243 protein-coding genes, 6 tRNA genes and 1 other RNA gene (1 of these 250 running past the window's edge) are annotated in these 230,686 nt (G+C 30.5%); 135 read left to right on the top strand and 115 right to left on the bottom strand.

From position 1 onward, the window contains the following. Positions 1 to 35: 35 nt before the first annotated feature. The 6 genes from PMT9312_RS09840 to PMT9312_RS06285 all read right to left on the bottom strand — a co-directional run bounded on the left by PMT9312_RS09840 (position 36) and on the right by PMT9312_RS06285 (position 2,350). Positions 36 to 182, bottom strand: coding sequence for a hypothetical protein (locus PMT9312_RS09840; protein ID WP_187146050.1), 147 nt, complete (start codon positions 180 to 182; stop codon positions 36 to 38). 154 nt (positions 183 to 336) lie between these two features. Further along, positions 337 to 627, bottom strand: a complete 291-nt coding sequence (locus tag PMT9312_RS06275) for a hypothetical protein (protein WP_011376765.1) — start codon at positions 625 to 627, stop codon at positions 337 to 339. Positions 628 to 817: 190 nt separating this feature from the next. Further along, positions 818 to 988: a hypothetical protein gene (locus tag PMT9312_RS09845; protein ID WP_193741832.1), complete on the bottom strand. Its 171-nt coding sequence runs from the start codon at positions 986 to 988 to the stop codon at positions 818 to 820. 188 nt (positions 989 to 1,176) lie between these two features. Then, positions 1,177 to 1,452 carry a hypothetical protein gene (locus PMT9312_RS06280; protein ID WP_011376766.1) on the bottom strand — a complete coding sequence of 92 codons (276 nt, stop codon included), beginning with the start codon at positions 1,450 to 1,452 and terminating at the stop codon, positions 1,177 to 1,179. Between the two features lie 365 nt (positions 1,453 to 1,817). Next, a complete protein-coding gene (locus tag PMT9312_RS10050; RefSeq protein WP_263890813.1) occupies positions 1,818 to 1,952 on the bottom strand; it encodes a hypothetical protein in 135 nt (44 codons plus the stop codon). A gap of 182 nt (positions 1,953 to 2,134) precedes the next feature. Then, positions 2,135 to 2,350: a DUF2839 family protein gene (locus PMT9312_RS06285; RefSeq protein WP_011376767.1), complete on the bottom strand. Its 216-nt coding sequence runs from the start codon at positions 2,348 to 2,350 to the stop codon at positions 2,135 to 2,137. A 381-nt stretch (positions 2,351 to 2,731) separates the two neighbouring features. On the opposite strand from PMT9312_RS06285, the gene PMT9312_RS10055 reads away from it, so the two are divergent. Further along, positions 2,732 to 2,857 (top strand): hypothetical protein, encoded by a 126-nt coding sequence (locus PMT9312_RS10055; protein ID WP_263890814.1) that lies wholly within the window; start codon positions 2,732 to 2,734, stop codon positions 2,855 to 2,857. 230 nt (positions 2,858 to 3,087) lie between these two features. Here PMT9312_RS10055 and PMT9312_RS06300 read toward each other — a convergent pair whose 3' ends face one another. From PMT9312_RS06300 to PMT9312_RS06315, 4 genes are all read right to left on the bottom strand, one after another. Continuing rightward, positions 3,088 to 4,392, bottom strand: coding sequence for an NRAMP family divalent metal transporter (locus tag PMT9312_RS06300; protein ID WP_011376768.1), 1,305 nt, complete (start codon positions 4,390 to 4,392; stop codon positions 3,088 to 3,090). 378 nt (positions 4,393 to 4,770) lie between these two features. Further along, positions 4,771 to 5,127, bottom strand: coding sequence for a hypothetical protein (locus PMT9312_RS06305; protein ID WP_011376769.1), 357 nt, complete (start codon positions 5,125 to 5,127; stop codon positions 4,771 to 4,773). 83 nt (positions 5,128 to 5,210) lie between these two features. After that, positions 5,211 to 5,510: a hypothetical protein gene (locus PMT9312_RS06310; protein ID WP_011376770.1), complete on the bottom strand. Its 300-nt coding sequence runs from the start codon at positions 5,508 to 5,510 to the stop codon at positions 5,211 to 5,213. Between the two features lie 16 nt (positions 5,511 to 5,526). Next, complete coding sequence (locus PMT9312_RS06315) at positions 5,527 to 5,808, bottom strand: DUF3764 family protein (RefSeq protein ID WP_036924296.1); 282 nt, start codon at positions 5,806 to 5,808, stop codon at positions 5,527 to 5,529. Positions 5,809 to 5,943: 135 nt separating this feature from the next. On the opposite strand from PMT9312_RS06315, the gene PMT9312_RS06320 reads away from it, so the two are divergent. Next, complete coding sequence (locus PMT9312_RS06320; protein WP_036924299.1) at positions 5,944 to 7,287, top strand: sodium-dependent transporter; 1,344 nt, start codon at positions 5,944 to 5,946, stop codon at positions 7,285 to 7,287. Positions 7,288 to 7,589: 302 nt separating this feature from the next. Beyond that, positions 7,590 to 9,293, top strand: coding sequence for a protein adenylyltransferase SelO family protein (locus PMT9312_RS06325; protein WP_011376773.1), 1,704 nt, complete (start codon positions 7,590 to 7,592; stop codon positions 9,291 to 9,293). A gap of 45 nt (positions 9,294 to 9,338) precedes the next feature. Here PMT9312_RS06325 and PMT9312_RS06330 read toward each other — a convergent pair whose 3' ends face one another. From PMT9312_RS06330 to PMT9312_RS06335, 3 genes are all read right to left on the bottom strand, one after another. Continuing rightward, on the bottom strand, positions 9,339 to 9,761 hold the full coding sequence (locus PMT9312_RS06330; protein WP_011376774.1) for a cupin domain-containing protein: 423 nt from the start codon (positions 9,759 to 9,761) through the stop codon (positions 9,339 to 9,341). Between the two features lie 53 nt (positions 9,762 to 9,814). After that, positions 9,815 to 9,976 (bottom strand): hypothetical protein, encoded by a 162-nt coding sequence (locus PMT9312_RS09850; RefSeq protein ID WP_187151046.1) that lies wholly within the window; start codon positions 9,974 to 9,976, stop codon positions 9,815 to 9,817. A 72-nt stretch (positions 9,977 to 10,048) separates the two neighbouring features. Beyond that, positions 10,049 to 10,231 (bottom strand): hypothetical protein, encoded by a 183-nt coding sequence (locus PMT9312_RS06335; RefSeq protein ID WP_011376775.1) that lies wholly within the window; start codon positions 10,229 to 10,231, stop codon positions 10,049 to 10,051. A gap of 149 nt (positions 10,232 to 10,380) precedes the next feature. Here PMT9312_RS06335 and PMT9312_RS06340 point away from each other — a divergent pair, with 149 nt between their 5' ends. The 5 genes from PMT9312_RS06340 (at position 10,381) to PMT9312_RS06360 (ending at position 11,688) form a co-directional block, all read left to right on the top strand. Continuing rightward, complete coding sequence (locus PMT9312_RS06340) at positions 10,381 to 10,650, top strand: DUF1651 domain-containing protein (RefSeq protein WP_011376776.1); 270 nt, start codon at positions 10,381 to 10,383, stop codon at positions 10,648 to 10,650. Positions 10,651 to 10,878: 228 nt separating this feature from the next. After that, a complete protein-coding gene (locus PMT9312_RS06345; protein ID WP_011376777.1) occupies positions 10,879 to 11,085 on the top strand; it encodes a high light inducible protein in 207 nt (68 codons plus the stop codon). After that, a complete protein-coding gene (locus PMT9312_RS06350) occupies positions 11,085 to 11,345 on the top strand; it encodes a chlorophyll a/b-binding protein (RefSeq protein WP_036924266.1) in 261 nt (86 codons plus the stop codon). The genes PMT9312_RS06345 and PMT9312_RS06350 overlap by 1 nt, the downstream gene beginning before the upstream one ends. 33 nt (positions 11,346 to 11,378) lie before the next feature. Beyond that, positions 11,379 to 11,507, top strand: a complete 129-nt coding sequence (locus PMT9312_RS06355) for a chlorophyll a/b-binding protein (protein WP_011376779.1) — start codon at positions 11,379 to 11,381, stop codon at positions 11,505 to 11,507. A 1-nt stretch (position 11,508) separates the two neighbouring features. Then, a complete protein-coding gene (locus PMT9312_RS06360) occupies positions 11,509 to 11,688 on the top strand; it encodes a hypothetical protein (RefSeq protein ID WP_011376780.1) in 180 nt (59 codons plus the stop codon). Between the two features lie 824 nt (positions 11,689 to 12,512). On the opposite strand, the gene PMT9312_RS06375 is transcribed toward PMT9312_RS06360, so the two are convergent. After that, positions 12,513 to 12,812, bottom strand: coding sequence for a hypothetical protein (locus PMT9312_RS06375; protein WP_011376782.1), 300 nt, complete (start codon positions 12,810 to 12,812; stop codon positions 12,513 to 12,515). 163 nt (positions 12,813 to 12,975) lie between these two features. Between PMT9312_RS06375 and PMT9312_RS09610 the strand changes: the two genes are divergently transcribed. Beyond that, on the top strand, positions 12,976 to 13,119 hold the full coding sequence (locus tag PMT9312_RS09610; protein ID WP_011863263.1) for a hypothetical protein: 144 nt from the start codon (positions 12,976 to 12,978) through the stop codon (positions 13,117 to 13,119). A gap of 166 nt (positions 13,120 to 13,285) precedes the next feature. Here the strand turns inward: PMT9312_RS09610 and ychF are convergent, their stop codons facing one another. After that, positions 13,286 to 14,377, bottom strand: coding sequence for a redox-regulated ATPase YchF (gene ychF / locus PMT9312_RS06380; RefSeq protein WP_011376783.1), 1,092 nt, complete (start codon positions 14,375 to 14,377; stop codon positions 13,286 to 13,288). Between the two features lie 144 nt (positions 14,378 to 14,521). Between ychF and PMT9312_RS06385 the strand changes: the two genes are divergently transcribed. The 5 genes from PMT9312_RS06385 (at position 14,522) to PMT9312_RS09615 (ending at position 21,826) form a co-directional block, all read left to right on the top strand. Next, a complete protein-coding gene (locus tag PMT9312_RS06385; RefSeq protein WP_011376784.1) occupies positions 14,522 to 15,583 on the top strand; it encodes an efflux RND transporter periplasmic adaptor subunit in 1,062 nt (353 codons plus the stop codon). Continuing rightward, positions 15,580 to 18,510, top strand: a complete 2,931-nt coding sequence (gene polA / locus PMT9312_RS06390; RefSeq protein ID WP_011376785.1) for a DNA polymerase I — start codon at positions 15,580 to 15,582, stop codon at positions 18,508 to 18,510. The genes PMT9312_RS06385 and polA overlap by 4 nt, the downstream gene beginning before the upstream one ends. 24 nt (positions 18,511 to 18,534) lie before the next feature. Beyond that, positions 18,535 to 20,004, top strand: a complete 1,470-nt coding sequence (gene cysS / locus PMT9312_RS06395) for a cysteine--tRNA ligase (protein WP_011376786.1) — start codon at positions 18,535 to 18,537, stop codon at positions 20,002 to 20,004. A gap of 82 nt (positions 20,005 to 20,086) precedes the next feature. Next, a complete protein-coding gene (locus PMT9312_RS06400) occupies positions 20,087 to 21,313 on the top strand; it encodes a 1-deoxy-D-xylulose-5-phosphate reductoisomerase (RefSeq protein ID WP_011376787.1) in 1,227 nt (408 codons plus the stop codon). A 375-nt stretch (positions 21,314 to 21,688) separates the two neighbouring features. Then, positions 21,689 to 21,826: a hypothetical protein gene (locus PMT9312_RS09615; protein WP_155105303.1), complete on the top strand. Its 138-nt coding sequence runs from the start codon at positions 21,689 to 21,691 to the stop codon at positions 21,824 to 21,826. Between the two features lie 258 nt (positions 21,827 to 22,084). On the opposite strand, the gene PMT9312_RS06405 is transcribed toward PMT9312_RS09615, so the two are convergent. Continuing rightward, entirely contained in the window at positions 22,085 to 22,219 is a 135-nt protein-coding gene (locus tag PMT9312_RS06405; protein WP_011376693.1) for a high light inducible protein, read from the bottom strand. Positions 22,220 to 22,457: 238 nt separating this feature from the next. Between PMT9312_RS06405 and PMT9312_RS06410 the strand changes: the two genes are divergently transcribed. After that, the gene (locus PMT9312_RS06410) at positions 22,458 to 22,808 is read left to right on the top strand and encodes a (2Fe-2S) ferredoxin domain-containing protein (RefSeq protein WP_011376788.1); all 351 of its coding nucleotides are present in this window, start codon (positions 22,458 to 22,460) and stop codon (positions 22,806 to 22,808) included. Here PMT9312_RS06410 and PMT9312_RS06415 read toward each other — a convergent pair. The 4 genes from PMT9312_RS06415 to PMT9312_RS06430 are packed head-to-tail and all read right to left on the bottom strand — an operon-like array spanning position 22,795 to position 26,748. Beyond that, positions 22,795 to 23,883: a YheT family hydrolase gene (locus PMT9312_RS06415; RefSeq protein ID WP_011376789.1), complete on the bottom strand. Its 1,089-nt coding sequence runs from the start codon at positions 23,881 to 23,883 to the stop codon at positions 22,795 to 22,797. The two genes, PMT9312_RS06410 and PMT9312_RS06415, sit on opposite strands and share 14 nt — an antisense overlap. After that, positions 23,864 to 25,303 carry an NAD(P)(+) transhydrogenase (Re/Si-specific) subunit beta gene (locus PMT9312_RS06420; RefSeq protein WP_011376790.1) on the bottom strand — a complete coding sequence of 480 codons (1,440 nt, stop codon included), beginning with the start codon at positions 25,301 to 25,303 and terminating at the stop codon, positions 23,864 to 23,866. The genes PMT9312_RS06415 and PMT9312_RS06420 overlap by 20 nt, the downstream gene beginning before the upstream one ends. Before the next feature lie 8 nt (positions 25,304 to 25,311). Continuing rightward, the gene (locus PMT9312_RS06425) at positions 25,312 to 25,605 is read right to left on the bottom strand and encodes an NAD(P) transhydrogenase subunit alpha (protein ID WP_011376791.1); all 294 of its coding nucleotides are present in this window, start codon (positions 25,603 to 25,605) and stop codon (positions 25,312 to 25,314) included. A gap of 12 nt (positions 25,606 to 25,617) precedes the next feature. Then, entirely contained in the window at positions 25,618 to 26,748 is a 1,131-nt protein-coding gene (locus PMT9312_RS06430; protein ID WP_036924271.1) for an NAD(P) transhydrogenase subunit alpha, read from the bottom strand. 125 nt (positions 26,749 to 26,873) lie between these two features. Between PMT9312_RS06430 and PMT9312_RS06435 the strand changes: the two genes are divergently transcribed. The 3 genes from PMT9312_RS06435 to trxB all read left to right on the top strand — a co-directional run bounded on the left by PMT9312_RS06435 (position 26,874) and on the right by trxB (position 29,288). After that, a complete protein-coding gene (locus PMT9312_RS06435; RefSeq protein WP_011376793.1) occupies positions 26,874 to 27,452 on the top strand; it encodes a hypothetical protein in 579 nt (192 codons plus the stop codon). A gap of 154 nt (positions 27,453 to 27,606) precedes the next feature. Beyond that, positions 27,607 to 27,831 (top strand): hypothetical protein, encoded by a 225-nt coding sequence (locus tag PMT9312_RS06440; RefSeq protein WP_011376794.1) that lies wholly within the window; start codon positions 27,607 to 27,609, stop codon positions 27,829 to 27,831. 80 nt (positions 27,832 to 27,911) lie between these two features. Beyond that, entirely contained in the window at positions 27,912 to 29,288 is a 1,377-nt protein-coding gene (gene trxB / locus PMT9312_RS06445) for a thioredoxin-disulfide reductase (protein ID WP_011376795.1), read from the top strand. A gap of 9 nt (positions 29,289 to 29,297) precedes the next feature. Here the strand turns inward: trxB and infA are convergent, their stop codons facing one another. The 4 genes from infA to petM all read right to left on the bottom strand — a co-directional run bounded on the left by infA (position 29,298) and on the right by petM (position 31,043). Continuing rightward, entirely contained in the window at positions 29,298 to 29,564 is a 267-nt protein-coding gene (gene infA / locus PMT9312_RS06450; protein ID WP_011376796.1) for a translation initiation factor IF-1, read from the bottom strand. 92 nt (positions 29,565 to 29,656) lie between these two features. Next, positions 29,657 to 29,869 (bottom strand): hypothetical protein, encoded by a 213-nt coding sequence (locus tag PMT9312_RS06455; RefSeq protein ID WP_011376797.1) that lies wholly within the window; start codon positions 29,867 to 29,869, stop codon positions 29,657 to 29,659. Between the two features lie 55 nt (positions 29,870 to 29,924). Next, on the bottom strand, positions 29,925 to 30,887 hold the full coding sequence (locus PMT9312_RS06460; RefSeq protein WP_011376798.1) for an NAD(P)H-binding protein: 963 nt from the start codon (positions 30,885 to 30,887) through the stop codon (positions 29,925 to 29,927). A gap of 57 nt (positions 30,888 to 30,944) precedes the next feature. Next, positions 30,945 to 31,043 carry a cytochrome b6-f complex subunit PetM gene (gene petM, locus PMT9312_RS06465; protein WP_011132786.1) on the bottom strand — a complete coding sequence of 33 codons (99 nt, stop codon included), beginning with the start codon at positions 31,041 to 31,043 and terminating at the stop codon, positions 30,945 to 30,947. Positions 31,044 to 31,136: 93 nt separating this feature from the next. On the opposite strand from petM, the gene PMT9312_RS06470 reads away from it, so the two are divergent. Then, positions 31,137 to 32,087: an alpha/beta fold hydrolase gene (locus PMT9312_RS06470; protein WP_011376799.1), complete on the top strand. Its 951-nt coding sequence runs from the start codon at positions 31,137 to 31,139 to the stop codon at positions 32,085 to 32,087. Beyond that, on the top strand, positions 32,084 to 32,608 hold the full coding sequence (gene ilvN / locus PMT9312_RS06475) for an acetolactate synthase small subunit (protein ID WP_011376800.1): 525 nt from the start codon (positions 32,084 to 32,086) through the stop codon (positions 32,606 to 32,608). Before PMT9312_RS06470 ends, ilvN begins: the two co-directional genes overlap by 4 nt. Here the strand turns inward: ilvN and PMT9312_RS06480 are convergent. Together PMT9312_RS06480 and PMT9312_RS06485 are read right to left on the bottom strand one after the other, a co-directional pair. Then, positions 32,605 to 33,210 (bottom strand): peptidylprolyl isomerase, encoded by a 606-nt coding sequence (locus PMT9312_RS06480; RefSeq protein WP_011376801.1) that lies wholly within the window; start codon positions 33,208 to 33,210, stop codon positions 32,605 to 32,607. The two genes, ilvN and PMT9312_RS06480, sit on opposite strands and share 4 nt — an antisense overlap. Before the next feature lie 47 nt (positions 33,211 to 33,257). Then, a complete protein-coding gene (locus PMT9312_RS06485; RefSeq protein ID WP_011376802.1) occupies positions 33,258 to 33,815 on the bottom strand; it encodes a photosystem I assembly protein Ycf4 in 558 nt (185 codons plus the stop codon). 181 nt (positions 33,816 to 33,996) lie between these two features. Here PMT9312_RS06485 and psbD point away from each other — a divergent pair, with 181 nt between their 5' ends. Continuing rightward, on the top strand, positions 33,997 to 35,073 hold the full coding sequence (gene psbD / locus PMT9312_RS06490; RefSeq protein ID WP_002807316.1) for a photosystem II D2 protein (photosystem q(a) protein): 1,077 nt from the start codon (positions 33,997 to 33,999) through the stop codon (positions 35,071 to 35,073). Then, the gene (psbC, locus tag PMT9312_RS06495) at positions 35,057 to 36,439 is read left to right on the top strand and encodes a photosystem II reaction center protein CP43 (RefSeq protein ID WP_011376803.1); all 1,383 of its coding nucleotides are present in this window, start codon (positions 35,057 to 35,059) and stop codon (positions 36,437 to 36,439) included. Before psbD ends, psbC begins: the two co-directional genes overlap by 17 nt. 52 nt (positions 36,440 to 36,491) lie before the next feature. On the opposite strand, the gene PMT9312_RS06500 is transcribed toward psbC, so the two are convergent. Next, positions 36,492 to 37,112 carry a nucleoside triphosphate pyrophosphatase gene (locus PMT9312_RS06500; RefSeq protein ID WP_011376804.1) on the bottom strand — a complete coding sequence of 207 codons (621 nt, stop codon included), beginning with the start codon at positions 37,110 to 37,112 and terminating at the stop codon, positions 36,492 to 36,494. A gap of 68 nt (positions 37,113 to 37,180) precedes the next feature. Here PMT9312_RS06500 and PMT9312_RS06505 point away from each other — a divergent pair, with 68 nt between their 5' ends. Together PMT9312_RS06505 and PMT9312_RS06510 are read left to right on the top strand one after the other, a co-directional pair. Next, the gene (locus PMT9312_RS06505) at positions 37,181 to 38,710 is read left to right on the top strand and encodes a cobyric acid synthase (protein WP_011376805.1); all 1,530 of its coding nucleotides are present in this window, start codon (positions 37,181 to 37,183) and stop codon (positions 38,708 to 38,710) included. Beyond that, positions 38,707 to 38,958 carry a 2Fe-2S iron-sulfur cluster-binding protein gene (locus PMT9312_RS06510; protein ID WP_011376806.1) on the top strand — a complete coding sequence of 84 codons (252 nt, stop codon included), beginning with the start codon at positions 38,707 to 38,709 and terminating at the stop codon, positions 38,956 to 38,958. Before PMT9312_RS06505 ends, PMT9312_RS06510 begins: the two co-directional genes overlap by 4 nt. A gap of 968 nt (positions 38,959 to 39,926) precedes the next feature. On the opposite strand, the gene PMT9312_RS06515 is transcribed toward PMT9312_RS06510, so the two are convergent. Continuing rightward, positions 39,927 to 40,011: transfer RNA gene (locus PMT9312_RS06515), tRNA-Ser, on the bottom strand. Between the two features lie 61 nt (positions 40,012 to 40,072). After that, a complete protein-coding gene (locus PMT9312_RS06520; protein ID WP_036924302.1) occupies positions 40,073 to 41,095 on the bottom strand; it encodes an extracellular solute-binding protein in 1,023 nt (340 codons plus the stop codon). Between the two features lie 102 nt (positions 41,096 to 41,197). Between PMT9312_RS06520 and PMT9312_RS06525 the strand changes: the two genes are divergently transcribed. After that, positions 41,198 to 41,863 carry a Fe2+-dependent dioxygenase gene (locus PMT9312_RS06525; protein WP_011376808.1) on the top strand — a complete coding sequence of 222 codons (666 nt, stop codon included), beginning with the start codon at positions 41,198 to 41,200 and terminating at the stop codon, positions 41,861 to 41,863. 72 nt (positions 41,864 to 41,935) lie between these two features. Beyond that, positions 41,936 to 42,163 carry a hypothetical protein gene (locus PMT9312_RS06530; protein WP_011376809.1) on the top strand — a complete coding sequence of 76 codons (228 nt, stop codon included), beginning with the start codon at positions 41,936 to 41,938 and terminating at the stop codon, positions 42,161 to 42,163. Between the two features lie 83 nt (positions 42,164 to 42,246). Here PMT9312_RS06530 and PMT9312_RS06535 read toward each other — a convergent pair whose 3' ends face one another. The 5 genes from PMT9312_RS06535 to PMT9312_RS09855 all read right to left on the bottom strand — a co-directional run bounded on the left by PMT9312_RS06535 (position 42,247) and on the right by PMT9312_RS09855 (position 45,661). Continuing rightward, entirely contained in the window at positions 42,247 to 43,560 is a 1,314-nt protein-coding gene (locus PMT9312_RS06535) for an iron uptake porin (RefSeq protein ID WP_011376810.1), read from the bottom strand. 152 nt (positions 43,561 to 43,712) lie between these two features. Further along, complete coding sequence (glyQ, locus tag PMT9312_RS06540) at positions 43,713 to 44,588, bottom strand: glycine--tRNA ligase subunit alpha (protein ID WP_036924276.1); 876 nt, start codon at positions 44,586 to 44,588, stop codon at positions 43,713 to 43,715. 154 nt (positions 44,589 to 44,742) lie between these two features. Next, on the bottom strand, positions 44,743 to 45,132 hold the full coding sequence (locus tag PMT9312_RS06545) for a DUF1824 family protein (RefSeq protein WP_011376812.1): 390 nt from the start codon (positions 45,130 to 45,132) through the stop codon (positions 44,743 to 44,745). Between the two features lie 23 nt (positions 45,133 to 45,155). After that, positions 45,156 to 45,488 carry a phenylpyruvate tautomerase MIF-related protein gene (locus PMT9312_RS06550; protein ID WP_011376813.1) on the bottom strand — a complete coding sequence of 111 codons (333 nt, stop codon included), beginning with the start codon at positions 45,486 to 45,488 and terminating at the stop codon, positions 45,156 to 45,158. Positions 45,489 to 45,490: 2 nt separating this feature from the next. Then, positions 45,491 to 45,661: a hypothetical protein gene (locus tag PMT9312_RS09855; RefSeq protein ID WP_193741833.1), complete on the bottom strand. Its 171-nt coding sequence runs from the start codon at positions 45,659 to 45,661 to the stop codon at positions 45,491 to 45,493. 155 nt (positions 45,662 to 45,816) lie between these two features. Here PMT9312_RS09855 and PMT9312_RS06555 point away from each other — a divergent pair, with 155 nt between their 5' ends. Together PMT9312_RS06555 and PMT9312_RS06560 are read left to right on the top strand one after the other, a co-directional pair. Next, positions 45,817 to 46,455, top strand: a complete 639-nt coding sequence (locus PMT9312_RS06555; protein ID WP_011376814.1) for a methyltransferase domain-containing protein — start codon at positions 45,817 to 45,819, stop codon at positions 46,453 to 46,455. 96 nt (positions 46,456 to 46,551) lie between these two features. Beyond that, positions 46,552 to 46,797, top strand: a complete 246-nt coding sequence (locus tag PMT9312_RS06560; protein WP_011376815.1) for a hypothetical protein — start codon at positions 46,552 to 46,554, stop codon at positions 46,795 to 46,797. A 6-nt stretch (positions 46,798 to 46,803) separates the two neighbouring features. Here PMT9312_RS06560 and PMT9312_RS06565 read toward each other — a convergent pair whose 3' ends face one another. From PMT9312_RS06565 to fldA, 3 genes are all read right to left on the bottom strand, one after another. After that, positions 46,804 to 47,460 carry a DUF3386 domain-containing protein gene (locus PMT9312_RS06565; RefSeq protein ID WP_011376816.1) on the bottom strand — a complete coding sequence of 219 codons (657 nt, stop codon included), beginning with the start codon at positions 47,458 to 47,460 and terminating at the stop codon, positions 46,804 to 46,806. A 75-nt stretch (positions 47,461 to 47,535) separates the two neighbouring features. Further along, positions 47,536 to 48,594: a chlorophyll a/b binding light-harvesting protein gene (locus PMT9312_RS06570; RefSeq protein WP_011376817.1), complete on the bottom strand. Its 1,059-nt coding sequence runs from the start codon at positions 48,592 to 48,594 to the stop codon at positions 47,536 to 47,538. Between the two features lie 145 nt (positions 48,595 to 48,739). Next, the gene (fldA, locus tag PMT9312_RS06575) at positions 48,740 to 49,264 is read right to left on the bottom strand and encodes a flavodoxin FldA (protein WP_011376818.1); all 525 of its coding nucleotides are present in this window, start codon (positions 49,262 to 49,264) and stop codon (positions 48,740 to 48,742) included. Between the two features lie 142 nt (positions 49,265 to 49,406). Between fldA and PMT9312_RS06580 the strand changes: the two genes are divergently transcribed. From PMT9312_RS06580 to PMT9312_RS06600, 5 genes are all read left to right on the top strand, one after another. After that, positions 49,407 to 50,141 (top strand): AhpC/TSA family protein, encoded by a 735-nt coding sequence (locus PMT9312_RS06580; protein ID WP_011376819.1) that lies wholly within the window; start codon positions 49,407 to 49,409, stop codon positions 50,139 to 50,141. A 17-nt stretch (positions 50,142 to 50,158) separates the two neighbouring features. Continuing rightward, positions 50,159 to 50,446, top strand: a complete 288-nt coding sequence (locus tag PMT9312_RS06585; protein ID WP_011376820.1) for a SemiSWEET family sugar transporter — start codon at positions 50,159 to 50,161, stop codon at positions 50,444 to 50,446. 53 nt (positions 50,447 to 50,499) lie between these two features. Continuing rightward, positions 50,500 to 50,724 carry a hypothetical protein gene (locus PMT9312_RS06590; RefSeq protein ID WP_011376821.1) on the top strand — a complete coding sequence of 75 codons (225 nt, stop codon included), beginning with the start codon at positions 50,500 to 50,502 and terminating at the stop codon, positions 50,722 to 50,724. Positions 50,725 to 50,928: 204 nt separating this feature from the next. Continuing rightward, the gene (locus PMT9312_RS06595; protein ID WP_011376822.1) at positions 50,929 to 51,714 is read left to right on the top strand and encodes an AEC family transporter; all 786 of its coding nucleotides are present in this window, start codon (positions 50,929 to 50,931) and stop codon (positions 51,712 to 51,714) included. Positions 51,715 to 51,801: 87 nt separating this feature from the next. Beyond that, complete coding sequence (locus PMT9312_RS06600; RefSeq protein ID WP_011376823.1) at positions 51,802 to 52,053, top strand: hypothetical protein; 252 nt, start codon at positions 51,802 to 51,804, stop codon at positions 52,051 to 52,053. Here PMT9312_RS06600 and PMT9312_RS06605 read toward each other — a convergent pair. The 3 genes from PMT9312_RS06605 to PMT9312_RS06615 are packed head-to-tail and all read right to left on the bottom strand — an operon-like array spanning position 52,050 to position 55,917. Continuing rightward, positions 52,050 to 53,855, bottom strand: coding sequence for an ArnT family glycosyltransferase (locus PMT9312_RS06605; protein ID WP_011376824.1), 1,806 nt, complete (start codon positions 53,853 to 53,855; stop codon positions 52,050 to 52,052). The two genes, PMT9312_RS06600 and PMT9312_RS06605, sit on opposite strands and share 4 nt — an antisense overlap. Positions 53,856 to 53,870: 15 nt before the next feature. Then, complete coding sequence (locus tag PMT9312_RS06610; protein ID WP_011376825.1) at positions 53,871 to 54,947, bottom strand: glycosyltransferase family 4 protein; 1,077 nt, start codon at positions 54,945 to 54,947, stop codon at positions 53,871 to 53,873. A 28-nt stretch (positions 54,948 to 54,975) separates the two neighbouring features. Further along, positions 54,976 to 55,917, bottom strand: coding sequence for a DMT family transporter (locus tag PMT9312_RS06615; RefSeq protein WP_011376826.1), 942 nt, complete (start codon positions 55,915 to 55,917; stop codon positions 54,976 to 54,978). 52 nt (positions 55,918 to 55,969) lie between these two features. Between PMT9312_RS06615 and sppA the strand changes: the two genes are divergently transcribed. The 12 genes from sppA to PMT9312_RS06675 all read left to right on the top strand — a co-directional run bounded on the left by sppA (position 55,970) and on the right by PMT9312_RS06675 (position 66,689). Beyond that, entirely contained in the window at positions 55,970 to 56,779 is an 810-nt protein-coding gene (gene sppA / locus PMT9312_RS06620; RefSeq protein ID WP_011376827.1) for a signal peptide peptidase SppA, read from the top strand. A gap of 18 nt (positions 56,780 to 56,797) precedes the next feature. Next, entirely contained in the window at positions 56,798 to 57,169 is a 372-nt protein-coding gene (aroH, locus tag PMT9312_RS06625; protein ID WP_011376828.1) for a chorismate mutase, read from the top strand. Between the two features lie 70 nt (positions 57,170 to 57,239). Continuing rightward, entirely contained in the window at positions 57,240 to 57,821 is a 582-nt protein-coding gene (locus PMT9312_RS06630; protein WP_011376829.1) for a DUF2808 domain-containing protein, read from the top strand. 30 nt (positions 57,822 to 57,851) lie between these two features. Beyond that, entirely contained in the window at positions 57,852 to 57,989 is a 138-nt protein-coding gene (rpmH, locus tag PMT9312_RS06635; RefSeq protein WP_002808184.1) for a 50S ribosomal protein L34, read from the top strand. Positions 57,990 to 58,001: 12 nt separating this feature from the next. Further along, positions 58,002 to 58,388 carry a ribonuclease P protein component gene (locus PMT9312_RS06640; RefSeq protein WP_011376830.1) on the top strand — a complete coding sequence of 129 codons (387 nt, stop codon included), beginning with the start codon at positions 58,002 to 58,004 and terminating at the stop codon, positions 58,386 to 58,388. Then, positions 58,385 to 58,798: a PH domain-containing protein gene (locus tag PMT9312_RS06645; protein ID WP_011376831.1), complete on the top strand. Its 414-nt coding sequence runs from the start codon at positions 58,385 to 58,387 to the stop codon at positions 58,796 to 58,798. Before PMT9312_RS06640 ends, PMT9312_RS06645 begins: the two co-directional genes overlap by 4 nt. A 72-nt stretch (positions 58,799 to 58,870) precedes the next feature. Continuing rightward, a complete protein-coding gene (gene yidC / locus PMT9312_RS06650) occupies positions 58,871 to 60,013 on the top strand; it encodes a membrane protein insertase YidC (protein WP_011376832.1) in 1,143 nt (380 codons plus the stop codon). 15 nt (positions 60,014 to 60,028) lie between these two features. Then, complete coding sequence (locus PMT9312_RS06655) at positions 60,029 to 61,495, top strand: AAA family ATPase (RefSeq protein ID WP_011376833.1); 1,467 nt, start codon at positions 60,029 to 60,031, stop codon at positions 61,493 to 61,495. Positions 61,496 to 61,619: 124 nt separating this feature from the next. Further along, positions 61,620 to 62,897 (top strand): serine--tRNA ligase, encoded by a 1,278-nt coding sequence (serS, locus tag PMT9312_RS06660; RefSeq protein WP_011376834.1) that lies wholly within the window; start codon positions 61,620 to 61,622, stop codon positions 62,895 to 62,897. 9 nt (positions 62,898 to 62,906) lie between these two features. Beyond that, complete coding sequence (gene rseP / locus PMT9312_RS06665) at positions 62,907 to 63,986, top strand: RIP metalloprotease RseP (RefSeq protein ID WP_011376835.1); 1,080 nt, start codon at positions 62,907 to 62,909, stop codon at positions 63,984 to 63,986. A 60-nt stretch (positions 63,987 to 64,046) separates the two neighbouring features. Next, positions 64,047 to 64,349 carry a 30S ribosomal protein S14 gene (gene rpsN / locus PMT9312_RS06670; protein WP_011376836.1) on the top strand — a complete coding sequence of 101 codons (303 nt, stop codon included), beginning with the start codon at positions 64,047 to 64,049 and terminating at the stop codon, positions 64,347 to 64,349. Between the two features lie 174 nt (positions 64,350 to 64,523). Continuing rightward, positions 64,524 to 66,689, top strand: a complete 2,166-nt coding sequence (locus PMT9312_RS06675) for a polyribonucleotide nucleotidyltransferase (protein ID WP_011376837.1) — start codon at positions 64,524 to 64,526, stop codon at positions 66,687 to 66,689. Between the two features lie 4 nt (positions 66,690 to 66,693). Here PMT9312_RS06675 and PMT9312_RS06680 read toward each other — a convergent pair whose 3' ends face one another. After that, positions 66,694 to 67,590, bottom strand: a complete 897-nt coding sequence (locus PMT9312_RS06680) for a 3'(2'),5'-bisphosphate nucleotidase CysQ (protein WP_011376838.1) — start codon at positions 67,588 to 67,590, stop codon at positions 66,694 to 66,696. A 3-nt stretch (positions 67,591 to 67,593) separates the two neighbouring features. On the opposite strand from PMT9312_RS06680, the gene rsmI reads away from it, so the two are divergent. After that, positions 67,594 to 68,457 (top strand): 16S rRNA (cytidine(1402)-2'-O)-methyltransferase, encoded by an 864-nt coding sequence (gene rsmI / locus PMT9312_RS06685; RefSeq protein WP_011376839.1) that lies wholly within the window; start codon positions 67,594 to 67,596, stop codon positions 68,455 to 68,457. 246 nt (positions 68,458 to 68,703) lie between these two features. On the opposite strand, the gene PMT9312_RS06695 is transcribed toward rsmI, so the two are convergent. Then, positions 68,704 to 69,387, bottom strand: coding sequence for a hypothetical protein (locus PMT9312_RS06695; protein ID WP_011376841.1), 684 nt, complete (start codon positions 69,385 to 69,387; stop codon positions 68,704 to 68,706). A 450-nt stretch (positions 69,388 to 69,837) separates the two neighbouring features. Between PMT9312_RS06695 and PMT9312_RS06700 the strand changes: the two genes are divergently transcribed. From PMT9312_RS06700 to PMT9312_RS06750, 11 genes are all read left to right on the top strand, one after another. After that, positions 69,838 to 69,911, top strand: a tRNA-Arg gene (locus PMT9312_RS06700). A gap of 34 nt (positions 69,912 to 69,945) precedes the next feature. Then, positions 69,946 to 71,250 carry an O-antigen ligase family protein gene (locus PMT9312_RS06705; RefSeq protein WP_036924281.1) on the top strand — a complete coding sequence of 435 codons (1,305 nt, stop codon included), beginning with the start codon at positions 69,946 to 69,948 and terminating at the stop codon, positions 71,248 to 71,250. Between the two features lie 17 nt (positions 71,251 to 71,267). Then, entirely contained in the window at positions 71,268 to 71,891 is a 624-nt protein-coding gene (locus PMT9312_RS06710) for an acyltransferase (RefSeq protein WP_011376843.1), read from the top strand. Positions 71,892 to 71,934: 43 nt separating this feature from the next. Further along, positions 71,935 to 73,260: a nucleotide sugar dehydrogenase gene (locus PMT9312_RS06715; protein ID WP_011376844.1), complete on the top strand. Its 1,326-nt coding sequence runs from the start codon at positions 71,935 to 71,937 to the stop codon at positions 73,258 to 73,260. 12 nt (positions 73,261 to 73,272) lie between these two features. Further along, positions 73,273 to 74,364: a Gfo/Idh/MocA family protein gene (locus tag PMT9312_RS06720; protein ID WP_011376845.1), complete on the top strand. Its 1,092-nt coding sequence runs from the start codon at positions 73,273 to 73,275 to the stop codon at positions 74,362 to 74,364. Between the two features lie 3 nt (positions 74,365 to 74,367). Next, positions 74,368 to 75,624, top strand: coding sequence for a glycosyltransferase (locus PMT9312_RS06725; RefSeq protein WP_011376846.1), 1,257 nt, complete (start codon positions 74,368 to 74,370; stop codon positions 75,622 to 75,624). Positions 75,625 to 75,714: 90 nt separating this feature from the next. Next, positions 75,715 to 76,758, top strand: a complete 1,044-nt coding sequence (locus PMT9312_RS06730; protein WP_011376847.1) for a thiamine pyrophosphate-dependent dehydrogenase E1 component subunit alpha — start codon at positions 75,715 to 75,717, stop codon at positions 76,756 to 76,758. Beyond that, positions 76,755 to 77,744, top strand: coding sequence for an alpha-ketoacid dehydrogenase subunit beta (locus PMT9312_RS06735; RefSeq protein ID WP_011376848.1), 990 nt, complete (start codon positions 76,755 to 76,757; stop codon positions 77,742 to 77,744). Before PMT9312_RS06730 ends, PMT9312_RS06735 begins: the two co-directional genes overlap by 4 nt. 8 nt (positions 77,745 to 77,752) lie before the next feature. After that, a complete protein-coding gene (locus tag PMT9312_RS06740; RefSeq protein ID WP_011376849.1) occupies positions 77,753 to 78,856 on the top strand; it encodes a DegT/DnrJ/EryC1/StrS family aminotransferase in 1,104 nt (367 codons plus the stop codon). Next, entirely contained in the window at positions 78,853 to 79,584 is a 732-nt protein-coding gene (locus PMT9312_RS06745) for a sugar transferase (protein ID WP_011376850.1), read from the top strand. The genes PMT9312_RS06740 and PMT9312_RS06745 overlap by 4 nt, the downstream gene beginning before the upstream one ends. Before the next feature lie 7 nt (positions 79,585 to 79,591). After that, positions 79,592 to 81,499 (top strand): polysaccharide biosynthesis protein, encoded by a 1,908-nt coding sequence (locus tag PMT9312_RS06750; protein WP_011376851.1) that lies wholly within the window; start codon positions 79,592 to 79,594, stop codon positions 81,497 to 81,499. Here the strand turns inward: PMT9312_RS06750 and PMT9312_RS06755 are convergent. Further along, entirely contained in the window at positions 81,491 to 82,564 is a 1,074-nt protein-coding gene (locus tag PMT9312_RS06755; protein WP_011376852.1) for a glycosyltransferase family 4 protein, read from the bottom strand. The two genes, PMT9312_RS06750 and PMT9312_RS06755, sit on opposite strands and share 9 nt — an antisense overlap. 25 nt (positions 82,565 to 82,589) lie before the next feature. After that, on the bottom strand, positions 82,590 to 83,216 hold the full coding sequence (locus tag PMT9312_RS09860; protein ID WP_193741836.1) for a hypothetical protein: 627 nt from the start codon (positions 83,214 to 83,216) through the stop codon (positions 82,590 to 82,592). A gap of 328 nt (positions 83,217 to 83,544) precedes the next feature. Here PMT9312_RS09860 and PMT9312_RS09865 point away from each other — a divergent pair, with 328 nt between their 5' ends. The 5 genes from PMT9312_RS09865 (at position 83,545) to PMT9312_RS06780 (ending at position 89,296) form a co-directional block, all read left to right on the top strand. Next, a complete protein-coding gene (locus PMT9312_RS09865) occupies positions 83,545 to 83,751 on the top strand; it encodes a hypothetical protein (protein WP_193741837.1) in 207 nt (68 codons plus the stop codon). A 268-nt stretch (positions 83,752 to 84,019) separates the two neighbouring features. Next, a complete protein-coding gene (locus tag PMT9312_RS06765) occupies positions 84,020 to 84,670 on the top strand; it encodes a methyltransferase domain-containing protein (RefSeq protein WP_011376854.1) in 651 nt (216 codons plus the stop codon). A gap of 73 nt (positions 84,671 to 84,743) precedes the next feature. Next, on the top strand, positions 84,744 to 86,117 hold the full coding sequence (locus tag PMT9312_RS06770) for a hypothetical protein (protein ID WP_152556505.1): 1,374 nt from the start codon (positions 84,744 to 84,746) through the stop codon (positions 86,115 to 86,117). Positions 86,118 to 86,197: 80 nt separating this feature from the next. Next, positions 86,198 to 87,745, top strand: a complete 1,548-nt coding sequence (locus tag PMT9312_RS06775; protein WP_011376856.1) for an ArnT family glycosyltransferase — start codon at positions 86,198 to 86,200, stop codon at positions 87,743 to 87,745. A gap of 126 nt (positions 87,746 to 87,871) precedes the next feature. After that, positions 87,872 to 89,296, top strand: a complete 1,425-nt coding sequence (locus PMT9312_RS06780) for a nucleotide sugar dehydrogenase (RefSeq protein WP_011376857.1) — start codon at positions 87,872 to 87,874, stop codon at positions 89,294 to 89,296. A 456-nt stretch (positions 89,297 to 89,752) separates the two neighbouring features. Here the strand turns inward: PMT9312_RS06780 and PMT9312_RS06785 are convergent, their stop codons facing one another. From PMT9312_RS06785 to galE, 5 genes are all read right to left on the bottom strand, one after another. Then, complete coding sequence (locus PMT9312_RS06785) at positions 89,753 to 90,820, bottom strand: SDR family NAD(P)-dependent oxidoreductase (RefSeq protein ID WP_011376858.1); 1,068 nt, start codon at positions 90,818 to 90,820, stop codon at positions 89,753 to 89,755. A 104-nt stretch (positions 90,821 to 90,924) separates the two neighbouring features. Next, a complete protein-coding gene (locus tag PMT9312_RS06790) occupies positions 90,925 to 92,355 on the bottom strand; it encodes a mannose-1-phosphate guanylyltransferase/mannose-6-phosphate isomerase (protein WP_011376859.1) in 1,431 nt (476 codons plus the stop codon). A gap of 157 nt (positions 92,356 to 92,512) precedes the next feature. After that, positions 92,513 to 93,511, bottom strand: a complete 999-nt coding sequence (locus tag PMT9312_RS06795; protein ID WP_011376860.1) for a GDP-L-fucose synthase family protein — start codon at positions 93,509 to 93,511, stop codon at positions 92,513 to 92,515. 68 nt (positions 93,512 to 93,579) lie between these two features. Continuing rightward, on the bottom strand, positions 93,580 to 94,665 hold the full coding sequence (gmd, locus tag PMT9312_RS06800) for a GDP-mannose 4,6-dehydratase (protein ID WP_152556508.1): 1,086 nt from the start codon (positions 94,663 to 94,665) through the stop codon (positions 93,580 to 93,582). A 219-nt stretch (positions 94,666 to 94,884) separates the two neighbouring features. Next, positions 94,885 to 95,943, bottom strand: a complete 1,059-nt coding sequence (galE, locus tag PMT9312_RS06805) for a UDP-glucose 4-epimerase GalE (protein ID WP_011376862.1) — start codon at positions 95,941 to 95,943, stop codon at positions 94,885 to 94,887. Positions 95,944 to 96,213: 270 nt separating this feature from the next. Here galE and PMT9312_RS06810 point away from each other — a divergent pair, with 270 nt between their 5' ends. Next, a complete protein-coding gene (locus tag PMT9312_RS06810; protein WP_011376863.1) occupies positions 96,214 to 97,584 on the top strand; it encodes a hypothetical protein in 1,371 nt (456 codons plus the stop codon). Here the strand turns inward: PMT9312_RS06810 and PMT9312_RS06815 are convergent. Then, positions 97,553 to 98,542, bottom strand: coding sequence for an MraY family glycosyltransferase (locus PMT9312_RS06815; protein ID WP_011376864.1), 990 nt, complete (start codon positions 98,540 to 98,542; stop codon positions 97,553 to 97,555). The genes PMT9312_RS06810 and PMT9312_RS06815 overlap by 32 nt on opposite strands. A 2-nt stretch (positions 98,543 to 98,544) precedes the next feature. Beyond that, positions 98,545 to 99,708: a glycosyltransferase gene (locus tag PMT9312_RS06820; RefSeq protein WP_011376865.1), complete on the bottom strand. Its 1,164-nt coding sequence runs from the start codon at positions 99,706 to 99,708 to the stop codon at positions 98,545 to 98,547. A gap of 131 nt (positions 99,709 to 99,839) precedes the next feature. Here PMT9312_RS06820 and PMT9312_RS06825 point away from each other — a divergent pair, with 131 nt between their 5' ends. The 7 genes from PMT9312_RS06825 to PMT9312_RS06855 all read left to right on the top strand — a co-directional run bounded on the left by PMT9312_RS06825 (position 99,840) and on the right by PMT9312_RS06855 (position 108,186). Next, entirely contained in the window at positions 99,840 to 100,583 is a 744-nt protein-coding gene (locus tag PMT9312_RS06825; protein WP_011376866.1) for a hypothetical protein, read from the top strand. Then, positions 100,583 to 101,764, top strand: a complete 1,182-nt coding sequence (locus tag PMT9312_RS06830) for a hypothetical protein (protein WP_011376867.1) — start codon at positions 100,583 to 100,585, stop codon at positions 101,762 to 101,764. Before PMT9312_RS06825 ends, PMT9312_RS06830 begins: the two co-directional genes overlap by 1 nt. 60 nt (positions 101,765 to 101,824) lie before the next feature. Beyond that, positions 101,825 to 102,937 carry a glycosyltransferase gene (locus PMT9312_RS06835; protein ID WP_011376868.1) on the top strand — a complete coding sequence of 371 codons (1,113 nt, stop codon included), beginning with the start codon at positions 101,825 to 101,827 and terminating at the stop codon, positions 102,935 to 102,937. A 3-nt stretch (positions 102,938 to 102,940) separates the two neighbouring features. After that, positions 102,941 to 104,809, top strand: a complete 1,869-nt coding sequence (gene asnB, locus PMT9312_RS06840) for an asparagine synthase (glutamine-hydrolyzing) (protein ID WP_011376869.1) — start codon at positions 102,941 to 102,943, stop codon at positions 104,807 to 104,809. Between the two features lie 133 nt (positions 104,810 to 104,942). Next, entirely contained in the window at positions 104,943 to 106,238 is a 1,296-nt protein-coding gene (locus tag PMT9312_RS09360) for a class I SAM-dependent methyltransferase (RefSeq protein WP_011376870.1), read from the top strand. Next, positions 106,239 to 107,159 (top strand): hypothetical protein, encoded by a 921-nt coding sequence (locus PMT9312_RS06850; protein WP_011376871.1) that lies wholly within the window; start codon positions 106,239 to 106,241, stop codon positions 107,157 to 107,159. A 70-nt stretch (positions 107,160 to 107,229) separates the two neighbouring features. After that, the gene (locus PMT9312_RS06855) at positions 107,230 to 108,186 is read left to right on the top strand and encodes a hypothetical protein (RefSeq protein ID WP_011376872.1); all 957 of its coding nucleotides are present in this window, start codon (positions 107,230 to 107,232) and stop codon (positions 108,184 to 108,186) included. Positions 108,187 to 108,192: 6 nt separating this feature from the next. Here the strand turns inward: PMT9312_RS06855 and PMT9312_RS06860 are convergent, their stop codons facing one another. Together PMT9312_RS06860 and PMT9312_RS06865 are read right to left on the bottom strand one after the other, a co-directional pair. After that, the gene (locus tag PMT9312_RS06860; protein ID WP_052039064.1) at positions 108,193 to 109,758 is read right to left on the bottom strand and encodes a phosphotransferase; all 1,566 of its coding nucleotides are present in this window, start codon (positions 109,756 to 109,758) and stop codon (positions 108,193 to 108,195) included. 46 nt (positions 109,759 to 109,804) lie between these two features. Continuing rightward, positions 109,805 to 110,137 (bottom strand): nuclear transport factor 2 family protein, encoded by a 333-nt coding sequence (locus PMT9312_RS06865; protein ID WP_011376874.1) that lies wholly within the window; start codon positions 110,135 to 110,137, stop codon positions 109,805 to 109,807. 106 nt (positions 110,138 to 110,243) lie between these two features. Here PMT9312_RS06865 and PMT9312_RS06870 point away from each other — a divergent pair, with 106 nt between their 5' ends. From PMT9312_RS06870 to PMT9312_RS06875, 3 genes are read left to right on the top strand one after another with little or no spacing between them, the layout of a single operon-like run. Then, on the top strand, positions 110,244 to 110,582 hold the full coding sequence (locus PMT9312_RS06870; protein ID WP_011376875.1) for a phosphomannose isomerase type II C-terminal cupin domain: 339 nt from the start codon (positions 110,244 to 110,246) through the stop codon (positions 110,580 to 110,582). Between the two features lie 55 nt (positions 110,583 to 110,637). After that, positions 110,638 to 111,639: a hypothetical protein gene (locus PMT9312_RS09365; protein WP_011376876.1), complete on the top strand. Its 1,002-nt coding sequence runs from the start codon at positions 110,638 to 110,640 to the stop codon at positions 111,637 to 111,639. Next, positions 111,624 to 112,007 (top strand): hypothetical protein, encoded by a 384-nt coding sequence (locus tag PMT9312_RS06875; protein ID WP_011376877.1) that lies wholly within the window; start codon positions 111,624 to 111,626, stop codon positions 112,005 to 112,007. The genes PMT9312_RS09365 and PMT9312_RS06875 overlap by 16 nt, the downstream gene beginning before the upstream one ends. Here PMT9312_RS06875 and PMT9312_RS06880 read toward each other — a convergent pair. The 6 genes from PMT9312_RS06880 to PMT9312_RS06905 all read right to left on the bottom strand — a co-directional run bounded on the left by PMT9312_RS06880 (position 111,994) and on the right by PMT9312_RS06905 (position 118,778). Continuing rightward, the gene (locus PMT9312_RS06880) at positions 111,994 to 113,724 is read right to left on the bottom strand and encodes an ABC transporter ATP-binding protein (protein WP_011376878.1); all 1,731 of its coding nucleotides are present in this window, start codon (positions 113,722 to 113,724) and stop codon (positions 111,994 to 111,996) included. The genes PMT9312_RS06875 and PMT9312_RS06880 overlap by 14 nt on opposite strands. A 277-nt stretch (positions 113,725 to 114,001) precedes the next feature. Then, positions 114,002 to 114,880 (bottom strand): glycosyltransferase family A protein, encoded by an 879-nt coding sequence (locus PMT9312_RS09370; RefSeq protein WP_011376879.1) that lies wholly within the window; start codon positions 114,878 to 114,880, stop codon positions 114,002 to 114,004. A gap of 48 nt (positions 114,881 to 114,928) precedes the next feature. Beyond that, entirely contained in the window at positions 114,929 to 115,882 is a 954-nt protein-coding gene (locus PMT9312_RS06890) for an NAD-dependent epimerase/dehydratase family protein (protein WP_011376880.1), read from the bottom strand. Between the two features lie 52 nt (positions 115,883 to 115,934). Next, positions 115,935 to 117,173 (bottom strand): HAD-IIIA family hydrolase, encoded by a 1,239-nt coding sequence (locus tag PMT9312_RS06895; protein WP_196218494.1) that lies wholly within the window; start codon positions 117,171 to 117,173, stop codon positions 115,935 to 115,937. Positions 117,174 to 117,177: 4 nt separating this feature from the next. Beyond that, positions 117,178 to 118,161, bottom strand: a complete 984-nt coding sequence (locus PMT9312_RS06900; RefSeq protein WP_011376882.1) for a hypothetical protein — start codon at positions 118,159 to 118,161, stop codon at positions 117,178 to 117,180. Next, a complete protein-coding gene (locus tag PMT9312_RS06905; RefSeq protein ID WP_011376883.1) occupies positions 118,158 to 118,778 on the bottom strand; it encodes an SIS domain-containing protein in 621 nt (206 codons plus the stop codon). Before PMT9312_RS06905 ends, PMT9312_RS06900 begins: the two co-directional genes overlap by 4 nt. Positions 118,779 to 119,643: 865 nt before the next feature. Here PMT9312_RS06905 and PMT9312_RS06915 point away from each other — a divergent pair. The 6 genes from PMT9312_RS06915 to PMT9312_RS06940 all read left to right on the top strand — a co-directional run bounded on the left by PMT9312_RS06915 (position 119,644) and on the right by PMT9312_RS06940 (position 126,341). Then, positions 119,644 to 120,912 carry a hypothetical protein gene (locus tag PMT9312_RS06915; RefSeq protein WP_152556511.1) on the top strand — a complete coding sequence of 423 codons (1,269 nt, stop codon included), beginning with the start codon at positions 119,644 to 119,646 and terminating at the stop codon, positions 120,910 to 120,912. A 549-nt stretch (positions 120,913 to 121,461) separates the two neighbouring features. Beyond that, the gene (locus PMT9312_RS06920; RefSeq protein ID WP_011376886.1) at positions 121,462 to 123,027 is read left to right on the top strand and encodes an N-acetylneuraminate synthase family protein; all 1,566 of its coding nucleotides are present in this window, start codon (positions 121,462 to 121,464) and stop codon (positions 123,025 to 123,027) included. A gap of 1 nt (position 123,028) precedes the next feature. Beyond that, positions 123,029 to 124,072, top strand: coding sequence for an acylneuraminate cytidylyltransferase family protein (locus PMT9312_RS09375; RefSeq protein ID WP_011376887.1), 1,044 nt, complete (start codon positions 123,029 to 123,031; stop codon positions 124,070 to 124,072). Positions 124,073 to 124,368: 296 nt separating this feature from the next. Beyond that, a tRNA-Ala gene (locus tag PMT9312_RS06930) sits at positions 124,369 to 124,441 on the top strand. 170 nt (positions 124,442 to 124,611) lie between these two features. After that, positions 124,612 to 125,124: a type II secretion system protein gene (locus tag PMT9312_RS06935; protein ID WP_011376888.1), complete on the top strand. Its 513-nt coding sequence runs from the start codon at positions 124,612 to 124,614 to the stop codon at positions 125,122 to 125,124. 491 nt (positions 125,125 to 125,615) lie between these two features. Beyond that, entirely contained in the window at positions 125,616 to 126,341 is a 726-nt protein-coding gene (locus PMT9312_RS06940) for a sulfotransferase family 2 domain-containing protein (RefSeq protein ID WP_011376889.1), read from the top strand. A 19-nt stretch (positions 126,342 to 126,360) separates the two neighbouring features. Here PMT9312_RS06940 and PMT9312_RS06945 read toward each other — a convergent pair whose 3' ends face one another. Further along, positions 126,361 to 127,101 carry a hypothetical protein gene (locus PMT9312_RS06945; protein ID WP_011376890.1) on the bottom strand — a complete coding sequence of 247 codons (741 nt, stop codon included), beginning with the start codon at positions 127,099 to 127,101 and terminating at the stop codon, positions 126,361 to 126,363. 65 nt (positions 127,102 to 127,166) lie between these two features. On the opposite strand from PMT9312_RS06945, the gene PMT9312_RS06950 reads away from it, so the two are divergent. The 11 genes from PMT9312_RS06950 to PMT9312_RS07010 all read left to right on the top strand — a co-directional run bounded on the left by PMT9312_RS06950 (position 127,167) and on the right by PMT9312_RS07010 (position 139,597). Continuing rightward, positions 127,167 to 128,264, top strand: a complete 1,098-nt coding sequence (locus PMT9312_RS06950) for a hypothetical protein (protein WP_036924336.1) — start codon at positions 127,167 to 127,169, stop codon at positions 128,262 to 128,264. Between the two features lie 286 nt (positions 128,265 to 128,550). Then, positions 128,551 to 129,420 carry an N-acetylneuraminate synthase family protein gene (locus PMT9312_RS06955; protein WP_011376892.1) on the top strand — a complete coding sequence of 290 codons (870 nt, stop codon included), beginning with the start codon at positions 128,551 to 128,553 and terminating at the stop codon, positions 129,418 to 129,420. Then, positions 129,420 to 130,328, top strand: a complete 909-nt coding sequence (locus tag PMT9312_RS06965) for a D-sedoheptulose-7-phosphate isomerase (protein ID WP_011376893.1) — start codon at positions 129,420 to 129,422, stop codon at positions 130,326 to 130,328. The genes PMT9312_RS06955 and PMT9312_RS06965 overlap by 1 nt, the downstream gene beginning before the upstream one ends. Beyond that, entirely contained in the window at positions 130,321 to 131,136 is an 816-nt protein-coding gene (locus PMT9312_RS06970; RefSeq protein ID WP_011376894.1) for a sugar phosphate isomerase/epimerase family protein, read from the top strand. Before PMT9312_RS06965 ends, PMT9312_RS06970 begins: the two co-directional genes overlap by 8 nt. Next, entirely contained in the window at positions 131,133 to 131,816 is a 684-nt protein-coding gene (locus PMT9312_RS06975) for an acylneuraminate cytidylyltransferase family protein (protein WP_011376895.1), read from the top strand. Before PMT9312_RS06970 ends, PMT9312_RS06975 begins: the two co-directional genes overlap by 4 nt. A gap of 6 nt (positions 131,817 to 131,822) precedes the next feature. After that, a complete protein-coding gene (locus PMT9312_RS06980) occupies positions 131,823 to 132,575 on the top strand; it encodes an SDR family oxidoreductase (protein ID WP_196218495.1) in 753 nt (250 codons plus the stop codon). Then, the gene (locus tag PMT9312_RS06985) at positions 132,572 to 133,333 is read left to right on the top strand and encodes an SDR family NAD(P)-dependent oxidoreductase (protein ID WP_011376897.1); all 762 of its coding nucleotides are present in this window, start codon (positions 132,572 to 132,574) and stop codon (positions 133,331 to 133,333) included. The genes PMT9312_RS06980 and PMT9312_RS06985 overlap by 4 nt, the downstream gene beginning before the upstream one ends. A 3-nt stretch (positions 133,334 to 133,336) precedes the next feature. After that, complete coding sequence (locus tag PMT9312_RS06990; RefSeq protein WP_011376898.1) at positions 133,337 to 134,152, top strand: SDR family oxidoreductase; 816 nt, start codon at positions 133,337 to 133,339, stop codon at positions 134,150 to 134,152. Next, entirely contained in the window at positions 134,109 to 135,668 is a 1,560-nt protein-coding gene (locus tag PMT9312_RS06995) for a hypothetical protein (protein WP_011376899.1), read from the top strand. The genes PMT9312_RS06990 and PMT9312_RS06995 overlap by 44 nt, the downstream gene beginning before the upstream one ends. Before the next feature lie 391 nt (positions 135,669 to 136,059). Then, positions 136,060 to 137,808 (top strand): FAD-binding protein, encoded by a 1,749-nt coding sequence (locus PMT9312_RS07005; RefSeq protein WP_011376900.1) that lies wholly within the window; start codon positions 136,060 to 136,062, stop codon positions 137,806 to 137,808. 112 nt (positions 137,809 to 137,920) lie between these two features. Next, the gene (locus PMT9312_RS07010) at positions 137,921 to 139,597 is read left to right on the top strand and encodes a GumC family protein (RefSeq protein WP_011376901.1); all 1,677 of its coding nucleotides are present in this window, start codon (positions 137,921 to 137,923) and stop codon (positions 139,595 to 139,597) included. A gap of 628 nt (positions 139,598 to 140,225) precedes the next feature. On the opposite strand, the gene lexA is transcribed toward PMT9312_RS07010, so the two are convergent. The 6 genes from lexA to PMT9312_RS07040 all read right to left on the bottom strand — a co-directional run bounded on the left by lexA (position 140,226) and on the right by PMT9312_RS07040 (position 145,726). Continuing rightward, positions 140,226 to 140,843, bottom strand: a complete 618-nt coding sequence (gene lexA / locus PMT9312_RS07015; RefSeq protein WP_011376902.1) for a transcriptional repressor LexA — start codon at positions 140,841 to 140,843, stop codon at positions 140,226 to 140,228. Between the two features lie 59 nt (positions 140,844 to 140,902). Beyond that, positions 140,903 to 141,829, bottom strand: a complete 927-nt coding sequence (argF, locus tag PMT9312_RS07020) for an ornithine carbamoyltransferase (protein WP_011376903.1) — start codon at positions 141,827 to 141,829, stop codon at positions 140,903 to 140,905. 28 nt (positions 141,830 to 141,857) lie between these two features. After that, a complete protein-coding gene (gene ftsH / locus PMT9312_RS07025) occupies positions 141,858 to 143,720 on the bottom strand; it encodes an ATP-dependent zinc metalloprotease FtsH (RefSeq protein WP_011376904.1) in 1,863 nt (620 codons plus the stop codon). A gap of 115 nt (positions 143,721 to 143,835) precedes the next feature. Further along, positions 143,836 to 144,930, bottom strand: coding sequence for a bifunctional diaminohydroxyphosphoribosylaminopyrimidine deaminase/5-amino-6-(5-phosphoribosylamino)uracil reductase RibD (gene ribD / locus PMT9312_RS07030; RefSeq protein WP_011376905.1), 1,095 nt, complete (start codon positions 144,928 to 144,930; stop codon positions 143,836 to 143,838). 15 nt (positions 144,931 to 144,945) lie between these two features. Further along, a complete protein-coding gene (locus tag PMT9312_RS07035) occupies positions 144,946 to 145,446 on the bottom strand; it encodes a DUF3122 domain-containing protein (protein WP_036924327.1) in 501 nt (166 codons plus the stop codon). After that, positions 145,421 to 145,726 carry a hypothetical protein gene (locus PMT9312_RS07040; RefSeq protein ID WP_225866661.1) on the bottom strand — a complete coding sequence of 102 codons (306 nt, stop codon included), beginning with the start codon at positions 145,724 to 145,726 and terminating at the stop codon, positions 145,421 to 145,423. Before PMT9312_RS07040 ends, PMT9312_RS07035 begins: the two co-directional genes overlap by 26 nt. Positions 145,727 to 145,755: 29 nt before the next feature. Here PMT9312_RS07040 and PMT9312_RS07045 point away from each other — a divergent pair, with 29 nt between their 5' ends. Then, positions 145,756 to 147,030 carry a bifunctional cobalt-precorrin-7 (C(5))-methyltransferase/cobalt-precorrin-6B (C(15))-methyltransferase gene (locus PMT9312_RS07045; RefSeq protein WP_011376908.1) on the top strand — a complete coding sequence of 425 codons (1,275 nt, stop codon included), beginning with the start codon at positions 145,756 to 145,758 and terminating at the stop codon, positions 147,028 to 147,030. Positions 147,031 to 147,043: 13 nt separating this feature from the next. Here PMT9312_RS07045 and PMT9312_RS07050 read toward each other — a convergent pair whose 3' ends face one another. Then, the gene (locus PMT9312_RS07050; RefSeq protein WP_011376909.1) at positions 147,044 to 147,952 is read right to left on the bottom strand and encodes an NAD(+) kinase; all 909 of its coding nucleotides are present in this window, start codon (positions 147,950 to 147,952) and stop codon (positions 147,044 to 147,046) included. A 70-nt stretch (positions 147,953 to 148,022) separates the two neighbouring features. Next, entirely contained in the window at positions 148,023 to 149,030 is a 1,008-nt protein-coding gene (gene pheS, locus PMT9312_RS07055) for a phenylalanine--tRNA ligase subunit alpha (protein WP_036924346.1), read from the bottom strand. 69 nt (positions 149,031 to 149,099) lie between these two features. Between pheS and surE the strand changes: the two genes are divergently transcribed. Next, positions 149,100 to 149,909: a 5'/3'-nucleotidase SurE gene (gene surE, locus PMT9312_RS07060; protein WP_011376911.1), complete on the top strand. Its 810-nt coding sequence runs from the start codon at positions 149,100 to 149,102 to the stop codon at positions 149,907 to 149,909. On the opposite strand, the gene PMT9312_RS07065 is transcribed toward surE, so the two are convergent. After that, complete coding sequence (locus tag PMT9312_RS07065) at positions 149,889 to 150,422, bottom strand: DUF3611 family protein (protein ID WP_011376912.1); 534 nt, start codon at positions 150,420 to 150,422, stop codon at positions 149,889 to 149,891. The genes surE and PMT9312_RS07065 overlap by 21 nt on opposite strands. Positions 150,423 to 150,490: 68 nt before the next feature. Here PMT9312_RS07065 and PMT9312_RS07070 point away from each other — a divergent pair, with 68 nt between their 5' ends. From PMT9312_RS07070 to PMT9312_RS10060, 5 genes are all read left to right on the top strand, one after another. After that, positions 150,491 to 151,414: a bifunctional riboflavin kinase/FAD synthetase gene (locus PMT9312_RS07070; protein ID WP_011376913.1), complete on the top strand. Its 924-nt coding sequence runs from the start codon at positions 150,491 to 150,493 to the stop codon at positions 151,412 to 151,414. 7 nt (positions 151,415 to 151,421) lie between these two features. Further along, positions 151,422 to 152,477, top strand: coding sequence for a thiamine phosphate synthase (locus tag PMT9312_RS07075; RefSeq protein ID WP_036924342.1), 1,056 nt, complete (start codon positions 151,422 to 151,424; stop codon positions 152,475 to 152,477). After that, positions 152,467 to 152,676, top strand: coding sequence for a sulfur carrier protein ThiS (gene thiS, locus PMT9312_RS07080; RefSeq protein ID WP_011376915.1), 210 nt, complete (start codon positions 152,467 to 152,469; stop codon positions 152,674 to 152,676). Before PMT9312_RS07075 ends, thiS begins: the two co-directional genes overlap by 11 nt. A gap of 112 nt (positions 152,677 to 152,788) precedes the next feature. Beyond that, a complete protein-coding gene (locus PMT9312_RS09870) occupies positions 152,789 to 152,956 on the top strand; it encodes a hypothetical protein (protein WP_011376916.1) in 168 nt (55 codons plus the stop codon). Positions 152,957 to 153,023: 67 nt separating this feature from the next. Then, positions 153,024 to 153,155 carry a hypothetical protein gene (locus PMT9312_RS10060; RefSeq protein ID WP_011376917.1) on the top strand — a complete coding sequence of 44 codons (132 nt, stop codon included), beginning with the start codon at positions 153,024 to 153,026 and terminating at the stop codon, positions 153,153 to 153,155. Positions 153,156 to 153,159: 4 nt separating this feature from the next. Here the strand turns inward: PMT9312_RS10060 and larB are convergent, their stop codons facing one another. From larB to era, 6 genes are all read right to left on the bottom strand, one after another. Beyond that, entirely contained in the window at positions 153,160 to 153,816 is a 657-nt protein-coding gene (gene larB / locus PMT9312_RS07085; protein ID WP_011376918.1) for a nickel pincer cofactor biosynthesis protein LarB, read from the bottom strand. Beyond that, complete coding sequence (locus tag PMT9312_RS07090) at positions 153,813 to 154,259, bottom strand: TIGR03792 family protein (protein ID WP_011376919.1); 447 nt, start codon at positions 154,257 to 154,259, stop codon at positions 153,813 to 153,815. The genes larB and PMT9312_RS07090 overlap by 4 nt, the downstream gene beginning before the upstream one ends. Continuing rightward, a complete protein-coding gene (gene ispF / locus PMT9312_RS07095; RefSeq protein ID WP_011376920.1) occupies positions 154,256 to 154,759 on the bottom strand; it encodes a 2-C-methyl-D-erythritol 2,4-cyclodiphosphate synthase in 504 nt (167 codons plus the stop codon). Before ispF ends, PMT9312_RS07090 begins: the two co-directional genes overlap by 4 nt. Positions 154,760 to 154,927: 168 nt before the next feature. Continuing rightward, positions 154,928 to 156,175, bottom strand: coding sequence for a polysaccharide biosynthesis/export family protein (locus tag PMT9312_RS07100; RefSeq protein WP_011376921.1), 1,248 nt, complete (start codon positions 156,173 to 156,175; stop codon positions 154,928 to 154,930). Positions 156,176 to 156,299: 124 nt separating this feature from the next. Further along, on the bottom strand, positions 156,300 to 157,037 hold the full coding sequence (gene trmD / locus PMT9312_RS07105) for a tRNA (guanosine(37)-N1)-methyltransferase TrmD (protein ID WP_011376922.1): 738 nt from the start codon (positions 157,035 to 157,037) through the stop codon (positions 156,300 to 156,302). Further along, the gene (gene era / locus PMT9312_RS07110) at positions 157,038 to 157,949 is read right to left on the bottom strand and encodes a GTPase Era (protein ID WP_011376923.1); all 912 of its coding nucleotides are present in this window, start codon (positions 157,947 to 157,949) and stop codon (positions 157,038 to 157,040) included. A gap of 38 nt (positions 157,950 to 157,987) precedes the next feature. On the opposite strand from era, the gene PMT9312_RS07115 reads away from it, so the two are divergent. Beyond that, positions 157,988 to 158,515, top strand: coding sequence for a hypothetical protein (locus PMT9312_RS07115; RefSeq protein ID WP_011376924.1), 528 nt, complete (start codon positions 157,988 to 157,990; stop codon positions 158,513 to 158,515). A 51-nt stretch (positions 158,516 to 158,566) separates the two neighbouring features. Here the strand turns inward: PMT9312_RS07115 and PMT9312_RS07120 are convergent, their stop codons facing one another. From PMT9312_RS07120 to PMT9312_RS07140, 5 genes are all read right to left on the bottom strand, one after another. Next, complete coding sequence (locus PMT9312_RS07120; RefSeq protein ID WP_011376925.1) at positions 158,567 to 159,304, bottom strand: Bax inhibitor-1/YccA family protein; 738 nt, start codon at positions 159,302 to 159,304, stop codon at positions 158,567 to 158,569. Positions 159,305 to 159,376: 72 nt separating this feature from the next. Beyond that, positions 159,377 to 160,333 (bottom strand): PhoH family protein, encoded by a 957-nt coding sequence (locus PMT9312_RS07125; RefSeq protein WP_011376926.1) that lies wholly within the window; start codon positions 160,331 to 160,333, stop codon positions 159,377 to 159,379. Positions 160,334 to 160,369: 36 nt separating this feature from the next. Then, the gene (gene rpsP / locus PMT9312_RS07130; RefSeq protein WP_011376927.1) at positions 160,370 to 160,735 is read right to left on the bottom strand and encodes a 30S ribosomal protein S16; all 366 of its coding nucleotides are present in this window, start codon (positions 160,733 to 160,735) and stop codon (positions 160,370 to 160,372) included. A 54-nt stretch (positions 160,736 to 160,789) separates the two neighbouring features. Beyond that, entirely contained in the window at positions 160,790 to 162,259 is a 1,470-nt protein-coding gene (ffh, locus tag PMT9312_RS07135) for a signal recognition particle protein (protein ID WP_011376928.1), read from the bottom strand. Between the two features lie 47 nt (positions 162,260 to 162,306). Further along, positions 162,307 to 164,412, bottom strand: coding sequence for an IMS domain-containing protein (locus tag PMT9312_RS07140; protein WP_011376929.1), 2,106 nt, complete (start codon positions 164,410 to 164,412; stop codon positions 162,307 to 162,309). A 113-nt stretch (positions 164,413 to 164,525) separates the two neighbouring features. Here PMT9312_RS07140 and pdhA point away from each other — a divergent pair, with 113 nt between their 5' ends. Further along, a complete protein-coding gene (gene pdhA, locus PMT9312_RS07145) occupies positions 164,526 to 165,599 on the top strand; it encodes a pyruvate dehydrogenase (acetyl-transferring) E1 component subunit alpha (RefSeq protein ID WP_011376930.1) in 1,074 nt (357 codons plus the stop codon). Between the two features lies 1 nt (position 165,600). Here pdhA and PMT9312_RS07150 read toward each other — a convergent pair whose 3' ends face one another. Together PMT9312_RS07150 and PMT9312_RS07155 are read right to left on the bottom strand one after the other, a co-directional pair. After that, a complete protein-coding gene (locus tag PMT9312_RS07150) occupies positions 165,601 to 166,542 on the bottom strand; it encodes an RpoD/SigA family RNA polymerase sigma factor (RefSeq protein ID WP_011376931.1) in 942 nt (313 codons plus the stop codon). A gap of 141 nt (positions 166,543 to 166,683) precedes the next feature. After that, positions 166,684 to 168,249, bottom strand: a complete 1,566-nt coding sequence (locus PMT9312_RS07155; RefSeq protein ID WP_011376932.1) for a bifunctional ADP-dependent NAD(P)H-hydrate dehydratase/NAD(P)H-hydrate epimerase — start codon at positions 168,247 to 168,249, stop codon at positions 166,684 to 166,686. A 46-nt stretch (positions 168,250 to 168,295) separates the two neighbouring features. Between PMT9312_RS07155 and mnmA the strand changes: the two genes are divergently transcribed. Next, complete coding sequence (gene mnmA / locus PMT9312_RS07160; protein ID WP_011376933.1) at positions 168,296 to 169,453, top strand: tRNA 2-thiouridine(34) synthase MnmA; 1,158 nt, start codon at positions 168,296 to 168,298, stop codon at positions 169,451 to 169,453. 4 nt (positions 169,454 to 169,457) lie between these two features. Here the strand turns inward: mnmA and PMT9312_RS07165 are convergent, their stop codons facing one another. Continuing rightward, positions 169,458 to 170,945 (bottom strand): apolipoprotein N-acyltransferase, encoded by a 1,488-nt coding sequence (locus PMT9312_RS07165; RefSeq protein WP_011376934.1) that lies wholly within the window; start codon positions 170,943 to 170,945, stop codon positions 169,458 to 169,460. An 86-nt stretch (positions 170,946 to 171,031) separates the two neighbouring features. On the opposite strand from PMT9312_RS07165, the gene PMT9312_RS07170 reads away from it, so the two are divergent. The 3 genes from PMT9312_RS07170 to sodX all read left to right on the top strand — a co-directional run bounded on the left by PMT9312_RS07170 (position 171,032) and on the right by sodX (position 172,557). Continuing rightward, positions 171,032 to 171,604: an FKBP-type peptidyl-prolyl cis-trans isomerase gene (locus PMT9312_RS07170; protein WP_011376935.1), complete on the top strand. Its 573-nt coding sequence runs from the start codon at positions 171,032 to 171,034 to the stop codon at positions 171,602 to 171,604. A 78-nt stretch (positions 171,605 to 171,682) separates the two neighbouring features. Next, the gene (sodN, locus tag PMT9312_RS07175) at positions 171,683 to 172,156 is read left to right on the top strand and encodes a superoxide dismutase, Ni (RefSeq protein WP_011376936.1); all 474 of its coding nucleotides are present in this window, start codon (positions 171,683 to 171,685) and stop codon (positions 172,154 to 172,156) included. Between the two features lie 8 nt (positions 172,157 to 172,164). After that, positions 172,165 to 172,557: a nickel-type superoxide dismutase maturation protease gene (sodX, locus tag PMT9312_RS07180; RefSeq protein WP_071813316.1), complete on the top strand. Its 393-nt coding sequence runs from the start codon at positions 172,165 to 172,167 to the stop codon at positions 172,555 to 172,557. Here sodX and PMT9312_RS07185 read toward each other — a convergent pair. Genes PMT9312_RS07185 through PMT9312_RS07200 form a run of 4 tightly spaced genes read right to left on the bottom strand, consistent with a single transcriptional unit; the run spans position 172,516 to position 176,435 of the window. Further along, complete coding sequence (locus PMT9312_RS07185) at positions 172,516 to 173,187, bottom strand: hypothetical protein (RefSeq protein ID WP_011376938.1); 672 nt, start codon at positions 173,185 to 173,187, stop codon at positions 172,516 to 172,518. The genes sodX and PMT9312_RS07185 overlap by 42 nt on opposite strands. Positions 173,188 to 173,242: 55 nt before the next feature. Next, complete coding sequence (trpC, locus tag PMT9312_RS07190; protein WP_011376939.1) at positions 173,243 to 174,130, bottom strand: indole-3-glycerol phosphate synthase TrpC; 888 nt, start codon at positions 174,128 to 174,130, stop codon at positions 173,243 to 173,245. Positions 174,131 to 174,142: 12 nt separating this feature from the next. Then, a complete protein-coding gene (gene lpdA / locus PMT9312_RS07195) occupies positions 174,143 to 175,582 on the bottom strand; it encodes a dihydrolipoyl dehydrogenase (protein WP_011376940.1) in 1,440 nt (479 codons plus the stop codon). Between the two features lie 7 nt (positions 175,583 to 175,589). Then, positions 175,590 to 176,435, bottom strand: a complete 846-nt coding sequence (locus tag PMT9312_RS07200) for a TrmH family RNA methyltransferase (protein WP_225866685.1) — start codon at positions 176,433 to 176,435, stop codon at positions 175,590 to 175,592. 189 nt (positions 176,436 to 176,624) lie between these two features. Between PMT9312_RS07200 and murA the strand changes: the two genes are divergently transcribed. The 4 genes from murA to PMT9312_RS07220 all read left to right on the top strand — a co-directional run bounded on the left by murA (position 176,625) and on the right by PMT9312_RS07220 (position 181,042). Then, complete coding sequence (gene murA / locus PMT9312_RS07205; protein WP_011376942.1) at positions 176,625 to 177,995, top strand: UDP-N-acetylglucosamine 1-carboxyvinyltransferase; 1,371 nt, start codon at positions 176,625 to 176,627, stop codon at positions 177,993 to 177,995. A gap of 540 nt (positions 177,996 to 178,535) precedes the next feature. Then, a tRNA-Leu gene (locus PMT9312_RS07210) sits at positions 178,536 to 178,617 on the top strand. A 5-nt stretch (positions 178,618 to 178,622) separates the two neighbouring features. Further along, positions 178,623 to 179,798, top strand: a complete 1,176-nt coding sequence (locus PMT9312_RS07215; RefSeq protein WP_036924028.1) for an aspartate aminotransferase family protein — start codon at positions 178,623 to 178,625, stop codon at positions 179,796 to 179,798. 11 nt (positions 179,799 to 179,809) lie between these two features. Beyond that, positions 179,810 to 181,042: a bifunctional folylpolyglutamate synthase/dihydrofolate synthase gene (locus PMT9312_RS07220; protein WP_011376944.1), complete on the top strand. Its 1,233-nt coding sequence runs from the start codon at positions 179,810 to 179,812 to the stop codon at positions 181,040 to 181,042. Here PMT9312_RS07220 and PMT9312_RS07225 read toward each other — a convergent pair. Continuing rightward, complete coding sequence (locus tag PMT9312_RS07225) at positions 181,039 to 182,394, bottom strand: FAD-binding oxidoreductase (protein WP_011376945.1); 1,356 nt, start codon at positions 182,392 to 182,394, stop codon at positions 181,039 to 181,041. The two genes, PMT9312_RS07220 and PMT9312_RS07225, sit on opposite strands and share 4 nt — an antisense overlap. A 38-nt stretch (positions 182,395 to 182,432) precedes the next feature. Continuing rightward, the gene (locus PMT9312_RS07230; protein ID WP_011376946.1) at positions 182,433 to 183,668 is read right to left on the bottom strand and encodes an amidohydrolase family protein; all 1,236 of its coding nucleotides are present in this window, start codon (positions 183,666 to 183,668) and stop codon (positions 182,433 to 182,435) included. A 128-nt stretch (positions 183,669 to 183,796) separates the two neighbouring features. Here PMT9312_RS07230 and PMT9312_RS07235 point away from each other — a divergent pair. From PMT9312_RS07235 to ftsZ, 6 genes are all read left to right on the top strand, one after another. Beyond that, positions 183,797 to 183,869, top strand: a tRNA-His gene (locus PMT9312_RS07235). A 71-nt stretch (positions 183,870 to 183,940) separates the two neighbouring features. Continuing rightward, positions 183,941 to 185,332, top strand: a complete 1,392-nt coding sequence (miaB, locus tag PMT9312_RS07240; protein WP_011376947.1) for a tRNA (N6-isopentenyl adenosine(37)-C2)-methylthiotransferase MiaB — start codon at positions 183,941 to 183,943, stop codon at positions 185,330 to 185,332. A gap of 13 nt (positions 185,333 to 185,345) precedes the next feature. Next, positions 185,346 to 186,413, top strand: coding sequence for a D-alanine--D-alanine ligase family protein (locus PMT9312_RS07245; protein ID WP_011376948.1), 1,068 nt, complete (start codon positions 185,346 to 185,348; stop codon positions 186,411 to 186,413). A gap of 10 nt (positions 186,414 to 186,423) precedes the next feature. Further along, positions 186,424 to 186,834 carry a hypothetical protein gene (locus PMT9312_RS07250; RefSeq protein ID WP_011376949.1) on the top strand — a complete coding sequence of 137 codons (411 nt, stop codon included), beginning with the start codon at positions 186,424 to 186,426 and terminating at the stop codon, positions 186,832 to 186,834. After that, entirely contained in the window at positions 186,831 to 187,559 is a 729-nt protein-coding gene (locus tag PMT9312_RS07255) for a cell division protein FtsQ/DivIB (protein ID WP_011376950.1), read from the top strand. The genes PMT9312_RS07250 and PMT9312_RS07255 overlap by 4 nt, the downstream gene beginning before the upstream one ends. Before the next feature lie 179 nt (positions 187,560 to 187,738). Continuing rightward, on the top strand, positions 187,739 to 188,854 hold the full coding sequence (gene ftsZ, locus PMT9312_RS07260) for a cell division protein FtsZ (RefSeq protein WP_011376951.1): 1,116 nt from the start codon (positions 187,739 to 187,741) through the stop codon (positions 188,852 to 188,854). A 12-nt stretch (positions 188,855 to 188,866) separates the two neighbouring features. Here ftsZ and ffs read toward each other — a convergent pair. Next, positions 188,867 to 188,963, bottom strand: an RNA gene (gene ffs, locus PMT9312_RS09380) — signal recognition particle sRNA small type. A 47-nt stretch (positions 188,964 to 189,010) separates the two neighbouring features. Between ffs and panB the strand changes: the two genes are divergently transcribed. Then, positions 189,011 to 189,784 carry a 3-methyl-2-oxobutanoate hydroxymethyltransferase gene (panB, locus tag PMT9312_RS07265; protein ID WP_011376952.1) on the top strand — a complete coding sequence of 258 codons (774 nt, stop codon included), beginning with the start codon at positions 189,011 to 189,013 and terminating at the stop codon, positions 189,782 to 189,784. A gap of 104 nt (positions 189,785 to 189,888) precedes the next feature. On the opposite strand, the gene PMT9312_RS07270 is transcribed toward panB, so the two are convergent. Further along, complete coding sequence (locus PMT9312_RS07270; RefSeq protein ID WP_011376953.1) at positions 189,889 to 190,266, bottom strand: hypothetical protein; 378 nt, start codon at positions 190,264 to 190,266, stop codon at positions 189,889 to 189,891. Between the two features lie 311 nt (positions 190,267 to 190,577). Further along, complete coding sequence (gene hemW / locus PMT9312_RS07275) at positions 190,578 to 191,801, bottom strand: radical SAM family heme chaperone HemW (RefSeq protein ID WP_011376954.1); 1,224 nt, start codon at positions 191,799 to 191,801, stop codon at positions 190,578 to 190,580. Between the two features lie 98 nt (positions 191,802 to 191,899). Here hemW and PMT9312_RS07280 point away from each other — a divergent pair, with 98 nt between their 5' ends. The 6 genes from PMT9312_RS07280 to PMT9312_RS07305 all read left to right on the top strand — a co-directional run bounded on the left by PMT9312_RS07280 (position 191,900) and on the right by PMT9312_RS07305 (position 196,753). Beyond that, positions 191,900 to 193,009, top strand: a complete 1,110-nt coding sequence (locus tag PMT9312_RS07280; RefSeq protein WP_011376955.1) for a PIN/TRAM domain-containing protein — start codon at positions 191,900 to 191,902, stop codon at positions 193,007 to 193,009. Positions 193,010 to 193,049: 40 nt separating this feature from the next. Further along, positions 193,050 to 193,712: an ATP-dependent Clp protease proteolytic subunit gene (locus PMT9312_RS07285; RefSeq protein ID WP_011376956.1), complete on the top strand. Its 663-nt coding sequence runs from the start codon at positions 193,050 to 193,052 to the stop codon at positions 193,710 to 193,712. A 26-nt stretch (positions 193,713 to 193,738) separates the two neighbouring features. Then, the gene (locus tag PMT9312_RS07290; protein WP_002807795.1) at positions 193,739 to 194,350 is read left to right on the top strand and encodes an ATP-dependent Clp protease proteolytic subunit; all 612 of its coding nucleotides are present in this window, start codon (positions 193,739 to 193,741) and stop codon (positions 194,348 to 194,350) included. Positions 194,351 to 194,460: 110 nt separating this feature from the next. Beyond that, a complete protein-coding gene (gene ilvC, locus PMT9312_RS07295) occupies positions 194,461 to 195,450 on the top strand; it encodes a ketol-acid reductoisomerase (RefSeq protein WP_011376957.1) in 990 nt (329 codons plus the stop codon). Beyond that, positions 195,438 to 196,457 (top strand): adenosylcobinamide-phosphate synthase CbiB, encoded by a 1,020-nt coding sequence (gene cbiB / locus PMT9312_RS07300; RefSeq protein ID WP_011376958.1) that lies wholly within the window; start codon positions 195,438 to 195,440, stop codon positions 196,455 to 196,457. Before ilvC ends, cbiB begins: the two co-directional genes overlap by 13 nt. A gap of 50 nt (positions 196,458 to 196,507) precedes the next feature. Further along, positions 196,508 to 196,753, top strand: a complete 246-nt coding sequence (locus tag PMT9312_RS07305) for a chlorophyll a/b-binding protein (protein ID WP_011376959.1) — start codon at positions 196,508 to 196,510, stop codon at positions 196,751 to 196,753. A gap of 209 nt (positions 196,754 to 196,962) precedes the next feature. On the opposite strand, the gene PMT9312_RS07315 is transcribed toward PMT9312_RS07305, so the two are convergent. The 4 genes from PMT9312_RS07315 to PMT9312_RS07330 all read right to left on the bottom strand — a co-directional run bounded on the left by PMT9312_RS07315 (position 196,963) and on the right by PMT9312_RS07330 (position 198,306). Further along, positions 196,963 to 197,220 carry a hypothetical protein gene (locus PMT9312_RS07315; RefSeq protein WP_011376961.1) on the bottom strand — a complete coding sequence of 86 codons (258 nt, stop codon included), beginning with the start codon at positions 197,218 to 197,220 and terminating at the stop codon, positions 196,963 to 196,965. Positions 197,221 to 197,278: 58 nt separating this feature from the next. After that, positions 197,279 to 197,524, bottom strand: coding sequence for a hypothetical protein (locus PMT9312_RS07320; RefSeq protein WP_011376962.1), 246 nt, complete (start codon positions 197,522 to 197,524; stop codon positions 197,279 to 197,281). Positions 197,525 to 197,578: 54 nt separating this feature from the next. Beyond that, positions 197,579 to 197,890, bottom strand: coding sequence for a hypothetical protein (locus PMT9312_RS07325; RefSeq protein ID WP_011376963.1), 312 nt, complete (start codon positions 197,888 to 197,890; stop codon positions 197,579 to 197,581). Positions 197,891 to 198,030: 140 nt separating this feature from the next. Beyond that, a complete protein-coding gene (locus tag PMT9312_RS07330) occupies positions 198,031 to 198,306 on the bottom strand; it encodes an HU family DNA-binding protein (protein WP_011132955.1) in 276 nt (91 codons plus the stop codon). A 625-nt stretch (positions 198,307 to 198,931) separates the two neighbouring features. On the opposite strand from PMT9312_RS07330, the gene PMT9312_RS07335 reads away from it, so the two are divergent. After that, positions 198,932 to 200,965, top strand: coding sequence for a glycogen debranching protein (locus PMT9312_RS07335; RefSeq protein WP_011376964.1), 2,034 nt, complete (start codon positions 198,932 to 198,934; stop codon positions 200,963 to 200,965). A 1-nt stretch (position 200,966) separates the two neighbouring features. Here the strand turns inward: PMT9312_RS07335 and PMT9312_RS07340 are convergent. After that, a tRNA-Gly gene (locus PMT9312_RS07340) sits at positions 200,967 to 201,037 on the bottom strand. A 112-nt stretch (positions 201,038 to 201,149) separates the two neighbouring features. Between PMT9312_RS07340 and PMT9312_RS07345 the strand changes: the two genes are divergently transcribed. Genes PMT9312_RS07345 through plsY form a run of 5 tightly spaced genes read left to right on the top strand, consistent with a single transcriptional unit; the run spans position 201,150 to position 205,317 of the window. Next, entirely contained in the window at positions 201,150 to 202,496 is a 1,347-nt protein-coding gene (locus PMT9312_RS07345) for an MFS transporter (protein WP_011376965.1), read from the top strand. An 11-nt stretch (positions 202,497 to 202,507) separates the two neighbouring features. Then, on the top strand, positions 202,508 to 203,263 hold the full coding sequence (locus PMT9312_RS07350) for an MlaE family ABC transporter permease (protein WP_011376966.1): 756 nt from the start codon (positions 202,508 to 202,510) through the stop codon (positions 203,261 to 203,263). Positions 203,264 to 203,267: 4 nt separating this feature from the next. Then, positions 203,268 to 203,672, top strand: a complete 405-nt coding sequence (locus tag PMT9312_RS07355) for a DUF3119 family protein (RefSeq protein WP_011376967.1) — start codon at positions 203,268 to 203,270, stop codon at positions 203,670 to 203,672. Positions 203,673 to 203,707: 35 nt separating this feature from the next. Next, positions 203,708 to 204,718, top strand: coding sequence for a DUF3086 domain-containing protein (locus tag PMT9312_RS07360; RefSeq protein ID WP_011376968.1), 1,011 nt, complete (start codon positions 203,708 to 203,710; stop codon positions 204,716 to 204,718). A 5-nt stretch (positions 204,719 to 204,723) separates the two neighbouring features. Next, positions 204,724 to 205,317, top strand: coding sequence for a glycerol-3-phosphate 1-O-acyltransferase PlsY (gene plsY / locus PMT9312_RS07365; protein WP_011376969.1), 594 nt, complete (start codon positions 204,724 to 204,726; stop codon positions 205,315 to 205,317). Here the strand turns inward: plsY and pyrF are convergent. The 3 genes from pyrF to PMT9312_RS07380 are packed head-to-tail and all read right to left on the bottom strand — an operon-like array spanning position 205,301 to position 207,617. Continuing rightward, positions 205,301 to 206,029 (bottom strand): orotidine-5'-phosphate decarboxylase, encoded by a 729-nt coding sequence (gene pyrF / locus PMT9312_RS07370; protein ID WP_011376970.1) that lies wholly within the window; start codon positions 206,027 to 206,029, stop codon positions 205,301 to 205,303. The two genes, plsY and pyrF, sit on opposite strands and share 17 nt — an antisense overlap. A gap of 6 nt (positions 206,030 to 206,035) precedes the next feature. After that, complete coding sequence (gene tyrS, locus PMT9312_RS07375; RefSeq protein WP_011376971.1) at positions 206,036 to 207,274, bottom strand: tyrosine--tRNA ligase; 1,239 nt, start codon at positions 207,272 to 207,274, stop codon at positions 206,036 to 206,038. A 19-nt stretch (positions 207,275 to 207,293) separates the two neighbouring features. Further along, positions 207,294 to 207,617, bottom strand: a complete 324-nt coding sequence (locus PMT9312_RS07380; RefSeq protein ID WP_011376972.1) for a DUF1825 family protein — start codon at positions 207,615 to 207,617, stop codon at positions 207,294 to 207,296. Between the two features lie 151 nt (positions 207,618 to 207,768). Here PMT9312_RS07380 and PMT9312_RS07385 point away from each other — a divergent pair, with 151 nt between their 5' ends. Further along, a complete protein-coding gene (locus PMT9312_RS07385) occupies positions 207,769 to 208,380 on the top strand; it encodes a hypothetical protein (protein WP_011376973.1) in 612 nt (203 codons plus the stop codon). Positions 208,381 to 208,404: 24 nt separating this feature from the next. Further along, on the top strand, positions 208,405 to 209,877 hold the full coding sequence (locus PMT9312_RS07390; protein ID WP_011376974.1) for a leucyl aminopeptidase: 1,473 nt from the start codon (positions 208,405 to 208,407) through the stop codon (positions 209,875 to 209,877). A gap of 11 nt (positions 209,878 to 209,888) precedes the next feature. Here the strand turns inward: PMT9312_RS07390 and msrA are convergent, their stop codons facing one another. Genes msrA through purC form a run of 7 tightly spaced genes read right to left on the bottom strand, consistent with a single transcriptional unit; the run spans position 209,889 to position 216,756 of the window. Continuing rightward, positions 209,889 to 210,491 carry a peptide-methionine (S)-S-oxide reductase MsrA gene (msrA, locus tag PMT9312_RS07395; RefSeq protein ID WP_011376975.1) on the bottom strand — a complete coding sequence of 201 codons (603 nt, stop codon included), beginning with the start codon at positions 210,489 to 210,491 and terminating at the stop codon, positions 209,889 to 209,891. A 16-nt stretch (positions 210,492 to 210,507) separates the two neighbouring features. Continuing rightward, complete coding sequence (lpxB, locus tag PMT9312_RS07400; protein ID WP_011376976.1) at positions 210,508 to 211,686, bottom strand: lipid-A-disaccharide synthase; 1,179 nt, start codon at positions 211,684 to 211,686, stop codon at positions 210,508 to 210,510. Beyond that, positions 211,683 to 212,525: an acyl-ACP--UDP-N-acetylglucosamine O-acyltransferase gene (gene lpxA, locus PMT9312_RS07405; RefSeq protein ID WP_011376977.1), complete on the bottom strand. Its 843-nt coding sequence runs from the start codon at positions 212,523 to 212,525 to the stop codon at positions 211,683 to 211,685. The genes lpxB and lpxA overlap by 4 nt, the downstream gene beginning before the upstream one ends. 4 nt (positions 212,526 to 212,529) lie before the next feature. Then, positions 212,530 to 212,988 carry a 3-hydroxyacyl-ACP dehydratase FabZ gene (fabZ, locus tag PMT9312_RS07410; RefSeq protein ID WP_011376978.1) on the bottom strand — a complete coding sequence of 153 codons (459 nt, stop codon included), beginning with the start codon at positions 212,986 to 212,988 and terminating at the stop codon, positions 212,530 to 212,532. Positions 212,989 to 212,993: 5 nt separating this feature from the next. Then, positions 212,994 to 213,842: a UDP-3-O-acyl-N-acetylglucosamine deacetylase gene (gene lpxC / locus PMT9312_RS07415; protein WP_011376979.1), complete on the bottom strand. Its 849-nt coding sequence runs from the start codon at positions 213,840 to 213,842 to the stop codon at positions 212,994 to 212,996. Next, positions 213,843 to 215,981: a BamA/TamA family outer membrane protein gene (locus PMT9312_RS07420; protein WP_011376980.1), complete on the bottom strand. Its 2,139-nt coding sequence runs from the start codon at positions 215,979 to 215,981 to the stop codon at positions 213,843 to 213,845. A gap of 46 nt (positions 215,982 to 216,027) precedes the next feature. Next, on the bottom strand, positions 216,028 to 216,756 hold the full coding sequence (purC, locus tag PMT9312_RS07425; protein WP_011376981.1) for a phosphoribosylaminoimidazolesuccinocarboxamide synthase: 729 nt from the start codon (positions 216,754 to 216,756) through the stop codon (positions 216,028 to 216,030). A gap of 132 nt (positions 216,757 to 216,888) precedes the next feature. On the opposite strand from purC, the gene purD reads away from it, so the two are divergent. Next, a complete protein-coding gene (gene purD / locus PMT9312_RS07430) occupies positions 216,889 to 218,220 on the top strand; it encodes a phosphoribosylamine--glycine ligase (protein WP_011376982.1) in 1,332 nt (443 codons plus the stop codon). A gap of 3 nt (positions 218,221 to 218,223) precedes the next feature. Next, positions 218,224 to 220,293: a HAMP domain-containing sensor histidine kinase gene (locus PMT9312_RS07435; RefSeq protein ID WP_011376983.1), complete on the top strand. Its 2,070-nt coding sequence runs from the start codon at positions 218,224 to 218,226 to the stop codon at positions 220,291 to 220,293. On the opposite strand, the gene kaiC is transcribed toward PMT9312_RS07435, so the two are convergent. Together kaiC and kaiB are read right to left on the bottom strand one after the other, a co-directional pair. Further along, on the bottom strand, positions 220,290 to 221,819 hold the full coding sequence (kaiC, locus tag PMT9312_RS07440; RefSeq protein ID WP_036924033.1) for a circadian clock protein KaiC: 1,530 nt from the start codon (positions 221,817 to 221,819) through the stop codon (positions 220,290 to 220,292). The genes PMT9312_RS07435 and kaiC overlap by 4 nt on opposite strands. Before the next feature lie 72 nt (positions 221,820 to 221,891). Next, positions 221,892 to 222,209, bottom strand: a complete 318-nt coding sequence (kaiB, locus tag PMT9312_RS07445; RefSeq protein WP_011376985.1) for a circadian clock protein KaiB — start codon at positions 222,207 to 222,209, stop codon at positions 221,892 to 221,894. 145 nt (positions 222,210 to 222,354) lie between these two features. On the opposite strand from kaiB, the gene rplU reads away from it, so the two are divergent. Continuing rightward, positions 222,355 to 222,795 (top strand): 50S ribosomal protein L21, encoded by a 441-nt coding sequence (gene rplU, locus PMT9312_RS07450; RefSeq protein ID WP_011376986.1) that lies wholly within the window; start codon positions 222,355 to 222,357, stop codon positions 222,793 to 222,795. 9 nt (positions 222,796 to 222,804) lie between these two features. Then, positions 222,805 to 223,065, top strand: coding sequence for a 50S ribosomal protein L27 (gene rpmA, locus PMT9312_RS07455; RefSeq protein WP_011376987.1), 261 nt, complete (start codon positions 222,805 to 222,807; stop codon positions 223,063 to 223,065). Here the strand turns inward: rpmA and PMT9312_RS07460 are convergent. Further along, on the bottom strand, positions 223,058 to 223,732 hold the full coding sequence (locus PMT9312_RS07460) for a class I SAM-dependent methyltransferase (RefSeq protein WP_011376988.1): 675 nt from the start codon (positions 223,730 to 223,732) through the stop codon (positions 223,058 to 223,060). The two genes, rpmA and PMT9312_RS07460, sit on opposite strands and share 8 nt — an antisense overlap. A gap of 143 nt (positions 223,733 to 223,875) precedes the next feature. Here PMT9312_RS07460 and truB point away from each other — a divergent pair, with 143 nt between their 5' ends. Continuing rightward, entirely contained in the window at positions 223,876 to 224,799 is a 924-nt protein-coding gene (truB, locus tag PMT9312_RS07465; RefSeq protein WP_011376989.1) for a tRNA pseudouridine(55) synthase TruB, read from the top strand. Between the two features lie 3 nt (positions 224,800 to 224,802). Here the strand turns inward: truB and PMT9312_RS07470 are convergent, their stop codons facing one another. Continuing rightward, positions 224,803 to 225,978, bottom strand: coding sequence for a SpoIID/LytB domain-containing protein (locus PMT9312_RS07470; protein ID WP_011376990.1), 1,176 nt, complete (start codon positions 225,976 to 225,978; stop codon positions 224,803 to 224,805). Positions 225,979 to 226,066: 88 nt separating this feature from the next. Here PMT9312_RS07470 and rnz point away from each other — a divergent pair, with 88 nt between their 5' ends. Continuing rightward, positions 226,067 to 227,005: a ribonuclease Z gene (gene rnz / locus PMT9312_RS07475; RefSeq protein WP_011376991.1), complete on the top strand. Its 939-nt coding sequence runs from the start codon at positions 226,067 to 226,069 to the stop codon at positions 227,003 to 227,005. An 86-nt stretch (positions 227,006 to 227,091) separates the two neighbouring features. Further along, positions 227,092 to 227,640 (top strand): pentapeptide repeat-containing protein, encoded by a 549-nt coding sequence (locus PMT9312_RS07480; protein WP_036924038.1) that lies wholly within the window; start codon positions 227,092 to 227,094, stop codon positions 227,638 to 227,640. Between the two features lie 18 nt (positions 227,641 to 227,658). On the opposite strand, the gene PMT9312_RS07485 is transcribed toward PMT9312_RS07480, so the two are convergent. The 4 genes from PMT9312_RS07485 to serA form a co-directional block, all read right to left on the bottom strand. Beyond that, positions 227,659 to 228,015: a hypothetical protein gene (locus tag PMT9312_RS07485; protein WP_011376993.1), complete on the bottom strand. Its 357-nt coding sequence runs from the start codon at positions 228,013 to 228,015 to the stop codon at positions 227,659 to 227,661. Positions 228,016 to 228,095: 80 nt separating this feature from the next. Then, the gene (locus PMT9312_RS07490; protein ID WP_011376994.1) at positions 228,096 to 228,395 is read right to left on the bottom strand and encodes a ferredoxin; all 300 of its coding nucleotides are present in this window, start codon (positions 228,393 to 228,395) and stop codon (positions 228,096 to 228,098) included. 135 nt (positions 228,396 to 228,530) lie between these two features. Next, positions 228,531 to 229,442 carry a 50S ribosomal protein L11 methyltransferase gene (prmA, locus tag PMT9312_RS07495; protein WP_011376995.1) on the bottom strand — a complete coding sequence of 304 codons (912 nt, stop codon included), beginning with the start codon at positions 229,440 to 229,442 and terminating at the stop codon, positions 228,531 to 228,533. 18 nt (positions 229,443 to 229,460) lie between these two features. Then, positions 229,461 to 230,686, bottom strand: the 3' portion of a protein-coding gene (gene serA, locus PMT9312_RS07500; protein ID WP_011376996.1) for a phosphoglycerate dehydrogenase. The gene runs 361 nt beyond the window's last position; 1,226 of the gene's 1,587 nt are visible here — the last part of the coding sequence; its start codon lies off the right edge, out of view — the gene reads right to left on this strand; the stop codon is at positions 229,461 to 229,463.

The following is a 230,686-nucleotide window of genomic DNA, read 5'->3' on the forward strand; positions in this document are numbered from 1 at the left end:
AATAGGCCTTTTAATAAGGATAAATTATTTAAATTTTATTTAGCCTTCTTTAAATATAGATTCTTTGTATTTGCCTGATCTGATGTAAATAACAAAATCAATATAGTTCCAACTAGAAATGAAAAAATCATTGTTAAACCAACAACTTCAACCATCTCACTAGGTAGATAATTTAGAAACATAATGAATAGATCTCTTATTTTAAACTTAGCAATTGTTTTTTTTTATGTAAAGTAAGTATTACTCCATTGATTTGGGCAAGAAATCAGTGAGACTAAATTATTTCTATTTATTTCTATTTGCAGGATAAACTTGTCCTAGTCCATCACAATTCTCTTACTTAGCTATTCCTATTTTCTTAAGCAATTTCAAGTAAGGTAAGGCCCAATTACCAAAGGTAAAAGAGATTGTCTTATTTTTTGTAGTTGGCAATAATTTTTTAGAACTTATAGAGGCTAATTTAGATAATTTCTTAATAGTCTCTGCTTCTAGATTATCTATATACAATTTTTTTTGAACTCCTCGGTCTTGCTTCTGTGGTAAAAAATTTTCTATAAACCACAAAACTTGATATAAATTTGATTTATTGGGTGAGCTTTTAAATTGTTTATATTTCTTTTTAAACAATATTATTTACCTCTTAATTCCTTTATTAAATTTGCCATTTATATACTTGAAAGCAATAGTAAGAAGATCAAAATTATGTTCTTTTAATAATCGATAATCGAAAAAATCAATTGATAATTACTTTTTTTTTTATAAAAATAAAGAAGAGAGGATTTAATTCCTCACTTTTTGATCAGTGCCAAATAAGAATTTAATTTCTTAAGTCTTTCGATTTCATTTTTTTTTGTGTTTGCCTGATTCTTTCTTCAAAGACGGATCTTCTGTATGGAGTAACTTCTCCATTTTTTGTTGCCAAAATTTGGGCTTCATAGAGCCTATTGGCTCTTTTGATTTTTTCTCTTATTTGTAAGAGGTTATTCATGGTATTTTGCAGTTAATGAGAATCCCGTTCCCTACTCCCATATCATGCGTCCAGAAATATAAACTTGGATGAACGTTATTGAAGGATAACATTTCCAAAAAAATTCCGCGAGAGTACTTTTTACTAATTTTTCTCAAGAAAATAAATATTGAATGAATTTGATAAAAAAGCTTTTAATATTACATAAATCAGGATAATAAAATTGTTTGCGACCCATCATTATTATCCTGAATCACTATTTGTTTATTGGGGAAAATATCTGATAATATTCTTTTCAAATTTGAATTATCTGAAGGTATTATATTACTAATATTTTTTGAATTGATTTTCCAATTTTCATCTACAAATAATTCTTTATCATCACTTTTTTTAGCCACGACTGATGTCTTATTTATAATCTTAAGTAACAGTTCAGAATCATAATCTTTAAATTCTTCAGGGTTCTCTTTGAAATTTGCAATCATTATTTTAAATCTAATGTTTATAAATCTTGCATCATAAATTTGAAGAATACAAGGTATTAATTACCTAAAAATTTCCCTCAAAATAAAAAATTTGGATGAAATTAAAATATTTTTCTTTAGAAAATTTAATTTCAAGATCGCCAAAGAATGATATTTAAAAAGATTAATTAATCATTTACACGATTTATTTACTTGTTAAGTTGCTAATAAGTGATTCAGGAAGAATGCCAAGAGTAATTAACAAAAAAATCAGAATTTTAAGATGGTTAAACTCAGGAATGATACTACCATTTATCTTTATGGCTGCATCCTCATCTATAATTCTTTATGGTGTTTTATTTATCCTAATAAAATAGTTTTCTAATTTAAGCAGCTAATTTTTCCTCAGATTTAGACATAATCATTGCAGCTTTTTTTAATAAACTAACTACTTCTTTTCTTCCAACTGCATTATCAGCTTGACGCATTATTTCAGCATATTTTTTATTTATTTTTTTCATAAATAGTTTTAATTTAATCCAAAATTACAACACTATATGATGGTGTCAATCGTAAGTAAGTCTCATATATTATTTCTTCGATTATTTTTGCACAATTAAAATTGCTTATTATATTATCTTTAATGTTTTTTTAATTGATGAGGCAAAAAATTCATAAATATCAAAATTAACAATCCTGATAATTAAGCAATATTAAAGGATTTAAAAACATAAAATAAACCGCCTATTAGGATCAATATTGCAGCTCCATAAAAAATAAAAGGGATAATTGGATATTTATATAATGTAGACCTAACTTTTTCTTGTATGGCTTTTTTATCAAGTTGAGGCAAATTTATATCTTCAGTTTTTTCTCTAGGCAGAATACCTAATTTTTTTCTTCTCTTTGCTTCTCCCATAATTAATAATAAGGTATTCCCATAAATTTTAAATAATTATTATCAGCTAAATCTAAAATTTGATCCCATTCTTCACGTGATGTTTCCAAAGGATTGTTAAAATCCTTTTTTAAGTGTACATCTTTTCTCTTTATTTTCTGGAGAATTATAATTTCTTAAAAAAGTAATAGTTAAATAAGATAATGATAAAAAAACTATTATTACCTTAGCAATTCTAAAACTATTCATACCCTAGATGATATTTCCACATAACTAAATAAGTTAATTTTTGGTTTTATAATTAATTTAATATGTTAAAACAATTTTCAGATGATAAATTCTGTGAATCTTAAGCATTTGCCTATTCAGGATTTGTTTTTTTCAGTCTTAATAAGCTTTATTATGTCGACAATTATTGTCAATATTTATGGCCCATTATTAGCAATACTTTATGCATTTGGAAATATACTTGCTCTTACTTTTTTGAGTTGGTTATACCAAGAAACTTGGAGTGATCCAAGTAAATAAAAGCAATTAAGAAAAAAAAGATTAATATATTTTTTCTACTTTTGTATTTTTAACTTTGAAGAATACTTTAAATTCACAATGTATGTGGCAACAAGAGATAGTATTAAGAAAAATAATAAGCTCTCTAAAGTAGATTGAGGCATAACCATAATTAGTACCAAAAATAATACATTTCTAGAAAAACGAATTCTGAAGAAAAATCAACCCCTTAATTATTTTTTATTTTCAAATTAATAAATCCCAATCCCAAAGAATGAATTTGCAATAAACAACAAACTAAATAATGTTAAGAAAATTAATCCTATCCAACTTATTGTTTTTAGAAATAATCCATATCTATTTTTAATTGGTACTAATTTGCTATTTATAGTATCCATTGCCATCCATGCAAATAAAGGTGCGGTTAGAAAACTTCCTGTCATTGCAGCAAATACAAAATCTTTTACACCTATACCTCCAGACCTTGCAATCAGCAAAGCTATTAATGATGCAAAGATATGTATAATCATCCACAGTTGAAATCTATTTCGCTCTGCTTTGGAATCCATATGTCCAAAATCAGTTCCTCTCAATAAACCCTGAATAGCAGAAATACTTCTTGGATATGCATCTAGACAAGTAATTGTGGTACTAAACATTGCGGCAAATGCTGCAGGTATAATGATCCATTTAGCCCAATTGCCAATGGATTTAGTGTAAAGGAGTATTAATTTTTGAGCAAAGGAGACTCCACTTCCGGAAAGCATTCCATCGCCTGTACCATACATTGTTATGGCTCCAAGAGTAAGGAAGAAAATAGCAGTGACAACAGTTATTATGTAACCGAGATTAAAATCAAATTCTGCTTCACTAATATTTGGTTTATAATTTGAATCTTTTGCTCGAGAAAACATCCATAAAGAAGGCCAAACACATAACTCTACTGGGCAAGGCATCCATCCCATTAAAGGGATCAAGAAAGCTAAATTTGTTAACTTCCATGGGCTGATTTCTGGTTCAAAAAAACTCATATTTAGAGACTCATTTATTGAACCTTTGAATAAAAGCGATAAAACTGCAAATAATGTTAAAAAAGTTAGAATAGATACTAAAAATTTTGAAATCCTATCAAGGGTTTTATATTTACCAAGAATTAATATCATCCCAGAAACAATCAGGATTCCTATAGACAAATCCATGGCTGGAAAAGCTGAGAAAAAGGTGATATTAGTTAAAAGGACACCAGAGACAAAACTTACAGCCGATATTGTGAAAGTACCTGTAATTAGACTAACTATTAGAAATAAAGGAAGATATAAAGGATTCTGCTCTTTGAAACCTTCTAATAATGATTTACCAGTAGATGCTGTAAATCTAGTCCCAACCAACAAGAATGGATATTTTAAAAGATTAGTAAGAAGGATTAGGCCGACTAATGAAAATCCAAACCTTGCACCAGCAGTAGTTGATGACAATAAATGAGAACCCCCAATAGCCGCTCCAGCTAGCAAAATTCCTGGACCTAAACTTTTTTGTATTCCTTTTGTAAAATTCATGTCTTTAATCAAATGATTTAATTTAATTTTTGAGCCCTTCTAAACTTATTTTCTAATACTCTTTTTTTAAAAGCAAAATCAGATAATGAGTAAAAAATAAAAAGTATAATTAGTAATCCTATTCGAACTTTCATAAGATATCTCTTTCAATTATGCTTTTATCAGATATTTATTTTGTATTCAACCTCTTTTCTCCATAAGATCCCCAAAAACCTATCTAAAACATCTAATTCCTTTTTATCAAAACTTTTTATTTTCTTTTTATTTTGTTTTTGCATAAATTATTACTTAAGTATTTCAACTTTAAACTGAGCTAAAAAAAACACAATAAGCAAAACTTCTTAAAACATTTAAAATTAATTTTTATTTAGGTTCTTCTTAATTTGATATATATTTTTCTGCCCTCCTTAAGGCTTTTATTGCTCCTTTATAGTCAAGATTTTTTAATTTTTCCTTACTTTTATGTTCCAACATTTTTACTATTTCATTTATCTTTATTTCATCAATTTTCAGCTTATGATCGAAAATAAGATCGAATTTGGAGGAATACAAAATAGATAATTCTTCCCTATATTTTTCAATAATTTTTTGATCACAAGATTTAGATTTCAATATTGCATTAGCCTTCATTTTGTCTTCTAAAGCTCCTTTGAAATTTCCTCGCTTAAATTTCTTTTCACTTGATCTTGTTAGCTTAATAAGATTTTCCAATATCAATACAACAGAATCTTCCATTTTTTATCGTCCCTTTTATTAATCCTATCAGCATAAAGAAAAAACAACTCATTTTTTTAATACTCAAATAACTGAATAATTAATTAACCAAAAACAAGTCCTTTTTCAAGAAGTAAATCGAAAACCTCCACACTTTTTGTTTTCCCTAATTTAGGTGGCTTATATAAATCTAATATTTCAGCGAGGCACATGATCCAAGAAGTATCTTTTTTTAAATTAAGCTTTTCACAAATATGGGGGGGGGCCGATTTAAAGCAACCAAATTCTGTTGAAATATTAATGTTCATGATTTGAGTTTCAAGTTCCAGACTTAAGAGTTCTATTTCTTGCGCAGATAGGCTTGTCCCAAATGAATATGATTCAATTAAAAGTTGATAATTCATAAAAAATTTTATTTTCTCAAGAAATCCAGCGCGTTATTTTTGTACCCTCGTAAATATGCCCTGAAGCCTCAACAATAGGTTTCGTTTCAGGATTCATAAAAATATCGAATAGAACATTTTCTGGTCCTTGAAAAATTACAATTGCCCTTTGTGGATCATCTAATGATTTACCAATATAAAATGTTTTAACTCCCATTTCTTTAAACATCGACTGCTGCTCCTTAGCATTCATATGAGATTCATACTCATCGAAGGTATTACTTAGTTGAAAATCTAGAATAGTCGTTTCAATAGTCATAAGAATAAAAAAAGAGTTTTTTAATTCTAAATCTTTTTCAATAAAAAATATCAAGAAAAATTAGTTTTCATTAAGCAAAGTATTAACTAATTTTTATTTATAAGTTATAAATCAACTATAAAAACGATTTTGGTTTTGGACTCAAAGATTTCTCAAAGAGAACAATGGACTAGTAAGCTAGGATTCATTCTCGCAGCTGCTGGAAGTGCAGTAGGTCTAGGCAACCTTTGGGGTTTTGCTTACAGAGCATCTCAAGGAGGAGGTGCTGCTTTTGTACTTTTATATTTATTGATCGTTTTAATTGTATGTCTTCCGGTATTTGTTGCTGAAATGGCATTGGGTAGAAACGCAATGGCAAGCACATTACTTGCTCCTGTTAAGCTGGCTGGGAAAAATTGGTATCCATTAGGAATTCTTTTCTTCTTAGCTCCCCTGGGAATAGCATCATATTATTCAGTGATAATGGGATGGACAGCAGATACCTTGTTCCATTCTTTATTTTTTGGATTACCGAAAAATTTAACTGAAGCAGAAACCTTCTTTGGCTCTATTAGTAGTGGTAGCAGTGTTTTATTAGGGCACCTATTAAGTCTTGTACTTACAGCAATAATAGTTTCATCAGGTATAAAAAAAGGTATAGAAAAAGTTACTAGATATTTCATGCCAATCCTTTTCATAATTATTGTAATTCTTGCTATTTGGGCTACTTCTCTTTCAGGGGCTTGGGAAGGATATAAAACATTTCTACTTAAGTTTGATTTTAATGAATTAAGAAATCCTCAAACAATAAGAAACGCTTTTACACAAGCATTCTTTTCATTAAGCTTAGGGATTGGAATTATGGTTACTTACGCCTCGTATCTAAATAAGAAAAGTAATCTTCCAAAACTAAGTGTTGGAGTTGCATCATTAGATACTTTGGTTGGACTAATGGCTGGATTTATAACTTTCCCAATAGTTTTAACATTCGGTTTAAGTGACGCTATTTCTGAATCCACAGTTGGTGCTTTGTTCATATCAATTCCAACAGGCCTAGGTTCATATGGTGCAGCCGGAAGAATTGTAGCTGTTGCATTTTTTGCACTAGCTTATATTGCAGCTATAACTTCTTCTGTTTCATTATTAGAAGTTCCAGTTTCCTCTTTAATGGATAAATTTGGTTTTAAAAGAGAAAAATCTGTTTGGATGATAACTCTATTCCTATTCTTAGCTGGGATTCCTTCTGCATTGAACTTAAACATTCTTGGAACAGTTGATTCGATTTTTGGAGGCGTATTACTTATCTTTGGTGGATTCTTAGTAACTTTCTTTATGGGATGGGTCGTTCCAGGAAAGTTCGATGAAGAGCTTAGTGACTCAAAAGTTGGAATCAAAACAACCCGTTATTTGAAATTCATGACAAGGTGGGTTGCGCCTCCAATTATTGGTTTTGGACTATTTATTAGTGTGTTTGACTTGCTGAAAGGCTGGGTAAGTTAGAAACTTTTTTTAGATTATTTTAAAACAATCTAAAAAAAATCTTCAATGTATAAGTATTTGCAGTTGTTCTTGCTTAAAAATTAATATATTGGAGAAGTTCTTTTTTATTTTTAAAAGCCAAAAAATCTTTTCCAAGAAAATGTCTTACCGCGGATCCTTTTTTTAATTAAGTATTAACTTTTAACTTATATTTAATCTCAAACGTATCGCCAAAAACCATCCCTAATAGAATCTATATAAGATACATTTAGGTATTTAATTTAAAGAAATTAGAGCGCCACAAAGAATAGATAGCAAATTTGATGTCAACCAAATCTGATTCATTAAAAGGAAAGCTTACAGAAAATTTTTCTGAATTTTCTCAATTATCTGACTATTCTCTTATGAATTCTCTTAAAGCAGATCCTCAATCAACAAAAGATGGAAATGATCATAAGCCGCGTTCAGTATATTCAGGTCATTATGTACCAGTTGTTCCAACTCCTATTCCAGAACCAGAATATATTTCCCATAGCAACAAACTTTTTAAAGAACTAAGGCTAAGCTCAGATCTTACTAAAGACGAGAATTTTTGTCGTTTTTTCTCAGGTGATATTTCTGTTGCTAATTATCCAATGAGTCCTGTTGGTTGGGCAACAGGTTATGCATTATCAATTTACGGAACTGAATATACCCAACAATGTCCCTTTGGCACTGGCAATGGTTATGGCGATGGCAGAGCAATTTCTGTTTTTGAAGGTTTATTCAATGGGAAAAGAATGGAAATGCAACTTAAAGGAGGAGGTCCAACTCCCTACTGTCGTGGAGCAGATGGCAGAGCTGTCTTAAGGTCTAGCGTACGAGAATTTCTCGCACAGGAATTAATGGATGCCTTGGGAATCCCTACCTCAAGATCTTTAACACTTTATGTCTCACGTTCAGAAATAGTTAGAAGACCGTGGTATTCCAAAGGGTCCAGATATTTTGAACCTGATGTCATGATTGATAATCAAGCGGCAATTACTACGAGAGTCGCTCCATCTTTTTTACGTTTAGGCCAGATTGAACTTTTTGCAAGACGAGTTCGTAATAATGCGCATGATGAGGCCCTCAATGAACTAAAGATGATAGTTCAACATCTAATTGATAGAAATTATAAAGATGAAATTGAATATGAGATTTCAATTGAAAGTAAAGTAATAAAACTGGCTTCTTTATACAGATCAAGACTTATATCACTTATAGCCAACTGGATGAGAGTTGGTTATTGCCAGGGTAATTTCAATAGTGATAATTGTGCTGCTGGAGGTTATACCTTGGATTATGGCCCCTTTGGATTCTGTGAATTATTTGATCCAAGATTTCAACCATGGACAGGTGGAGGTGAACATTTCTCATTTTTTAACCAGCCTTCTGCAGCGGCAATCAACTTTAAAACATTCTGTTCATCTCTTAGTCTGTTACTTTCACAAAGCAAACAAGATCAAGAAAAGTTAGATCAAATCGAAAAAGACTTTTTTGAATTAATGAATAAGGAATTGATGAAAATGTGGGCAAACAAGCTTGGTTTAGAACATTACAACGAAACTCTAATAAATGAATTTTTTAATCTCATGGTCATTTCAAAAGCAGACTATACAATTTTGTTCCGTAAACTCTCTAAAATCCCTGATAACTTAGATTCTTTAAAAGACTGTTTCTATTTACCAATTAATGACGAGCTCAATAATAGGTGGGAAGTATGGCTTGAAAACTGGCAATCAGTCTTGAAGAAAGAGGGAAATATTAAAGCAAAATCGGCATCAATGAAATCCCTTAATCCAGTCTATACTTGGCGCGAATGGATGGTCGTTCCCGCATATGAAGAAGCTGAAAAGGGAAATTACAAAAAAATAAAAGAGTTACAGGATGTCTTTAGCAATCCATATGTAGAACAACCCCCAGAAATAGATCAAAAATATAATCGACTAAAGCCAAGCCAGTATTTTAACTATGGAGGAGTATCTCATTACAGTTGTTCTTCGTAAAAGGTGAATCCTAAAAATGCAGATTGAACAAATTACAGAAAAATATTATTTATTTATGGTCGTAGGCATTCCAACTACAGATACAACTCCCACATGAAGTATGACCGGCTTCTTTCCAACATTCTTCACATAGTGGGGGCCCCCATTATTACTCTCTATAAATGCATCACCCGCTTTAAAAAAATTAATTTCTTCACCCCTCACATGTTTTAATCTTCCTCTGGTGACATGAATCAACATTGGGGAAGGATGAGTATGAATTGGAGTTTTCAAGCCAACTGGAATCTTTACTTTTAAAAGTCTTAATTCAGGCTTACCCTCGAGATAATTAAAATTTTTACCACTAAGTCCTTTTGAACTTTGAATAATAGGTATAACTTCAATCTTTTCATCAGCAAGAGATGGGTATGGTAAGGCTAAAGTCCCAATAAAAAGGAAACATAATGGAATAAATTTTTTTAATTTCATTAGATATTTAAGTTTCACTAATAATAGGTAGTTTGCAAAAATAATAAACTAATTTATTTTTTATATAACTTTTCTAATTGCTTTATTTCCTCTCTTAAATCCTTACCTCTGTTATTTAATTTATTATTCTTAATAACTATTGGGATAATCCACCAAGCTTGAAGACCTAAAAAGATAAATACAAGAATCAATAATTCAAAAGTACCAGGCTGCATTTGATAAATAACCCTTCTTTGCTAGTAACACCATTCTAAAAGTTGTTAAACATTCCTGAGATATTAATATTTCTAGGCTGCCTCTAGTTCAATATTAAGTTCGATTCCCTTTGAAATGATTGCTTCTTTAAATTCAATAAGTTTGGAAATTATTCTTTGCTTCTCAGGATCAGTTTTATGGATATCCTCTACAACTTCCTGCATTGCAAGTGTTACTTTTTGTAGCTTGATTTCTAGATCTTCCCTGTAATTCATAAGCCTAAAGAAATTATCTTTTTTATTAAAAAACAAAATAATTATTAGTAAATAAGTACTTAACCTTAAAAGGATTGACAGCAAAACAAGGAGGATATATTTTATAGTACAAACGTATTAATAATCAGCCGGTCAATTAAAGGTAAAGCATGGAGCCTAAGTACTCATTTGGTTGCAGCACTAGCAAACCCAACGGATGCCTACTAAATCCCGAAGGCAGCAGAATGATCTTTTTCGAAGAATGCAAAACTTCTCCTAAACCTAATTTAAAAATTCATACTCATCTTTTCTACACAAATCACCTTGGAGAACCTGGAGGGTACAAATCCTCTGAAAAACTCAACATAGATTCAGCCTGGGAAAAGTGGCACCAACTTCACCAAAAAGGGTGGACAGAAGTAGCTCATAATTACGGATAAGTGATCCGGCTAAAAAAGCTTAATCAATCCCATTCATGAATAACTATAAATTGTAGAGTGCCAGCCAATCTGTAAAGCGTAGCAAGCCTAAAAAACGACTATTTAAAATTTAATGTCACGACTATGTTACAATTATGTAGCGAATATCTTCAAAATAACTTAATTTAGACCTAATGCTTTACATTTGTTAATAGTAGTGTTACATTAATTAACAATTACATCACTTACATGGCTAATTCAAACGTTACTACTGAATCAGGCGGCAGACAGAATATGTTTCCTACTGAGACACGTCCTTACATAGATGAGTCTGTTTCATACGACAGCTACCCACAAAATGCAGAAAAAGTTAATGGTCGTTGGGCAATGATTGGGCTTGTTGCATTAGTAGGTGCTTACGTTTCTACTGGACAAATTATTCCTGGTATTTTTTAATGAGTCCACTTTCAGGTTTTTTAGCAGTAATGGTATTTTTTACTGCTGTCCTAATTGCTTATTTAACCAAGCAATTTCAAAACGAAAATTCAAACTATTTATCTTCTAATCAAATGAAAAACACAAACACAAAAGTCAAAACAATAGAAAAAGAAAAAGTTGTTGCTGAAACTCTCAACGGCAGATTTGCCATGCTTGGATTAATTGCTGCTATTGGAGCATATCTAACAACAGGTCAAATAATTCCTGGTTTCGTATAAACATCCTAAATAATTGATTTACAAATCAAGAAAATGGAAAATTCAAAACCAACTTATTGGCAAAACGCCGAGAGAACCAATGGAAGAATGGCAATGATGGGCTTATTTGCGTTAGTTGTAAATTATGGCTTATTCGGCTGGATGATCCCTGGGATTTTTTAAAATGAATTTAGGCTTACTTTTTCTTAAAATAAATACTTTAGGCATAATAACTCTTTCAGAACTTGATTGGATAACTAATCATCAATCTGATTTTTCAAGGTTAGATATGGCTCTAGTTATTAAAATTGGCCGTCTTATGGATTCTGGAATTGTAGAAATTGATAATAGATTACCTGTTTAACTTTTAGAAAATTAGATCGTCATGAGTGTTTGTCAATAGGGATACTGACAAGCACTTTTTTATGAGAAAAATTATATATTAAAAAAAAAAAAAAGAGATTGTTTCTTAGCTGAAAACAATCTCTAGATTACCTAATTCTTACATGAAAATTTCAAGTAAGCTATTAGATTCTAACTGATTTATTTTTATAGTAAATACGTAAAAATGCTTTTTTTGTTTATCTTTTTTTGTTTATCTTTTTTTGTTTATCTTTTTAAACCACCTCTTTTTATCCATAGAAACCACGTAACCCAAATAGGAGGAAGAAATCTAATTAAAAAAGAAATTTTATAAATATAAAATGGGTCATTTTCACCTTGAAATAAATTCATCAAAAAAGCAGATATAGTTACCCAAAATAAAATTATTAATATATTGGCTCCCAACAAAGCGAACTTATTTTGTTTGAAAATTTTTGGCATAAGACAAATTCTTTATATTCTTAATTTTAAATAATCTCAGGTAATTAATTATATAATTTCAAAAAAACTTTAAATTTAAAATCCATATCCAAATAAAAACAATACTAAATTTTAATCCCTCTCCTATTAACATTCCAAAGGCAATAGGAGGTGAAAATATTAAAAAAAGAATAGAGAAAAAACTAAATAAAGCGAATGATACTCTGAGAAAAAAATTTTTTCTTTTTGTTCTTCTTAAATTCTTTAATGTATTCCACTCCCATTCAATAAACCTGTAGAACTTTTCTGATAATAAAAATAAATACTTCATTAATATTAATAATTTCTAAAGGCTTTTCCTATTTATAAAATTAATTTATCCTGTTAGCAATAAACTTTATCCCCTTCTTCAGAAAGATAGTAAATTCTATTTTCTGAACTTACAAAAAAAGTTAATCCCTTATATTGTGATCTTCTAAATTTATCTAATCTAAGTTTGTGTAAATCCCAATTATCTGTACTTATATCAGGATTAAATTCTTGTTCTTTTAAGAAAGGAACAAAAGTTGGACTAATTGTTGTTTTTTTGGCTGACTTATTGTTTCGTCTTGAATAAAAAAATATAGAAAATAAAAGTACAACAAAAATAATCATCAAAAATAGAATTAATAATATATTTGTCATTCTCAGTTTCTATAATTTGAAATAACTTTATTTTAGAAAATCAAGAACTTTTTACAATAAATTTTTTTAGTAAGTAAAAAATCCTATTTTTATATTCTTGTATTTTTGAATACTTATCAAGGGTGTACTTAAATCAGATTATAGAGTGAGTCGCATTTTTAAAATGACTCAAAATTCTATGAATACTCCTTATGCAAAAAGAGTAGCTGAAAAATTCAGAGAGGCTCAAAACTATTTAAAAACTAATGGATTTAGTAGATCAACTAAACATTTACTGGAAGATATTGAAAATTCTGTTGAAAAATAATGCCAATACCCCCTCACTTACCACAATTACAATATGGCTACGATGATGGCTTTACAACCATTGTTTTTGGGTTAGTAGGAAGTTGCTTAGGATGTATCTTAATTTTATTAATTTCATTTTTTGAATTTAAATTCAAAAAGCAAAATAGTAAGCCTTAAGAGACTTACTAAACATTAAATAAGAACTCCATTACATCTCCTTCGTTTACAATATATTCCTTACCTTCACTTCTTAACAAACCTTTAGTTTTTGCATTTGCAATTGAACCAGAATCAATTAAATTTTGATATGAAATAGTTTGAGCTCTAATAAATCCTTTTTCAAAATCAGTATGGATGACGCCTGCTGCTTGTGGCGCAGTCATCCCATCTTTTATAGTCCAGGCTTTTGTCTCCTTTTCTCCAGTAGTGAAATAAGTTTTTAATCCCAGTAATTTATATGTTGATCTAATTAAAGAACTTAATCCCCCTTCTTCTACTCCTAAACCAATAAGGTAGTCTTTTTTATCTTCTGGTTCTAACTCTATTAATTCAGATTCCACTTGAGCTGATATTTTTATGCATTCTGTATTTTCACTACCTGCAAAACTCTGAACTTTTGATGAGAAATCATTACCTTCAGCTAAATCATTTTCATTCAAATTTGTTGCGTAAATAATTGGTTTTGCGGTAAGAAAGCCTAATTGCTTAATTATTAAATTTTCTTCTTCACTCAAAGATATTGATCTAACTGAAAGTCCTTTATGTAACTCTTCTTCAATTTTTTCTAGTAAAGCATCTTCTTTTGCTGCCTCTTTACTAGTTCTAACCTGTTTTTTAATTCTTTCTCTTCTTTTTTGGAGTTGGGATAAATCAGCTAAATTCAATTCCAGATTAATTATCTCAATGTCATCCAAGGGATCTACCTTCCCGGATACATGAATTACATCATTATCCTCAAAGCACCTTACAACATGAATTATTGCATCAACCTCCCTAATATTTGATAAAAATTTATTTCCCAAACCTTCGCCTTTACTGGCTCCTTTTACTAGTCCTGCGATATCTACAAATTCAATTTTTGTTGGGATAATATTTTGGCTAGAACTTAAATCACCTAACTCTTGCAACCTTTGATCTGGGACTGAAACTATACCTTTATTAGGTTCTATAGTACAAAAGGGGAAATTAGCCGCTTGTGCTTTAGCATTTTCTACAAGTGCATTAAATAAAGTTGATTTTCCAACATTTGGTAATCCAATAATACCTGCTTTTAACATTTGAAAAAATTTATGGAAAAATTATCAAGAAAACATCTTCTAGTAATATAGTATTTACTTAACCAATCTTGGATAAGTTAATTATAATCGTCTTGATTATTTATTTAGTTTCTAAATATTATCTACTGCCGTTTTTCAAAAGAAATGCTTGATTTAATAAAAAAAAATATAAATCTAAGAAGTGGAATTATATTGCTTTCTCTAGCTATATTTTTCGTTTTTATAACCAATTCCTTCAAGAAAAATAAATCAAAAGATATTTCTGATTTTGTCGTTCAAGTTGAAAAAGGAATCCTCTCAGATTCAATTAATACAAGTGGTGAAGTAAAAGCAATCAGGACAAGCAATATTGGTCCTAGGAAGCAAGGTGTAATAAAAGAAATTAAAGTAGAGGAAGGCGATCTTGTAAAAAAAGATCAGGTTTTGGCTTCTCTTGATGATGAAGATTTCATCTATAAAATTGAAGAACTTGAATTAAATATAGAAAAACAAAAATCTGAATTTTTAAGAAGAGAATATTTATATCAAGAAGGTGCAGTAAGCAAAGAAGATTACGAAAGTTATAAAAATAGCTACGACATTAGTAGCGCCAAACTTAATGATGCAAAAGCTGAAAAAAGTTTTTATATAATTAAAGCTCCTTATGGAGGAAAGATAACTGCAAAATATGCGGAGATAGGATCTTATGTCACCCCAAGCACAAATTTAAGTTCAGACTCTAAAACGAAAAACTTTATTTTTGAACTATCAGAGGGCCTCGAAATTGTTGCGAAAGTTCCTGAGAGTGACATTGGTAGAATAAAAATAGGTCAAGAAGCTTCTGTAAGAATTGAGGCTTATCCATCAAAAAAATATACTGCCATAGTTGAAAAAATAGCTACAAGAGCTGTAAAAGATAATAATGTTACCTCATTCGAAGTAACTTTAAATTTTAAAGATATTTCTGAAGAAATAAAAATTGGAATGACTGCTGATCTTGAATTTAGAGTTGAAGGTAATGAAGAAAAAATCCTAGTACCAACAGTTTCTATTGTCACTGAAAAAGGTGAAAAGGGAATCTTGAAAGTTGATAAAAACAATTCTCCCAAATTTGAAAAAATAGAAATTGGTATTAGTAGTGGAAATAAAACTTCAGTAATTAATGGATTAGAACCTGGAGAGCAAATCTTTATTGATATTCCACCTTGGGCTAAGAAAAGAAAATGAGTTTAAAATCAGAAAACTCTAAAAAACCAATTTTACTTTTAGTCGATGGTCACTCACTTGCTTTTAGAAGCTTCTATGCATTTAGCAAAGGGATTGATGGAGGTTTAACTACCAAAGAGGGTTTCCCAACAAGTGTCACATATGGATTTCTAAAAAGCCTTCTGGATAATTGCAAAAATATAAGTCCTGAGGGTGTTTGTATTACTTTTGACACAGAAAAACCTACTTTCAGGCATGAATTAGATCCAAATTATAAGGCAAATAGAGATGTAGCACCTGATGTTTTTTTTCAGGATATTGAACAACTAGAAATCATTTTAGAAGAAAGTCTTAATTTACCAATTTTCAAATCTCCAGGTTACGAAGCAGATGATCTCCTAGGCACAATTGCAAATGACGCTTCTTCTAAAGGATGGTGCGTGAATATTCTTTCTGGAGATAGGGATTTATTTCAATTAGTTGATGATCAAAAAGGTATTTATGTCCTTTATATGGGTGGTGGTCCATATGCAAAAAGTGGTAATCCAACCCTAATTAATGAAAATGGAGTAAAAGAAAAATTAGGTGTAGTTCCAGAAAGAGTGGTTGATCTTAAAGCTCTAACTGGTGATAGTTCTGATAATATTCCTGGAATTAAAGGTGTAGGTCCAAAAACCGCAATTAATCTACTAAAAGAAAACGATACACTTGATGGAATCTATCAGGCTTTGGACAAAATTCTGCAGAACAATGATAAAAAATATAAAGGATTCATCAAAGGTTCAGTTATAGAAAAGCTCAAAAATGATAAATATAATGCTTATCTTTCTAGAGATTTAGCAAAAATTAATACTGAAGTACCTTTGATATTAAGTGATGGTTATGAACTAAAAAATATAAATCAAGAACTTCTTTCAGAGTCACTGCAAAAACTAGAATTATCAACACTACTTCGGCAAATTGATATTTTCAATTCAACTTTTAGTAAAGGTGGTTTTGACAAAAATAATGTAGCTAAAGTGGACGAGAAGGCACCAAAAGTCTCTAGTAAAAATGAATTGGACAATCGTGAGAATAAAATCCCTAAAATCAGCGTAACTATTGTAAATAATTTTGAATTACTTGATAAATTAATTCAAAGATTAGAAAAGACTAATGAGATAGTTTCTTTAGATACAGAGACTAATAGTTTAAATCCAATCGATGCCGAACTTGTTGGGATAGGATTATGTCTTGGAGAAGAAACTGATGATTTATTTTATATACCTCTTGGTCATCAAACAAAAAAAGAAACTACCAATCAATTATCAATCGAAGAAGTTTTTTCAAAAATAAGAACTTGGATTGAAGATCCAAAAAAAGAAAAGGCACTCCAAAATTCTAAATTTGACAGGCAAATATTTTTTAATCACGGACTTGATCTTAAAGGAGTAACCTTTGACACCTTGTTAGCAGACTATCTTCTAAATAATCAGGAAAAGCACGGGTTAAGTGAAATTAGTTTTAGATTATTTGGATTTAAGCCCCCTTCATTTAAGGAAACAGTTGGAAAAAATAAAGACTTTTCATTTGTTGATATTGATGAAGCAAGTGTTTACTGCGGTTATGATGTATTCCTAACTTTTAAAATCGTCAAAATTTTTAAAGAAAGATTCTCAATGGAAAAAGATGAATTAATCAAACTTTTCGAAGAAATTGAGCTACCTTTAGAGCCGGTATTATCCCAAATGGAAATGAATGGCATCACTATAGACATCCCTTATTTGGATAAACTCTCAAAAGAACTAAAAAGTACCTTAGAAGATATTGAAAGTAAAGTTTATGAATTAGCGGAAGGAAATTTTAATCTATCTTCACCAAAACAACTTGGTGAGATCTTGTTTGAAAAATTAAATTTGGATAAAAAGAAATCAAGGAAAACAAAAACAGGATGGAGTACGGATGCAGTAGTTCTAGAAAGATTAGTCGACGAACATGAAATAATTCAATATTTAATAAAACATAGAACTCTTAGCAAATTACTAAGCACCTATATTGATGCTCTTCCAAATCTTATTAACGAAAAGACAGGAAGGGTTCATACAAACTTTAATCAAGCTGCTACAGCGACTGGGAGGCTAAGTAGTAGCAATCCTAATCTTCAAAATATCCCGGTTAGGACTGAATTTAGTAGGAGAATCAGAAAAGCATTCTTGCCTGAAAAAAATTGGAAACTTTTATCAGCTGATTATTCTCAGATCGAATTAAGAATACTTGCTCACTTAGCGGATGAAGAAATATTAATTAATGCATTTCATAAAAATGATGATATTCATTCTTTGACTGCAAGATTAATTTTCGAGAAAGAAGAAATATCATCCGACGAAAGGAGAGTTGGAAAAACAATAAATTTTGGAGTTATCTATGGTATGGGGATCAAAAAGTTTGCCCGTTCAACAGGAGTAAGTACTCCAGAGGCAAAAGAATTCCTAATAAAATACAAAGAAAGATATTCAAAAATTTTCAAATTTCTTGAACTCCAAGAAAGGCTTGCCTTATCAAAAGGATATGTAAAAACAATTTTTGGTCGAAAGAGAGAATTTAAGTTTGATAAAAATGGACTTGGAAGATTAATAGGGAAAGATCCTTACGAAATTGACTTGCAATCCGCAAGAAGGGCTGGCATGGAAGCACAGTCATTAAGAGCCGCAGCTAATGCACCAATTCAGGGTTCAAGTGCAGACATTATTAAAATTGCAATGGTTCAAATAAATAAGAAATTCATAGAAATGAATGTTCCAGCAAAAATGCTTTTACAAGTACATGATGAATTATTGTTTGAAGTTGAACCAGATTCGTTGGAAATTACGACGAAATTAGTGAAGAAGACTATGGAAGATTGTGTAAAATTGAATGTGCCTCTTTTAGTTGATATTGGCATTGGAGACAATTGGATGGAGACAAAATAAACCTTATGAAATACTTAATTTAAGATGATCAAACTTTTTAATACTTTAAGCAAAAGAGTTGAGGTTTTTAAACCTATTGATGATGTAGTAAAAATCTATTGTTGTGGAGTAACTGTTTATGACTTATGTCATCTTGGTCATGCCAGAAGTTATATAGCTTGGGATGTATTGAGAAGATTTTTAATTTACAGTGATTTCAAAGTGAAGTATGTTCAAAATTTTACAGATATTGATGACAAAATCTTAAAAAGAGCGAAAGAAGAAAGTAGTTCAATGAAGGAAGTATCTGAAAAGAATATTATTGAATTTCATAAGGATATGGATTCTTTAGGGATAATGCGTCCGGATAGTATGCCAAGAGCAACGAATCATATATGCAATATCTGCTCCTTCATAACAATCCTTGAGGACAAAGGTTATGCATACTCTAGGGATGGAGATGTTTATTATTCTGTTTTTAAAAATAAAAATTATGGAAAGCTAAGTAATCAAAATATACAAGAACAAAATATCAATAAGCAAGGAAGAATGGCTAATGAGGAAAATAATAAAAAACAAAATCCGCAAGATTTTGCACTATGGAAAAAAGCCAAAAATGATGAACCATTTTTTGATTCGCCATGGGGTAGAGGTAGGCCAGGATGGCATATTGAATGTTCGGCGATGGTTAAAGATGAATTAGGAGATACTATTGATATCCATTTAGGTGGTTCTGATTTAATTTTTCCACATCATGAGAATGAAATCGCCCAATCAGAAGCAGCCAATGGCAAAAAGCTAGCGAACTATTGGTTACATAATGGGATGGTCAATGTAAATGGACAAAAGATGAGTAAATCCCTTAAAAATTTTAAAACTATCAGAGAGCTAATTAAGTCAGGTATAAGCCCTATGACTTTGCGATATTTTGTTATGACTGTGAATTATAGAAAACCACTTGATTTTACTGAAGAAGCTTTAAGGAGTGCTGCAGAAGCTTGGAAAAACATTAATCTAGCCCTTTCTTTTATGGACCTTACAAAAGGTGCTTTTAGATCTATTGATAAAAATGAATCTATCGAAGAGGAATATAAAGAGAAATTAAGTTTTGAATTATCTCAAAAAAAGCTTAAATTTTCTGAAGCTCTAGGAAATGACCTTAATACAGCAGGTGCTATTGCAATTATTTACGATTTAGCCAAACCATTAAAAAACTTTTTAAACCAATTTCAAAGGATTGAAGGTTTAAAAATAGACCTAAATGAAAAATTCTTTCTACTTGAGAATTTTAAAACTCTTGAAAAGTTGACTGAGGTACTTGGTCTTAAAAAAGAGGTTTTAGTAAAAGAAAGGAAAATAACAGAAGAAGAAATATCATCGCTTATTAATGAAAGATTGAAAGCAAAAAAGGGAAAGAATTATGCGAAGGCTGATGAAATCAGGAATTTGTTAAAAGAAAAAGGTATTGAACTTATTGATCAATCAAAGGAAATAACAACATGGATAAGGGTCTAAATTTTAAGAAAAAACCCAATTTGAAATTTTTGTTTTTTAAATACACCTTTAAGTGGGAAGATATTAGAAATATCAGAGAAAATTGAAATACATTACTGTTCTCGGTTCTACTGGTTCAATAGGGACTCAGACTCTCGAAATAGCTAGTGAGCAGCCTGATAAGTTTAAAGCCGTAGCTCTTTCGGCAGGACGAAATATTACTTTATTAACTGAACAAGTTAAAACACATAAACCAGAAGTAGTTGCAATTGAGGATGAAAATCTTATAGAAGATTTAAAAGATAATATTAATAACTTAGATTTGGATAGTGCTCCCTTGGTTTTGGGTGGAAAGGAGGGGATTAACGCAGTTGCAGCTTGGGATAAGGCAGATACAGTTATAACCGGGATAGTAGGATGTGCAGGCTTAATTCCAACAATGTCAGCAATTAATGCGGGGAAAAATATTGCCCTTGCTAACAAAGAAACTTTAATTGCAGCAGGGCCAATTGTTATTCCTGCATTAAAGAAAAATAATAGTAGGCTTTTACCTGCTGATTCAGAACACTCTGCTATCTTTCAATGCTTACAAGGATTACCTAATTATGAAAATGCAGATTTTTCAACAGGAGTGATGCCTAAGGGTTTAAAAGCCATACATTTAACAGCTTCTGGTGGTGCTTTCAGAGATTGGCCCGTTGAGAATTTAAAGCATGTCACAGTGGAAGATGCGACTTCACATCCTAATTGGGATATGGGAAAAAAAATAACTGTAGATTCTGCAACTCTTATGAATAAAGGATTAGAAGTTATAGAAGCTCATTATTTATTTGGGACCTCTTACGAAAATATCGAAATAGTTATTCACCCTCAAAGTATTATTCATTCAATGATTGAGATGGAAGATTCTTCAGTATTAGCTCAATTAGGTTGGCCAGATATGAAGCTACCTATTTTATATGCGATGAGTTGGCCTGAAAGGTTTAAAACAAATTGGAAAAGATTAAACCTAAGTGAAATTGGAAAATTAACTTTTAAAGAGCCAGACGAGTTTAAATATCCATGCATGGGACTTGCTTATGCCGCAGGAAAATCTTCAGGGACTATGCCTGCAGTCTTAAATGCTGCTAACGAAATGGCTGTTGAACAATTCCTTAAAGAAAAAATTTCTTTTCAAGAAATTCCAACATTTATAAGTAAAGCTTGTGAATCACATATGGAGAATTTGAATTTGAGTCCCGAATTGGAGGATATTCTTGAAGTGGATAATTGGGCCAGAATTTTCGTTAAGCAAGAAATAAAAAAAGGGAAAAAATACGTAAGTATTTGATAAAAGTGAATATAAAAAAGGAATTAACTGACCAAACCTTTTTTAATACTATTAGATAACTCAAGTGTTTCTATTAGTGGGATTAGGAAGTAAGCGTCTCATTAATAACCAATATTATTTCTAGGGTTAGTTATGTAAATTATTAGATTTAAAATATAATTAGGAGGAAAATTTAATGGCTTCAAAAGTAGTAAAGTCATTCCTTGAGTCACGTTGAATCCTTTATCTTCTATTAATAAAAAAAAGGACCTCAAATATACATTGTAATGTAACTATATTGTCAATTATTAAATTGGTTAAAAGGTGTTGAATCAAAAACTAAGTATTTATTTTAAATTATAAAAATCTAGTATTAAGTTATTAATTTATAGAAAAATGGAAATAATTTTAAAAAGAGAAACTTCATTAGGTTTAGATTCCTATGATGACTTAGGTTTTAATTCCGAAGAGGAACTTGAATTAGAGATCTCAAGACTTACTAAATTAAGGCCTGAATTTGAAAATAATTGCTAGTAGTTCAGAACGTAAATGTTTTATTTAATATTCTAGATCTTTTAATTATTGGTTTCTTTTAATACTTGAAAACCATTTGCTCAATACCCATTAAAAAAGTCAGCCTGTATCCCTATTAGCTGACTTCCATGACGATGAAAGTTTTGAAAACTATACGAATGTATTTGTTGTTGTGATGCTTAAAACAACCGCAACAAAGAATATGTAAGGAACCAACTTAAGGGGTACATATCCTTGTTTTTTAGATATAAAATCCATTTATACAAACCCCGGAATAATTTGTCCTGTTGTTAGATATGCGCCAATAAGGGCAATAAAGCCAATCATCGCAAATCTACCATTGAGCTTCTCAGCTACAATTTTTTCCTTCTCAACTGTTTTTGTTTCGTTCATTTGCTTGGTTGGTTGTTTAGCTAAGACGCTTCCTAATGCAATCTTGAAACAAATCTAATAATGGAAAATTATAATCGTGAGTATAATTACTTACCCTCATACCCTCTATAAGCTGAACTTATAAAACTAACTTTTAAAGATTTAAGAACTTACTTTAATTGTTGAAATAGAATTTTTAACAGGTTATTGAACCATCCCTTAGAATTATCCTAAAGCAGTATGGGAAAGATTTTTAAAAATGGGGAAAGAGATTCATAAACACCTTCTACTATGCGCAACACCCACAAAACAAAAATGCTTTAAAAGCAATGAAGGTCAAAAAACATGGGAATCTCTAAAAAAGACCTTAAAAAAATTTGAGAATGATCCCTCTACTAAAAACTTTCATATTTTGAGATCAAAAGCTGACTGTTTAAGAATATGCAAAAATGGGCCAATTCTTCTGGTTTGGCCTGATGGTATTTGGTATGAGAAAGTTTCTCCAGAAAAAATCTCAGAAATTTTTACCTCACATATTATTAAAGGTAAGCCAATCGAAAAGTGGATTTTTAAAAAAACACCATTTTTAAATAGTCCTAGATACTCATAAACCAATTCTTTACGGCTTCGTCTGACCAGCAGCCGTTAATCGAGTGAAAACCATTATGGCCACCCTTTTTAGTTATAAAAATAGTGAATTTATCAATAGATTCTTTTCTTAAACTCAAAGTAGCCTTATATGGAACCCAAGGATCATCCTTGGCATGAATAAAAAGTATTTGAGGTAATTTTTTTATTAATTTCTGGATTCTAAATATTGGAGAAGCTTTAACATAATAATCTTCTAAAGAATTAAATCCCCAACTAGGAGCTGTAAATTTCTGATCAAATTCCCTTATACTTTTTAAACTTCTAATTTTTTTTCTTAATTTCTCGTTATTAAGAATTTTGCCTTCATCATTATATCCATCCCATAACTGATTTTTTAAGCGGTGAAGTAACCATTTTTGGTAGACAGAATTTCTAGGTTTTTCAATACAGAGGCTGCATGATGACAAATCTAAAGGACTACTTACGCAGGCTAAGCCATCTAAAAGTTTTTCTCCATTGTTTTCATCGTAATCTAGGCAAGCATTTAAAAGAATTGTGCCACCTAATGATAATCCCACGCCGTATATTGGAAGTTTATTATTCCTTTTAATTTGATCTTTGAACTCTAAATTAATTAATTTTTTAAAATATTTAATTGCTGAAATAACATCACTAGAGCATTTAGCGCAATAATTTCCTTTAGCCAAATATCTCGCAGGCCCAGATCCTCTTAGATTTAATTTAAGAACTCCGAAACCATTTTTTGCTAATTTCCTAGAGATTCTTCTTAAACCAAAACGTTTAGTTGAGCCCCCTAACCCATGTGTAACGATAACAAAACCCCTTAATGAGCTTAAGTTTTCAGGTAATTCTAGAAATCCCAAAAGATAATCACATTCAAATTTATCAGAAAGAATTTTATTAATCGGAAAGCATATTTTTATATTTTTTTTTGATTTACCAAAATCAATAACAAAGGTATCTCTCAAAGTTTGTAAGTCGCCACCTATCCAAGGTAAGACTTCTTGAAATGGCCTATTTTTTAAGTAATCTGAAAAACTAGAAGATATACTATTATTTCTCCCCAACTCCAAGATCCTTTAACTCTCCAATAAGATCATTCAAGACCTTCTTTGCATCACCAAAGACCATCGAAGTATTTGGCAGATCAAATAAATCATTTTTTATTCCGGAGTAACCTGCACTCATACCTCTTTTAATTACGAATACCGTTCTTGCTTCCTGCACATCGAGCACTGGCATGCCGTATAAAGGAGAAGAACTATCATTTTTCGCCTGAGGATTAACTACATCATTTGCTCCTAAAACCAACACAACATCCGTTGCTGGAAAATCAGGATTTACAACATCCATTTCTTTAAGTTGTTCGTAAGGAACATCTGCTTCTGCTAGGAGTACATTCATATGACCTGGCATCCTGCCCGCTACAGGATGTATTGCATAGGCAACTTCAATACCATTTTGCTCTAGTTTTTTTGTTACCTCCCTTAATGTATGTTGGGCTTGAGCTACTGCGAGACCATAACCAGGAACAATGATTACCTTGTTGGCAGCCTCTAAAGTCAATGCACATTCTTCAACACTACAAGAAGTTATATTAGTATATTCTCCTGATCCAGAAGAGGTCATACTTTGAGCAGATAGAGATCCTCCAAAAAGCACTGAAACCAATGATCTATTCATACCTTTGCACATTACTTGAGTAAGTATTAGACCTGCTGCTCCAACCATTGCGCCTGCCACTATCAAAAGCTGACTATCAACAACAAAACCTGCTGATGCTGCTGCTATACCTGAATAACTATTTAATAAAGATATAACAACGGGCATATCGGCTCCTCCAATTGGCAGAGTGACTCCAATTCCTAATAAGGAAGAAAATATAACTAAAATCCAAATAGAACTTGTATTGCCATTTATCAGATCAAAAAAAGCTATAAGGGAAGCAACTGCAAAAACAATATTTACAAAATGTCTAACTTTGCTCTGAGTCCATCCTGGCGTTGACAACCAACCCTGCAACTTTGCCATTGCCACAATGGAACCAGTGAAAGTTATTGCACCTACAAATATAGAAACCGATATAGAAACTTCGTTAATAAGTGATTTTAAAAAATCAACATTTTCAAAACTATTAGATATTGGGAAAATAGCTACTCCCAAGGCTACTAAAAGTGATGACATTCCCCCACAACCATTAAACAAAGCAACTGTTTCAGGCATAGAGGTCATTGGTACTTTCTTTGCGAGGATTGCTCCGAGCAAACTACCTATTATTGATCCCATTATTATCCAAGTCCAAGACTGAATAGCAATTCCAGAAGTCCCCAAGTAATAAGAGAGTAATCCTATTACCGATAGAAACATAGCGAATGCAGCTAATCTATTGGCATCCCTTGCTGATTTTACTTTTGACAACCCTTTTATTCCCAAAGCGAGTAAAAGTACAGCTATAAGGTCAATAACGAATTTAATGATTACAGGTAGATTCATACTAATAATTACTTCTTATTTGATGGTTTACGGCTAAACATTGCGAGCATTCGATCAGTTACAAAGAAACCTCCCACAACATTGAAAAGAGCAAATCCAAGAGAAACTGAACCGATGATTAAAAGTGGCACATTTTCTCCTGCTTTAACTATTAAAGTCAATGCTGCCAGCATTGTTATTCCTGAAATTGCATTTGCTCCACTCATTAAAGGAGTATGAAGCGTTGGAGGAACTTTTCCAATTAACTCCAGGCCTAACAAACTACCAAGTAAAAGGACCCAAAGAAGACTTATAAAAGACATAATTCTAATACCTCAATTTTCAAAAACTTTATTTTGAAGGACAACTCCTTCATCACTTAATAAACATCCAGAAATAAGTTCATCCTCTTTATCTAATTTAATTACACCATCTTTTATGAATGGTGTAATTAAAGATGTTAAATTTTTAGCATAAAGTGAACTCGCATCGTAAGGAACTGATGAAGGTAATTCACCAGCACCTATAAGCTTTACACCATCTTTGATAATAGTTTCATTTGATTTTGTTCCTTCGCAATTACCTCCTTGAGAAACTGCCAAATCTATCACTACAGCCCCAGGTCTCATTTTTTCAAGCATTGGAGAGTCTATTAAAACAGGTGCCTTTTTACCCAAAACTTGTGCAGTACAGATGGCAACATCTGCTTCAGATAAATATTTAGTTAAAGTAGCCTTCTGTTTTGAAAGAAATTCAGGAGTTACAGCTTTTGCGTAGCCTCCTGCCTCTCCTGGTTTTTCGTCAACTTCAGGAAGTTCTATAAATCTTGCGCCTAGGGACTCAACTTGTTCTTTAACAGCAGGCCTTATATCGGATACAAAAACTATTGCACCAAGTCTTTTTGCTGTAGCAACTGCCTGCAATCCTGCAACGCCACCACCTAGAACCACAACTTTGGCAGGTTGAACAGTGCCTGCTGCAGTCATCAGCATGGGGAAATATCTATCTAACTCACTTGCTGCTAAAAGGACTGCTTTGTATCCTGCAATATTAGCCTGTGAAGAAAGAACATCAGAAGATTGAGCCCTACTAATTCTGGGAAGCAACTCTAGTGATAAAGCTGAAATCTTATTACTATTTATTATCTTAAGAAGATCTTTGTTACCGTATGGGTTAAGAAGGCCAAGCAGAACAGCACCATTTTTTAATTTAATTAAATTATCCTCTGATGGAGTTTGAACACAAAATATCATGTCCGCTTCACCCCAAATGTTTTGATCTAAGTTACTGATTATTGTGCCGCCCGACTCTTCATATGATAAGTCACTAAATCCTGATAATTTTCCTGCTGAACTTTCAATATATACATCACATCCATGGCTTTTTAATTTCTTTACGGCTTCTGGAGTAGCTGAAACTCTCCTTTCACCAGAGCTAGTTTCGGAAGGAATAAGTATCTTTGTCAATTTATTTATTTTTTTACATACTAAATATAAATTGAAGAAAGTCAAAAGTCTTGGATTTTTGTTAAAAATATATTTTCTTTTCTATAAAAAATAGCTATCAAATATATATAGGTACTAATAATCCAATGAGTATAAAAGCAATCGAATGTCCTGATGGAGTATGTCACAGCCATCATGGTGGTCATGCTGTTCCCAGACAAGCTATGCAGAAGAATCTAGAAAAGCATGGTAAAGACTGGTGTGAGAAATTAGCAGAGAGAATTTACGAAATGTCTGTTGATACTTATTCACAGACAGTCATGCCAAGTCTTCACTCGGCTGGCTGGCAAAGAAGACATTTAGATTGGGAATTCAAGTTAGCAGAAAATGATTCTGAACCTGATGAAGCTCTTGTTGAAGGAATTATCAATGCCACAGAAAGCTTTTTAAGGAGTAGTGAAGTGCATAGATTATTTATTCAGGAATTAGTCCAGGGTACATTTGAAGAAGCTAATGATAAAAAAATAATTTCTAAAGCCATAAAATCTATTATTGAAGAGGAAATTGTTAGTTCACTAAGAGAAAAGAAAGAAACTCTTTTGAAGAAAATATCTGCAAAATTAGTATCTGAAGAAAAAGTTAGCGAGGAACTTGCAGTAAATTCAGCCAAAGAGGGTTTCGAGGAAGTCGAAAGGCTACTTGCAAATCATAGCGAGGCAGTTTAACACCTATTCTTTATATTTTCTTTATAATTACCGCAAAAACTGACTCAAATATAAATTAATAATTAAATTATTGTTTGGAAGTACAAAGTTGTAACTTATTAGACATTACATGCATTATCTATTGTGCTTAGGTATTAACAACATTTAACTTTCAATGGAAAATTTCATTAGGAAAAGAATTGATATTGCAACCTGTTGGGCTACCAACAGAATTTCTGCGATGGATACTCTAGAAAGATATGAAGACAGTTATGCAATCGCAGAAGAATTTAGAGAGTGGATTTTACATATTGGAGAAAAGAACGAAAATTTAAGAGATTCAGTTTTAAACTTCCCCAAGGAATTAAAGGAATTACTAGACCAACAATTCAACGATTAAATAATTAATCGATCTTGTGAAGGCCGACCTTCATTATTTGGGATTATTTATTATTATTAGAATTGAAATTAGCAAATAATATGGAAAATAAAGAGAAAAATTCAAACTTAGAAAATGTTGTAATTATAGGCTCAGGACCTGCAGGTTATACAGCTGCGATATATGCAGCAAGAGCAAATCTTCAACCTTTGCTTGTAACAGGATTTAATTCCGGTGGAATTCCTGGAGGTCAATTAATGACTACAACATTTGTTGAAAATTATCCAGGTTTCCCGGATGGAGTACTAGGTCCTGAACTGATGGACCTAATGAAGGCTCAAGCTGAAAGATGGGGTACAAATTTATACGAAAGTGATGTCGTTTCGATTAATACTGATTTGCATCCCTTTGAATTAAAAACTTTAGATGGAACTATAAAAGCGAATTCAATTATTATTGCAACTGGGGCAAGTGCAAATAGATTGGGAGTCATAAATGAAGATAAATTCTGGAGTAAAGGAATAAGTGCTTGTGCAATTTGTGATGGAGCAACCCCACAATTTAGGGATGAAGAATTAGCTGTCATAGGAGGCGGAGACTCTGCATGCGAAGAAGCAGCATACCTTACAAAATACGGTAGCAAGGTTCATTTGATTGTTAGATCAGAGAAATTAAGAGCTAGTGCAGCAATGGTTGACAGAGTAAAAGCTAATCCAAAAATACATATCCACTGGGAAACAAAAGTAGAGAAAGCTAATGGTTCTGAATGGCTTGAGAAAATAGAAACTATCCATTCTCAAGAAGGTAAAGGGGAAATCAATATTAAAGGTCTTTTTTACGCAATAGGACATACGCCTAATACAAAGTTCTTAGACAAAAAAATTGATTTAGATAATAAAGGATATATTGCTTGCAAACCAGGACGGCCAGAGACATCAGTCGAAGGCATTTTCGCAGCAGGTGATGTTGTTGATTCAGAATGGAGACAAGGAGTTACTGCTGCAGGAACAGGATGCATGGCTGCATTAGCGACTGAAAGGTGGCTAGCCGAGAAAAACTTAGCAAAAACAATAATTAGAGAAACACCCGAACCAGATAAGAAACTTAATTCATCAGATTTTAATGAAGACGAAGTTAATGAAGATACCTTCGATTCAAATTCTGAATGGCAAAAAGGGAGTTATGCATTGAGGAAACTTTATCACGAGAGTAAAAAACCTCTCTTAGTGATTTTTAGTTCCCCAAGCTGCGGCCCATGTCATGTCTTAAAACCTCAATTAAAAAGGATAATTAAAGAATTAAATGGTGCAGTGCTCGGCGTTGAAATAGATATTGATAAAGATCAAGATATTGCAAAACAAGCAGGCATTAACGGTACACCAACAGTTCAACTTTTTAAAGACAAATTATTAAAAAAACAATGGCAAGGTGTTAAACAAAGAAGTGAATTTAAAGAAGCTATAAAAAATATTATATAAAGTAGATGTTTACTTATTATTCCTCTTAGGATTATTTTTATTAGTCATAGGTCTGGCACCCCCTGCATTCCTCTCTCTATAAGTTATCCTCCCTCTAGAAAGATCATAAGGACTTATCTCAACTAACACTTTGTCTCCAGCTAATAATTTAATTCTAAATTTAGTCAATTTACCTGCAGCTCTGCATAAACATTGATGACCTTCAGGCTGCTCTAAGGTAACCAAATAAAATCCATTTCCCTGCTCTTTTTCTATTACACCTGAAGTTTCAATCATTAATTAATTTTTTACTAAATTTATATTATCAGAAAAAGATTGGCCAAAATTGATTATAGAAAAATTAAATGCTTAAAAATATGGAATTCAATTTAAATTGAAAATTTAATTTCATTAATTATTTGAAGTTGACCATAGTAAAAATTAGCTTTCGCAATTTTTTCAGAATCTTCTAATTGATCAAAAAAAACAAATCCAAGACTTTCCCATAATGAAGATCCGCAGACGTTATTCAATTCATTTTTTGCTTCTTTTTCAAAATTATCAAGTTTTCGTTCAAGATTTTTAGACCTAGATACAGACATAGCGACTAATATAGTTTATAGTACAAATATACTATATAACTCTATAATTGCAATATTAGAAAGGTAATCTCTTTTTTTCTTCAATATTTAGATCTGCTTCCATTTCCTTTAATCTTTTAAGTATTTGTTGATAGTACTCTTTGATATAACTTTCTAAAGATGTCATATCTTCTTTTTTTAGATCCAATATTTCGTAGGTTCTGCTCATGTCGGCATCTAATGATTCTCCACTACTTGTCACTTCAGCAAAAGCCAATCTTTCAGCAACATTTAAAGAGTCCTGAAAAAAAGAAACCACTTTTTGAGTAATACTAATAAGGAAGGGGGAAACTCTAAAAATTTTAGCCTTCTTTTCGCTAAATTTTTCACATAGGGATATAACTTCGTTTGAATCCCATGCTTTAGGACCAACTAATGGCATTGATTTTCTATGAGTTTTTGGATTATTAACTGCTGCAACAATAACTTTTGCCATGTCTTGAGTATTCATATAGGCAATTTTCGTTGGAGTTCCACTCATCCATACTGCTTGACTATCTAAAATGGGTATAGCGAATTGACCTATAACTCCTTGCATAAAAGCTGCACATTTGAAGATTGTATATTCTAGATCGGATTTCTCAAGAAGTTTTTCAGTACAGTATTTAATGTCCATTAATGGAACATTTCTAAATTTTTCTGTTAGAAGTATTGAAAGAAATATTACTCTTTTTACATTTAAGGCCTCACAAGCATTGAATAAATTGAGTTTTCCATCCCAATCTATTTCATAAATACTTTTAGGGTCATCTGGTCTACTGGTTGCCGCATCAATAACAACTTCAATATCTTGCAATGCATATTTAATATCAGAAGAATTTAATAAATTACCTTTTGTTAGTTCACAACCCCACTCCTGTAGAAAAGAAGATTTTTTTGGGTTTCTAACAAAACATCTCACTTCATGTCCATCTTCTATAGCCTTCTTTGCTATTTGCCTTCCAAGAGTCCCTGTTGCCCCTACTAAAAGAATCTTCATATTTAAGATTTACTTAACTTGTAGACCATAACTCACTTTGTAATGTATTCGTGAGAATCAATCTCCTTGAAACTTTAATAATAATGCACCACCAACCAATCCTATTGGTATCAGTATCCAAAAAACTGCAGCAATACTAAAAATTTCTTTAGCCATAGTAAAATTCAATCATTACTATAATTTACATTCAATATACATTTATTTGTTAAAAAAGTAGATAATGCAAATATCTTGAAAATTTTTATATATATGAATAGTAATTTTAAAGAAGAAAATATAAACCATCCTAACTACTGGACTTGGAATGGTTTTAAAATTTGTTGGAGTGTTATTGGCGAAGACAATGAAAATCCAATTATATTTCTCCACGGGTTTGGTGCTAGTCGAAAGCATTGGAGAAAAAATTTAAAATATTTTGCAAAAAGGAATTGTGCCTCATATTCTTTGGATTTAATCGGATTTGGGGATTCAGATCAACCTGGGATAAGACAAATTGGAAGATTAAACAATGAGATTTGGTCTAACCAAGTGAAAGACTTTATTGAACAGGTTGTAAAGCCGAAGAATTCTAGGAAAGTCATTCTTATTGGCAATTCCCTTGGATCATTAGTGGCTTTGACATGTGCAGTTTCATTAGAGGACCAGATTGCAACAGTTATTGCATCGCCTCTGCCAGATCAAATTCACGAAAACAAAAGAAAAACAACCACTAAAAGATTATTTAAAAAATTTATAGATAGATTCATAAAAATATTTTTTATTTTTTTACCTTTAGAGATTATTTTATTTTTAATAACCAAATTAGGGGTTATAAGGCTGGGTGTAAATTCTGCCTATTTCAAAAAAGATAATATCGATCATGAACTCATAGATTTGGTAACAAAACCAGTTTTAAGGAGAACTTCAGCTAGATCATTAAGAGCAATGTGTATTGGAATGTCTTCAAGAGGTGAAAATTTTCAAGCCTCTTACCTTTTAAGAAAACTTAGCACCTCAAAAAAAGTTCCATTTTTATTAATTTGGGGAGATAAAGATAATTTCATACCTTTGTTTGTTGGTAAAAAGATTGCAAATTTCCATAGATGGGTAAAATTAAAAATAGTATCCAATTCAGGGCATTGCATACATGATGAAGATCCTTCATTATTCAATAGAATCTCTTATGAATGGATTAGAGAATTAAAACATTTTAAAATATGAAACATACATTATCAGTTCTTGTTGAAGACGAATCTGGAGCTTTGAGTAGAATCTCAGGTCTCTTTGCTAGAAGGGGATTCAACATAGATAGCCTTGCAGTAGGTCCCGCAGAATCCAAAGGAATTTCAAGGTTAACAATGGTTGTAGAAGGTGACGATGCAACTCTTCAACAAATGACTAAGCAACTTAATAAGTTATTTAATGTTCTGGGAGTTGTAGATTTTACTAATCTCGCAGCTGTTGAGAGGGAATTGATGTTACTCAAAGTTTCATCTAAAGAAGATACCAGAAGTAATATCTTAGATATAGTTCAAATATTCCGTGCAAAAGTTGTTGACGTTTCAGATATAGCCTTAACACTCGAAGTGGTTGGAGATCCTGGGAAGTTAGTTGCTTTAGAGAAATTACTCGAACCTTACGGTATACTTGAAATCGCAAGAACTGGCAAGGTAGCTCTTAAACGATCTTCAGGAGTTAATACAGAAATGTTGAAAATAAACAAATATTCTTTAGAAATTTAATTAGATATCCGGACTTCCTTTATATAGTCATTTAACTTGATTTCTTTAAGTACATCTAATCCTTTAATAATCCTTCCAAAAATTGAATATCTACCATCTAGTTCTGGAATCTTATTAGTTACAAAAAAAAATTCAGTAGAGGAAGAGTTATGCTTACCACTTTTAACCATAGCGATTGAGCCACTCTCAAAAGTATTAACTAAATTTTCAGTTTCATTAGGATTTTTTATTTGATAATTATATCTTGGTTTAATTTCTTCTCTGAATTTTATTTCTAAAGGTATTGAAGGACTTGTCTTATTTAAAGTTTGATTTCTTTCAACATAAAATTTTTTTTCTGGATTAACGCCTCCATGAATAAATCTTATTTGGGGATAATTTATTATTTTATAAAATTGTTGATTTACATAAATATTATTGTTTATGTTTTCTAGAAAATTTGATACTGTTACTGGGCTTTCTTCACCAAATAATTTAACCTCAAAATCACCTTTTGAAGTTTTAAAATAAACTATTTTATTATCTTGAATACAACTAAATTTAAGTTTCTGGCAGTAATAATTTGGACTGATCTCATTTTTGAAACTGCATGCTTGTACCAAAAACAGAACCTGAATAAAAGATAATGTTTTTAATAAATTATTTTTTTTTATTTTAAGCCCTCCAAATTAACATTCAAAAATTTAGCCAGCCGAGCTCCTTCTTCTTCAACTTGAAGAAGCGGTTTAAGTTCACCTGCCCCACTTAGAGGGAGAGGTTTTTTCCTACCTTTGAGTACTAAAGCAATTCTTCTTCTAGGATTAAATCCCTCACTTATATCCAACTTAACTGATTTAATTTCATCAAAATTTAATTTGACATCAATATCTTTAAATAATCCTTTTCTTTTTATTTCAACAGATTTTGATGACTTATTAAAAGAATTACTACCTGAACCAAAGTTAATGTAAACCATATACCATAAATAAAAATTTAACAAATTAGCAACTACTCCATAAGCTCCCATTATTATTCCTTGAGGTATAAACAATAAAGTTGAAGGATTCCCCAGAGGTAATAGATCCTTTCCTGTATAGCTAGATATGGAGGCCAAAAGAAAACCAATACCCCCAATCGTTAGCATTCCACCAATAATGTAATTAGAAGTTTTTCTTGATCCACCAATTTTTTGTTCGATTTTATCGAAAGACGTGAGGTCTGAATTCATTTTTATCTTTTTTTAGATCCTAATTCAGATAATTTAACAAACTAATGGAGTATTCTTACCTAATTTTTAATAAAAAAGTCAGAAAACCTTTACAAGGCATTTCAGATATACAAATATTTCCCCACATTACTCTCAATCTTTGTTACAGTTTCTCCGTATCCCGAAGCTAAAACGATTTCTCATGACGATCGCAGTTGGTAGCGCCCCACAAAGAGGATGGTTTGATGTCCTCGATGATTGGTTGAAGCGCGACCGCTTTGTATTTATTGGTTGGTCCGGACTACTACTTCTTCCTTGTGCATATCTTGCTATAGGTGGTTGGTTCGTCGGAACAACATTTGTTACCTCATGGTACACACATGGAGTTGCAAGCTCATACCTTGAAGGTTGTAACTTTTTAACAGCAGCTGTTAGTACCCCTGGTGATGCCATGGGACACAGTCTTCTATTTTTATGGGGTCCTGAAGCCCAAGGTAGTTTCGTTAGATGGCTACAACTTGGTGGTCTTTGGAACTTTGTCGCATTACATGGAGTATTTGGCCTTATTGGTTTTATGCTTCGTCAGTTTGAAATTGCTGGCCTTGTTGGAATAAGACCATACAACGCATTAGCTTTCTCAGCAGTAATTGCAGTTTTCACAAGTATTTTCCTTATTTATCCCTTAGGACAGCATAGTTGGTTCTTCGCACCTTCATTTGGTGTTGCAGCAATCTTCCGTTATATTCTGTTCATTCAAGGTTTTCATAATATTACTTTAAATCCCTTCCACATGATGGGAGTAGCTGGAATTCTTGGTGGTGCTCTACTTTGCGCTATTCATGGAGCTACAGTACAAAATACTTTGTATGAAGATACAAGTATTTACACAGATGGTAAGGTTCAAAGTTCAACATTTAGAGCTTTTGACCCTACACAAGAAGAAGAAACTTATTCAATGATTACGGCGAATAGATTCTGGAGTCAAATCTTCGGTATCGCTTTCTCAAACAAGCGTTTCTTACACTTCTTGATGCTTTTTGTACCTGTTATGGGTATGTGGACATCTTCAATTGGTATAGTCGGCTTAGCACTAAACCTAAGGGCTTATGATTTCGTAAGCCAAGAGATACGTGCTGCAGAAGATCCTGAATTTGAAACTTTCTATACAAAAAATATACTTTTGAACGAAGGTATGCGAGCATGGATGTCTTCTGTGGATCAACCACACGAAAATTTTGTATTCCCTGAGGAGGTTCTTCCACGTGGAAACGCCCTTTAATAATTTATTAAGAGCTCCAAACCAAAGTATTGAAGAGACTGGTTATGCCTGGTATGTAGGTAACGCTAGACTAATCAATTTATCTGGACGTTTATTAGGAGCTCACATCGCTCACGCTGGACTTATAGTCTTCTGGGCAGGAGCAATGATGCTTTTTGAGGTTAATCATTTTACTTTTGATAAACCAATGTGGGAGCAAGGTCTAATTTGTATGCCACACGTAGCAATGTTTGGTTATGGAATAGGACCTGGTGGTGAAGTTACTGATATCATGCCTTTCTTTCAGGCTGGCGTGGTTCATTTAATAGCTTCTGCAGTGCTTGGCTTTGGTGGAATTTACCATTCATTAGCGGGTCCCGAGAAGCTTGAAGAAGCTTTCCCATTCTTCTCTACTGACTGGAGAGATAAAAATCAAATGACCAATATTCTTGGTTATCATTTGTGTGTTCTTGGTGTAGGTGCATTAGCATGGACTGTGAACTGGTGTTTCATTGGTGGTGCTTATGATACTTGGGCACCTGGTGGTGGTGAAGTCAGATTAGTCAATCCAACATTAGATCCAAGGGTTATTCTTGGTTATCTATTTAGATCTCCATGGGGAGGCGCTGGTTCTATAATCGGTGTTAACTCAATTGAAGATATTGTTGGTGGACATGTCTATGTGGGTGTAACTGCAATTATTGGAGGAATATTCCACATTTTTACCAAACCTTTTGGATGGGCTAGAAGAGCATTCATCTGGAACGGTGAAGGTCTATTAAGTTACGCTCTTGGTGGAATTTGTGTAGCAAGTTTTATTGCATCAACATTCATCTGGTTTAACAATACTGCTTACCCATCTGAGTTCTATGGCCCTACAAACGCCGAAGCTTCACAGGCCCAAAGCTTTACTTTCCTAGTGAGAGATCAAAGAATTGGAGCTAATGTAGGTACAACAATGGGACCAACAGGTTTAGGTAAGTATCTCATGAGATCTCCTACAGGTGAAATTATATTTGGTGGTGAAACAATGAGATTTTGGGATTTCAGAGGTCCATGGTTAGAGCCTTTAAGAGGGCCAAACGGATTGAGCCTTGAGAAAATCCAAAATGATATTCAGCCTTGGCAAGTCAGAAGAGCTGCTGAATATATGACTCATGCTCCTAATGCTTCTATCAACTCTGTTGGTGGAATCATTACTGAGCCTAATGCTGTTAACTTCGTTAATTTAAGACAATGGTTAGCTGCAGCTCAATTCTTCCTAGGATGGTTTACATTCATCGGTCATCTTTGGCATGCAGGACGTGCTAGAGCTGCCGCTGCTGGTTTCGAAAAAGGAATCGACAGAAAGAGTGAACCAGCTCTAGAAATGCCAGATTTAGATTAATTTCTATTTCATATAAAAAAAAGCCCTATCAAAAGATAGGGTTTTTTTTTTGTTATATTTTTTGTTTAAGTAAATTTTTTCTGAGCCATGGCAAACTTAACCCCATTACATTACTGAAACAACCCTCTATTTTTTCTATATATTTACCACCTATTCCTTCCAAAGCAAATCCTCCGGCACAATATAAAGGTTCATTCGTATCTATATAAGTCTTGATTTCCCAATCTTCCAACTTGGAAAAATAAACTCTTGAACTTACTGTTTTTTTAATTGTATCAGTGATTTTAAAAATATTTGAAGTAGAATCAAAATTTCCAATTATTAAAGTATGACCAGTATGTAAAAATCCAAATTCTCCAGACATTTTTTTCCATCTAATAAATGCCTCTGCTTTGTCAGAAGGTTTTCCATAGGCTTCTCCTTTAAATTCAAAAATTGAATCACATCCAAGGATTCCCAAAGGACCATAATTAATCTCTTCGGGCAATGATATTTTTTTTATACTTTTAGATAAACTATTAGCCTTTTGAAAAGATAATTCCAAAGCTAAATTAAATATATTCTTTTCTTTTATTGAAGTTTCATCAAAATTACTTGAGATTTGAATAAATTCAATTTGACAATTTTCAAGTAATTTCTTTCTAGATTGAGAAGCAGAGGCTAGAATTAACACAAATTTTTTTTATCAAATTATAATTCAATTTACAAATTAATAAATTTCAAAATTAATATAAATTACGAATGTATTTAGAAGAGAAATTACATAAAATAAAGAAACCAATAATGGTCCTAGGTACTTCTAGTGGAGCAGGAAAATCATTAACGGTTACAGCTATTTGCAGGATTCTTAAAAATTTAGCTGAACAGCCAATACCTTTTAAAGGACAAAACATGAGTAACAATGCATGGGTTGACTGGGAAGGGGGAGAGATGGCATATTCACAAGCACTTCAGGCCTTCGCTTGTGGTGTCAATCCTTCTTCAGAAATGAACCCCATTTTATTAAAACCACAAGGCAATTCAGTAAGCGAGGTAATTCACCTTGGCAAAAGTATAGGGACCACAAGCGCGAAAAATTACTACCAAGATTGGTTTATTCCCGGATGGGAAGTAATTAAAAAAAGTTTAAACTCTATTTATAAAAAAAATCCAAATTGTCGTTTAATTATAGAAGGGGCTGGCAGTCCAGTAGAAATGAATTTAAAACATAGAGACCTTACTAATTTAAAAATTGCAAAGTATTTAAAGGCAAATTGCATTTTAGTTACTGATATTGAAAGGGGAGGAGTATTTGCACAAATAATTGGAACCCTTGAATTAATGAAACCTGAAGAAAAAAAACTTATAAAGGGAATTATAATAAATAGATTCAGAGGAGACCTTTCATTATTTGAAGAAGGGAAAAAATGGATAGAAGAAAAAACTCAAATACCTGTTATTGGAATTGTTCCATGGCTAAATGATTCATTCCCTCCAGAAGATTCTTTAGATTTATTAGAAAATAAATCTCGTTTCACAAATGCTGAGATCAAAGTTGGAATTATAAAATTACCATCTATAAGTAACTTCTCAGATTTTGATCCATTAGAAAATGAAGAATCAATATTAATTGAATGGATTAGAGAATCGCAAAACCTTAAGAAGTATGACTTTATTATTCTGCCTGGTAGTAAACAAACTATTAAAGATCAAATGTTTCTTGAAAAGACTGGTTTATCTCATGATTTGAGGGAATATTCAAATAATAAGGGTCACATTATTGGGATCTGTGGAGGTTTACAAATGTTAGGCACATTTCTTGAAGATCCTTTTTTAAAAGAGGGCTCGAAAACTTTCTCAGAACAAAAAATTAAAGGCATTGGATTACTGCCATTAAGAACCACTTTCTTTGAAGAAAAATTAACCCGTCAAATCAGTTCCGAATCTTTATGGCCATGCCAATCTAAAATTAATGGTTTTGAAATTCACAATGGCCAGACCGAATTAGATAATACTCAAAACTCATTAAAGATTAACCCTATCTTCAAAGACTTAAATTTAGGTTGGTACAAAGAAAATAAAGAAGGTGGGACAATTGCAGGTACATACATTCACGGGATCTTTGAAAATGATATTTGGAGAGATCAATATATAAATTTGATAAGAATGAACAAGAAATTGCCAGCATTAAAAAAAAGAACAAGCTCTTATAAAAACAAGAGAGAAAAAATAATTGAAAATCTAGCAAATGAATTTAATAAGCATTTAAACCTCTCATCATTATTAAATTGAAAAATTCAAAAATTAAAATTATTTGGCCAAATAATATTGAAACATATGTTTCTGAAGGGGAAGATTGGTTCTCTACTGCAAAAAAAGCAGGTTTAGAAATTCCAACTGGCTGCTTAACAGGAAGTTGCGGAGCTTGTGAAATAGATGTTAATGGAGAAACTATAAGAGCTTGCATAAGCAATATTGAAAGTAAAAAAAGATCTCCATTAAAAATTTCTCTGACTACAGACCCGTTCTGGGAAGACTAAATCTTCTGTTAATTCAACAAAAAAATTTAATTTAATTCCAGTCCCTAAGTTAGTTTTCTATCTTTAACCTAGCACTATTTGTATTAATAGAAGAAAAGGGTGTTAGTGGGATGTTCCTAGTTTGTCCAGTAAAGAAAGTATTTGTCATGTAAAAAAGAAATATTTATCAAAGACCCTGACACCATCAGATTATTTGTCATAAGTTTTGGGTGTACTGACTTAGAGAAACCACTGATTTTCACTGTAAAAAAAGTGATTTTGGACAACCTGAATATCCCTGACTAAGTTTTGTCCGTTTAGAAATCAGGAGAGGGTTAAATTCTTTCTTAAGCAGTATAGGCAGATATTAGACTATTTATGACTTATTTTTGATTCATTTCAATGTATATTCCACCAAAACATTATTGGTATGAGTAGGAAACACTTTGAACGATATAGGAAAGTTAATAAAAGTAGTAAGTTAAAAAAAAAAGGCCCCTATTTTTAGAGGCCTTTTTCTGGTTTTACCTAACCAAGTGTTTCCTTGTTCCCACTGCTTGAGTAAAACCACTCCTTCACACTTGTTTAAAATATTCCATATATTTCATTTCCGTGGAAGGGGCGCATGGAATGTTACGTAACTGTCACATGTAGCAGTTATGTATTAAAGGATTTATGGCAATAAAAAACACCCTAATTTAGAGAAAAGGGTGTTTAATTATCAGAAATTAGTGTGTGAGGAGTTTCTGATTTATATAACCTAATGGAACAAGGGTACAAATATCTAAAGTATTAATTACTAATAATATTTTTGTTAATAGTTTCTAATCTATATAATCTATGAATGATTAATCCCTCTTGCAGGATTTAATAAATTCATCATTGATATAAAGAGAAATAGTAAAAAAGAACCTGTTTAATGCAACTGTATTAAGGACTAGAGAATCTTCTTCTTATTCTCCTAATCAAAAAGAAGATTTGAGATCTTACGGAGAGGGTGGGATTCGAACCCACGAATAGTTGCCTATTAAACGATTTCGAGTCGTTCGCTTTCGACCTCTCAGCCACCTCTCCACCTTCTTATAAGTATGCACATAATTAAAAATAAAATATAATCTATCTAATTATCTTAATTTTAATCCCAACCTGCATCTTTCATCAATTTTATTGCTATAGAATTTTTTGCCCCAAGGTCTTCTATAGTTACCTTATCAGGAATAAATTCTCCAAAGTCTTTGACAATTGGATTTTGATTAACCTCTTTTAATGGATGTTCAAAAGTTGGAGCAGCAAGGCCATTGCTTCCCTTTGGAGATGCCAAATATTCAAGGAGCTTAATAGCTTCATTTTTGTTTGTAGCGTATTTAGCTACACCACCAGCACTAATATTTAAATGTGCCGGATTAGGTGTGAGGACAGTTGTTCGTTTTGCATATAAAGCATCTCTTCTTCCATTTACACCAGCTAGCATTCTTGCAACATAGTAATGATTTACAATACCAACACCACACTTTCTTTTAGAAACTGCTCTTACTATAGAAATATCTCCCGGGAAAAATGGTTGTGATACATTTGAAATCATCCCGTTAAGCCAATTTTTTGTGTCCTCTTCTCCCTTATTAATTATTTGATTCGCAACCAAAGATTGATTATAGGGACTTTTTCTATTCCTCAGACATACTTTTCCTTTTAAAGAAGGGTCGGCCAAATCAGTGTAATCATTAATCTTACTTACATCTACCACCTTTGGATTTGCGACCATAACTCTAACTCTTCTCGTTAATGCGTACCATTCCTTATTAGGATCTTTTAATCCAATAGGAACATCATTTTCTAAAGTGGGAGAATCAATTTTTTGTAGCAATCCTAATTTTGCAGCATTAGTAATTCTTGCCGCATCAACAAGCAAAATTAGATCGGCTTGAGAATTTTTTCCCTCTCGTTTTAACCTTTCGATTAAGGAGATACCAGCAGCTTCGATTAGTCTGACTTTTATACCAGTTTCCTCTGCAAATTTTTTATAAACACTTCTATCTGTGTTGTAATGTCTCCCTGAATAAACTTTGACTTCTTTTTCTGTCGAATTTGCAGGTATATTTAAATTAAATAAAAAGGAACAAGTCAAAGCTGAATAAAATATTTTTTTTAGGTTTTGCAATTTTTTCAAATAGTATCTATGGTTACTTTATATATATTAAAAGAACAAGAATCCTAAAAGATATTTTCTATACACCACCTTGTATCATTTTTTATAATCAAAATGAATTTTTTAACTAACCAGCTTCTCATTCAAGAAGAAATAGAAGCATTAATTAAAAATTTAAACAAAGAAAATACTCTCTGGGAAGATGGAAAAAAAACTGCCGGCAGTCACGCCTCAATGGTAAAAAATAATTTGCAATTAAATAGAGAATCCGAAATATCTAAAAAACTCTCCCATTTAATCAAAAAGAAAATTCTTTCCAGCCCTCTAATAAAAAGCTTTGCCTTACCAAAAATAATTCATGGAATAATGTTTACGAAATCATTAAAAGATATGCAATACGGTAGGCATATTGATAATCCATTTATGTCATCAGGACGTGCTGATTTATCTTTTACCATTTCTTTAACTGATAAAAATACATACGATGGGGGAGAACTCATTATTGAAGAGATGAATTCAGAAAAAGAATTCAAACTAAATGCAGGTGAGATAATTATTTATCCTAGTACTTACTTACATTCAGTTAAAGAGATTAAAAATGGAGAAAGATTAGTATGTGTAGGTTGGATTGAAAGTTATGTAAAATCAATCGAACAAAGAGAATATTTATTTGATCTGGATGCAGGTGCAAAAGGCTTATTAGCTAAAAATGGGAGGTCAGATGAATTGGATCTTATTTTCAAGTCTTATTCAAATCTTCTTAGGCTACTTGGTAACTAAAGAATCATTTTATACACTAAATAGAAAATTGTTTAAAAAATATTTAAAATAAAAAATAATTAGAAATTTGGAATGCCAAAAAAAAGTTCGATAGCATTATTCATTGCTGCTACTAGCGCATTGTCTATATCATCATCAGTTAATAGTGGGGAAAATGATATGGGGGGCCTAAAAGAATGGAATACAGACATGGACGTTAATGCAGATTTCATATTAGATGAAAAAGCACAAGAAATTGCAGATAAGGCACAAAAATCCAACGTTTGTATACCTATTGGGGAAGGAGAAAATTGTTGGTAAGTTAAACAAAAAATAATAATCAAAAAAAAACACCCTTAATGGGTGTTTTCTAGTTCAATTTCAGCAATTGCTTAAAGTTGACTTTAGAACTTGAACGCTGTTGTTACAACTGCTCCAAAAGTATCATCATCTGCTTGGAAAGAATCAGACCCGCCAAAGATTGCAGGAGTTATTGTCACAGAATCATTTTGTTTCCATGAATAATATACTTCCCACAATAGTGGATCAACTTCATTAGTATCACCTCCGCCAGCAATAGAAGTAGCCTTTAATGGTTGAGTAAATGCAATTCCAATTCTGTCATCTGGCTGACGAATATCTTTCCAAGTCAACCCAACCATCCAGCTATCTGCCTCATCAACAGTTCCGGCAGCAGCATCATCCCAGACCTTTGTATCGTAACCAACAGAAATTTCAGGCATTGCAGTACCTGTTTCTTCTGGCATCCAATATGCTCTTGCGGCATATCCCATCGAATCTGTCGCGGTATTCTCACCTAATGCTGTTGCATTATAAAGCTGAGATGTCCAGTTCTGAGCATTTGAAACAGTTAAAGATAAGTGATACCTAGGCTGGGTATATGCAATTTGAGTATCCCATTTGCTAACTGAATCGTCTTGGAAGAAACCACTATTGGCTGCATCAGCGTTTTTATCAACAACGTTCGATGCTATAGCAAAACCGTTATCGGCTTCATATTTTAAACCAAAACCAACGTCGGTACTAGCTCCAAAGTTACTATTTCCACCTAACTTAAAGGCTTTTAAAGCACCTGGTTTATAAATAGATGGAGTTACATACATGTAGTAGTTCTCAATCCTAGGACCTGCGAAAGCAGTAATGTTATCTCCTATAGGGAATGTATACCAAATCTTATCAACCCTAAATTCATCATTTGTATCTTTGGTATGGATATGGTAACCAGCTGGTTTAGATGACCAAGCCCCACCATTTTCTCCAGCTTTTAAACGTACATAGAGGTTATCATCACCTGTAAAACTTGTATTTAAGTTCATTGTGTAGGTATAACCTGTCTGAACCGAATCAGATGGTTCATCTGTATTGAGACCATCCTCATTGTCATCAACATCATTGATACCTTCTATTGCACCAATCCAAAAGATCGCCTTACCATCCATGGATGTTGTAGAAGAGAAAGCGCCTGCTTCAAAATCATTTTGTTTAGACTCAAGGCCATCAATACGGCCGTTTAGAGTTGCAATATCTTCACTAACTTCGTTAATGAATGTATTACTGTCAAGTTTTGAAGATTTTTTTTGGCTACGTCCGTAGCTATTCATTTCTTCTAAATTGACTACATCGGAAGCTTGAGCAGCAATTGGAGCTAATAAGCTCAAAGATGCCCCTGCCACCAACATTTGTTGGAAGAGTTTCATTTTACCTCACACTAAAGTAACCCAATAAAATGGGGTATACATACTGTATCTAAAGAAACAATCTTGAAATGATATAAAAGTTTCAAGGAGATGTAACCATTGATACTTTCCATATATCAAGAATATTTGACATATCAATATTTTTTGATTTGTTAATTTACTTTTTTTATTAGTGGATATCCCAAAAATTCTCTTTCCTCTCTCCAAGATGATGCAACTTCTCTTGCTAATTTTCTAATCTTTTCAATATATTGAGCACGGTCTGTAACTGAAATAACTCCCCTGGCATCGAGCAGATTAAAAGTATGACTACATTTCAGAACAAAATCAAGCGCGGGATATGTTAATTTCTTTTCTATTAAAGAATTTGCCTCTTCTTGGTAAATTTCAAATAATTTCCTCAGATTATCAGGATTAGATTCAGTAAAATTATATTCGCATTGACTTTTTTCAAATTGAAGCCAAATATCACTATATTTCAAATTTTTGTTCCAACTTAAGTCCCAGATACTTTCCTTATCCTGCAAAAACATTGCAATTCTCTCTAATCCAAAGGTGATTTCAATTGGGATTGGATTACAATCAAACCCTCCGCATTGCTGAAAATAGGTGAATTGAGTAACTTCCATTCCGTCTAGCCATACTTCCCAACCCACTCCCCAAGCTCCAAGAGTTGGCGACTCCCAATTATCTTCAACAAATCTTATGTCATGATTTTTAGGTTCTATTCCAAGAGATTCCAGACATTTTAAATATTTTTCTTGAATCCCATCAGGGGAAGGCTTAATTATTACTTGATATTGAAAGTAATGTTGAGCACGATTAGGATTATCTCCAAATCTTCCGTCTGTTGGTCTTCTACATGGCTCGGCATATGCAACCGACCAAGGTTCCGGTCCAATAGCCCTCAAAAAGGTATGAGGATTCATTGTGCCAGCACCCTTTTCAGTATCGTAAGGCTGCATAATCAAACAACCTTCTTTAGACCAAAAATTATTTAGATTTTGAATTATATCCTGAAAAAACATCAATTTTTAAAAAGTGAAAAATTTAGATCAATGCCATTAAATATAATAACAAAGCTTAAAAACAAAAATATCTTCAACTCTAAGTTCTGAAAAGTATTATCTAGTAAAAAGCTATAATTAAAATAAAATCCTTGATAAATACATAAATTAGAAATTAATTATGAAAAAAATCTAGTGGCAATGGTCCAAAAGTACTAGATTCTTTATATTGCTGTTCATACTGACTGGTTAATAAAATCCCTTCACCAATACCAGTTTCAGATCTAATAAAAACATTCCCAGTTTTTTGATTACCTTTTAAAAAAACACTTCCATCAGCATGAAGGGATTCTAAATTCACAAATTTAATTGAGGAATATCTTTCAGTAATTGATTTCAATGCTTCAATAGCTTTAGTATCACTAGGTGCCATTATTCCTATTGTTAGCCAATCAGCATTAAAAATATTTGCTTCTAGTTCTTCTAATATTTTTTTTACTTGACTATTGCTTAATTGAGGAGCCGTTCTAAGACCGTTTAAATCAACTAACTTATTTATTTCCATTTAATTAATACCTAAAATAATAATTAACCAAAGGTTCTTCCATTCCAAGCCCACATTGAAGCAGGCACATCCTCGAAAGAAATATAAATCTTATCTATTGGAATTCCTATTTTCTCATATACAAAATTAGATATTGGCTTTGCTATTTCTGAAGGAGTTAAAGAGCCTATTGACTTAATCTCTAAAAAACAACAAGGGCTTTCATCTTCGAAATACATATCAGAGTTATCATCTAATTTAGCCATAACAAATCTTTTTGATTTATTTGTTAAAGATGAAACCAATATTGAGATTTCTTCAAGTAATTTTTTCTTGTCCTCTATTTTGGCTGAAGTAGAAACATTAATGTAAGGCATATTTATGCAGCTAAATTATCTTTTTGAAAATCATTCTGTAGATTAAAAGTTTTATTTTTTAAAACTTTTTTTGATGAAAGATATGCCATATCGTATTCACTTATTCCGTTTTTATATGGATTGAAAAGAGCATTTTTAGATCTACTTTTTTTGCTCTTTTTGAATTCAATCATTTTTAACTAAATTATTAATTAATAATTTAACTTTTTTTGAATAGATGTCTAGTTTTTTTAAAGATCTTTAATTAATTAAATGCAAAATACATTTCAAAAACACAATATTAATATCTATTTACTAAATTTAAAGGGCGTCTTAAATAATTATCATTTTGGAAGTTTTAAATATTTATCAAAGAAGGAAACTGGATGAGAGCAATGATGAAGAATTTTATTCTGACCCAAAATTTGTTTATCATTTAGATGCAAACTTCAGGCGATATCTATCATATGTTTATAAAAATGAAATTTCAGATTATTCAACAGTACTCGACTTAATGTCCAGTTGGGATAGTTATTTACCTGAAGAGAAAAAATATAAAAAGGTTATCGGGCATGGCTTAAACAAACAAGAACTTGAGAAAAACAAAATTTTTGATACTTATTGGACACAAAATTTCAATTTGAATCAAAAAATTCCTCTAAATAACGAAAGTGTTGATTATTGTTTAATGGTCGCAGCTTGGCAATATTTACAATATCCAGAAAATTTAACTAGAGAAATCGTTAGAATTTTGAGTAATCAGGGCAAGTTTATAATAGCTTTTTCAAATAGAGCATTTTGGCATAAGGCGCCTAATATATGGACTACCTCTACTGAGGAAGAGAGAGTTAAATATGTAAGAAAAGTATTAATCACAAACGGATTTAATGAACCAAAAATTATTAAAAAATTTAATAAACCGGTCATTAATATCTTTAATTTTTTCAATAAAGATCCATTTTATTGCTTAATTGCGGCTAAAGAGTAAATAATACCCTTACTAAATTTCAGACAAAGCTATTAATAAATTTTTATAGCCATAATCTTAAATTTTTACTAATATTGGATAGTTAAAATTAATAATATGGGCTCTAAAAGAGAGAAATATCCTGAAAAATGTCCTTGGGATCTAGGTCCTAATCAGCATTTAGCAAAAGAACAAAACTGGACTTTAAGATTAGGTGAGGCAAACGTATGTTTTAGCAAAAATAAACTAGACAATAATTATTTCCATGTAATTAGTAATGAAAATGAAGAACAAATTTTAGCCTTCAGAGCGAGACTCCTTTATCAAAAACTACTTGATAAAGGATTTAGATTGGTTGAATAAAAAAACTTATTTCAATAAACTTAAATCCTCGAAAACAAACTTTTGTGTTTCTTCTTCTTGATTTTGGTTTAAGTATTTTATTGTTCTCGAATTTAAGATCCAATAATCCTCCTCTTCACCTATATTTATAAATTCATCCTCATATTCTAATTTTTGTGATTTTGCCATAAGTGTATCTGGATCAATTGACTGACTACTGTATTTTTTACTAAGGGAACCTATACCTGTATGTAAGAATTCTTCAACAAAAATTTCAATTATTGTTCCATGAATTTTTCTATAGACCATATTAATACAGTCATTTTTAACTCTATACCTATCACCTTGATTCTTTCCTGAAACACTCATTTCAATCCCACTTAAAGTATTTTTGAGTAAATTAAAATTATTATCTGAATGAACAGATTCGAATTCTCTCTTTACCCTGTGTATGCATACTTCAAATAACTGAGAGGCAATACTTTTAACAATTTTCTCATCTTCTATTTTTTGAATATTTGGTTTAAAGTCCTTACCTAATACGAAGTTACCTTTAAAAATATTATTATTACGCAAAAAAATACATTTACCTTGGTACCCATTAAAATCATTCTTCCAGGTGTACCTATTTTCATAAGCCTTTCGAAAAATCTCCTTACAATTAATTTGTCTTGAATTCTCCATTAAATTTTTAATAAGTGAAATAATTCTACAAAAAAAAACCTCCCTACTAGAGGAGAGGTTTTTTATCAGATTGAACTATTTTTGTGTAATTTTTGCGTTTTCCATATTGTCAAAAGCTTGACCAATTTTCTTAAAGTCAAACCCCATAGCTCTTAGAGCATGCCATAAATGACCTTGCAAGAAAAAGAATCCCAAATAGAAATGAGCATTTGCAAGCCAAGCTCTTGCACTATATACGCCAGAACCTAAGTCAACTGTGTCCGTAAAATAAGGAGCGAACTCAAATTGAAGCTTTAATGGCTCTCCATATAAATCAACTGGGTATATTGTTGTGTTTGAAGCACACCAGAATGCCGCGACAAAGGCCATATAGGAAACGCCTACTACTGAGTAAGACAAAATAGCTTCAGCACCTAGTAACCCTTTACCTTTAAATTCTGTATATTCTCCAAATTGCTTAGTAAAAATGTGGAAAATTCCGCCAATTATTTCTAAAAAGGCTAGAAATGCATGACCTCCCAGAACATCTTCTAGACTATCTATTTTTAAAAAATCAAATTGATGATTCCAAATAGCAGCAATATCCAAGTTGTAAATTACTTGTCTTGTTGAACCAATTGCAGGGTCATAGATCCCATGCCATTTAGCCCATTCCACGAACCAAATAGCTCCTATACCTAAGAAGATTAGATGATGGCCAAGAATGAAAGTTAATTTATCTGGATCATCCCATTCAAAATCGAATTTTCTTGGCTTACTGGTTTCAGAATAATCTGCAAGATCCCCGGCAAATTTGGTGGAATGTAATAATCCTCCAGCACCCAATACAGCAGAAAAAATTAGATGCAATGTGCAAATTACAACAATTCCATATGTTTCAGTAATAACTCCATTTTCAATACCACCTATCCCAAGACCTGCGAGGTGAGGTAAACAAATTAATTTTTGAGCACCCATTGGAATACTGGCATCGTAACGAGCTAATTCAAATAATCCAAAAGCACCTGCCCAAAACATCATAAGTCCTGCATGAGCAGCGTGAGAAGCTATGAATTTACCTGAACGGCCAACAACACCAGAATTTCCTGCGTACCAGTCATAGGTGACATCAGATTTTCCGTAAGTTTGTAACACTTGATTTAAATAAACAGCATGTTGAGCATATTGCTTATCAGTATGGGTTTTTACATGTTCTTTACAGATTTAATTACTTATGTAAAAAAAACATATTATGAAAGAACAAATGTTACAAATTGGGAAAGTAAATATCTTTGAAAGCTTACGCCAATGAAGGGATTTCGTCCTTAAGCTGAGAAGCCCATGTTTCAAGACGTGTATCGGTTAAATCAGATTCACTATCCTCATCAAGAGGTAATCCACAAAAGCTTTCTCCAATGATACTTTTAGATTCATCAAACGTATAAGAAGATTTATCTACGTAACCGACCATTTCGGCACCTGCTTTAGCGAAGTAGCTGTGAAGTTCTTCCATGGCATCACAATAGTTTTCTGTGTAGGTAGAAGAATCTCCTAAACCAAAAATTGCAACCTTTTTTCCTGATAAACTTAGTTCACCAATATCCTCCAGAATTGAATCCCATGCAGTTCCTGATCTTTCTTCATCAGCCCCAGTGTTCCAAGTAGGTATCCCGCAGATAATTCCATCAAGACCTTCGAATTCTGAAAGATCATCAACATCAGATACATCTTTAGGTGCTTCTGCCGAAGAAATAAAGTTATGAAGACGATCAGCTACGTCTTCAGTTTTTCCAGTTGTAGTTGCGTAATAAATTCCTACAGTCATAACTTCAAAATGTTTACCTTAAAATAATAAAATCTAAAAACGTTAAATTAATTTCTTTAAAAACTTTTTCATGTAAAATTTTATACTTTTTAAGGTAAGAAAATTTTTTTTGAAAATAATTTATAAACACATTTAAAACATCGTGACTGACAAATTTCAAAATGATATCAATAATCTTATTGAAGAATTTAACTTTAATGGAAATAAAAATTTCAAATTAATTGTTTTATTTGGATTATTGGGAGATTTTGATACCTTTGAATATGCAATAAATTTGAAAAATTTTATCGATAATCATCAAGATCAAAAAATAGATATTTTTGCCATTGCTATTGGCAACCAAAATGGGAAAGAAAAATTCTGTAACTTTACTGGCTTTCGAGAAGCAAATTTAAAAGTCGTCTCCGATAACCAAATCCATAATAATCTAAAAGTCTCCAGAGGATTAGATATAGGTTTAGGAGGCTGGATCAATATGCTGTTGATGTTATCCGGAATAAATTCTTTTAAAACACTCAAAGAAGTTTTTAGAGGTTATACAGGAGACCGTAAGGCAAAGCAAATATATTCAGAATTTGACAAAATTGACGTTTTACAATTTCTTAACTTCTCAGGTAATTCTTTTAAACAGGTTTTCGGGAATGGTTATTTAAGACCATTTGAACTCGCAACGTTCAGATTAAATAATATGAATGAAATCATCAAAAATTGGGGTGATTATATTCTTCATGAAAGATACCTTCCTCAAAGAGGTGCTTCTTTTTTATTGAATGATAAAAATCAAATTGTTTATAAGTTTTTTTCTAGTGATGTGCTTGGATATTCATCAAACATGAGGGATCCATTAGGATTTTTATCTGATTTAATTAAAGAATAGTTTTTTAAAACCTTTTTATGAATGTTGACATATTTGGATATTTTGCAGCGGTTTTAACAACAGCTGCATTTCTACCTCAATTAATAAAGACTTTAAAATCAAAAAAGGCAGATGATGTCTCTTTGACAACCTTAATAATGTTTATTGTAGGAGTTATTTCTTGGATTATTTACGGTTATAAAATTTCTTCTATCCCAATATTGATAGCTAATTTAATTACCCTAATCTTAAATCTCTTAATATTAATCTCAAAAATATATTTTTCAAAAACTCAAGTGATAAATAATTACTCTAATAAATATTAAATTTTAAAAATAATACTGAAATCTTAATTATTATAGAGCTAAATTTTTTAATCTTGAAAACTTCAAAATGCTGGGTATGGTTTAAAGGTAGCCTTAACAATGGGGGTTATTGGAAAGAAGGTTTTACATGTACTTTTGATGAGAAACCTGGGGTTTTAATAGAAAGTCCTGCATACGTAACTTGTAGAGTTCCTAATTGGAGAGTTTTGACTAAAGAACCAGAAGATTTATATAAATCTCCTTTAATTCCTGATCAAGCAATATGGAAAATCATTTAAATTATCTATATACAATAAATTTTTTTTGAATGCTCCACGGCAAGTTAATATTGCTTTATTAAATATTTAATTAATACCATCTTCTCTCTTTTTATAAATATTATACCTTTCTTAATTTTTGGATTTTTTCTTGGAAAAAAGAACCCAAAGATATCTGAATATATTGCAAGACCCCTAATAAAATTTGGCATTCCATTTAGTGTAATGGGTCTTTTATTAAAAGAGGGTATAGATATAAACCTTATTAAAAGTGCATTCTTAGCATTCTCCATAATTGGATTTTTAATAGTTTTAATAAATATATTCCCAATATTTAAAAAAAGGCTTCCAAATGCTACTTTGCAGCTTGCAGGCCTAATAGGTAATACATCATTTCTCGGAATACCAATTGCAATAGCACTTCTCCCTACAAAAACGATAAACTTTACCATTGGATATGACTTAGGAACAACACTATTCGCTTGGCTATTTGGGCCTTTTTTACTTCAAGAAATCTCGAAGAGCAACAATATCCCAAATTTCAAAAGATTATTAAATGCATTAATAAATAATCCTGCCTCTAAAGGGATCATTGGAGTACTATTGGCCTACCTTTTCCAAATAAATGAACTATTAGGAAATTACCTTTGGATACCAGCAAGAATAGTAATTGCATTGGCAATAATTATTGTTGGAACAAAACTTGGATTAATAACAAATCAAAAGGGTAAGATTTTTGATTTTAATAAAGAAATTAGATTTTCAATCTTACTTAAATTATTTATTCTTCCTTTTATTATTTTTCTAATAAGTAAATTTTTAAATTTTAACTTCTATCAATCATCAGCTGTAATCCTTCAAGCAGGGACCCCAGCTGCAATATCAAATCTTTTAATGGCAGAGGCTTATTGCGTAAACCAGAAGATTGCTTCAAAAATTCTTTTTACTTCCACTTTGATTTCAATAGCTACAATTCCTCTTTTAACAATTTTTATAAATGCATTTAGATAAAAAACTTAGAAAGGCCTTAAAAGCATGAATAATGAATATTGTAAAGAAAATATCCAGATAACTACATAATGTCTTAAGATTTAGGTTATGAAGTCAGCAAGCCCTGAAAATGAATATATCCCATTAGATCTCAGGATTTGTGTAAGGAGAGATACTCTAAGGCTAATCTCAGAGATGGCGGAAGATATGGGAATAAGCATTAATGAAGTTTTTAGTTTTTTAGCTGAAGATTCTGTCATCGACCTCGAATTACTCGAAGATTTGAATGAAATTCAAATTCCCAGTAAGTGTAGCCTTGATGACCTAAAAAACGCTCTTCTTAAAAAAAGACTTTGTTAAAATTTTTCAACTTTTCTATTTTCCCAGTCAGATTTATAACCACTATTCACTAAAAGTTCCGAATACTTATTTAAATCACTTTTCTGAATTCGCCATAAATTATAAATCCCATATTCGCCCAATTTTTGATGATTAATATTTGACCAATGATCTTGGCTCGAAGAATATTCATCAATCACGACCAAAAAAGATTTGTATTCATAATCAGGTTGATCCTCATAATTTTTTCTCCTATCAGTATTTAGCCTTTCTGAAAGATTAATTAATCCTTCTTTAGTATTTGGTTCATAAAAAACTATTTGTCTCGAATAATAATGTAAAGAGGGTTTTCTTATCCCGATCATTGCTAAAGTTTCCTTCCTTTCACGAATATCTGAAATTAATTTTGAGATATTCCTCAAAGGTAATTGCCTAGAAGTATCCGCTAATTTTCTAATTGGCGACATCAAAAAAGATTGCCCAATTAAAAGTAATATTTGAAGATAAAGAAAAATATTTTTGGATTTTAAAGAAAATAAAATTATTGCAAGAAGTGTAAATGAAGAAAAGAACAATTTAGCTTTAAAAATTATCCCAAAGCTTATAAGTTCTGATGCAAGATTTGGCATTTCAGGATCATTTATTAAACTTAACCAAATATTTGATAAAAAGAATGCTATTGATACTCCAAACAAAATTAAAATATTCAACATCCATAAAGATACATAACTTTTATTTGATTTTTTTAAGTTTATAAAGCTGTTACTAATTAAGATTGCCGCTGCTGGAATTGCTGGCAACCAATAGCTTGGTAGTTTCGTAGCAGAAATACTAAAAAAGATTAAAACTGATATTAACCAACATAAAGAATATGTATAAAGAGTTTCAGTGACATTGCAACTTTCTTTTGAACTTTTCAAGAAATCCTTAAAGGCTTGCAATATCCCATGATATAAAAAGGGAGTGAATGGTAATGAAGCCAATATCATTATGTAAAGAAAAAACCAGAATGGTTCTGCATGATTATTTACAACTGAGGTATATCTTTGAAAATTATGATAACCAAAAAAATTGTCCCAAAAAGGTTTGCCCTCTTTTATGAGTTCTAAAATGTACCATGGAACACTTATTAGTATTGTTATTAAAAAACCTTTCCTAGGATTTATCTTGCAGAGCAACGTTTTCCAATCCTTCTGAATAAATAAGAAAGATGTAATAGTCAATGTTGCCAAAACAAATGCAATAGGTCCTTTTGTCAAAATTGCAAACCCTAAAAATAACCATGCTGAAATGCATTGATCATTATTTTCACTTGCCATTCTTCTCCAAAACAAAAGCAGGCTAATACCTAAAGTTCCAGTTAAAAGAGCATCACTCACAGCAGTTCTACTCCAGATAATTATTAATGGAGACAAAGCAAAGCCTAATGATGCAACTATTGGAGTGAGGAATTGCCTATCACCCTTTTGTGGCCAACAAAACAACGTATCTCCAATCATCAACATTAAAAATAATGATCCCAAAGCTGAGGGGAGTCTTGCTGAGATTGTCCCAAAACTATCCCAAATCTCGTTTTTTGGTAATGAGTAAAAAAAACCCATTAGCCAATATATTAGTGGAGGCTTATCAAAACGTGCCATTCCATTGACTTTTGGCGTTAACCAATCCCCAGATTCACTCATTGCCCGTGCAGCAGCCGCAAATAAAGGAGGAGTTTCATCCACTAGTCCTGTAGTGCCCAAACCTAAGATAAATATAATGATCCCACAAACTAAAACTATCGATAAGGTTATAAGCCTTTTTTTTGAGTTAAGAAGAATCATTTAAAATTATTTATTTTATTTATATTCGTGCATTACCTTATTAAGCCAGTTCACAACCTTGTTAGCAAATATATCTGTGGAGGCATTTTTTTCTACCCATTCTCTACATTTATTACGCTTTATTTTTTCAATAATCTCTACATAAGAAAGCATATTTGTTTTATCATCAGGATCAGCAAGATACCCTATTTGCCCATGCTTAATAATTTCACTAGGGCCTCCCCTTTTATAAGCTATGACTGGCACCCCACAGGCTAAAGCTTCAACAACTACGTTCCCATATGCTTCATTCCATTTCGGAGTATTTAGCAAAACCCTACACTTACCAAGTTCTTTTTGCAATTCATTGGTTGATACAAAACCCATCCAATCTATAATTCCTTGAGGAAAAGATTGTTCTATCTTTGAAGCATAAGTCTCATCTTCTATAACTCCCCAAACTTTTAGTTTTTCGCCAAGTTCATTTGCGATATAAACAGCATCCTCTAAACCTTTCTCGGGTGCCACTCTGCCAATCCAAGCCAAGGGTCCCTTCACTGAATCTTGAAAAGTATAATTATCCAATTTAAAACCATTGCCAATAATTGTTGGATTGTTAATGAAAGGATAATCATTAGCTTGTATTTTGGAATGGAAAGCAAAATTTTGTGGACGTTTAGCATATACTTTTGAGATTAAATTACTTATTACCGAACTTTCAGAGCCCATACTAATTATGTGCGCAATGGGCATCTCTACATTTAAAGTCATCCAAATAGGCAACCAATCATAAGACATGTTCAACAATACATCTGCTTTTTTTGCTATTTCCAATCCCTTTTCTAGCATTCCTGCTAGAAGTGAATTGTCTGGGATGATTACAGGAGAATTATAATTTTGATGCTGCCAACTAATTTGATCTTCACCTTCTACAAAATATAATTTTGCTTTTTCATTAATTGCATTTAATTTAGAATTTTTAGGAGCTATCACCTCTACCGAATGACCTAAAGAAAGCAATCCTGATACCAAAGAATTTAAAGTTAATTCAACTCCTCCACCTTTTCCACTTCCAATGAAGCCTATTGGAGTACTAATCAAAACTATTCGCATTATTAGACTTTTTATACCAAGAACCTATTTAAATATTAGTGTCTGTGAATTTATTTTCCCATAAAAGCCTTCTCTGGCTAACAAAAAATACCGAGATAAGCACAAAAACTACTCCTATCCATTGAACAATAGTAAGTCTTTCATCTAACCAAACACCTCCACTGAGAAGAGCGAATACAGGAGTTAAAAAAGCAAGAGTACTAAATCCAGTTATTTCTTTATTGTTAGCAAAGTAAAAAAACAATCCATAAGCTATTGCTCCTCCAAAGATACTTGCAAATGACATGAGTCCCCATTCAAATATTGACCAATTAGGGATTATTTGAAAATTTGATTGTAAGCAATGCCTAATAATTAAGGGCACACTACCGAAAACCATGTGCCATCCTGTAACAGCAACTGGATCACTTTTAGTACAGGTGAATCTAATTAAAATTGTTCCTAGTGCCATAGCTAGCGAAGCTGCGAGCATCCAGATCTCTCCAAAGTTAAAAGCCACATCAGTCATGGCCTTATTAGACATTAACCACCAATTTCCTAGAAGTTCTTGCGGAACACCTAAGAATACTATTCCTCCCAGGCCAAAAAGTAAGCCTAACCACCCTATTGGATTAATTAAATTTCCAAAAATTGCCCTTGCTAAAATAGCTACCAAAAGGGGCTGAGAATCAATCAATACAGAGCCTAGACCTGCTCCAGTTTTTTCAATGCCATAAGTTAAAAATAACTGAAAAAAAGTAGCGTCGACAATTGTAAAAACAAAAAACCACTTCAAATCGCATTTATAAATTTTCAAATCTCTTTTAAACAAATATGTTGTAATTAGAACAAGAATCCCTGCAGGAAGTAATCTTAAAGAAGCAACAAACTCGGGTCCAGCACTAGATACCAAGGGGGTCATAGCTGCCATTGAAGTCCCCCAAAGTGCAAAAGGGAGTAACATTAAAAACCAATTTAGGATTGAATTCATTAAGTCTGCTGATAATCTTTTTAAAGTAGTTTTATGTATTTACCTTAAAAGAATGATTTGGCCTTTTAGACGAAAGTCAAAAAAAAGAATGGCTCGTATTTTAATTGATGAGCCTATTACAAGTTCAACAAGAGTTTCTGTTCTTAAAGCTCTTAAACAAATTGAGGATAGAGAATTTCCTGCTTTAATCGTGAGAATTGATTCGCCAGGGGGTACTGTAGGAGATAGCCAAGAAATATACTCTGCTATTAAAAGACTAAAAGATAAAGGTTGTAAAGTCATAGCTAGTTTTGGGAATATATCTGCATCTGGAGGAGTTTACATTGGTGTTGCATCTGACAAAATAGTTGCAAATCCAGGCACGATTACAGGATCTATTGGAGTGATTATAAGGGGAAATAATTTATCTGAATTGTTAGATAAAGTTGGCATAAAATTTGAGACTGTTAAAAGCGGCGTATTTAAAGATATACTTTCTCCAGATAAACCTTTAAGTGAGGAAGGTAGAAGACTGCTTCAAGGTCTAATAGATGAAAGCTACAAACAATTTACTGAAGCTGTTGCTGAAGGAAGAAATTTACCCGTTGAAGAAGTAAGAAAATTTTCCGATGGAAGAATTTTTACTGGAACCCAAGCAAAAGAATTAGGACTTGTTGATGAAATTGGAGATGAATTTGTTGCCAGGGAAGTTGCCGCAAAAATGGTCAATATTGATCCTAAATTGCAGCCTTTAACATTTGGGAAGAAAAAAAAGAAAATACTTGGATTAATTCCTGGAAGTAAAGTTATTGAAAGAGTTATCAATTATATTTTCTTTGAGATTGATTCATCTAATAAAATACTTTGGTTATACAAGCCTTAAATTAATAGTTATAAAAAAATGAAAGATGATTATAAAATTACATTTATTCGAGGAGCTACAACAGCATCTGGTAATTCTATTGAAGAAATTGAAGATGCAGTAGTTGAGTTAATAGATGAATTAATTTCACGCAATAGTCTTATTAAGTCGAACTTATTATGCATTACATTCACCGCGACAAAAGATTTGGATGCATGTTTCCCTGCTTCAATTGCAAGAAAATGTAATGGACTAGATTCAGTAGCCTTTTTAGACTGCCAACAAATGCATGTATCAAATGATATAGATTTTTGTATCAGAATATTGGCTCAAGTTTTATTGTCGCCAAATAATCCCGTAAAGCATCCCTATTTAAGAGGTGCTGCAAAATTAAGGACAGATAGATGTTAACCTTAGTAAAACAATTTTCCCTTCTTAAATTGGGATTGCCCTAATTAAGCCTGTAAAAATTTTTTCCTCTATGTTAAAAAAAACAAAGAAGCTTCCTTTAAGTTTTAGAATTTTAAGATTTTTTCTTATTCCTGCAATTTTAGTTTCAATTCCATCCTTTAATAAGATCCAAGATGCTAAAGCAGGATTGGAGTTCCAATGGGAGCAAGACAGTGGTTACAAAAGATTAAAGTGGTTTCAAAAAGAAAATAAAAGAAATTTTAGAAATACAATTTATTTTTTCTTGAGGCCATATGACAGGAGAACTGATTATTTAAAAATAAATTTAACCAATCCTAAACCCTTTAAAGCAAAACTGAAAAAAGAAAAAATTAGTCTTTGCAAGGTAAGAATAGGCGGTTTTGAGGATCGAACTAAATGTTTAGAAAATGTTCCAGCCGATATTGAAATTAATTCCGATAAAAAATCATCCTTACATTCAATAAACATTTACCCTTATAGTCCAATTCCATCTAATAAAGACAGTTATGCGGTTGTTTTAAAAGTTACTAATCCAAAGAGACAAGGGCTATATCAATTCCACTCTTATGGGCAACCTAAAGGGAAATCGGTTTCAAGTTATTTAGGAAGCTGGACTATAGTGATCGATTAAATGATAAATTAATTATGGATAATTAAAAAAATGACTAAAAGAACTTTTGGCGGAACTTCAAGAAAAAGAAAACGTGTATCCGGTTTTAGAGTAAGAATGCGTTCTCATACTGGTAGAAGAGTTATTAAAAGCAGAAGACAAAAAGGTAGAGAAAGAATAGCTGTCTAACCTAAAATTCAAATGGCCTTACCTAAAGATATGCGATTGAAAGGTCATAGGACTTTTAATTATATTCATAAAAATTCCATAAAATATCATGGGAAATTAATGACTTTTAAAGTAGCAAGATCAAATCCAGAAATCCTCTTATCCCATAATCACACAAATGCCTCAAACAATTTCAGGGCTGCAATAGCTATCAGTAAAAAAGTTTCTAAAAAAGCTGTAGATAGAAATAAAATAAGGAGAATACTGCAAGAGTGGTTAATAACAAATATCCCGAAAATTAATAGCCACAAACCTTATTGGTTACTTGTTAACCTTAAATTTGGAGATTTCTGCAATGATAAAAATAAACTTTTGGAGGAATTTCAAAACTTAATGTTCAAATCTCGACTAATCAAATGATTAACATGAACGAAGAAACATTTTACGAAGGTGGTCCTGCAAAAAGTGATTTAATAATAAATCTACTTGCAGGCGTAACTCTTCTTGGTTTGCCATTTACCTTTGCCGCAATAGTTAGAGCATTGTGGTTGAGATATAAAATTACAAACAAAAGGATTACAATTGATGGTGGTTGGTTTGGTAAAAACAAAACACAAGTTTCATTAAGTAATATTGAAGAAATAAGATCTATTCCAAGGGGATTCGGTTCATATGGTGATATGGTTCTTATTCTTAATGACGGATCAAAGGTTGAAATGAAATCATTACCTTTGTTCAGAGAAAAGCAAAAATTTATTGAGAAAAATTTGAATAAAAAAACACAAATCCCAAATCTAAACGAGGTTGAAGGATTTGCTACTAAATCCTAAATAAATTAATTACAAAAACCTTTTTTTCCTGTAAAATAAAATGTCTAGTAAAATTACACTTTCTTTAATATCGTGATAGGGTTCATTTCTGAAAAACTACTTATCCCGATTCTAGATTTTTTCTACGGCTTAGTTCCTAGTTATGGTTTAGCGATTGTTGCATTAACAGTTGTGATTAGAATTGCACTTTTCCCTTTAAGCGCTGGGTCCATTAGAAGCGCAAGAAGGATGAAAATTGCACAACCAGTAATGAAAACAAGGCAAGCAGAAATAAAATCTAAGTTCTCAGGTGATCCAAAGAAACAGCAAGAAGAATTAGGAAAACTAATGAATGAGTTTGGCAGTCCTCTTGCGGGTTGCCTTCCATTGATTGTACAAATGCCTATCCTATTTGCATTGTTTGCAACCCTAAGGGGATCACCATTTGCTGATGTTCCCTACAACATAAATCTTAAAGTCGTTCCTCAAGATCAAATTGCGGCTATTGATCCAAAACCTTATAAATCCCCAAGACACTCTATTTTTATTACAGAAAAATCACATTTTCCTGTAATCGCTACCATTCCAAATGGAACTAAATTAGGGACAGAAGAATCAATAAAAATAAATTTACAAACAACAAATGGTAATAGCTATTCAGAAGTTTTATCCAAATACGATAATGGATCAAAATTTCTCCCTTCTTGGAAGGTATCAAAAGGATCAGAAAATATAAAAGTTTCCCAAGATGGAACAGTAACTGCGATTAAGCCAGGGGATGCAACAATAGAAGCGAAGATCCCTGGTCTAGCTGCAAAAAGTGGTTTTCTTTTTATTAAAGCTCTCGGTCAGGTTGGTTTTTATGTCGATGGGGCTATTAATTGGGATATTGCTACACTAGTTGGTGCTTTTGGATTAACTCTACTTCTATCTCAAGTTTTGTCTAGTCAGGGGATGCCTGCTAACCCACAGCAATCAACAGCTAACAAAATCACACCAATCATGATTACTGGAATGTTCCTGTTTTTCCCACTACCAGCAGGAGTATTACTATATATGGTTGTCGCAAATATATTTCAGGCATTTCAGACCTTTCTTCTTAATAAAGAGACTCTTCCAGAGAATCTACAGAAAATTCTGGATCAGCAATTATTGGCAAAAGATGAAGTAATAACAACTTCTGCTTCAACCATCTCAGAGAAAAGACTGCCTTTTGAACCAAACAGTAAAAAATAGTTTTAATTTTAAATAATGAATTCTTGGTGTAGAAATTTAGAATTACTTATAAAATCAAGGGCTTCATTAATTTGGATAAGGACTAAAGAAGAGGAAAGATTAGAAAAGCTAGTTAATTTTTCTTGTGAAAGATTAAATATAAAAAGATTTGTTTGCTGGGATTGTGTTAGCGGTATTAAAGGATTAATAAATGAAGAAGGGAAATTTTCTAACAATCCGTTAGGAGTGCTTAATTGGCTTAAAGAACAAAGTTCTGAGGTTTCAACAGTTTTATTAGTTAAAGATTTTCATAAATTTTATGATGATCCATCTATTAATAGAACTATTAAAGAACTATCTTCAGCGCTTAAGGAAACCAGTCATAATTTAATTATTAGTTCTCATCTATTTCCATCGTCTGAAGAACTGGATGAATTAATGACAATAATAAGCTTACCTTTACCTGATCAAAAAGAATTGAAAAATCTAATAAAAAAAATTGCTATTAATACTAATTCAAATCTTGAGGAAGAAGACTTAAATGAACTTTCTATAGCTTCAAGTGGATTAACCGAAATAAAAGTAAAGCAAGTCACTGCTAAGGCTCTTGCTCAAAGAGGAAAAATTAGTAAAGAGGATATTAAAGATATTCTTGAAGAGAAAAAACAAGTTATCGCAAGAAGTGAAATTTTAGAATTTTTTGAAGCCAAATCAAGTCAAGATGATATTGGTGGTTTAAATGTTTTAAAAGTTTGGCTTAAACAAAGATATAGGGCCTTTTCAAAAGAAGCAAGAGATTATGGACTACCTATTCCCAAGGGGGTATTACTTGTTGGAGCACAAGGAACAGGGAAATCGCTTACTGCAAAATCAATTTCCAATAGTTGGTCGATGCCGCTTCTTAGGTTAGATGTGGGGAGACTATTTTCTAGCCTAGTTGGTTCAAGCGAGGCAAGGACAAGAGAAACAATATCAAGAGCTGAGGCCATGTCACCTTGTATCCTTTGGATCGATGAAATTGATAAGGGCTTTGGTGGCGATGCTAGAAGTGATGGAGGGACAAGTCAAAGGGTTTTGGCAAGCTTGCTAACCTGGATGGCTGAAAAAGAATCCGCAGTATTTGTAATTGCCACCGCTAATGCTATAGACAAGCTTCCTGCTGAATTATTAAGGAAAGGTAGATTTGATGAAATATTTTTTCTTGATTTGCCAAATTCTGAAGAAAGATTAAGCATTCTAGATTTGCACTTAAAAAAAAGAAGACCAAGTTACAGTTTCCCTCTTACTACCATCATCGACAGAACAGATGGATTTTCAGGCGCAGAACTTGAACAAGCAGTAATAGAGGGGATGCACATTTCATTCTCAGACAATAGAGAGCTTATGGAGAAAGATTTAGTAAAGGCAGTTTCTGAATTGGTTCCCTTATCGAGAACAGCTAAAGAGCAAATTGATTTACTAAAAGAATGGTCATCTACAGGGCGGGCTCGTTCTGCATCTTAATTAGAATTTAATTCATTAAAAATTTTGCATAAGTTAGGAATCATTAATTTAGTTAATTTTTCATCAAAAATCCCAAATAATGAATCGAGATTAACTATCTTTATTAATGTATAAAAAAAAAAGAGTGTTAGACCAAAAATTAATAAGAGAAAATCCAACGTCTGTTGAAGAGAATTTATCCTTAAGAGGAAAAGTTTACAAAATATCCCACATTCACGAATTAACAGTTAAAAAAAAAGAAATTGATATAGAAATATCGAGCCTTCAATCCGAGAGTAAAAAATTAAGCAAATTAATCGGTCAAGTAATTGCAAAATCACAAAACACTAATTCACAAGAACTAAATGATTTAAAAAAAAGAGGAAACGAATACAGAATCAAAATTTCTGAACTTGAAGAGAAACAAAGAATATTAGATAAACAAGTAGATGATGAGATTTATAATTTGCCAAATTTCTCTAGCAAAGAAGCACCTATTGGGAAAGATGAAAGTGATAATGTACAAATAAAAACTTGGGGAGACACTCTTATAAGGGAGAATATTAAATCACACTGGGAAATAGGAGAAAGTCTTAATATTTTTGACTCCGTAAAATCAACAAAAATATCAAAAAGTCGTTTTATCACTCTTATTGGTAATGGCGCCAAATTAGAGAGGGCATTGATTAATTTCATGCTCGATATTCATACTAAAAATGGTTATTTAGAGTTAATGCCTCCAGCTTTAGTAAATTCAGAAAGTCTTAGGGGATCTGGACAATTACCTAAATTTTCAAATGAAAGTTTTAAATGTTCTAATGATGATTTATGGCTTTCTCCAACAGCCGAAGTTCCACTCACTGCTTTTCATAGAAATGAAATTATTGATCCTAAGCAGTTACCTATTAAGTATGTTGCATATAGTCCATGTTTCAGAAGAGAAGCTGGTAGTTATGGTAGGGATACTAAGGGCTTAATACGACTTCATCAATTTAATAAGGTTGAGCTTTATTGGTTTTGTGATCCAAGTAAATCTTTAGAAGCTCATAAAAAGATTACTTCTGATGCAGAAAGCATTTTAAAAAAGCTCAATTTACCATACAGATTAGTAGATATTTGTACTGGAGACTTAGGCTTTTCTTCTAGTAGAACTTTTGATCTTGAAGTCTGGCTGCCCAGTAGTAAATGTTATAGAGAAATTTCAAGTTGCAGTAATTGTCTAGACTTTCAAGCACGTAGATCATCAATAAGATCAAAAATTAATAAAAAAAATACATATTTGCACACTTTAAATGGTAGTGGGCTTGCTATTGGAAGAACAATGGCCGCGATTCTTGAGAATGGCCAACAAAAAGATGGTAGCGTTAAAATTCCAGATGCTCTTGTTCCATATTTTGGATCAAATTATTTAAAAACTGCTTAATATAAAAAAATGAATGTTTTAACCTCAATAACAGTTCTTGGATTTCTCATTTTTTTTCATGAGATGGGCCATTTTCTTGCAGCAATTTTACAAGGAATTTATGTTGATGGATTTTCAATTGGCTTTGGGCCCTCAATAATTCAAAAAAAATATAAAGATATCACCTATTCATTTAGAGCCTTTCCTTTAGGGGGCTTTGTTTCCTTCCCTGATGAAGAATTAAATAATATTGACCCTAAAGATCCAAATCTTTTAAAAAATAGGCCAATAATTCAAAGAGTTATTGTAATTTCCTCTGGAGTATTCGCGAACTTAATTCTTGCTTACTCAATTTTAATCATAAATGTAACTACTGCAGGAATTCCTTATGATCCTGAACCAGGCATTCTAGTATTAGCTACACAGCCTGAGAAGGCTGCTTCTATAGCTGGCTTAGAGCCTGGAGATAAAATTTTAAAAATAGAAAAAACTTTCTTAGGAATTGGTGATCAAGCTGTTTCCAATTTAGTAAAAGAGATACAGAATTCATCGGAGAACCCTATTGCGATAACAATTGAGAGAAATGGAGCTTTTAAAGATTTAACTTTGATACCAAAAAATGTTGAAGGGAAAGGCACAATAGGTGCTCAATTGCAGCCTAATGTAAGAAAAGAAACTAAAAAAACAAAAAACGTTTTTGTACTTTTTAAATATGTTAATAATGAGTTTTCATCACTTTTGGTAAAAACAATTCAAGGTTATAAAGGGTTAATAACAAATTTCTCTTCAACAGCTCAACAACTAAGTGGACCGGTCAAAATCGTCGAAATTGGCGCCCAATTATCGCAACAAGGTGGGACAGGGATTTTATTATTTGCGGCTTTAATTTCTATTAATTTAGCAGTACTCAATTCTTTGCCTTTACCACTATTAGATGGAGGACAACTTGTTTTCACATTAATTGAAGGGTTTAGGGGTAAACCAGTCCCAGTAAAGGTTCAAATGGTTGTTACTCAGTCCAGTTTTTTTCTTCTAGTTGGTTTAAGTGTTTTGCTTATTATTAGAGATACTAGTCAGCTTTTAATCGTACAAAGATTTTTCAACCAATGAATAATTTTAAAAATTGTTAGATAAGCTGTTAATATATTAAATAGTTTAAAATTCTGATAGATGGCGAAAAAGTCCATGATTGCGAGAGATGTCAAACGCAAAAAACTTGTGAAGAAATATGCTGCAAAAAGGAAATCATTATTAGATGAATTCAATGCAGCAAAAGATCCAATGGAAAGATTAGAAATACATAGAAAGATTCAAGCTCTGCCAAGAAACTCTGCTCCAAATAGAGTTAGAAATAGATGTTGGGCAACAGGTAAACCTAGAGGAGTTTATAGAGATTTTGGTCTTTGCAGAAATCAGTTAAGGCAAAGAGCTCATAACGGCGAACTGCCTGGGGTAGTTAAATCAAGCTGGTAGTATAAATTATTTACTTAAATATTGTTTTTTCTTCAGAAAAAATTTTAATTAAATAAATTAATAAATCAATTTAGGGACAATTTTTTAAAATTTTTATAGCTTATCTAAATAATTTACTCAATATGTCCCTATAAAATGTAAGAATAAATTATGTATAGATTTATAATTTAAAAAGTGGAAGGACAAAATAAGTCGATCACGTTTGACGGACGAGAGATACGACTAACTACAGGACTATATGCTCCTCAAGCAAATGGATCAGTAATGATTGAGTGTGGGGACACCTCGTTATTAGTTACAGCAACAAAAACGACTAAGAAAGAGGTTGCAGACTTTCTACCTCTTATATGCGACTATGAGGAAAAACTTTATGCTGCAGGGAGGATTCCAGGTGGTTTTATGAGGAGAGAGGGTCGCCCTCCAGAAAGAGCGACTTTAATTTCAAGGTTGATTGATAGGCCAATGAGGCCGCTTTTCCCTTCATGGATGCGAGACGAGATACAAATAGTTGCTTCATGCCTTTCTTTAGATGAAAGGGTTCCAGCAGATGTTTTAGCTGTTACTGGAGCTTCAATAGCAACTTTACTTGGAGAGATACCATTTCATGGGCCAATGGCAGCTGTTAGAGTTGGGCTCATAGGAGATGATTTCATCTTAAATCCAAGCTATAGAGAGATAGAGAAAGGAGATTTAGACATTGTTGTTGCAGGATCACCTGACGGCATTGTTATGATTGAAGCAGGTGCTAACCAATTATCAGAGCAAGATACTATTGAAGCTATAGATTTTGGTTATGAGTCAGTAACTGAACTAATTAAATCTCAAGTAGATTTACTAAAAGATTTAGGTATAAAACAGGTTAAGTCATCGGCTCCCGAAGAAGATAATACATTGCCCTCTTATTTAGAGAAGAATTGTACAAAGGGAATTGAGTTGGTTTTAAAGAAATTTGACCAGTCTAAAGATGAGAGAGATCTTGAACTCGAAAAAATAAAAGTTGATACTCAAGCTAAAATTGAATCTTTGAAAGATGATAACGAATTAAAAGTTCTTCTTTCAGAGAATGATAAGTTGTTAAGTTCCGACTTCAAAAAACTTACAAAGAAATTAATGAGGTCCCAAATCATTAATGATGGCAAACGAGTTGATGGCCGTGAATTAGATGAAGTGAGAAAAATTTCAGCATCTGCTGGGATACTTCCAAAAAGGGTTCATGGTTCAGCCTTATTTCAAAGAGGGTTGACTCAAGTCTTATCAACGACAACTTTGGGAACGCCAAGTGACGCACAGGAAATGGACGACCTTAATCCAAGCACTGAAAAAACTTATCTGCATCACTATAATTTCCCACCTTTTTCAGTTGGGGAAACCAGACCCATGAGAACCCCTGGCAGAAGAGAGATTGGCCATGGAGCTTTAGCAGAGAGAGCGATAATTCCTGTTCTTCCGGGGAAAGAAACATTCCCATATGTATTAAGGGTTGTTAGCGAAGTTTTAAGTTCGAACGGATCAACTTCCATGGGTTCTGTATGTGGAAGTACACTTTCGTTATTAGATGCAGGAGTTCCTTTAAAAGCCCTTGTCAGTGGTACTGCTATGGGTTTAATCAAAGAAGGGAAGGAGATCAGAATTCTCACGGATATTCAAGGGATCGAGGACTTTCTTGGGGACATGGACTTTAAAGTTGCTGGTACAGAAAAGGGGATAACAGCATTACAAATGGATATGAAAATTACAGGTTTGTCCGTTTCCGTTATTTCTGATGCAATCAAAAAAGCTCGTCCTGCAAGATTACACATCTTAGAAAAAATGCAAGAGGCAATAGATAAACCTCAAGAATCCTTATCTCCCCACGCACCAAGACTTTTAAGCTTTAGGATTGATCCAGAGCTCATTGGGACAGTCATTGGACCTGGTGGAAGAACCATTAAAGGAATTACCGAAAGAACAAATACAAAAATCGATATTGAAGATGGGGGAATTGTAACCATCGCATCACATGATGGCGCTGCGGCTGAAGAAGCGCAGAAGATAATAGAAGGATTAACTAGAAAAGTCCACGAAGGTGAAATTTTCACTGGAGTTGTCACTCGAATAATTCCGATTGGAGCATTTGTTGAAATTCTCCCTGGTAAGGAGGGAATGGTTCATATATCCCAATTATCTGAAGCGAGAGTTGAAAGGGTGGAAGATGTTGTAAGACAAGGTGATGAAGTAACTGTAAGGGTTCGTGAAATTGATAGCAGAGGTAGGATCAATCTTACTTTGAGGGGAGTTTCACAAAATAGTGGGATGTCTTATCCTGAGCCAACACCTACGCCAGTAGCACCTTTAAACTAATTTCCTAAGGATAAATTTTATATTCCTCAATAATTTCTTTTACTTGCGAGCAGATTCTTTTATGATTCTTCTTGTTATTAGAGGCAATTATAATACCTGAATGCTTAAGATCAGTACTACCATAAACCAAATCCTCATTATCAATATTTGTTATTGATCCCCCAGCCGCTTTTAAAATAGCTTCTGGTGCAGCAAAATCCCAATCTTTTGGCGCACTTTTGCCTGGCAAACTCAATGCAATATAAATATCACTATCTCCTCTAATAATTGAAGCAACTTTGCAACCAATACTACCCATTACAATAGTTTTCTTAAAATTAATCTTTTCAATTAAATCCTTTAATTTTTCATTCCTGTGGTTCTTACTGGTAACTATGGTCATATCTTTGAGAATATCTGTTTCAGACAAATTTTGTTTTCGAATACTTCCATCTCTTTTCTCACACCAAAGTTTTTCTGCATAAGAAATCCATAATTCATCTTTTTCGGGGATAAGCACAACCCCAATAAATGGCCTTCTTTTATAGTTCAAGGCTAAATGCATAGCATAATTTTGTGTTCCTTGAATAAAATCTTTAGTTCCGTCTAGAGGATCAAGAACCCAAAGCCAGTCAACATTATTAAAATAATTGGATTCTATTTTGAAATTTTCTTCGCTCAAGATCTCCCAATTAGTATCTTGATATTTTTGATTTATTCTGTTAATAATTAATTCGTTTACTTCTAAATCAGCTAATGTTACAGGGTCATTATTATTTTTATTCTTAAGAATTTCATTTTTTTGCTCTAATTTTTTAATAATATTGGCATAGTACAACAAGATATCTGCAGCTTCCCAACTCAAACTCTTCAGATTATCTATTAGATTATTAATTTCTACTCCGAAAGGTAATTTAATCACTTAATGCAAAATATTTCCCTATTATCTCATAGAAAAGAAGAACCTGAGGAAGGAATTTTATATTTAGTTGGTACGCCAATTGGGAATTTAAATGATATCTCCCCTAGAGCAATTAATATTCTTGCTAATGTCTCTTTAATTGCTTGCGAAGACACGAGACAAACCAGAAAAATAATGAATAAATTTAGTATTTCTAATAATTTAGTAAGCTTTAATAAGGAAAATTCTTTAAAAAGAATTCCTAAGTTAATTAACGATCTAAAAGCAGGCAAGTCAATTGCGCTTGTAAGTGATGCGGGAATGCCAGGAATTTGTGATCCCGGAGAAAAGATAGTTAGTCAAGCCAAATCTCAAGGATATGATGTTATTTGTATCCCAGGTGCTTGTGCCGCAATAACAGCTCTCGTATCAAGTGGAATGCCATCTTCTAAATTTATATTCGAAGGTTTTCTTCCTAAAAAAAAAGTTGATAGAGACAAAATTCTTTTTGAAATTAGTAAGAATGAGAAAACAACAATAGTTTATGAATCACCCCATCGTCTTAAGAAATTGTTGAGAGAATTATTAGATTTCTGTGGGGGTGAAAGAGAAATTGTTGTAGCAAGAGAATTAACTAAAAAATTTGAAGAACATGTGGGCAATAATATTGATAGTACAATAGAATTTTTTAAAGATAAAGAAGTGATTGGGGAAATAACAATAGTAATAAAAGGTATTCAAAAAGAGAAAAATGAAGAAATTAATAAGTCAGATTTAAAAAAGGATCTTAATGAATTAACTAATGCAGGTTTAAGTTTAACCGCGGCTTCAAAGTATTTAGCAAAAAAATATGGCATCAAAAAAAGCATAATTTATAATTTAAATTAGAGTTTAAAAAAGTTAAATTTATGTCAGTTATATTAAAAAAAATAGTTTTTGCAACTACTTTCAATTCTTGTTTATTCCTATTATTGATGATTGGGATACAAAATAGCTCCAACAAAAGTAAAGTTAATTTTTTAATAAATGAGACTGTTAAATTACCAATAAGTTTTATTATTGGTTCGAGTTTTATTAGCGGTTCTATAATAGGAAGTCTTTTTAATATGAATTTAACAAATAAAAGTTAATAACTTAAAGAGCTATAAGTTTTTCAGCACTCACAATCCTCGATATTCCTCTTGAAATTAGTATAGGAGAGACGATTCTAAATACATCTGCATTAGGCACCTTAATAACTTTTTGTTCCTTACTACATGCTCTTTTTGCTAACTTTAAATCAAAATATATTTCTATCGTTTTTCTCTGTAAGTCTTCATTTGGGAGGAATTCCCATTCCGGATAATCTTTCAATAATTTTATTTCTAATTCAATATTTTTATCAACAATCATATAAACAGTTTTAGGAAAATCAATTTCTTGTATAGGGATAGAAGACAACTCTTTTCGAGGTACATTATCTATTTCGAAATTCAAAGGAGAAATTTCTATAAATTCATTTCTGGAAAAAATATTATTCTCAGATTGATTAGAATCCAAAATTAAATCATCACTAAATTCATTTTTAGAACTCTTCTTTGACAATTCAAAATCATTTTTTTTCTTTTTATCCTTTTCTAAAAGAGTATTTAATTGATCAGCATTTGTATTTATTTCAACTAATTCTTTATACATTACTTCCCCAAGCTTTTTCTTCAAGTTTCTAGTTATAGTTAATGATGTACAATTAAAATCTTCAGATAAAGCTTCAATAGTTTTACCATTTTTAAAATATTCAGCTATTTCACTTTTTTGTTTTTCTGTAAGTCTTTTAGCCAAATTTTATTTCTTGTTATCTCTACAAATTTTACAATAATTTAGAAGAAAAAATAGATATCATTATAAAAAAATAATTTATAAAGAAGATAACGAATTCTTTGGTCTCAAATACTTAATAAACGTTCAATGTATTTCCTAAAATTAAATCTAAAATTTACTTTAATAAAAAAAAATAACATCCAATAGAAGATTAAAGTTTCAGTTTTATAAAATTATGGGATTAGATCATTAGATTTGTAAACGGATCAGGGAGGTGAAATAAATTTTTAAGTAAAAATAATTTCATACATAATATTGTAGTGTTTCTTTTTGGTAATTTACTTGTTGTGTGTGCTGGGCTGTTTTAAGATAGGTAGGTTATTTGGTTTTTTTATCCAGAGAAAAGTCAAAAAGGTGATATACATCTCTATGAACTTTTTGTTCTGCGACTAACAAGCCCAAAAACCTCTAGCTTCCTTAGCTCAGCTGGATAGAGCAACTGCCTTCTAAGCAGTGGGCCGCAGGTTCGAATCCTGCAGGAAGCGTAAAGTGTTAAAAGATTTTGACTATAGAAATAAAATGTTAACTAATAATTTTCTTAAATATGCAAAAAAAAATTATCTGAATATTGGTAAATATTCTTTTCTTATAGGAGTATTCCTTTTACCCACTGCATTCGTAATATCTGCGTTATTTTTACTATTTTCTTTAGTTTTATCTTTTTCCAAAAGTAAACTTTGTTTTTTAAAAGATAAATTGAATTTATTAGTAATCATTGCGATAGGAATGATCCTATTTAGTTCACTTATAAATAATACAATTTTAATTCCTAGGGTGCTTCCAAATTTAGATAATTCATTTGTATTGCTAAATTTATTCAATTGGATTCCTCCTTTATTAGGCTTTATTGGATTCCAAAGCTATGTAAAAACTGAAGATGATAGATTAATTTTTTCTAAATATTTATTATCTGGAACAGTTCCATTTATAGTAAGTTGTCTTTTTCAACTATTCTTTGACTTACATGGACCTTTTCAAATTTTTAATGGTTTAATTATATGGTTTCAAAAGCCTCTCGAAGTTACTGGAGGGGTTTCAGGATTATTTAGTAATAGAAATTATGCAGGTATTTGGCTTTCAATAAATCTTCCATTTGGAATATACCTCATAAAGAAAAATATAAAATATAAAATTAAAAGTCTTTCCATTCTATTCATCACTTTTCTGATTAGCTATTTAATAATCAATACAAATTCTAAAAATGCTCTGCTCAGTATGATTTCAACCATAATAGTTTTCTTTGGAATAAAGACTTTTTTTATATTTTCAATTGGTATAATTTTCTTTTTTGTCATTCTTAACTTACTGCCAACACTAAATATATTAGAGTTCATACCTGAAACATTTTTAAGAATTAAAAGATTCACATTCTTCATTAATACACCAAGATTAGTAATTTTCAGATCAGCTTTGAATTTTATATTTCAAAGACCTTTTTTAGGTTGGGGATCAGGAACATTCGCTTTAATTTATCTAGCAAAAGACAATATGTGGAATCCACCTTTTGTATTTCATAAATTTCAACATACTCATAATTTATTTTTGGAGATGGCTTTTAATTTTGGCATCCCAATTTCAATATTATTAACTTCAATAGCTTTTTATATTTTTTATAAATCTCTTAAAGTGTTTTACTCTAATGATAAAAAAGATGATTATCAAAATCTAAATAAAGCATGGATTTCAGCAGGTATAGTTATTTTCTTAATCCATTTAAGTGATATGACTTTTTATGATGGTAGAGTCAGTATGTTGATTTGCATCTTATTCTCTGGCTTAAGGTGTATTTCATTAACAAAAAATAATCTGAAAATTTGTAATTAAGAAACTGGTGCATTTTTATGCTTAATAATTTCTGGAGGAATCATAAAAAGAATATTCATCCAAGTGTAATAATAGAAGAATCAGCAATAATAGACAAAGGTGCCACAATAGGAGCAAATACTAAAATATGGCATTGGGTCCATATCTGTTCAGAAGCCAAGATAGGTAAAAACTGTTCTCTCGGTCAAAATGTTTTTATAGCTAATAAGGTAAACATAGGTGACAATGTCAAAGTTCAAAATAACGTTTCTATTTATGATGATGTAACGCTTCAAAGTAATGTATTTTGCGGCCCTAGTGTAGTTTTCACGAACGTTAAAAACCCTAGATCAAAGATAAGAAGAAAAAACGAATATAAAAAAACATTAGTAATGAATGGTGCCTCCTTAGGTGCAAACTGTACAATAATATGTGGGGTTTCAATTGGTAAGCATGCTTTTGTAGCTGCTGGAGCAGTAGTTACTAAGGATATTAAATCATATGCATTGGTTAAAGGAATTCCTGCAAGACAAGTTGGGTGGATTAGTGAATTTGGTGATAACATACCTCTTCCTTTAGAGGGAGAGGCTTCATGGACATGTCAAAAAATGAATATTAAATATTCTTTGAAACAATCAGAAATTTTTGCTGAGAAGATATAGTAGATTAATTTATTGGAATAGCCAAAAATCTTTATTGGATATTATGACTTCGGATAAGAGAGAATTAATAAATAATTTCAAGGAAAATTTATGCAAAAAAGATAAAAGTATTGCGATAGTAGGTCTTGGATATGTCGGTTTGCCTTTGGCGCTTACTTTTGCCGAAAAAAACTTTTCTGTTATTGGAATAGATATTGACAAAAAAAAAGTTGCCAAGTTGAGAAATAAAGAGAGCTATCTTAGACATATCAACAATTCAAGGATCTCTGAAGTCATTCAAAATAGCAAATTTAAACCAACATCAGATTTCTCAGAAGCAGAGAAATGTATAGCTATTATTTTATGCGTACCTACACCTTTAAATAAAAATAGAGAGCCAGACTTACAGTACATAACCACAACATTAAATTCTTTAAAAAAATATTTCCAAAAAGGTCAGCTATTAAGTTTAGAAAGTACTACTTATCCTGGGACGACTGAAGAAGTATTAAAACCATTAATTGAATCTTCTGGTTTTAAAATTGGGAATAATTTCTTCCTTGTATATTCACCAGAGAGAGAAGATCCTGGGAATAAAGACTATTCAACGGGATCTATACCTAAAATCATCGGAGGTATTACCCCAATTTGCAGAGAAATAGGAATTGAATTATACTCCAAAATAATTGAAAGACTTGTACCAGTTTCCTCAACACGAGCTGCTGAAATAACAAAGTTATTAGAAAATATTCATAGAGCTGTAAATATTGGACTTATGAATGAGTTAAAAATCCTGTCCGATAAAATGAATATTGATTTATATGAAATAATAGATGCCGCAGCAACAAAACCCTTTGGTTTTACTCCTTATTATCCAGGCCCTGGTTTAGGTGGACACTGTATACCAATTGATCCATTTTATTTAACTTGGAAGGCTAGAGAATATGGTATGAATACAAAATTCATTGAATTAGCGGGTGAAATTAATGCTTCAATGCCTCAATATGTAATAGAAAAGATTTTTAATTTACTCAATAATAGAAGTAAATCAATAAAAAACAGTAAGATTCTTGTCCTTGGATTATCTTATAAAAAAAATATAGATGACATTAGAGAATCTCCATCCTTAGATATTATTTATGAACTTTTAAAAAGAGGCGCAGTAGTTAAATATAACGATCCATACATCCCAAAATTGCCAAAAGTCAGAAAATATAATTTAGAAATCGAGCATTGCAAAATAACAGCAGATCTTTTAAGTTCCTTCGATTGCGTTTTACTACTAACTGATCATGATGATTTCCCTTATGAATTAATTAAAAAACATAGCAATTTAATTATTGATACTAGAGGAAGATTTACTCTTTCAGAAAATATTTTTAGAGCTTAAGTTTATTTGACTATGAAAGATATAATTCCCAGAAAAATCAACATAGCTATTATTGGATGTGGAAGAATTTGCAAAAAACATATTCTGGCAATTATTAGTGAAAAAGAAAGATGTGAACTTGTTGCAATTTGCGATAATAATGAAAAAAAGATTGAAAATATATCGGATTTTTATAATAGTCAATTAAAAGAGAGAAATTTTCCATCAAAAAATTTAATTAAATTTAATGTTTATGAGGAACTAATAAAGGCAAAATTAAATAACAAAATTGATATTGATTTAATTGTCTTAGCAACCCCAAGTGGTTTACATCCTATACAAACAAAGATTGCAGCAAAATCAGGAATAAATGTTTGTACAGAAAAGCCAATGGCATTAAATCTTTCTGATGCAAAAGAAATGATAAAAGTATGCAAAGAGGCAAATGTAAGGCTCTTTGTTATTAAACAAAATAGACTAAATCCAACATTACAAATTTTAAAAAAGAAAGTAGAGGAAAATAAATTTGGGAATATAGGAATAGTCGATATAAACGTTTTTTGGCAGCGACCCCAATCATACTATGATCAGGATGAATGGAGAGGAACCAAAGATCTTGATGGAGGGGCCCTACTTAATCAGGCTAGTCACTATGTTGATTTATTAGAGTGGATTATTGGACCTTTGGATGGCTTATATGCAAATGTATCAACTATAAGTAGAGATATAGAAGTTGAAGATACTGCAGTTATTCAGTTGAAATGGAAAAATGGTGCACTAGGATCAATGTCAGTAACGATGATAACTTATCCAAAAAATATTGAAGGATCAATTACAATAATTGGTGATAAAGGAAGTGCAAAAGTTGGGGGGATAGCAGTAAATGAATTTGAATATTCTTTTTTTGAAGATGATAGTAACGCGTGTTTAGAAAAATATAACTACAAAACAGAATCTGTTTACGGTTTTGGACATAACTTTTATTATCAAAATATGATTGATAATCTAATGAGTAATACTAAGCCTATATGTGATGGAGAAAGCGGCTTATCAAGCATAAAAATAATTAATGCAGCTTACAAATCTGCCAAAGAACAGAGATTTATAAAATTATCATCTATCTAATTTATGAAAATTTGGATTTTGCAGACTGGAGAATTCCTACAAACAGATGGTGAAAATGTTAGGCCAATGAGGGCTATTAATCTTTCTGAATATTTTCTTAAAAGAGGACATTCAGTAAAACTTTTAAGCTCTGACTTTAGCCACCAAATGAAATTACATAGATATAAAAATTTAACAGTGAAAAAATTAAGCGATAATTTTCAAATAACTCTTATCCCCTCCCCTGGCTATAAATCAAATATAAGTTTTCAAAGACTTTTAGATCATTTTATTCTTGGCATAAATACGTTTAAATATCTTTTTAAAATTAGACCTGAAAACTATCCTGACTTTGTTTTTATAGGTTACCCTCCCATTGAAACAACTTTCTTTTTATCAATTTGGTTGAAATCAAAAAAAATACCATTTTGCGTTGATATAAAAGATCAATGGCCTCATATATTTCTTCAAAAATCAATGGGATTAAAAAGACAAATTATCAAATTAATATTGACTCCATATTTTTATGCCGCAAAATTTTCTTTAAAAAACGCAAATTTCATAACTGCAATAACTCCCAATTTTTTAAATTGGTCTGAAAATTTTTCTAAAAATTTCAATAAAAACAATCGGGTCTTGTATTTAGTTCCCAACATAAAGGAAATTTCACAATTAAAATTAGAAGAAAGTTTACTTTGGTGGAAAAAGCAAATTGGGATAGATATAAAAAAGAAAAATAAAATAATTTTTGCTGGTAATATCAACAACGCCTATGATTTCAATGATCTTATTTCAGCAACGTTATCCCCTAAATTAGAGGATTGTGAATTTGAAATATTAATATGCGGAGATGGAGAATGCATTAGCTTTTTAAAAGAAAAGTTAAAAGAAAAAAGTAATATTTTCTTTCCTGGATGGGTTGACTTAAATCAATTGACAGCAATAAAAAAACTATCAATTGCTACTTTAGCTCCATATAGAAACACACCCGACTTTCAAATGAGTATCCCAAATAAGGTGATTGATAGCTTATCTTTTGGGCTTCCTATTATTACTTCACTAAAAGGCGAATTAGAAAATATAATCAAAAAATATAATGTTGGATATTTTTGCGATAAAAATTCTAAATGGGAAGATCAAATCTTCTCATGTATAAATGATCCTATTAAAAGAGATTCATTATCTTATAATTCTAGAAAACTTTATGAAGAAAAATTCACTTCTGATAATGTGTATGGAGAATTTATTAAATTTATCGAACAAAACTACAAGTCTTTATAAGAGCAAAGAATAATAAAAGCAAGGCAATTATTATGAATAGTGCAGATTTTTAGTTTATGATTAAATAAATTTGGATGCGTTTATAAATATATGAAAGATTCCAATAGTAAAGAAATAGATTCCATAACATCTGAAAAGGAAATTAATATCGATAATTTCTCTAGAGATGAATTATTGGAAATGCTTTCAAAAATGATATTAATAAGAAATGCAGAATATAAAATTGCCAAAGGACGAGAATTTGGATTAGTTGGTGGTCCTGTACATTTAGGGGTTGGTCAAGAAGCTATACCAGTAGGTATCTCTCAATATTTAAATAATCAGGATAAAGTATTTGGGGCCCATAGATCTCATTCTCATATACTTTCCTTAGGTATAGATCTTAAATCATTCTTTTCTGAAATACTTGCAAAATCCTCAGGAATATCAAAGGGGATGGGTGGTTCAATGCATCTTTTTGGAGGTTCAGTAGGTTTTTGTGGATCTGTACCAATAGTTGGAGGAACAGTTCCTCTTGCCGTTGGAACGGCTTTAGCTAGTAAGTTAAAAGAAGAAAAAGTTGTATCTATTTCTTATTTAGGCGATGGCGCAATAGAAGAAGGCATAGTTCACGAAAGTTTAAATTTTGCAAGAATTAATAATTGTCCCGTTATTTTTGTAGTCGAAAATAACTTATTCTCAAGTCATTTAAATATAAAGTTGAGGCAGCCCAAAAAGTTAACGTATAGATTTGCGAAAGCAAATGATATTGAGTCAAAAGTATTAGATGGAAACAACTTAACTTCTATTTGCAAAACGGGCAAAGAATTTATTAGAAGATGTAGAGATGGGGAGGGGCCATTTTTCATAGAAGCACTTACATATAGATGGTTTGGTCATGTCGATTGGAGAGAAGATATTGATGTTGGAATAAATAGATCTGCAGATGATTTAAAATATTGGAAGAAAAGAGATCCAATTTTAAGGTTAAAAAAATCACTTTTAAAAGAAAATTATTTTGGAGAGAATCATTTGATAAACTTAGAGAAAGATATTCAGAAAGATATAGATAACGCATGGGTCGATGCTTTAGGAGAATCTTCCCCAGAATGGAACGAATCCCTAGATTATGTTTTTAAAAGCAATTACAAATGAAAAAGTTTACATATAGCACTGCAATTCTAGATGCATATAATTTTTTATTAAAAAATTATCCTGAAGTATTCGTAATTGGACAAGGTTTATGGAGTCCTTGGTATGTGGGTAATACTATGAAAGATCTAGATAAAAATTTTGGAAAAAAAAGAATTATCGATACTCCAGTATCAGAAGCTGCGGTAACAGGGGCCGCCGTTGGAGCCTCACTTAATGAAATGAAGCCAATAGTTGTTCATCCAAGAATGGATTTTATGATGTACGCAATGGATCCAATAATTAATCAAGCTGCAAAATGGTCTTATATGTTTGGCGGGCAATCAAGTCCATCTATTACTATAAGAGGAATAATAAATAGAGGAGGAGAACAAGGGGCACAACACTCACAAGCCTTACATTCTTTGTTCGCACACATACCAGGTTTAAAAGTAGTCTTGCCATCATCAGTGGCTGATGCTAGAGATCTTTTAATAGCCTCTGTTTTAGCTGATCAACCAGTAATTTATATAGATGACAGATGGCTTTACGATCAAGAAGATCAACTCCCTGAAGCGAAAGAAATCAACCTAGAAAGTATAAATCCTTGTATTTTGCGAGAAGGCAATTCAATAACATTAGTTGGATGTAGTTACTCAACATTTTTACTTAAACAAATAACTAAGAAATTAATTAAAAATAAAATTAATCCTGAAATCATTGATATGAGAATAATTAATCCTTTTCATAGTGAATTAATTACTAATTCAGTCAAGAAAACTGGCCGTTTATTTGTGCTGGATGGAGGATGGGGACCTTGTGGTATATCATCTGAGATAATTTCTTCCGCTGTCGAGAATGTCGAACCTAAATTTTTCAAATCCAAACCTGCGAGGTTAACTCTACCTTTTACACCCGCACCAACAAGCAAAGTTTTGGAAAAAGAATACTATCCAAATGAGAAAAAAATATTAAATAAAATTTTTAAAATTTTTGAAAATAATTTATAATTATTTCTATGAAAATTCCATTCTTCGATTACCCAAGACTTTTTTTAGATAAAAAAGATGAATATATGAATATCTTCTCAGATGTAGCTTCAAGAGGGGCTTTTATTATGCAGGATGACGTAGATATTTTCGAAAAAAATTTATCAATCTTTTCATCTTCAAAATATGCAATTGGAGTAGGTAATGCTACCGATGGTCTTGAAATTTCATGGATGGCATTAAATTTAAGACAAGGTGATGAAGTTATTTGTTGTTCCCATACTATGTTGGCAACTGCATCTGCAATTAAAGTAGCAGGGGGAATTCCAATTCCAGTAGAGATAGGAGATGATAATTTAATAGATCCCGATGCAGTTGAAAACGCAATCACATCACGTACTGTTGGGATAATGCCCACACAGCTAAATGGGCGCACATGTGATATGGAAAGGATTATGCAAATAGCTAATAAATATAAACTTTATGTTGTTGAAGATGCAGCTCAAGCCTTAGGATCAAAATTCAAGGGGAAAAATGCCGGGACATTTGGACACTCATCAGCTATAAGTTTTTTCCCTGCAAAAGTTCTTGGTTGTTTTGGCGATGCAGGTGCCATATTATGCCAAGATGAAACAATTTTTGATAGAGCCTATCAACTTCATGATCATGGTAGAGATAAGAATGGTAATGTTAAATCATGGGGTAGAAATAGTAGAATTGATAACTTACAAGCAGCAATATTAAATTTTAATCTAAAGTCTTATGAAAAAGTAATTGAAAGAAGAAGAGAAATAGCATCTAAATACTTCTCTAAACTTTCGATTTTAGAAGAATTAAAATTACCAGAATCCCCATTTAATAATTCTGATCATTATGATGTTTATCAAAATTATGAGATAGTTGCAAAAAGAAGAGATGAGTTACAGAAATATCTTAGAGATTATGGCATTGGAACATTAGTACAGTGGGGTGGGAAAGCTATTCATCAATGGGAGCATCTTGGTTTCAATTTACATTTACCCAAATCAGAAGCATTTTTTAAAGAATGTATAATGATTCCAATGAACATGTTTATTACTAACGAAGATATAGATTATATATGTCAAAAAATTATTGAATTTTATCGAAAATGAAAAGGGTTTTCGATCTCATATTTTCATTTTTAGGCCTTATTCTCCTCTTTCCGATAATCATAATTGCTTGTTTTGGTATTTATTTACAGGATCAACATACACCATTTTACATTGCAAAAAGAACTGGCAAAAATAATAAAAACTTTAATATGATAAAACTTAGATCAATGATAGTAAATGCTGAGAAAAATAAAGTAGATAGTACATCGAGTAATGATCCTAGAATAACTAAAATAGGTAGGTTTATAAGAAAGTTAAAATTGGATGAACTTTCTCAACTCTTTAATGTTTTTATTGGGGAAATGAGCTTAGTAGGTCCTAGACCAAATGTTAAAAGAGAGACTGATCTATATACGAAAGTTGAAAAAAATCTTTTAAGAGTTAAACCTGGCATTACTGATTTTGCCTCAATTATCTTTTCAGATGAATCGGAAATTTTGAAAAATGTTGATGATCCTGATATTTCTTATAACCAACTTATTAGACCATGGAAAAGTAGATTAGGTCTTTTTTATATAAAAAAACAATCAATACAGCTAGATATTTTGATTATTATTTTTACAATTTTAAGTTTTTTCTCAAGAGAATTTTCTCTTATCTTAATTAATAAAACTCTGTTAAAACTTGATGCTCCAAAAGATTTATGTAAGTTATCACTTAGAAAAGATAAACTTAAACCTACACCTCCTCCAGGTTCTAATGAAATCGTTGTTACAAGAGAAACCTGAATAATTAATGGAATTTTTAAAGAAAATTATAAAAAGACTTAGGTTAGATTCTTTACTTATTCCTAGTATTGATTTTCTTTTAATATATTTTGCTTGCCAACTAGGAATACGTTATAGAAATATTTCTTATGAAATTATAAGATCAGATTTAAGAGGCTTCCCCGATGATTACGCATGGATATTATGGATTGCACCATTTTTGGGGGTTTTCATATTCTCTTTATCAAACCAATACAAATCATTATTTGGTTTATTTACAACAAAGAACATATATAAATTATTTTGGTATTCTTTATTTTTTCTAATAATTTTAGCTTTTATTGGACAAATATTTTTATTTAAAATCCCAGATTTTAAAGCTTGGATTGTATTATATTTCATTGTTGTTTCTGCTACTTCATTTTCACGTTTTATATATAAGGATACTTTTCAAAAAAGAATTTCTTTAAAATCTAAAAATGCAAAATCTATTGCCATATATGGAGCTGGCGGAGCAGGTAGGCAACTTCAGGCCTCCTTGAGAATATCTAACCTATATAACGTCAGTTTCTTTATAGATGACGACTCAAGTTATTGGTACAGAGAAATCAATGGAATTAAAATATTTCCTCCTGAATGTTTAAAAGATAAAGTAAAAAATATTGATCAGATTTTTTTAGCAATTCCATCACTTCCTCCAAAAAAAAGAAAGAAAATTCTAAATTCATTACAGAAATTTAATATCAAAATCTCTTCCATACCATCAATAAAAGAAATAACAAAGCAGAAATCAATAATAGATTCTTTAAAACCAATTGATGTTGAGGATTTACTTGAGAGAGATGCTGTAGATCCTTACATTCATCTACTATCAAAAGACATTAAAGGAGCAATAATTTGCATTACTGGAGCAGGAGGTTCTATAGGCGGCGAATTAACAAGGCAAATAATCGAATTAAATCCAAAGAAAATAATCTTGCTGGACAATTGTGAATCAAATCTTTACCAAATAACATCAGCGGTTGAAGGCTTGAATTTTCGTAGCATAAAAATAACACCGGCCTTAGGCGATTGTTGTAATTTAGAATTTCTAAAGAACCTATTCAGAAAAGAAAAAGTTGATATTGTTTTTCATGCAGCAGCATATAAGCATGTTCCATTGGTAGAAATAAATCCCATAAATAGTATAAATAATAATGTTTTTTCTACCCTCAATATATGTATTGCCTCAAAGAAACTTTCTTTAAAAAAGGTTTTGATGATCTCATCAGATAAAGCTGTAAGACCTACAAATATAATGGGCGCATCTAAAAGACTTTCTGAAATTATTGTTCAAGCATTTGCTCATGATGCTGAAAAAAATTCGCTTAATAAAAAAGAAAAAAAAACATGCTTCTCCATGGTTAGATTTGGAAATGTTCTTAGTTCATCAGGATCAGCAGTTCCACTTTTTATTAAGCAAATTTCCTCTGGGGGTCCAGTAACTCTTACTCATCCTCAAATAACGCGTTACTTTATGACGATTAAGGAAGCCTCACAATTAGTTATTCAATCTTCAGCCATGGCTCAAGGAGGAGAGGTATTCCTATTAGATATGGGTAAATCTATATGTATAAAAGATCTTGTTATTAAATTAATTAAATTGAGTGGACTACAATTGAGAGATGATTCAAATCCTAATGGCGATATAGAAATTAAGATTACTGGATTGAGACCTGGTGAAAAATTATATGAAGAATTACTAATTGATGCTCAGGCAGAAAAGACAGACCATCCTTTAATATTTAGAGCGAAAGAAAAATTTATTCCAATGGATGAAATTATCCCAAAATTAGAAAATTTAAAAAAATTGATTAACGAAAGAAATAAAGATCAAATTTTAAAAACCCTGAATGAATTAGTTAAAGAATGGCAAAATCAAAATGAATTAAACTAGATCCATCAGCTTACCCATTTTCTTCATTTCATTACTAATATCATTTCTTTCTAATATTGTTTCTCTAGCCCTAATTCCAATTTTTTTCCATAAATGTTTTCTATCTATAGCTTTAATAATTGTATTATATAAGCTTTTTGAACATCCAGTTTTAAATAAGAAGCCATTATAACCATTAGAAATCCATAATTTATTTTCTCCACTATCGGAGACTATTACAATTTTTTGACAAGCCATAGCTTCAGCTATGCTTGAAGCTATCCCAGCATCAGATAAAGAAGTAGAGATAAACAAATCATGCTTATTTAGGAGTTCAGGTAAAGTCTCATAATCATATTTTCCTATAAATCTAACTTTTTTTATTAATCCTAAATCATTAGACTTTTTGATTAACTTTTCAGTTTGAGATCCATAACCAGCAATAGTTAGTGCGAAATCTATATTATTATTTTTTAAATTTTTTGATGTATTTATTAAAGTCTCCAAATTATAAATTTGTTCATGATTTCTTGTTGAAATGATATTTATTGATTTCTCATCTATATAATTAGATATTGATCCAACAAAAAAAGAAGAATCAATTCCAAAATTAATTATTTTTGGATTAGCTATAGGAGAGATTTTCGAAATAAGTTTGGATATATGTATTGCATCACAGGTAATTAAACTAGCCTTGAAAAAAATAAATTTCATTATTAAAGTATTTATAAACTTTCTAGAGCCAAAAATAATATCTGAACCCCAAGGAGTAACAATGAAAGGAATATTAAATAAAATTGGTATTATTGCGAAGATTCCATATGTTCCTACTGAATGTATATGAATTAGATCAAAATTGTTTTTTTTCTGAAGTTTTCTAATCTTAAAAATACATTTTATAATTCTAATTAATCTAAATTTGTTTTTACCAGATATAGAAAAAATACTAATTTCATTATTAATTTCGTATTGAAATTTCTCATAAGAAAACCAGAAGTAATTATTATTAGGATAAAGAGATTTAATTTTTTCAATCCATTTTTTACTATGAATTGAATTCCCTGGTGCTAAATATAGAATCTTCATTAAAACTTATTTGTAATGGCATCTATTAGCCAATATTCTCTTTAAATATTTTAAAGTTTCTTTGATTGGCTTGCAAATAATTGCAAAATGCATAAATACAAAATGATAGAATTGCAAAATGAATAGAAAAATTATCAACTAAAAAAATTATAAAAAGTAAGCCTAAAGAAAGAATTGATGAGAGTATTTCAATTTTAACAATATTAATATTATCAGTTAAAGCAAAAGCAAATGGTTGTGATAATTGATAAGCACCTAAAAATCCGTAAGCTAAAAAAGCCATAAAAAGATCAATAGAGCTAATTGTGAATGGATAAAAATTCAAATTATTTTTAAATACTAATTTTAATAATATTAAAATAAAAGGGATTAGTATTGATAAATAGATAAGATTTAAAGATAATTTTCTAGTTTTTTGATAAGCTATTTTTTTTTCATTTATTGCCTTATTACTTATATATGGATAGAAAGTAAATCCAACAAATGCTGTTAAAGATAATAGAGTTGCTCCTGCTGAAATAGCTAAAGAAAGCTGCCCTACTCCATCTAATCCCATATTTGAAAGTGTAATACTTCTAAGAAGGAAAAAGAATAATGAAGCTGTTAAGGTTGCGAAAACAGACTTTCTTGAAAGTGAAAACAGACTCTGCAAATAAGGCTTGGGACTAAAAAATAAACTTAAATTTAAATTTTTTCTTATTAAGAAAATAATTTTAAAACTATAATATCTATATAAAAATAAAATGATAGTTATACATGAAATGATAAATGTTATCGAATATAAATTTATTATTAGATTAATATCATTTTTTATAATGCCTACAAATGCAAAAATACGTGGCAAGATTCTTAGAATTAAAATATAGTTTGCAAAACTAAAATTCTTTATACTTCTATATGTATAAAGAACAAATTCTAATAATAATTCCGAGAATCCTATAATTAGAATCAATATAAAAATATTTAAATTCAAAACATTATTGAATAAAATATTTGATACGAAGTCCTTAAAAAAAAGTAAAAATATAGAAATAATTAGTCCAGTTAATAATATAAATAAAGCTGACTTAAAAATAAATTCATATTTTTCCTCTGAATTATTTATTCTTGGAACTATAGCTATGATTCCATTAGGTATATTGAAGCCTACTAAAGAGGTAAAAAGAGATACCGAAAACATTACCTGAGACCAAAAGCCAATATCTTTATAAGAGAGAATGCTTGCCATTAATGCTGTCATTAAAAAACTTATAATTTTTTCAATTATTAATAGGGATCTACTTATTAGCGTCTTATTAAAATAAGAATTAAATATAAAATTATTATTTCTAAGATTTTCTTTCATAAGATAAATTTGACTATTTATTTTTATTTATTTGTAAATATAGAAATTGCATTTACTTTAATCTTATCTGAGATTATCTTAAAATCTATAAAAAGAATTTTAATTTACAAGTGTTAAAACAATTTAAGAATTTAATTATAAATCAAAAGTTTTATTGGATATTAAGACATTTAATAAAGCCAAATATTTGGTCAACTTACTATAGAGATTCGCCATCCAAAAGAAGAGATTTTTACTCTAAATTCATTCAGCAATATAACCTCAAAGCTATTTTTGAATTTGGTTGTGCAAGTGGGCCTAATTTATTTAGTATGGATAAAAATGTCCCTTGGAATTTATCCTATTTTGGATACGATATAAGTTCAAAAGCAATAAAGTTTGCAAAAAAAAAGTCACAAAAAGATTCCTATTTTTTTACTTCAAAAATCAGTCCAAAACTAATTAATTCAAAGCTAGATAATTGGAAAATTAAAAAATTTGATTTAGGAATATATGATCGAGTTTTATATCTTCTAAGTGAAAATGAAATAAAAAAACATTTTGAAAATTATAAAGATTACATGAGGTATTTAATTATTGACGACTTCCATAATTCAGAAACTACAGAAAAAAATGATGCATATTTTTCAAAGAATTATGAAATAATTTTATTAGAATTTGGCTTTAATTTAAAGAAAAACGAACCTTCAGAACATATTATTGGAAATGATGAATTTTTTATAAGAAATGCAAGAAGATTAATATTTGAAAAAGAGAAATAATTTTTATAACTTTAGAAACTAGGAATAATTTTTCGTAAAGTATTATTATTTTAAAATGATAGAATTTATTAATATGAATTTTAATTTATCTAACAAAAAAACCATATTAATTATAGGTTTTCCATGGCCTTATTCATATGGAGGTCATAGAACTACAAAATTATGCAGGGAACTTTCCAAAAACTACAATGTTATCTGCTTAAGTAGACCGCTATTTAGATATCTCGATAAATTAAGCTTAGAACCTTTTAAGATATATCAAACCAAGGGTCCTACTACAATTTATGATCCAATTAGATTTACTTTCAGTATATTATCAAAATTAATAAAAAAGAAAAAGAATAAATTATTTATAGATTCAGGACTAGTAAATCAGATTAACGAAAATAATAATTTCCATCCTTTAATTAAATTATTTATTAGATTTTCTTTAAAAATAAAATTTTATTTTGAAAATTTTATTGCTATCCCAGATGATCATTGGCCTTGGATAATTTCTGCGCGCCCACTAACAAAACATTTATGTCAAAGATATAATCCATTCCTTATTATAAGCTCTTATCCTGTTTCTTCTCATTTAATAGCAGCAGAAATCAAGAAATCCAATCCAGAAATTAAATGGATTGCAGAATTTCCTGATTTATGGAGTCAAAATCATATTTATCCATATATGAAATTGAGACAAAATATTGATAAGATTCTAGAAAAAAAAGTATTAAAAAAATCAGATAAAATAATAACTTGTCAGCCTGGATGGGCAAAAGTATTAGAAAATCTCCATGATCCAAAAATTGAATACATTCCTCATTGTACGGATCTAGAAATGCATAATGAAAAGAGAAAAAAAATCACTAAAAATAAAATTTTTATTATTAGGTATCTTGGTACTTTATATAAACAACAAATACCCTATCTCAGATTGTTCATGAATTCATTTGAGCAATTTATTGAAAATATTGAAGCAAACAAAATAGAGGAAATTAAAGTAAGTGTTGAATTTATTGGAACTAGCTCAAGCGATCTAGAAAATCTTATAAAAAGAAATAAATATAGCTCGTATTTTAAAGTATTACCAAAAGTTTCTTATGAAGAATCATTAAACCTTATGCATAGTGCAAAACTTTTATTTCTACCTTTATATGTTCATAATAATAAGTTAGTTAATTGGTTTTCTTCAAAAATAATCGAATATATTGGATCTAAGAATCAGTGTTTAATAATTGGAGAGCAATGTGAAGACTTCAAATTACTAATAAATAATTATCCTTTACTAAATACTGAAGAGAAATGTCTAGAAACTCTACTAAAGTCATACAATAATTACTCAGAAACTGAAAATGAATTATCTATTGGAAAAAAAATTGATATTGAGCAATTCTCAATTAAAACTATGTCAAAAAGGTTTCTTAATTTGAAAACTAATCTCTTAGAAGAATCGCAAAGATAATTTTATAGATTTAATAATAAGAAAAGAATTAAGAAAATTGCCAATAATCATATAATCTTTTATAAAGAAGATTTTCCAAATTGAATATAGAAAATACAAAGAGCAAACTTAAATATTTACTTTTTCTTCCATTACTTATTTATTTTGGGAAAAGAAGCCTTATTGCCTATGATGAAGGATTTTACGCTTTGCAAGCAAGATGGATAATTGAAAAATCTAATTGGATTGGTCCAATGTGGTGGGATGAAGTGACTTCAGATAGGACAATTGGAATTCAGTTTTTAATTGCCATATCAAAGAAATTATTTGGAGATTCAATATTTGTAATTTACATCCCAATTATTTTTGCTGCTATTTTAATGATTTATTGTACTTATCAATTACATAAAGAATTAATAAAAGATAAAAATCCAATTTATTCAGCATTTATTTTATCCACAACATTTCTATGGATAAATTATGCACATATGGCTACTCAAGATATCGTTTTTTCATCATTAGTATCATTAGGCTTAGTATCTACAATAAAAGCCTATAAAACTAATAATAAAAATCAAATATTAATCTCAGGATCTTGGATAGGTCTCGCATTTATGATGAAGACATATTTAACAGCTATACCTTTATTAGGACTATTTCCTTTTTTAATTAGATCAAAATTAATTTATAAAAGGAATTTCTGGGTCGGTACTATTTTGGGATTCATGCCTTTTTTGTTATGGAGTTATAAATACATCCTTTTATACAGCTTTTCAACTTATAGTGGTCTTTTTGAAAAATTAATTTTTCTCTCTAAGAATAATCATTTTACTAATCCTTTCTATTATTATTTATGGAACTTATCAATTAATATTTTTCCATGGACAATTCCTTCTTTTGTTGGGTTATTTAAAGCATCAAGAGTTAATATAATTTCAAGGTATTTTTTATTCTATTACCCGATTTTTATTTTAGTCTTACTTAGTTTATTCTCTACTAAAACACCTTATTATCCTATACAGATTCTATCCTTAATATCTATAAATACATATATTGGAATTAAATGCTTTATTGAAAATAATAATAAAAATATTATCTTTTATCTTGAGAAAATCAACTTCCTTATTATTCCTATATTAACTATTGCATTTATCCTAATTATAAATTTTTCAGAAATAATATCTCTAGATAATAGAACTAAACCTTTTATTTTTATAGGAGCAGGGTTATTTAGTTTGATATGGATAACATATAATCTCCTCAAAAATAAAAAAAGAAAATTAAATTTCGCAATTATAGGACCTTATCTTTTGATTTTATTTCTAGTACAATCTGGTCTCATAACAGATAAATCAAAAGAATTAAGAATTGCAATTGAAAATTTAGTTAAAAATGAAAACCTATCAAACATATCAATTGAAATCATAAAACCTGAATTTAATGATGATGAAGTATTATCCAAAATAATAAAAATAATGGTTAAAACACCCAAGATTGGGAAAAGAAGATTAGATAATTTAAGTGTATTGAGCGGGGACAGTTATGCTTGGACAACAAAAGATTTTAATAAAAATATTAAACTAAAAAAATACCAAATTGTAAATGAAGACAAAGTATTCTATCCCTGGAAATTAATTTATAAGAAATGATTCCATTTTTAAAAAATCTGAAAGATAAAATTAAGAAATTCGTTTTTAAAAGTAAACCTTTTTTGAAAAAAATTATTATGAGTAATATCTTGTTGATAAGATAAGACAAATTTGAAATCAAATTTAATGACATTTGAAATTAAAAATATATGTTGTATTGGAGCAGGATATGTTGGTGGGCCTACAATGTCTGTTTTGGCAGATAAATGTCCAGAAATTCAAATTAATGTAGTGGATCTCAATGTATCGAGGATAGAGGAATGGAACTCTGATGATTTATCTAAATTACCAATATATGAACCTGGATTAAAAGAAATAGTTAAGAGATGTAGAGGTAAAAACTTGCATTTCACATCTGAAGTTTATGAAAACATCTCAATTGCAGATATGATTTTTATTTCTGTTAATACTCCTACTAAGACTAAAGGAATTGGAGCAGGACAAGCTAGTGATACCAAATGGGTTGAAGCATGTGCCAGAGATGTTGCAAAATTTGCTAAGGGTTATACTATCGTAGTCGAAAAAAGCACCTTACCTGTTAGAACCGCAGAAGTTATCAAGACAATTCTTGAAGCATCTGAATCATCTAAGGGCAGAAATAATTCAGAGCCTGTAACTTTTGATGTTTTATCTAACCCAGAATTCCTTGCTGAGGGTACTGCTATCAAGGATCTAGAATTTCCTGATAGAGTTTTAATTGGCGGAGACAATCAAAAAGCTATTAATACTTTGAGTGCAATCTATAGAAAATGGGTCCCAAGCAAAAAAATATTACATACCAATATATGGAGTAGTGAATTAGCTAAATTAACTGCGAACGCTTTTTTAGCTCAACGAATAAGTTCTATTAACTCCATAAGTGCTTTATGTGAAGCGACTGGAGCTGATATCAGAGAAGTTTCTAGAGCGATAGGATCTGATAGCAGAATTGGATCCAAATTTCTAGAATCTGGACCAGGTTTTGGTGGAAGTTGTTTCAAAAAAGATATATTAAATCTAGTATATTTATCGAACTACTTCGGACTACCTGAAGTTGCAAGATTTTGGGAGGAGGTTGTTAATATTAATATATGGAATCAACATAGAATATCACAGTTAGTTGTTAAGAAATTATTTGGAACTGTATCAGGCAAAAAAATATGTATTTTAGGTTTTGCATTTAAACCAAATACAAACGACACAAGAGAATCATCATCTATACAAATTTGTAAAGATTTGATTGAAGAAGGCGCAGAGCTTTTTATTCATGACCCTAAAGTTACCCCTAAACAAATATCAAAAGATTTAGGTATGGAACAATCTAAAAAGGATAAAATTTATAATGGAGAAGGTAGATGGTTTTTTATAGATGATATTGATTCTGAATTTGTAAATGCAGATGCTGTAGTAATCCTTACTGAATGGGATGATTATATGAAAATTAATTGGGCTTCCGCAGCATTTTTGATGAGAAAACCTGCCTGGATTTTTGACGTAAGATCGATAGTGAATCCAAAAGAAATAATTAAAAATGACTTTAATTTATGGAGGATAGGGGATGGAACTCTTTAAGAATTTGATATCAAAAAATTCTTGAATAATATATTTTTAAAGTTATGCAGAAGAAAATTATATAATTTTCTAAAAGTAAAATTTATTTAAGTGATTAAGAAAAAAGTTTTATTTAATTAAGATTATTACAGGGCAAGTTCGATGTTATCTTGCTTAATTATTATTGAATCAAGTATATGAAGTTCATGGGATCAGATAAGGAAAAGAAGTTTTAATACCTCAAGAATAGATTATTTATATCAGAATCCTCGAATTAAATAGAAGATTTATGCTTCATTATGGTGATTTAAGAAAGTACTAATTTAATTCACCTCATTAAAGAGGTTAAACCTAATATGATTTACAATTTGGAGCAAAAAGTCATTTAGCAGTTAGTTTTTTTTAAACGGTCTAGAAAAACCATATATTTGTTAAAAATTTAAACTTATTCACCTGATCAACTTTGAATCTTTAAAGTCAATTTTTAGAGGGTTTTCTATAGTAATCAGACTTAAAATAATCTTTATACCACTTTGCGAAAAGATGAATACCTTTATTAAAAGACGTACTTGGATGGTAATTTATCCATTCACTTAGTTTTGTTATATCGGCGAAGGTTGATTTAACATCGCCAGGTTGCATAGGTCTCATTTTTTTTATAGCACTAATACCTAATTCATCCTCTAATTTTTCAATAAAGCTCATGAGATTAATTGGATTATTACTTCCTACATTGAAAATCCTATGAGGAGCGAAAGAAGTTGATGGTTCTGGTCGATGGTCATAAAAGCTTTTATTTGAGATTGGTTTTTTCAAACAACATTTATAAATAGCCTCCACGATATCAGATATAAATGTAAAGTCTCTTGACATATCTCCATTATTAAAAACATTTATGGGTTTTCTATTTAAAATAGAATCCGCAAAAATCATTGGAGCCATATCTGGTCTTCCATAAGGTCCATAAACTGTAAAAAATCTTAAACCTGTTGAAGGAATTTTAAAAAGATGACTATAAGAATGTGCCAACATTTCATTAGATTTTTTTGTTGCTGCATATAAGCTCAAAGGATGATCTACACTATGATCTTCACTGTAAGGCATTATTATATTTCCACCATAGACAGAACTACTAGATGCATATATTAAATGTTCAACATTAAAGTTTCTACAACCTTCTAATATATTTAGGAAACCTAAAAGGTTACTTTCTAAATAAGTATCAGGATTTTCTAAGGAATACCTTACTCCCGCTTGGGCGGCCAAATTAACCACTAAATGGGGATTATATTTTTCAAAAATTTCATTTACTTTATTTTTATCCTTTAAATCTACTTTTAAAAAATGCCATAACCTATTTTCATCTTTTTGATTAAGAATTTCAATTCTTCTTTTTTTTAAGGCTGGATTGTAATAAGAGTTCAAATTATCGATACCGATGATATTTATTTCCCCTTCTTTTAACAATCTTTCGGCAAGAGCATAACCGATAAAACCTGCTGCGCCAGTAACAAGAATATTTTTACCTCTTAAATTCATAAGCATTAAATGTTTATTAATAGGTAATTTATAAATTCTTTTACTATAACTTAGAGTTAATAAAATAAAAATTTTTTTTAAAAAATTAATTTAAAAAAAATTAAAAATATTTATCTTCCATAATTATCTTTAAATCTATAAATATCATCTTCACCTAAATAAGATCCACTTTGCACTTCAATTAGAATTAAATCTAATTTACCAGGATTTGAAAGACGATGTTTAGAACCGAGAGGAATATATACACTTTCATTCTCCGACAATAATTTTTTACTTTCATCAATCTGAACCAAAGCAGTGCCTTTTACAACAATCCAATGCTCAGAACGATGATGATGCATCTGTAATGAAAGTGAAGATCCTGGATTGACAGTTATTTTCTTAACCTGCCACCTTTTATCTTGCGCAATAGAAATATAGTTTCCCCAAGGCCTATAAGCTTGTTTATGTGATTTAGCCTCTTGATATCCATTTTCATTTAATGATTTAACTATAGATTTAATTTTTTGTGAATCTGATTTTGTTGAAACTAAAATTGAATCACTAGTCTCAATTATTATTAAATCTTCAACTCCCAAACAAGCAATAATTCTATTTTCGCTCCTAACATAACAATTTTTTATATTATTACTGATCACTTTACCACTTATGAAATTTCCATTTTTATCTTTTTCCTCATTTTCCCACAACGCCTGCCAACTGCCTATATCACTCCAGCCTGCACTTAATGGCAGAACACTTCCAAAAGAAGTTTTTTCCATAATTGCATTATCAATAGATATTTCTTGACATTTTGAGAAATAATTTTCATTTAATCTGAGAAAATCCAAATCAGATTCTGCAAATTCTAATGATTTATGACAAGACTCTAATATCTTTGGCGCATACTTAGTAAATTCACCAATAATATTACTTGCTTTAAACATAAACATTCCACTATTCCAAGAAAAGTGTTTATCTAAAATTAATTTTCTTGCTAATTTAATATCAGGTTTCTCTATAAATCTAATTATTGAAGAAGACTTTATGTCAGTTGTAAGTTTTTCAGCCGATTCAATATAACCAAAACCTGTTTCTGGGGAAGTTGGAATTATTCCAAAAGTTACTAATTTTCCTTTACAAGCAACTTCATAACCTTGTTTAACAACTTCGACATATTTATCAACATTTTGAATAGAGTGATCAGCAGCTAAGACAAACAAAATTGAATCTTTCAAATCATTTTTTGATCTAATAGCTCCAACAGCCACTGCAGGTGCGGTATTTTTCGCTTCAGGCTCAAGAATAATTGACTTTGGTTTAACATTTATTTCCCTTAATTGCTCAGCTACAATAAATCTATGCTTCTCATTACAGATTAAAATTGGTGATTCTATATTTTTCAGCTTTTTGAGTCTTAAAATTGTATTCTGTAAAAGAGATTGATTATTATTACCAACTAATTTTAAAAATTGCTTAGGAAAACTTTCTCTTGATAATGGCCAAAGCCTTGATCCACTACCCCCACAAAGAATAACTGGTTGTAATTTTAATTTTTCCATTAAAAATAATATTAATATCAGTAATTCTTTTTATTTCAAAATAACATAGTTTATCTTAAACAAACTTATTTGATCTTTAACAAGATAATTTTCCTTCATATTTTACTAAACTCAAATAAACTAAAAAAAAACATTAAATAATAAACTTTTTTAAAACTCATATTCTTAGAGTATTTGTCTTAAGTTCATTTTTAAAACCGATAATTGAATCTTTAATACCATCACTAAATTTAATCTTAGGTTCCCAACCCAAATTAATAATATTTGAAACATCAAGTTGCTTCCTAAACATTCCATCTGGCTTTGATTGGTCCCAGATAATTTTTCCACAATAGCCTATTTCTTTTGCAATCAAATTAGCTAATTCTTTTATAGAAATATCATTCCCTGTTCCAACATTTAAAAAAGGGAGTGTTTGATTGCGAGAATCTTTTGGGGCTTCTGGAAGTGAAGGATGCCAATTTTTCAGAACAAAAACAACCGCTTCGGCTAAGTCATCAACATGTAAAAATTCTCTTCTAGGGTTACCAGTACCCCAACATGTTACTTCATTTAAATTATTTTCTTTCCCTTCATAAAATTTTCTTATTAAGGCAGGCAAAACATGAGAAGAAGATAAATTATAATTATCGCCTGGACCATATAAATTTGTAGGCATTAAACTTATTGCATCAAATCCGTATTGCTTCCTAAGCGCCTGACATAATTTTATACCTGCAATTTTTGCTAGCGCGTACCATTCATTTGTGGGTTCTAATTCTCCCGTTAATAAATATTCTTCTTTAATTGGTTGGGTTGAAAATTTTGGATAAATACAACTACTACCAAGAAAAAGTAATCTATTGACATTATTTAACCAAGAAGCCTCTATTAAGTTATTTTGAATTTTTAAGTTCTTTAGTAAAAAGTCAACAGGATATTTATTATTTGCATTTATTCCACCAACTTTTGCGGCTGCGATTATCACAATATCTGGTTTGTAGTTTTCAAACCACTGTCTTACTTTATTTGCATCCTCTAGATTTAAGTCTTTTTTTGTGACTGTAATTATATTCTTGTAACCTAAATTATCTAACTTCCTAAATATTGCACTACCTACCATTCCTTTATGGCCTGCAATAAATACTTTTGAGTTTAATAGAAGATTTTTTTGCAAAAGAATTTCTTGTATAAATTTATTTTAAATCAAAGTTAACATTTGTATTAATGCATAAGTAACTTTTTTTAATTTACTAAGCCTTTGCATACCTCCAAATCATATTTGATCATTTCTTCAATCATTTCTTCAAGGCGGATTTTAGGTTCCCATCCTAATTCTTTTCTAGCTTTAGAGGAATCTCCTATTAAAGCTTCAACTTCAGCGGGGCGAAAATACCTTTTATCAATTCTTACAACAATTTCTCCTGTGTCTTTTCGTTTTCCAACTTCATTTAATCCTTCTCCTTCCCAAATTATTGCAGATGAATTTTCGTTCTTACTCCAACCTAGCTTTTGAGCTGCAATTTCTACAAATTGCCTAATGGATTCGCTTCTTCCAGTAGCAATTACAAAATCCTCTGGAGTATCTTGCTGTAACATTAACCATTGCATCTCGACGTAGTCTTTTGCGTGACCCCAATCTCTTAATGAATCAAGATTACCTAAATAAATACAATCATCCAAACCACAATGTATCCTTGCTAAACCTCTAGTAATTTTTTTAGTTACGAAAGTCTCGCCTCTTCTAGGACTCTCATGATTGAATAAAATACCATTACAAGCAAATATTCCATAAGATTCCCTATAATTGACTGTTATCCAATAAGCATACATTTTGGCCACCCCATAAGGGCTCCTAGGATAAAAAGGTGTTTTTTCAGTTTGCGGAGTTTCCTGAACTTCACCATATAACTCACTAGTACTTGCTTGATAAATTTTTGTTTTATTTTCAAGTCCTAAAATTCTTATAGCTTCTAATATTCTTAATGTTCCTAATGCATCACAATTAGCCGTATATTCAGGTGTCTCAAAGCTTACTGCCACGTGACTTTGTGCCCCTAAATTGTAAATTTCATCCGGTTGAACATCTTGAATAATTCTTATCAAATTCGTAGAGTCTGTTAAATCACCATAATGAAGAATAAAATTTTGGTTTAATTCGTGAGGGTCTTGATAAAGATGATCGATTCTCGATGTATTCAGACTACTAGACCTTCTTTTAATCCCATGAACTTGATATCCCTTATTAAGTAAAAATTCTGCAAGATAACTACCATCTTGGCCAGTAATTCCAGTAATTAATGCAATTTTTTTAATATTCTTGTCATTCATATCAGTGCTAAAGTTCATAGAAAAAATTTGATTAGGTATATTTGTTTACCTTTGCATAAATCCAAAGATAAACTTATTTATTTTTTATTCTATTTAAGTAGGAACATAAGAAATAACCTTATTAACGTAATAAAAGAATTCAATCAAAAATCTTAATATATACCCTATAAAAAAGGAACTCTAAATTGACTTTTTTAAATATAAATTAATTCTTATAAATCAATTTTTAAAGTTACTTTTATACCATCTCCATCCATCTTTACACATTTCATTTATTGACTTTTTTGGGTACCAATTCATAATCTTTTTTGCCTTAGTGTTATCAGCAAAACATACCCCTACATCTCCTTTCCTAGGTTGTTCATATTCATAAAATATTTTACATTTATTCACTTCCTGAAAAATAGATAATAATTCAAGTACACTTGTACCTTTACCAGTCCCTAAATTAAAAGCATTTATTTCAGGATCATGAGACAGAAGATGATTGTAAGAACAAATGTGTCCTTCAACTAAATCCATAATATGAATATAATCCCTGATACAAGTACCATCTTTTGTAGGCCAATCATTACCATAAATTTTAAACGCATTGTTCTCCCTAATCGCAACTTCACAAATTTTTGGAAAAATATTTGTTGATTCTTCTAAAGGTGATTCTCCAATTAATCCGCTAGGGTGTGAGCCTATTGGATTAAAGTATCGCAATAAGATAATCCTCCAAGAATTTGGTTTACTGTTGAAAACATCTATTAGAAACTTTTCAATTGTAGCTTTTGTATTCCCATAAGGATTTATTGGTTCAATCCTTTCAAATTCTTTAATAGGACTTATTGAATTTTTTCCATATACTGAAGCACTACTACTAAAAATAAAATTGAAGCAACTATAACTATTCATTACCCTAATCAAATTAATTGTTCCTAAGAGGTTTGTTTCCCAATATTCCATTGGGAAATTAATAGATTCATTTACTGACTTTTTCCCAGCGAAATGAATTACACCACCAATTGGTTTTGAATTCAAAAGTGCATCTGAAAATACATTTTCTATATTTTTTATATTCCGAATATCACCTTTATAAAATTTAAATATATTCTTAAAACCTTTTGAATTAAGTGATTTACTATATTCCTTAATTATTTCAAGTGTCTTTTCAGAACTATTTATTAATGAATCTAGAACATATACGTTATATCCTCTTTCAAGTAATGTAAAGCAGGTGTGGATCCCTATATAACCAATACCACCAGTCACTAAAACATTATTACTTGACATTGATAAGAATTTAATTTTTCTTCTCTTTAAAAAACTTTAGCTTAAATGTAAAGAAGTTTTTAACTAATTGATTAAATATTTCGAGATTTAAATACTAAAATAAGTTTTAACTAAAAATATATTATTTGATTAGATTATTTTGTTCGATTTAAATTTTTAATATTTTTGTTTCTTTTTTTTCTACATTTAATTTAAAATAAGGCTAAGTTCTTTTTAGAATTAAAAACTTTTTTTTAATTTAAATTTTAATATTTTTACTAAGTCTTAAATATGAGAACCAATTTACAGAAATTAATTATTTATGAATTAAATGAAGTGCCAATAAAGGTTCTTAAAAAATACATAAAAATTTTTCCTCATTCAAATTTTGCATATATTTGCAAAAAAGGGGTTCTCAAAAATACTTACACTACAGATGATGGAGAATTACACCCTTGGAGTACTTGGCCAACAGTTCACAGAGGAGTTAATAATAAAATTCATAATATCAGATTTATAAATCAAAATTTAAATAGTGCAAAAAAATGGCCTCCAATTTGGGAAGTCCTAATCGAAAATGAAAAATCAATAGGTATTTTTGGTTCGTTACAATCATATCCGCCCATTAAAAATAGATTTGTATCTTTTTATTTACCTGATACTTTTGCTCCAGATATAGATGCTTATCCAAAAGTTCTAGAAATATTCCAAGATTTTAATTTAAGTTTAACTGAGAAAAATAAAGCCATCTCAAGAACTATCTCTTCTAAAGAAATATATAAGTTTCTGAAATTAATTGTTTTAGGAACATTTAGATTTAAAACAATACTAAAAGTTTTTAATCAAGTCATTTATGAAATTTTTGATAAAAGAAATAAAACCCTGAGATCCCTTCTTCAACCTATTTTAGGTTTCGATATTTATATAAAGATGCTTGAAAAGAAGAAACCTGAATTCAGTACTTTTTTTACTAATCATGTGGCAGGCATAATGCATAGATATTGGCGATATACATTCCCAGAGGATTTCGGAGATAAAATAAATAATGATAATTTCCACTTGGAATCAATTAATAAAGCTATGCATATTGCAGATAATCAAATTGGGGAATTAATTAAATTTAGTAAGTCTCACAATTACGATTTATGGATCTTAAGTAGCATGGGTCAAGAAGCAATAAAAAGGGAAGATGATTTTCCTGAGATTTATGTTGGAAGTATTGGGAAAATTATTAAAGCTATTGGCCTAAATCAAAAACACTATCAATTATTACCTGCCATGCAACCTGATTTATGTATTAATTGTAAAGATAAAAAATCCAAAACAAAACTTTTGGAAAATTTAAAACAAATAAAAGATAAAAATGGAAAATTGATTTTTATACCTAGATATGTCAACGATGGAAATTCTATAAATATTTCTATCAAACACTCTTATCATGCATTTAAAACAAAAAAGTTTTTTATAAAAGGTGAAACTTTTACAGCAAAAGATTTAGACATAGAGTTCGTTAAAAGAGATATAGGAACTGGTTACCATTGTAGAGAAGGAATTTTTATTTGTTACGGTAAAAAAAGTAATGATATATTTAAATCATATGGTTCAAAAAATATTAATACAAAAGATTTCTTTAATAAGGTAAAGAGATATTTTGAAATTTAAAATTAATTACTATATTTAAAAATGACATTAATATAGAAATAAAAAAAATAATATATAAGCATTTTTTCTGATTCATTCCACTATCAACCAAAAGGTAATGTAAGTGATTTCTATCTGGAAAGAAAGGTGATTTTCGATTCAATATTCTTACTATTATTACTCTTAACATATCAATCAATGGCCATAATAATAAGCTTGTAATCAAAAAGGGATTTACTATACCTGGACTTTTCCCACATGTTAATACTGATATAGATAAATAGAAACCTAGTAGATATGAGCCCCCATCACCAGTCATTATTTTTGCTGGATATTTATTAAATTTCAAAAATCCCAGACATGCAGAAAACATTATTATTGATACTAATGCGTCTATGAAATTATTATTCAAATAATTTATTACAAAGAAAGTAAATGAATAAATACATGTTAAACCTATTAACAAGCCATCCATACCATCAATCCAATTGATGGCGTTTATTACCGCGACAATCCAAAAAACTGTAAACAAATAAGAAATAAAATTAGAATCAATATTAAAAAAATTATCTAAGTTAGTGAAGTAAAAATATAAACCCTTAATCTTCACCAATTGAAACCATGCAATTGTAGAAATAAAAAATTGTAAAATTAATCTAAAAAAAGGTGATATAGATTTCAAATCATCTACAAATCCTAAAATGAATATAGAGAGAAAACATACAAAAATAAATAAAATATAGCTTTGATTTTGTATATAGATTTGACTCTTATCAAATAAAAATAGGATTGAAAAACTTATTGTTAAAGAAAAGAAAATACCTAATCCTCCTATCCTAGGTATAGGAGAATAATGTTTCTTTCTATAATTAGGCTCATCAAATATCTTTCTATTCTTAGCAAAATTTATAATTTTTGGTGTTATTAAATATGAACTTATAAAAGTAAAAATTACTAGCAGAAGATAAAAGAAATTCATTATTATTGAGAAAATATTTCTTCTAAATTAGTTCTCCATGTTGATATTTTAGTTATTTCTTCGGTATAAATTTTGCATCCATGCTTAATTTTATTATAAAGTTTTTCATCTTTAACTAACCTAATCACAGATCCTGCCAAAGATGATGGAGATGAAGTAGAAGATACAATCCCATTAAAAAGATGAACGACATCAACATCCAAGCCTGGATTTGGTGAGACAATTGGAATACATTGATATGCCATAGACTCAAGGACAAATCTTGGATGACCTTCTCGAGCACTTGGGAACAAAAATATATGAGAATCTTTAAAAACTTCTTGGAAAGGTCTAGAAGATTTAAATTTAAGATCTTCAGTCTCAAGTTTTTTTATTTCATCAAGTGTTAAAGAAGAAGAATTTGAAGGGTCATGTTTGCCATATGCTGTAATTGTATGTTTTATGCCCGCTAGATTCAAATAAAATGAAATTATTGGCAAGTCATTTACACCTTTTTCCAAAAGAAATCTTCCTATATAAACTATTTTCAGTTTCTCCAAAGGAGGCTTTATAATTTGCATATTATATATTTTGATTAGATTTTCCAGAAGAAGTCCTGATTCTCTTATTACATAAACTTTTCTAAAAGGTTTATAATCTTGAATCGTTTCTCTATCTTGAGTGTTTAAAACGAATACTTTATTTTTATTTAATTGGGAACTTAATTGCATTATTTTAATATAAACTCTACCTATTAATCTTGATCTAAGGCTTTTCCTAATTCGTGATGGGCCGAATCCTGTTATAAAAAATCTATATACAAAATTTCTTTTATTTTTATAAATAAAAGAAAAGAAAAACAAGGCAATATTGATAGTAGCTGTATGAGATACAAAATAACATTTTCCATTTTGAGGTAACTTTCTTGATATATTTATAAACCAAAAAATATTATTTATTAACGCCAAAGGAGAAGTACCTTTTTTTAAACAATAAAAGATATTCTTATCTGGAACTAATGATTTAAATTCAAGAAAATTATCTTCTTGATATTTCTCATGAGTTTTATCAGGTATAAGTACGTATAAATTTATATCTCTATCTTTTTTTAAAAGAGAACTAATTAACTGCAACTTATAATCTAAAATAAAACTTAAAGAATTTGCAGATATTATTAAATTTTTCATTATAAAATTCAACTACTTTTTTATATTAGCCTAATAAGTTTTTTATTAAAAATTAAGTATTTATACAATTTATTTATTTTGACAATTATATTCTTTGTTAAATTTAAAATTATGAGTTGAATTTATATTTAATGAGCATTTCTGAGGCTAGAGTTATAATTACAACTTGTAATGAATATTCCGAATTATTAGAAACATTAATATATTCCTATAACAAACATTGGCCTGATAGAGAATGGCCCTTAACTATTGCTTCAGATTACCTAGATAATGGCCAAAAATTCAAAACAAATATTGATGTTTTTACACACAAAAACATTTACTGGTCAAATATATTAATAAATTGTCTAAAAAATTATAAGGAGGATATTATTCTTCTTGCATTAGATGACTTTATTTTGCAAGACAAAGTTAATAATCAACTCTTATACAGCTTAGTACTAAATATGAAAAGAAATGCAGATATAAATTATCTTAGATTAGTTCCAAGGCCAAAGCCTAAATATAAATCTATGGCTGTATTTTCAAAGCTTTCAGAAAAAGAACCTTATAGATTATCTCTTCAAGCTTCACTATGGCGAAAAAGCTTTTTAGTTGAATTATTAGTTTGTAATGAATCTCCTTGGCAATTTGAAATTGAAGGTAATAAAAGATCAAAAAAATATTTAGGATTTTATAGTTCATCATTAGATTTATTTCCTTATAAGCATCATGTTATCCAAAGAGGCAAATGGTTCCCATGGAGCTTCTATAAACTTAAATTAAGAAATTACCCAATTAACTTAAGAAAAAGGAAAATTATGAATTTATTTGAATCATTTAAATGGTTATTACACAAAATACTTAGCAAAATAAAAGTTTTTATAAATAGTTAATGAATAAGCAAAACTTGTTAATATCCATATTTGTTATCTTACTAAGCTTAACAGATACAAACATTATTCCTTTATTTAGTATAAGTGATTGCTGTATTCTATTTTTTTTAATAATAATTTTTTATAGAAAAGCATCAATTATTCCAAAGCAATCAATCATATTTACTTTTGTCGCAATAATTGGACTTTTCACTGGAATAATAAGTAACAATCCTATTCAATATAAATCCTTTTATGCATCAGTCTTCACAGCGAATTCAATAGGTTTATTTTCAAAAACTAATTATAAATTTTCTAATAAAATTGATATTAATAAAGTTATAAATTACGTATTAATTATTCTTTCTTTTTTTACCATATTAGATTTTATAGCGATAATTCTTTTTAAAAATTCTCTTAATTTTTCATTACTTTATGGGATAGACCCAAAAACTTGGGCTGGATATACAGTTTCTGGTGAGGGGATAATAAGGCCGACCGGAATATATGCTGAGCCTGGTGACAACACTTCTATAATTGTAATTTTCTTATCATTAAAGTTATATTTTAATAATCAATTTAAAATCAAAGATTTATCTTCTAAAAATATACCTCTGTTACTAGGAATGTTTTCAATAATGATAAGCAGATCAAATCAAGGAACGCTCGCATTAGTTTTAATATTAATCTTTATGATTATTGAAAATCTAATTAAAAATAAATTTTTTGTAAAGCTTTTTAAAAGATTTACTATAAGTTTTTATAGATTGAAGAAGAAAAATATTTTTTCTTCGTTAATCATTCTGACAACTATTACCATCTCAATTTTATACACATTGCCAAGAGTAATCGGTATTTTCAATAGATTTGGAAGCATAGACTTTACAAGAGCTTTCACTATTGCTCAAGTTTTTAACCCTGAAAGAGGTCTTTTATCATTAATTCTTGGTACTAGTTTTGAAATACCAGATTTATTAATAAATTCATTAACGCAATTTATAAATCTTTTTTACCAATTTGGCATCCTTTCCTTTATTCTTTTCTATTTTATGTTTAAACCTGCAATAAAACATTCAGGCAGATTATTTTTATTCTTATTAATGGTTTTCTTAAGTAAGTTTAATATTTCTACAATACCTTTTTGGTTATCAATTTATTTTTGCGAAAAAGAATATAATAAAAAAATTTTAAATAAGACTTAATATGATTTTCTTTGAAATTAAACTATTTACTATAATGAATTAATTCTATAAATCAATAAATTGAGTAGAAGAATACTACATATTATTTATAGCTTAGAAAAAGCTGGCGCAGAAGAGACGCTAGCTAAATTAGTTATTAATGACCATATAAATAATCATAGAATTTTAACCTTAACAGGTGGAGATTATTATTTAACAAATCAAATTGAAAAGGAAAGTATAAAAGTTTATAGTTTAAATATAAAAAAAAATTTACTCCTATTCCCTCTTTATTTAATAAGATCATTAAAAATTATCAGAGAAGAAAAAGTTTCAATTATACATTCATGGATGTATGTTTCTGATGTTTTTTCTTCATTATTAGGTTTCATAGCAAATAAAGAAGTAATTTGGTGTGTACGAAATACTACTTTGAGAATAGGTGGCAGCTCTTTATATTCAATTTTCTCAAGATTTATTCAAATACCTTTATCCTATATATCTCCTAATAAAATTATTTACTGCTCTTTATCTGCAAAATCACTTCATGAAAAAATGGGATTTAATAAAAGATTAAGTGTTCATATCCCAAATGGAATTAACACTGAATTATTTAAACCTATTAATAAAAGAATCCTAAATTATGGCAATTTAAGAATAGGTATGCCAGCAAGATTTGATGAGCAAAAAAATCATATCTTACTTTTAGAAACGATACATGAACTTATTAAAAACAAAATAAATCCAACTAATATAAAATTCATTCTTGCTGGGAGGGATGTTAATTATAATAACCTTAAAAATATATACAAAAAAGACTTAGATATCTTATTACCTTATATTGGCATTATGGGAGAAGTTAAAGACATGAATAAATTCTATAATTCAATAGATTTCTGCATAGTATGTTCTTCCTATGGAGAAGCTTTTCCAAATGTAATAGCAGAGGCAATGGCTACTGGAGCTCCATGTATATCTACTGATGTAGGAGATGCCAAATTAATTATTGGTGACACAGGTTTTATTGTAAATGGTTATGAGCCGATTAATTTATTTCAAACTCTCCTTTATATTTTAGGAATTACTTCTAATTTATTTAGTATTAAATCAAAAATGGCTAGAGTTAGAATTAAAAATAACTTTTCACAAGAAAATATGATTAAAAAATACCAAGAGCTTTATTCCAAAATTTAAATCATGTGTGGTATAACAGGAATTATCTCATTTCAAAGTAGTATAGATCCTCAAAATATTCACAATATGAATGAGACTCTCATGCATAGAGGGCCTGATCACAGAGACATATGGATTAATGAATATAGTACTGTTTTCCTTGGTCATACAAGATTATCCATATTAGATTTATCTGACAATGGGAATCAACCTTTTCATAGTAAAGATGGTAGATTTCACTTAACTTTTAACGGTGAAATATACAATTATAAAAATCTTAAAGATTATCTCAAAACAAATGGGATTTCAAATTTCAAAAGTAATTCAGATACAGAAGTATTAATTGAACTTATAGCTTTACGTGGAATAACAAATGCTTCAAAAATGCTTAATGGAATGTTTGCATTTGCAGTTTGGGACTCTTTAGAAAAAAAAATACATCTTGTAAGAGATAGATTTGGTGAAAAACCATTATTTTATACTCTCCAAAAAGATACTTTATATTTTGGATCAGAAATTAAATCAATATTAAAAATACCTACAATATCAAAAATAATTAATAAAGAAGCTTTGTCTCATTATCTGAGGTTTAACTACATTAAAAATCCATTAACAATATATAAAGATATTTATAAATTAGAGCCAGGCCACATTTTAAGCATTGATCAAAATATTACTTACAAAAAATACAGTTACAAAAATAAAAATAAAAAAACAATCAAATTAGCTAATCAAAAAGAAGCAGAAGATTTACTACAAAATCAAATTATAAAAAGTTGTTTGTCAAGAACAATATCGGATGTTCCCATTGCTTGTTTTTTATCGGGAGGCATAGATTCTTCTTTAGTTACAAGTATTATTCAAAGGAACTCAAAACAAAGAATTAAAACTTTCACTATCGGTTTTGATGATCAATCTATAGATGAATCTAATTATGCTGAAAAAATAGCAAATTTTTTGGGAACTGATCATACGACTATAAATATTGAAGAAAAAGAATTATTAAATAATATTGATTTACAAAGTGAGATTTATGGAGAACCGTTTGCAGATCAATCATCCATTGCAACAAACATTCTATGTAAATATGCTTCAAGGGATGTCAAAGTATGTCTTAGTGGAGATGGCGGAGATGAAATGTTTATTGGGTACGATAGATACTACAAAGTAAACCAATTAAGGTTATTCCTAAAAGCAATAAAATTTTATAAAAAATTTAAAACAATTGATAGAATTTTGGAAGTTTTGATTCACAAGATTGAAAGTAATAAAAACTTTTCTATAAAGATTGACAAGATAATTAAATTAATCAGTCTATTATCAGATGCAAATGATGATAATATTTATGAAAAATTCAACTCATTATATAGAGATCAATATTTCCCATTAACTCCTCAGAATAATCAAAAACATTATATATATAAAGATTTAAAAAATATTCAAGAAATGTGTGAATATGATTTTGAAACTTATCTACCTGATTGTATTTTAACTAAAGTTGATAGAGCAAGTATGCATAATTCATTAGAAGTAAGGGCCCCTTTTCTTGACCATGAAATTCCTGAAATTATTGACTCTATTAATCCTACATATAAAAAAAAATTACTAAATAGAAAATTCATATTAAAAAAATTATTGAATAAATATCTTCCCAAAAATATATATGAAAGGCCAAAAAAAGGATTTAGCGCTCCTCTTAATAATTGGATAAAAGGTCCACTCAAAGAACTTACTTTAGATTATTTATCTATTGAATCTTTAAAGAAACATAATTTATTAGATATTGATATTATTGAAAGAATCAAATATGAACATTATTCTGGGATAAGGTCTTGGCATAATCAAATATGGAACCTTTTGATTTTTCAACAATGGTATAATAAAAATTTTTAAATTTATAAGTTCTAAACTATTTTTTATTATAAAAATTATTTAAAAACAAATTAAATATAGTTACATTTAAGTAAATTCCAAACTCCAACATGGGTTAATTACAATTAAATTGTAATAAATTATCAAGGCTTAAATGGATATTAAATTAAAGGGAAAAGAACTTAATTTAAAATTAATATATAAAAATAAAAAAATTACATTCGACGAACTTTTCAATACGAAAAAAAGACAATTTAATTTTGAGCTAAATCTAAATGACAATTTCTATAAAGGTAAAGGTATTAGGGGAGATGATTCAATTTTTATACCATTCTCAAAAGAAATGGGAGTTAAAATTACTAAAGAAAAGCCTCAAAGAGATGATTCTATTAAAGAGGCTTTGGAAATGACAACTCTTATAATGAAGAATAATATTGAGATATTTCCTAAAATATTTAGTACAGAATTAGTTGAGAATGAATCCAAAGAAACGTTTTTGATTACTTTTATGGAGAACATAATAAATAAGAATATTTTCAAAATTTTTCTTAAAAGATATAACTCAATAAAAAACTTTGTCCCCCTTAGAGATTTACCTTACTTAATTAAGAATCTAAATATTTATCCTTATTTTCTTGATAAATTCTATTATTTTATGGAGGAATATAACTTATTTCCTGAAGACGAATGGTATAAAAAAACCAATCTTATAAATAATAAAATAGTTGACTTTTCTAGATTTAAAATCTTAAAAGAAAGATATCATTTCCCCTCAAATAAAAAAACAAAAGCAGAATTATTAGAAGAATATTATAAACTTAAGAACATATTTGCCAAGAATTTTAACTCTGAATACATCCCTCAATGGAAAGGTAGCTTATATGAGGGATTTAAGTTCGATAATGGATTTATAATGGAAGGCTATAAATCTGATCATTATAGGTTTGACTGTTATAAAAAATTACCTTTTATACCTTTTAATAAAATAAAAAATAAGTCTGTACTAGATATTGGATCTAATCATGGTTTTTTTAGTTTTCAATCAATAATTCATGGTGCAAAAAATGTAGTTGCTATAGAACTTGATAGTAAGAATATTAAAGTTGCAGAGAAATTAAAAGAATTAATGAATATAAGAAATATAGAATTTATTAATCAAGACGTAACTAATTACTTATTTGAAACCAATAATAATTTTGAATTGATTATTATGAATTCAGTATTACATCAAATTTATAAGAATTATAAAGGTGCGGATAATTTTCTAAAACAAATATCGAATAAATGTAATTATTTTGTATTTGAAACACCAGTTAATCATCCTACAGTAAATATAAAGTTATCATCAATACATAAAAAGTTACGTAAATATTTTTCAACAGTTAGAGTACAAAATATTTACAAAGCTTATTCAGCTGGATACCGAGCTATTTATATTTGTTATAAGTAAATGGATTACAAAAATTACTTCCTAAATTGTAGAGAATCATATAAAAACAAAAAACCTTATCTTTCTTCATTTTATGAAAATCCAGTAAGGGTAATTCCTCATAATTTCTTTACTAAGGAAACGAAAGATTACTTATTAGATTTGTCTAAAAATATCAAAAGAGAGTTTGATACAGGTAAACATAAATTAGGTAATATTAGTGGCATTAAAAACTTTTGGCCTTATGCATTACCTATAAATAAAACTTGTGAACAATTAATCCCATATTTAGAAGAGACATTTTATGGTTGTAATCTATTTGTAGATAAAGTTTATATTTACAGAACCCAAAAAATTGAAATAAAAAAAGATTCTTATCTTTGGCATCATGATAATAATCCAAATGAAATAATTAAAATAATAATTTATTTAAATGAGGTAAATCAATTTAATTCCCCATTTGAGTATTTAGCAGATGAAAATAATCGAGGAATGTTAGCAAAATGTACGAGACTAGGTCCAAATAATTGGGAGCCTGCTCCAAATGATGGAAGACTTGAAGATGAAGTAAAAAATTTAATAAAATATAAAAATTGTTCGGGTAAAAAGTTAATTGGTAAGCAATTTACTGCTTGCGCCTTTTCAAATAACTCTATTCATAGAGTTAACCCTATTATCAAAGGATACAGAGATGTTTTGAACATAAGAGTAAAACCTACAATTTCAAAACCTAGTATTTACTTAAGTAAAAAATGGACATCGAGTTTCGGAGTATCTGGAGCTGTAGATCCAGATCCTGAAAAAGATTGGCAATACTATAATAAAAAATCAAACTTAAGATTATTAAAGGAAATATATTTAAATATTCTTCTAAAAAAATTAAAAAACAAAATTAAGATTATTAAAGGAAATATATTTAAATATTTTTTTAAAAATATTTAAAGAATAAGATTTTAAATTCTTAATTTACAAAAATCTATTTTAATATTGCAAAAGGTTTAATATTCATAAAATGCCTAAAGTAGCTCTATGTATTTCTGGAAAGATAGGCAATGTTGCGGGAAAAACAAATTTCAATAAATCTGATACAAGAATTTTAAAAAAAGCTTATGAGCTATATAAACTTCACATTATAGATAAAAATGATGTTGACATTTTTGTTCACTGTTGGGATGTAGAATTTGAACAGGAAATAAGAGAACTTTTTGCACCAAAAGGTTACATAATTGAAAAACAAAGAAAATTTAAAATTCCAAATTATGTAAAAGGGAGCGATAGACCTTGGAAAAGAAAAGAAGCAATGATAAGAAAACAAAGTCATTACAGTAAATGGTATTCAATTAAAGCTGTAAATGAACTAAGAAAGGATTATGAAATAAAGAATAAATTTAAATATGATTTTGTAATGACAACAAGATTTGATATTGCATTTATGAAAGATTTAATTTTTAAAGATTTTGATAATCAATTTTTCTATGCTGCTAATTGGACTGCTTTTGTAGATAAAAATGGAGAGGATAGATTTAAAGGAGGTAAGGGCGACTTTTATGATCTCATAAAAAGAAAAGATCCTGAACTTCAAAAGTTGAACAAAGTAAACTTAGGTTACCCTAATGATCAAAATGGTCTACTAGATTTTTGGTTTTTTACAAATTCTGAATATGCGAACAAATTTTTTGATTTATATGATCACTTAGATAATTATCTTAAGGAAGGAAATTGTCCACCGAGCAATGACAAAGCTAAAGTAATTTCTAATCATCAATTATCTCTATATCATTTGCAGAAATTAAACCTTATTACAAAATTAAAATTTGCCTTTGAACTTTATGATGATTTTCCACTAATAAGAAGAAAATACTTCGAAGAAAGAATGATTCAAAAGAATAATAAATCTAAATTATCAAATATTAAAAAATCAATAAAGTCTTTCTTAAAATTTCTATCAAGAAATTTATTTAATAAATAATTTGAATCAAATATTACCTTTAATATGTTTATATAAATTATATTTTCCTAGATAAAATAATAATTTTGAATAAGGATCATGATGAAGGGGAGCAATATTTAAAAATACTAATGAAGTTAACAAATTAACCTTAAATAAGTTGAAACCCTTACTAGCGATAAATTCTATGAAAGTTTTCTCATTTTCTACTAATGAATTTTTTCTATAAAAACCATAATTTACTATCTCTTCAGTTTTCTCAAAATAATAATAACCTTTATTAATAATCTCATGAGAGACAATTAAGCCATGCATTAATTTAGCCAAATCATAATAAATATCTCCATAATCAGTTAATCCTTCAAAATCTTGTCTCCAATCAAGCAAACAAAAATTACCGGATTCACTTAATAAAATATTCTCAAAATGTAAATCTCCATGAAATCTTGTAGGATTTCCATTTGTTAATAAATCCCAATTAATCATTCCGAAAATATCTTTTATTGGTGGAACTTTTACTCCATTAATTATTTCTTCATTATCTTTTTCTGAATATCTATTGAAATAAAGAGTAATCCTTTTAAGAGATTTATTTTTATAGAAATTAAAACATTTTTCATTAAATATTACTCTACCTTCTTCTGTTAACTCTTCTTCACACCAAAACTGATCTAAAAAATTTAATAACTTTTCAAAAATAACTTTATTTGTTACTTTTGACATGGTATTTCCAGAAATTAAATGATAGGCGTACATGTTTTCTTTTTCATCAACTATTGGAGGTACAAATCCTTTTAATTTTCTAGATCTAATAATCCTATTACTTATGAATTCAGAATCAAGATTATATTTAATAGCCATATTAGAAACAAACCAAATTGCTTCATTATTTTTATCTAGTATTACAGGTGAATTTTTAGAAATTAATTTTTGCTTTGCATTATTCAAAGAATCAAGATTACCTGTGTCATACCAATCAAATGGTATGGCTTTGATTAATTTACCATTGTTTAAAAATTTCTCAATCGCATATGATTCCCCTGTAGTAATAGATCCATATTCCTTCCCTGATTCCATATATTCCCAAAAAGATTTATAGTCTTTAATTCCCGCCAATCCAATATATGGCTTTTGTTCCTTTGAAATAATTGTATTTTTTTCTAGTATTTTCTCTACATAATCATTCTGAAACAATAAAGAACGATAATTAGCAATATCTTTTGAATTTCCATAACCAATCCAATTTATATCTGGATCTGGAATATCCTCCATTATTATTGAGTCATTAGGTGCAAAAATGAAAGGACATTGCAAGTATTTCTTACATGAGAGAATTGAGTAACCTAAACCAGAACCTTTACCAAAATAATTATCAACGAAAATAAATTTAAATTTATTTTGGGGATGAGCAATTTGTAAGTAATCTCTCAATAAATTTCCTTTATGTCCAAGAGCTATAACAATCTCAATATCTTTAGAGAATTTTTCAATTAAATGAGATATTACAGGTTTATTATCTATAGATACGAGAGCTTTATTTAAATTCTTGTAAGATTCGCCTAATCTAGATCCTAAACCCGCTGAAGGGATCAAAACTTTAAAGTACATCAGACAAAATAGATCCTCTAATAATATATAATTATCCCTTAAAAGCTCTTATATTGGCAATCTTACTATTTTGATTAAATTCAATAATATCAACAACTTTTATTTCTTCTTCTTTATTAATTAGAATATTTATCTCAGCCAAAACCGTATTTCCATCTACGTATAAATTCACTGGAAAAACTTTGATAGAATCTACACTTTTAAAAATATTTTTATTAGCTTCAACTACATTCTTTATACCTTTTGCTTCAATTTCCCAATCTCTTAGATAAATTTGATTGTCGAACATAGTTATCAAAGAGCTAATATCTTTATTAGAAAAAAAATTAAAATAAGCAACCGCTAAGGATTTAATATTGTCCATTAAAAAGGGATTATTGTTACAATTACAATATAAAATTAAATTATTAATAAGCAATTATTGGTATTCTATATTTTAATAATAGAATTTAAAAAATTATTTTTAGTTAATGCCTAAAATAGAAAATAAACCTTGGGGAACTTTTGAAAACATATTGGATGAAACTTATTGTAAGGTTAAAAGGATAATTATTAAACCGGGTGAAAGGCCAAGCTACCAATATCATTATAAAAGAAGTGAGCATTGGATAATTGTTAGTGGTTCAGCAAAAGTCACTCTAGAAGGTGAAGAAAAAGAATTTTCAGTTGGGGATTATATTTATATCCCTCTTAAGGCAAAACATAGGGTAGAAAATATTGGAAAGAATGATTTAATTTTTATTGAAATTCAGACAGGGCAATATTTTGGAGAAGATGACATTGTAAGAGTATCAAATGATTATGTTTAAGTAGTTATTAAGTAAGGTTTTGAGGCTATAATATTGTTTGAAGATTAACAGCTTGATGGCTTTACCAAAGATATATATAGGGCCAATAAGTAAAAATTGTATTGATTCAGTAATTGAATTAAATAATGAGGGATTCAATATTGGTTTGATACCCTCACGTAGACAAATTGATTATGATAAAGGTTATGTAAATAATTGGACCACAAGAGAGTTTAGTAATTATGTAAAATCAAGAAATCCAAATATCATCATCAAAAGAGATCATTGTGGTCCAGATCAAGGCAAAATAAAAGATAATGGTTTAGATTCAGCAATATATGATGTCAAAGAAAACTTTGACATCATACATATAGATCCATGGAAAACTTATAAAGATATAAATGATGCAGCCATAGCTACAAAAAATATTATTAAAGAGTGTGTGATTTATAATAAAAATATAAATTTTGAAATTGGAACAGAGGAAGGGATTAGAAAGTATTCCCCTGAAGAATTCAAATATTTTATTGAAAAATTATTTGGTTTATTATCATTAGATGAATTCAATTTAATAAAATATGGTGTTGTTCAGGGGGGGACTAGATTATCAATGAATAAAAATATTGGAAATTTTAATGAAGAAAAAATTAAAGATTTTATAGCTATTTGTAAGAATTTCAGCTTAATGTCAAAGGAACATAATGGAGATTATCTAAAATTATCTGATATAAAAAGAAAATTTGATTTAGGTTTAAATGCAATTAACATTGCGCCCGAGATGGGTTTTATTGAGTCAACTTGTATTTTAGAACAAATAAAATTAGTTTCTGATAATGAAACTTTTAAAAAATTATTTAATAAATGTTTGCAGTCAGGGCAATGGAAGAAATGGATACCTTTAGAAAAGCAGAATAAAATAATTGAAGAAAAAAATGAATTGTTAATAAAAATATCTGGTCATTACATTTACTCAAGTGATATTGTTATTGACATTAAGAAAAAATATCCTGAATTGGATTCAAGAATTAAACTATCTATCAAAAACAGAATTAAATCAATCTTATGCAAAATAAAGTAATTGCTTTTGATCTAGATGATGTTCTTTGTTATAGGACTTCAAATGAAGGAGATATAGAAAAATATAAATCATGCAAACCAATAAAATCAATGATAAATATATTGAATAAATGCAAGAGTAAAGGTTATAAAATTATAATCTATACTTCCAGAGGCATGACAGTTTTCAAAGGTAATAGAGACTTGATTTATGATAATTTATTTGATATTACAACTAGGCAATTAAGAGAATGGGGAGTTAATTATGACCAATTAATTATGGGTAAGGTCCATTATGATTTATTAATAGATGATAAAGCTTTAAATAACTTACAAATAAAAAGTTTATCAGACGTTGATATTTTCCTTAATGACATTAAAGCTCAATAATCAAATCACACTTATCTAAAGTGCTTAATCGATGAGCAATCATGATAACTGTTAAACAATTATCATTAGATTGGATATTTTTAATGACTAATTCTTCTGTATGATAATCGAGAGAACTTGTAGCTTCATCTAAAATTAAAATAGTAGAACCTTTATAAAGTGCTCTAGCTATACCTATCCTTTGTTTTTGGCCTCCACTTAAATTTATTCCTCTTTCTCCTACAGTTGTCCTAAAAGCATCAATTGTTGAATTAATAAAATCGTATATAAAAGCTTTTTTTGCTGCATTTTTTACCCTATTTATATCAATCTGTTCGTATGGCACTCCGAATGCAATATTTTCGGCAAATGATAAATTTGATAAATAAATATCTTGAGATACATGAGAAATAGAATTAAAATATTTCATCTTTATCCTTTCATTTTGAACAGCATTTATATTTACTCCATCAACCAATACTTCTCCTTTAGTAGGTATAAGCAAACCCATAATTAAGTTTATTAGTGTACTCTTTCCTCGGCCTGTTCTACCCTTAATACCAATAATTTTTCCTTTATTTATTTCTAAATTAAAATTTTCTAATATTAAATTCTCATTATATTTAAAAAAGACATTTTTCAAAATTATCGATTTCTGAAAATCAAACCTTTCCTTATCACTGAATAACAAATATTTATTAGTTTTAAGATTTAAATAAAGTAGAAAACTAGTTAATATTTTAATTCTGCCTTGAACAAATACCCATCCCTGATAAAGTTCTTGAAAAGACCTTAACAATCTTTGAAGACCTAGTCCTATTGATCCTAAAATAGGCAGAATATATGAATCATTTAAATATACTGCTAGAAATAATCCTATTAATACTATAGAAATCAAAGCCAATGCCTCAATAAAATAAAAAGGCAGCCTACCAAGTAAATCAATTTCAGCTTCTTGTTTCCTCTTAATTAAATCAACTTGACGATAATCTTTTATAAAAAAGTTCTGAGAATTGTCTAATATTATATCTTTAATATTCCCAAAACTTTCCTGTATGAGCTTTACAATTTTTACATTAATTTTATATATTTTTGCACTTTTATTTTTTAATATTGTCTTAAAGTAAAACATTATTATTATATAAATCAAACTAAATATAGTTAGAGAAAAAATAGCAATTTTCCCATTTATCCAAAAAAGAGCAATTAATACAAATATAAAAGTAATAATAGATAGAACACTTCTTAAGACTGTATTAACTACACTTACAATTATTTGAGAACCAGTTATTATATTCGAAATTATATCATTGGTATTTTTTGACAAATGATAATAATAGGGTTGGCAAATGGCATTTTGATAAACCTTACTACACAAATCACTACCAATTACTGCTGCAATCCTTGCATTTAAATAAAAGGTTAATATCTTAATTGTATTGGAAATTAAAATTAAGAATATAAAAATTAATGTGGTACAAATTATTTTGGAATTATTAGTATTTATATTAAATAATTGAAAAATAAAGTTATAAATTTGTAGATTATTTAAATCTTCTGAAGCGGTAAAACTTTTTAAAACAGGCAATAAACTAGCAACATTTATTAATTCAAAAAAACCTGTTATAAAAATTAGAGCAAAAGAAAATATTATTAATTTGTTTCTCTTTTTAGGAATATGAGATACATATTCATTAAAAATCCTAAAGATTTGATATTTGTTTAAATAACTATACATAAAATCAATTTTCTTTAAGGAAATTTATCACCATTTTCAATATATTATGTCAATTTATAGTTTTTTCAATTTTAGTAAAGCTTTAAAAAGGTAGCATTTAATTTTTGCAAAAATTATAAATTAGAATTTCAATTGTTTTAAACTCTAAATAATATTTTTTAAATACACAACTTGAAAATTTAAAAATATCAATTTTATTTCTTTAAAACTTAATTCCATAATGTAATTTTTTTTTAAATATCATAATATAAAATTTTGCTATAAATATTGGATGTAATTATTTTTTTGAGAAAGATATTAATTGCTTTATAAAAAATTTTGGAACTGGTATGGTTAAAATCCCTAAAATATTAGAAATAGAAAGTAATCTTTTATGGTCAATTAGTCTATTATATATAATTATTTTTACAAAGTATAATAATAAGATTTTTATATTATACCTGCAAAAATCAAATCCAAATATCCTGATTAACTTTAGGTACCCTTTTCTCATGTTTTTATAATTTTTTGGATTACTTATACATAACCTATCATCACCTTCATCATCATATAACCTTACAAAATTAGGATCTCGATAAAAGATACCTCCATTTTTAAGAATTCTTAAGTAAAGAATATGCTCAAATCCAGTTAGACTTTCGTCATACAAAAAATTGTTCCTTATTTCACTTTCGCATCTAAAAGCAGGCAACATCTCAGGTTGATTTATACTTTTAATATAGTCAGAATAGTAACCTATTTTTGGCAATTGTTTATCAGAATAATGATTGCTTCTTGAGGACTTATATATACAAGAACCAAAATATAGATCTAAATTTTTATATTTAATAAAAGCTTTCTCTACATGATCAAGAGCTCCAATTATTAATTTATCATCTGAATCTAAGAACAAAATAACATTTCCTATAGATGAAATTATGCCAATATTTCTAGATTTACTAACCCCTGCTCTTTTTGTTGGTTTAATATGTTTAATTTTAATAGAACTATTTAAATAAATAAAGTCGCTTATATTTTTACTTGTATCATCATTAGAATCATCAATAACTAAGACTTCTATATTTGATTTTTTTTGTAATTTAATACTTTCAAAAGCTTCTAATATTTCAAATGGCCTATTAAAAACTGGGATTATTATTGAAAAAAAGATATTCATTGTTTAATTTGCAAATTCAACCAAAAAAATTTATTAAAATTCTTCATATTATCTATATAAATTTCTTCTGTCACTTAAAAGATAATCAACAGTATTGGAGATTGCGGTTTTTATATCAACTTTAGGGGACCAACCATATTTTTTAGCTTTAGAAATGTCTAAATGTACTAAAGGAGAATCACCCTTCCAGCCTCTTTCACCCCCAGAATAATTAAATTTAATATTTATCAAATCCAATTTCTTACATATAATTCTTGCCAAACTATTTACATCGATAATCTCAGTATGACCCAAATTAAAAATATTACAATTTTCTTGATTTAAATCATTTAAATTTAAGACGCCATTAACTCCATCACTAACATCAAGGTATGATTTTTTTTGATTCCCATCACCTAAAATAAAAAGTTCATTTGGATTTTTAAGTAATTTATTTACAAAATCATAAATTACACCATGAGAATAACCATAACCAACCCAAGAAACGAATCTAAATATAGTTACTTTAAAATCCAAGTACTCTGAATAAGCCTGAAGATATGCTTCTCCCGCTAATTTACTTGCTCCATATACAGAAGTTTGAGTTGAAGAATAATTCTCAGGAGTAGGAAATATATTTGGCTCTCCATATACTGTTGCACTACTAGAAAAGGCCACCTTTTTTATTTTATTTTTCGAGGCATAATCGCAAATAGCTTTTGTCACAATAACATTCTCATAAAAATCAATATCTCTATTAATCTCACCACCTCTTACATCTGCATTTGCAGCGAAATGAAATAAAGTATCAATTTCTTTTAATTGAGGCCAATCTCTATATGGAGTTTTTAGATCTATATTATAAAAATTTAAATTTTTATTATCCAGTTTAAGATTTGTTTTTCTACCAGTTGATAAATTATCAAATACAAAAACATTATTTTCTGGAATTTCTAGAAGTTTATTAATTAAGTTAGAACCTATAAAACCAGCACCACCGGTAATCAAAAAATTTTTCTTCAATTTTATTTATAATTTATAATTTTACACTATATCAAATTTATTATTAAGGTATCTATAAATCTTCAATATCTATAAATTTCATTCCGGAATTCATAGCAGCCAACATATCAGATTTACTATCTCCCACTAAAACAGAACTCTTTAAATCAATATTTCTCAAAAAAGTTTGCTGAAAGATCATTCCTGGATTAGGTTTGCGACAAAAACAATCTTCTTTAAGAATGGATATCTCCCCCTGAAAACCTTTATGCGGATGATGCGGGCAATAAGAAATTTCGTCTATTTTTAAACCCAAATCTAATAACCTTACAATTAATAAACTATTAATATCATATAAAGTTTCTAAATTCAAAAGACCCATAGAAATTTGTGGCTGATTAGTGATAACTATGCATAAATCAAAATTTTTTCGTAAATTAATAATCTTTGAAATTTTATCTTTTTTTATTTGAATATCATTTGGATCAAGAATATAATTACCTTTCGTGCATTTTATTAAAGTATTATCCCTATCAAGAAATAAGCATTTTTGTTTAAACTTATAATTTTTTTCTTTTATTTGATTATTTTTATCATCTTCAATTACTTTTTTTAACCTCTCTGGAGTACCAATATCTTTAATATATTCAGAAGTATTATAAGAATATATTCTCTTAAACAATTTAAAAAATTCATAAGCTAAATTTCTAAATACTGTTTTATTTTTAATATTTGAATCTGATTTTATAAGATCAAGAATTTCTGTATTAAATAAAGAAATTCCGGCATTACCTAAAAATCCCCTAAAACTATTATTTTTTTCTTGATTCTTAAATTTAAAATCGGATATTTGAGTACCATTTGTGGCCCTAATTAAGTCTGAATCTTCTGGATGAGATGTAATGTGGGTTATCAAACTAAACTGGCTATCAAGTCTTTCATGAAAATCAATAAATCTTTGAAGATCTACATCAAAAACAATATCCCCAAGTACAAACAATACATCTTTTGAATTAATTTGATTTCTTATTTCCCATAATGCTCCGCATTCACCTAACGGTTCTTTTTCTATATAAGAAGTTATCTCCAAATCAAGTTGGTTTTCAATTTTTATTATTTCATTATCAAATAATTCACTTTTGTATCCTCTTAAAAGAAATAGCTTTTTAATACCGCATAAAGCAATTTGCTCAGCAATTTTATAAATAACTGTTTTACCGTTTATTTCAAGTAGTCCCTTTGGTTTACCATAAGAAATAGATTCGATTCTCGTTCCTTTCCCCCCAATAGAGGTTACCGCTGTAATATCCATTATTTTAAACCACACAAGCTGAAATACCTTCTTTGCTCAATTCAACTTTTAAAGCTTTAATATCTTTATTTGATAAAAAAGATAACGCCTCATTAATATCTACCTTTGAAGATAATAAAAAATAACCTCCTGATCCAGCACCAATTAGTCTTATCCAATTATTTGGGATTTGATTAATAATATTAAATTGATTTTCTAATTCAAGATCCATAACATTACTCATTTTTCTTTTTATTTCCCAAGATTCTTTTATTGAATGATTCAAAAGATCATAAAGCTCATTTATACTCTTATTTGTTTTTAAAAAATTTTCGCAAATAGATCTTATATCTTTTAATGATTCTTTTGCTTTATTTGAGTTTTTAAAATTATGTAAAACTTTATCTGCAGATCTTGTTCTTAAAGAGGGAATAAGTATTAATTCATCAGAAACCAACTTAATTGCTTCTATATGATTTTTAGAAAGATTTAAAATTTCAACATGACCTTTTGGCTTATATAGCAAAGCATTGATACCTCCCAAAGAAGAAATATATTGATCTTGCCGCCCTATTGGTTTACCAAGAATATTTATTTCTATTTCTGAACAAATATGTGCTAATTCCTTATTTGCAATATTTAAATTGAAGGCTTTATTTAATGCGGCTAAAAAAGATATACAAAAAGAAGAGGAGCCTCCAAGTCCTCCACCTCCCGAAGCAAATCCATAGGAATTCATCTCAATAAGATTATTTATTTTAAGATATCTTAGAGATTCCCTTATTAGAGGATGAGCTATTTCATCAATTTCCGAATATGTTTCTCTAGAAGAATAGTTAAGCATGCCAATTTTACTATTTTTATCCTTTTTATTAATAACTGTGTAAGAGTATTTAGCTAAACTAAATCCGATAGAGTTTCCAAAGCATTCATCTTCTACAAACCAATCTAAATCACTTCCACCTCCAAGTAAAGATATCCTATATGGGCATTTTCCAATAAATATCATGAAACAATATCCTCAATAACTCTTTTATCGTATTTATTAGAAATCAAAGATTTCTCATCTTTTTCAAATTTATTACAAAAATTTTGTTTTATATAATGGAAGACTATTAATTGAACATCTTCAGATATTTCCATATCATTTATATTTATATGAATAGGGATATCTACTAATTGTTTTATTCTTCCACCATTATATCCAACTATCCCAACTTGTTTTATTCCTAATTTTTTGGCTCTTTGTGCACATTTAACTAGATTAATTGAATTACCACTTCCTGAAAAATAAACTATTAAATCGCCTTTAAGAAATTTCACATCTACCATTGTTGAGTATACATCCGCATAATCAATATCATTTGATGCTGCTGTCAGGTAACAACTATTATCAGAGGCGCAAAAAATATTTAATCTTAAACCTAGCATCATAAAAGTTTTGGTAAAATCTCCAGCGATATGACTTGCGTTAGCAGCACTTCCTCCATTACCAATCAAATGAATTGAGAAATTGGTATCAATTCTTTTCTTAATTTCATAATAAAGTTCATTTATTTTACTTTCTTCAAGATTTTCTAAAGCCTCTTTAAGCCTTGAAATGTAGCTAATAAATTTACTTTCCATTTTTAACAACCAAAATTATTTACGTAAGTTAAACCTATTTTGTTCAATTTGAGATTATAGTTTATTAACTTAACCACTTTTTTAAAAGAATCATATTCAAAATATCGAAATTTCTTTAAGTTAAAGTTCTTATGTATTTCTTGATATATTTTTAGTAAAAAATCTAACTTATTTATGTGTTGCTTTTGAATTATGAATAATTTAATTTTGTTAATTTGAAATAAAAACTTTTTGTTTAATTTATTAAAATTTCTTTTTTGAAAATTTACAGAATTACATCCAATCTCTAAAGCAAAAGAAATTAAGATTTTTTCGATATTTAATGAATTAAAAAAATAAATACAACTATCATTAAATAAATAAATATAAACATCTTTCCCGAATGGCTTAAATCTCAATATTCCCATTTTATTTAATACTTATTCAGATTATAATCTTATCTTTATTGTGGCTTATAAACAAAGAACATGAAAGTATTTTTGATTTTTGTAATTTCAATATTTTTATTAAGATTAGATTTATCAAACAATTTAAGCAATGTTTGTGCATCCAAAATCATTTTTTTAATAAAAAATTAGGTTAGTTAATTAATAATTTTATAGTAGAAATTTAAATAAAATACATTTGTTATAATTTAAACTAAGGTGCTATAGATTAGCTGGAAGAGCATCTGCATATCATACAACTCTCTAAAGCCTTTAATTGTGATCTATATCCAGGTTTGTATAAGTAATATTAAGAGTTCAGATGCAGAACTAGGTGCAGTTATTATTAGACAAATCTAAATATAAAGAAATTTTTTAATATCTGTATTTTAATCTTAAAGTATTATTGATGTATAATAATGTGAATTTGATTTTGAAATTTGAATAATAAATTTAAGTGTATTTATGTAGTAGATCATCCACGCAGAGACATGCATGCTTATATTTGGTGGGCAAGTTTATTAGCAAAGGATAATTTCAAGAACTTTGTCATATCAACATCATCTATCTCTATAAAAAAAATTAATCAAATAAAACCTAATGCAATTATTTGGAGCTATGCAAGACCTCAAAATGCTTTCTTAATTCAATATTCATATTTAAAGGGCATAAAAAATATTATTCATGATACGGAGGGTATAACTTATAGATGTGATAAAGAATATTCTGATTCTTGTGATAACTTAACTCTAAAATGTATTCATGGTATTTGGGGATGGGGGGAAGAACAAAAAAAACTAATTAATAATAGATGTGCAAAAATAGGTCATAAATTAGTAGCGTCAAATATTGGCAGTATAAGATACGAATATTATAAAAATTTAAAAATTTCCAGAAAAAAAAATAATAAAATTTTGATAAATACAAATTTTCCAATAATTGACCCAAGATATGGCTCATTAGAAAGTGACTACAAAATATGGGTTAATATTGAAAAGAAATTATCTAAAATTGAATTTATTAAACGTTGTATAGAATTAAGTGCTATGCGTCAATCTTTGATTAACTTTGTAAAAGAGTTGATTGATAAGAATCTATTCAAACCTAAAGACATAATTTTAAGAACACATCCCTTTGAGTCTGATAATTATTATAGGGATTTAAAAGGATTAGGTGTTGAAATTTCAAATAAAAATGATATTGCTTATGACATTTCAAGATCCTTTTTAATGGCGCAATGTGGATGTCAAACAGTATTAGATGGACTTATACAGGATGTCCCCTCAATATTGATTAAACCTAGTTTTGAAAATATATGGTCTGATCTTAGCTCTCAAATTGACACTGATTATCTGCAAAAATTAAATGAAGATAAAAATGAATATTATTCTTTTAAAAAAAGAAATATAAAATCAGCAAAGAAAATTGTAACTCCTTTTTTATCTAATATAGAAAAACAAATAAACTATGAATTATTGATTTCAAATTTATTTGAGCCTCTTAAAAAAAATAAAATTTTATTTTTTTATACTTACTTTTTTAATTTATTAATAAGAATTTCAAAGAATTTAAAAGATTATCTCAGATTTTTATTGTATCCAAGAAAAATTTTAAATAAAAAATTAACTAATGAAATATTAATTAAATATATGCTTAAAAAAAAGATTCCATATAGTATAGATTCAAATAACAATATTTATCTGGATTAAGATTATTAAAAATATCAAAAATAAAAATCAAATATAATTATGTTTTATATATTTCGTCTAATATTTCATAATCTTTAATAGTAAATTCCAATCCATTTTTTTGATCTCTCTAAGTTGAACCCCAAGTACTTTTTCTTGGTTGATTAAGAATTTCTGAAGATTAGACTGTATTTATATCTTTTTTTAGAATTTCACTGCATCCCATCCAGTTTCAATTGAATTATCTATTAATTTTTTGCTATTTCTATAGAACAATTATGACTTATTTAAATTTCTGCAATTATTTAAATATATTTATCTGAGCCCATTTGATAAATTTTTTTTATTTCCATTGAAAATTATTATTTAATTTCACACTTTAACTTTTTGTATTAATTACAAATAAAAATGAACAATAATGTTTCAAAGTATTTTGATAACTTACCTAAAAAAATATTCTCAAAATAGATCATATACAAAGAAACGTAACTATTGTTATTTGCACTAAATTACATACTATTAACAAAAATTAGTTTATGTTAGAATATCGATATTTGAAAATTAAGGTTAATGATATCCAAAAGGATAGATTTCAATAATGAAATTAATCATAAAATTAGGATCATATTTGAAATAGCAAATAACCATCAAGGCAGTGTGGATCACTTTAAAAATATACTTGATGATATATTTTCTGCCAGCAAAACATTTGCCGATAAGTTTGAGTTTTTAATTAAATTTCAATTTAGAGATTTACCAACTTTTATAGATGAAAGCATAGACCCCTCTCAAAATAAACATATTTCTAGATTTAAAGAAACTGCTCTTTTAGATGAACAATGGCTTCAAATTTTAAATATGGTAAGAGATAAAGGTTTTAAAACAATTGTTACACCATTTGATGAGGCTTCAGTTAATAAAGCTGAAAGATTTGGGATCGAAGAATATAAAATTGCTAGTTGCTCTTGCACCGAATGGAGTTTGTTGAGAGAAGTGGCAAACCAGAATAAACCTGTCACAATTTCTACTGGTGGAAGAAATCTAAAAGAAGTGGATGATATCTATTCATATTTTGCTCATAGAATACCTTATAAATTTACTATTATGCATTGTTGCGGAATCTATCCAGCACCAATAAAAGATTTAAACTTAAATACAATTAATATATTTAAGGAAAGATATCCTTTAGCAAAGATTGGATACTCAGGTCATGAAGATCCTGATAATCATAGTATTTCCTCCTTGGCAATAGCTCTTGGAGCTGTTTCTATTGAGAGGCATATAGGTAAAGAAGACACTGAAAAAGATATTAATATTAATACTTACAGTGTTAGCAGCTCTTCTATTTATAAATGGCTAAAAGTACTTGATGAAACTTTGACCTCATTAGGCAAAGCTAAGGACTATTCATATAAAAATCAAGTTGAATATAAATCTTTAAAAACTCTCCAAAGGGGTGTATTTTTGAAAAATGAAGTTAAAATTGGCGATAAGATTAATCTTAGTGATTGTAGTTTTAAATTCCCTATACAAGAAAATCAAATTTCAGCTTCTGAGATTGCATCAATTGATAATTGTTTCATAGCTAATCAAAATCTAATATCAGGAGCAAGACTTACTTATGATAAAACGCAAATTCAAATATCCAAATCAATAAGTCTGAAGGAATATGTTCATAAAATAAGAGGTATCATTAATCAATATGGTGAATACGTTCCAGATGATGTTGAGATAGAGGTATCTCATCATTATGGAATTGAAAAATTGAATAAATATGGTTGTTGCCTTATAAATATAATTAACCGGAGCTACTGTAAAAAGTTAATTATCATGACTGAAGGTCAAAATCATCCAACTCAATTTCATGATGTAAAAGAGGAAACATTTCGAGTCCTGCATGGTGAACTAGAGCTTATTCTTGATGGTCAAAAGAAAATTATCAAATGTGGAGAAGAAGCTTTAGTAAGATCTGGAGTAAAGCATTCTTTTAGAGCTATTACTGATTGTATTATTGAAGAACTCTCTACTACCAGTATTGCGGATGATTCAATTTATGAAGACACTAAAATTAATGATTTGCCAAGAGGTAAAAGAAAAACTTTAGTTAATCTTCACTTTGATCATTTTGACGAATGAGATGTCAAAAGTTCTCGGATTTATACCCTGCAGATCAGGTTCAAAAAGAATAAAAAATAAAAATCTTCTTACATTTAATTCGAAGTCTCTCATACAAAATGTTTATGATTTTGCCGAATTATCTAAAAGTATAGATGACATTGTAGTATCAACAGATTCTTCAGATTATTTAAATAGTTTTAGCAAAAAGGGTAAATTTATAGATATTGGGTTAAGATCAAAGAAAAATTCAACTGATAAATCAACTGATATTGATGTTTTAAAAGAAGTTATTCAAAAATTAAAAATAAAAGGATTTGATTATAAATATGTTATTCACTTAAGACCAACTTATCCAGCAATTTCCGAAAAAAATATTGATGATGCATATAAATTACTTTTATTAAATGAAAGAGCAACTAGCTTAAAAAGTGTTGAAAAACTAGATTTGTTTTATCAGAAATGTTTAATAGAAGATGATGAAGATTCGTCAAGATTAATTGGACTTGATAATGATATTTTTAATATTTCATCATCAATGCCCTCTCAAAAATGCAAAAATATTTATGCCCAAACGGCAGCTCTGGATATTTATAAAATCGAAAATATATTATCTGGAAATTTATGGGGAAGTTATTGTTTAAAATATGAATTTGGTAATGTGAATGCTGATATAGATGAATATTTTGATTTGCCTCATGCATATAGTGCACTAGATCAATTAGATGTTTTTAATAATAAAAAGAAGGGAAAACAATATGAAATATGTTTTGATATTGATGGACTTCTTTTTTCAAGAACTTCAGATGGAAATTACTCTAATGCAATTCCCAATAAAGGAGCTATTGAAATTTTATCTAAATTAAAAAATAAAGGATTTGTAATTATTTTACAAACCGCAAGAGGTACTAAAACTGGAAAGAATTGGTTTGAAGTAACAAAAAAACAACTAGAAAATAATAATGTACCTTATGACAAATTAATTTTCAAAAAACCTGGCTCAGATTTTTATGTAGATGACCGTTTTATATCTTTAAGGAGATTAAAAAAGATTTTCAATATTTAATTAACCAATTTTGATTTATATAATAAATTAAACATTTTTATTTCTTAAGTTATTTTTTTTATTAACTTATATTTTAAATTAAAAATGTTCTAAAATTTGCTTATGAAGTATGAATTGCATTAGTTAAAATTAATATAAAATAATATCTGATATGTATTTAGAAATTTTTCATAAACTTCTTTAGAAAATCCCCTCCTTCTGAAGCAAAATCTTCAATTTTATTTTTATAATTTAATTTTTAAATTAACATAGTTTCTATATTACCTTCGAGATGGTTAATATAGAAATATTATTTCGGGGCCATAGCTCAGCTGGTAGAGCACCTGCATGGCATGCAGGGGGTCAGCGGTTCGAGTCCGCTTGGCTCCATCAGGATTTTCACTAGTTATACCAACTAGTCTGAATGATTTTAAACCATTTTACATAGTGTATTTTTATGTCTAAATATGTATAAAAATACGTTCTCTGCGACCATCTCTGCGACCAAGCTTTTTAATACAAATAATTATTAATTAATTTGTTTATTTTTTATAAAGGTTATGAATAAAAATAATGGTTTTTCTATTCAAGAATTAGTAGTAGTGATTTCTGGCTTTTCTTTATTAGCTTTAATATCTTTTCCGAAAATATCAGATTTTATAAAAGACTTTAAGATTAACCATGCAAAGAATTTGATAACATCAATAGTTAGACAATGTGTTGAATATTCTGAAATAAATGATTTAGATAATCCAACATTCTCTGATATAGGTATGGGAATGACATTAAATCCATATGAAGATTCATATGGAATTGATTATGGGGATCATGATGGATTTACCTACAACACAACAATATCCTCAGCTACTCCAACAAGAGAATATTCTTCATGTATGCGACTTTCTGCTAAATCAACTTCAATTCAAGGACTTGGAGATGAGACAGGTTATCATTATCCTCATTTTGAAATAATGTATAATTCTTCCACTGGAGAATATGAAAAAACCTGCGTCTTACAAATAAATGCTTACAACAAACCAAGACATTGCAATGAAGAAACTTCAAGCTGGTGACTACTGACTATAGAAGAAGATATTTAAAAATTACTTTCAAAGATAAAAAAGTATTTCTATAAGACATTATTAAGGTTGTTATCCCTGCGACCACCCCTGCGACCAAATTGGCAAAAACAGTTGTAATAGCTAGTTATAGCTTGATTGGTGATCTGCATGGCATGCAGGAGGTCAGGGGTTCAAATCCCCTTGGCTCCATTAATATTTTCTCTATTTATTATTAGAATTAGAGGATATAACCTGTTTTATATTTTATATTTTCTATGTATACAAACATAAATTATCTAAGACTATTTATAATACAATACCTTTCAGAAATTACTGAAAATAAATATGTGGATTTACTAAATTAGTAAACTTTACTAAATAGTATCAATCTCTATTAAAATTAAAGTAAATCTTTCTAATGCTCATTATTTTTTTTAGAAATGAATAGATTAAATTTCAAAAATTAAGAATATGAATATAAGATATTATTATCAATAAATTTAATGAAACAATTTTTTTGGTTGCATATCAAAAAATCGGCAGGGATCTCTGTTAGGAGAGCTTTAAAACCCTATTACGTAGAAGTAGACAGGGGGCATAAGCCAAAAAACTTTGTCCAAGCAAATTATAGTGAATATAATGACATATTAAATAATTACAGAATAAACTTAGGGAACTATCAATTTAAAAGAGCTCTTTTCGCTAAGGAATATTTATATAAAGAGAATTGGGATTCAATGTTTTCTTTTGCATTTTGCAGAGAGCCAATTGATAGATGTATTAGTATGTTTTACTATCTCTTTTGGAAAAAGAATTTTAGGAATAGAGTTTATACATCATTGAAATCAAAAAAGATTTTTTTAAGCGATTCGTATGCCTTCGATTACTTTTTAGAACTAATTGCCAATAGAAAATATAGCAATTCAAATTTTAAACCCATAGATTTACATTTCACTACCCATACAAATCCAATGTGGGATGACATAACAGATATTAATGGGGATTTACTTTTATCAAAAGTATTTAAACTAGATGATTTTACAGAAGGAATTAATTATGTCCTAAAGAAAATTATTAACAAAAATGTAGATTCAAAATTTGTTAAATTGCATGAGAATCAACAAAAAGGTTCATTTTCTCCAAATAAGTTTCAAATAAAAAAAATTCAACAAATATATAAAAAAGATTTTGAATTGTATGAAACTATTTCTCCTCTTAAAAAAGAATAAAAAATCAATTTTTTTATAACTAGCAAATTAGACTTTTATAATTTTTATTTGATAATTTACCCATTTTATAAAGTTTCTCAATCTGTAGATAATCTTTATTTAGATATTCCCTTAAATTGTAACTAGCAAAATCTGTTAAATGAATTTGATTTAATGAATTATTACCAACTTTTTCCTTTGCATGACATTCTATATTAAACGTCTTTAAAGCATCTTCGTATAAATTCTCTTGTGTGATCACAGAAAGAATTTGTTTTGAACTACATTTTTTTAATAAATCTTTTAAGTAAAAATTTATATCCTCATTAAGATGGTGAATACTTTTAAATTCTTCAGAGACTTTCTTATTTAGTCGGCCATTTTTAAAATATAAATTTTCTGCAAGATTATTTAATGATTTATATTTTTTTAGAATTGCTTTCTCATTAAAAAATCTATCTTCATTCCTTTTTAAGATAATAAGATTTTTATATCTATAATTAAATGCCGATATTGTTCTATTAATAGGATTTCTTATCAGAATTATATATTTTAAATCTTTTCTATAAATAACTTTTCTTACATGGACTACCTTATATATATGAAATAAATTTAATAATTTAAGGCTTTTAAATAATGAAGAGCCGCCTGTTTTGCCGATGTGTACAATTATTGTAGAGTTTTTGGGGATAACTAAATAATCTTTAATTGCAATAAAATGAATGTAAAAAATACTTCTTTTAATATATTTTTTGACTTTATAAATAAAATATCTAAACATAATTGAGCTTTTCTTTGATTCCTTTCCTTTAACTATTAAGGAAATAATACTATATTGAATAAAAAATGGTTAAAAGAATTTTTGGATATTTTATATTGTTTTTCTTTGGAGCTACATCTATGGTCATATTTACTTTTAAAAAGCCTGAACCATATTATTCATATTTAAAGAGTTTTTTCATGCCAATTTATCTTGTTCCTAAGATAAAAGAAAAAAATTTTGATGCATACAAAATTATTCAAATAAAAAATAAAGATGATCTTAATCAAACCAGGAAAAATCTGAGAAATTTCATTTTTGGTGGAGAAGATCTATCTGGGTTATTACCCGAGGTTAAGAAATCAATCACTGATGAAAGGTACAAAAAACTAAAAAACCTAAAAAGTATTGATAAATATGCTCACACGATGGAATATGGGATCACTTCGATTGCTTACAAATTTAATCCAATAAAAAACAACAAAAAATTAATTATTTATAGTCAAGGCCATGCAGGTGATTTTTATAATGGGATCAAAAACATAACTTTCTTCCTTGAAAAGGGTTATACAATTATTGCAGTGTCATTACCCTTAAAAGGTCTAAATAGTAAACCTTTAGTTGAATCTAAAAACAATGGAGAACTAATGTTAGATGAGCTTTGGAAATTAAAATATTTTCGACCAACGAATGGTAATTATTTCAGATATTTTTTAGAGCCAATTATTGCTTTTATTAATCAGGCCAGCATGGATTTGCCCTTTGATAGTATCTCTATGACAGGGATCTCCGGGGGAGGTTGGACTACTATACTTATGGCTTCTATTGAGGAAAGGATTAAACATAGTTTTCCTGTAGCAGCCCCTCTACCACTTGCAATAAGAAATGCAAAATCTATGACTGTTATGACTAGAGATAGCCTTCTCTACCAAAAATTTAATTATCTTGATTTATATATTCTGGGTTCAACTGGTAAAGGGAGAGTACAAAACCAAATTTTTAATTATTACGATCCTTGTTGTCGTTATGGGGACAATGGGAAATACTATTTAAGTGCGGTGAAAAATACGCTAAAAACTATTAGTGATGGAGAATTTGATGTTATCTATGACTACAAAAATAAGTTGCATACTATTTCCGATTTTGGATTAGATTTTATTCACAATAGAATTAAAAATAATTAATTGGATCTATTCGTTTTTAGAATATCTTTGAATCTTGAAATATATTTTGTTCAATCATTATCATCCTTTCTTTTTGAATTAATTACAACGAATAACTTTTAGTGCTAGGTCGATTTTTAGATTTAAATAAAGTTAAAGTCTTTTACTGAATCATATATGAGATTCTTATAAGTCATGAAAACACTTATTAATGATTTGTTTTTACATTATTAAAACTATTTAGAAGATTTACTTTGATAAGTGGGAGATTAAAGTTAAAATACATTATCGTTAAATAATAATTTCGATGAATATTGTTAATTTCAATCAACTTGGTTTTGATAAATATATTTACTTGATAGCTGAAATAGGAATTAACCATAATGGTTCAATTGATTTAGCTAAAAAGTTGATAGATCAAGCTGTAGATTGTGGATGTGATGCAGTAAAGTTCCAAAAGAGAGATATTAACACAGTTTATTCGAAAGAGATTTTAGATCAAGCCAGAGAAAGCCCATGGGGAAATACTCAAAGAGAACAAAAAGAGGGTCTTGAATTTTCTTTAACACAATATGAAGAGCTAGATAAATATTGCAAAGGGAAGAATATTGATTGGTTTGCCTCTTCTTGGGACAAAAAAAGTCAATTAGAAATGAGAAGGTTTAAATTTAAATTCAATAAAATAGCCTCTGCTATGGCTACAAACTTAGATTTTGTTGAATTTGTAGCATCTGAAGGTACTCCTACTTTTGCATCAACTGGGATGACAGAAATTGAAGATATTGAAAAAATAGTGGAAATTTTTAAGAGGCATTCATGTGAATTGATGCTTATGCATACTGTAAGCACATACCCCTCCTTAGAATCTGATTTAAATTTAAAATGTATCAACATGCTTAAGAATAAATTTAAGCTCCCTGTTGGATATAGTGGTCACGAAGTTTCAGTTTCTCCATCTGTAATAGCAGCAACATTAGGAGCATGCGCTATAGAGAGACACATAACACTAGATAGGTCAATGTATGGTAGTGATCAATCAGCATCATTACAAGAAGAAGGCTTTAGACAATTAGTCTCTATTTGTAGAAAAATACCTATTCTTCTTGGAGACGGAGAAAAGAAGATAATAGAAGCAGAAAAAACAATTGCCAATAAATTAAGATATTGGAAAAAATAATGAAAACTTACGTTTTTGATATTGATGGAACTATTTGTACAAATACATATGGTGAATATAAAAAAGCTGAACCTTTTTTGGAAAATATTTTAAAAGTAAACTCTTTATATGAAAATGGTAATTATATTAAATATTTCACAGCAAGAGGTTCTGGCACAGGTATAGATTGGCATGATCTTACAAAAAAACAACTTGATACATGGGGAGCAAAATATCACGAATTAATCTTAGGGAAACCAGAAGGGGACTTTTACATAGATGATAAAGGTAAAAATGCCCTTACATACAATTGGGCGAACACAAGTATCCCATTAAATGATAAGAACTATGGAAATGTTATAAAACAAGAAATCATCAAAAGTATTAATACACTAGAAAATTTTTTAGAAAATCATTCTTCTATCAGTTCTATAGAAAAAGTCTCTAAATTATGTCAAGAGTGTCTTAAAAAAGGAGGTAAAATTATTTTTGCAGGTAATGGAGGTAGTTTCGCAGATGCTCAGCATTTAAGTGCAGAATTTATTTCTAAATTATTAACAGATAGAAATCCACTGCCTGCAATAGCATTAGGTACCAATTCAAGTTCTACTACAGCTATTGGCAACGATTACGGGTTTGAAAATATTTTTTCCCGGGAATTAGATGCTCTTGGAAATTCTAATGATTTATTTTTAGCTTTTTCAACAAGTGGAAATAGTCAAAATATTATTAATGCGTTAAAAAAATGTGAAGAAAATTCTATTAATTACTTTATCTTTACTGGCAAAGATGGTGGATTATGTTCTGAATTATTTTCTAATATTATAAAGGTCCCTTCTGATAATACAGCTATTATTCAACAACTACATATTACTCTTGGTCATATAATTTGCAAATTAGCAGAACAAAATTTTTTGAATCATGAATAATAATTTTGGAGTGATGCAAGGAAGATTACTTCCCAAGTTCAAAGATCAATATCAATCACATCCTTTAGGATATTGGCAAAAAGAATACGATATTGCATCTAAATTATTTTTGAAAAATATTGAGTTTATTTTTGATTTATATCTTTATAATGAGAATCCAATTTATTCAAATTTAGAAGAAGTAATAAATATTCAAAAAAAGACTGGAATAAAGACAAGCAGTATATGTGCAGATTTCTTTATGAATGCGCCAATCCAAAGTGCTAATAGAGAAGAAAAGATTATCTTTCAAAAAATTCTTTCAAGATTAATTATTAATTTATCAAAATTAGGGGGTTCAGATATAGTTATTCCATTTGTGGATAATTCCAAATTAAAAACTAAAATAGATAGAGAAAAAGTTATTGAATTTTTAAATTCGTTTGAAGAAATTTGTTCTGATAATAATATTAACCTTTCTCTAGAAACTGATTTAGAACCAGAAAATTTTAGAGATTTTATAGATAAATTTGATAATGATTTTATTACTATTAATTATGATTCAGGTAATAGTGCTTCATTAGGATATTCAATTTTTGAAGAATTAAATATATTAGGCAATAAAATTACAAATATTCATATAAAAGATAGATTACTAAATGGATTTTCTGTCGAATTAGGGAAAGGTAATGCTAATCTAAAGTTCTTAAAGAAATTCATAATTGAGAATAATTATAATGGTGTTATTACTTTCCAAGCATATAGAGACACAGAAGGTATTTCAATTTTCAAAAAGCAATATCAATATTTCTTAGACTTAAAAATATGAAGTTTGTTGCAATTCTTTTGGCCAGAGGAGGATCCAAAGGGATTCCAAAGAAAAATCTTTTAAAAATAAATAAAATTCCTTTAATTAGTTTTACTATAAGACAGTGTTTTAGTGCAGGTATAGAAGAAATTTATACAAGTTCTGATGATGATGAAATCTTATCTGTTGCGAGAGATGAAGGTTCTAAATTAATTAAAAGGCCCTTAGATATTGCCCATGATTGTTCTACATCAGAATCGGCTTGGTTACATGCTATTGATAATATTGACAATTTAGATGATAGCAATGACTGGATATTTGCCCCTCAATTAACATCTCCAATTAGAGAAACATTTGACATTAAGAATGGACTAGAAATTGCAAGCAGTAATAAATATGATTCAATATTTTCGGCTGTAGAATTAAATGACTTTTTAATCTGGAAAAATGAAAATAATAAATTGGAGCCAATAAATTATGACTTTCAAAAACGACTAAGAAGGCAAGATATTAAGGTAAATAATTATCTAGAAAATGGCTCTTTTTATTTATTTAAACCTTGTGGCATAAAAAAATTTAATAATAGGCTTTATGGAAGAATAGGGATATGTAAAATGGACAAATTAAAAATGTTCCAAATAGATCACTATAGTGATATTTTTATTGTAGAAAAAATCTTGCAGAAACTCAATATCAAATAAATGAGTATGTTTTCTGTAAAAAATAAACGTGTATTAGTCGTGGGGGCCTCTAGGGGGATTGGTCTTGAAATATCAATCAAATTGAAAGAGGGAAAAGCTGATATTCTTGGAATTGCTAGGTCTGATATAAATGCTGATTTTAATTATCTAAGAGTTGATATCTCAAACAATAAAGATATCTTATATTTAAATAAATATATCGAGCAAAATAACTTATTTTTTGATGGAATTGTCGTAAATTCAGCAATAAGTCAATCTCCCAAAACATTTGATAATAAAGAAAACACTTCTAATAAGCAGAAATTTACACAAAACCCTAGGAAGTTTGAATTAATTAATAATATAAATCTAATTTCTGTTTATGAACTTCTATATACTGTAAGTCCTTATATTTCGAAAGATGCTTCAATTATTTTTATCTCTAGTATTGGTTCTGAATTGGGATTCCCAGGGAATCCTGGATACCAAACATCAAAAGCAGGAATAAACGCCTTAGTGAGAGCATTAGCTGTAGATTTATCTAGAGATAGAATAAGAGTGAACCATTTAAATTTAGGATATATAAATGCACCAATGAGTAAGGATTCATACAATGATAAAAAAATGAATAAAGAAAGAAGTGAAAGAACAATCCTAAAAAGGTGGGGCTCTATAGAAGATGTAATAGGACCAGTAATTTTTTTATTATCTAATGAAAGTAGCTATATCACTGGAACAGGTATAAATGTTGATGGTGGGTGGTTATCAAAAGGATTATGAATTTAGATTTAAAAGATAAATTTATAATAATAGCTGGAGGACTTGGGGGTATTGGTCTAGAAACTGTAAAAGACTTAATTTCTGAAGGTGCAGAAATTTCAATATTAACTCAAAATGAATCAAAATATATTGAATATTCAAAATACTTTGATGTACATTTATTGGATTACGAATCAGAAGATTCTATTAAAGCCACCTTTGAATTTTTAATGAAAAACAGAAAGCCATCAGGGTTTATATCTTTTGTTGGTACTGGTAGATCGTCTAATAATGCTTTTCAAAATAAAGATGATGTTATCAAGATGTGGCAAGTTAACTATTTTGCCAACAGATTATTGGCAAAAATTTTTGTAGAGTCTACACGAAAAATTTTTGGAGATCCAAAAAATTCGGATTACTTTATTACTCTAACTGCATCAATAGCATCTAACCTTTTTATTAATTGCCCAACTGAATATTCAGTTTCAAAAATTGCATTAGTGAGATTATGCAAAGATTTATCTTGGAAATTAGCCCCTTACTATAGAGTAAATTGCATTTCTCCAGGTAATATTTTCTTTAAAGGTGGTACGTGGGACAGAATACAAAAAGAAGGTAAAATTGATATTGATGAACTATTAAAAACAAAAGTTCCATCCAGAAGATTTGGAACCCCATCTGATATATCTAAATTTGCAGTATTTTTATCATCTCCCTTAGCATCATTTATAAATGGTTCATGTATTAAAATTGATGGTGGCCAATCAACTTATACTTAGAAATTGAAAAATTTTGATTTAAAAGAAGGTTACTATATTGTTACCGGCGGTCTTGGATTACTGGGGAAACAACATTGTGAAGCTATAAGTAAATTCGGTGGTACCCCAATAATAATTGACATAAACCACTTAGAATTTCAAGATTTTTATAGGTATTTATTAAAAAAATATAACAAAAAGGCAGTTTTATTTGAGAATGATATTACGAATGAAAAATCGGTTAAAGAAGTTGTTGATAAATGCAAAGCCTTAGATTATAAGATACATGGCTTGATTAATAATGCCGCTAGAGATCCCAAAGTTACTGAAGGTGGGCTTAAAAATAAAAACAGATTGGAAATATTTCCTATAGAAGAGTGGAACAAAGATTTATCTGTAGGTTTAACAGGCGCATATCTATGTACTAAATATTTTGGATCTTATATGAATAAAAATTATGGAGGAGCAATTGTAAATATTTCTTCCGACTTAGGCTTGATAGCACCTAATCAAGAACTTTATAAAGAAGATACACTTAATTCTGAAAATCAGCCTGTAAAACCAGTTACATATTCAGTAGTTAAAAGTGGTCTAATTGGCTTAACAAGATATACTGCTACCTATTGGCCCAAAAAAGTAAGGTGCAATTGTTTATGTCCAGGGGGAGTTTACAATCACCAAAATGAGTCCTTCTTGAATAAGGTTTCTAATTTAATTCCAATGGGAAGACTTGCTAATAAAGATGAATATATGCCCGCTATTGTATTCATGTTAAGCGAAGCTTCTTCATATATGAATGGCGCCATTTTATCAATTGACGGTGGGCGATCTACCTGGTAATTTAACTATGAATTTTAGAAGAACAAAACAAAAAATAAATGATTTTAAAGGATTTATTATCGTAAAAATAATCATAAATAATTTTCTTTTTCAAGATTCTATAAAATCATTTTTACTAATTAGGAAAAAATCACACACAAAATATCTTCTTGAAGAAAATAATATTTTTGATAACAATCAAAAGATCGGATTATTTCCATATAGTGTTTGGGATTGTCTGGCGATACATAATATATTTTGTAAATACTATAAAAATGCTATTTGTATTCATCCTGATCAAAATATAGAAAGAAAAGAGATATCTAACTTAAGAATCAAATTAATTAAAAATTTCAGATCTAGAAAATCAATTAAAAAAAGAAATGTTAGTTTTTTTATTAAAGATAGCCAAAAACTTTTTGAAGAAATTAATCTTTTTTTAAAAAAAGAACTTGGGGAATTTAGTCATATAGCAACCTATGGACTTTTAGATAATTTAATCAAGGATTGTAATTTATCAATTTTTTTAAACGGTTTTATCTATGATAAAAAATTGTTATTTTCCTATTTAGCAAAAATCCTCAAGCTTACAAAAATAATATGTGACCCATTTAAAAAGATATTTATTGCAGAGACAGCGTATCTAGAATGTTCTTTTTTAAGGGCCTATAGCTTCGCTCATAATATTGAACTTTTTTGTTTGCATCCAAATGGTACTTTCAGAAAATTAGATCCTAAAGAATCACCTTCAGAAAGTTACATTTCTGACAAGAAAAATTTGATTTTCGGAGGAAATTGCAAAATAAGTTATGAGGAACTTAAAAATCTTGGAGTTAATTATTTTAGAAAGAGATTAAAAGGTGAAGGTTCAGATTCTGACTCTAGATATGCATTTAGAAATTCAGCCTCTAAACCCAATAAACAAATAAAGAAAGTGCTATTTTTACACTGCATAAGAGATGCAAACAATATTAACTCAATTGAATCAAATATCTTTAAAACTTATATAGAGTGGACTAATTACACCTTGTCGAAAATTAAAAATGATCAAGAAAATTGGTGGATCAAAATACATCCTATGTCTAGTTTTTGGAAAGATGATATTGATATAATTAGAGAATTATTTAAGCAGAATAATATTGACAACTCTATTTCAGAAAATTGTCCTAGTACAAAAGAAATATTAGAAAAAGGTATGCCGATTTTTACATGTAATGGGACCATAGCACTTGAATCACTTGCATTTGGCAACTACTGTATTGCCTCGGGAAATAGAATCGCTAATTCTTTAATTAAGAAAATTGATGATTTAAATAGTTATGATAATTATTTATTAATGCCAGTTAATAAATGCCTCAAAAATCTGAAGGCTTCAAAAGAAAAATCAATATTAGCGAAATCTTTGTTAATGGATACAAAAAGCAGATGCGATCTTGAGCATTTTTTTCCATATAAATATATTCAATCCAACGATTCTTTTCTCCAAAAATTAAAAATAATATTTACTATTGGGAACAAAAAGCACAAATACATTTAAATTGTATGGTTATATATTTTTAGAAATAAATATATTTTGATTTATATTTTTTAAATTTTATATTGTTAGTTTTGAGATATTTTTCTATTTTTTCATTAGTTAATTTTGCTTTATTTTTAAATTTTTGATAAATAATTTTTTTTTTCAGGAACTTTCTGAAAGATAAAAAACTTTTACTAATCAATACCACAATTCCTACTATTAAAATGCTTTGCATTTAGAATGATTTTGTTTCTTTTGAATTTTCAAATAATAATTTCATATAATGAAATTGATTAATGAAAACATAAAACACTTATAAATAAAAATGATTTAATAGAATAATCATTTTTTTTTATAAAAACAAATTCTCTAAAATAAGAATTTTATTTATCACAAAAAATTATTACTTATGAAAAGTATTGTTCAAGAGAGATATGAGATACTTGTTATTGGGGCAGGTGGTGCTGGTTTAAGAGCTGCTATAGAGGCAAAATCATTAGGTAAAGAAGTTTTAGTTGTTGGGAAAAGAAGTAAATTCGATGCTCATACTGCTTTAGCTGCAGGAGGCATAAATGCAGTTTTTGGTAATTTAGATCCTAATGATTCTAAAGAGCAACATTTTGCAGATACATATCTTGAGGGCTATGGAATAGGGGATCCTGATATTATTGAGATAATGGTAAATGAATCACCAAAAAGAGTTAAAGAAATAGATGAATGGGGAGCAAACTTTAAAAGATTAAAAAATGGTAAATTAGATCAGAGATTTTTTGGCGCTCATACTTATCGGAGAACCTGTTACTCAGGTGATTATACAGGCAAATCTATCCTTAATGCATTATTAAATAAAGCTGATTCTATGGCAATACCCATAATAGATACTACTTACATAACAGAACTCATAATCTATGAAGATCGATGTATAGGTGCAATGTCTTTTGATATTAAATCTGGAGAGAAAAAAATAATCCTATCCAAAGCCATCATTATATGCACAGGTGGTCATACTGGGATTTGGAAAAGGAACTCATCGCGAAAAGATGAAAATAATGGAGATGGTCTTGCTCTAGCAATAAATGCAGGATGCGAACTAATTGATATGGAAATGGTTCAATTTCATCCAACTGGGATGATCTTTCCTGAAGAGATTTCTGGGAATCTAGTTACTGAAGCAGTTAGGGGAGAGGGTGGAAAACTTTACAATAATAAAGGGCAAAGATTTATGGAGTCTTATGATAAAGAGAGGTTAGAGTTATCCACAAGAGATAAAGTTGCAATAGCAAATTACACTGAAATAAAAGACGGTAGGGGTACTCCTAGAGGTGGCGTATATCTAGATATCAGTCATATAGAAAAAGATAAAATACTTGAAAAACTACCAAATATATTTAAACAGTTCAAAGATTATCAAAATATTGATATTTCAAAAGAGCCAATGGAAGTTGCGCCTACAGCTCATTATTCTATGGGGGGCATTAAAGTTTGCGCAATTAAGCATTCAACATCAATAAGTGGACTTTTTGCAGCAGGAGAAGTAGCTGGAGGACTTCACGGAGCTAATAGATTAGGTGGCAACTCCTTAGCAGAAATTCTAGTTTTTGGTAAAAAAGCAGGAAAGTCTGCCTCAGAATATTCATCAACAGTAAATTTCACAAATGAAATACCTACAAATATCATCAATAAAATTGATCATAATATTAATCAATTAATGTTTAAAGAAATGAAAAATCCAAAATTATTTTTAAATAATTTAAAAGACATAATGTGGCAATATTGTGGAGTTATAAAGAATAAAAAGGGCTTAGAATTTGGGTTAAATAAAATAGATGAGATGGGAGAAAAATTTAAAAAATCTAGTATAAAAAAGACAAAAAACAAACCTGATTTTCTAGTAGATTTGTTCAACATAAAGTTTTCTATTTTAGTTAGCAAACTAACACTAATTAGTACTATTCATAGAGAGGAAAGTAGAGGTGCCCATCAGAGATCTGATTTTAAAGATTTAAACAAATCAAGAAACTATAATATAATTTGTAAAATTACAAATAGAAAAATATCTATTGAAAAAAAACCTACAAAAATCCTGAAAAAAGATATTGTAAAATTTATCAAGAATGATTTAAGAAATAAAAATATAGGTATAAAGTTACTTGAATGATATTTTTTTTACATTTATTGCATTACTCTAATCAAAAAATTCTTTATAAGTTATACAATTATAATGATAAAATATTCTAATATTCTTTATTTTTTAAAAGTTCAAAAACATAATGCAACGTGAAATAGAAAATAATTTTAATAATATTTGGGAATCTCAAATTGATCAGTCAGAAGAAGAAATTGATCTGAAAAACCTCTTTAACATATTTATTGAAAAGAAGAAAACAATAGCAGGAATTACTTTAACCTCTTTCTTATTGGGTTGTTCATTTGCATTACTTCAAAAAAAATTATGGCAAGGGCAATTCCAAATTGTTCTTTCTGGTTCAGACATTAACTCATCAATGAATTTAGCGTTACCTAAAAACAATCCAATTAATAAACTTTTCAATAATTCATCGAGAAATAATATTAATACAGAACTTGAGATCTTAAAAAGTCCTTATATATTGCTTCCTATTTTTGAATACGTAATGTCAGAAAAAAATATATCTGACTACAAGGTTAACAAATTTGAAGAATGGAAAAAAGATTATTTAGAAGTAAAGTTCAAAAATAATACGAATATACTTGATATTTCATATAAAGATAATGATAAAGATTTAATTATTCCTGTACTAACAAAAATTTCAAAAATATATCAACAATATTCTCCAAACAAAAAAATAGAAACTATAAATACAAAGATTAGTTATTTAGATGATCAGATTGATATTTATAAAGAAAAATACAAAAAATCCTTTGAGAAGGCTTTAAATTTTTCTTTTGAGAAAGGACTATCAACTAATTTATTTTCAGAAATAAATCCCAATATAATTGATCAAAATGATGGGGTTCTGATAAAAAATATAGAAGTCAAATTAGATACTCTCAAAAATTTAGAAGATTCCTCAGCCTTGATTGCATTTTCAGAAGCAAATCTTATTAGTAGTGAAAAAATAAAAAGAATAAAAACAATTATTTCGGAAAAAGAGATGCAACTAATAATGTATTCAAAAGTTTATAAAGATCAAGATGTTGTTATAAAAGATATTAAAAAGGAAATTCTTACTTTATCAAAAATTTTTAATGATGAATTAAAGACTTTTTTGAAATCACAAAAAGAAGCGGCTATCAATCGAATCAACGCACAGAATTCTTCAAAAGAAATTCTTATTGAACATAAAAAATTAGTTTCTGAAGCAATTAAAAATCAAAGAATACTGATTAACTTTGAAGACACTTTGCGAAATATGCAGTTTTTCTTGAGAGAAAAAACTGTCCCTTGGAAACTAATTACTCAACCATTGGTCTCTGAAAACCCAGTTGCTCCACAGAAAAGACGTATTGCCATTTTATGGACTGCGGCAGGTTTTGCAATAAGCTTATTTTATGTACTTTTTAGATATCAACAAATAGGTTTATTGAAAAGAAATGAAGAGTTACAAAGCGTCCTTAGAATTCCTTTTATTGATAATTTTAATACTAAAGAAGAATCAAATTTATCGAATTTCTTTAAATTTCTGAATAAAGGCATTATCTCAAAAACTAATATCAAAAAGATCTCCCTAGTACCCCTAGGAGATATTGAAAATATTAGCTTAAACAAAATCGAGAATTACATCCAAACTAATGATCAAGATAAATTTACTTTGAGGGAAAGCTTACAAGAAATTGATAAAGATGATTTAATAATTTTCATTACATCTCTTAAAAATATATTTAAAAAAGATGTGATCAAAATTAGAAATAAAATAACTCTAAACAAATTATCTGTTTTTGGATTTTTAATTATCGATAGCGAGTAAAGTTGTATCTATTTAACAAAAATTCAATAGTAAGAAATTAATAAAATTAAAAATATTTACCTGGAAAAATTAATTTCTAATTTATTTTTTTAATTTTATCTAAAGAATTTTAAGTTTAAAATTTTGAGTTCCAAGTTAAAAATCCTGATTCAGAATATTAAAAAAAGACCTAATTTTATTAGGTTCTAGGAGCTAGAAATAATATTCTTGTAAGAAGGACATAGGACTATTTCTTAAACAAATTGGTATAGAAATAAAATCTATTTAATCCAAAAATTTTTCAAGCATTTATTTATGGCTGGGTAGATTCTGCTGGTAAATAACAGTTCATAAATCCAGTACTTTTTCTTATAATATTAATTTTGGAAGAAAGAAAGCTATAAGGTTCCAGTGAGATATTTAAGAATTAATATTGATGAAAAATTGGAGAAATGAATTTTTAATTATAAATTCTCGATAAGAATTCGGGTTTACCTAAATCCTTATTTATAAGATGGAGTTTAAATAGTCTTTAGCAGAAATAAATTAAACTTTGCTAGTTAACTTTTACTGATCTAACTTCTTCTTTTGTAGGAATATATACTACTATGAAGTAATTACAGAAATTAATTAATAGCAACAGAAATACTTATGTTTTTCTCCAAACAGCACATAATCTACCTTGTATAGAAATCTGCTCATTCTCCAAAACAATTGGAGAATAATTAGGATTTGCAGCCTCTAATGAAACTTTATTACCTTTTTTATAAAAATATTTTAAAGTTGCTCCACTCCCTGGTATGTATGCACTCACTATAGTTCCATTTTTAATGCTTCCTGTGCTTTCTATCGGTTCTAACAAAACTGTATCTCCATCAGCGATGAAAGCATCTTTCATGGAATCACCATTTACAATTAAAGCAAATAATCCCTTTTTTTTAATTACTGAAGATATATCTAACTCTTCTTGAAAATCATTAAAAGTTTCAATCAATCCTCCAGCTGCAATAGATCCAAGTATTGGGATCCCTTGTCTGAAAACATCCTCGACAATTTGCAAAGTCCTCGCTTTACCTTCTTGCCATTTAATAAAACCTTTATCCTGAAGATGCTTAAGACGACTTTGAATAGGTGCTGGAGATTTTAATCCCATAGCCTGCATCATTTGTCTTATAGATGGACTATGTTGAAATTCATTCATATAATCCCTTATCCATTCAAAAAGCTCATTTTGTGGCTCAGTAAGAGTCTTTTCAGAAGGAATCATCTCTAAAGCAAATGCAAACTAATACATTTGTACCTCTTAAAAGGAATTATTGCAACTATTTAACTTAACAATCCTGCCAAAAGAGCTTGCTGGACATGCAACCTATTTTCTGCCTGCTTAAAAATTCTACTAATTTTACTCTCAAAAACTTCTGCTGAAATTTCTTTACCCCTATATGCTGGCAGACAATGGAGAATAATTGCATCTTTATTTGCCTTTCTTACTAAACTGCTATTAATAGTAAATCCTTTAAAATCTTTATCTTTATCTTCTTTTTGATTTTCCTCTCCCATAGATGACCAAACATCTGTATAAAGAACATTTGCCCCTAATACAGCATCATAAGGATCATGAATGATTTTCAACAAATTCTTATTTTTGTAAATTTCAAGTGCTTTGTTAATAACCGAGACATTTGGTTCATAACCTCTTGGGCATGCAATTCTAACTTCTACTCCTAGTAATGCTCCACATAGAATAAGGGAGTTTGCGACGTTATTACCATCACCTATAAATGTCAAAACTACATTTCTAAAATCGATAAACTCCTCTTGAATTGTCAAAAAATCTGCTAGAGCTTGGCAGGGATGTTCTAAATCTGTAAGAGCATTAATTACTGGTATCGTAGACCATTTTGCATATTCTTCTAGATCTGAATGATTAAAAGTTCTAATTGCAATAACATCGCAATATCTACTTAGAACTCTAGCAGTATCTTTAATGGGCTCTCCTCTTCCTATTTGGGATGTAATCGGATTTAGGTCGATAGTGGTTCCACCAAGTCGTGACATCGCGACTTGAAAACTAACTCTTGTTCGTGTTGATGACTTATCAAATATTAATCCTAAAACTTTATTGTTAGGATCAATATTTATCTTTTTATTTTTAAAATTTTTTGCAAGGTCTAAAATATTAATAAACTCATCAGTTGTCATATCAAAGCTTGATAGATAATTATTATTAGCAAGCTTATTTGGTTTTACCATGAATAATTCTAGTGAGATCTAGATTCTACTATGCAGGTAACTTAGATTCTGAAAGCAGATTTTTCAACTCCTCACCCTCAATAACTTCTTCTTCAAGAATTTTTTGTGAAATTGATTCAAGTAATGGTAAATTATTCCTTAAAATGTTCAATGCAGTTTCGTGAGCATCATCTACTAGATCTCTTACTTCTTTATCTATCGCTTGAGCTGTAGCATCACTAACTGACCTTCTTGGATTATTACCATTACCCAAGAATTGCCCACCACCTTGTTTATCATAAGCAAGTGGACCAAGAATATCGCTCATGCCAAATGTGCCTACCATTTGTTCTGCTATATCTGTAGCCCTTTGAAGATCATTAGAAGCACCTGTAGTAATTTTTCCGAAAACCACCTCTTCTGCAGACCGGCCGCCTAAGAGTGTTGCTATCTGACCTTTTAATTCTTCTTTTGAATTAAGAAATCTCTCCTCAGTAGGCAATTGAAGAGTATATCCAAGTGCGCTCATTCCTCTTGGCACTATTGAAATTTTTGCAACTTTTGAACCTCCTGGCATTAAATGACCAACAATTGCATGGCCTACTTCGTGATAAGCAACAACTTTCTTCTCATCATCTTGGAGAACTCTACTTTTCTTCTCAAGACCAGCAACTACTCTTTCAATAGCCTCACTTAAGTCTTGTTGTTCAACACTTTTCCTCTTTGCTCTAGCTGCTAGAAGAGCTGCTTCATTAACCATATTTGCCAGGTCTGCACCGGCAAACCCACTTGTAGCTTGAGCTATAGAATCTAAATCTATTGAATCTGAAAGTTTAACTTTTTTTGTGTAGATCTCTAATATAGTTTTTCTGCCGGATAAATCTGGTCTATCAACTAAAACCTGTCTATCAAATCTTCCTGGTCTTAGAAGGGCCGCGTCAAGCACTTCGGGCTGGTTAGTAGCAGCAAGTACTATAACAGGCTTATCAGCAGAGGCAAATCCATCCATTTCGGTAAGAAGCTGATTTAAAGTTTGTTCTCTCTCATCATTACCACCAACTACTCCCATTGATCCTGAACGACTTTTACCAATAGCATCTAATTCGTCAATAAAAATAATGCAAGGGGCTTTTTTCTTAGCTTGCTCAAATAAATCCCTGACTCTTGCTGCACCTGCACCTACAAAAAGCTCAACAAATTCAGAGCCAGAAATAATGAAGAATGGAACTTCTGCTTCTCCAGCAACAGCTTTTGAAAGAAGAGTTTTTCCTGTTCCTGGAGGGCCTACAAGAAGAACTCCCTTTGGAATTCGGGCACCAATATCTGTATATCTCTCAGGTTTTTTTAAGAAATCAACGATTTCCGTTAATTCGTCCTTAGCTTCGTCAACCCCTGCCACATCTGCAAAAGTTACTTTTGATTCATCATCGGGTACATATACTTTAGCTTTACTTTTAGTAAAACTTAGAGCTCCTTGAGCACCTCCGCCTCCCATACTTCTTCTAGCAAAGAATTGCAGAACAAGAATAAAAATTAAAGGCGGAACAACCCAGCTCAAGATAGTTGAAAAGAAATTAGGTTTCTTTGGAGGAGCAGCAGCGAATTCAACCCCTTTACTCTCCAACCTTTGTGGAAGATCCATATCAAAAATTGGGGTGGTTGCTAAAACTGAAGGTGCACCTTCTTCAGCACCATTAAGTTCATACCTGATTTGCTCCTGTGTTATGTACGCTCTTTTAACTTCCCCATCATTAACCTGATCTATAAATAAGGAGTAGGGAACTCTCGGTATCTGCATATTTTGACTAGGGAAAAGGCTACTAAACAAAAGTAATGCTCCAACTCCTATCAAAATGATATTTACAATTCCAAATCTTCTATTAGGTTGATTATCGTCTTGTCTTATTGGCATGATTGTGGGCAAATTTGAACTTATTATAAACTAAACGAAAAGTTTCTGTATCTGTATTATTTTTTTTGGGTAAGAACCGTACGGTACTTTGACCCATTGAGTTTAATAGTGAAAACTAAATTTTTAATTCACTCTTTACGCATATATCATTACCAATCAAACTAACCTGAGAATCACTTAATTTTATAATCTCATGCATTTCTTCAAATTGAAAATCTCCAAGGGGGTTCATATTAGTTTGGCCTCCTAAAATTTTTGGTGCAATAAAAGATATTATTTCATTAATGCAATCTGACTTAACAGCCGAAGTCGCCAATTTTGGGCCACATTCCCACAAAACTTTGTTACATCCTCTTTTAGCTAATAATTTTGAAATTAACTCTGGATTATCTGATGATACCTTTTCAACTTCCACACATTGTGGAATGTTGGTAAGAAATTTTTCATTGGCCGTTGAAGAATCATAAATAACTAAAGTTTTTGCCTCATCACAATCCCAAAGATTAGATTTTGGAGGTAAATCTAAGGTTTTTGTGAAAACAACTCGCAATGGTTCAGGATTTTTCAAACCTCTAGTAGTCAATAGTGGATTATCCTGTCTTAATGTGTTTCCACCAATAATTATTGCATCAAATTCAGTTCTAAAAGAATGCACTAATGATCTTGAATCTTTATTAGTAATCCATTTACTTTTACCATTTTTTAAACCTATCCGTCCATCAATACTCATTGCCCATTTAAGAACTCCAAATGATTTCTCAGTTATGGTCCTGTAAATAAAAGCCTTATTTAATTCTAAAGATTCTTTTTTACATAATCCTAAGTGAACTTTAATTCCAGCTTGTTTGAGCAATTTAATACCTTTACCAGATACTCTTTTATCAGGATCTTGAATAGAGATATATATTTTTTTAATCCCAGACGATATCACTTTATCAACACATGGAGGTGTTTTACCATGGTGGCAGCAAGGTTCGAGATTCACATACATATAACCATCTTTAACCTCTTTTTTTAAATTATTAAAAGCCATTACCTCAGCATGAGGTTCCCCAGCCTTGTAATGAAAACCTTCAGAAATAAGATTTCCATTTTTATCTAGTATTACTGCTCCCACCAAAGGATTTGGGCTAGTTTTACCTTTACCTAATGAAGCTAAAAAAATAGCTCTCTTCATCCATTTTATATGGCTTACATTTTTTTCAGACATCTCGTGAATCAATAATCAACTTAGTGATCTCCATTCTTTAACCAAAAAAGGAGGAACAGGTAACTCTGAAAAAACACCTGATAAAGATAATCTCAATGGTCTATTTTTATCAATATTTTGAATAAGCTCATCAAGATCAAATTCTGCAGCTGCTTGTCTAACATCATTTGCTAATTCTAAGTTAAGTAATGTTTTGTCATTCATTAACCAGCTTTTTCTTCCAGATTCAACCCTTAATACAGTGGGGTGGTCGATCCTTAAAGTTCCAGGATATCCTATAACCCTTAGAATTAATTTGTCTTCAAAAAGAGGAGATTTATAAGCTACTAACTGCCAAGTTTCAAAGTCCAAATCCCTTAAAAACTCACTACTCGCATTTATCAGTTCACCATTAATTTCCGTTTCTGCAATTTCTGCATAAACTTTTAATGGGTTAAAAATAAAAGACAGAAATATCATCAATATTAATATCCCTTTTAAAAAAATATTATTATTTGATTTTGTAATTTTCCTCATTTTCAGAATCCATAAGAGCATCTAAAGTTACAGCTGTTCTAACTATAGCTTGATATCTTTTAATTATTTTACGATTTTTTTCTATAACTCGAGATAAATTCAAAGAGTCTTTTTCAGAATAGCTAGATGTTAATTCGCTAGAATCTTCTTCAAGACACTCAAATTCACTATCCTTATTAATTAAGGTTAATAATAAATCATGTAATCTCTTTCTCCTTTCAGACAATTGATTTATTATTGTAACTCGATCAATAATAGGATAATTCACTAAAACATTCAAATAGATTAGATTCTTTTCCTTAGATATTCATGACTGAAATAAATAGAAAAATTTATATTGTAGGGATTAATTCTTTTAAATTTGAAGATTTACCTTTTAAATTACAAAATCTATTTAATGAGACAGTAAATATTGCAGTGCCTAATTCATATCTTGAAAAAATTAAATCATGGAGCGAAAACGATTTAAAACAAAAAAAATTATTTTATGCAAGCAAAAGTAATAACGAACTCATTAACTGGCTTCGGTCTCAAAAAAATGATGTTATTTTAATTTCAAGAGGCGATCCTCTTTGGTTTGGAATTGGAAGAATACTCCTAGAAAATTTTTCAAAAGATGAATTAAATTTCTACCCTTCAAATACTTGTATTCAATTAGCATTTAGTAAGTTAAAAATTCCTTGGCAGGATACTATTAATGTAAGTATTCATGGGAGAGATTCCACTAAGTTAGTTGAGGCACTTAAAACCAAGCCTTCAAGTTTGGCTATTATTACAGATTCAAACAACAAAAGTTTAGAAATTATCCAAAAAAACTTATCAGAATTAAATCTGATTGACTTTTATGATTTTTGGCTTTGTGAAGAAATAGGTTTCGACAATGAAAATATAAGAAAATTAAATCTTAAAGAGTCATTGCCCTCCGATATCTCGAGTTTGAACATTGCTGTTCTAACAAAAGCAAGGAAAATTTTTTCGAATAATGATTTACCTCTTTTCGGAATCAGTGACATTATTTTTAAAACTTTTGAAGACAGACCAAATTTATTAACTAAAAGGGAGGTTCGTATTCAAATCTTAGCTGATTTAGAACTCCCAAAAAAAGGTGTAATTTGGGATATAGGAGCAGGTTGTGGATCAATTGGTTTAGAGGCATTAAAACTAAGGCCTAATTTAGATTTATTTTGTATCGATAAAAGAATTGGCTCAAAAGGCTTAATATTAGAAAACTCAAAAAGGCTGGGAGTTAAACCAAAATCTATTTTTGAGGAAGACATAAATAATACCTTCAACAAGATAAATTTTATTTCTTTTGAAAAACCTAATAGATTAGTAATTGGAGGATGCGATAAAAAGACTAAACTTCAAATCATTAATAAACTGGGCCAAGATATGAGTAGTGGAGATATTATCTTAATCCCAATAATAGATATTCAAACTATAGAAGAATTAAAAGAGGAATTAGAAAATAAAAATTTTAATACAAATTTAAATTTAATACAGACTTACAAAAGTTTAAGTATCGCAGAAGGAATGAGATTAGAACCAAATAATCCTGTATTTTTATTAAAAGGGAAAAAATAAATTAAGATAATTTTTATTTGTTTGGTTTAGCCACATGGGGTAATCCCCAACCTAGTTTATTTCTTAATACTTGAAAAAATTCATGATCTTCAAGTCTAATAAACTTAACTGAGTGTTTACTTTTTCTTATCAAAACTCTATCTTCAGGCCAAACGTAACAACCAGCATTTCCATCCACAACCATTACTAATCTTTCAGGAGTTGCAGGGAAAACAGTTACTGGCTCTGAATCATTAAAAACTAGTGCCCTTGATGCCAATGAATGCGGCGCAATTGGAGTTAATTGAACAACTGGACAATCAGGAGTAATAACTGGTCCTCCAGCACTAAGAGAATATGCAGTAGATCCAGTTGGAGTAGATAAGATTACACCATCAGCCGAAATATCCACAGGGGCATGTCTTCCTATAGAGATCTCAAAATGACACATACTTGTAAGAGGTTCTCTATGAAGGGCCATCTCATTAAGGCAGAGAGACTCCCACCTCCTCTGATCATTCCTCATTACACTAACGATAAAACAAGTTCTTTCTTCAATATCCCAATTCCCAGTAATAATTTTATCTATAGCTTCATTTAGGTTGGATAAATAAGCTTCCGCAAGAAATCCTAAATGACCAGTATTTATTGTAAGGATTGGAATTTTTGCAGGTGCCGTTTGCCTTGCAGCAGAAAGCACAGTTCCATCTCCGCCAAGAACAATTGCAAATTCCATTGAGGAATCAAACCCCTCGGGAACACAATTGGTATATCCCAATGGACGAACATGTTGATCAGGATTGGCAAATCCAACCATTCCACCAGAGCTACTAACCCTTATGACCTCATAATTGGATTTTTCCAATTTTTCCTGAACAGAACTTGCGGTTTGAACGGCTAGTTCTTTCCCATCATTAACTATTAGTCCTGCTTTAAGTACCAATCAAAAAACTAAAACTACAACTATTTTAAACTAATTTGCTGGACAATCATAATTTATAACTTAAATTCTATTAAAACTGTTCTAAGAATCTAAGATCATTTGTATAAAATTTTCTAATATCGTCAATCTGATGTCTTACCATACAAAATCTTTCAACGCCTAATCCAGCTGCAAATCCAGTCCATTTTTCAGAATCTATTCCTAATTTCTCCAAAACCTTGGGATCTACCATTCCGCAGCCCATTACTTCTAACCATTTACCTTTCCATTGAACGTCCACTTCGGCCGAGGGTTCAGTGAATGGGAAATAACTAGCTCTAAATCTTACAGGAATATCTCCAAAAAAAGTCTTTAAAAAAGTAAGAACTGTCCCTCTTAGGTGGCTAAAATTTATATCTTGATCTATGCATAAAACCTCAACCTGATTAAATACTGGAGAGTGGGTAGCATCTACAGCATCTCTCCTATAAACTCTCCCAGGAGCAATAATTCTTACTGGAGGAGGATTTTTTTCTAAGTACCTTATCTGAACGGGAGAAGTATGGGTCCTCAAAAGTCGATTTTCATCTAAATAGAAAGTATCTTGCATATCTCTTGCAGGATGATTTTTGGGTATATTTAGAGACTCAAAATTATAAAAATCACTTTCTATTTCAGGACCACTTTCAACGGTATAACCTAAACCACAAAAAATATCTATGATCTCATCTTGAGTTGAAATTAAGGGATGCTTGCTTCCAGGAGGTGTTCCAATTGAAGGAATAGTTACATCAATTTTTTCATTTTTGATCTGCTGATCTAAGGCTTCATTATTTAATTGATTTTTTCTTTTATTAAGTAAATCTTGCAAATTTATCTTTATAAAATTTGCTTTTTGGCCAACAATTGGTCTTTCGGCAGCAGATAATTGACCCATTATTTTCAGAATTATTGACAAATCACCTTTTTTTCCTAGTAAGGAAACTCTTAATTTATCCAGTTCTTCATGAGTAGAAGCATTATCTATATTATTTTTTGCTGTTAGAGAAAGATTATTTAGTTTTTCCTCAATTTGACTTAATGATTCAATTTGACGCACTGATATAGTAAAAGTAGGTATTGCTTTCATCTTACTTAAATATCGTCCATAAATAAAATGTATTGAATAATGGAATCGTTAAATATATTAATTAGTAATGATGATGGTGTTTTTGCAGAGGGATTAAGAGCTTTAGCCAAATCAGCACAGAAGAGAGGTCATAAGGTAACAGTAGTATGTCCTGACCAAGAAAGATCAGCTACTGGTCATGGTCTTACTTTGCAATCTCCACTAAGAGTGGAAAGGGCAGACGAATTATTTGAGAGAGGGATCAAAGCTTGGGGATGTTCGGGCACGCCTGCTGATTGCGTCAAATTAGCATTATCTGAGCTCTTGGATAATAAACCTGATCTAGTTCTATCTGGAATAAATCACGGGCCAAATTTAGGGACAGATATTTTTTGTTCAGGCACTGTTGCAGCAGCCATGGAGGGAACTTTAGAAAATGTTCCCTCCATGGCAATAAGTGTTGCGAGTTTTAAATGGAAGAATTTTGAATTTGCTGGAGAAATGGCAATAAATATTGCAGAACAAGCAATTAAGGATAGTTGGCCACCTTCACTTCTACTAAATTTGAATATTCCTCCCTGCGAGAAAAATAAAATAAAAGAATTATCCTGGACAAGATTATCAATCAGAAAATATAAAAATCAATTTTCTAAACGGGAAGACCCAAGGGGTGATGATTATTATTGGTTAGCAGGTGAGGTAGTTTTAGATCTTAAATCAAAAGGTTACGGTCCAAAAAATTGGCCCAGTGATGTATCTCAAATACAAGAAAATAAAATATCGCTTACACCCGTTGAACCAGATTTATTTTGGAGAGGTGGTTTGGAGTTATTGCCTAAGATAAATAATTCATTTGTAAATCCTTCTTAAAAGCCATAAAGAAAAGCAAAGTCCAAAAAAGTGAGCAGCAATAACTTGTGTATTACTGAGCACCGATAAAATCTCAAGCCCAGTGATTGGGATATCAGATGTTGCAGTTATCAATTGCCCTGTTGTTTGAGATGATGCTTGTATAAATAGCGCACCCATAAGTGCTTGATATCCAACTAACCCAAACAAAGTCCCTAGTAAATCAACTACCAAGCCTCTTTTTATTAATTTACTTGTTTGTCCTCTTGAGGGTCTTGCGTTGCTTGCAATTGCTCTACCAGTTCTAACTATTAACCAACCTTGCCAAAGACTAAAAAGTAGTAAAATTAAAGAAATTGTTGTTAGTGATAGTCCAGGCGTTAATCCAAGCTGTCCTTCGCTATTATTTACAACATTTGAAAAAAGCAAAACAGCCGCAACAACAACACCTAAAATGGATTGAACCCAAAAGCGTATCCATCCAATACGCCGCATTCCAAATGAGAGCGACTGAAAATCAATTTTGTCAGACATTCATTTGTTTGAATAAACTATAATCTATTCAAATTTGCCATCAAAATCATAAAATTGCACGTAATCTTTTGATCTCTTTAATATCACCATCTGAAGTTAAGAATCCTACTTCAATAGCAATTGGAAGTTTTGATGGCCTACATGCTGGTCACAGAAAATTAATCGAGAGCGTTATTGAAGAAAATCAATATACCCCAACAATTGCGAGCTTCTGGCCTCATCCTAGAGAAATTTTATACAAAGAGACACGCCTTAGGCTTGATCTCCCCGAAGAAAAACTTCCTATTCTTGAAGATCTCGGGATTGAACAATTAGTTCTAATCCCTTTTGATAAGAAACTATCTAATTTAAGTGCTGAAAGTTTTGTAAGAGATATTTTGATAAATCAATTACAAGCAAAAAATATTTTTGTAGGTGCTAATTTTAAGTTTGGTTATAGAAGAAGTGGAGATGTAAATACCATAAAAAATACGATTAAAAATATGGATATAAAACTAAAAATAACTCCAATTTTAGAAGACAATGAAGGTAGAATTAGTAGCAGCAGAATAAGAGATTTATTACTGAACGGTGACCTGAAAAATGCCTACAAAATTCTTAATAGGCCTTATAGTTTTAATGGAAATGTTGTGAGAGGTAAAGGTATTGGGAAAAGAATAGGATGGCCCACCGCAAATCTTGAAATAGATGGTAGAAAGTTTTTACCAGGAGAAGGAGTCTACGCAGCGTGGACAATTATAGAAAATTCTAATCAGAAAATTCCATCTGTTATGAATCTTGGTTCTCAACCAACAATAAATCCATTATTGCCATCTGCAGTTGAAGTTCATCTCATTAACAAAAATATGAATCTTTATGGTTTGAATTTATCTGTAGAACCAGTTGAAAAGCTGAGATCTCAAATCCAGTTCCAAAATGTAGATCAACTCTCTAATCAAATTAAAGAAGATAGAGATTATGCCCTTAAGGTTTTTAAAAACCATAAAAAATAAGTTTCTAATGCAGAATTCAAGCCCAAAAGAACCTGAAGATTTAAGAATTTTTCAAATTATTGATGCAAATCTTGATAGAGCTCGAGAAGGCTTAAGAGTTCTTGAAGATTGGTCAAGATTTGGGTTAGGGGAGAATAATTTTGTAACTAAGATAAAAAATTTTAGACAAATTCTAGGTAAAAATCATTTAGAAATTTATAAACAATCCAGGAATTACAATGAGGACAAATGTAAAGGGTTGACTCATCAAGAGCAACTCAAAAGAAAAGCTCCTAAGCAAATAATAAGTTCCAATGCAGGCAGAGTGCAAGAAGCTTTAAGAGTGATAGAAGAATTCTCAAGACTCCATAATCATGAACTTTCAAAAATCGCTTCAGAAATTAGATATGAAATTTATAATCTAGAGATTGACTTGTTAAATTTAAGCAAACGTAAAAAGTCGGATGAAATATTATACAAAACTCATTTATATGTAATAACAGATCAAAAGAAAAACTTATTAAGAATAATAGAAGATATCTTAATTGCAGGGGTAAAAATTATTCAATATAGATTTAAAACAGGAACTGATAAAGATAATCTTGAAGAAGCGATTCAGATTAAGAATTTATGTGAAAAATATAATTCATTATTCATCATTAACGATAGGGTTGATATAGCTATTGCATCAAATGCAGATGGTGTTCATCTCGGACAAGAAGATTTAGACTTAAAAACTGCAAGAAAATTATTAGGGTATTCAAAAATAATTGGCATAAGCGCAAATAATGAAAATGATATTTCTAACGCTCTTAAAGAAGGTTGTGATTACATAGGAATAGGACCGGTATTTGAAACTTCAACGAAAAAAAACAAAAAACCTTTAGGTATTGAAAAGATCAAAACATTAACAAAAGATTTAAATATTCCTTGGTTTGCTATCGGAGGTGTTACGACAAATAATATTTCATTTTTAAAAAGCCATGGTTTTAAAAAAGTTGCCTTAGTTTCGCAAATAATGAATTCTGAAGATCCGAAAGAAGACGCTATTATGATCTTAAAAGATTTGTCTAATGAAAATTAAGGTAAATGGAGAGGAAAAAAATATTGAACTTGATCAAGAAAATGCTCTACTATCTATAGTGCTAAGTTCCATGGGATATAAACCCAACACAATTGTTGTTGAATTAAATAATTTAATTATTAATTCAATAAAATGGGGAAAAGTAAAACTTAAAGATGGAGATAATTTAGAAATCGTTTCAATAGTGGGCGGCGGTTAAAAGATAAAATCTATGTATATTAAAAATCTTCATAATTTTTTAAGTTTAGGCTTGAAACAATAACCAATTTTTTTCTTTTTTCGTTTTATATTCTTAATACTTAAATAAAAAAATGAAAGAAAAAATCGATAATAATTCAAGGTCCTTAAAGTGGGAGCAAAATGGGGAGTTGGCCCATAAAGATTTATCTGAGTTGATAGAAAGATTAAAAAATGTAGAAAGTGAACATACTTCATCTGAATTGTCTAGGTTAGGGACAAAAGCAAGCATAAAGGATTAAATTTGTTACTTAGATCTTGTTTTTGCAAGAATATGTACCAAATTATAGATACTGAATATAAAAATAAATGCCTAAAAGATTCCCAGAGTGGGTAAACACAGAGGTCGTGATTAAGGCAATCAAAATGAGAGAAGAAGGGATGCTTTCAAAACAACTCAATTTATGGATAGAAAACCTATTAGAAATCGAAAAAAAGTAAGTATTTACGAAATACTTTTAATAATCCTTAGAGCTGCCATTGCTGCTCCGTAACCATTATCTATATTCATAACTGCAACGCCTGGAGAACAACTTGACAACATACTATTTAAAGCAGTTTCTCCATTCTTGCTAACGCCGTATCCGACTGAGACTGGTACTGCGATTATTGGTTGCGCCAACAATCCTCCCACCACAGTTGCTAAAGCTCCTTCCATCCCAGCACAAACTATTAATACATCGTATTTATTGATTTCTTCTAACTGACTAATTAATCGATGAAGTCCTGCCACTCCAACATCTATAAAAGATTGACAATTAACTCCATAGATTTCAAGCGCTAATTGAGCTTCAAGTGTTACAGGCAAATCACTAGAACCGCCTGAAATTATGGCAACTTTTTTATTTGTATTAAGTTTATTTAGATTTTTGCCAATTATCAGGCATTTTGCTTCTTCATAGAATCGTGCATCATCATAAAAATCTAAAAGATCAATAGCTTTTTCACTATTAATCCTAGTAATGAAAACAACCTCATTTTTACTTAATACATTTTCAGATAATCTCTTTAATTGATCGATACTCTTATCTTGTCCCCAAATTGCTTCAATGAGTCCAAGCCTTTCCCTTCTTTGAAAATCAAACCTAATATCTAAATTCATACTTGCTTATTTAACTCTCCCTCGTAAATCAATTCAAAAGGGTTTTCACTTACATTTAAATCAGTCTTAACATTATCTTCAAATTTTTCTTGCACTACATTTACTTCTGACATTGGTATGCTTTTCCATAATTTTTTACTTTTCCAATTTACCAATATTAAAGCCTCTTCTTTTTCTTTATCCCAAAATAATTGTCTCCCCAAAAAACCATCTTGAGAAGATAACCAAGGCTCCCAAATTTTTTTTTCAGTCTTTAACCATACTTCTTTATATTGAGCAGGAACTTTAAGTCTTAATTCTTCTACGACAAGTTCTTGTTTATAGTTATCCATTGCGATTGCTTCAGTAATATGAGTATTAATTTGATTAAGAAAAACAAATAAAGAGAAAAATAAGAAAAAAAAGCTTTTTATTCTCTTTTTAAAATTAGAATTTATTTTCATTCTTTTTTCTCGAGTAAAACTACAGAGTGACAACTTATTCCTTCTTCTCTACCTTCTGGTCCTAACTTTTCATTCGTAGTTGCTTTTATTCCAATAAAACTATTATCTATTTTTAGAGTATTAGAGAGATTTTTTTTCATTATTTCAACAAATGGTTTAATTTTTGGTCTTTCAGCAACAAGAACGCTATCAATATTATTTATTTCCCAACCTTGCTTTCTAACTAAATCAATAACCTTCGATAACAAAATTAGACTATCTACATCTTTCCATTTGTCATCTGAAGGAGGAAAATATTTTCCTATGTCTCCTAGAGACAATGCTCCTAATAATGCATCCATTATTGAATGAGTTAACACATCTGCATCACTATGACCATCTAACCCCAAATTATCCGGATGTTTTAAATTAACTCCACCTATAATAAGTTTTCTTCCTGTTACTAATCTATGAATATCATATCCATTACCAATTCTAAATTTTGGAGTGAAATCGTTCATTTTATCCGGTTTTGTAATCGAAATAAACTCTGTGATTATTCTTTAATTTCTAATAAATTTTTCACAGAAATAATTAATACATAATTACTATTAGCTCAATGTTTTCCAACAAAAAGAAAATTTATAAAGATAATAATAAATATCATAATTATAAAGATAACCTATTTCTTAATCTGTGAAACCTTCAATTGTCTGTTTAGTTGAATAAATACCCACAAATGGAGCTGTAACTTCTTTAAGAAAAGCGGTTGTTTTTCCTAAAATACTATTTTTAACAGCTATTAAATCATTTTCTTTTAAAAAAGGATTCCTTTTAGAGCCTCTTTTAGCACTTGCTGAATATGAAATATTTTTCTTTATTACTGTCCCATCTTGCTCGTACCTTATAAGAACAATTTTTCCAGAGAGAGGTTTGATTGGTCCAGTAAGATCAATCGCATCTGATAATGCAGCTTCAAGTGGAACTTTTACAACTCCAGGACTTTCGACTCTACCAAAAAGACTTACGCTAATAAACCTTGGAGAAATACCCGATAAAATGGATTTCGGTATTTGATCTATATCCTTCTTACTTAACTTAGGGAAAAACAAAGTATCTCCATCAAATATACGTATATCGTTTGTAGGATCAGATTTGTTTACAAAGGCATTAAAATCAACAATTGCTCTCTTTTTCCCTCCACCTTTTCCAAGAGGTACATCTCTAATAATTTCAATTCGAGATAAATCAGTTAAGGATGTTATACCACCAGCATTTCTAATAACATCAGAAATGGAAAAAAGATTTTTACTAGGTCTTTTAACCATTATATTATTAGAAGATTGATTATTTAATTGTGAAATTTGACCTATTCTCAATTGCTCATTATTGTCTATCAATAAATCAAGATCAGAATTATTATTTTTATCGATCTTTATAAATGAAGATGAGCGATAAGAAGGGAATTTATAAAAACCGGGATTTCTTAACTCACCTTTAACTAATACTCTAATACTCTTGAAAACTGCGATTCTTACTTTTATATCTGGCTCAATAAGAAATTCAGAGTATCTTTTTTCTAATAATTTTTTCAACTCGGAAGTAGTCAATCCTCTTACAAAAGTTTCATTTAGCCTAGGTAAATATAATTCTCCCTCTTTACTAACAGGAAAAATTCCATTTAATTCTTTAGCAGGATAGAATTCTAAATAAATTGAATCGCCAGTATCAATAATATAATCCTCTAATTCATTTCTTGAATCTAAGTACTCAATTTCTATTTGATTATTTTTTGTTTTTGGAAAATTAATTTCTGCTTTAGATGCATCAAATATAAAAACTGAGAATAAAAAATATATAAAAAACCCTAAAGTCGATTTACTCTTAAAAGAGATAACCCTTAAACCTATATTCTTAAAATTGTTTTGGAGTAGCAAAATTGATATTTTTTTTAATTATTTTACTATTAATCTAGAAAAATAGAAAATTAATCTTTAGAGATATTTAGAGAAGAATTATTTAATTTATCATCTTTTTTAAATAATATCTGAAGTAACTTTCCTATAAATCCCAGAGCCAATCATCTCCATCATATTCATCGATTGGCAAATCACAAAATTCATTTTTAATTAGATCTTTTCTTCTTTTAATTGTTCTTTTTAACATCCGCTCTTCTCTCCAAAGTTCAATTTCTTTATGATTACCATTAATGAGAACATCTGGAACTTTCATATCCCTAAAAATTTGAGGTCTAGTATACTGTGGGTGCTCTAATAAAGGTGAGTTATGACTCTCATTAACCAAAGAATCTGGATCCCCAAGTGTTCCTGGCAATAATCTGGTCAAACCGTTAATTATTGACAACGCAGGAATTTCTCCTCCAGAAAGTACATAATCTCCTATAGATATCTCCTCATCAGCTAAGCATCTAACCCTTTCATCAAAACCTTCATATTGACCACAAATAATTATTATTTGATCCAAAGTTGACCATCTCACAAAATCCTTTTGCTTTAAGACTTTACCCTGTGGGGTCATCAATAAAGTTTTACTTTTAGGAAATTTATTAATTGATTCATGCGCTTTAAAAATAGGGCCAGGTTTTAAGACCATTCCTGCTCCTCCGCCATAAGGCTTATCGTCTACTTGTCTGTAAGAACCTTCTCCATATTCTCTTAAATCATGTAAATTAACATTAATCAAATTCTTATCTAGAGCTCTTGTTATAACACCTAAATTCTTAATTAATTCAAAAGCTTTAGGTAATAATGTAATTACATCAATATTAAAACTATTCATCTAGAAATCTTCCTCATAACCAAACTCAAGTAGCCTTGATTCTTTTTTTCTCCAATTTGGAACAACTTTCACAAACAACTCCAAGTAAACTGGGCCATTAATTAATTTTGACATATTTGATCTTGCTGACTGACCAATAATTTTTAACATTGAGCCTTTCTTTCCAATTAGAATTCCTTTTTGTGTTGATCTTTCAACAATAATAGTGGCCAAAATAGCCGTAAAACTTTTGCCATTTTTTCTTTTCATTTCCTCTATCTTCTCAATTCTTACTGCAACACTATGAGGTACTTCTTCTCTTGTATTTATTAATACCTGCTCTCTTACTAAATCAGATAATAAATTATCTAATGGTTGGTCGCATATCATATCTTCATCATAAAGTTTTGGTCCCTCTGGAAGAAAAGTAAGTAGCATATTGACTAATTCAGAACATCCTTCTCCTTGAGAGGCACTTAAAATTTGAAAATTTCTATTAATTCCAAAAAATTTTCTATATTGATCTAATCGTAACTTCCTGAATTCTTCATTTACCAAATCCCACTTATTTAATGCAACAATAAATTCAGTTTGATTTGCGACTAAAAAGTTCATTATATATTCATCACCTCTACCAGGCTCTTCACTTGAATCAACAACAACAATAACCATATCAACCCCATTAATTGCTGATTTTGCATTTTTTACTAATATTTCTCCAAGGCGATGATGAGGTTTATGAACACCTGGTGTATCTACAAAAATTATTTGCCCATTTTTTGTAGTAAGTATTCCTTTTAATTTATTTCTAGTAGTTTGCGCTATTGGAGAAGTAATTGTTATTTTTTCTCCAATCAACTTATTTATTAAAGTAGATTTACCTACGTTTGGCCTTCCTAGTAAAGTTACAAATCCAGATCTATAATTGGCCAAAGACTTTTAGTGTATCAATAATAAAATTCTGATCAAAAATGAAAAAAAAAACCATAAATTTAAAAAAAGCTTCGTTTAATCAGGCAATAAATATATCAGCACTATGGTGTAGAGAGTGGGGAGAAGATTTGCTCAGCGAAGAAGTTTTAGCAGATAGGATAGCAGAGCTAATTAAAACAAAGAATGGACTTAGGGGATTTTTTGCGTACGCTTTATCAGATAAAGATTGTTTTTTGTTAGATAAACTTCCTTTTTCATTGGTTTTCAAACTTAACGAAGGTGGAGATGAAGTAGTAAAAATAGTAGTAAAAAATTTAATAATGAGTTCTGCTCAAATTATTGTTCATCGAAGAGAAAATAATCATGAATATGAGATAACATCAGAAAATATTTCCGATAGGTGTAAGGGTATTTTGAGAATGCTCGATACAAAATTAGTTACAAAGACTATTAATCATTTAATTAAGGACCTAGATAATATGGGAAATAGTTTTGATAATTCAACAAAATATGATTCAAAGCAAAAGGAATTTATAAAAAAACAAATTCTTGATATTGCCCAATAAAAAAGCGTAGAAAATAATCTACGCTTTTAGATAAATATTTAAATATTTGGTTTAGTCTCTTCTTCCTCCGCCTTGAAGTGCAATCATTAATCTCAATATAAAGACGAAAAGGTTTATATAAGTTAGATACATACCTAAAGCCCCTGCCAGGTATTGATCATCATTATATCTTCTTGGCATTGTATAGAAATCTACAAAAGACATTGCAACAAATAAGACAGTTCCAAATCCTGCAATTATCAATTCAAGTCCTGAGCCTCCAAAAACACTTGGAGCAAAGAATCCTCCAATTAATTGGAAAAACATTGCTATGAGCAGACCTATTAGACCGAGGCCAACAACTCCACTTAATGCTTGACCAACACTATCGCTCATTCTTTGGCCAGTGTATGAGGCAATCACAAAAGTTATACCCGTAGCTAATGCTGCAGTCCCAACTGAACCGATACCTATTGTTCCTATTGCTAAAGCAACTATTCCGCTTAAGGTGAATCCGGTTAGTAAACTAAAGCCTGTAAGTAAAGGCAAGGCCTTTGCGTTATTTGCATTATTCGCAGCGCTTGTTGCTATAAAAAACAAAATCAATTCTGCAATTAAAGCAACTATTGAGAGAGGCTGGAAAAGTCCAGGATTTGTTGCTATGAGTGAAACACCTGCTAAAACGCCTAAAGAAGTTAGAACCATACCTCCACCAACATATGGTAGAGCTTTTTGAACAACATTAGGTCCAACAATTGAACTAGTTTGTGCTTCACGAATAGCTTGATTAAAATTACTACTTGCTGGCATTTTTTTTTTAAATATAATTCTATTCTACTTGATTTTTAAAATTCTAGGGTACGGATCACCAGAGATACAAAGTTATTGATAAGCCTCAATAATTTTCTGAACTAAAGGATGACGAACTACATCTTCAACAGTTAAGTAACAAAATTTTATACCTTCAGTCTCAGAGAAAATTCTTGATGCTTCGATGAGGCCACTTTCCTGATCTCTTTTTAAATCAATTTGAGTAATATCTCCGTTTACAACCATTTTTGATCTCTCACCTAATCTGGTTAAAAACATTCTCATTTGAGAGCAAGTTGTATTTTGTGCTTCATCTAAAATTACCAAAGAGTTATCCAAGGTTCTGCCTCTCATAAATGCTAAAGGAGCAACTTCAATAATTCCTTTATCTATTAACGAATTTGTTCTATCAAGTCCGAAAATACTATGCAAAGAATCAAATAGGGGTCTTAAATATGGATCTACTTTTTGTTGCAAATCTCCAGGAAGAAATCCCAAACTTTCACCAGCTTCTACGGCTGGTCTTGTTAAAACAATTTTTTCTATTTTTTTCTCGTTCAATAGTCTTGCTGCGCAAACAGTTGCCAAAAATGTCTTACCAGTTCCAGCTGGACCAATTGCGAACGTAAGATCAAAGGTTTCAATTGATTCAACATATTCTTTTTGTCTTATAGTTCTTGGTCTTAAATATCTTCCCTCCTTGGAACGCGCAAGAACTTTTTTCCCAAGTTCAGCATGTGAAGAGGACTCTCCCATATTTAAAGAACTTAAAGCGGCTTTAAGATCTACCTCTGGGACTTCTAGCCCTTGTTCCCAAATTGGTCTTGTCAGCTCTACTAATGCTGATGCCCTCTCAATCTTAGATATAACTCCATTCATCTCAAGTTGTAAGCCTCTTATAGTTAAAGAAACTCCTGTTAGAGACTCAAACTTTTTCAAGAAAGAATTTCCAGGCCCAGATAATGCTGTAGCAGCATCAGAGCTTGGCAAATCAATTGTGAAGTGACCAGTTTTGGAAACTTCCTTCATTTAGTTGTTGTATAAGAATAAAAATTTATCAAACCACTAGCTTTCAGCTTCATTACTATCGCTTTCAGCTTTACTACTATCATTTTCTTCGTTTTTGATCTTAGCTTTAGCTACTTTTTCCTTCTCTAACTTTGCTTTACCTATTGCAATTGAGGGTCTTTCTTTTTTTTCTAATAACCCTCCCTTTTCTAACAAATTCCTCACGACATCAGTTGGCTGCGCACCCTGAGTAAGTCTTATCCTCAAAGCTTCCGTATTAAGCCTAGTTTCCTTAGTTCTTGGATTATAAAAACCTAGCTCTTGTAGAGGTCTACCATCTCTTCTGGAAGTACTATTGCATGCAACAATTCTGAAACTTGCTTCTTTTTTCTTTCCAAAGCGCTTAAGGCGCAACTTAATCATCTTAAATTAATACGTTTTTAATAATAATATCATTTAAAGGTAAGAATTTAGAAACTATAAATCAGCAAACCCTTTTTTCTTTTTATTATTTTTTTGTTTTTTCATCGGTTTGTTACTACTCATTCCTGACATTCCTCCCATTCCTGGCATTCCTCCCATTCCTGGCATTCCTCCCATTCCTGGCATTCCTCCCATTCCTGGCATTCCTCCCATTCCTGGCATTCCTCCATTCGACATTTGTTTCATGAAACCTCTCATTCTTTGAAAATCAGCCAATACTTTATCTACATCTTTTGCTTCATATCCACTACCCTGAGCGATCCTTTGTCTTCTTGAAGGTTGAGCAGCAAGAACCTCAGGTTTTTGTTTCTCCTCAAGAGTCATAGAGGAGATCATAGATTCTATTTTCTTAAGTTGATATTCACCATCTTTTATCATCCCATCGTCTATTTTATTCATTCCAGGTATTAACTTTATCAATCCACCAAGTGAACCCATCCTTTTAATTAATCTCATTTGCTTAACAAAATCATTAAAATCAAAAGTTGCTTCTTGGAGTTTCTTTTGCATTACTTCAGCATCAGCAAGCTCAACTTCTTTTTGGGCTTTTTCTACTAATGTCAATACATCGCCCATTCCTAAAATTCTGCTGGCCATTCTTTCTGGATGGAATGGTTGCAGTGCCTCTATTTTTTCGCCTACACCAATAAATTTAATTGGTTTACCACTTATTTTTCTTATTGATAAAGCTGCGCCTCCTCTTGAGTCTCCATCCAACTTTGTTAATATCGCTCCTGAAATACCTACTTTTTCATGAAATGACTTTGTCAAGTCAGCAGCTTCTTGCCCAATCATAGAATCAACAACAAGCAAAACCTCATCAGGATTAGAAACTTCTTTTATCCGAACCATTTCACTCATCATTGAATCATCTATTTGCAATCTTCCTGCAGTGTCAATAATGATCGAGTTAAAATTATTTTCATTCGCATAATTCAATGCATCCTTTGTTATTTCCTCTGGTTTGCTATTTTTTTCTTTCGCCGAAAAAACTTCTAAATCATATTGACTGCCCAATGTTTTAAGTTGCTCTACAGCTGCTGGTCGATAAATATCTGCAGCCACCAAAAGAACTTTTTTATCTTTTTCCTTCAGATAAAGGCCCAATTTTCCTGTCGCAGTTGTTTTACCAGCTCCCTGAAGTCCAGCCATTAAAATTACAGTAGGACTACTTTGATTTTCATTTAATGGAGAATTTTCATTCCCCATAATATTAATCAATTCTTTATTAACAACTTCTATAAATTTTTGACCTGGGTTTACACCCCTAACCACTTCTTCTCCAATAGCTTTATCTTTTACATCTGATATAAACTCTTTTACTACAGATAAACTAACATCGGCATCTAATAATGCTCGTTTAACTTCCTTCAAGGCATCATTTATATTGTTTTCACTAATTTTTGCCTCGCCTCTTAAACCTTTTACTGCGTCTTCAAAGCGTGATGAGAGTTCATCAAACATTATTAAAAAGTAATTTTAATTATTATAGATGATCTAGAAGTTTATATTTACAGGCCGCTTACAAAATCAACCAACTTCCATGATTTATTAGAAAAACCCAAAATATATTTGACTTTTAGAGGAGTCAACGATGTTTCATTAACAAACTCTCCAGAACTCTTTATTATTCTTTCTAAGTAATTTAATTCAACTAAAACAACTATCCTCGAAGAAGTTTGTGATTCCAAATCTATCTTAATTATTTGGGAATTAATTTCTTTGTATATTCCTTTCTTTATATCATTTTTTCTTTCTTCAATTGTTCTGTCAATCAAACCATTACTAACAATCTTGGAGAGATTAATTTCACTCTTTCCAGCTAAGTAATTACTTTTACTTATAAGCCAAACATTAATTAAATTTCTTATATCTTCTAAAGAAGGCGAGGCTTGATTGACTTCTTTAACCTGAAAGGAATTCTTGGCATTGGGGTTTTTAATAATAGGCTTCAATTCATTTAGAGAGTCTTTTTTGATTTCTTTAATAATTACTTTATCTATAACCTTTTCATTTTTATCTACAGCTATTAAAGGTTTATCCGTAACAGTTTTATCTTGAATTGAATTTTTAAAATTATTTCTTAAAAATCCAATCCCAATACCAAATGCAAATAATATCAAAAACGCATATAGATAAATTAAGTAAGGTGAATTATTATTAAACTCTTGATTTTTCAAAAATTCCCCAAAACTAAACTTTAATTCAGCAATTTTTTCAATTAAGTACCTATAAAACTCTATTGGTTTATTTTTAAATATTTCCTCATTAAATTTATTTTCTTCTAAGTCAAGTTTTTCATATTCTTGTTTTATCCCACCTGGCCAAGGTAATCTCCTTTCATCAGCATTGGCTATATTACTATCAAAAGCATCAGTAATTTTTGTATAAGATTCTTTTTCAATCTGTTGATTCTGAAGATTTGATTTGATTGTAGTTTTATTTGATTTCTTTTCTAATTTCTCAATAAATTCTTGAATTTCCCTATCTTCAAACCAAGAATCTAAATCCACCTCTTTTGAGTCAATATCTCTATAGCCAACTAAAACATCATTCTCTAACCAATTTTTACAAAAAACACATATCGCTTCTAACTTATTTCCTGGATAATTATTAAGCCAATCCCGTAATTTCTCATCAGAACTGCTAGAGAACCTTGCAGATGCCTGATCAATATCTGCCAAAAGCAAGTCTAGACAACCAATAAGAGGCATTGAATCAAGACCTGATAAATTCAGTTTCTTCAAGATTCTCCTGGCTTCAAATAATTTTTCCGGCTTTCTTCTTGAGAAACCAATTGCTGACAAGGATAGAAAAGCTAAAAATCCTGCTTCTAATGATCCTTTTTTTTGTAATTCAAGAAACAAATCAATCTGTTCTTGAACTGTCAAATACGGCTTTATTTGTTGAAAAAAGGCTTCAAATTCTTGCTGATTTAGATAATCTCCATATTCAGATTTATTATTACCTTCCAAGCCACCTCTTTTAATTATTAAATTTTCCAACATAGTTAAGCCTTTTTTATGAGACTCCTGTTCATTTAAATCCCTACTAAGTAGATCTAGGATCCTGTAAGGAAGCAGAGCAACCAAGTCTTCTTCAAGTTCTTTCCTTCTTTCTCCAAGCTTTCCCATTCTTTGAAGAAGTTGTATACCCTCATGTAAAAAGTCTGCAGCGTTTGAATAGGATCTAAGCTGTTGTTCTTGAATTGCAGAATCTCTAGCTGTTAAAGCAGCCAATAAAGTTAAATCAGCTTCTCTACTACTTCCTAAAGCTGGAGTTTGTGGCGGCTGTAATGCTTTTCTTGTGATTTTAAACGCTTCTTTTGGGGAACCCGATTCCCAAAGAAGTATTAATCCTGCCACTTCTCTATTTGAGGAAAACTCCAGTCCAGATGCCCCATTTAATAACAAATTTTCGTACTCTCTCCTACTTTCTGGATCTGTAAGTAAATCAGCAGTTAGGCGAAGCAACTCCGATCTTTGGGTTAAAACTTCGTAAGTAAAACCTTCATCAGGCGTTTTGTCCAGCCGTAATTGAAACGCCCTTAATATTTCCTCAGAGGTTGCAGAGGGGCTTACGCCAATTAAACGAAAATGGTCTAAAGGGAGTTCCAAACAATTATCCTATTGAAAATTCTTAGACAAATTTTATCAAGTTAAAAATTTTTTTCATAAGGTCTTATAGACTTTTAAAAAAAAATAATGAAAATCGCCCTTCACAGCTTAGAATGTTAACAAATCAAAACTTCATTAAGGTATTTTTCTTGGAAACACATGTAGAGAGAATCTCAAATCTTCAAGACATAAAAAAAGCCAAATTAGATCGAGAAACCGGATTATTTCTTTATGAAGACATGACGCTTGGTCGAAGATTCGAAGATAAGTGTGCAGAAATGTATTACAGGGGGAAAATGTTTGGTTTCGTTCATTTATATAACGGGCAAGAGGCTATAAGCACGGGAGTAATTGGTGCTATGAGAAAGAAACATGATTGGTTTTGTAGCACTTACCGCGATCATGTTCATGCACTAAGCGCTGGTGTTCCCTCCTTTGAAGTAATGAGTGAACTTTTTGGTAAAGCTACAGGTTGTAGCAAAGGCCGAGGGGGGTCCATGCACTTATTTTCAAAAGAGCATCACTTACTAGGAGGATATGCATTTATTGGAGAAGGAATTCCAGTAGCTTTAGGTGCAGCCTTTTCAAGTAAATACAAAAAGGAAGTTGCTGGCAATAATAGTAGTGATTCTGTAACTGCAGCATTCTTTGGAGATGGGACTTGCAATAATGGGCAGTTTTTTGAATGTTTAAATATGGCCCAATTATGGAAATTACCCATAATTTTTGTTGTTGAGAATAATAAATGGGCTATTGGTATGGCTCACGATAGAGCCACTAGCAATCCTGAAATCTGGAGAAAAGCCTCTGCTTTTGGAATGCATGGCGAGGAAGTTGATGGGATGGATGTATTAGCAGTGAGAGGAGCGGCACAAAGAGCAATTGAGCGTGCTAGAGCGGGAGAAGGGCCCACACTTTTAGAATGCTTGACTTATAGATACAGAGGACATTCTCTTGCAGATCCAGATGAATTAAGGTCTGAAAGAGAGAAAGAGTTTTGGAGTAAAAGAGATCCCATTAAGAAATTAGCCCACGAAATTATTAATGGTAAATTTGCAACGGAAGAAGAATTAAAAATTATTGAGAAGAAAATTGATACCGAAATATCTGAGTCAGTTAAAAATGCTTTAGAAGCACCTGAACCTCCTTCACAAGAATTAACTAAATATATTTGGGCTGAAGATTAGATTAAATCCCACTGGGTAATTTTCTGGTTAAATTTCTTAATTTTCTTAATGCCTTTAGTTCAACTTGTCTAACTCTTTCCCTAGAAACTTCTAATAATCTTCCTATTTCAGCAAGAGTATGTCTTTCATTCCCATCTAGCCCAAACCTTAATTTAAGAACATGTTGCTCTTGCTCGCTTAGATGGCTTAACCACTTCCCAAGTTGTTCTTGATGCATTTTCTGTTCAACTTTATCTAAAGGCTCTTCAGTATTACTATCTGCTATTAAATCACCTAAAAAGCTCCTGCCATCATCACCATTAACTGGAGCATCTAAACTACTTGTTGATAAAGCTTGTCTTAAGACAGAATCTAATTCTTCAACATCAATATCCATTGCTTCTGCAATTTCAATTCTGCTTGGCATCGCACCAAGTTTGTGAGCTAATTCCCTACTAACTTTTCGTATAGCGGCTAATCTTTCGCTTAAATGAACTGGTAAACGGATTGTTCTTGATTGACAAGCAATTGCTCTTGTCATACTTTGTCGGATCCACCAAAAAGCGTAAGTAGAAAACTTATATCCTCTTGTAGGATCAAATTTTTCAACAGCCCTCTCCAAACCAAGAGATCCTTCTTGAACTAAATCAAGAAGTTCGAGTCCTTTGCCCTGATATTTTTTTGCGACACTGACAACTAATCTTAAATTAGCTTTCATCATTCTCTCTTTAGCTCTTCTACCAATTTTTATTATTCTTTTTTGCTGCGTTGTAAATTCTTTAATTTTTTCATTTAATTGACCATCCTCGGTGAGAATCATCATTTTCTGAACTTGATTGCCCAATTCAATCTCTTCAGCAGGAGTTAACAAAGGAACCCTACCGATATTTTGCAAATACCAGCTTATCGGATCATTACCTCTTCTCTTTGGTGGTTCTGCTGGAACTCCTAATGTTGAAACCATTTTATGACCTAAATCAAGGTATTAAAACTTTCCTACATTTTTTTGAAAATAGCGGAATATTTAATGCGCGCTTCAGATTTCATGTAATATTTGTTTATTTATGTGTTTAAAACTAAAAATAACTCTCTTAAATTGTTTCTTTCAAGATATTTGTCTCGTTTTCCTATTTCTCATTAGTTTAGATAATTCATCACCAATTGCAGATGCATTTGATCCCTTTTTACACTTTGATGCAGCAAATGAATGCAAAAGTACATATTTAGCAAAAAATTCGGTTGTTATATTTCTACTAAAGGTTAAATCAATCGCAGAACTGCCCGCCACAAATCCAGATAAAAGATCACCCAATCCTGCTCTGGCTGTCTGAGAATCGGTTCCAAAAAGTTGCCATGCTTTTTTATTGTCAGCGACTGTGCTATTAGCTCCCTTTAACAAAACACTTATATTAAATTCTTTTGCTGCATTAAGAGCTATTTCAACATTAGTCTCACCTTTGATATTAGGGAATAACCTTGAAAACTCTTTGCTATGAGGTGTAATCCATGTTTTGAATTTCCTCCCTAAAAAAAATTTTGATCCTAATTTAGATTCCGAGATTCTATTGAGTGCATCTGCATCCAAGATCAATAATCCTTCAAAACTCAAAAGATAGTCTTTTGATTTTTCCCAATCATCACTATCAATTCCTATCCCTGGACCTACAGCTAATGAATCAAATGCACTTAAATCAATATTCTTTAATGCACTTAATAAAGATGCATTTCCATTTTGATTAGATTGCATAGTTCCTTTTAAAACTATTTCTGGAGCAACTTGCCAAATAGATTCAGCAACCAAATCTGGCAGGACAGCAGAGATAAAACCTGCTCCACTTGATATGGCCCCTTTTAATGCTAAGTATGCAGCGCCAGGATATTTTTCACTCCCGGCGATTAATAATGTTCTTCCTCTTTTATATTTGTTGGAATTTTTTGGTAGAAAAGGTAAATCAATATTTTTTAAATCTTTGTAAGTAACCTTAAAAATCTTTTTTTCAACATTGGACAATTTACTAATAGGTACCCCAACATCAATATGGTTCAATTCTCCAATAAAAGGTAGAGCAGAATCTAGCGTTAACCCAATTTTATTAAGACCTACAGCTAAAGTATAATCTGCCTTTACTGCATCATCAAAAACAGGCTCTCCTTTATCAGGACATAATCCTGTAGGAATATCAATACTTATTACCTTGCCATATTTGTTATGAAATTTCTGATTAAATAATTTAATTAATTTAATATCAACTTTTCTTGTTTGATTGTTACCAAAAACAGCATCAATCCAGAGTTCTTTCCCATTCGCATCGGGGGCCTCTTCTAATTTTGTGACACCAATAGATGTAAGATAATTAACGTGGTCAATTGTTAATGTTTTTTTTATTGGGAATGGACACCATACCTTAACTAAATATCCTTGCAAAAAAAGCTCTCTAGCTATTACGGCACCATCCCCGCCATTATGCCCAGGACCTATTAAAACAGTTATTCCATTCTTTAGAAGAGGTTTCCTTTTTAAAAGCCATCTACTAATTTGGATACCAGCTTTTTCCATCAATGCTGCTTGGGGCATCCCATCAGAAAACATTTCTTTCTCTAGTATCAACATTTGCTTTGAATCAACAATTAAATGTTTTGAGTCAATTGTTGGCCATATAATTTCGTTCATAATTAGTACAAAGCAATTGAAGTACTGTTCAAAAATTTAAATTTCCATGTTAAAGACACAAAAGGATAAAAAATTAGAGAACAATTTTTCTAATAATAATAAAACTAAAAAGAAGAAAAATATTATTGTAGGTCTTTCTGGTGGCGTAGATAGTTCCCTTTCAGCTGCTCTTCTTGTAGAAAGTGGCTGGGATGTTGAGGGACTAACTCTTTGGCTAATGAAAGGACAAGGCTCCTGTTGTTCTGAAGGATTAGTAGATGCTGCTGGCCTTTGTGAAGATTTAGGAATTAATCATAAAATAATAGATTCAAGAGAAATTTTCGAAAGAGAGGTAATTAAAAAAACTACTGAAGGCTACGAGAAAGGATTCACTCCACTTCCATGTTCGATGTGCAATAAGAATGTGAAGTTTGAAGAGATGCTTAATTACGCAATAAACAAAAAAGACTTTACTCATATTGCGACAGGACATTACGCAAGGATAAAAAAATCATCTTATGCTGAAACACTTGATTACAAGAGCTTTGTATTTAAGGACTTCCTTCTGCTCAGAGGTACTGACGAGAACAAAGACCAAAGTTATTTTCTTTATTCTCTTTCACAAGAAGTACTAAGCAGATTAGTATTTCCTCTTGGTGAAATGAAAAAAGAAGAAACTAGAAAGGAAGCCCTGAGATTAGGCCTTAGAACCGCTCAAAAACCAGAAAGTCAAGATTTATGTTTAGTTGAGCATTATGGATCAATGCAGAGATTTATCGACAAACACATTGAACCCAAAGAAGGAGAAATAATACATGTAAATGGGAAAGTCCTAGGCACTCACAATGGTATTCATCACTTTACAATAGGCCAAAGAAAAGGTTTGGGCATTGCTTGGCCTGAACCATTATATGTAAAAAGTTTAGACAGGGTAAAAAACATTGTTTATGTGGCAGATAAAAGTGATCTATTTAATAGAGAAGCAATAATTAGTAAGGTTAACTGGGTTTCAATAGAAGAACCTAAGCAAGAGATAGAAGTAGAAGCACAAATCAGATATAGAAGTCATCCAGTAAAAGGAACTTTAATACCTATGAAAAATTCAGATAATCCAGCGAATACATTTAAATTAATTTTTGAAGAAAGTCAAAGTTCGGTAACGCCCGGACAAGCTGCAGTTTTTTATAAAGGGGAAATTTTATTAGGTGGTGGATTAATTAATTAATTAATTAATTAATTTTCCAAAAGATATTTAATCCCATAAAAAATATAAACAAAATTAAAATAGGGTTATCTCCAAATTTTGTATAGAAAGTCTTTTCGGATGAAAAATTAGGGAACACTATTTCATTTTGCTCAACATTTAAATCTAGCATTTGAATTATTTTTCCATCATCCTGAACCAAACCCGAAGGGCCTGTGTTTGATACGAGTAAATTATTTTTCTTATTTTCAATACTTCTTAACCTAGCCAAAGAAAGGAATTGATTATACAGCTTAATTGGATAGGGATCTAAATTTGCTACAGTAATTATTAGTTTTGCACCGCTATTAATAGCCTTTCTTATTTTCACTCCATCACTAATTTCGTAACAGATAGCTACTGCTAATGGGGGTGTAAATTTAGGATCGAAAAATCTTGAATCAGAGCCTGGTTGAATTCCTCCTACTGCAGATAATCCTCTTGAAAAACTATTTAGAAATCTAGGTATTTTTTCACCTAATGGAACAAGTCTATTTTTATCTATGAAAGAGGTAAAAGATTTATCTCCAATTTGAAATCCGAGTAAAGAACTTCTCAACTCATTATCTAAATTTCTGAAACCTCCTACCAAAGTATTAACCTTAATGCCTTTAGAAAAATAAAAATTATTAGATAGAGTTCCTTCAGGAGCAACAAGTAGTTTTGCTTGATTGGCTAAAGCATATTCTTGAGCTATAGATTGTTTTTCTTTAATAAACTCATCATCTATTTTTAATTTTTCTCTAGTTGGGATATTTGTTTGCCAAATAGCCACAGGAAATTCAGAATTTCTTTTTATTGGATTTGTTAGGGCCCCAAATAAATGTAAGAAAACAATTATCAAAAGTCCAAAAATAAATATTTTTTTAAAATGAAGTTTTCTTCTCCATCTACCGTGACTTAAAAAAATCCAAAACCCAATCAATATTTGTAATACGCATAAACCACTTGCACCAATCCATCTTGCCAAAACAGCAAGATAAATATCTCCTGGGATAAGACTCTCTCCTAAACCTATCCAGAAAAAAGGTGTTTGAGAAAGTATCAATTCACCAATCCCCCAAGTCAAAGATAAAAAAAATACTTTTATGGTTAAAGGCATAATTTTCATTTTAAAAACATCCTCTCTCCAGAGAATCATTTCAACTAACAGCCCCCATAAATAAACTAATAACCCACCCCAAAAAGCACAAAATAATAATATTGAAATCGCAATTATTAAACTTGCAAACCATGAAAACCCGAGCCATGTTAATGGATGAAGATCATATAACCATGAATGACTTATCAAAACAAAGAAAAAACCCCACCAAAAATTTGCTATTTTTCTTTCACTTCCCTCCCATAAAATAAATAAAGATATCGGCATAAAAATCAGCCAAAAGTGAGTTGAGACTGAAATTCCTCCTAAAATCCCACCTAAACAAGGGTAAAAATATTGTCTTAAACTTTTAATTTGAGTCTGGATTAACAATCTAAAATTACGAAATTAAATTTATAATCACGCATTTATTGTACCTTTATTCTGTAAGATTAGTTTTAGTAACTTTCAAAATTTAAGTGAAAGAAGTCTTTATTAGTTTTGCGGTTTTTGTTTTTTGTGTTTCATTAACTCTTTTCAGTCAATTTAATTCACCACAAGTTGTTAATGCTGCCGAATCAGAAACTCAGTTAATTCAAAAAACACCTGTTGCAAAATCATCAAATGTTTCAAATAATAATTTATTTGAGCTAGACCCATCAGATCCAAATCCTATACTTTTCGCTATGGCAGAAGAAACACAATCAGAAAGCAATTCAAGGACTACAGAAAGTGGTCTAATTATTTCGGATATCGTAAATGGAGAAGGAGATGAAGCTAGTGCTGGGCAAACAGTTACAGTAAATTATACAGGAACTTTAGAAGACGGGACAAAATTTGATACCAGTATCGGTAGAGCTCCATTCAGCTTTCCCTTAGGTGCTGGACGAGTAATAAAAGGTTGGGACGAAGGTGTCGTAGGCATGAAAGTTGGAGGCAAAAGAAAATTAACAATACCTCCGGAACTTGGATATGGATCAAGAGGGGCAGGAAATGTTATACCCGCCAATGCAACTTTGATATTTGAAGTTGAATTATTAAAAGTCAATTAAATTAAGTAAGAAAAGTATTTAAGACTTTTCAATTTAGTTAATCGCCAAGTAATATATATACAACACCAAATATTTGAAATGTTAAGTAAATTCATCAATTCTTTTCTAGATAAAAAATCCCCAATGACAGTCCATGCTCACTGTGATGGTCCTTGTGGTGTTTATGATCCAGCATCTACGAGAGTTGCTGCTGAAGCAGTTTTATCAATGACAAAAAAACTTATTGCACTAGAAGTTCCTTCTAGTACTGATTCAGCAGAATGGGCTACATACAGTAATACATTTTCTAGATATGTTGCAGTTAAAGAAGAGCAAGCAAAAGAAACAAAGAAAGAAATTCTAATTTTGTGGACAGATTACTTTAAACCAGTTCATTTAGAAACTTATCCGGACTTACATGAAACTATTTGGAAGGCGGCCAAATTATGCAGTGCATGCAAAGTTAATATTGATTTAGCTCAAGCTGAAGAACTCATGAGTTATGTAGAAAAGATTCATAATATTTTCTGGGCTTCAAAAGGAAGATCAGACGCTTTTGTAAAAGCTAGTTAATCAGAATTATTTTCAAAAGTTTTTTTGATTTTATTTTATTTTTCATAGGTTTAAGAAAAACCGCGATAATAGCTGGTGACTCTATGTTGCCCTCCCTAAAAGAAGGAGATATCGTATTTTTTAAAAAATATAAAAAGAATAAATCAATACTAAAAAATCGACAAATAGTTATTTTTAATCATCCACTTAAAAATAAAAACCTAATTAAAAGGATAAATTCAGTGAATCAAAATAATATTGAGGTTCTTGGCGACAATATTGAATTTAGCGAAGATAGTAATAAATTTGGATTAATCAATAACGAAAAAATAATTGGGATTGTCACCTCTAAATTAATTATTCCTAAACTAAAAAATTTTTTAATTCAAAAAAACAGAAGCACTTCTTTGAATCCAAAATAATCCCAAAGAAAAGGAAAGCCCTCCTGCTATAGCTTTTAATCTTTTAATAAATTTTTGACTTGCTTTAAAGGTGGTAAAAGATATTAAACAAGTAAAAAGATTCATACTTGTTAGTGAACCAATCAAATATGAAATCAAATATAAGCAAGCACTTGTTAAAGGTAGTGCTAAAGCAGGAAGAACTGCAAGAAAATGCGAACCTCCAGCTATACCGTGTAGCAAGCCTAAACCTGTCAAAGCATGTGAGTGCTTATTATTATTTTTTTGTTCCTTAACATGAAAGTGAAAGTGACGATGGGCAATTCCATTCTCATGCTTATGGGAATGAGAATGGATACTTAATTGAAAAGAATTTTTTATAGCAAATACTCCAACAATTAGGAGAGAAATTCCAACTAGGAATTCAGCAAAATTGGAAAATTTGTTTAATGGCGTAATATCCTTAATAAAAATCGCTATAAAAGCTAACAAGAGGACTCCTGAAGAATGTCCTAAGCCCCATGAGAAACTATTTTTAAGAGCTTTTCGGGGATCATTAATCGCTGCTGGTGCCATTGCAATTAGATGATCAGCGCCACTAACAACATGCACAAATCCTGCAACTATACCTGTTAAAATTACAGTCTGCATATATATTCAGTACAACTCTGTTTAATTAATTTTATAGCACGATTTGAAGTCAAAATTAAATTGAATTAAATAATTTCTTGAAAGATTTTTCAATATCACTTTCTCTCATAAAAGTTTCACCAATTAATACTCCCTTGATCCCAATAGATCTAAGCGATTCTAAGTCTTGGGCACAATTAATTCCAGATTCACTAATGGGAAGAATATTTTGTTTTAAAAATATATCTGCATATATATGCATCAATTCTATCGATGTTTTTAAATCCGTTTTAAAAGTCTTTAAGTCCCTATTATTTATTCCAATCAAATTAAAAGATTTTAACTTTAGTATCCTTTCTAATTCATTATCGTTATGGACTTCAACAAGAACGCTCATCTTTAAATTATCAGCTATTTTCTTTAGATAAATTAAATCGTCATCACTTAAAATCGCAGCGATTAATAATATTGCATCAGCACCAGATACCCTTGCTTTATAAATCTGATAAGCAGAAATAATAAAATCTTTGCAGAGTAGAGGGAGATTAGTTGATTTCCTTACAGTTTCGAGTATTTCATAACTACCTTGAAAAAACCTTTTATCGGTAAGTACTGAGATACATGATGCTCCTAATTCTTCATAACAAATTGCTATGTCTTCAGGGTTAAAATCTTTTCTAATAACTCCTTTACTCGGACTAGCTTTTTTTATTTCAGCAATTAATCCTGGTTTTATTTTTGACTCCAAGATATTTTTATAAAAATCTTTGGGATCTGGAAGGTTTTCAATCTTTTTGATGAGATCTTCTAAAGAAACTATTTTTTTAAAATTCTTAATTTCAATATCCTTGTGCCATACAATTTCTTCTAGAATATTTTTTGCTTGTGCTTCTCTATGAGGCACGGCATATTCTAAATTTTCTACCCTTACTGTTGGATTTGGTGGCCTGCGTCTTATCTCCATTAATTATAGGGATTATTTTATTTGAGAAGCCGCTTGTTTATATGCGACCTCAACCACTTCACTAAGAGTGGGATGAGTATGAACTTCTGTAGATAATTCAATTACATCTTGGTTCCTTGAAATAGCGTTCGAAATTTCTTGAATTAAATCAGCTGCATGTAACCCAAAAATATGAGCACCTAATACTTTCCCATTATCTTTATTGAAAATCAACTTTAGCAATCCATCACTCTCCAATTCAGCCAATGCTTTTGAATTAGCCTTAAAGAAACTTTTGACAACTCCCAAAGTAAAATTTTCTTTTGCAGATATCTCTTTAGCTTCTGCTTCAGAGAGACCAACTGAACTTATTTCAGGATGAGTAAAGGTTGCTGCAGGGATACTTTTATAGTTAATTTCGACGTTACCACCGCAAATATTATCAACAGCAATAGTACCTTGCGCTGCAGCTGTATGGGCAAGCATTAGTTTGCCTGTTACATCTCCAACAGCCCAAATGTTAGGTATTATTTCATCACCATTCTTAACCCTCATTTGATCATCTATAGGAATGAAACCTTTTACTGTTTCTATCCCAGCCGACTCAAGATTTAAGTTATTACTATTAGGACTTCTGCCAGTTGCAACTAATACGGCATCAACTTCTAAAGTTTCTACAACTTCTTTAGATTTTGCATCTGTCAGTTCTATTTTCACAGGACATCCAGGTGTTATTTTTGTAGCAAAGACATTTGATTTTGTGTCTATATCTCTAGCTTGAATAAGATTCTTCTTAGCAATTTTTGTAATGTCTGGATCAAATGTTGGCATAATATTTTCCAAAGCCTCAATCATGGTAACTTCACAACCTAGCGCAGTATAAACATCAGCAAATTCCAATCCTATATATCCGCTTCCAATAATAGCTATCCATCTTGGAAGCCACTCAAGTTTAACAGCATCATCACTAGTAAATACAGTCCTATTATCCAAAGTTATTCCACGAGGAACAAAAGGAGAAGAACCAGTTGCTATAACAATATTCTTACATGTGAAGATTTTATCAATTCCGTTTTTATCTCTTACACCTACTTTTTGATTTCCTTCAATTCTGCCAATGCCCAAAATAATTTCAACTCCACTCCTTTTGAGAGTTTTTGTTAAATTTTCTCTAACATTTAAAACTAAATTATTTGCATGATCTGCAATTTTTGATCTTTCAAACCTTACTGGGGAAGCATGAATACCAAATTTTGCTAAATGTTCATAATCAGCAATTTCTCTGACTTTTCCACTTGCAGCCAAAAGAGCTTTAGAGGGGACACACCCCTTGTTAACACAAGTGCCTCCCATGTCAGAAGATTCTACTATTGCGACTTTCAGTCCCTTACCAGCAGCATGTTTAGCGGCATCAAAACCTCCATATCCTGCTCCTATTACGATTAAATCAAAATCAAAACTTGAATCAGTCACTTTTTATCTACGTATTAGAGGTGTATGCGACTCTTTTTCGTTCTAGTAATAATGGAACTGCAACGCAAGCCACATTTAATGATTCTACAAGCTCACTATGCGGAATTGTAATTGTTTCATTAAAAGCTTCTTGAATTTTTTTATGAATACCTTGACCCTCATTACCCAAAATCAAGGCAGTAGACTTAGTCCAATCAATTTCCCAGTAGGGTTTTGAAGATTTTTTTGAACTTTTATTATGGCTACTAGTAGTAAAAATCTTAAATCCTACATTTGATAATTCATACAAAGACTTGCATAAAGAATTTAATATTTCTTCTTCAGTTCCATCAAATCTTAAAAATGGCAGATGAAAAACTGCGCCAGAAGATGCCCTTAATACCTTTTGGCTTAATGGATGGGCACCTCCAGCTAAAAGAATTGCATCAACGCCAGCAGCTAGAGCAGTTCTGAAAAGACTACCCATATTCCCAGGATCTTGAATCCTTTCGAGAACAAGAACAAAATCATCTTTAATATTAAATTGATAATTAGGTATTGATGAAATCTCTACCAAAGCTGCTATCCCATCTGGATTAATCGTTGAAATCGCAGATGCTAAGACTTCCTCTGAGACAATATTTATTAATGACGGTTGAAGCTTTTTGCTTAGATTTTCATTCTTTCTTAGCCATTTTTCGGTAACTAAAATTTTGGAGGGAGTTTTTCCAGACTTCAACAATTCTTCAATGAGATGAGTACCCTCTATGCAAAAAAAATCTTGTTCTTTTCTAGAGAACCCTCTTTTAAAGGACCTAAATCTTTTAACTAGATTATTGTTTTTACTAGTTATTTTTAAAAAAGTATTTTCTATGAGTAATTTAAATAATTTGTTATCAACTACATTTTAATTACATTAATATTTTGATCAATTATTTATTAAATTTTTATTTCTTAAGAAATTAAAAAGTAAATTTTCACTTTTGTTTAATATTCATGACGTTACATAGGGTGGACTTAATATTATTAGTTTGTCATGATAAACCTAATAAATTAAGTCTTAATGATTTGCGGAAGCAAAAAGAAGGCATATCTTAAATCGCAAAATTTAAAGATTCTTGGCCAAGGCAAGTTAAATGGAATAGTTAAGATAAATGGCGCGAAGAATTCGGCCTTAGTTTTATTGGCATCATCATTGCTAACTAATGAAAAAATAATACTTGAAAATATTCCTTATCTTACTGATATTGAGAAAATGGGAAATATCCTAAAAAATTTAGGAGTTAATTTAATTGATAAAAATGACCAATTAGAGATAGATCCAACAAATATTTCCATTAAAGAACTTCCATATGAACTAGTTAATGGATTAAGAGCTAGTTTCTTTTGCATAGGTGCACTATTAACTAAATTTGGAGAAGCTCAAGTACCCTTACCAGGTGGATGCAATATTGGATCAAGGCCAATAGACGAGCACATTAATGGACTCATCGCATTAGGCGCAGACATTATTATTGAAGAGGGAATTGTCAAGGCAAAGATAAGGGGAAACAAAAATAAACTTCATGGTACTCATATTAAATTGAAGTGTCCAAGCGTAGGAGCAACTGAAACTTTAATAATGGCTGCATCTTTAGCGGAAGGAAGAACTACTATTGAGAATGCTGCAAGAGAGCCTGAAATTCAGGATTTATGCCATATGCTTAATAAAATGGGGGCAAAGATTTACGACTCCGGTAAAGAAACAATAATTATTGATGGTGTTAATAAGCTAGGTGGTTGTACTCATAAAGTAATTCCAGACCGAATAGAAGCTGGAACTTTTCTAATAGCTGCTGCTGCAACTTCCTCTTCAATAACAATTTCTCCTGTGATCCCTCATCATCTTGAAGCTGTTACTAATAAGCTTCAAGAAAGTGGGAGTAAAATTACTATTAAAGGTAATTCGATTTCAATCAAGAGTAAGGAGATTAAAGGAGTAGATATTGAAACAGCTCCTTTTCCAGGATTTCCTACTGATTTGCAAGCACCATTTACAGCACTAATGACAATAGCAAATGGTGAATCAAAGATCACTGAAACGATTTTCGAAAACAGAATGAATCATATTCATTTACTTAATAAAATGGGTGCCCGTATAAAACTAAATGAAAACGTAGCTTACATTAAAGGTGTTAAAACACTTAATGGGATGGATCTAATAGGCTCAGATTTAAGGTCATCAGCCGCATTAATAATTGCTGGAATCATCGCAGAAGGTACTAGTAATATCTATGGTTTAGAACATTTAGATAGAGGTTATGAAAATTTTGAATTAAAACTAAAAAAATTAGGTATTAAAATAACTAGGGAGTTTAATAAAAGTACTTTTGAGGAGAATGAATTTAAAATTGAACCTAAATCTGAAGACATTTCAAATCTTAGAGCAGCTTAGTCAGAAACAAAGAAATTTTAAATACTAAGTAAATTAATTCAAACGTAAGCAATATTGATTAGTGAAATACAACCTAAAAATAAAAATAACAAAACTAAAAAGCGATTAGACCAATTTTTATTTAAACCACTAAACTTAAAATCATTCATGCCCAGGTTCCACTATTAGATCCAAATGCCGTCAAAATAGTTATTGCAACGAAAAGATAAGGGACAAATTTTAAGGATAACTTTTTAGCTTGGGTTTTAGACATTAGATTTTTTCCTAAATATAACACAATATTACTAATTATGAAGCTATTTCCTGCAAAAAGTGCTTTTATAGGGAATTAAGCGCAAAACTGTGCCATAAATGCCTCAAAACTTTATTTTTTGTCTTATTTCTTGTCAGCAAATCCAATAAATATTACGCTATGTTTTTATTAAAAAAATTTAACTAATGGCAAACGTTATCTTAATCGCTCTTCCTTAACCACCAAACGCATAGTCAATAAAATGAATTTTGTTATAATAAAAAAGTTCATTATTTTTCAAAAGCCTTGGGAGCGTGGTGGAATTGGTAGACGCACCGCACTCAAAATGCGGCACCTTCGGGTATGTCGGTTCAAGTCCGACCGCTCCCACTTTGATGAATACTTATAGTCGATTCGATATATCTTTCAAAAAAGGTAAAGGTTGTTGGCTATGGGACAAAAAAGGTAAAAAGTATCTTGATGCAGTCGCTGGTATAGCAACTTGTAGTCTTGGTCATAGCGATAGAGTTTTAAGACGAAGACTATCAACTCAACTAAAAAAGATTCAACACATTTCAAATCTCTATAACATTGAAGAACAAGAACAATTAAGCAAAACTCTAACGAATATTAGTTGTGCTGAAAGCGTCTTTTTCTGCAACAGTGGTGCGGAAGCAAATGAATCAGCAATTAAATTAATTAAAAAATATGGGAACACCACAAATAAAGGTAAAGAATCAATTATTCTCTCAGCAGAATCCAGCTTTCATGGCAGAACGCTGGCAGCCTTGAGTGCTACCGGTCAGCCAAAATACCAAGAAGGTTTCGAACCAATGATTAAAGGGTTCAAATTTTTTAAATTTAACAATTTTGATTCAGTAAAAAAATTATTTGAAGAGTGTGAAAATAAAGATCAAAAAATTTCTGGCGTTTTAGTTGAACCAATACAAGGAGAAGGTGGCGTAATTCCTGGAAGTAAAATATTTTTTAAAAGCCTAAGAGAAATATGTGATAAATATGGTTCTCTTCTAATTTTTGATGAGGTCCAAAGTGGGGTAGGTCGAACTGGAAAAATGTGGGGTTATGAGAATTTAGGAATTGAACCTGATGGATTCACCCTCGCTAAAGGATTAGGAGGAGGTCATGCAATTGGAGCATTATTGGTAAAAGAAAAAGCTAACATTTTTTCACCAGGAGATCATGCCAGCACTTTTGGAGGGAACCCATTCGCATGTAAGGCTGCCTTAACTGTATTAGAAGAAATAAAGAGAAGAAATCTTATAAATAATGTTTATCTAAGAGGGGACCAATTAAGCGCTGGATTTGAAGAATTGTCAAAAAAATTTCCAAATATTATTAGGGGGAAAAGAGGTTTAGGTTTAATACAAGGTCTTGTTATCAATAATGATTATGCTGATGCTAAAGAAATTACATTAAAAGCTTTTGACAAAGGATTACTAGTAGTTCCAGCAGGAGGGAACGTTGTTAGGATTGTCCCACCATTAATTATATCTCGAAGAGAAATTAATATTCTTTTAGATAAGCTGAATTCAATTTTTGAGGAGTTATAGCACTTTAAATTTTGAAAAATGCAAATTTAAAAAATTTTAAATTATTATCACCCAAATATGAAAGGGATAATATCAAGTTAGGTTTATCTAGAATTAAAAAAGCACTTCAGAAACTTGGTAATCCTTGCAAGAATATCCCAGCAATACAAATTATTGGAACTAATGGGAAAGGATCAATCGCGGCATATCTAGAAAGTATACTTTTTGAAGCTAAAATGAATTTTGGGGTAACTACATCTCCTCATCTTTTTGATATATGTGAGAGGATTAGAGTTAATAAAAAAAATATTAACAAAACTGATTTTGAAATAATCTATAGATTAATAGAAAAAAATTTTTCAACATATGAATTAACTCCTTTTGAAAAAATTATTTGCTGCGCACTAAATTTTTTTGACAATGAAAAAGTTGAATTAATAATTCTTGAAGCTGGCTTAGGAGGACGATTAGACGCGACAACAGCCCATAAATTAAGACCAATCATTGCTATTGGAAACATTGGCTTAGACCATAAAGAATTTCTTGGAGATACGATTGAAAAAATTGCCAAAGAAAAATTAGCAGTTATTGAAAAAAACTCAATTGTTATTTCCTGCAACCAAAACAGTCAAGTTGAAAATTTAATAACCAAAAAAGTTGAAGAGGTTGGAGCAGAAATCATCTGGAAAGATTCAACTTCAAACAGCTATGAGCTTGGATTAAAAGGAATTTTCCAAAAGCAAAATGCTTCAGTCGCCATTGGAGTAATTGAAGCTCTTAATAAGTTGGGATTTAGTATTAAAGAAAAATATATATCTGAAGGTCTTAAAAAAACAACTTGGCAAGGAAGGTTAGAAATAATAACTTACTTAAACAAAAAAATTCTTGTAGATTGTGCGCATAATTATCCTGCTGCAAAAGCACTTTCTAATGAGCGAAGCAATTGGAAGCATGAAGAAGAAGGAATTTATTGGATTTTAGGTGTCCAAAGACAAAAAGATGTGCACGCAATATTAAAAACACTTCTAAAGAAAAATGATCACTTATTACTTGTTCCAGTTCCAAACCAACCTAGTTGGCAATTAAAAGAACTTTCTCAGATTAAAGAAATTGATTTTCAAAACATAATTGAGTTTGAGAAATTTGAATTTGCCATTGAATATTTATTTGCCCTTCAAAAATGGCCCCTTAATCTTCCTGTTTTAACAGGTTCTATTTTTTTAGTGGCTGAATTTATTAAATTTGCCAATAAACAGAAATGTTAAATATTAAATTGTTCCTTTATTTTCCAACCCTCTAATTTCCCTGGATTTAATAGCCCTTTAGGATCAAATTTTAATTTCGCTTTTACTTGATCAGAGTCCACCACTCCTAGGCCTCCGCCCTCGACAGTTAAAACGTGGGGATTAAAAATAAAAGCACCAAGTTTCTTACAATCTTCTATTATTTCATTTAATTCTTCTACACCATTCCACTTTAATACTGGCAATGCAGCTAATCGTGGTGATCCTTGCTGAGAAACTGCTTCTAAATGCCAAAGAACTTTTTTACCCCATTTTGTTTTCAAAAAATTAATTAATTCTAGTTCTTTATTCAGTGGCAAAAGCATCTGTAAATATGTCCAATTTTTATCCCTAGACCTCATATGAAGAGTTGTATGATTCCATACGACTTCAGAAATTCCATTAACGAGTTTTTCTTCTTCCCCAAGGAGGGTAGATTTAACTTTGAATTTCTTGCAAATCAGTTCTATCGTTTTTATTCCTCCAAGCGTAGATTGTATTAATATCTTGTGACTTCTAGATTCACTTTTAAACCATCTTGGCATTTGATATACAATTTCTTCTTCAAGGATTGCTCCCAGTTTCATATCAACTGCGGCGCTAGTAAGAGTTTTTAATATTTCTATTGTTTGTTCAAATTCAATGCAATCGATAACTATTGAATACCACTTACGTTTGATATCAGTAGCAAGTAATAAAGAAGTAATAATTCCATTAGTCCCATAAGCATGATTTAAAGGTTCGGATTCTTCAGCATCAAATTTTAATAAAACAGGTTTCTCATTCATCGTCACGGCCTCTAAACCTATAAGATTTCCAGGATCTCTTAAAAATCCCCACCTAATCGACCCAATACCTCCTGATCCACCTGCAATAAAGCCTCCAATTGTAGCGGTTTTCCAAGTACTAGGAAGCAACCTTAATTCCCTCCCATATTTCTCTAATTGTTTATTCAAATCTCCCATTACACAGCCAGACTGTACTTTCACAAAACCTGTCTCAGGATCAAATTCTTCTAACTTATTAAACTGACTCATCTGCATTACAACTCCTTTAAACAAAGGGACCGCTTGTCCATAATTACCTGTACCTGCCCCCCTTAAAGTAAGAGGGATAGAAAATTTCCAACAAATTTCTGCTACTTTCTTCACCGCATTATGATCACTAGGTCTCACCACAAAATCAGCAATACATCCATCTAATTTTTCAGTAAGGATTGGAGAGTAGTTATAAAAATCTTTTGAAAGTCTTTTTACTTCGGATTGGCTTTCAATAATCTCTAAGTTTTTAACTTCCCTAAATTTGTCTATAAATTTAAGATTATTTGATGTCATTAAATAAATTTTTTATGTTTTGTATATAAATTAGTCGATCAGCAATGTAAATCGCCTTTTATAAATACTTTTCTTTTTAAAGTGCTCGAAAAAACATCTGCCCATCTTTGTGCTTCTAAAATCACGAAATCAGCAGGGCACCCCACTTTAATTAAACCATCCCATTTTAAATTTAATAATCTACTTGGAGCTAAAAAAATAGAAGAAAGAGTCATTCTCTCCCAAGGATTTAGTTGAAGCATAGGTATCGAGCATGACAACATATAAAAAGGGTCAAAATTACCAAATGGGTACCAAGGATCTTGAACGTTATCACTACCTATAGAAACATCCACGTGAGATTTTTGTAATTGCTTTATTGGCGCAACTGGTCTTTTTAAGGAGGTAGTTTTATTATTTCGATTGAGAAGCCAAAAATTTGTCAGAGGCAGAGCAATAACCTTAATATTTTTCTCAGCCATTTTTTCTCCTAAATATGTAATCTCACTATGACTTAGTGAAATAAGACTACTTAGATGACTACAAGTAATGGGAATACTATTAATATTTAAATTTTCCATTGTCTCTAATAAAACTTTTATTCCTGCTCCAGGCTCAATAGTTGATTCATCTATATGCAAATCAATTTCTAATTTATATTTACTCGCAAGAAGAAGCATCTTTGCGAGAAATTTGCTTGTATCTTTTTTATTAAAAGGGGGGACAATAACACCCCCTAAAATGCCTCCACGAGAGGAAAATATTTTTGCTAATTCTTCTCCATTAGAAGTATCCCAGAATTCCAATGGAGCTAGAGCAACGAATTGTAATTTCAATTCAGATGAAAATTTTTTTTGTAATTTAAAAAGTTCAATCCAAATATCAATCGACTGACTTTTGTATGTATCAATATGACTTCTAATAGCTCGGTATCCATTTTTTATGGCAAGTTTTAATGATTTCTCAACTCTCTCAATAACCTTATCTGTATTTCTAGTTCTATGTTCTTCAAGATTTACTGATAATGCACCACTATAGTTTGATTCTAAATTAGGAAAATCTTCCCATGTAAAAGATTTATCAAAATGCGAATGCGTCTCAACAAATCTTGGGAGTAAAATATTTTTTGGTTTTTTATCTTTAATTTTTAAGGACTTTAACTCAGAAACAAATCCATTTTCCCAAGTAATCGAAACTGAACATAAATCCTCTACATCAATATTGAGGCCATCAAAATCTTCTATTAAAAAAAGGCTTCTGGGAATAAGAACCTCAGCTGTGCCGGAATTACTCAAATCTTTTAATTTTCTTTTATTTTAGAACATAAGAAAACTTTAATGCTTAAGAAAATAATTCAAATTTCGCTAAAAGATAAAATAACTATGAAAAATTACCCTTGAGTTGTTAAATTTATAAATGTGCGGCGGGCGTCGCCAAGTGGTTAAGGCAGCGGCTTGTGGCGCCGCTATTCGGGGGTTCGAATCCCCTCGCTCGCCCTCAAAAAATTGCAACAAAATTATTTAACTTGTAATTTTGAATTAAAGAATCATAAAAAGTTCCTAGCAAAGTGCTAACAAAAACAAAAAAAGAAGAAAAAGAATTTCAAAAGGATTCAACTACTAGAAGTTATTGGATAACCACATTTGGATGCCAAATGAACAAGGCCGATTCTGAAAGAATGGCTGGAACGTTAGAGAAAATGGGATATACCAGAGCAGATGATGAACTAAATGCCGATTTGGTCCTCTACAATACTTGCACTATAAGAGATAATGCGGAACACAAAGTTTATAGTTTCCTAGGAAGACAAGCAAAAAGAAAGCACAAAATACCTAGTTTAAAACTTGTTGTCGCAGGTTGCCTTGCTCAGCAAGAAGGAGAGTCCTTACTTAGGAGAGTGCCAGAACTTGATCTAGTGATGGGTCCTCAACACGTCAATAACCTTGAGAACCTTCTAGGGAAAGTTGATTTAGGTAATCAAGTTGCTGCCACGGAGGAAACCTTCATTTCTGAAGACATAACAAATGCGAGAAGAGAAAGCTCTATTTGTGGTTGGGTTAATATCATTTATGGGTGTAATGAAAGATGTTCATATTGTGTAGTTCCCTCTGTCAGAGGGAAAGAGCAATCAAGATATCCCAATGCTATAAAAAGTGAGATACAAAAATTAGCTGATGATAATTTTAAAGAAATTACTCTTTTGGGGCAGAATATTGATGCTTATGGAAGAGATCTTCCTGGAACTACAAAAGAGGGGAGAAAAGAAAATACTTTAACTGATCTTTTATATTACATTCATGATATTAATGGGATTAGTAGGATTAGGTTTGCTACTAGTCATCCAAGATATTTTTCAAAAAGATTGATTCAAGCTTGTTATGAACTTGATAAAGTCTGTGAACATTTCCATATTCCCTTCCAAAGTGGAAATGATGAAATCTTAAAGCAGATGTCCAGAGGATATAATATTAAAAAGTATAAAAATATAATTGATAATATAAGATCATTAATGCCAGATGCTTCAATTACAGCTGACGCTATAGTTGCTTTCCCAGGAGAAACCGAACAACAATATCAAGATACATTGAAACTTATATCAGATATTGGCTTTGATCAAGTAAATACAGCAGCATACTCCCCAAGGCCAAATACGCCTGCAGCAGTTTGGTCTAATCAACTTTCGGAAGAAGTAAAAAAAACTAGATTACAGGAAATTAATGCTTTGGTAGAGAAAACTGCTAGGAACAGAAATCAAAGATACATTAATAATATTGAAAGCGTTTTAATTGAGGGTTTAAATCCAAAAAATTCCTCGCAAATTATGGGTAGAACCAGGACAAATAGATTAACTTTCGTAAAGATTCCCAAAAACATTCAATTTAATTTTTCACTTGGAGATGAGATAGATGTCAGAATTAATGAAGCAAGACCTTTTTCTTTAACAGGTGAACTTTGCTAAAAATTTTTTCTAAATGATCGAGGAAAAGAAAAAATGTATTGGATTAATATTTGGTGGATATTCCAATGAGCATGATGTATCAATATCCTCTGCTAAGACAGTTTTTAATGCCTTTAATTCAGAAATTAATAAACAACGCTTTAATGTTAAAGCCTTTTACATAAATAAATATGGAGATTGGATTGATAATGATATCTCAGTTAAGATCCTGATTGGTGAAATTGAACACAAAAAAACAAAAAAACAAGAGCTTTTTAATCAAAAAAAAATTAACTTCCTTGACGGAATTGAATTTCAAAATATTGATATTTGGTTTCCACTTCTTCATGGATTTAATGGCGAAGATGGATCAATTCATGGATTACTAAAATTCACAAATAAACCTTTAGTCGGATGTGGGATTCTTGGCTCTGCTCTTGGTATGGATAAAATATTGATGAAGACAATTTTCTCAAATCTAAAAATTCCACAAGTTAATTATTTAGTTATTCAAAACGAAGATTTGAATAATCTAGAAGTAAAAAATAAGTTAATTATTGAGATAATAAAAAAATTAAATTTTCCTGTTTTTGTTAAACCATCTAACTCTGGTTCATCCCTTGGCATTTCTAAAGTAATAAATAAATCAGCATTATTAAAAGCTTTAGAAAAGGCTTGGGAAATAGATGCAAGAATTTTAGTAGAAGAAGGTTTAGAGACAAGAGAGATTGAATGCGGAATAATTGGGAATTCAGAACTCTTAACCTCTGAGATTGGAGAGGTAGAATACGGAAGTGATTGGTATGATTATGATTCAAAATATAACTCAAATAATAAGATAACTATCCCAGCCAAAATAGATTCTAAAATCACTAAACAAATTAAAGAAATTGCTATTCAAAGTTGTAGAACACTAAATATTTTTGGTTTTGCAAGGGTAGATTTCTTTTTAGAAAAATCTTCAAATAAAATTTTTTTAAATGAAATAAATACAATTCCTGGTTTTACAAAAAAAAGTATGTTTCCAATGCTCTGGGAAGCTTCGGGTTTAAATATTGAACAACTTGTGGCTAAACTAGTAGATATATCTCTAGATTTATAATTCAAATCAAATGTTGCATGGACTTCTTTGGTTACCATTACTTTTAATCTTCGTTTTATTAACTGCACTTGGATGGTTAGAGAGAAGAAGGCAAAATCTTTTTAGGAGCTGGGCAAATGGGTCTGAACTTTGTAAGTTAGATAGTTCAGGTGCAGCATTTTTAAAAGATGGGAAATTAAGATGGAGCGCGTTTGAAGCTGGTAAATTTGAAGAAAAAGATTGTTTCACAATCAAGAAACTTGAATTAGTTGAATTAATGGCACTAACTTCTGGAGAAGCTCCTCTAACAATTGAATCTCAAGGAAAGTGTAGGTTGAGACTAGTAGGTGATGGGAAAGAAATGGATGTACCATTTTCAGATGCAGAGCAGGCAAGAAAATGGATGGACCAATTGATGGAAAAAGCTAGATGTGATTTGTGAAAAACCTAAAAAAAATAAACACTAGAAGCTTTTTATTTTTAATTTTATTTTTATTTTCAACAAGTTTTTTGAGCCTAAAAAAATTTAAGAAGGTTAATGTAGACGACATTAGAATTTCTGGCAGTACATTATTCTCAGAGAATGATGTGGTAAGTAATTCATCTTTTACGTTCCCAATACGTTTAATTTTTATTAAAACTAATCTATTAGAAAAAGACTTAAAACAAAATTTATCACTCAAGAACGTTTCAGTAAGTAGACAAATAGTTCCTTTTGGTTTGAAAGTTCATGTTAAAACAAGAACTCCAGTAGCTTACGCTGAAAGGATATTAAATAATGAAGAAAAGATATTAGGCTTTATTGATAAAGATGGGATTTTTATCGATAAACAAAATGCAGACAAAAAAAATTTGAACAAATTAACCATACAAGTTTTTGGTTGGAAAGAAAAATTTAAAAAAATATTATCTGAAATTTTAATTGCTCAAGAAAATTATGAATTTGAAGTGATTAAAATAATTTTTTCACCCAATGGGTTTCTAACTGTTGAGGAAAAAGATTTAAAAACAATATTCTTAGGATTTAAACCAAATTTAATCAACTATCAATTACAAATAATCAATAACTTAAAAAATGAATTTAAGAAAAATAATTTTTCTGAAGAAATAGATAATATTGATCTTACTGATCCAAATAAACCAAAAATAAAAGTGTTCAAACCCTAATATTTGAAAACTAATTTTGAATAATTTTTTTTAATTATTGTAGTGTTAATGAGGGTTTAGCATTCAAAACAGAATATTTGAAAAATAAATATTTTAAGGATTTTCCTCAACAAATTCCTACATATGAGCTCAGTAAGTTCATAATGCACCCAATACTAGTATTAGATTCCTATTAAGAGATGAGCTTCGGTAACAATCCAAACTTTGATCAATCGAGAGAAATCCTTCCAAGCCAAAACGCCAAAATAGAAGTTATTGGTGTTGGAGGTGGTGGAAGTAACGCAGTCAATAGAATGATAAGTAGTGATTTAGAGGGTGTATCTTTTCGAGTACTCAATACCGACGCGCAAGCACTAATACAGTCTTCTGCTGAGCGTAGAGTTCAACTGGGACAAAACCTTACCAGGGGTTTAGGTGCAGGTGGGAATCCAAGTATTGGCCAAAAAGCTGCAGAAGAATCTAAAGATGAGCTTCAACAAACTTTAGAGGGATCAGATCTAGTTTTTATCGCCGCTGGAATGGGTGGGGGAACTGGTACAGGAGCAGCTCCCGTAGTTGCAGAAGTAGCTAAACAAAGTGGTGCTTTAACAGTAGGGATAGTAACCAAACCATTTTCTTTTGAAGGGAAAAGAAGAATGCGTCAAGCAGAAGAGGGAATCGCAAGACTAGCTGAAAACGTAGATACTCTTATAGTCATTCCAAATGACCGTTTAAAAGATGTTATAGCAGGAGCTCCCCTTCAAGAAGCATTTAGGAATGCTGATGATGTTTTACGGATGGGCGTCAAAGGCATCAGTGACATAATTACTTGCCCAGGACTAGTTAATGTTGATTTCGCAGATGTAAGATCGGTTATGACAGAAGCAGGAACCGCTCTTCTCGGAATAGGTATCGGTTCAGGAAGATCAAGAGCACTAGAGGCAGCACAGGCCGCTATGAATAGTCCTTTATTAGAAGCAGCTAGAATTGATGGAGCTAAAGGCTGCATTATAAATATTACCGGTGGCAAAGACATGACTTTAGAAGATATGACCTCCGCATCTGAAATTATCTATGATGTTGTTGATCAAGAGGCAAATATTATTGTTGGTGCAGTTGTTGATGAGGCAATGGAAGGAGAAATACAAGTTACTGTAATTGCTACCGGATTTGAAACAAATCAACCTTTAAAACAACAAAGAATTAAAAACAGATTATCAAATCAACCCTTATATAATATGTCCGACAATAAAGATTCAGGAGCAAGTATTCCTGAGTTTTTGAGATTAAGGCAAAATAAGAAAGATATAGATTAATAGGTAAAATAGAGTGACTCGGTTATCTCGCCTGCCTCAAGCATCCCTTGTGGCTGCTACCTTCCGGTCCTGACCAGGTTTAGGCGTTAAAACCGCGAAAGGCCGAGTCAAAAACATATTAGCAATTCTTGATTAAAAAAGATACATAAATTTATTATGTTACCTTCAGACCTCGTTAAATATAAAGAACAATCTCAAAAAATTATTGCACTTACTGCATGGGACTCTATATCAGGATCTATTGCAGAACAAGCTAATGTTGATCTAGTCTTAGTAGGAGATTCCTTAGCAATGGTCTGTTTAGGATACAAATCTACATTGCCATTAACTTTAGAAAATATAATTTATCATACTAATGCTGTTTCAAGGGGGTTCAAAAAGAAAATTGAAGAACAACCTTTGTTAGTTACCGATATGCCTTTTCTGACTTACCAATGTGGAGAGGATAAAGCTGTTGAGTATGCAGGAAAAATAATTCAAAGCACTTATGCAAAAGCTGTAAAAGTAGAAGGGGCTGAACCAGAAATACAAAAAGTTATTTCTAGATTAATAAGAATGGGAATCCCTGTTATGGGTCATATAGGTCTTACACCACAAAGCTACTTAAATCTAGGATTAAAGAAACAAGGAGAAAGCTTAGAAAGCCAAGAAAAAATAAAGAAAGATGCTTCTATTCTTGAAAAATTAGGGTGTTTTTCAATAGTTCTTGAACATATGCCTGAGTTGCTTGCTAAAGAAATACAAAATAACTTAACAATTCCCACAATAGGCATCGGTGCAGGTAATTTTTGCGATGGGCAAGTAAGAGTTACTGCAGATTTATTAGGCCTTAATGATGATCAACCACCATTTTGCCAACCGATAATTCAAGGGAAGCATTTATTTAAGGATAAATTAAAAGAATGGGTAGACTCTGAAAGACTTAACTAATCACCTACATTTTGTCATAAGTAGAGATTCGCTGAGAAAGCAGTATTTGCAGTAGTTTATAAGGATATTAAGAATCTAACAAGACTTTCATTTAATAACTAAATTTATTTATATTGCTCTATATTTTGTTTATTCCAGCCCTTATTATTATCTTCTATATATATCCAGATATTTATAATACCTAAAACAGCAACCACTAATGCTATAAAGACGAGACTTTTTCTATTTGATGCTTTATTTTTTTTTGTAAATTCTTCCATTAATGGCTCTAACTCTTTTTGGACTTCTGGATCTTTTGATTTCTCCAAAACCCTCAAATTAAAAGCTTTAGGTTCATCTATCCTAATTGCTCTAAAGTCTTCAAAGTCTTTATGATCTAACGCCCATTTTTTCCATTTTGTCCATTCTTCAACTTGAGTTTTTTTCTTTGCCATACCGATTATTCCTCCTTTCAATGCAGTGCCAACATTTATTTCTTTCAAAGAAGCTGAGTCTATATCTACTTCATATCTCTTCAGGAACTCGACTATTACAGCATCAAGACTTGGAACTGGTTTAGGTCTAAATTCTGGTTTCTTTTTTCTATAAATTCAATTTGTTCCTTTGTGTAATCCATCAACTAATTTCTCTATTTCCCATTATTTTAGATCGACTGTCAATCATTTTATATTTTTTAAATTTGCTTCACCTTTTGTCAAAGAAGTTTTCGAAGGAATTTATTTTATTATCTAGAATTCTCTTAGAACTAGTGATGGCAATGGTTTTAGCTATGACAAAGAGGGTATGATTAGTCTTAATTAATCTCATCCCACCACTTAAACATGGAAATAAGAATTTGATTGCTTAGCTCCATCCCTTTAGGTTCACTTAAAAAGAATCTATTCCCCTTTCTAACTAATAGTCCACTTTCAAGAAATCTTTCCCATTCTTCAAGTAATTTACTCAAGTTACTTTCAAATTTTTTATTTTCCCAGTTTTGTTCTTTAAACACCTCATAGATATCTATACCCTCTTTAAGTCTCATTCCCAACATTATTTTCTCATCAAGTTCTTTATAGACAAAATCCTTATTAGTGAGGGATGAATCTAAATTAAGTTCGTATTGCCTAATTACCCATTCTTTATATTCTTTACTAACTCTTGGTCTAGTTAACTTTTCCCCCCAAGGTGAACTAGTGGAACCTTGACCAAAACTCCACCAGCCTGAACCACTCCAATAAACTCTATTATGTCTCGATTGATGCCTCGGAAGACAATAGTTTGAGATTTCATATCTTGAGTACCCTGAGTTTTTTAAAATTACATGTGTTACTTCACTATTTCTAAAAGCCTCTTCATCACTTGGAACTTCTAATTTTCCTAAATTAACTAATTTTTTAAAAACAGTTCCATTTTCAATATTTAAATCGTAAATGGAAATATGAGGTGGTAAAAACGTTATTGCTTTATTTAAGTCATCTTGCCATTCTTTAAATCCACTTAGTGGCAAGTTTTGAATTAAATCTAAGCTCCAGCTTTTTATTAGCCCATTATCAAATACTCTCTTCAACCATAAACAAGATTTTTCAGCATCTTCTCTCAAATGCCTCCTGCCAGAATTTTGAAGGATCTGATTATTAAAACTTTGCACTCCGAGACTAAATCTACTTATCCCAGCATTTATGAATCCATAAAGATCATCTTCATTAAAACTAGCTGGATCAACCTCCATAGTAATTTCAGCACCATAGTCAACTCCATAATTTTCTTTAAAAAGATCAATTAACTCTTTAATTTGTTGGGGATCCAAGATTGATGGTGTGCCGCCACCAACATAAATTGTCGAAAGAGGTGATTTATGCTTAATTGACAATATTTCTTTGGATAAATAGTGCAAATATTCTTTAACAGTTTTACTTCCATAACCATGTAAAGTTTCAACTTTATTTCCTAGTGGAATAACTGCAAAATCACAGTAAAAGCACCTTCTATGGCAAAAAGGAATGTGCACATAAGCACTTCTTGGAAACTTATTCATAATCTAAATACATTTTTAAGCTCCAAAAAAAAGTATTAAGGATCGAAAAAAATAAAATCCTTATTTACTCAATTAATAAATCCTAGTAGATTATAGATATGACAGATATCTTAGTATTAATTTTATTTGTATTGTCTGGCGCTGCTTCAGGATGGCTTGGGGTTGATTTATTGCCCGTAGACATACTCAAACAGGTATCTAATGTAGAGGGTTTTAGAATTGTTTTAGCGATAATAGGTCTTTTTATAGGATTAGCAGCTGGTTTTGTATTCCTTCAACTTAGAAAAACGTTTCTTGATCAAATAAGAACAATGCCTACGGACTTATTAATAAGTAGGTCAGTTGGATTAATTTTAGGATTACTTGTTGCGAATCTCTTACTTGCTCCAATACTATTAATTCCCTTCCCAAGAGAAGTTTTTTTTGCAAAACCCTTAGCAGCTATATTAAGCAACATTTTCTTTGGTGTGCTTGGTTATAAGTTAGCCGATACCCATGGAAGGACATTATTGAGAATATTCAATCCAAATAATACTGATGCATATCTAGTGAATGAAGGAATACTTCCTGCTGCAAGTCCAAAAATTCTAGATACCAGTGTAATTATCGATGGCAGAATCAATGGCCTATTAAGTTGCGGCTTATTGGAAGGTCAAATAATTGTTGCTCAAAGTGTAATTGATGAATTACAAACTCTAGCTGATTCAAGCAGTAACGAAAAAAGGTCAAAAGGCAGAAGAGGTCTTAAATTATTGAAAGAATTAAGGGATTTATATGGGAGAAGACTCGTAATAAACCCAACAAAGTATGAAGGTAATGGGGTAGATGAAAAACTCTTGAAAATTACTGAGGATATGACAGGGACTTTAATTACGGCTGATTATAACCTCTCTCAGATTGCTGAAGTTAAAGAATTAAAAGTTATGAATTTGAGTGATTTGGTTATTGCTTTAAGGCCAGAAGTACAGCCAGGAGAATCACTAAATATAAAAATCGTGAGAGAAGGCAAAGAAAAAATGCAAGGTATTGGATATTTAGATGACGGAACAATGGTTGTTATTGATGAGGCTAAGAATTTTGTGGGAAGCAGATTAGACATTGTCATCACAGGAGCATTACAAACTCCCACTGGAAGAATGGTCTTTGGAAAACTAATAAATAATCCTGAGTCAAACAAATCTTTTAAATCACCAGCGACACAGGGCTAAATATAGCTAGAATCAAATCAATCTTAATTTTGTGATACAAATGACTGTATCTGCTCCTTATTACGGTGAAAACACTGTTATGAGGACCCCGCCCCCTGATCTACCCTCTCTTTTACTGAAAGAGAGAATCGTCTATCTTGGTTTGCCATTATTTTCTGATGATGATGCCAAAAGACAACTAGGAATGGATGTTACAGAGCTAATCATTGCTCAACTTCTATATCTAGAATTTGAGGATCCAGAAAAACCTATCTATTTCTATATAAATTCAACCGGGACAAGTTGGTACACAGGCGACGCAGTTGGTTTCGAAACAGAAGCTTTCGCTATATGCGATACGATAAGCTACATTAAGCCTCCAGTACATACAATCTGTATCGGACAAGCAATGGGGACTGCAGCAGTTATCCTCTCATCTGGTACAAAAGGGCAAAGAGCCGCTCTGCCACATGCCTCTATTGTTTTACATCAGCCTATAAGCGGAGCAAGAGGTCAAGCAACTGATATCCAAATAAGAGCTGAGGAAGTATTGAAAAATAAAAAATCAATGCTGGAGATTTTATCTCGTAATACTGGGAAGACTATCGAAGAACTATCTAAAGACTCAGACAGGATGAGTTATCTCAATCCTCAGGAAGCCTTAGATTATGGAGTTATCGATAGAATACTCACAAGTCAGAAAGATTTACCAAATAAAATTTAACTCTCACAAACAACTACTTTAAAATCATGCCAATAGGAACTCCAAGTGTGCCTTACAGACTTCCAGGAAGTCAATACGAAAGATGGGTTGACATATATACAAGACTAGGTGTTGAAAGAATTCTTTTTCTTGGACAAGAAGTAAATGATGGTATAGCAAATAGCCTTGTTGCTCAAATGCTTTACCTTGATTCTGATGACAATTCCAAACCTATCTATCTATATATAAATAGCCCAGGAGGATCAGTAACTGCTGGCTTGGCTATATACGACACTATCAAATACGTAAAAAGCGATGTAGTAACAATATGCGTAGGCCTCGCAGCCTCCATGGGTGCGTTCCTATTGGCCGCTGGAACAAAAGGTAAAAGAGTTGCTTTGCCCCACAGCAGAATAATGATTCATCAACCCCTTGGAGGAACATCCCAACGCCAAGCAAGTGATATTGAAATAGAGGCTAAGGAAATTTTAAGAATTAAAGATATGTTAAACATGTCTATGGCGGATATGACAGGTCAATCATTTGAGAAAATTGAAAAGGATACTGATAGAGATTATTTTCTAAGTGCAGAAGAGGCAAAAAACTATGGCCTGATTGATAGAGTAATCACACATCCAAGCGAAGCAAATCAGTCTTAAATTTTCTAAATTAATATTTTAATTTTAATTTTTAAATTAATAATTTATTGGTTTATTTACACGTTTAATGTCTAAAATATTAATTATCAAATGCAAAGAAGCTACAACTAATGACCCAACTCTTTTACGACACAGATGCTGATCTAAGTCTTTTAAATAAGAAAACAATAGCAATAATTGGATATGGTTCACAAGGTCACGCACATGCCTTAAACCTTAAAGATAGCGGTATGGATGTAATTGTAGGATTATATAAAGGAAGTAAGTCTGAAGGTAAAGCAGTTAGCGATGGTCTAAAAGTTTTTAGTGTTTCTGAAGCTTGCGAAAAAGCAGACTGGATTATGATTCTCCTTCCAGATGAGTTTCAGAAAGATGTTTACCTTAAAGAAATAGAACCAAATTTAAAAGAAGGAAAGATATTAAGTTTTGCTCATGGCTTTAATATTAGATTTGGACTTATCAAACCTCCTAGTTTTGTGGATGTTGTAATGATTGCCCCAAAAGGACCTGGACACACTGTTCGTTGGGAGTATCAGAATGGTCAAGGAGTTCCTGCATTGTTCGCAGTAGAGCAGGATTCTTCTGGAAATGCAAGATCATTAGCGATGGCTTACGCTAAAGGGATTGGCGGAACGAGAGCTGGGATTCTTGAAACAAACTTTAAAGAAGAAACAGAAACTGATTTATTTGGCGAACAAGCGGTTTTATGCGGAGGCTTATCAGAACTAGTCAAATCAGGCTTCGAAACGCTAGTAGAAGCAGGATATCAGCCAGAACTTGCTTACTTTGAATGCTTACATGAAGTTAAACTTATTGTTGATCTAATGGTGAAAGGAGGATTATCTCAAATGAGAGATTCCATTTCAAATACTGCAGAATATGGAGATTATGTAAGTGGCAAAAGACTTATCAATAGTGATACAAAGAAAGAAATGCAAAAAATTCTAAAAGATATTCAAGATGGGACTTTTGCTAAAAACTTTGTCGAAGAATGCGATAAAAATAAACCCTTAATGACAAAATTAAGAGAAGAGAACTCAAAACATGAAATTGAGAAAGTCGGTAAAGGTCTTCGCTCTATGTTCAGTTGGCTGAAATAAATTTATTTTTTATTTTTCTTGGATCTATTGGTTTTGATTTATTAATCGGCGACCCAAGATTTCTTATCCACCCTGTTCAAATCATTGGCTTCTACATAAAAAAAATATCTGATTACCTCATAAATAATTTTGGAGAAAATAAAAAGATATTGTTATGGGGTGGTTTCATTGTCGCTATATCTACTATTGGTTTGAGTTTCAGTTTAGGGAAATTAATAGAACTAAGTTATGTGCAATCAAGAAATAATTTTTTTAGTGGGCTTTTAATTTTTTTGGGACTTTCAAGTTGTATTGCTACTAATGGACTTATTTCAAGTGTAAAAGAGATTGCAGAGCTAATAGAAGGCAAGGAAATTAATGATCAAAATAATAGACTAATCAAAGTGAAGGTTCAAAGAATAGTAAGTAGGGATGTAAGTTCATCTTCTATAGAACATCTTTTGAGATCAAGTACCGAAAGTCTTACCGAAAATTCTGTTGATGGAATATTTGGACCATTATTTTGGATTTTTATTGGAATTATTTTTATGAAGTTTTCATTTTTTCTACCAGGGCCTTTGTCACTTGGTTTTTCTTATAAAGCAATAAGTACTTTAGATTCAATGTTAGGTTACAAATATGATTACTTTAGATATTTAGGTTTTTTCAGTGCAAAAATCGAAGATATCTTTACGTTTGTTCCTTCAAGATTAGTTTTAATCACATTACCTTTAGTTGGTTCCAAAGTTAATGAGTATGTACCAATAATAATAAAAAGTTATCTTGATGGTAAAAAATATGATTCGCCTAATGCTGGGATTTCAGAAGCTATATTTGCTTATATTTCGGGTATTAAATTGGGAGGAAAAAGTAAATATAAAAATGAAATTATTGAAAAGCCAATAATCAATGCGACTGGAGATAATTGTACTGGAGAGAAAATTAAATTAATTTGTCAACTAATTTTGAGATTACAATTTTTATGGATAATAATTTTTATCTTAATTTTTTTATGCTTTCGAGTTTAATTTAATAATAAATTAGTTTAAAAATTATTAATATAAATAAAAAAGACTCTATGCAAGAAAAAGACTCTCCAATGGAAAATCAAAATGATGATTTTACTAATAAATCATCAACTGATAATGAATATTCAAAATGGGTAGATAATCAGGGTGATGAAGTCAAGAATGTTTTTGGATTTAATAGTAGCGCTGAGCTTGTGAATGGTAGAGCAGCAATGATCGGATTCTTAATGCTAATATTAACCGAGTTGGTTTTTAGCGGCAGACCTGTGACTTCTTCAATTTTTGGCATCAATTAAAAATGGAAGAAAAAAAATCTAATCCAATAAAAGTATTCTTATACATATCTGTATGGGTAATAATATGGGGAACATTAGGTTCTTTCATAGATTATCCTCTTTATAAAAATAAAATTTACTTAGAAGGAAGCATATATCAGTATCTTACCTTCACAATTACAGGGATAATATCCATAATATGTGCAAAGTTTTTTTATAAGAAATTTGAATTATAAAAATTTATACCTAAATTTCTTAATAATTTTAGCTGGTTCTTTGTTTTCATTTGACTCGTAAAGTATCCACTGATGTGTTTCAGTATCATGATCACACTCATAATTACCGGATAATTTATCGTAACTTGAGAGATCTGAATGACAATACTGATCTGCCTCAAAAGCAGAGTCAATACCTGTTAAATAATATATAAATAATAAAAAAAGTGCTAACAAAAAAAATATTTGAAAAACTAAATTAACGACCTTCATAAAATTTTCTAAAATTTAAATATATCATCTAAAAAAAATTTTCGATCTAAAAATATAGTCAACGTCCAATATTTAAAACAAAGTCATGGAATTTTTGATTATTTAGATACAAGATAACTATGAGTAATAAAATTCCATTCAAGCCAAGTACTATTGATGCAAGAATATTTTGTTGTTTTTTACTTGGCAAAGTATAAGTAATTTTTTTGTCTTTAATAAAAGAAGGTAAGAATTTATTTTCTTTTTTTACATCTTTTATTTCAGTATCATTCTTAACTTCATTATCAGAGAAACCTTTTGACATTAAAACTTAAATAGCATTTTTATAATATTCCAAAAAAAGAAATTATTTTAATAATTAACAATTTTTAATCACATATGGAATCATAAATGAAATTCTTTTCTTGGACAAACTTTTTAAAAAATAAGCTTCAATAAGTTCAGACTGCAACCCCAATAAACTTGATTGACACTTGAATCTATTTTGATCGAATACTACATATTGAAGTTTTTCTAATTTAGAAACTAATTCTCTACAAATTTGGTTTTGAGAATCTTTAATACATTCACTAGATTGCTTTAAAATGTTGGATTTTGTTGGTATTGTTTCTGCTATAACAAAATTAGATAGCAACAAAAGTTTTAGGAATAAAGTAGTTAAAAATTTCATTACTTCTTAAGACCTCAAAATTTGGGATACCTTGTTAAAAGTTTTGGTCATTGAGCTAAAATCATTTTATTGCAATTAAAAAAAAAAGATGCCCAAAAAGAGCACCTTAGTATTTCAGGAAGAATTAGATTAAAAAAAGATTACCCTTGAACTCTATCCTTAAAAAGTTTACCTGCTGAGAATGTAGGAACTCTTTTAGCAGGTATTGCTATTTTTTCGCCTGTCTTAGGGTTTAATCCCTGTCTTGCAGAACGATCTCTTGGCTCAAAAGAACCAAATCCTAGTATGGAGACTTTTTTGCCTTCCACTACTGAATCAACAATAGTTTCAATAGCTGCATCAACAACTAAAGAAACATCCGTTTTTGTGAGCTCAGTACGAGCTGCTACAAGATTTACTAAATCAGCTTTGTTCATTGAATTGTTTGTAAAGCGGAGATTCAAAAGACAAGAGTTTTAATCAAGCCTAAAAACCTCGAACTTGCATATCATATGGAGCAAATACGAATACGGCAACCGAAAATGACGGCGGCGCAAAGCTTTATAAAAATATTAGAGAAATTTTTAGCTAAATAATTAATTTATTAACCGCACATTTTTCTCATATAAAAATTAGCATCCATATCTAAAAATCAGCTAAAACCATTAGCAGTACTGGCTTTAGCCTTAAAAAATCTAACTTCATTTATCAAAGGAAAAATGTCAAATGGTAATGAAGTTAAGAATGTGAACTATTTATTATATTTTATTAATATTCAGATATATTTCCTTCTCATCACATGAAACAGCATAATTTGTATTTTGAAATCAAGAGAAATCTGGTTGTCTCATGCTTAAACTTTCTCTCTAAATCGTTTTAATAACTGAGCAGATTAATGGATAAATTGCAATAAGTTAGAAATTTAGTATTCTCCAAGATTTAATGGAGTTGATTAGTGAAACCTTAAATTTTAGTTTTTTTTTAGATTTTGCATCTATTATTCAAATATCAGTAATTTGAATAAATTATCTCAAAATTTAATTCAGCAATGATAAAGAGACAGTGACTCATATCAATAAAGGTAACCCATTTCCTCTAGGAAGTTCTCTAACTGCAAAAGGAGTTAATTTTTCCCTAATAGCCACAAATGCAGCATTTGTAGAAATCTTGTTGTTTGAGAAAGAAGACTCTATTTCCCCAAAAAACATATTTAAACTAGATCATAATCATAACACTGGTCCCTACTGGCATGCTGAAATAGAAAATCTTAATGAAGGTTGTATTTATGCTTTTAGAATAAATCAAAAAAATAATGGGATTAACAATAATTACGAAAAAAAGGTTTTACTTGATCCATGTTCAAGGGGTATTACTGGATGGGGAATTTATAAAAGAGAAAATGCATTAAATACGAATGACAATACTAATTCTTGTCTTAAAAGCGTAGTTTGCGACAGAAAATTATTTAATTTTGAAGATTATCCAAGACCAAAACATTCTTGGGAAGAAACAATTATTTATGAACTCCATATAAGAGCCTTTACTGAGTCAACGGATAAAGATAAAAGTTGTTTTAAAAAATTTTTGAAAAAAATTCCGTATCTCAAGGAACTTGGTATTACAACAATTGAATTGCTTCCAGTTTTTTGTTTTGATCCAACTGATGCACCAAATGGTTTAGAAAATTTTTGGGGTTATAGTCCAATCAATTGGTTTACACCGCATTTTGAATATCTTTCGAATGAGTCTGCAGAAAAGAATAGAGAGGAATTTAGAAGATTAGTAGAGGAATGTCATAAAGCAGACATTGAAGTAATCTTAGATGTTGTATACAATCACACCTCTGAGGGAGATTCCCAAGGACCTGTAATATCTTGGAAAGGTATAGATGAAAATCTTTATTACTTTATTGGAAAAGATAAAAATTATCAGGACGTCTCTGGGTGCGGTAATACTATTGCAGCAAACAGAGGATTAGTTAGAAAACTAATAATTGAATCATTAAAATGTTGGGCGAGTGAATTAGGAGTTGATGGTTTTAGATTTGATTTAGGAATTGCCCTATCAAGAGGAGAAAATCTTTCGCCACTAGATAATCCTCCAATTTTTGAAGATATAGAATGTGAACCAGAACTTATTGATATCAAATTCATAAGTGAACCATGGGATTGTGGTGGTTTATATAAATTAGGTGATTTCCCATCTAAGACTACTTTTACTTGGAATGGCCATTTTAGAGATGATTTGCGAAGATTTTGGAAGGGAGATAAAGATACAGCTTGGAATATGAGCGATAAAATAAAAGGTACTCCATCTATGTATAAAGAAGATAATATTTTCCCAAAATCAATAAATTTTATTACTTCACATGATGGATTCACTCTAAAAGATTTAGTAACATTCAATAGAAAACATAATTTTGCTAATAGAGAACAAAATAGAGATGGAGATAACCATAACAATTCTTGGAATCATGGTACGGAGGGACCAACTAAAAACTTATTAATCAATGATTTAAGAAAAAGACAACAAAGAAATCTTATTCTTAGTTTACTTATCTCTAAAGGTGTTCCAATGATTCTAATGGGTGATGAAATAGGAAGGTCCCAAGGAGGCAACAATAATTCTTGGTGCCAAAATAATTTATTGGGTTGGATGAATTGGGATCATGATCAACAAGATTTGGAATTATTAGAATATTCTAAATACGTTATAAAAATTCGAAAAAAACTAATAAACATTTTTAATCCATCATTCTTACCTAACAATCAAAACCAAAAAAATATTCCAATATATCATTGGCATGGAACAAAGTTAGATAGCCCCGACTGGAGTAGTTGGTCTCACACAGTTGCCTTTAGCATAAACAAAGGCAAAACTAATCCTCTGGTCTGGATAGGTTTAAATGCATATTCAAAAAGTATCGATTTCCCCTTACCAAAATGTAAATATAATTGGTTAAAAGTTATTGATACCAGCGCACCTGAGATTTTCGAACCCTTAACAATTAATGAAAAATCTGTTTCAATAAAGAGTAGAAGCTCTTTATTAATCATTTCGGAAGAAGTATTTGGGGCAAAAAATAATATATTCTAAAAGCGGGCGGCGGGAATCGAACCCGCATCTTCAGCTTGGAAGGCTGAGGTTTTACCACTAAACCACGCCCGCATTAAGTAATAGAATTACCATTGCAATAATACATTATCAAACAATCAACAAAGTAAAAAGATTGGAAAATTCACACTCGAACAGAAATATCATTAGATCAACAACAAGGTTAATGTTCTCTTATGGGCTAGGAGATGCAGGAACGGGTTTAGTCGCGACGCAATTTGGTTTTTTCCTGTTCAAATTCTTTATTTCTGCTGGTTTACCAGTAATAATTGCAGGCTCATTATTAATGTTAATAAAAATATGGGATGCAGTAAATGATCCGTTAATTGGATGGTTAAGTGATCGTACTAAATCAAGATGGGGCCCCAGAATACCTTGGATGGTGGCAGCATCTGTTCCTCTTGGTTTGTCTTTAGCTGCAATTTGGTGGACTCCATCAGGTTCAGTGCTCAACAAAACTGTTTACTATGCCTTAATTTCTATAGTCGTAATGACTGCTTATACAAGTATTAATCTTCCTTTTGCAGCCCTATCAACTGAAATTTCTGAAAAAACAGCCATAAGAACAAGGTTAAACGCATCTAGATTTACTGGCTCAATAATTGCTGGACTAACTGGCTTGATAATCGCTGGATTTGTTTTAGGTTCTGAAGGATCAGCAAATAATGAATATTTTTTAATGGGTAAAATAAGTGGGTGTATTGCAGTTACCACAACATTAATATCCTGTTGGGGATTGGCTCCATTTGCAAAAAAAGCAAGAAGACCTTCAGGGAAAGCAGAAGCCATAACACTTCAATTCAAAAGGATCTTCAGAAATAAAAAATTTCTCAAAGTTATTACGCTTTATATTTTGCTCTGGTGCGCCTTACAATTAATGCAAACAGTAGCGTTAATCTATGTAGAGGATGTACTTAGGGTGCCAACAGATATTGCGAAATGGATCCCGATACCTTTCCAAATTAGCGCCTTAATAGGTTTACAAATATGGACAAGAGTATCAAATAGATTGAATAGAATTTCAGCCTTAAACTATGGAGCGATTATGTGGATTATTTCATGTACAGGAGCTTTATTTTTACCTTCTTTATCAAAAGTTTCAGAAGTTGAGGATATCCTACTTCTAAATACAAGCAATATACTTTTGTTCATCCTTTTAATATTTATAATCTGTCTTATTGGCATTGGAGCTTCAACTGCTTTTCTTATACCTTGGTCGCTACTTCCTGATGCAATAGACGAAGATCCAGAAAAACCAGCAGGATTATATACTGCTTGGATGGTACTTATTCAGAAGATTGGCATCGCATTAAGTGTTCAATTATTAGGCTTTTTGTTGTATTTATCTGGTTATCAATCATGCTTTGTTGATAAAGATAGTTTAAATATTATTGAACAATGTACATCCGCACAATTAACGATTAGATTATGTATTGGTTTTATACCCTCAGTATTAGTAATAATTGGTCTTTTAGTTATGAGGGGATGGGATCGAAAATTAATTAAGAACTAATATAGAGATTTATGTATTACCCTAAGTTTTTCAAAAGACTTCTAAGCAGCATAATGATTGGCGGGCAAGCAATTAATTTTATCTTTAGAGGTAAAATTTCCAAAAATGATCTTTTTGAACAACTAATGGAATCAGGGCCTGGAAGTTTGTTAATTGTATTAATTACAGGAATAGCAGCAGGGACAGTCTTTAATATTCAAGTTGCATCACAATTGACAAGCATGGGGGTATCAAGTGAAATAGGAGGTTTATTAGCAGTAGGAATGGCTAGAGAAATGGCTCCTCTTCTAACTGCTACTTTAATGACTGGGAAAGTTGCCACCGCTTATGCTGCTCAACTGGGCACTATGAAAGTTACAGAACAAATTGATGCTATAACAATGTTAAGAACTGAACCAATCCAATATTTGGTGGTTCCAAGGTTACTATCGATGGTAATAATGTCTCCAATACAGTGTCTTTTGTTTTTATCTGTAGCTTTATGGAGTGGACAAATTTGGAGCACAATTTTTTATAAAGTTCCTCCAATAGTTTTCTGGACATCTGTAAGATCAGGTAATGTAAGTTTAACCAGTACAGACTTAACTTCAATGTTAATAAAATCTGTAGTGTTCGGATTAATTATTTCAATTATTGCCTGTGGATATGGACTCACTACTAAAGGTGGTCCAAAAGAAGTTGGGACAAGTACAACAGGCGCTGTTGTAATGACTCTCGTTACTGTATCTTTAATGGATGTATTATTAACACAAATATTATTTGGATGATTCTATGTTTAACACTAAATCAAAAAAGGAAGACTCAGTTATCATATCTCCATCATTTCAGTTACCCGTCATTGTTATATTTTTAAGTTTTATGCTTTTATTTTTGAATATTGGTTCTTTGCCAACAATAGTTTGTGCATCTTTTAGCTTTTTTTTATTGCTTCAGTCATTTACCTTAAGAATAAAAATAACAAATGATGATTTTATCGTTTTACAATTAGGGAAGGAGATTAGAACTTTTCCATTCAAGAACTGGATATCATGGAAATTCTTTTTTCCTAGTATCCCAGGTATTTTTTATTTTAGGGAAAAGTCTAGTCCTCATTTATTACCAATATTATTTAATCCAAAGCAATTAAAAGATGAACTTTTAAAAAAAGTTGACTCCCTGGAAATTAAAAATTCCTAAAATTCACTGTTTGCTTAATCATCAAAATTATTTAAATGACCAATACAGAAATTTCAAACAATAATCCTGAAAAGGAATTAATAATAGGTAAGTCAATTTCAGATGATAAAACTAAACAAATTAGTAAGAAAAACACAACGCAAAATAAAAAGATTGCTCCAAAAAGCGACAAAACGAACAAATCTTTTGATGAAATTTCTAATGAGATTTTTAGCGATCTCACTACAAAAAAAGATTGTTTACTTAAAGAAATTAAAGAGTTAGAAACAAAAAAAAATGAATTAGAAAAAGATATTGAGTCAAATTTTAAAGGACAATCAGATAATATCGCTAAAAGAGTTAAAGGCTTTCAAGAGTACTTAACTGGGGCTTTGCAGAATCTTTCACACAACGTAGAGAAACTAGAATTAGTTTCTCAACCAATAATCGTAAAGCCATCTCCCCTAGATGAAAAAAAACAAGAAAATAGTACAAATAATATGATGAATGTTCCTGCTCTTTCAGAAACATTTAAGCCAGATGAAAAGATTATTAAAAGTTGCTTTTCAACTTTTACAGAACAACCTGATTTTTATGCTGAACCTTGGAAATTAAGACGTAGTCTTGATTCATCAGATATAGAAATTATGGATGATTGGTTCTTTAACATGGGAGGGAGAGGTTCTCTTGAAAGTAGAGGATCTCGACAAAAAAATGCATTATTATCAGCGGGTTTAATATCTATTCTTGGCGAATTATATGGAGATCAGTTTCAGACTCTTATTTTAGCTTCGCAGCCTGAACGATTAGGAGAATGGAGAAGAATTCTCCAAGATTCACTTGGTCTCACAAGAGATGACTTTGGACCTAATAGTGGGATTGTTCTTTTTGAAAGGCCTGAAGGTGTCATCGAAAGAGCTGATAGATTAGAAGCTAATGAAGAATTACCATTTATTATTATTGATGCAGCAGAAACATCTGTTGAAATTCCAATACTTCAATTCCCATTATGGATTGCATTTGCTGGCTCAGATAATGAAATTTACGATGATCTTGAACTAAACTAATTCTTATGAATATTTTAATAATTTTTGTAAGTTATCTTTTAGGATCACTTCCCACAGGTTTTTTAATTGGGAAATATCTTAAAAATATAGATCTAAGAAATATAGGTTCTGGATCTACAGGTGCCACAAATGTCTTAAGAAATGTAGGAAAATGGCCAGCACTTATTGTTTTTATTATTGATGTTGGGAAAGGTCTTATTGCAGTAAAAATTGCTCAACATTACACAGACCAAGGATTAATAGAAGTAATAGCAGGCATATCGGCTATCACAGGACATATATGGCCAATATGGCTTAGAGGCAAAGGTGGGAAAGCTGTTGCAACTGGATTAGGTATGTTTTTAGCCCTTTCCTGGAAAGTTGGACTAGCATCTCTTGGAATTTTTTTAATAGTATTAGCAAAAACTAAATTTGTATCTTTATCAAGTATTTCAGCTGCAATTTTTCTTCCTTTTTTTATGTTTTTTTACTTAGGTAATTATATGCACTCATACTTTTTTATAAGTTTAATTGTGGCACTATTAGTTATCTGGAAACATAGAACAAACATAACAAGATTGCTAAAAGGAGAAGAATCCAAAATTAATCAGAATCAATAGATTTAAAAATCTCTATCAGAGCTTTATTAGGGTCTAAAGCTTTTGATATTGATCTACCAATGACCAATTTAGAAGCACCATTATCTATGGCTTCATTAGGAGTCATAATTCTATTTTGATCATCTTTATTATCAATCTTTAATCTAATACCAGGTGTTATTAGTTCAAAATTGTTCTTATAAATCGATCTCAACATTTTTACTTCCCAAGGGGAACAAACACATCCATCTAATTCTGCATCAAAAGACAACTTTGCAAGCCTCAATACATTATCTTCAATTGAATTTTTCCGATCAAGATCAGTTTGAAAATCTTTAAGAGAAAAACTTGTTAAGACAGTTATACCTACAACAAAAGGAGGTTTTAAATTGGCCAAACTTGCTCCTTCTAAAGATGCTTTTTTTGAATCCTGAAGAGCTTTAAGACCTGCTGAAGAATGTACAGAAATTATATCAACCCCTAATTTTGACACTTGGAAACAAGCTGCGCTCATGGTATTTGGAATATCATGAAATTTTAAGTCTAAAAAAATTTTTTTATTTAAACCTTTTAATATTTCAACAACTCTTGGGCCTTCCCTCACAAAAAGCTCTAAACCAACTTTCACCCACTTAATACTAGGACATTTTTCTAGAAGTAATTTTGCTTGATTTAGATCTAGTCCATCAATTGCCAATATTATTTTATCTTCTGAATTAAATCTATTTTTCATTTATTTTTAGTTTTCAAACCTCTTAATGATTTTTTTTCCAATTTGTAAAATTTTACCTTCTAAATCTTTTTTTGAGTCAAAAACTATATCGGGATTTATTACTTTCTGGCTATCAATCTTTACTCCGCCGCCTTTTATAGATCTTTTGGACTCACTGCTAGATTTGAATAATTTTAAAGAACTTAGCAAGTAAAAAAATTTAACCGGAAAAACAATATCTTTTAATGAAATCTCTGGAATTTCTCCAACTTTCTCTTTATGTCCAAGGAATAATTTTTCGCAATTAGATTGCGCTTTTGATGCTTCTTCGGCACCGTGAAATAAAGTAGTAACCTCTAAAGCCATTCTTCTCTGCAATTCACGAGGATTTGCATCATTAAGAACACTTAAATCTAATTCAGTAAGTAATTCAAAATAGGTAGGTATTATATTATCTGGTACTTTTTCTAATTTTGAATACATTGAAAGAGAGTCTTCAGTCAAGCCAACGGTGTTAAATTCTGATTTACTCATCTTCTTAATTCCATCTAAACCTGTCAAAATTGGCAGCAGAACACCAAATTGAGGTTCTTGTTTAAAATGCCTTTGCAGATCTCTACCTATTGCAATATTAAATTTCTGATCTGTACCTCCAAGCTCAATATCCGATTGAACTACTACAGAATCATAACCTTGTAATAGTGGATATAAGAATTCATGCAAAGCAATTGGAACTTGTGAATTATACCTTTTATTAAATTCCTCCTTAGCTAGCATTTGACTAACTGTTGCACTACCCATTAATTCAATTATCGAATTAAGATTTAATCCTTTTAACCATTCACTGTTATATCTAATTTCTATTTTATCTTTTGAATCAAAATCTAAAATAGATTCATTAGCTGGCTTTCCCATTCCTAGTTGGGTTAAGTATGTTTTTGCATTATCTTTAACTTGTTTTTCAGATAACTGCACTCTTGTTTTATTTTTCCCAGTTGGGTCGCCTATTTGAGCAGTAAAATCACCAATAATTAAAACTGCAATATGTCCATTATCTTGGAATGCCCTAAGTTTCTTAAACAATATGCTGTGCCCGAGGTGAATATCTGTTCCAGTTGGGTCGATTCCGAGTTTAACCCTTAATTTTTTATTGTTTTTTTTCGCATCATCAATTATCTCCGAAAAAGTTTGATCTATTCCTTTAATCGGGAAGTATTCTTCTATTCCTCTTGACAGCCATGATGGCAATATTAATTTATCTGACATGAAGCTTTAACCGTTAGATTTAAGAAGTTTTATCAAGTTCATCCTTCATTCTTATTAAAGTTTTATTCATCTGATCGAACATTTGATCAGGAGTAATCCCAAATTGGCTTAACTGTGTCTTTAATTGTTCTACTGTCATTTTTGCTTGAAAATCTTCAGACAATTCAAATCTTTTCATAAAAACCTTATAACGATCCATAAGAGATTCCATTTTTTTTATAAACATTTTTTTCCCTTCTCTGTCAAATTTTCCATAATCAGAACCAAGTTTCATGAGGTCTTGGTAATCTGTAAAAAGCTTTTTAGCTTCTTCTTGAACGATGTCTGACTCAAAAAATCCCATTTCTATTTTTTTACTTCGCAAGATTGAGGCTCTATTACAACATAACAAGAATCTTTTAAATTGATTAGAACATTAATAAATTTTAGTTTATAAATAATTCTTTGATTTATATTTTTTCAGAATTAGATTTAGTAGAAATATTTCATAATTATTGGAAAAATTCAACGTAAATAATATTTCAAGCCAAAGTAGGCAATTTGAATTATTTGGTTCAAATGTAAATACATCAATTAATTTTCAACACTCAAATAATCTAAAAATCAAAGGAGAAATCCTGACTGAATGGAGAAATAGAATCCATAATCACCAATTCAAAATTTCAAAAGATATTCACAATAAAACTTTGCATCAAACAAGTCTTCCTATAAATACAATTTCCAATGAAAGAAAAATTGATCCATTTTCCCTGCACCCATTATCATTGAACTTTTGGAGAACCAATCAATATATACACAATGGTCCAGCAATGTATTTTGTAATTGACTCGATGGAGAGTTCTAAAATAATCCTTTATATAGGAGAAACAAATTCAGCAAATAAAAGATGGAAGGGAGAACATGACTGTAAAAATTACCTCATGAACTATAAAGAAGCCCTTGCTCATAACAATCTCTCAAGTCACCAAGATATTCGTTTCTTCTTAGATGTACCTAAAGAAGTAAAATTAAGACGTAAATTAGAACAGCAACTGATATATTTATGGTTACCACCTTTTAACAAAGAAACTCGAGATAGGTGGACAACTACTTTCACAAACAACTAAAAGTTAATTAAATCCATTTTACAAATGCAATTTTCCACATTCCAAAAAAATCTAGATAACTGGCAAGGTGCTTCATTAATTTTTGGGGTTTTAGAGGAAGAAATTGCAAGCCAACTTGAAAACATAAAATTTATTGTTGACCCAAAATTATTACTAAAAAAAGTGACCCAAAAAAAATTCAAGGGAGAAAAAGGGGAAACTTTAAGCTTTGAATTTTTAGATCAAAAATTAGAAACTTTAATCATAGTTGGTCTTGGCAAATCGAAATACCTCAATAAAAGTGATATAGAAAACTCCATAGGAAATCTAATTAGAAAAACTGTTGATAAAAATGAAAAAATCAGTATCTTGCTACCTTGGGAATTAATAAATTCACAACTAGAAATAAATCAATTAGCAGAGTCAGCAAGACTATCTGCTTATAAGGACAATAGATTCAATAAGAAAAAAGATGAAAAAAAAGTTCTTAAAGAAATAGAGTTTTTGAATTTTAAAAGCTTTGAGAATATTTGTTTTGAAGAGGCAGAAAAAATATGTGAAGGTGTAGAACTAGCCAGAAGACTTGTAGCCGCCCCTCCAAATAGTCTTACACCCCAAGAAATGTCTATGCAAGCTTCTCAAATAGCTAAAGATCATGGTTTGGAAGTAAAAATTTTAGAGGCAAAAGAATGTGAAGATTTAGGAATGGGCGCATATTTAGCTGTAGCAAAAGGTTCTGATCTAGATCCTAAATTTATACACCTTACTTTGAAGTCAGAGGGGCCTATAAAAGAAAAGATTGCGATTGTTGGGAAGGGTTTAACCTTTGATTCTGGAGGATACAACCTGAAAGTAGGAGCCTCTCAAATTGAAATGATGAAATATGATATGGGCGGAAGCGCTGCAGTGTTAGGAGCGGCAAAAGCACTTGGAGCAATAAAACCAAAGGGACTAGAAATACATTTTATTGTGGCAGCTTGCGAAAACATGATAAATGGATCTGCAGTACATCCTGGAGATGTAGTTAAGGCATCTAATGGTAAGACAATTGAAATAAATAACACTGATGCAGAGGGTAGACTCACATTAGCTGATGCTTTAACTTACGCATCCGATTTAAAACCGGATTCAATAATAGATCTCGCCACCTTAACAGGAGCTATTGTTGTTGCATTAGGGAATGATGTAGCTGGATTTTGGAGCAATAATGATGATCTAGCAAATGATCTAAAAGCTGCATCAGCCCAGGCTGGAGAAGAATTATGGCGAATGCCCTTACAAAAAGCGTATAAAGAAGGCTTAAAGTCTCATATAGCTGATATGAAAAATACAGGTCCCAGGGCAGGTGGGTCAATAACTGCTGCTTTGTTTTTAGAGGAATTCTTTGATACAGAGATTAAATGGGCTCATATTGATATTGCTGGGACTTGTTGGACTGATAAAAATAAGGGAATTAATCCATCAGGTGCAACCGGTTTTGGAGTTAAAACTCTTGTTCAATGGATTAAAAATAAATAACTATTTTAAAATCATTCAATCCAAAGATTTGTTGATCTAGCGTTATTCCCCCATAATTTATCCAACCTCTGATCTCTCCCACATGAGAATCTATAGAACTTATATTTTAATTCATTTCTCTCAGCAAAATCCTGATGATATTCTTCAGCCAACCAAAATTGACCTTTTGATTTTAGTTCTACAGCTATTTTTTCTAATGGCACTCGCAACTCATTAGAGGCCGAAACAATTGCATTTGTTGCATCACTTTCCTCAGTTGCATCTTTAAAAAATATCACTGGCCTATACGAATCTCCACGATCACAAAATTGACCTTTACCGTCCAGAGGATCAATATTTCTCAAATAGAGCCTAAGTATCTCGGGTAAAGTTACCAATTGGGAATCATAATTAACCAAAACCACTTCCTGATGTCCTTCATGATTTTCGTAGGTAGGATTTTGTAAATCTCCACCTGAATAGCCGCTTTGTACAAAATTTATCCCCTTTAATGACTCTAAATCATGTTCTAAACACCAAAAACAACCTCCTGCAAGAATCAATTCCTCTGCAAAAGCGTTTACAGGATTAATAAATATTGAAAGAGCAATTATTAGAGGTAAGAAATATTTCATTTTTTTATTATAAAATTCAAATAATAGAATTAATAATCTCTTTAGCAGCTCGCTGGACTACGCCCTCTTCCCCTAATTCTTTTTTTAAAAGAGTGTAACCTTTTTTAATTTTTGATTTTTCTGATGTAAGGTCCAGAATCCTGCAAGCTTTATAAAAGATTTTCTTTTCATCAAAGTCTCCCTGTACAAATTCAGGGATTATTAACTTATTAACTAACAAATTTACAGGGGAAATAAATTTTACTTTGAAATTAAGAATTTTTTTGGCAATAAATGCAGTAACCCTACTTACTCTGTACCCCACAATCTGTGGTATTCCGTATAAAGCTAATTCCATATTCACTGTCCCGGATTTGCAAATAGCTATTTTAGTGAGCGAATAAATATAAGGCTTTAATTTTGCGTTATCTTTTTGAGAAATTACTTGTCCAATAACTTGATATTTTCTAAAGGCCTTTTTGAATCTTTCATCAAAAACTTTCCTGCAGGAAGGAATATAGACAACTAAACTTGGATATTTTTTTTGTAATTTTCTGGCAGTCCGCATAAAAGTTGGTAATATATATTTCAATTCTTGAGGTCTTGATGCGGGCATTAAAAGTAGAATGTTTTGATTTGGGCGAAGGTTAAGAATAGTTCTGGCATTCTTCTTTAAAGGAAGTTTTTTTGTCAAATCGATCATTGGATGTCCAACCCACAAGACATTTCCACCTCTCTTTTTATAAAAGGCTGCTTCTTGTCTGAAAATTGCAAAAATTTTATCGGAAAAATTTATTAAATCAGTTGTAGTATTATTGCCAACCCTCCATGCCCACTCTTGAGGAGCAATATAGTAGAAAATTGGAATTTTAGTCTTCGATCTTTTTAATTTTCTTCCAATTTTTATATTAGGACCCATATAGTCAATCAAAATTAAACAATCTGGAGGATATTTTTTTAGTAATTTATAAAATCTTTTTTGAATTCTTATTGTGGGAATAATAAGAGGTAAAGCCTCCCAAATTCCTATTGCACTAATTGATGTAGTATCTTGAAGAATTTTTACACCTTCTTTCTTCATCCTTTCCCCACCTAAACCGCAAATTTCTAAATCTAAAGATTTTTTTTCCGCTTCATCAAATAACGCTTTTGACAATAACCCCCCATGTAAATCTCCAGAGACTTCTCCGGTACTGATAAATATCTTTTTATTCATTCATTTATTAAAGGCATTGGGCCTCGTCTTTCTTTTGATATTGATTCTTTTAAAAAATCACATAATTGTTTTGAAGAAAGATCTAATGTGTCTTTTAATGCCATTTCCAATGCATCAGCAATTACATAATTAGATTTAAAAAGTAAATTCCACGTGTTTTGCAAAAGTTTTAAATCAAAGTCCTTATTTTCCATCAAACCACTTCTTTTAATCCCAATCCTATTTAGACCTCTCAATCTTCCTGGATGTCCTTCAGCTAAACAAAAAGGAGGTACATCTCTATCTACTCTCGTCATTCCTCCAATCATTGCTAAATATCCAATATGTACAAATTGATGAATACCTAAACAGCCACCAATAATCGCTTTATCTTCAATCTTTACATGTCCTGCAACTTGAACACTATTTGATAAAACTATCCAATTACCAAGTTCACAATTATGGCCTATATGAGTGTAAGCCATTAACAAATTATTATTACCAATAATAGTTTTTTCTCCTTCATCAGTTGCCTTATTTATAGTTACGCATTCTCTAAAAGTATTATTATCACCAATAATCACCTCCGTAGAGGCCCCTTTATATTTAAGATCTTGCGGATCCAGACCTATAAAAACATTTGGGAACACTTTATTGTTATTACCAATTTGAGTTCTTCCCTTAATAACAGCATTAGCTCCTATTTCGGTTCCTCTCCCAATGGACACATTAGGACCGACAATAGCTCCTTGAGAGATAATGACTCCATCATGCAATTCTGCACTTGAGTCAACAAAGGCATTTGGATGAACTTTAACGCCTCCAAATGCTGCCTTTAATTTATTATTTTTATTCTTCATATTATTAATCAACTAATGAGAACATTAATTCTCCAGCACAAACCAAATTACCATCAACGTGTGCCTCTCCTTTAACCTTGCCAAATCTTTGTCTTTTAATACTCAATAAATCACAAGTAATTATCAACTGATCTCCAGGTAAAACAGGTTTTCTGAATTTAACATTATTGATTCCCGCAAATACAAAAAGTCCCTTAGGAAGATCAGGCATTTGAGTTACTATTATTCCCCCAACTTGAGCCATTGATTCAACAATAAGAACTCCAGGCATTAAAGGTCTTTCAGGAAAGTGTCCTTGAAATTGGGGCTCATTTATAGTTACATTCTTCACTGCAACAGCTCTTTCCCCAGGAATATTCTCTATGACTTTATCCACAAGAGCAAAAGGATATCTATGAGGTAACAAACCTAGTATTTTCTCAGAGGAGAGTTGATTATTTTCACTGGATAATTTATTGTCCAAAACAATTAAAGATAAGGTTGATTTTTTAGCGATGAGGCTAATAAAGCATTTAAAGAATGTGATCCTTTATAAACTAAAATTTGTGCCTTAGGTAACCCTACCAAAGCCAAGTCCCCAATTAGGTCTAAAATTTTATGTCTTATTGGTTCATTATTAAATCTTAACGGTGGATTAACCCATGCATCACCATCACAAACGAGAGCGTTTTCTAAACTTCCTCCTTTTATTAATCCAAGTTCACTTAACTCCTGAAATTGATCCTTAAAACCAAATGTTCTTGCTGGAGCAATCATTTCAACAAAACTTTTTGGATTTAAATCAATCACAAAAGTTTGGTTTCCAATTACTTTATAAGAAAAACTTATTGTTGATATAATTGTAGTTTTTTCAGAGGGAGTTGCTGCTATAACTGAGCCTTCTTTATTTAAAATTATTGATTTATTAATTTCTCGAAAAAAATTATCTGGTTTAGGTGCCTTCTTTATGCCTACTTCTTCAAAAGCTCTAACCCACTGAATTGCGGATCCATCTAAAAGCGGGATCTCTCTCCCATCAACTTCGATATGAATATAACTTAACCCACAACCAGCCATTGAAGATAATAAATGTTCAATAGTATATAAATTCCTCCCTCCTAATTTAACCGCCGTACAAAGCATCGAACTTCCAATTAAATCTTGAGTTAGCTTAAAAATCTCATTGGGTTTATCTCTGAAAGAAACATAATATCCTTCTTTTTCATAAGAAGATATTTTAAGTCTTGTTTTTTCTCCACTATGAAGGCCTATTCCTTCTCTGGAGATAACACCAGCCAAGGTGAAGCAAGAATCATAATTAGTAGGCCAAGAAAACACTTAAAACTTCCATCCAACTCCAAGTGTATATCTCCAATCTCCACTTAGGTCCTTACTAGCAATATCTAGTCTTAATGGACCAATAGGCGTTTTCACTCCAACTCCCCCACCAAGCGAATAACCAGCACCTGATTTCTGCAATAATTTACCAGGTTTACCTGGAACATCCTTTTGAGAACCTAAATCACTTCCTGCATCAACAAATAAAGCTCCTGATATCATTCTCCATATAGGAAACCTATGCTCTATTGTGCCTTCAAGAAAACTTTTACTGACAGCCAAATCACAAGATGCCCAACCTCTGACAGATGATGTTCCTCCCATACAAAATGCTTCATAAGGAGGCAATTCACCAACAATGGTTCCTGCCTTCAATTGAAAACCAATAGTTTGTGGGCAATCTTCACTATTAGCATTACTAGACCTACATTCTTTCGTAAAATTTATCAACTTTGTTGGTATAAAGTATGAATACGATGCTCTCATTCTATTGAAAGTTGGAGAGTTTTCCCCGATTGGAACAAACTGTTCAGTACCAAAGCTTAATTTATTTCCTGAAGTTGGATTTACAGAATTATTCAAATTATTTCTAGTTGTACTTGCAATAAAACTGACCAATGTATTTTCTCCAGGGCATGACCCATCATTTGGAGAGTATCCAATACAGATAATATCTGTTATGTTTTCTCTTGTTGTTCTTGGCGTCCTATCAGCATAAGTTCTTTTTTCACCACTACCATCAATCATCTTTACTTCCTTAAAATTCATTCCTCCAAGAACTCTCCATTTAGAAGGCTTAAATGGATCTCCACCATTAAGTGGCCTTGAGAAAGAAAATCCTCCTCCCGTTTTTTCTAAAACTATTGATGAAAAAGTATCAGCATTTGATGGTGTTTTATCATCTACAGCGTATAACTTTCCATTATTTTCACTCCTAAATTCTTGTGGATAATCTCTACTCAGAAAAACATTTGTTCTAAAAGCAGTTTTATGTTTATCTCCCTTAATCCATGGATCAGTTAGAGAAAAATTATAGGTTGTTGAATATTCTCCAAAATTTAGGTTGATGCTAGTAGACCATGCTCTACCTAATGCATTTGTTTCCTGCAAACCAATTGTGGCAAAAATGCCTGAACGAGTAGCATAACCAAGGCCACCAGTTAATGATCCTGTTCTTTGTTCACTTAAATCTAGAAAGATTATGACTTTACCAGGATTTAAATTATCAGGACCAAGAGAAACCTTTACATCATTGAAAAGTGATGTAGCATAAAGTCTTTTAATATCTGCTTCTAAAATTTTTCTATTAAATACGGTTCCAGGTTGCGTTTTTAGCTCTCTTTTTATGACCCAGTCTTTTGTTTTCCCTTTTCTAGGTTTTCCATCGATAATAGATTCACCGTCAGATCCTGGGAATCTAAACTTAACATCAGATATTATCCCTTCAGAAACATTTAGTATTATTACCCCGTCATCAGAAATTCTATCTGGACTATTAATTCTAACTAAAGAATAACCCTCATCTTCATAACGTTTTTTTATTATTTCTATCTTATTTTGAAATTCATTTAGATTAAGTGTTGTTCCGTAAAAATTATTAAAAATACTATCTACGTATGCATTAGAGATTACTGAATTTTCTGGTTTAAGTTCTACTTTCTTCAAAATTGGATTAGGCACTACATTTACAATTAGTCGTACTCCCAATGGCCCATCTTGAGACTTTATTTTAACTCCTGAAAACCAACCAGTAGCATATATTGAATTTAGGTCTTGATTTAAAATTCGATTATCAACAATACTTCCTGGCTTTATACTCATAGAATCATATGCCGCCAATTCAAGTTTTCTCCCCCCAGGATGATTTTCCCACCCTTCAATAATTATTTCTGAGACAAGAACACTTTCTTGATTGATATTTTCTTTATTCTCTGCAATAAAGAAATTTTTTTCATGTTTAATATCAACTGCTTGAAATAAACCATTTTTAATTTTGTTTATTTCTAAATTTGTTACTGATTGCTCAACTTCATTTGGCAAATACTTTGCCGCCAGTTCTGAATTATTAGATATCAAAATCAGAGGAGAACAAGCAATATTTGTGAAAACCTTTCTAAATTTTGAAGAATGTTTTTGCATAGTATTTTTTGATTATGGAATCTGAAGCATTAATTTTTGAATTGAGTTAAATGAAATCGTTTATTCTTCGGTTTATTTCACTATAAGCTTCAATTAGACCACCTAAATCATTTCTAAATCTGTCTTTATCTAGGCTTACAATTGTATCATTTTTCTGATTTAGATCCCACAATCTACAATTATCAGGACTTATTTCATCCCCTAGAAGTATTTTATTTTTAGAATTATAGCCAAACTCCAACTTGAAATCTACAAGTTGAAGCTGAATATTTTTAAAAAAACTTTTCAGGATTGTATTAACTTTTAAAGTTAAATTTATTATTAAATCTAAATCTTTGGAGCTTAGTATATTCATTAATTCAATTCTATCTTTTGTTATTAACGGATCATTAAGTTCATCATTTTTCAGATAAATATCAATTAATGGTTTTGCAAGTATAGTACCTGATTTAATAGTCGTTTGTTTACATAAAGAACCATATGCAGTATTTCTAAGGACAATTTCCAAAGGAATTACTTTTATTTTTTGTGCAATCATTATATTTTCATTTTTAAGTTCAAGAAAATGAGTTGGAATATTACTCTTGTCAAGAAGTTCAAAAATTCTTGAACTTATAAGACAATTAAGTTTGCCCTTCCCTTCAAATTTTGCTTTTTTCAACGCATTAAAAGCTGTTGCATCATCTTTAAATTCAATAAATACTTTATCTACATCATCATGAGAAAATACTTTTTTTGCTTTACCTTCATAAATTAATTCATATTTATTATTCATTAATTTACGACCTCATTTGATTACTAAAATTAAGATTTGTAATTAACATATTTAGTAGAGATCAACTTTTTATAGTTTATTTCATTTTAACTGATTATTCATCGAAACCTAATAGCCTTCAAAAACAAATTAATGAGTATAAATTCAACAAGTTCTAAAGACTACGGTAGATTAGAAAATGTTTTAATAATTGGCAATGGCGGGAGAGAAAATTCTTTGGCTTGGGCTATTCAAAAAAATGAATTAGTTAAAAAAGTTTATTTAATCCCTGGTAACGCCGGCTCAGAAAGAATAAATAAATGTGAAAGAATAAGAATTGACATAAACAATAAAAATAAATTAGTCGAAAAACTTGATTTTTTAAAAATAAATTTAATTGTAATAGGACCTGAAGTACCTTTAGCAAATGGATTAGCCGATTTTCTTCGCAAAAAAGACTATAAAGTATTTGGCCCTGGTAAAGATGGAGCAAGATTGGAATATAGCAAATCTTGGGCAAAGGAATTTATGCGAGACGCAAATATTCCAACTGCAAAATTTTGGACCGTCAATTCTCTTGAAGAAGCCACAAAAATTATCAATTCATCATCAATACCACTGGTAGTCAAAGCAGATGGTCTAGCGTCAGGAAAAGGTGTTTTTATTCCCGCGTCAAAAGATGAATGTTATAGAGCGGCAGAATCCATATTTAATGGTAAATTTGGAAAATCTGGGGATATTGTAGTTCTAGAAGAAAAAATTCAGGGTCCAGAAGTTTCAGTTTTTGCTCTATGTGATGGGAAGAGATACATATTACTTCCAACTGCACAAGATCACAAACGCCTAAATGAGCAAGATAAAGGTCCAAATACAGGTGGAATGGGAGCATATTCTCCTGCTCCACTTTTAACAAAAGATTACCTTGATAGGATAATCAAAGAGATAATTGAACCGACAATAGATGAACTAAATAAAAAAAATATTGATTATAAAGGCGTAATTTATTTTGGATTAATGATCACAAAATATGGGCCGAAAGTTATAGAATACAATTGCAGATTTGGAGATCCAGAATGTCAAACAATAATGCCTTTAATGGATCAAGATTTTGTATTTCTTTTAGAAAAATGCTCAATGGGAAATTTAACAGGTGATGAAAAAATTGATAATCCTGATAAGGTTAGTGGTTGCGTAATAGCGACCTCAAAAGGATACCCACAGGAATATTTAACTGGATTTCCAATAAAAATAGGAAAGATTGACTCAAGTGATTGTCAAATTTTTGACTCAGGTACTTGTTTAAATAAAAATGGAGAATTATTAACTGATGGAGGAAGAGTACTAAGTATTGTATGTCAAGAAAAAGATTTTGATATGGTTTTTGAAAAAGCATATAAAAATCTTAAAGAAATAAATTTTGAGGGAATTTACTTTAGAAATGATATAGGGCATCAAGTTAGAAAAAAATTTTCTAGGGAGAATTAGCTTATGGTAGATACCAAGAACCAAGATAGTAGAGATTATAATAGTACCAGTGATAATGAAGATTTTCATAACAACTATTGGACTAATAGGATAATTGCTTGGTGGAGTGGGTTTAGTTTAAGAACAAAATTGTTAGCGATAGCAACTCTCGTTGTAAGTCTCCTAATGACAGGAATAACATTTTTTGCACTAAATAGTATTCAACGAGATGCAGGAATGAATGATACTAGATATGCTCGAGATCTTGGATTATTGTTATCAGGTAATGTCACAGAATTAGTTGCTAATAATCAAAAAAAAGAAATCTCAAATGTAGCTGAAAAGTTTTGGAGATCAAGTCGGAATCTACGTTACATATTTTTTACTGATGCTGAGGACATTGTTCAACTTGGAATACCGATTAGTGCCACTACAACAAGTTCAGATAGTCAATTACAGCTCACTAGAAGGTTAAAACTTCCATCAGAATTAAAGAAAAGACCGCAATTTCCTTTAGTTAGGCAGCATGTTACACCTCAAGGTCAAGTAACAGATGTATTTGTCCCAATGCTTTGGAAAGGGAAATATCTTGGAACTTTAGCTTTAGGAGTTACACCTAATAAAAAAGCCTTGGCGAGTGCTGCACTTACAAGAGAAATTACCATAGCAGTTTTTATCTCTATTTGGGTTTTAGTAATACTGGGAGCTGTATTCAATGCACTAACAATCACTAGACCTGTAAGAGAGTTAGTAAGGGGTGTCAGGGAAATTTCTAAAGGAAACTTTAAATCAAGAATTTCTATACCTATGACAGGAGATTTAGGAGAACTTTTAAATGGATTTAACCGAATGGCTACTCAGTTAGAAAATTATGACGAGGCAAATATTGAAGAACTTAAAGCCGCTCAAATAAAGCAGCAATCACTAATAGCTACTATGGCTGATGGTGCAATATTATTGGATTCCCAAGGAAAGATAGTACTTACTAATCCAACCGCAAAAAGATTATTCCGTTGGGAAGGAAGATTCTTGGAAGGAAAATATTTTTTAAATGAGATCCCCGAAATTTTATCTAATGACTTACATACAAATATAGAATCTATTCTAAATAGAGAAAAAGAGAAAGATGATTTAAGGTTTAGCTTAGGAGAACCGGCAAGAACTTTAAGGATTGTTTTACAATCAGTCTTAGATACAAACAAAGTTGAATTAAAAGGTATCGCCGTAACAATTCAAGATCTTACAAGAGAGGTAGAACTAAATGCGGCACAAAACAGATTTATTAGTAATGTTTCGCACGAATTAAGAACACCACTTTTTAACATAAAAAGTTACGTGGAGACCTTACATGATTTAAAAGACCAACTCTCAAACGAAGAACAACTCGAATTTCTGGGTATTGCGAATTCAGAGACTGATAGGCTTACAAGACTAGTGAATGATGTATTAGATTTATCAAGATTGGAGTCAGGGAAAATAATTCAATTAGAAGAAATGGATATAAAAGCGGCAATAGAACAGACTCTCAGAAATTACAGACTTAACGCTACAGAAAAAAATGTTTCATTAGCACATGATATAGAAGAAAATATACCTCCAATTCTTGGTAATTTTGATTTACTTTTACAAGTTTTTGATAATTTACTGGGCAATGGATTAAAATTCAGTCCCAAAAATAGCAACCTAATGATAAGAGCTTATGCTTGGCCAGATTCCTGTCCTGCTTTTCCTCCAAGTAAACAAAATGATAGAGCGCCTCAATGCGAGTTAGTTTCACCATTACCAAAAGTAAGAATTGAGATTGCCGATACAGGTTCTGGGATATCTCAAACGGATCAAGAGAAGATTTTTGACCGTTTTTTTAGAGTAGAGAATGCTGTTCATACTGAGCAAGGAACAGGTTTGGGGTTATCTATAGTGAGAGGAATAATTGAAAAACATGGTGGAGAAATTCGAATGGCTAGTGAATTAGGAATTGGAACAACCTTCTGGTTTGATTTAGCATTGGCACAATCAGATAAAGATGAATTATTAACTCAAACTATTAACAATACAGATAATTTTTCAAACTCTGAAGTAAGTAAATTCATCTAATTATTATCTAGTCCTCTAAAAATATTCTGAACATTTTGATCAGGAACTACCCTATGAGGGGCACCACTAAATATCTGTTCAAAGTTAGAAAAAGAATCTTTGATTTCGGGACCTTTATTGGTGATTATAAATTCTCTTATTCGTTTATCATGCCATGATCCTCGCATTTTAAAAACATTTAATGCTCTAGCCATCTCTCCTTTTATTTCAACATATTGGAGCAATAATATAGTATCTGTAATTGTTGAGATGTGAGAATCAGTAATAGAATGACTTCCCATGAATTCTTCTGCAGTATTAGTAAAAAATCCTGCTATTTCTTCTTGTTTTGTATAACCAGTGACTGCAATTACAAACTGTCTAAATGCATTCAAACTTACACCTCGGGCTAAAGCTGAGAGAGAATCTATTGCCATTCTCTTGGGTTTAAATTGATTAATTTGCGTTTTTATTATTTGTAAGTGATCTTCCAAACCAGTTGATTCAGGATATGCACAAATAATTTTTAATAACCCATCACTTTCCATCTTTTCAAAGTCTATTCCCCAACTAGTAGCATTCCTAAGCAATTGAGCCCTGGATTCTTCATATGCAAAAAGTATTGCTCTTTCATTGTTGTTATACGCATCTTCCACAAATTTTGATACGAGCATTGTCTTACCTGTACCAGTAGCTCCTGTGGCAAGGATAATCGAATCTTGAAAATATCCTCCACCACACATATCATCAAGATCTTTCACTCCAGAGCTAATCCTAATATTTGAGGATCGCTGTGTTAATCGCATTGCTCCAAGTGCGAATACACTTATACCATCGGCTCCCATAGTGAATGGATATTCTCCTTTCATATGTACAGTTCCTCTTAACTTCAAAACTTCTAAAGTTCTTCTTCTCTTCTCTGACTCAAGAACATTTCTTAATAAGACAACATTATCAGATACAAATTCTTCTACTCCATACCTAGCAATAGGTCCATAATCATCAACCCTTTCTGTAGTCATAACTGTTGTTACTCCTATTTCTTTTAATCTTGCTATTAGTCTAAAAATTTCTCTTCTAACAACGTAAATGGCGTCATACTGTTGAAAAACTGCAGTTATTGAATCTATTGCAACTCTTTTAGCTTTATATTTTCTAATCGCATAACTAATTCTTTCAATAAGACCAGATAAGTCAAAGTTGCCCGCAACATCTTGACCATCGGGGTCAGGAGAAGCATCTAAAATAAAAAGTTTATTTTGATCAATTAATTCTTGTAAATCCCAACCAAAACTTGCAGCATTTCTAATGATATCTAAAGGGGACTCCTCAAATGTAACGAAGATACCAGGCTCATCAAAGTTGCAAATTCCATGGTGCAAGTATTGAAGCGAAAAAACAGTTTTGCCAGTACCTGAAGTACCACTAATAAGTGTACTTCGAGATACAGGCAAACCACCTCTGCAAACATCATCGAAGCCTTCTATACCTGTAGGCAATTTTTGTACTTGCATTTTATTTGATTTGCCAAATTTCTTATCTTTCATAGTTTTTTGCTAAAGAAACGAAATTAAAAATAAATATATGATTTATATTTAATTATAAAATTTTTCTATATGTTATTTATCTCCACTATATTCAGTTTCAGTTAATTCATCAAAAAGCAGATCTAAACCGATTAAAACTTTCTCTCTATCTGAAAGATCACCAATTATTCTTCTTACTGGTGGAGGTAAAATTTTAGCTAAGGTTGGTGTAGCTAAAATCTTATCTTCTTCTGCAAGTTGTGGTTGTTTAAGAACATCGATAACCTTTAAAGCATAGACTCCTTTAAATTCATTTTCTAATATTTCTCTTAAAGTATTCAAAGCTCTCATTGAATTAGGAGTATTTCCAGCAACATAAAGTTTTAAAATATATGTTTTTCTTGCTGCCATTGTTATTGATCCTCAAATTGATATACAAAGATTTAAAACAACCCTTGACTTATTACACTACAAAATAAGAAAATAAACAAACTACTATGATTGCTTATTTGGCTTAATCAAATTATAAATTTGAGCCTAATAGCGTCTTTAAGACATGACAAATTCTAAAAACTCTTCAAACAATTCTACTAATGGTAATGAGTTGTACGCAATAGCAGAAACTTCTGGTCAACAATTTTGGTTCGAAGTTAATAGATACTATGACATAGACAGGTTAAATGCAAAAGAGAAAGATAAGATAACACTTGAAAAAATCTTACTTTTAAAAGATAAAAACTCGATTACCATTGGTAAACCTTATGTCAAAGATGCAAAAATTGAATTAGAAGTAGTTTCTCACAAAAGAGATAAGAAAATTCTTGTATACAAGATGCGTCCGAAAAAAAAGACAAGAAGAAAGATGGGTCACAGACAAGAACTTACAAGAGTTATGGTAAAATCAATCTCATTAGGTAAAAGTGCTCCTAAGTCTTCTGCAAAAAAGGAAACTGTTAAAAAGGAAACTAAACCAAAATCTGAAAAATCTACAAATTAAACATTTCTAATGGCACATAAAAAAGGAACAGGTTCTACAAGAAACGGTCGAGATTCAAATTCTAAAAGACTGGGAGTAAAAGCCTATGGTGGAGAAAAAGTAACTGCAGGATCAATTTTGATTCGCCAAAGAGGTACATCCTTTTTGCCAGGAATCAATGTTGGCAAAGGAAAAGATGACACGCTTTTTGCACTCAAAGAAGGAACCGTAAGTTTCGAAAGCATTAAAAGAAATCTAAGGAATAGAAAAAGAGTTAATGTAGTTATTTAATTTTCTGATAAGCTCTTGTAGTTATGAGAATAGGATGAAAAACTTCTAAAAAGTTTGATTGAAGTGTCTTAAAGAACTTTTCAACGATTTGTCTATCGTCGATATGGAATGGATATTCATCGTTTTCTCCTTTATAGAAATACCAATTGAATAAAGCAATAGAATTACAATCCATAAACTCATTGAAAATCTCAATTTGAGAAGATGGATCTTCAAGATGTTCCAAAACATCAAGACAAACTATCGTATCAAATTTTGATATTTGTGCATCCTCAATTGTCTTGCAAAAAGTAAGCTTTTTTTCGACTCCTAATTCCTTAGCCCTGTATTCAACAAAGCGTCTATTTGTTTCATTAATATCTACAAAAAAAACATGCTCAACTTTTGAAGACATAGCATTAGCTAAGGCATGTGTTCCAATCCCTCCTCCAAAATCTAAAACTAAATCTCTAGAAAATCTATGCTGAAGTTTTAAAGTATCTGCGATGTAATTCTTGCTTGTCATATGCCAAGCAGCAAGATCAGCAACATGGCGATCTCCAACAATATCAGTATAAAAATCTGAAACATCACTTAGAGCATCTCCAGGATGTAAATTTGCCAAATTCATCTTTGCATTTGCAAGAAATTCATCTAAATCACATTCTTTAATAGATAAGAATTCCATTAAATGTGATTTCAGATTGAAAGCATTATCTAAAAACTCTTTTAATATAGAACTATTATTTTTCAATTTCTTACTTTTAATTTCCGATATTAAAAATCATAGGATGGTAATAAATCTTTCTCAAAGTATTCTTAATATTAAAAATGGAAAATAAAGATGGATTCTTAGTAATTAATAAAGATAAAGGCTGCACCTCTCATGATTGTGTTAAACAAATAAGGAAGTTGTTAAATACAAGAAAAGTTGGACACACAGGAACTCTTGATCCAGAGGTTATAGGAACATTACCAATTGCAATAGGGAGTGCAACAAGATTCATTCAATATCTTCCTCAGGGTAAAACTTATATTGGACAAATTAAATTAGGGATAAGAACTAACACTGATGATATTCATGGAGAAATAATTAATCAAAAATGTTGGCCTAAAATCAGTGATGAGAAATTAGATCAATATTTAAATAAATTCAGAGGATTAATTAAACAAATTCCGCCAAAAGTATCTAGTGTTCATGTTAATGGTGAGAGAGCTTATAAAAAATCTTTTAATAATGAAAATTTTGAATTAGCACCCAGAGAAGTAAAAATAGACGAACTCATTTTAATGAAATGGGACCAAATAAACGGAATCATAGAACTAAAAATCAATTGTTCTGCTGGTACATATATAAGGGCAATTGCAAGAGATTTAGGTGAAATTCTTAATTCCGAGGGGTGCCTTCTACAGCTAAAAAGAATTTCAGCTTGTGGATTTCATGAAAAAAACTCTATAAAAATATCTGATATTAAAAAAGGAATAGACCAAAAAAATGCGTCAAATTTTATTATTCCAACAATTTCTGCTCTTAATCACATTTCAACATTAATCTTAAATAAAGAAGAAGATATCAATTTTTGGCAAACTGGAAGAGCAATTAAATTTGATATTAATTACTTTAATGAAGGTAACAATTTTGATAATAAAAAACCCATAAAGGTAGTAGATAAAAGAAAAATGCTACTCGGGATTGGCTTCTTAAATAAAGAACTAACTAATATAAACCCAAAATTAGTCCTTAATGCAAAATAATTTTTATAGATAATCTTTTTTAAAAGGTTTAATCTGCACACCCCTGTAGTAATGCTTTAATATTTTTTCAGCTTTTTGGCCTTTAGATGCCATATATTTAGAACCCCACTGACTCATTCCTACTCCGTGTCCAGATCCCTGTCCTAAAACTATTAAACCTTTTTTCATAGGGAATTTATTATTTAGTTCTTCCTCAAAAAATTTAAATCTTACGAAATTACTATTAAGTCCTAATTTTTTTCTTAAATCTACACCAGACATTTGATCAGAACCATAAGCTCCAAAAAGTTTTACATTTTTTACCCTGCCTGTACTAGTAATATCTAGAATCTCTATATTTTTTATACCTCCAATCTTGGGAAATAAATTTGTTAATTCTTTGTTTGAAAATTTTTTTTGCCATCTAAATTTTGGGTTCTTTTTATCAAAATCTTTCACACTTGTTAAATATGGATATTTATTCTTCCATACATCTTGACTATTTTCTGTCATTCCCCCTGAGCTGCTATGAAACAAAGCATTAATTAATTTATTTTTATATGTCAAAACCAAAGATCTTGTACTTTTAACAGCTCTGATAGTTTTGTAAGTTCTTGACTCCAAACCATTATAAACTTGATTTCTCTGGGTAGAATCTATGTCAAATAAATTATTTCCCTTTTGCTTTAAAGCATAAGTTCTTGAAGCAATTGCTTGTGCTTTTAATGCTTCCATAGGCCATTTTGCTGGCATCTCTGATCCCACCACACTGCTTAAGTATTTTTCAATGCCCAAAACATTCACTACCAATATTTCAGAATCCAGCACAAAGAGATTAATTTTACCTGAGAATCTTTTTTGACCTACCCAAATTCCTCTTCTATCAGAAGATCTAAGTTGAAATTTTTGATTACTTTTTAAATTATATTTTTTTTGTTTATTCTTATCAAAATACAAAATTCTTCTATTTTTCTCATTTTTCAAAGTTAAACCTTTTATTTTTTTATTTGAGAAAATTTTTCCATCTATGATTAAAGGTATTGATTTATCTGATCTAATCCTTATGTTCTTATTTTTTAAAATCAAAACCCTTATTTTTGGCTCGTAAGATGCAAAAACGGTTTCACTCTGAAAAGTACAAAAAAATAAAATACTAATCAAACACGATTTACAAAAGATTTTATTTAATTTAAGTATCACTTTGTTTGAAAAACAAATTCTTAATTTGCCTAAGTTTGACTAAAAGTCTAGATTTAATCCAGATATAAAAATAAAAATATCATAATAAGTGAATATCACCTTCTTAGGAACAAGTTCTGGAGTACCTTCTTTAACAAGAAATGTTTCTTCCTTAGCACTTAAGTTATCACAGTCATCAGAAGTCTGGCTTTTTGATTGTGGAGAAGGAACACAACATCAAATAATGAAAAGTAATATAAAATCTTCGCAAATCAAGAAGATATTTATTACTCACATGCATGGAGATCATATATATGGTTTACCTGGACTTTTGGCTACTCTAGGATTATCAGGCAATAGTAATGGTATTGAAATTTATGGTCCTTTAGGATTACGAAGTTTTATAAGTTCTGCACTTAGTAGTAGTTTTTGCAAATTGTCGTTTCCATTGCATTTTGTGGAAGTTGAAAATTTTGCATCAGAAAATAAAATTTTATTTGAAAACAACAAGCTCAAAGTAAATTGCGCATGCCTTAAACATAAAATACCTGCCTATGGATATCGAGTAAGCGAAAAAGACAAGCCAGGCATATTTGATATCAAAAAAGCAGAGTCTATGAAAATAGCTCCTGGACCAATTTATTCAAAACTGCAACAAGGTAAAGAAGTCTTATTACCAGATGGAAGGACTGTTAATGGGAAAGAATTCTGCGGACCTCCTAGAAAGGGTGAAAGTTTCGTTTATTGCACGGATACTGTTTTTAGCGAATCAGCGGTGTCTTTATCAAAAAATGCCGATTTGCTAGTACATGAATCGACATTTTCTCAGGAGGATGAGAGCATGGCCTATGAAAAATTACATTCCACAACAATTATGGCTGCTAAAACAGCATTATTATCTAATACAAAAAAATTAATTATTACTCATTTAAGTCCAAGATACACTAGTAAAAATTCAATTACACCAAGTGATTTGCTTAAAGAGGCGCAAAAAGTTTTTCCAAATACTCACCTAGCCAAAGATTTTCTGGTGGCAGATATTAAATAAACTGCAACAGTTCGTTAGCAGGAGCGTTGTAAATGACCAACCCATGAAATAATAGTCATAGGTTTTTCTATTTGATGTTGATCGAAATGGTTTCTATTTTTTCATCACTACATAAGTCTTTTAAAAGACTTTTAATTTTTCTTCCATTGATTATTGGTTTACTTCTTAATCCAATTTCTACTAATGCACTTTATCCTAGTGATCCTTCATCAGTAGATGGATTGAAAGAAGATCTTCATGGTGCAGATCTTCAAAATAATGAATTTGTAAAATATGATTTATCTAATCAAGATTTAGGAGAGGCAAATCTACAAGGCGCCTATATGAGCGTAACAACTGCAGCAAATTCTAGTTTCAAAAGCGCGAACATGAAAGATCTTATTGCATATGCTGTACGTTTTGATAATGCTGATTTATCTGATGCAAATCTTACTAATGGTGAGCTGATGAAAAGTGTTTTTGATGGGGCAACTATAGATGGAGCAGACTTTACTGATGCAACTCTTGATCTTCCTCAGAGGAAATCATTATGTGAAAGAGCAACAGGTACTAACTCAAAAACTGGAGTGGACACAGTAGATAGTCTTGAATGTTCAGGCTTAAGAGGTTATATACCTGCAACACCAGAAGCTTAATTAGAAACTAATTTTTAATTATGGTGAAACATTACCAGGCTCTTGTGAGCCTGGTTTTTTGCTATACCACCATTCTTGTATATCAGAAGAAAATTTCTTTGAAAAAAGAGTTATAACTGTTTCAACAGGTTTTGAACCGGGCTCTAAAATCTGAACTGAGTAAGAAGGACATTTTCTTGAAGCCATATCTGCTACGAATCTAGAACCTATTCTTCTCCAACTAGGTTCCTTACTTCTCCAAGCAAGCCTTGAACAGGGCCAAGGTAACTCTTCCCTATCATATAGTCTGCAACATGGTCCAATAACCCTATAACTGTACTGACCTCCATAACTTGATTGAACACTTCCAGTTTTAAAAAATTCAAAGTTATTCATTTCCCAAAAAAAAAGCCACCTTTCTAGAGGGTGGCAGAGAAGTAATAAAATATCAACTTTAAAAAGTTAATTTTTTATAATTAATACAATTCTTCCTCAGCATGAGTTGTAATTGTCACATCAGAGGTTGGATAAGCTACACAAGTAAGGACAAAACCAGCTTCAAGTTGATCATCATCCAAGAAGCTCTGATCTGATTGATCAACACTCCCTGAAGTAACCTTGCCTGCACATGTTGAACAAGCTCCAGCTCTACAAGAATATGGTAGATCAATGCCTTGCTCTTCAGCAGCATCTAGAATATATTGATCATCAGGTACTTCGATGGTTGAATTTAGTCCTTCACCTTCGCTGATGAGTGTAACTTTGTAAGAAGCCATTTAAATAAAAAAATGTTGGTAGTTAATACCTATATAAATACATTTTTAACATTGATTAGGTCGATATGGGGGATTTTGACGTAAAAAATGACACAATAAAATGTATTAAAGAGTATCAATAAGAAAAACTTATACTTAGGTTAGATTCTTTGCTTTTTGCGCATAAATACAAGCCCAATCTTTTCTAGATGATACATCCAATAATTTCAAGTTATTTTGAATTAATATTTTTATAATTTCATCTTTTTGTGAATTCAGAATTCCACTGAAAATGACTTCGCCATTATTTCTCAAACACTTATAAATATTCGGAATCATTTCTTTTATTACTTCAGCGAGAATATTGCATACAACAAAATCGATTTTTTTGAGTTGATGTTTTAAAATTACCTCATTAAAAGATCCCAAATATGTGTTTAAGTTATTTAAATTTCCGAAATTTAGTTGAAAATTAGAGTTAGTTGAATTTATAGCTAGATAATCATTATCAATTGCACAAACCTCTTTAGCTCCTAATAATCTTGCAGCAATGCTCAAAATACCGCTGCCACTCCCAATATCTAATACCTTTTTATCAGATAATAAAATTTTCTCCATTTTTTCTAAGCATAGATAAGTCGAGGGATGACTGCCAGTACCAAAGGCTGCTCCAGGGTCAATTTTTATGATTTGTTTATCATTAAATTCTTCATTTAGATTTATCCAACAAGGTAATATTAGAAAATGATTTCCTACTAATTCAGGGGCCCAATATTTCTTCCAGCTTGTTAACCAATCCTCTTCTTTAATAACACTCCAGTCAAAAAATTTATTAATAGAGTCATTAATGTTGAGAAGTTTGCAAATTATTTTTTCAAAATCACTTCTGGAACTCTCGTCCCATTCATTAATTGGAAGCCATATATTCACTTCTTTTTTATTTTCAGTTTTTATCAAATATTCAAATGAAAAACTGAATATTCCTAGCTCATTTAATTTCCAAATAATAATTTCTTCTAAATCACTTTCTATCTGAAAGTTTAGTTTATACCAATCTTTACTCGCCATTATAGTTAGTCAGACTTTTTATAAAGTAACTGGATTAGCGCTAGTAATTCCCTCTACTTCAATAATGGTGTCAAGCAACTTATTAGGTATTGGATCATCAATACTTAAAACCATAACAGCTTCTCCTCTAACAATTTTGCGCCCAACTTGCATGGAGGCAATATTTACATTGTTGCTACCCAATAAAGAACCCAGCTTGCCAATAATACCAGGCATATCTCTATGCCTAGTAACCAACATATATCTGCTTGGTGATACGTTTACTGGGTATTGATCAATACTAATAATTCTTAATTCTCCATCAGCAAAAATGCTTCCCGCTACGCTATGGTCTCCATTATCTCCATAAGTAGTTAACTGAAGCGATCCACTAGCAAATTCAGGTCTTGCCTCATCTTTACTCTCAACGACTGAAATGCCCCTAGAATCTGCTTCTAGAGAAGCATTCACATAATTGATCCTATCTCCCAAAGCTTTACTTAGAAGGCCTTTTAGACTGGCAATTATTAATGGCTGGGAAGGATGTTGAACAAATTCACCTTGAAGCTTTACCTCTAATTTTTGAATCTGTCCTCCTGCAAGCTGACTTACAAGAAGTCCCATCGTTTCTGCTAACTGTAAATGAGGCTTAAGGCTATCCATAATATCAGGACTTAAACCAGGAATATTAACGGCAGTTCTAGCCGATAAACCAAGCAATACATCTCTTATTTGTTCGGCAACATCAACAGCTACATTTTCTTGTGCTTCCCGAGTAGATGCTCCTAAATGAGGTGTAAGAATAAGATTCTTTTCAACTTGCAGAAGTGGTGAATCAGATTCCAAAGGTTCTTTAGAAAAGACATCTATTGCTGCTCCTCCAATGAAGGATTGATTTAAAGCTTCTGCTAATGCTTCTTCGTCAATTAAACCTCCTCGAGCACAATTAATTAACTTTGCGCTACTTTTCATACTTTTAAGCACCTTCATATTTACTAAATTCTCTGTCTCTGGTGTGCGAGGTAAATGCAAAGTTACATAATCTGATTGTTGGAATAGGTCATCTAATTCAGATAGTTTAACTTTTATTTGTTGAGCTCTTTCAGTTGAAACAAAGGGATCATATCCGTAAACTTCCATTCCTAATGCATTGGCAACTTTAGCTACATGAGCACCAATTTTCCCTAAACCTACGACTCCTAACTTTTTCTTATAAAGCTCATTACCAACAAATTTCTTTCTCTCCCATTTACCTAACAAAGTAC

It is taken from the genome of Prochlorococcus marinus str. MIT 9312, assembly GCF_000012645.1.
Taxonomy (GTDB): Bacteria; Cyanobacteriota; Cyanobacteriia; order PCC-6307; family Cyanobiaceae; genus Prochlorococcus_A; species Prochlorococcus_A marinus_L.

Bases quoted from the DNA above. Each gene is read 5' to 3' on its own strand.
- PMT9312_RS09840 (WP_187146050.1), bottom strand. From the start codon at position 182: ATGTTTCTAAATTATCTACCTAGTGAGATGGTTGAAGTTGTTGGTTTA.
- PMT9312_RS09845 (WP_193741832.1), bottom strand. From the start codon at position 988: ATGAATAACCTCTTACAAATAAGAGAAAAAATCAAAAGAGCCAATAGG.
- PMT9312_RS06280 (WP_011376766.1), bottom strand. From the start codon at position 1,452: ATGATTGCAAATTTCAAAGAGAACCCTGAAGAATTTAAAGATTATGAT.
- PMT9312_RS10050 (WP_263890813.1), bottom strand. From the start codon at position 1,952: ATGAAAAAAATAAATAAAAAATATGCTGAAATAATGCGTCAAGCTGAT.
- PMT9312_RS06285 (WP_011376767.1), bottom strand. From the start codon at position 2,350: ATGGGAGAAGCAAAGAGAAGAAAAAAATTAGGTATTCTGCCTAGAGAA.
- PMT9312_RS10055 (WP_263890814.1), top strand. From the start codon at position 2,732: ATGTCGACAATTATTGTCAATATTTATGGCCCATTATTAGCAATACTT.
- PMT9312_RS06300 (WP_011376768.1), bottom strand. From the start codon at position 4,392: ATGAATTTTACAAAAGGAATACAAAAAAGTTTAGGTCCAGGAATTTTG.
- PMT9312_RS06305 (WP_011376769.1), bottom strand. From the start codon at position 5,127: ATGGAAGATTCTGTTGTATTGATATTGGAAAATCTTATTAAGCTAACA.
- PMT9312_RS06310 (WP_011376770.1), bottom strand. From the start codon at position 5,510: ATGAATTATCAACTTTTAATTGAATCATATTCATTTGGGACAAGCCTA.
- PMT9312_RS06315 (WP_036924296.1), bottom strand. From the start codon at position 5,808: ATGACTATTGAAACGACTATTCTAGATTTTCAACTAAGTAATACCTTC.
- PMT9312_RS06325 (WP_011376773.1), top strand. From the start codon at position 7,590: ATGTCAACCAAATCTGATTCATTAAAAGGAAAGCTTACAGAAAATTTT.
- PMT9312_RS06330 (WP_011376774.1), bottom strand. From the start codon at position 9,761: ATGAAATTAAAAAAATTTATTCCATTATGTTTCCTTTTTATTGGGACT.
- PMT9312_RS09850 (WP_187151046.1), bottom strand. From the start codon at position 9,976: ATGCAGCCTGGTACTTTTGAATTATTGATTCTTGTATTTATCTTTTTA.
- PMT9312_RS06335 (WP_011376775.1), bottom strand. From the start codon at position 10,231: ATGAATTACAGGGAAGATCTAGAAATCAAGCTACAAAAAGTAACACTT.
- PMT9312_RS06340 (WP_011376776.1), top strand. From the start codon at position 10,381: ATGGAGCCTAAGTACTCATTTGGTTGCAGCACTAGCAAACCCAACGGA.
- PMT9312_RS06345 (WP_011376777.1), top strand. From the start codon at position 10,879: ATGGCTAATTCAAACGTTACTACTGAATCAGGCGGCAGACAGAATATG.
- PMT9312_RS06350 (WP_036924266.1), top strand. From the start codon at position 11,085: ATGAGTCCACTTTCAGGTTTTTTAGCAGTAATGGTATTTTTTACTGCT.
- PMT9312_RS06355 (WP_011376779.1), top strand. From the start codon at position 11,379: ATGGAAAATTCAAAACCAACTTATTGGCAAAACGCCGAGAGAACCAAT.
- PMT9312_RS06360 (WP_011376780.1), top strand. From the start codon at position 11,509: ATGAATTTAGGCTTACTTTTTCTTAAAATAAATACTTTAGGCATAATA.
- PMT9312_RS06375 (WP_011376782.1), bottom strand. From the start codon at position 12,812: ATGACAAATATATTATTAATTCTATTTTTGATGATTATTTTTGTTGTA.
- PMT9312_RS09610 (WP_011863263.1), top strand. From the start codon at position 12,976: ATGACTCAAAATTCTATGAATACTCCTTATGCAAAAAGAGTAGCTGAA.
- ychF (WP_011376783.1), bottom strand. From the start codon at position 14,377: ATGTTAAAAGCAGGTATTATTGGATTACCAAATGTTGGAAAATCAACT.
- PMT9312_RS06385 (WP_011376784.1), top strand. From the start codon at position 14,522: ATGCTTGATTTAATAAAAAAAAATATAAATCTAAGAAGTGGAATTATA.
- polA (WP_011376785.1), top strand. From the start codon at position 15,580: ATGAGTTTAAAATCAGAAAACTCTAAAAAACCAATTTTACTTTTAGTC.
- cysS (WP_011376786.1), top strand. From the start codon at position 18,535: ATGATCAAACTTTTTAATACTTTAAGCAAAAGAGTTGAGGTTTTTAAA.
- PMT9312_RS09615 (WP_155105303.1), top strand. From the start codon at position 21,689: ATGGAAATAATTTTAAAAAGAGAAACTTCATTAGGTTTAGATTCCTAT.
- PMT9312_RS06405 (WP_011376693.1), bottom strand. From the start codon at position 22,219: ATGAACGAAACAAAAACAGTTGAGAAGGAAAAAATTGTAGCTGAGAAG.
- PMT9312_RS06410 (WP_011376788.1), top strand. From the start codon at position 22,458: ATGGGGAAAGAGATTCATAAACACCTTCTACTATGCGCAACACCCACA.
- PMT9312_RS06420 (WP_011376790.1), bottom strand. From the start codon at position 25,303: ATGAATCTACCTGTAATCATTAAATTCGTTATTGACCTTATAGCTGTA.
- PMT9312_RS06425 (WP_011376791.1), bottom strand. From the start codon at position 25,605: ATGTCTTTTATAAGTCTTCTTTGGGTCCTTTTACTTGGTAGTTTGTTA.
- PMT9312_RS06435 (WP_011376793.1), top strand. From the start codon at position 26,874: ATGAGTATAAAAGCAATCGAATGTCCTGATGGAGTATGTCACAGCCAT.
- PMT9312_RS06440 (WP_011376794.1), top strand. From the start codon at position 27,607: ATGGAAAATTTCATTAGGAAAAGAATTGATATTGCAACCTGTTGGGCT.
- trxB (WP_011376795.1), top strand. From the start codon at position 27,912: ATGGAAAATAAAGAGAAAAATTCAAACTTAGAAAATGTTGTAATTATA.
- infA (WP_011376796.1), bottom strand. From the start codon at position 29,564: ATGATTGAAACTTCAGGTGTAATAGAAAAAGAGCAGGGAAATGGATTT.
- PMT9312_RS06455 (WP_011376797.1), bottom strand. From the start codon at position 29,869: ATGTCTGTATCTAGGTCTAAAAATCTTGAACGAAAACTTGATAATTTT.
- PMT9312_RS06460 (WP_011376798.1), bottom strand. From the start codon at position 30,887: ATGAAGATTCTTTTAGTAGGGGCAACAGGGACTCTTGGAAGGCAAATA.
- petM (WP_011132786.1), bottom strand. From the start codon at position 31,043: ATGGCTAAAGAAATTTTTAGTATTGCTGCAGTTTTTTGGATACTGATA.
- PMT9312_RS06470 (WP_011376799.1), top strand. From the start codon at position 31,137: ATGAATAGTAATTTTAAAGAAGAAAATATAAACCATCCTAACTACTGG.
- ilvN (WP_011376800.1), top strand. From the start codon at position 32,084: ATGAAACATACATTATCAGTTCTTGTTGAAGACGAATCTGGAGCTTTG.
- PMT9312_RS06485 (WP_011376802.1), bottom strand. From the start codon at position 33,815: ATGAATTCAGACCTCACGTCTTTCGATAAAATCGAACAAAAAATTGGT.
- psbD (WP_002807316.1), top strand. From the start codon at position 33,997: ATGACGATCGCAGTTGGTAGCGCCCCACAAAGAGGATGGTTTGATGTC.
- PMT9312_RS06505 (WP_011376805.1), top strand. From the start codon at position 37,181: ATGTATTTAGAAGAGAAATTACATAAAATAAAGAAACCAATAATGGTC.
- PMT9312_RS06525 (WP_011376808.1), top strand. From the start codon at position 41,198: ATGAATTTTTTAACTAACCAGCTTCTCATTCAAGAAGAAATAGAAGCA.
- PMT9312_RS06530 (WP_011376809.1), top strand. From the start codon at position 41,936: ATGCCAAAAAAAAGTTCGATAGCATTATTCATTGCTGCTACTAGCGCA.
- PMT9312_RS06535 (WP_011376810.1), bottom strand. From the start codon at position 43,560: ATGAAACTCTTCCAACAAATGTTGGTGGCAGGGGCATCTTTGAGCTTA.
- glyQ (WP_036924276.1), bottom strand. From the start codon at position 44,588: ATGTTTTTTCAGGATATAATTCAAAATCTAAATAATTTTTGGTCTAAA.
- PMT9312_RS06545 (WP_011376812.1), bottom strand. From the start codon at position 45,132: ATGGAAATAAATAAGTTAGTTGATTTAAACGGTCTTAGAACGGCTCCT.
- PMT9312_RS06550 (WP_011376813.1), bottom strand. From the start codon at position 45,488: ATGCCTTACATTAATGTTTCTACTTCAGCCAAAATAGAGGACAAGAAA.
- PMT9312_RS09855 (WP_193741833.1), bottom strand. From the start codon at position 45,661: ATGATTGAATTCAAAAAGAGCAAAAAAAGTAGATCTAAAAATGCTCTT.
- PMT9312_RS06560 (WP_011376815.1), top strand. From the start codon at position 46,552: ATGGGCTCTAAAAGAGAGAAATATCCTGAAAAATGTCCTTGGGATCTA.
- PMT9312_RS06565 (WP_011376816.1), bottom strand. From the start codon at position 47,460: ATGGAGAATTCAAGACAAATTAATTGTAAGGAGATTTTTCGAAAGGCT.
- fldA (WP_011376818.1), bottom strand. From the start codon at position 49,264: ATGACTGTAGGAATTTATTACGCAACTACAACTGGAAAAACTGAAGAC.
- PMT9312_RS06585 (WP_011376820.1), top strand. From the start codon at position 50,159: ATGAATGTTGACATATTTGGATATTTTGCAGCGGTTTTAACAACAGCT.
- PMT9312_RS06595 (WP_011376822.1), top strand. From the start codon at position 50,929: ATGGGTCTTTTATTAAAAGAGGGTATAGATATAAACCTTATTAAAAGT.
- PMT9312_RS06600 (WP_011376823.1), top strand. From the start codon at position 51,802: ATGAAGTCAGCAAGCCCTGAAAATGAATATATCCCATTAGATCTCAGG.
- PMT9312_RS06605 (WP_011376824.1), bottom strand. From the start codon at position 53,855: ATGATTCTTCTTAACTCAAAAAAAAGGCTTATAACCTTATCGATAGTT.
- PMT9312_RS06610 (WP_011376825.1), bottom strand. From the start codon at position 54,947: ATGCGAATAGTTTTGATTAGTACTCCAATAGGCTTCATTGGAAGTGGA.
- PMT9312_RS06615 (WP_011376826.1), bottom strand. From the start codon at position 55,917: ATGAATTCAATCCTAAATTGGTTTTTAATGTTACTCCCTTTTGCACTT.
- sppA (WP_011376827.1), top strand. From the start codon at position 55,970: ATGATTTGGCCTTTTAGACGAAAGTCAAAAAAAAGAATGGCTCGTATT.
- aroH (WP_011376828.1), top strand. From the start codon at position 56,798: ATGAAAGATGATTATAAAATTACATTTATTCGAGGAGCTACAACAGCA.
- PMT9312_RS06630 (WP_011376829.1), top strand. From the start codon at position 57,240: ATGTTAAAAAAAACAAAGAAGCTTCCTTTAAGTTTTAGAATTTTAAGA.
- rpmH (WP_002808184.1), top strand. From the start codon at position 57,852: ATGACTAAAAGAACTTTTGGCGGAACTTCAAGAAAAAGAAAACGTGTA.
- PMT9312_RS06640 (WP_011376830.1), top strand. From the start codon at position 58,002: ATGGCCTTACCTAAAGATATGCGATTGAAAGGTCATAGGACTTTTAAT.
- PMT9312_RS06645 (WP_011376831.1), top strand. From the start codon at position 58,385: ATGATTAACATGAACGAAGAAACATTTTACGAAGGTGGTCCTGCAAAA.
- PMT9312_RS06655 (WP_011376833.1), top strand. From the start codon at position 60,029: ATGAATTCTTGGTGTAGAAATTTAGAATTACTTATAAAATCAAGGGCT.
- rseP (WP_011376835.1), top strand. From the start codon at position 62,907: ATGAATGTTTTAACCTCAATAACAGTTCTTGGATTTCTCATTTTTTTT.
- rpsN (WP_011376836.1), top strand. From the start codon at position 64,047: ATGGCGAAAAAGTCCATGATTGCGAGAGATGTCAAACGCAAAAAACTT.
- rsmI (WP_011376839.1), top strand. From the start codon at position 67,594: ATGCAAAATATTTCCCTATTATCTCATAGAAAAGAAGAACCTGAGGAA.
- PMT9312_RS06705 (WP_036924281.1), top strand. From the start codon at position 69,946: ATGTTAACTAATAATTTTCTTAAATATGCAAAAAAAAATTATCTGAAT.
- PMT9312_RS06710 (WP_011376843.1), top strand. From the start codon at position 71,268: ATGCTTAATAATTTCTGGAGGAATCATAAAAAGAATATTCATCCAAGT.
- PMT9312_RS06715 (WP_011376844.1), top strand. From the start codon at position 71,935: ATGACTTCGGATAAGAGAGAATTAATAAATAATTTCAAGGAAAATTTA.
- PMT9312_RS06720 (WP_011376845.1), top strand. From the start codon at position 73,273: ATGAAAGATATAATTCCCAGAAAAATCAACATAGCTATTATTGGATGT.
- PMT9312_RS06725 (WP_011376846.1), top strand. From the start codon at position 74,368: ATGAAAATTTGGATTTTGCAGACTGGAGAATTCCTACAAACAGATGGT.
- PMT9312_RS06730 (WP_011376847.1), top strand. From the start codon at position 75,715: ATGAAAGATTCCAATAGTAAAGAAATAGATTCCATAACATCTGAAAAG.
- PMT9312_RS06735 (WP_011376848.1), top strand. From the start codon at position 76,755: ATGAAAAAGTTTACATATAGCACTGCAATTCTAGATGCATATAATTTT.
- PMT9312_RS06740 (WP_011376849.1), top strand. From the start codon at position 77,753: ATGAAAATTCCATTCTTCGATTACCCAAGACTTTTTTTAGATAAAAAA.
- PMT9312_RS06745 (WP_011376850.1), top strand. From the start codon at position 78,853: ATGAAAAGGGTTTTCGATCTCATATTTTCATTTTTAGGCCTTATTCTC.
- PMT9312_RS06750 (WP_011376851.1), top strand. From the start codon at position 79,592: ATGGAATTTTTAAAGAAAATTATAAAAAGACTTAGGTTAGATTCTTTA.
- PMT9312_RS06755 (WP_011376852.1), bottom strand. From the start codon at position 82,564: ATGAAGATTCTATATTTAGCACCAGGGAATTCAATTCATAGTAAAAAA.
- PMT9312_RS06770 (WP_152556505.1), top strand. From the start codon at position 84,744: ATGAATTTTAATTTATCTAACAAAAAAACCATATTAATTATAGGTTTT.
- PMT9312_RS06780 (WP_011376857.1), top strand. From the start codon at position 87,872: ATGACATTTGAAATTAAAAATATATGTTGTATTGGAGCAGGATATGTT.
- PMT9312_RS06785 (WP_011376858.1), bottom strand. From the start codon at position 90,820: ATGCTTATGAATTTAAGAGGTAAAAATATTCTTGTTACTGGCGCAGCA.
- PMT9312_RS06790 (WP_011376859.1), bottom strand. From the start codon at position 92,355: ATGGAAAAATTAAAATTACAACCAGTTATTCTTTGTGGGGGTAGTGGA.
- gmd (WP_152556508.1), bottom strand. From the start codon at position 94,665: ATGAATGACAAGAATATTAAAAAAATTGCATTAATTACTGGAATTACT.
- galE (WP_011376862.1), bottom strand. From the start codon at position 95,943: ATGTCAAGTAATAATGTTTTAGTGACTGGTGGTATTGGTTATATAGGG.
- PMT9312_RS06810 (WP_011376863.1), top strand. From the start codon at position 96,214: ATGAGAACCAATTTACAGAAATTAATTATTTATGAATTAAATGAAGTG.
- PMT9312_RS06815 (WP_011376864.1), bottom strand. From the start codon at position 98,542: ATGAATTTCTTTTATCTTCTGCTAGTAATTTTTACTTTTATAAGTTCA.
- PMT9312_RS06820 (WP_011376865.1), bottom strand. From the start codon at position 99,708: ATGAAAAATTTAATAATATCTGCAAATTCTTTAAGTTTTATTTTAGAT.
- PMT9312_RS06825 (WP_011376866.1), top strand. From the start codon at position 99,840: ATGAGCATTTCTGAGGCTAGAGTTATAATTACAACTTGTAATGAATAT.
- PMT9312_RS06830 (WP_011376867.1), top strand. From the start codon at position 100,583: ATGAATAAGCAAAACTTGTTAATATCCATATTTGTTATCTTACTAAGC.
- asnB (WP_011376869.1), top strand. From the start codon at position 102,941: ATGTGTGGTATAACAGGAATTATCTCATTTCAAAGTAGTATAGATCCT.
- PMT9312_RS09360 (WP_011376870.1), top strand. From the start codon at position 104,943: ATGGATATTAAATTAAAGGGAAAAGAACTTAATTTAAAATTAATATAT.
- PMT9312_RS06850 (WP_011376871.1), top strand. From the start codon at position 106,239: ATGGATTACAAAAATTACTTCCTAAATTGTAGAGAATCATATAAAAAC.
- PMT9312_RS06855 (WP_011376872.1), top strand. From the start codon at position 107,230: ATGCCTAAAGTAGCTCTATGTATTTCTGGAAAGATAGGCAATGTTGCG.
- PMT9312_RS06865 (WP_011376874.1), bottom strand. From the start codon at position 110,137: ATGGACAATATTAAATCCTTAGCGGTTGCTTATTTTAATTTTTTTTCT.
- PMT9312_RS06870 (WP_011376875.1), top strand. From the start codon at position 110,244: ATGCCTAAAATAGAAAATAAACCTTGGGGAACTTTTGAAAACATATTG.
- PMT9312_RS09365 (WP_011376876.1), top strand. From the start codon at position 110,638: ATGGCTTTACCAAAGATATATATAGGGCCAATAAGTAAAAATTGTATT.
- PMT9312_RS06875 (WP_011376877.1), top strand. From the start codon at position 111,624: ATGCAAAATAAAGTAATTGCTTTTGATCTAGATGATGTTCTTTGTTAT.
- PMT9312_RS06880 (WP_011376878.1), bottom strand. From the start codon at position 113,724: ATGTATAGTTATTTAAACAAATATCAAATCTTTAGGATTTTTAATGAA.
- PMT9312_RS09370 (WP_011376879.1), bottom strand. From the start codon at position 114,880: ATGAATATCTTTTTTTCAATAATAATCCCAGTTTTTAATAGGCCATTT.
- PMT9312_RS06895 (WP_196218494.1), bottom strand. From the start codon at position 117,173: ATGGATATTACAGCGGTAACCTCTATTGGGGGGAAAGGAACGAGAATC.
- PMT9312_RS06900 (WP_011376882.1), bottom strand. From the start codon at position 118,161: ATGATATTTATTGGAAAATGCCCATATAGGATATCTTTACTTGGAGGT.
- PMT9312_RS06905 (WP_011376883.1), bottom strand. From the start codon at position 118,778: ATGGAAAGTAAATTTATTAGCTACATTTCAAGGCTTAAAGAGGCTTTA.
- PMT9312_RS06920 (WP_011376886.1), top strand. From the start codon at position 121,462: ATGATATCCAAAAGGATAGATTTCAATAATGAAATTAATCATAAAATT.
- PMT9312_RS09375 (WP_011376887.1), top strand. From the start codon at position 123,029: ATGTCAAAAGTTCTCGGATTTATACCCTGCAGATCAGGTTCAAAAAGA.
- PMT9312_RS06935 (WP_011376888.1), top strand. From the start codon at position 124,612: ATGAATAAAAATAATGGTTTTTCTATTCAAGAATTAGTAGTAGTGATT.
- PMT9312_RS06940 (WP_011376889.1), top strand. From the start codon at position 125,616: ATGAAACAATTTTTTTGGTTGCATATCAAAAAATCGGCAGGGATCTCT.
- PMT9312_RS06945 (WP_011376890.1), bottom strand. From the start codon at position 127,101: ATGTTTAGATATTTTATTTATAAAGTCAAAAAATATATTAAAAGAAGT.
- PMT9312_RS06950 (WP_036924336.1), top strand. From the start codon at position 127,167: ATGGTTAAAAGAATTTTTGGATATTTTATATTGTTTTTCTTTGGAGCT.
- PMT9312_RS06955 (WP_011376892.1), top strand. From the start codon at position 128,551: ATGAATATTGTTAATTTCAATCAACTTGGTTTTGATAAATATATTTAC.
- PMT9312_RS06965 (WP_011376893.1), top strand. From the start codon at position 129,420: ATGAAAACTTACGTTTTTGATATTGATGGAACTATTTGTACAAATACA.
- PMT9312_RS06970 (WP_011376894.1), top strand. From the start codon at position 130,321: ATGAATAATAATTTTGGAGTGATGCAAGGAAGATTACTTCCCAAGTTC.
- PMT9312_RS06975 (WP_011376895.1), top strand. From the start codon at position 131,133: ATGAAGTTTGTTGCAATTCTTTTGGCCAGAGGAGGATCCAAAGGGATT.
- PMT9312_RS06980 (WP_196218495.1), top strand. From the start codon at position 131,823: ATGTTTTCTGTAAAAAATAAACGTGTATTAGTCGTGGGGGCCTCTAGG.
- PMT9312_RS06985 (WP_011376897.1), top strand. From the start codon at position 132,572: ATGAATTTAGATTTAAAAGATAAATTTATAATAATAGCTGGAGGACTT.
- PMT9312_RS06995 (WP_011376899.1), top strand. From the start codon at position 134,109: ATGGCGCCATTTTATCAATTGACGGTGGGCGATCTACCTGGTAATTTA.
- PMT9312_RS07005 (WP_011376900.1), top strand. From the start codon at position 136,060: ATGAAAAGTATTGTTCAAGAGAGATATGAGATACTTGTTATTGGGGCA.
- PMT9312_RS07010 (WP_011376901.1), top strand. From the start codon at position 137,921: ATGCAACGTGAAATAGAAAATAATTTTAATAATATTTGGGAATCTCAA.
- lexA (WP_011376902.1), bottom strand. From the start codon at position 140,843: ATGATTCCTTCTGAAAAGACTCTTACTGAGCCACAAAATGAGCTTTTT.
- argF (WP_011376903.1), bottom strand. From the start codon at position 141,829: ATGGTAAAACCAAATAAGCTTGCTAATAATAATTATCTATCAAGCTTT.
- ftsH (WP_011376904.1), bottom strand. From the start codon at position 143,720: ATGCCAATAAGACAAGACGATAATCAACCTAATAGAAGATTTGGAATT.
- ribD (WP_011376905.1), bottom strand. From the start codon at position 144,930: ATGTCTGAAAAAAATGTAAGCCATATAAAATGGATGAAGAGAGCTATT.
- PMT9312_RS07035 (WP_036924327.1), bottom strand. From the start codon at position 145,446: ATGAGGAAAATTACAAAATCAAATAATAATATTTTTTTAAAAGGGATA.
- PMT9312_RS07045 (WP_011376908.1), top strand. From the start codon at position 145,756: ATGACTGAAATAAATAGAAAAATTTATATTGTAGGGATTAATTCTTTT.
- surE (WP_011376911.1), top strand. From the start codon at position 149,100: ATGGAATCGTTAAATATATTAATTAGTAATGATGATGGTGTTTTTGCA.
- PMT9312_RS07065 (WP_011376912.1), bottom strand. From the start codon at position 150,422: ATGTCTGACAAAATTGATTTTCAGTCGCTCTCATTTGGAATGCGGCGT.
- PMT9312_RS07075 (WP_036924342.1), top strand. From the start codon at position 151,422: ATGCAGAATTCAAGCCCAAAAGAACCTGAAGATTTAAGAATTTTTCAA.
- thiS (WP_011376915.1), top strand. From the start codon at position 152,467: ATGAAAATTAAGGTAAATGGAGAGGAAAAAAATATTGAACTTGATCAA.
- PMT9312_RS09870 (WP_011376916.1), top strand. From the start codon at position 152,789: ATGAAAGAAAAAATCGATAATAATTCAAGGTCCTTAAAGTGGGAGCAA.
- PMT9312_RS10060 (WP_011376917.1), top strand. From the start codon at position 153,024: ATGCCTAAAAGATTCCCAGAGTGGGTAAACACAGAGGTCGTGATTAAG.
- larB (WP_011376918.1), bottom strand. From the start codon at position 153,816: ATGAATTTAGATATTAGGTTTGATTTTCAAAGAAGGGAAAGGCTTGGA.
- PMT9312_RS07090 (WP_011376919.1), bottom strand. From the start codon at position 154,259: ATGAAAATAAATTCTAATTTTAAAAAGAGAATAAAAAGCTTTTTTTTC.
- ispF (WP_011376920.1), bottom strand. From the start codon at position 154,759: ATGAACGATTTCACTCCAAAATTTAGAATTGGTAATGGATATGATATT.
- trmD (WP_011376922.1), bottom strand. From the start codon at position 157,037: ATGAATAGTTTTAATATTGATGTAATTACATTATTACCTAAAGCTTTT.
- PMT9312_RS07115 (WP_011376924.1), top strand. From the start codon at position 157,988: ATGAAAAAAAAAACCATAAATTTAAAAAAAGCTTCGTTTAATCAGGCA.
- PMT9312_RS07120 (WP_011376925.1), bottom strand. From the start codon at position 159,304: ATGCCAGCAAGTAGTAATTTTAATCAAGCTATTCGTGAAGCACAAACT.
- PMT9312_RS07125 (WP_011376926.1), bottom strand. From the start codon at position 160,333: ATGAAGGAAGTTTCCAAAACTGGTCACTTCACAATTGATTTGCCAAGC.
- rpsP (WP_011376927.1), bottom strand. From the start codon at position 160,735: ATGATTAAGTTGCGCCTTAAGCGCTTTGGAAAGAAAAAAGAAGCAAGT.
- ffh (WP_011376928.1), bottom strand. From the start codon at position 162,259: ATGTTTGATGAACTCTCATCACGCTTTGAAGACGCAGTAAAAGGTTTA.
- pdhA (WP_011376930.1), top strand. From the start codon at position 164,526: ATGTTAACAAATCAAAACTTCATTAAGGTATTTTTCTTGGAAACACAT.
- PMT9312_RS07150 (WP_011376931.1), bottom strand. From the start codon at position 166,542: ATGGTTTCAACATTAGGAGTTCCAGCAGAACCACCAAAGAGAAGAGGT.
- PMT9312_RS07155 (WP_011376932.1), bottom strand. From the start codon at position 168,249: ATGAACGAAATTATATGGCCAACAATTGACTCAAAACATTTAATTGTT.
- mnmA (WP_011376933.1), top strand. From the start codon at position 168,296: ATGTTAAAGACACAAAAGGATAAAAAATTAGAGAACAATTTTTCTAAT.
- sodN (WP_011376936.1), top strand. From the start codon at position 171,683: ATGTTAAGTAAATTCATCAATTCTTTTCTAGATAAAAAATCCCCAATG.
- PMT9312_RS07185 (WP_011376938.1), bottom strand. From the start codon at position 173,187: ATGCAGACTGTAATTTTAACAGGTATAGTTGCAGGATTTGTGCATGTT.
- trpC (WP_011376939.1), bottom strand. From the start codon at position 174,130: ATGGAGATAAGACGCAGGCCACCAAATCCAACAGTAAGGGTAGAAAAT.
- murA (WP_011376942.1), top strand. From the start codon at position 176,625: ATGATTTGCGGAAGCAAAAAGAAGGCATATCTTAAATCGCAAAATTTA.
- PMT9312_RS07215 (WP_036924028.1), top strand. From the start codon at position 178,623: ATGAATACTTATAGTCGATTCGATATATCTTTCAAAAAAGGTAAAGGT.
- PMT9312_RS07225 (WP_011376945.1), bottom strand. From the start codon at position 182,394: ATGACATCAAATAATCTTAAATTTATAGACAAATTTAGGGAAGTTAAA.
- PMT9312_RS07245 (WP_011376948.1), top strand. From the start codon at position 185,346: ATGATCGAGGAAAAGAAAAAATGTATTGGATTAATATTTGGTGGATAT.
- PMT9312_RS07250 (WP_011376949.1), top strand. From the start codon at position 186,424: ATGTTGCATGGACTTCTTTGGTTACCATTACTTTTAATCTTCGTTTTA.
- ftsZ (WP_011376951.1), top strand. From the start codon at position 187,739: ATGAGCTTCGGTAACAATCCAAACTTTGATCAATCGAGAGAAATCCTT.
- panB (WP_011376952.1), top strand. From the start codon at position 189,011: ATGTTACCTTCAGACCTCGTTAAATATAAAGAACAATCTCAAAAAATT.
- hemW (WP_011376954.1), bottom strand. From the start codon at position 191,801: ATGAATAAGTTTCCAAGAAGTGCTTATGTGCACATTCCTTTTTGCCAT.
- PMT9312_RS07280 (WP_011376955.1), top strand. From the start codon at position 191,900: ATGACAGATATCTTAGTATTAATTTTATTTGTATTGTCTGGCGCTGCT.
- PMT9312_RS07285 (WP_011376956.1), top strand. From the start codon at position 193,050: ATGACTGTATCTGCTCCTTATTACGGTGAAAACACTGTTATGAGGACC.
- PMT9312_RS07290 (WP_002807795.1), top strand. From the start codon at position 193,739: ATGCCAATAGGAACTCCAAGTGTGCCTTACAGACTTCCAGGAAGTCAA.
- ilvC (WP_011376957.1), top strand. From the start codon at position 194,461: ATGACCCAACTCTTTTACGACACAGATGCTGATCTAAGTCTTTTAAAT.
- PMT9312_RS07305 (WP_011376959.1), top strand. From the start codon at position 196,508: ATGCAAGAAAAAGACTCTCCAATGGAAAATCAAAATGATGATTTTACT.
- PMT9312_RS07315 (WP_011376961.1), bottom strand. From the start codon at position 197,220: ATGAAGGTCGTTAATTTAGTTTTTCAAATATTTTTTTTGTTAGCACTT.
- PMT9312_RS07320 (WP_011376962.1), bottom strand. From the start codon at position 197,524: ATGTCAAAAGGTTTCTCTGATAATGAAGTTAAGAATGATACTGAAATA.
- PMT9312_RS07325 (WP_011376963.1), bottom strand. From the start codon at position 197,890: ATGAAATTTTTAACTACTTTATTCCTAAAACTTTTGTTGCTATCTAAT.
- PMT9312_RS07330 (WP_011132955.1), bottom strand. From the start codon at position 198,306: ATGAACAAAGCTGATTTAGTAAATCTTGTAGCAGCTCGTACTGAGCTC.
- PMT9312_RS07345 (WP_011376965.1), top strand. From the start codon at position 201,150: ATGTTCTCTTATGGGCTAGGAGATGCAGGAACGGGTTTAGTCGCGACG.
- PMT9312_RS07350 (WP_011376966.1), top strand. From the start codon at position 202,508: ATGTATTACCCTAAGTTTTTCAAAAGACTTCTAAGCAGCATAATGATT.
- PMT9312_RS07355 (WP_011376967.1), top strand. From the start codon at position 203,268: ATGTTTAACACTAAATCAAAAAAGGAAGACTCAGTTATCATATCTCCA.
- PMT9312_RS07360 (WP_011376968.1), top strand. From the start codon at position 203,708: ATGACCAATACAGAAATTTCAAACAATAATCCTGAAAAGGAATTAATA.
- plsY (WP_011376969.1), top strand. From the start codon at position 204,724: ATGAATATTTTAATAATTTTTGTAAGTTATCTTTTAGGATCACTTCCC.
- pyrF (WP_011376970.1), bottom strand. From the start codon at position 206,029: ATGAAAAATAGATTTAATTCAGAAGATAAAATAATATTGGCAATTGAT.
- tyrS (WP_011376971.1), bottom strand. From the start codon at position 207,274: ATGTCAGATAAATTAATATTGCCATCATGGCTGTCAAGAGGAATAGAA.
- PMT9312_RS07380 (WP_011376972.1), bottom strand. From the start codon at position 207,617: ATGGGATTTTTTGAGTCAGACATCGTTCAAGAAGAAGCTAAAAAGCTT.
- PMT9312_RS07390 (WP_011376974.1), top strand. From the start codon at position 208,405: ATGCAATTTTCCACATTCCAAAAAAATCTAGATAACTGGCAAGGTGCT.
- msrA (WP_011376975.1), bottom strand. From the start codon at position 210,491: ATGAAATATTTCTTACCTCTAATAATTGCTCTTTCAATATTTATTAAT.
- lpxB (WP_011376976.1), bottom strand. From the start codon at position 211,686: ATGAATAAAAAGATATTTATCAGTACCGGAGAAGTCTCTGGAGATTTA.
- lpxA (WP_011376977.1), bottom strand. From the start codon at position 212,525: ATGAAGAATAAAAATAATAAATTAAAGGCAGCATTTGGAGGCGTTAAA.
- PMT9312_RS07420 (WP_011376980.1), bottom strand. From the start codon at position 215,981: ATGCAAAAACATTCTTCAAAATTTAGAAAGGTTTTCACAAATATTGCT.
- purC (WP_011376981.1), bottom strand. From the start codon at position 216,756: ATGAATAATAAATATGAATTAATTTATGAAGGTAAAGCAAAAAAAGTA.
- purD (WP_011376982.1), top strand. From the start codon at position 216,889: ATGAGTATAAATTCAACAAGTTCTAAAGACTACGGTAGATTAGAAAAT.
- PMT9312_RS07435 (WP_011376983.1), top strand. From the start codon at position 218,224: ATGGTAGATACCAAGAACCAAGATAGTAGAGATTATAATAGTACCAGT.
- kaiC (WP_036924033.1), bottom strand. From the start codon at position 221,819: ATGAAAGATAAGAAATTTGGCAAATCAAATAAAATGCAAGTACAAAAA.
- kaiB (WP_011376985.1), bottom strand. From the start codon at position 222,209: ATGGCAGCAAGAAAAACATATATTTTAAAACTTTATGTTGCTGGAAAT.
- rplU (WP_011376986.1), top strand. From the start codon at position 222,355: ATGACAAATTCTAAAAACTCTTCAAACAATTCTACTAATGGTAATGAG.
- rpmA (WP_011376987.1), top strand. From the start codon at position 222,805: ATGGCACATAAAAAAGGAACAGGTTCTACAAGAAACGGTCGAGATTCA.
- PMT9312_RS07460 (WP_011376988.1), bottom strand. From the start codon at position 223,732: ATGGAATTCTTATCTATTAAAGAATGTGATTTAGATGAATTTCTTGCA.
- truB (WP_011376989.1), top strand. From the start codon at position 223,876: ATGGAAAATAAAGATGGATTCTTAGTAATTAATAAAGATAAAGGCTGC.
- PMT9312_RS07480 (WP_036924038.1), top strand. From the start codon at position 227,092: ATGGTTTCTATTTTTTCATCACTACATAAGTCTTTTAAAAGACTTTTA.
- PMT9312_RS07485 (WP_011376993.1), bottom strand. From the start codon at position 228,015: ATGAATAACTTTGAATTTTTTAAAACTGGAAGTGTTCAATCAAGTTAT.
- PMT9312_RS07490 (WP_011376994.1), bottom strand. From the start codon at position 228,395: ATGGCTTCTTACAAAGTTACACTCATCAGCGAAGGTGAAGGACTAAAT.
- prmA (WP_011376995.1), bottom strand. From the start codon at position 229,442: ATGGCGAGTAAAGATTGGTATAAACTAAACTTTCAGATAGAAAGTGAT.